We start from the raw sequence: 230686 nt of genomic DNA on the forward strand, positions 1-230686 counted from the left end.
ACGAATCGTACTTGTCTTGAATGCTTTCTACTACCTGCTTATCAGACATATAAGCCTTTAATTCGGTTACATTCCGATCATCTAACCATTCGGCAAATTGTTCAAGTTATTTTTACATGATGCCTTAGAGCAATCCAACATTTTTGTGCAGATGTACTTGATGCCCAAATTTCAAACTTTCCGGCAAGCCTCTAAATTGATGTACTTCTATCTTTAGCATAGCAAAAGTCAGATGGAAGAGTAAGTTCCATCTGAATGATGTATCAGAGCAGAAGCTAATACTGGGGAATTGAAGGGTCTACTAATTGGGAATAGGCATCAATACCACCCGAAATATTTTGCACATTTGTAAAACCTTGAGCAATCAACCACTGACACATTTGAGCAGAGCGGATGCCGTGGTGGCATAACACTAAGGTTTCGGCTTCGGGATTGAACAGGGTAGGTACTCGATCTCCCCATTCAGCAAATTGACTTAAAGGTAGGTTAACAAAGCCCTCAATGCTAGCGATCGCTAATTCTTCTGGTTCACGCACATCTACTAGCTGAATACTTACATCACTAGAAGAAAGACGTTGCGCCAGTTCTTCTACACTAATTTGGTTCATGGGTTGACTAAAAGAATTCCCTATAAACAGTCCTAATCCTATTTATGGTGACAGAAAATCTCTGCCTTTGCATGAGTATCCATTCTCAAGAAGGTTGATTAATTCTGCTAGGCTTTCTGCTTAAATGGCTGTAAACCGTCTTTTTTAATAGGTTTAATGTGAATAGGCAACGTTCATTTATCGGTTTTATTGTAGCTGGGGCGATCGCCCTGCTAGTAATTGCGATCGCAGGCTTTTACTGGTTTTTCGCTAAAAGTCCGGCTAACCTCATTGCTTCTAGCTCTGGGCCTGGTGCAGCCATATTCGTGTCGAAACTTTCCCCTGCAATGGTTTCGTTATTGACGAATCCTGACCGTTTGCAGGCGTTGGAGCGCGAAGAGGAACTATCTAAACTCAAAACCAGTTTATTTGCCAAGAGTGGCATAGATTACAAACAAGACATTCAACCCTGGTTAGGGGACGAAATTACATTAGCGATCGCTACCTTAGATATCGATCGCGACCCCGAAAACGGACAACAGTCAGGGTATTTGTTGGCATTAGCAACCAAGCAACCGGAGAAAAGCCGCGAGTTTGTCGAATTGTTGTTTTCTAAACGAGCCTTAGCTGGTGCAAACTTAGCTGTTGAACAATATAAAGGTGTAAAACTGATTTCTGACAATTCCCAGCCAGAACAAGATTTACTTGCTGGTGCTGTTGTCGGTGAAAGCTTCGTCTTATTTGCCAACGATCCGAAAGTACTAAAAGATGCTATCAATAACGTCCAAGCGCCCGATCTGAATTTGACTAGCTCACCCGAATACCAAAAAGCTACTAAAGAACGGGTAGAAGGGGGATTAGCTGTAGCTTTCTTGAATCTTCCCATCGTGGCAAAATGGCAAGGGTTAGAGTTACCAGAACAACTTTATAACAGTCAAATCATATCCTTAGTGTTAAATCCTAAAGGATTGCTGGCAGAAACCACCATTTTGACTTCATCGGAAATTGTCCCTCCATCTGCACCGCTATCTAAACCTGTGGGAGCATTACAGTATGTTCCAGCATCCGCAGGTTTAGCAATTTCCGGCTCGAATTTGAGTAATTTGGCTGACAGTGATTTAGCTAAACTCTGGAAACAAGCAACAGCAACTATATATGGTTCTGAGGAAGATGTGGTTTCTCGATTAGCAAAACCTTTGGCAGATGTTCAAAAACGCTGGGGCATAAACTTACCAAAGGATATTTTTAGCTGGGTACAAGGAGAATATGCCATAGCATTGTTACCTGCGAAAGAGCAAACAACCCCACATTGGATTTTTGTGGTGGAAAAATCCGAGAGTGTGGAAAAAGGGGTTGCTCGATTAGATGCGATCGCCTCATCCAACGAACTCAGTATTAATACCCTGAATATAGACAAGCAAAAAATCTCCGCTTGGACAGAGTTAACCACAGCTACAAAAAAAAGTGATGTCAAAGAAGGAGCATCTTTCAGCATTGAAACAAAAGTGCGGGGATTGCATACAACTTTAGGAAATTACGAAATTTTTGCGTCTGACTTGGAGACGATGAATAAAATTCTCACAACCAAGGATAATTCCATAATTGACAATCCCAATTTCAAAGATAGTATCGCTGCAATTCCCCTACCAAACCAAGGCTATATATATCTTGATTGGACAAAGAGCCAGAATTTGTTAGAGCGTCAAGTACCGATTCTCAAACTAGTGGAAGTCTTAGGTAAACCATTTTTTAACAACCTGCGATCGCTCACAGTCAGTAGTTATGGAACTGACACGCGATCGCTCAAAGGTGGCGTTTTCTTCAAACTCCATAATTCGTGAGATTTTCATAAAAGCTCAAAGTAGAAAAGGGAAAAAATTCTTTTCCCTTCTCTACTTTCTTGCCTCATAATATTTACGTAGATATTCTGTAGCATTTGCTAATTAATGCCTTGATTGCCAAAATGACCTACTATCAACGGGCGCGATTTAATGTTGCTATCTAGATCGAGAAACAACCTAGCAATTAGCTGTCCACTTTTAAAAACATCAACTGTGGCACATTTGATTGTGGCACAACCAACTGAAATTTCACTGGAATTTTTTTACTAGAATATGTATATATCATCACTAATTTAAAAGCCTGTTGGAGGGCTACTATGAAATACTGTCGCCCCCGACTTCAGTTTCGCAGCGGTTGGCTGTTGGCTATACTTACCGCCATTACAGCTACCCCTGCAATAGCACAGACAGCAAACTTTGCCACTTTGAATTTATCAACAAACTTTGATTCAGCACAAGGAACAGTGCAGGGGTTTACAGGTGGTTCTTACTCATTGTCTGCCATAAGTAACCGCGATCGCGATCAAAAAGCTTGCATTGGCTTTGCCGATTCCAAACCAGATCACATTATGGTTTTGGAAAAGGACTTTTCTCAGCTAATAATCCAAGTTGATAGCAACAACAACGACACAACTTTAATCATCCAAGGTCCAGATCAAACAACAATTCGTTGCGGCGATGATACTGGTAAAAGTAAAGATGCTAGCGTTAGCGATCGCAACTGGAAACGTGGTACTTATCGGATTTGGGTAGGTACATTTAATCCTGGGGTCAAGCACGATTACACTCTGAAAGTGGAGCAGCAGTGAAGTGGGGATGGGGAAGATGAAGCAAGCAATGACGGCAGTTGCTCCACTTGGGGAGACCCCAAGACCGCACTACCTCCCCAATGCCCCATTCCCAATGCCCAATTTTTATGTGTAACACCTGAGAGGATAATATGGGAGAGTAGCTTGTTGTGCTTTCCGAGGGTGCTATCTCGTGCTATCTATACTGCGTGCTGACTTTCGTATCATATTTGAACGTGACCCAGCTGCCCGTAACTGGTTGGAAGTTTTATTTTGTTACCCTGGTTTGCAAGCCCTATTATTCCATAGGCTGGCTCACTGGCTGTATAGTATTGGTCTTCCCTTTATTCCGCGCCTGATTTCTCATTTGGCTAGGTTTTTGACTGGAATTGAAATCCACCCTGGTGCAACAATTGGGCAAAGTGTGTTTATTGACCACGGGATGGGTGTAGTAATTGGTGAAACTGCGATCGTTGGAGACTATGCTCTAATTTATCAAGGTGTCACCCTTGGGGGTACTGGTAAAGAATGCGGTAAGCGCCATCCTACTGTGGGTGAAAACGTCGTAGTCGGAGCTGGAGCGAAGGTACTGGGCAATATCCAAATTGGCAATAATGTCCGTATTGGTGCTGGTTCTGTTGTTTTAAGAGATGTACCTTCAGACTGTACAGTGGTAGGTGTGCCTGGGCGCATTATGTATCGTTCTGGAGTTCGGGTTTCACCTCTTGAACACAATAACTTACCAGATTCAGAAGCTCAAGTAATTCGTGCTTTAGTAGACCGGATTGAAGCGTTGGAAGAACAAATACAAACTCTTCAGCGCACCAATTCTTCAGAAAAAACTCCTGTTTTGGTGGGTGGTTTAGCAGCGAAAGAGGATGAGCTAACCCACGATACTCGCTGGTGCAACCTGAAGGATAAGGCTATTCAGGAATTTCTAGATGGTGCTGGCATTTAAAAGAGTGAGAAGTTAAGAGTGAGGAGTGAGGAATAAAAATCATAAATGCAGGTTTGCAGTTTCCAACTCCTAATTCCTGTAGAGACGCAATTAATCGCGTCTCTATTCCAATATTTAAGGATTAATCGCTTGGCTAGACCACTCTTGCCGATCATTACGGTGATAAAGACATCGATTTTGTGGTTCGCCGCGTAATTCTAAGTGATCTACCTGCACTGGATCGAGTAGCAGTAGACAAAAATTAGGCACTGGCTGTACGGGTTCGGGTGCTGGTGGTGCAAAAGCTTCTGGGTTTTCAACTCTGAGTTTTCCAGGATGCGGCCAAGCAAACTGTAAACGCGCCGCATCACTCAATTCTTGCCACATTGCGATCCGGGCTGGCTGTAAATTGTGGTCAAAATCATCACCGCTTACTAGGGTCAAACAACCAGTTATGCGGAATTGTTCTCGTGTATTGGGGAAGTACCAGCAAATTTCTGCCCAAGGTTGTTGCTGTATTTGGTCGGCTTTGGCGCTACGATTATCGGTGATAAATTTTAGCTGGTTTGTATCTTCCAGAAAGCCGCGAAAGACTAGGGTACGATTAGCGGGGCGACCGTTTGCCTGTACTGTTGCCAATTGCAGGTAACGGGCATAAACAAGGCTACGGTTGCGATGGAGTGCATGAGCGATCGCACCTCGCCAAGGAGCAAGAGACATATTAATTCGTAATTCGTAATTCGTAATTCGTAATTTTTGAAAGTCAGATTTAATCTGGGTTTCCAGGTTTGGGTCTGTTGCCTTATTTTAGACAATTGGTACAACACTAAGTAAATAATTTTGTAATCGTCTCTGTGTCTTTGCATAAAGCTGATCGCCAATTCAATGCAGAATATACAGTATGTTGTATAAATTCGTAGGTGATTTAATGGCAGGAATTCAAGTCGGTATTGAGGGTGAAGGCGCACCAGCAGCAGCCGAGGCTTTGCTAGAAATTCCTGGAATATCGGGAAGCTATGAAGTTCCGACGCAAAGAGAGGGAACTTTAGCGGCGATCGCAACTATTATTGGCATTGTAGGTGGTGTTGCGGCTTTAGCTGAACAAATTCGCAAATGGTATCAAGAATGGCATAAATCTCATCCTGGGAAGCAATTTGATGTAGTAATTCTTGACCCTGATACTGGAAACAGGATTTTACTCGAAGAAGCTACTATAGAGGAAATCACGGAAATCCTCAAATCTATCAGCAAATAAGTGCAAACTATCCGCATTCAACTTCGGGAAAGTACGCAGAAAACTGTTGAACTCAGGTATTGGCTACCTCAAATAAAGCACTATGAATCACGTCGTCTGAAATTAGCAGAAATCGCTGATTTACTCAAGCAAGGCGAACGAGATTACTATAAACTGCTGCCCAATTTACCAGGAATCGGGAAGCAGTTATTTTTTTGGTTGGATGGGGATGGACGGTGGTTGAGTCGGGGAATTGCTAACTGTCGCGGTGAGGGGTTGGTAATTGCTATTGATACCGATCAAAAACTGGCACATCTACCTTGGGAAGTGCTGCATGATGGTGAGGATTTTTTGGTGAAGCGGGTTAATCCAGTGGTGTTACCTCTGCGCTGGATTGAGAAGGAAACGGAAGCGTTTTCTGTGGAAGCACGACAATTGCGAGTATTGTTTATGGCAACCGATCCGGAAGATGTGCAACCAAAGTTAGAGTTTGAACAGGAAGAAGCGAGAATTCTGGCTGATACGCGAGATTTTGCTGTAGATTTGCGGGTGGAAGAAAGCGGTTGCGTTAGCGAGTTGGGTAAGGTGTGGAGTCGCTATTTTAATGACTTTGATGTGTTTCACCTCACAGGACACGCGTCAATTAAAGATGAAGCACCTTACACGCCTTACTTTATCACTGAGACGGAAATCGGCGATCGCCACGAAACCACAGCCGCAGAACTGGCGGAAGTCTTTCGGTTTCGCTTTCCCAAGTTGGTGTTTTTGTCTGGGTGTCGGACTGGACAAGCAGCAGATAAGGGCGCTGTCCCTTCTATGGCTGAGGCACTTATTGAACAAGGGGCGATCGCTGTTTTAAGTTGGGGGCGGCCTGTGGAAGATCGGACAGCCACAGCCGCCGCCGCGCACCTCTACGGCAAATTGGCAGCCGGATATCAATTAGCACAAGCACTCGCTAGCACTTACCAGCAGTTGTTTAAACAGAAAGTGCGTGACTGGCATTTGTTGCGGTTATATGTCCAGGGAGAATGTCCGGGTGCGTTGGTGGAAGTGTTGGGAGATGTGCCACCCTCTGCGCCGGAACCTGCATACCAACAGTTTTTAGATCCCGATACCCAACAGGTGCGGGTGGCGAAATCCTCTGAGTTTGTTGGGAGACGGCGGAATTTGCAACGTTGTCTCAAAGCAATTCGCACTTCATTAGGGGTACTAATTCACGGATTGGGGGGTGTGGGTAAAAGTACTGTGACGGCGCGACTTCTGGAAAGGATGGTTGGCTATCACAGGCTGGTGAACTTTCGGCAACTGGATGAGGACAAACTGTTCAAAACCCTTGCTGAACAATGTACCTCGGAACGGGGGCATGAAATTCTCAATGGCAAGTTACCGTTGATGCAGCGCCTCACCAAGTTTTTCACTGAAGGACTGAATACCAAAGAACAGCGCTTTGCTTTTGTGCTGGATGACTTTGAGGCTAATTTGGAATTACGAAATGGGGTTTATGTCTTGCAACCACAAGTTGTGGATGTACTGCTGGCGTTGCTGAAGGCGATGCAAAATTCCCAACTTCCCCACAAGGTAATTATTACCTGTCGCTACGATTTCCCATTGTCGGAACTGAATCATCGTCTGTACCGCGAACCTCTGGGTGCTTTGGGTGGGGCAGATTTAATTAAAAAGTATAATCGTCTGGATTCGTTTAATGGCAGTTGGCAATTTCAGCCAGATTTGCCGGAACGTGCCAAAAAAGCAGCAGATGGAAATCCTCGGCTGTTGGAATGGTTAGATAAGATTTTGCAAAATTCCCAGAACTCGCCAGAAGCGGAGAGGGGAGTTGAGATGATTCTGCAAAAGATGGCAGAAAAGGAAAAGGAATTTCGTGAGGATATTTTGGCACAGGTATTGCTGAAGCAGCAAACTCCAGCTTTGCGTCAAATGCTGGGGAAGTTGTTGGTGTATGAGTTACCTGTTCCTCAAGCTGCTATTGACCCGATTTGTGAGGATATCTCAAGTTGGGAAAGTCATAAGCAACGCGCTGAAATTTTGGGTTTGTTGGAAGTTACCCTCACCAACAACAAAGAGAGGTTGTATCGTGTTCCCCGAATTTTGTCACCGTTGCTAGATCCAGAAAACCCCAATGGTGAAGAGTTGTATAAACAAGCTGTACAAATTTTGTATCGTCTGTGGTGGGAAGAGGCAGAAACTTCTACGGAAGCACAAAAGTTAGAAATTCATCGCTTGGCGTTGCTGGGGAAGGATGAAAGAATCGCAGCGAAAATAGCTAGTTCATTGGCAGATAACTGGAAAAATCAAAGCCGTTTTTGGGAAGCAATACATCTGTGCAAATCAACCTTAGAAATTACTAAAAACCATAGTGTTCTAAGAGAAATTGCTTATTGTGAACACCAAATGGGTGAGGTTGATCAAGCATTAAACTATTACGAACAAGCTTTAAATCTTTGTCCCGCAGAAGACGAAGGAGAATTAGCAGCAATTTATAATCATTTAGGAACACTAAAAGCTGACAAAGGGGAAGTGGATGAAGCGATCGCACTCTACAATCAGTCTTTGGAAATAAATGAACGCATTAGTAATGTCCAAGGCAAAGCAGCGACGTTGCACTGTCTGGCAATTATCTACGCCAACAAAGGGGATGTGGATGAAGCGATCGCACTCTACAATCAGTCTTTGGAAATAAAAGAACGCATTGGTGATGTCCAAGGCAAAGCGGCGACGTTGCACCAACTGGCAGGTATCTACGCCAACAGAGGGGAAGTGGATGAAGCGATCGCACTCTACAATCAGTCTTTGGAAATAACTAAACGCATTGGTGATGTCCAAACCAAAGCGGCGACATTGCACCAACTGGCAGGTATCTACGCCGACAAAGGAGATGTGGATGAAGCGATCGTACTCTACAAGGAGTCTTTGGAAATAACAGAACGCATTGGTGATGTCAAAACCAAAGCAGCGACATTGCACCAACTAGGAATGATCTACGCTAACAAAGGAAAAGTAGATCAAGCGATCGCACTCTACAATCAGTCTTTGGAAATAACAGAACGCATTGGTGATGTCCAAAGCAAAGGGGCGATGTTGAGCAATCTGGGAATTCTTTACGCCAACAAAGGAGAAGTGGATGAAGCGATCGCACTCTACAATCAGTCTTTGGAAATAACAGAACGCATTGGTAATGTCCAAGGCAAAGCGGCAACGTTGAACAATCTGGGAATTCTTTACGCCAACAAAGGGGAAGTGGATGAAGCGATCGCACTCTACAATCGGTCTTTGGAAATAATTGAACGCATTGGTAATGTCCAAGGTAAAGCGGCGACGTTGCACCAACTGGCAGGTATCTACGCCAACAAAGGGGAAGTGGATGAAGCGATCACACTCTACAATCAGTCTTTGGAAATAAATGAACGCATTGGTAATGTCCAAGGCAAAGCGGCGACGTTGCACCAACTGGCAGGTATCTACGCCAACAAAGGGGAAGTAGATGAAGCGATCGCACTCTACAATCAGTCTTTGGAAATAAATGAACGCATTGGTAATGTCCAAACCAAAGCGGCGACGTTGCACCAACTGGCAGGTATCTACGCCAACAAAGGGGATGTGGATGAAGCGATCGCACTTTTTAATGAGTCTTTGGAAATAAGAGAACGCATTGGAGATGTCCAAGGCCAAGCAATGACTCTGTGGTGGTTAGGACATTTGGCAGAACAGCAGGGTGAATACACTAAAGCGATATCTTATTTGCAACCAGCTTTAGAGATTTTGCAGCGATTCAAGTCACCGGATGCTGAAAGTGTGAGTGCAAGTCTTGATAGGGTAATGCGTAATTCATAATTCGTAATTCGTAATGCGTAATTCGTAATTACTGAAAGATTTTTGTCTCACGCAAAGGTGCAAAGGCGCAAAGAAGAAGGCAAGAGTGTAATTTAAGTAAATGAAAACTGCTGTAATAAGGCTTTGATACTCGTGAGCGAGTCTTTGATACTCGTGGACGAGCCTTTAATACTCGCGGACGAGTCTTTGATACTCGCGGACGAGTCTTTGATACTCGCGGACGAGTCTTTGATACTCGTGGACGAGTCTTTGATACTCGTGGACGAGTCTTTGATACTCGCGGACGAGTCTTTGATACTCGTGGACGAGTCTTTGATACTCGTGAATGAGTCTTTGAACTCCATTAATGAACCTCGGAGTTTCATTCGTGAACCTCGGAGCTTCGTTGATGAACCTTTGAGCTTTATTCGTGAACCTCAGAGCTTTGCTGATGAACCTCAAAGCTTCGTTAATGAGTTTTTACAGCAATTCAGGAGAGAGAATCAGGATCTACCTCAAGCGATGTCTACGACGGGCTACGCCTACGCACTTTTCAATCAGTCTTTGAAAATAACAGAACGCATTGGAGATGTGCAAGGCAAAGCAAATATCCCTACTTACTTTTTCCCTCGGCTCAGGAAAAAACTGCTAGATTTACCACCCAAGATACTAGAATTTAGTTGCCAATTGAAGACATAATGTCTTATGGTCGCCGTTTTCGTGGGATGTGGCAAACCCTAGTTAGATTCTGATTCATCTTTGAATATGGCTGTTTCCGAAAATAGAGAAGCGTTTATTCCCTTCACTCGCAGTGATATTATCAAACTTTGCCTGCAAGACGGTCAGCTAGATGAAGCTGATGTCAAAAAATTTCAAGATTTCTGCCAAATCCTCATTGCATACTATCACTTTCGCTTCTACAAAACCTTAGAAGTTATCAAAGATAACTACGTTCCCTTTAACCCTAATGCAGAGATTCAACCAATAACTCCACCAACATTCGAGCAATATGATGACATGGAGTTGAAAGTAGTTGAAGCCTTTGGGCATATTGTCGAAAAAGCTAACTATATTCTTTTGCCTGAATCGATTTTAAAACGAGCGCTGGCAACCAAATCTCTAATTGAATTGAAAACTCAAGTAAATTTTGAGGACTTTGACCGCTTGATTTGTTATTACCGGGGTGATAATTCTAAAAAAATTTCGGTAAAAAAATTATTCTTTTGGCAAGAAGAAAAGACAATTGAGATTTTTGAACGGATTGTTTTATTAGTCAAGTTCAAAGAAGCTTCTTACTTTCGGGCGAAGAAAGACAAGATCCAAGAATTAAAATTCATTCCCGGTAAGATGTATGTTTACTTCTATAAAAATATTCCCAAACTAGATGTTGACTTAATCTTTCCCAATGTAAAAACAAGTATGACCTGGAAAGATCGGTTACTATTTGGAATTCCGGCAATAGGCGCGGCAATTCCTTTGCTATTAAGAACATTGCCGAATTTATTATTGCTAGTTGCGGCAATTTTACTAGTATTAAACGTTACTTCTCTGATTGAATTATTAAATGTAGAGTTGGATAAAGTCAGAAATTTTATGCCCGTCTTGGTGGCAGCTTTATCATTAGCGATCGCTTTGGGTGGATTTGCTTTTACGCAATACAATAATTACAAAAATAAAAAAATTAGATTTCAGAAAATTGTAACTGATACGCTATTTTTCCAGAATTTAGCTAACAATCATAGTGTGTTTCAAATGTTTATGGAATTAGCAGAAGAAGAAGAATGTAAGGAAATTATTCTGGCATACTATCATTTACTTACTAGCCCCACAGCATTAACTCCTCAACAATTAGATTCTCGCATCGAAACTTGGATGGACAAGAAATTAGGTACAAAGATTAACTTTGATATTCAAGGGCCTCTAAGCAATCTAGAAGATATTCGCGGTCAAGTAATTCAAAATAGCGAAACAACAGACAATGTACCAGAAATTCCTTTACTAGCCTACGATCGCCAAGGAGCATGTCACGTTTTACCCTTGGATGATGCGAAAGCAGTGATTGATTATGTTTGGGATAATGCCTTTCAATATAACGCTAATTTAGCATGATAAATTTACCGTTTTTCAGTTGTTAGTACATCCTATTTTCTTTGCAAACATAAAGAGTATCAAAACCCTACTTCTTAAAGAAGCAGGGTTATTTTGCTCATTGAGTATTAGTTTTCCACTTGTTTGAGTTTTTGAAAAATTTCATCAAGTGGTGACTCAGATTCATCAGGACAAAATTCTAAAGCAAGTCTGACTTTTCCTTTTTTCCATCCCATAGTACTAAATTGTAAAACTTCACAATTTAATCCTTGAGTATACAAGTTTACTTCATCCGTTTCTTCTGCTCCAACATATTCCTTAATTGCTGTAATCAAATCACGGACTTTAAAGGTTTTAGCAATATTTAACTTATTAAAAGTGTCTGGTTCTATAGACACAACTTCATCATGGTTTAGTATCTCGAATCCATCTTCCATAAAAATCTCCTGTCAATAAATCTATATTTTCCAGAGATATAACAGTTCATCCGAAATAAAATGATAATTTAGTCATTAGTCATTGGTCATTAGTCATTGGTCATTAGTCCCTGGTCGTTATCAGTAATAATTTTTGTCTGGCGCAATCGCTCTTAGCGATCTTGTAAGAGTAGGGGCAAAGAAAAACTCTGCCCTCCTGTGCGTTTCAACTTAAATACTTAACTCACCATAGTTTTACGCAAGATTTTACTAAGTCCTGAGTTATGAGTAAAAGCAAAATACTCAATACTCAGTACTGTCTTAGTGAGATTTTTAGAAAAACCAACCGTAAGAATGCAAACCTTTACCCAAAAGATTCACACCGAGATAGCAAACCCAAACAACAAGCAAGCCGGCGGAGGCTAAAATTGCCGGACGACGCCCTTGCCAACCGCGAGTAATTCTGGCGTGAAGGTAGGCGGCAAATACTAACCAGGTAATTAATGCCCAAGTTTCTTTCGGATCCCAACTCCAGTAGGAACCCCAGGCTTCGTTAGCCCAAACGCCACCGGCAATGATGCCAATTGTCAGCAGGGGAAATCCTAGTCCGATGATGCGATAGCTGATGTTATCGAGGGTTTCAGCAAGGCTAAGGCGCTGGGGTGAAAGAGGTTCAGCAGATGCTACGGCTTGAGATTCAGGCGTAGTTACTAAATTCAAAACAGCAGTGTTTCCGTTACCGTTGCCGTTGCTACTAGTTTCAAAACGGGCAAAGCCGTTATTTTCAACAGCAGGGGTTGGTGGTTGAGAAATTAGTTCAGTGGCTTTGTGCAAGCGGTAGCCGTTGCTGCGATAGCCACCAGTACCAACAGAACTGCCTTGTAGTTGGATATTTTGACCGCGAGTGACAATTAAAAAAGCGATCGCTAATAATGAACCCACCATCAAAGCAGAATAACTCAACATCATGACGCTGACATGCATCATCAACCAATTTGACTTCAAGGCAGGTACTAGGGGTTCTGACGCTTGCATCTGGGATGGGAGTGTCATGGTAGCAAAAGCTGCGATCGCCATTGCCACCGGAGCTGTTGCAACTCCTACTAAACGGCTACGGCTACTATTTTCAGCAATCAGATGAACGGCGGTAATTCCCCAAGTTAAGAAAAATAGAGATTCATAGAGATTACTTAAGGGAAAGTAACCAGCTTCGATCCATCGTGCCCCTAGTAGAGTAGCAATGCACAAATTTGCGATCGCCATCCCAGCTGTCCCCAAAGCGGCTAGATAAGGCAGATTTGGAAAAGCCGCTCCTCCCCAATACACCAGCATTGTTAGGAATAATATGGCAAAGGACGCATTGTCCAGCCAGTTCTGGAGTACAACCAAATTCATAAAGTGTTCTCTCCGTGGATGATTTAAAATATCGATTCTGACTGTTTTGATCCTATATGTTAAGAGGGGAATCGGGAATGGGGCATTGGGGATTGGGCACAAGAGGCAGAGGTGCAGAGGGGAAAAACTTACTGTAACTTCTCCTTGGTCACTGAGCGTAGCCGAAGTGCTGCTCCCCTGCCCACTCCCTATTTAACAGAGTTACTCTTACTCCCTTCTGGACTAGGCAATGTAGTCGCGTTAGTAACTTTTTTAAGTTCGATAAAAATATCGTAACGGTTACTGCGATTGTCACTGACAGCAGATGTCATCCCAATTGTGCGCGTTGCATCTAGCAAAGTTTCTTGATTGGGAATTAGAGTTGGTAAAGGGAAATTTTTCACAGTTCGTTCCACATCCAGGAAAAATTGACCATTCGTCGGATTAGGTTCTGTAGGAACTGTTTGCTGGAAGGGAAGAGTGCCAGCTAGTGTGTAGTTGGGTTTGGGAACAATTTTATCCGCGATCGGAGCGCCCACTATCAGAAAAGCGACATCTCCATCTAACCAACCGTGGGTTGCAGTTAACGTACCATAAGGTGATACCCAGTTAACAACGGGTTGACCTGCGACTTTCCCCGGTTGCACTTGGAATTGGTATTGATTTTTCATCACTTCATCCAGCTTACTGATGGATGCTTCAGCTGATTTGCGTAGACTTTGCCCCCCGTAGGCATCGCTTGTCTGTACCATGAACAGCAAACCCGCACGAAAATCATTTGGCGAACCTTCTTTTGGAGTAGCAGGAATTACTGATAAGGAAAACTCCCCTTTCATCCAACTAAGCAAATCCTTCTCCAAATCGAGATCGGTAAGAGATTTTATCCCACCTCTAATCTGTTCTGGTGCGATCGGTGATAAAGGATTTCCCTGAGATGTTAAAACATAGTCTCTCCACAACCTCTGTAAGTTACCACCAGTAAGCATCATTAAGGTTTCGGCTGGTATGCGGCTTTGCATTTTCCCAGCTTTGTTTTCCACCACCAGCACACGTTGGCTATTAGGATTTAACCAAGAAACGCCCTTGAAACGGATTCCTTCTGACTCTAAGGTTATTGTCCCGGCTAAACCTTGGTTATTTTGCAGTTGAGCCAAAACTTGAGCAGGTAAAGGACGGTTTGGAGAAGCCGCAGCTATTTTCGCTGCTGTTGGCACATTGATATAAAACTGTCCAAAGGGTTGGTAATTGGCAATTTTCGGGAAATTCTCAGTAAAGCCTCCTGTTGTAGCTAGGGATGTTTTATTTTTATAAGCATCAATCGCTCGTTCTGTGGCTTTAGGACTATCAGTTATGACTAAAAAACGCCCATCTAGTAATGCAGCCGAGAAGTTTTGCCCTGCTTGTCCCTCACTTTGTTTGATGGCGATCCCTTGATAAGTACGATCGCTCCATTTGCCTTGTTTAAGGATATTGGGTTGTGCCAAAATACTTTTGGCGATTTCTGAATTTTTTACTGGCAATACCATTACCATCGACTGCTGATCGCTAGCAGCATCTTCATTGGTGGTAACTGGTTTGGGTGCAGGTTTATTGCCTATTGTTGGGGCAAGAATTGCGATCGTCACGTCATCGCCTACCCAAGGAGCGATATCTTTTTGGAAGTCGTAACCATTATTAGTGAGAAAGCGATCGCGTAACTGGACTAAATTTTTGTCCAGTTCTGTTTGGGTTTCTTTTGTCCCAAACTGCCGCAATTTCTGCCACTGCTGGGGATCTGTTGTTAAGGAAACCGCAAACAGGGCATCACCAGGAATAATATTTGCACCTACTAGCAAATCGCTAGAAGACATTTGTCTCTGGGCCAACAACCAGTAGGCTACACTCCCCGCACCAATCAATAACCCAGCAGCCGAGAGCGTCAGCACCAGAGACGGTTTCTTATTTTTCTTCATCTGAACAGACACAAGAGGCGGTGCCATTGAAACCTATACCTCATATTTCCAAACTCATTACTTGCTGAATTGGTTAAGTCAACCAAAAAGTTTCTTGCGATCTATCTAAGGTAGTTAATTTCATAAATTTTTCCACCATAGACATTGATGATATTTCGGTAATCAACCGTTCTCTACTGTTTCAAAGCGGTGTTTTAGTGGTTAGTTACCTTTTTTAACACGCTTTATTGAATTTCGCAGGACATTCCTTTAAAGTCTCCAAAAGTTAACATCCTTCATTTCAAGCACTTTGAGGATATAACTAACTTGGGCATTGCTGCAAGTAATCAGTAAACCAGACTAACTTCTATTTATAGAGCTTCCATCTGTGATGTTGACTCGATTTAAGCAAGATAAATTCAGTGTCCGGTATTTTACATAGATTACTCATCTTCAAAGTCATTAATGTAAAATTCCCCTGGTCTGGGACACACTGCAAAAGATGCAAAACTTTTAAATAAGACTATGCCTCAGCATTAGCAGCGCTCAACTGCATAGGCCCCAAATATTTGGTTAAATAAGGTGAAAAAACTTCATAAATTAATGTCAGTGGTTGCCCATGATGCCAAAACAAGTAGTGGCGACCCCAAAAAGGCCCAGTTACACCAAAACCGGACTCTAGTGCCAATGAGTCACCGTAGTAAATTCCTCGAACATCCCGATACAATTCTGTGCGAAGACGAGCTAAACTTGCCCAAATTGGTAATGAACGGTTTTGTAAATACTCATCGACATGACTGGCTTCCCACCACGAAGTAGCATAGGCTAATCGTTGACCAGAAGCGGTACGCAGCCATACTTGTCGTCGTAATCGCGGTTCTGGGACAGCTTGGATTAACTCAGGAGCAGCATCCAAGTCGATGCCAATTAATGACATATCAATAACATCTACTTCTACAGGCTCACCTGTGAGCAATTCTAAGTGACGTGTTGGAGAGCCGTCACCCAAGAGCATTAGCTGCCATGCAGGTGCTAGCTGAGTGTGAGGTAAACTTTGTTGAATTATTTCCTCCCCTCCTTGCCAAATCGGAGTGAGGCGATGCCAAGCTGGTGGCAGTGTTAGGTTGTTTGTCGGCGTAAAAGAAATAGTCAATGCTTTTTACAAAACTTCACCTATTTCTATAAAAGCATAAAAAACTAGTACTTTGACAAGGCAATGCTTAATATGTAGTAAGCACTGAGTGGTTCCGAAAAGGACTAAAGTCTTCACTACAAACTTAATATTTAAGGGTCAATAGTCTAAGGTTTTTTGACCTATGACTATTGACCCTATGCTTAAACAAGCAAAAATGCGGATGGGGAGACTCGAACTCCCAAGGCAAAGCCACACGCACCTCAAGCGTGCGCGTATACCAATTCCGCCACATCCGCATGGTTTCTCTAAGAATAGACTATAGCATAAGAAAATAATTATAGTAAGGTGATATCTAAATTCAGTTGCTCAAAAATATAAATTTTCTCAAGGCGGTATCAGACTGACAGAAATTTAGCAGCTGTACAAGAGATATTGAAAAGGGTAGAGCTACTGTGTTCGGCGGGGTGCGATCGCGTATCCGTCTGCGGTAGGTGGTGTCGACGACAGGCTATGACGCTCGTTAGCGACGTAGGAGCGTCTGACTCGCTATCGGCTTCGCAAAAGCCCAGCTTGGTAGTCTAGCCAAGACTTACAGCAGCAATGTTGTTAGTGTAGTAAGACCCGTAGAGGCAGCAAGCCTGCACATCTTGCGTTTGCTTAGAATCAGGGTGGCGAATCTCCTGCAATAATTTGAAATAATGCGGAAGCGTTGTTTCAAATTGGATCGGAGAAAATGTCAATCTACTGGTAATGATATCGAAACTAAAAAATGAAGTTTGACAAAATATTAATTGCCAATCGGGGAGAAATCGCCCTTCGCATTCTCCGCGCCTGTGAAGAAATGGGAATTGCCACAGTTGCGGTTCACTCCACCGTTGACCGTAATGCTCTCCACGTCCAACTTGCTGATGAAGCAGTTTGCATTGGCGAACCTGCTAGCGGTAAAAGTTATTTGAATATTCCCAATATTATTGCTGCTGCACTGACGCGCAATGCTACTGCCATTCATCCAGGTTATGGTTTTTTGGCAGAAAATGCCCGGTTTGCGGAAATCTGTGCCGACCATCATATTGCTTTTATCGGCCCAACTCCAGAAGCTATGAGACGGATGGGCGATAAATCCACTGCCAAAGAAACCATGCAAAAAGCTGGAGTACCTACAGTACCAGGTACTGAAGGATTGGTAGAATCCGAGCAAGAAGGATTAGGATTCGCCAAGGATATCGGCTATCCAGTGATGATCAAAGCTACAGCAGGTGGCGGTGGAAGGGGTATGCGCCTAGTTCGTTCTGAAGACGAATTTGTTAAACTTTTTCTCGCAGCCCAAGGCGAAGCAGGAGCAGCTTTTGGGAATTCTGGCGTTTACATAGAAAAATTTATTGAACGTCCCCGCCACATCGAATTTCAAATTTTGGCGGATAACTACGGTAATGTCATCCACTTAGGCGAACGGGATTGCTCAATTCAGCGCCGGAATCAAAAGCTGTTAGAAGAAGCTCCTAGTCCGGCTCTCGACCAAGACCTACGTGAGAAAATGGGACAAGCTGCTGTCAAAGCTGCCCAATTCATTAACTACAGTGGGGCGGGTACTATTGAGTTTCTCTTGGATAGATCCGGTAAATTCTACTTTATGGAAATGAACACCCGGATTCAAGTAGAACATCCTGTAACAGAGATGATTACTGGGATAGACTTAGTTGCCGAACAAATCCGCATTGCTCAAGGTGAAAGACTCAAGCTTACTCAAGAGCAGGTAGTATTACGGGGTCATGCGATCGAATGCCGAATCAACGCCGAAGATCCCGATCATGACTTTCGCCCTTCTCCCGGACGGATCAGTAGCTATCTGCCCCCCGGAGGGCCTGGTGTGCGGATTGATTCTCACGTTTACACAGATTACCAAATCCCGCCCTACTACGATTCTTTAATCGGCAAGTTAATAGTTTGGGCGCCAGACCGACCCACTGCTATTAACCGGATGAAACGCGCGCTGCGGGAATGTGCCATTACTGGACTACCTACCACCATCGGGTTTCATCAAAAAATTATGGAAACTCCACAGTTTTTACAGGGTAATGTCTATACAAATTTTGTGCAGGAAATGAACGGGTAGGAGAGTAGGGAAGGAAAAAGGTTATAGGTTACAGGGGACAGGGTTATAACCTGTAACCTGTACCTTAATTAACACGAGATAGCATAGTCAGCAATCCTTGTTGACCTAACAGGATTTCTCGCAGCAGGCTGAAGATACCAACCCAAATAATAGGTGTAATATCTACGCCACCTATAGGTTGCACCAGCTTTCGCAAAGGTATTAAAAATGGCTCAGTGGGCCAAGCTATTAAATTAAAGGGCAAACGATTCAAATCCACTTGCGGATACCAAGTGAGAATGATACGAAATATAAATAAGAATGTCATAACCCCTAACACAGGGCCAAGAATCCAAGCAGTCAGGTTAACACCAGTCATCGGTTTTAGGTACTATCTATCTGTAAAGAAAGAAAAAACTTAGGGCAGGCAAGAAGTTGCGCTTTGCGTAGACATAGCTACAAAATTTTAAGCTTTGTAAAGCACTCCGATCGTTATTTTAACTAAATGCTGTCACTTCTTTCTGAAATAGAAAAGCGAACTCCCCCACGTGGTTAACTCAATAACTGGTGAAAGAAGTTACCAAGTTTGGCAGTTCAGAGTTAGAGGCTTCTCAAGAAAGTAATACACTATTAAAATTAGGATGAACTGTGTAAAAAAAGGTTGAGAAGTATGACGCCTTCTTTAGCAAATTTTCTTTGGAGTCTGCTATGGGGTACAGCAATTGTTGTAATACCCGTTACAGTTGGTCTAATTTTCATTAGCCAAAAAGATAAAATACAGCGTTCATAATGCTTATGAGAGTTAAATTAGCTCTCGTAATCGATTGTCTGTGAGCTATCTACTTAATTGCACTAAAAGCAGCATAAACTGCGACTGGTGGTAGTTGTAGCTGACAGACATAGACGTTTTTACTTTTCGGTGAATAGCTTCAGAGCTTCTTTGCCAGAGGCTTTGAAGCTTTAATATATCGTGCCTAATTACAGTAGTGATTTTAATTGTGACTCGCTAACATAGATTTGATATTGGGAAAACAGCAATGATAAATTTTGGGCTGAACTCAGCCAGTTTTCTGGCTCAGGTAAATTTTGGGGCAAACTCAGCCAGTATTCTAGGAATTTTCCTGGCTGTGGCTGGGGCAGCACTGTATTTTCTCCGCACTGTGCGCCCAGAATTGTCACGAGATCAAGATATCTTTTTTGCGGCAGTCGGCTTGCTTTGCGGCTTCATTCTCGTCTTTCAAGGATGGCGGCTAGACCCGATTCTACAATTTGGTCAATTGCTTTTAGTTGGCACAACTGTGTTTTTTGCAGTTGAAAGTATCCGCCTGCGGAGTATAGCTACCCAGCAAGCAAAGCGCAACACTCCGATTGTGGACGATGAGCGAGAGGTAAGCGGAAATTATTCAATGAACCGCAACCGCAAGAGGTATGGGGCTGAGATGGAGGCAGACTTAGATCCACTGCCTTATGAAGACGAGGAAGAACGACCCTCGCGTCGCCGGATTCAGGGTAGCAGAGATGAGATTTCAACTCGTGATGACTACTATGAGGAACAACCCCCCCGTCGTACAGAACGCCGCAATAGCAGCAGTAGTGAAAGACAGGCTCCATCTGATAGAACGCGTCGCCGGACTTCTGGGCGTCCTGTAAATCGCCCTTCTGAAAGCTTTGAAGAAGAGAACTGGGGTTCTTCATCTAGGCAAGTTGATGATTGGGAAAATTCGGGTGGAGAAGTTAGAAAACCTTCTCGCCGTAGTAATAACGGGTCACAGCGTCCTGAAACTCGTGAAGATGATGTTTCTCCCAGATCGAGAAGGCGTCGTCCGCCCACTGACTCAACTCCTCGAAGACCGCGCGAAGATGATGATGCGATTCCAACCGATTATGTACCATACAACCCAATTGAAAAACCAAATGAAGGGCCAGATAATTTGACCGATTTTGATGACGATGTTTAAAACAGTTGGCGGGCAAGTAGGTTTAAAGGCGACGGAAAACAGTTGAGGTGGAAAAATTTACGCCTGCATTTTGGCTCCAAAGACCAATTCATTGGAGCCTGGTTTTTGGTTTAACAAGTTTGCTTGTATCTTGTAGTACTAACGATATTCCCATAGGACCTACTTCTCTTAACAGTCGCTACACTGAAGAGCAACCTGCTTTGAGTGGAAATGGGCGCTTTTTAGCGTTTGTATCTAATCGGAATGGTAATCAGCAGCTACTAATGTACGATTTGGAGAGGCAACTGTTTATTAGTACACCGGGGATAAACCGACAGGAGACAATTGCCGAAAGTCCTAGTTTGAGCTACACCGGACGTTATATTTCTTATCTTACTAGTGACCAGGGAAGACCAGTGGTAGCGCTTTACGATCGCGCTACGCAACAGTCGCAAATTGTCACACCAATTTATCGCGGCTGGGTTAGAAAACCAAATATAAGTCCAGATGGACGTTATGTTGTCTTTGAAACCGCCACTCGTGGTCAGTGGGATATTGAAGTCCTAGACCGGGGGCCAAATATTGAGTTAGATATTCCCAACGGTGCAACCGTAAGTTCACCTCCGTAGGGGAGAAAGTTAGGAGTTAGGAGTTAGGAGTTGTGAGACTATTGACTAATTACTAATGACTAATTATATGAAACGTGTTTTTTTTATACCTGTATTTTTCTGTTTAACTTTATTGACTGGCTGTTTTGGCTACCCTCGTCTTTTAAGTTATCCCTTTGATCCAGGGGGTCGGAGTCTCAATAGTTTAGCGTCGGAATTAAACCCCCAAATTTCTGGGAGATATATTGTTTTTATTACTGACCGACGCGGTAGCCAAGATGTTTATATGTTTGATACAGTAACTCGTGATTTGGTTGATTTGCCAGGTTTAAACTCCTTTGATGCGATCGCAAATCATCCGAGCGTTTCACAAGATGGTCGTTATATTGTATTTGCTGCAAGCCGTCAGGGGCGATCGGCTATTTTTCTCTACGACAGAGAAACACGCCAATCGCGGAATTTGACCAACAACCTGCAAGCTGAAGTCCGCAACCCTACAATTAGCGCTGATGGTAGCAGAATCGCTTTTGAGTCTAGTAATAATGGTCAGTGGGATGTTTTAGTATATGACCGTTACGGACAACCGTTGAATATACCTCAAGAACCGCGTTGAACTATAGTTAGGAGTTAGGAGTTAGAAGTTCAAATTCCTCACTCCTAACTCCTCATCTCTAACTTTTGTTTTCTACTTGTTGCACAGATTCAATGAGCGATCGCACTTGTTCCGTACCCTCAGAAGATTCAAATGATAGGGGAAACTTACCCCGAAGGATCATCCGCAAACCGAGGGGTGCGAGACTGAGTAATCCTTTTAAATCCCGAAAGTAGTTACCAACTACTTGTAAACCAAATTGGCGTTCATCAATCCAACCACCTTCTTTAACTAAATCTATCAATACTTTCCGGTGACGAATTGAACGACTATCACTGGCTTGTTTCTGAGTGAGAATTTCTTGTTTAACTTTGGTGATTTGTTCTAATGGTGCAACTTCCATTGGACAAACAGAATCGCAGTACAAACAACGGGTGCAACCCCATACGCCTTTAGTACCTTCGTTATAGCTTGCTAAACGATTTTCGGTATCGCTATCGCGGGAGTCTGCTACCATTCGGTAAGCTTTGGCAAGGGCATGGGGACCTACAAAGTCTGGATTAACTTCACGAGCGTTGCATTCAGAGTAACAAGCTCCGCACATAATACAGTTACCAGTTTGATCGAGGCGCGATCGCTCTTGTGGTGTTTGCAAAAACTCTCTTTCTGGTACTTGTCGTGCTGCCGTACTCACATAAGGGGCAACTGCTTCAAGATTATTCCAGAAGCTGCTCATATCTACAACCAAATCTTTAATCACGGGCATATTGCCAAGAGGCGCGATCGTGATTTCATCAATAGCATTTACTTTACTTTGAGATGATGGTATTTGTTGTAATCTGGCAAGTTCGCTCCCAACATTTTCTTTACAAGCTAAAGCCGAACGCCCATTAATTCGCATAGCACAGCTACCACAAATAGTATTGCGGCAATTTTTGCGAAATGCCAAAGTTCCATCTTGCTCCCACTTAATATGATTGAGGCAATCCAAGATTGTATTACCTGGTTCGGCCTCCACAAGATAGGTTTGCACAACAGGGGAGGAATTTTGTTGCTGTCGAATGACCTTAAAAATAACTTTCATAACTACTAACCAAAATTTTAAAATTACTTCACCAGCCTCAACAATAATGAGTCAAAGCAGGTAGTTGCGAAAAGTGAGTTGTGCTTTTTGCCCCTAATTCAAACCCTGGTGTTAATAGGCTGACGATTATAGGGCGACTGATTCTAGTTTAAGGATAACCATTAAAATTTTACTTGTAGTAGCGTTGTAGGCAAGATTTTTGTCAAATTCTGAGTTAAAACGCCAAAAATGTAATCGCAGCTTTGCATTGAATTTACCTATTTGGCAATGTAAAGGAAAGAGAGTTTGCTTAAAAAGTAACTTAAGTTGATCTTTGATCTAGCGATCGTATCCAAATGAAATGCATGTGAAGTTAGCAACATGTCTTGATGTCAACTTGAGTCAAGCAGTCCTGACAGTAAAATTCCACCTTCGCTACCACTTGACGGAATTTTTTGATTATATAGAAGTCTGAAAGCCCATGTTTAATATATAGTAGTGGCAATCAAGCACTAGGCAGATGTTAAGAGATTTGTTCATCCCATAGACAGACGTGCAAAATCCTCTGGTCGCTTTTGACCTGAAGATAATAAACTGAGGAAAAATCCTCACCACTTTCAAAGAAAAGTTAGAGCACCGCGAAACCCGGAGGTGCGAGACTTTTCACTTTTTGGCTTGCTCTCAATCAACAAAATATGGGATTGAACTCATTGGTCAAAACTGCTCGTCTCAATATATAAATTTTTATAAAAGCCAGATAGCAATGCTCGCGCTTGCAATAATAAAGGGTTAAGAAAATCGTCACTGCTTTTTTCAACTTTCAAGTCCAGGAATTTAAATAAAAATTTACCAGCAACTTTAATTCAAAATTAAACAACTATTTTGCTATTATTAGTCCATGCTAGTATTTAATATAAAATTACGAAGTAGCAAAACCAGAATCAATAGCCGTATCAGCGCGGTTACTACTGCTTTGTTAATTCGTAATGTAGAGACAAGAAAATTCGTGTCTCTACTGGTAGGACAAAAGGGTGTATGCCCGTAGGACTCTATTGAAATACTATGCTGTCCTAAGCTTGAGAGGACGAGTGGAGAAAACTCTACTTGCTCATTGGCAAGAAAGGCAAGCACTGAAAGTGAAAAACCTGCAATTTTTTGGGTCTACGACTTATTTGCAGTAGAACCTAACCCCATTTGTAATGGTGGCTGAAAGTTACACCGCTACAGTAGCGCTAAAGAAGAAAATAGTTTTCTTTCTGATGGCGAATAATGGTTAAAAGTGCCGTAACATCACCAAAATTAATGTCTGTGGCAACGATGGCCTCTAGTTGGTTGTAGACAACCATATATAGAAGTGCTTTTGGCTCCTATCGGCAGGAATTCACCCGTTACATTAGGGTCTTCAGTAGCTCTATGCAAATGCTAAAAAATTAAATGCTGGCATGAGACTACATAGTTTATCAGTTTGGAGAGAGTAAGGAAAATTTGAGCATAATGACTGAAACTGCAACCGCGCCATTAACTGGAAAAGCACTACTTGCTAAAGTAAAAGAACTTTCCACATTACCACGCCGAGAAAGAGCTAAACAGTGCGGCTATTACACTGTTACTAAGAATAACCAAGTTCGTGTCAATCTCACCGATTTTTATGACGCTTTGCTATCTGCTAGGGGAATTCCTCTAAGTCCAGAAGCACCTAAAGATGGTCGTGGTCGCGAACCGACATATCGGGTTAGTGTCCATCAAAATGGTCAGATTGTAATTGGTGCTACATATACCAAAGCAATGGGCTTGAAGGCTGGAGATGAATTTGAAATTAGGCTGGGATATAAACATATTCACCTGATTCAACTAGGTGAAAGCGATAAAAAACTAACCTCACAAGATATAGATTCTGACGAATCAGATGAAGATTTAGAAGACGAAGAGTAAATTTGCTGATGGTAAGGATAAGTTTCAGGTAATGATAACTTGTCCTTACCCCGACAGCAAATTGGTAGCCAGATAAAAAATACGATTAGACCCCTTGCAGAATTCACCAAATTTAGTAGAGTCTTGATTAATCAGCAAGAAATCTATAATGCAAGAAGTCTATCGTGTTTTTTTGTTTATTTTGATAACTTCCTTTGAGTCTTCGGTCAACGCCTTACTGGCGTTTATAGAAAATGCACCGCCACTAGTTATAGTGACGGCATTTTTTGTTTGCTGGATAGTTTGCTGGTTGCCAGTAGCAACAGTATCAGCAATATTGCTTAATTGGCAACCTCCTAAACCTTTACAGCCAGAGCAAAAAATGCCGTTATTGGTGTCACTTTACCTATTAGCTCCCCCGATCCTCTGGGGAGTTGTTTGGTTGACTAATAAATCTTTTTCAGATTACGGCTTTGTTGGCAATCTTTCAACTCTTGGTTTTTTAGCACTAGGTTTTAGTTTGGGAGTGCTAAGTCTAGCTATTGTATTTGGTGGGCAATTCGGATTAGGTTGGTGTTCTTTTGAAAAGTCTAATTTCAAGTTACTACTACCCATATTGCTACCGATTTTCTTGATAGCGTTATTTGTCGGTGGGATAGAAGAGTTAGTTTTTCGCGGTTTCCTGTTCACAGAATTAGCAGAGGATTACCCAGTTTGGTTAGCAGCGGCAATTTCTAGCTTGATTTTTGCCTTGTTACACTTGGTTTGGGAGCAACGCGAAACCGTACCCCAACTTCCTGGATTATGGCTGATGGGAATGGTACTAGTGTTAGCACGCTTTACCTCTAGCGGTAATTTGGGTTTAGCTTGGGGATTGCACGCAGGATGGGTATGGGCGATCGCTACCATAGATACAGCAGGACTAATTAATTACACAGGTAAAGTCTCTGACTGGTTCACAGGTAAAAATAAAAAACCCTTGGCTGGCTTGGCGGGAATTATTTGTGTATTGGGAACTGGAGTAATTATCTGGTTCAACTCTTAAGTATTTTAATTTCCCATAAATGTCTGTTAACGCAGATCCCCGGCTTCTTGAAGAAGTCGGGGAGCTAAATCCAACGATTTAGTAGGCACTATTCCACCCTACTAATCTTTATTTAGTACTCAAAACTACTCAGACCTTCGGATTCTGTCGATTTCTCGTTGTAATTCTTCAATTTGGCGGCGTAAAATTTCTGTTTGATTTTCGGAAGATTCTGCTGAAACATTTACCGATCCAGAAGCAGGCGATCGCTGATAATTTCCTCGGCGAATTTGCTGATATTCTTCAGATACTGCCCACGCCCGTAAGTAATGCAAGCGTTCAACAGGGAAAGGATGACTCAACATCATACCCTGAGCGCCATTGTAGATCAAGAATTTATATATCTGATTCAATCCATCCTCATCCAATGCCTGATAATTTTCTGACTGCTTGATAAACTCTTGTAAACTACATTCATTGGCATATTTGTTACTGCCACCAGAGAGTTTCATCATCGTTGACATCACAGGATTCAAGTCATCCATCACTAATAGTGCCGCGCGGTCTGACGATAACTCGGCTTTGCGCCGCCATTCAAAAAAGGCGTAAATCAAGCCTTGTGTGACAATATTACCGATGCCGAAGGTCAATTCTCCCAAAGCCGAAGCAGCACTCATCGCCCACATCGCCATTTGAATTAAAATAGTATGACCACATTTAATATGCCCCAGTTCATGGGCTAGCACCGTCCTCATCTCGGCTTCGTCTAGTAAGTCTAGTATCCCTGTATTTATGACTATGTAAGGATTCTCTTGCCCCAGCGCATAGCTATTTGCTTGGGGATTTTGCGAGACAAACAGTGTTGGTTCTGGGTAAATGTCCAAATCTCGGACGCATTCCCGAAACATCTGGTAAATAGTGGAATATTGACGCGGCCCGACTTGGATGCTGTTACCCATTAGATAGACTAATTGAGGGCGTTCGTAGATAAATTCCACAAATTTACGAGCGATTAAATCAAATCCTGGCAAATTTCGTAAAGCTTGCTCGGCTTGGCGATCTAGTGGATGCCTGAAGGCTTCGCTGGAAATTCCTGTGTAAGTTGGCATAATTTAGGGTATTGGGTGATTGGTCATTGGTCATTAGCAAAGGACAAATGACAAAGGACAAATGACAAGATAATAGAAACGGGGCAGTTGGAAGTAAAAATCACTTTGTATGGAATTGAAAGCGTGTGATTGAGGCAGAAGTTCATTTGTCACTACATAACTTTTTGCGATCGCAAGCGGGGTTCCCTTCCTGGCCCCATCATTTGACGATGGCACGGTTGGTAGCACGCGCCTTGCGCCTGGGACGTAGCGCCCTAATTCAAGTAGGGGCAGTTAGTGGCTATCAAGGGCGGTATCGTACTAGTTTTGTAGCATCAGCCCTAATGTGGCATGGTCCTGTAATTATTGTTGCTCAAGAAACAGTGCAGCAACTTCTGCTGCGGGTGGAAATTCCTCGGCTACAGCAGTGGCTACCAACCAATAAATCGATTAGGACAGGTGATGCTTGGCCTGATGCTGAGTTCCAAGGGCTACTGTTGACCTCCCCAGAAGCTTGGTTAAAAGGACAATTGGCTGGTGGCTCACGCTTTCCCCAAGGCATCCCCACAATTATTGATGGGGTAGACGATCTTGAAGATTGGGTGCGTCATCAACTTACCCAAGATATTCAACCCGATGATTGGGATCAACTCATGCTGGCTTGTCCCAACCAAGCTGAGGCAATTCGTGAAGCACGGATACAACTAACACACGAACTTTTTCAGCATCCTGCTAATCCATATCAGTGCTATCTAATTTCCCAGCCAGAAATAGAAATTTTAAATCGCCTGTATTTAGCTTTAGATCGAGCAAACCTCCCAGATAAGTGGAAAAATTTTTGGCAACAATTTCAAACCCTTGATGAAAATCTTTCGCCCCCTACTTCCCCTCCTCTCTTCTGGGCGACTATTGCCCATCGGCAAGGTTTATTTTCTTTGCACTACGCACCAATGGAATTAGGGGAAATACTCTCGCCGATTTGGCAGCGACAACCAGTAGTTTTAATTGGCAGCGCTATCGAACCGGAAACTGAGGCTCCCCTTTTTCACCAGCGCCTGGGTTTAGAAGATTTAACTTGCCTGAAGTTCTCCTCAGAGAGTCAAGCGGAAGCAATTCAACTGTATGTACCCTATAAGCTGCCCTTACCCAACACACCAGAATTTCAAGCGGCCTTTATTCACAAAGTCCGCACACTAGTTTGTCTAAGTGCGACAGCACCAGGGTTAACGGTTGTCTTGGTGGGAGATGTACCACTAAAGGCTCAAGTAGCGGCAATTCTAGCTTCAGAGTTTGGTTCGCGGGTGCAAGTAGAAAAAACTTGTTTAGATGAAAATGGTATTTTGATTAGCGGTTGGGAATTTTGGCGAGAACATCAACGAGTTTTGCCAGCACCCCATCTGTTAATCATTGCTACGTTGCCCCTACCATCTTTGGAAAATCCCTTGGTAGCTGGTAGGGTAGCTCTTTATAAACGATCGCATCAAGATTGGTTCCGTTTATACTTGTTGCCAGCAGCCTTAAATGAATTACAACGGGCGATCGCTCCAGTACGAGAAAGTCAAGGGATTGTAGCTTTGCTTGATAGTCGTGTAGTTAACCGCAGCTACGGCGCTCAAATTCTCGCAGCTTTAAGTCCTCTGGCACGCATTAACTATCTCGATCCCAGCCTGTTTTCCAATAACGATGAGGAAAATTCTGCCTAAAGTTCAGTTATTAATGCCCAATGACCAATTTAAATTTTGTCAACCAAAGCGCGATCGCCGAAAAGCAAGCATTATTATCAGCTTATAGAAGGTGATGCAATTCATCGCCTTTCTGTAGGCATGATTCCTGGCAAAATAAATTTAGAACCTAAGTAGAATTTGAGTTGCTGATTATGGGTGAAGCAAAACGTCGTAAAACCACACTAGGGGAAACATACGGTAAAGAGACTCGGATCTTATCTTGGGTTCCAATCACAAAAACTCAAGGCGAACAATTTGTCACTTGGACTACTCGTGGTGCTTGGATAGGCATTGGTCTTATGGTTGTAGGATGGGCAACAATCCGTTTTATCGGCCCAGCTTTCGGTTGGTGGCAAGTAGTCTATTAATTTTTAATTCATAATTGAATTAGTTGGATATCTAGGCTCCAACTAATTCAAGACTGCAAAAAAAGAGACAATAACGCCCAAGTGTCTCGCCAATAATTATGAATTATGTTAGTGCAACGGTGGGGAGTTTACGTACCTTATGGAAAAGCAAGCTAGGCGTAGCCCCTTGTAGAAAGCATGATGACGAATTACGAATTAAGTTAACTGAGTTATTAATAAAAAATAATTATTCATTTTGGATAGATAATCGAAATATATTATATATGCATTAAATTTGGCAAAACCAAATTAAGATAAGAATCCTTCTAAATTCATCGTGCTTTGGTTTGTACAAGTTTTTGAAAATAATCCAAAAATACCTGAAAATATTGCCTAAATGGCAACATTGCTCTGCTGAGTTTAGGTATTGTCAGTGTTAAGTTTTCCCATAGGGAATTCTATACTGACACTTGTCTAATAACTGCGTTAGCTTAGTATAAAACATTAGGTTTCTGCTTACGTGACTACTTAACCTATAATTCGCACAGTCATCTGCTTAACTTTATATATATGGGAGGAAGGAATTTGGTATAACTAATCATTTGTCTATACCAAAATCTACTTTAAAAACAGAACAGATTAAACATCTAAGCAAGAGACACTATAACGATGGAAAACTACATTATGGCGTTTAATAACAGTATATTTGACTGCACATAGCCAATAAAAACCAAATATGTAGCTTTTCTGTAGTTGACTAGTGCTAAATTTAAGTTACTCTTAAAGCGGATCTCTTACCCTAAGAATCTACCCTGACAGAAATGTATAAAGATATAGTTAAATTTAGCAATTCTGTCCGAGATTTTGAATTTGCAAACTGAATAGTTTGATACGGCCCTCAAAATCCCGATCCACTACCCTAAACAAAGTAGTCAATTCACGACTCAATATCATCTGTCTGGTAATTGTAATGAATAGTTTACAATACCAATGGGTGAGAAAATCTAAAGAAAATATAAAAGAAACTCAAATTACTGTGGTGTCTGGAGGACAAAAGTGTTTCTGAGACTAGCACATCAACATCGACAATTCGTCCAAGACTTGGTAATGAACCTGCAAGCCTTGGCGATTGTATTAGAGCGGCGTGGGTATCCTGCATCTTGCTATACCTGTGGCGACCAAATGAATAGTGCATCATTTATGGTTAGCTTGGGCGATAATCATCTGATTCGATTTTTAGTGTCCGATTACGGCATTACTTGGACGGAAATGCGAGATGACCGCGAATTAATGAAGCTAGAGGGTGCAGAGGCAATTAGCCAACTAGATGAATTGGCCGATCTTGTCAAGCAATCTATGCAAAGTGATACAGGATCTAAAACTCTTGCCAAGAAGTATTAAGATTTCAGAGGTCGAGAGCAAATTAGAAATTGATTATCGGTAACTGTTAATCGGTAACAGTGGCTTAGTTAGCGATCGCGCTTACCTATTTCTCCATTATCATGAATTGATTGGCTATGGCTGGCCCATCGCATATTTTTTAGTATCTGCCAAAATCTCACGAGCCAGATTTTCAGCTTACCACTGCGGTCAAAATGACCGTTATTGCGCATTACTAAGTTTCAAATGGTGAATCTGGGCAGTAGCAGCAATTATAGTGTCAGATGCGATACACCTAAAGTCCATTACCAATTAAAATAAAGGGTGCCCAATAGTATGGATGACTAAAGTCATTAACTGCTGCTACGGGTGCATTATGACTTATTTCCTTCCAGTTTCCAGTAATTAATGAGACTTGAGCTTGGCGTAAAGCTTCAGTTTTAGTCAGCTTTTCAGTAGAGAGAATACCATAAAAAGCACTCATGAGTGCTTGCGTACCACCATCATCTACAGACCACAAAGAGGCGATCGCGGCTCTAGCGCCGGTTTGTTGCATCTGATAGCCAAAGCCCAAAATTTCTTCACCATTACCTAACTTACCTCCCAAGCCAGTTTCACAGGCGCTCAACACTACCAAATCTACATTTGGGAGTGACCAAGTGGCGACATTTCTAAAATTAACGCGATCGCCATTCCCGAATAAAATAAACGAATCTTCTGGTTTACCCACTACAAAGGCTGCATGAGTTGCTAAATGGACAATTGTATAATCATCCATTTGGGGTACAGCGACTCTGGGGGTAAAAGCATCGTCTAAAAGCTTCGTAGTTTCAGGAACCGCAGCTGCTAGACTTTCCACCTCCCGCGTTGCAAAGGGTAAACCAGCGAAAGCAACCTGTCGATTCCCAACTTTGATTTGATAACTACCTTTAGTAAAAGCACCCGCTAAAACCCGCAAAGTAGATTGTTTTGGGGTGTTTAAGTTAGTCAGACTAGCAGATGTAATGTGATTCACATTGAAGCGCTGCACTAGCCATTGTTTGCCATCATATAAAGCAGTTAACGGAATGTAGCGTAAGCGATCGTCTGGAGCGTAAATCAGAGTTTGCGTACCTGATAGCTTCAGGTCTTTCTCTATCGGTTTAATTAGCCAGTCATACAATTGGCGTGCAGGTGCTTTGATATTTCGACTGGGATTGATTAAAGCTTGGCGGAAAGCATCAATTGTTTGATGGAGGTTTTCGCGCTTTACAGCAACGGTGCGATGAATTGGTGGGGATTCAGGAGTTACCAATACCAATTCCAAACTATCTTTTAAAATCAGTGGATAGAGCAATGCCGATTTTTGCGGTAATCGCGCCAAATTATCTCGAAGTTCGTTGAGACTCTCCAAATCCAAATTTTGCCGCCTAGCTGTACGGCTAATTTGCTCTACCTGTGCTTTCACTGAAGGACTATTGATAAATTGGTTAAATCCATTTAGAAGTTGCTGTTGATTTAAGACTAATTGCTCGATGCGTTGTTTCTGTTTGAGCGATCGCTCTTTGGGAGAAATTTTCCGTAGTGTTGTCAGTTCTTTACCCAGCACAACAGCATTATCCACACTTTGATCCAGCTTTTGTTTAATTGGTTTTTCTGTTGCCGCTATATTAATACCTTTGACAGTACGTTGATTACCTGGCACATTCTGGAGATATTCCTCTAGTTCTTCAACTTTGAGTAAATCCATTGTCCTTTGTGCTTCAGCAACACGTTCCTGTTTAAGCAATCGTTCACCCAAAATGCGATATGTCTGACTAACAGTTATGTTGTAAGCATTTGGTTGCGGCGCACTCAATGCTGATGGATTCAAGCGAGCTTTCTCACGATTAATCAAGCAATGCTTATAGAAAAAAATTGCTAACTCTGGCTGGTTTTGGATATCGAATAAGTAACCTATGTTACTGTAGGTTTTGCCAAGTCGAACCAGATCCCCTAGTTCTTTGTTAATTAATAAAGCTTGTTGATAGTATTGAAGTGCTTCAGAATACTTTTTTTGACTTTGGTAGATTCTGCCAATATTGTTGAATGTTACCGCTTCCCAAGAGCGCTCTCCAAAGTCTCTGCTGATGGCTAATGCTTTCTGTAATTTCTGCAACGCTTCTTTCGATTGACCTTGCCGAGATTCTTTGATCGCTTCTTCGTTGAGCCTTGCAATTTCTGAGAGTTGATTATTCTTGGGTAAAGCTTGAGCTTTTTCTCCAGATTCATACCTCAACCTTGCATTTGTATTTACCTGATTATTGTCTGGATATACCATCCCAAAACCTAGTAAGCTAAGTAGAGATAAAGTAACAACACTCACATGCCGGAGATTAGGCTGCATAACAAAACACTCCCTATGCTCGGAAGGTAAATATTAAATCAATAAGTCCAGCAACGCAATTAATTTTTATGCTATTCAATAATTTGGAAAATTTATAGGCATTGAGAAAATTGAAGATGTCAGAAGAAAAACCCAGCCAACCAAAATTGCCACCAACCAGCGCCCTTGATAATCCATCCAGTCACGAGTTTGGGAATTGGTTTGAATATCCTGTCAGAGTCCAACCCCACCACACAGACTATGCCGGTCTTGTCTGGCACGGTTCCTATATAGCTTGGATGGAAGAAGCGCGGATTGAATGTTTGCGATCTATAGGGATTGAATTTGCTGATTTAGTTGCTATAGGCTGCGATTTACCAGTTGTAGAACTGTCGGTGCGCTATCACCGTTCAATTCAATTGGGTATGGCAGTGCTGGTAAAAACTCGCATGGCTGAGGTGACTGGTGTGCGAATCAATTGGGATTACGCCATTGTCTCAACTGATGGACAACAATTATACGTCACGGCTAAGGTGACATTAGTGGCTTTAGATCGCGAAAGAGGCAAGATTATGCGTCAGTTGCCGCCGAGTTTTAAGGATGCCTTAGCCAAGATTTCAGCATTAAATAATGATTGACCAAGAAAGGTGTCATTTCACGTTTTATACTTCACCTTTCATTAGCAAAAGTGAAGTATAGATTGTTACTTTCCAGTTTGGATCTGCGACAAATTTTGAGCAAACTGCGTTACGTAATGCCAAATATCTTGGGGAGTAATGCCAAAACTAATATTTAATAAAACAAGGATTGCCGCAAGAGTTAATGCAGTGCTTACGGTTGCTTTCAGCAATTTCCATAATATTATGAAGACTATCCAAGCTATAATCAACGTAATAATCATATATATTCATTCCTTAATAATTGCCCTTGTCTGAAAGTGGGTTGACTCAGAAAGGGTACGCTTTTATTTTGGTAATAATCACTGGTATAAAAGATGCTAAACCCAGTTTTTAATATTTACTAAAATGGAGGTTTTTGTGATAATTAGCCTGGAGATATTTTACCTAAGAATAAGATAATTATTTATGTAATATACTGGGTTTATTTGCAAAGTTTTTGTAAAGCTTTTTATTTTTTTGTAGATAAATTATAGATATACATAAAATTGACGACCGATCCGGAAGTCAAAAGTTATCTTGAATAAAGTTTTATTTGTTAACTTTTTTATAGTTTGGTGAGTACATTTTTGCCATCAAATGAAATGATTTTCATATTAATTAAATTAGAGGCTGGGGATTAGAGATTGGGGATTAGGCATCAATTTCTAATCCTCAGTCCAAACTGAACTGAAGTTTTTTATCGCAGAGAAATTATCCGCGAGTGAGTTTCTAACTTTTCAGTCGCTGTTAAAACTTCTTGTCTTGCCCATTGATCTGCTGCCAAAATGTCATCTAAAGAGGGATTAGCACGGTTATCATTTTGATGGCGATCGCACACCCATTCGATACACCGAGGAATATCTAAAAACCGAATTTTTTCATCTAAAAATAAAGCTACAGCTTGCTCATTGGCGGCATTCAACACTGCTGGCATCGAACCACCAGCTTTACCCACAGCATAAGCTAACTGCATACAAGGATACTTCTGGTGATCTGGTTCGCGGAAGGTTAAGTTTCCAGCTTTGACTAAATCTAGTCGTTCCCAGTTGGTACAGATGCGATCGGGCCAAGATAGAGCATAAAGCAAGGGTAAGCGCATATCTGGCCAACCGAGTTGGGCTAAAACTGAAGTATCTTGCAGTTCAATCAGCGAGTGAATAATGCTCTGGGGATGAATGACAATTTCGATATTGTCATAATCCAACCCAAACAGGAAGTGAGCCTCAATTACTTCCAGCCCTTTATTCATCAAAGTAGCAGAGTCTACTGTGATTTTACGCCCCATCGACCAATTAGGATGCTTGAGAGCGTCAGCAACGGTTACATCTGCTAACTTTTCTACATCCCAGTCGCGGAAAGCCCCACCAGATGCAGTCAGCAAAATTTTCCGCAAGCCATCCTTGGGCACACCTTGAAGGCATTGAAAGATTGCGGAATGTTCGGAATCGGCTGGGAGTAATTTTACACCGTATTTTTCGACTAGGGGTAGAACAACAGGGGCCCCAGCAATCAGGGTTTCTTTGTTTGCTAAAGCAATATCTTTACCAGCTTCAATCGCTGCGATCGTTGGTAGCAAACCAGCACAACCTACAATACCAGTGACAACGGTTTGGGAATCGCCGTAACGGGCAACTTCTATCACTCCAGCGTCGCCACCCAGTAGAATCGGTTGGGGATCGAGGTCAATGATAGCTTCTTTGAGCGCTGGTAATTTATCTTCTGAGCAAATTGCTGCTATTTCTGGCCGAAACTGCCGAATTTGAGCAGCCAACATTTCAACATTGCTCCCAGCTGCCAATCCCACAATCCGAAACCGATCTGGGTACTGAGTGACAATATCTAAAGTCTGAGTCCCAATAGAACCAGTAGAACCAACGAGAGTAATCGCTTTCACAATTGCTTAAGGATTTACAGACAACTCTCACTATAAATTGCTGGGGACTCTTTAATCACAGCAATCACTATAATCGATACATTGACGAGGAGGAGAAACGCAAAGAAATAAAATATCCCCCTGTTCTCTATCCTCCTTCAAAGTGGCGATTATCATTTTTCTTATCAATGTTTTGAGTATTTAAACTGATTGACAAAAGGCACTTTATCTTAAAATCTCACGGATACTGGTGGACTGTCCGCTCGCCGAACAATGGCGGCTGGATCAACCGTCAACCTTAAGCAATCATCTGAGTGTTCTTGAACCTATCCCACTATTTTAATAATCCCTACTTGTCTTCGTAAAATATGCTTGAAAACCTTAATTTTTCGTTTTCATTCTTTAACAAACTTAAGCTTTTTAACACAAAAATGATTAGTGGGATAGGTTCTTGAAATTACGTTTGGTTCGCGTATATTTTACGCAAACCACTATTTTTTATCCAAATAAAGTTCAATAGTCGTGAACATTTATTATTTATTCGCTACGACCAAAATTAAAAATTTATTTGCAAGTTAAAATTGACTCAATATCATTTCATCAATCATATCTAATATATCCGAGTCTATAGTCATATCAAACTTCCTGGCAAAGAATTTTTCTGATTCTCTAATTTTATCAAAATCATTTTTTTCTAAAATTTTGGGGTGAAGGGAATTAACGTTAGACCACTCTAAATATGTCAAGTGAGTATTAATAATTTTATCTTTAAAAGGTGAATTTACAATCAGGATCTGGTAAAACAATTCATCTGGACAATAAGTGTAATTAAAACGATTAACAAACTTAGGGTTTTGCTTAACAAAATCATTTATCCATTTTATGGATTCTCCTGTTAAGCACCAAAATGCTGAACCTCCATAAAGAGCAAAGCCTTCAGGAAATTTATATCTTTTCGGTAAAAGCAAAATCAACAATGAATATAAAAAAGAGTTAATGCGAGATTTAAACTCACGCTTTTTTGGGATACAAAAATCCTTATCTTTCCAACGAATATGCCAAGATTCTAATCTTGTTAAACCTCCCTGATACCATTTATTACAAGGTAGTGGAAAATATTCTAAAAATTCTCTACCTTTATTTTCTTGGAGAAACTTCTTAATCTGTTCATTTGACTTAATCAAATAGTCTTGACCCGATAAGTAGATAACATAATCGAAGGAAGTACCTGTTTCAACTATTGATTGTATTCCTTTAAGACTAGCTCTGACAATATCAAAACTTCCCCATGCTAAATTGTATCTCTTTATGAAAGAGACATTTGGAAAATCCTTGAGTTGAGTCAGTACGTGATGATAAATTTTATAATCTGCTTTTTTATCTATATGTATAAAAAATGAAACATCATCTGTGTTTAGTTTATAAATAAGACGTACTAATTGTTTCGGATATTTATGTGCCAAAATTATATATGCTATTTTCATAAAAACTGCCTTATTAGAGGATGTTTTAAAAGTAGTTAGCTGTGACTTTAATCGAATTATTACCCCCCTTAATCCCCCCGATATATTGGTGGGAAACAAGAAAATCCGGTTTTTTCCCCGACATATTGGTGAGGGTTAGGGTGGGGTAAAGAAATATTTGATACATTAATCATGACTTTTAAAACATCCTCTTAGATCAATCAAAGTTCTTTATCTACAAACTGTTTTTGTGTCACTTCTAATTTAGCCAAGTTCAAAGCATTACCTGGTCAATTACTCACCGATTTAATTCCACAAACTCGAAGCCCTGGCTAAACTGTTATCGGTACATCTTCTCCGAGATTTGACTGTAGCGACTTAGACTTGTGAAGTTCACTTTTCCCAACATACATAATTATAACCGTAGTCAATAAAATTACTAATTATTAATGATGAGATTTGCTAAATTACCCATTTGCGCAAGTATGGTTTTTATCGTATTAATAGCTGATCTAGAAGGATACTTTTTTTGGATTATTTGCAGTTTACAATAATAAGTGGCTTTTTTATCCATTAGGACGAAAACTATTTGGAGTATTGTTAAATTAAGCGAAAAGACTGACGGAGGTATGACAATTACTTTACAGATTGGTAGTAAAATTGAATTTAGGAAAAGATTATTTTGATGGTGTATGCTCTAACTATAGTATAAAAGGATAAAAAAATGTATAATATGCAAAAATTCAGCAGTAATTTGTGGGAAAAAACATCGTTTTCTACATGCTCATATATTAAGTCGTTACGCGATTACCGTATCTTCATTGTTTGTCGTGCTATACAAAGTTGGGCTAAATTACTAGAGCTTCCGTTTGCTGAAAAAATATTTCTAGATGATAGTAGTCCTGATTTAAATGGAATAAAGCTACTTCAATCATCTAATCAAATGAATAGTTTTGATTGTGTAAGATATAATACTAGGAACCATCCACCTCATAGTAATTTTGGAATTCTTATTAGTCTGAATCTGTGTAAATCTGATTATATTTTACATCTGGATGACGATATTCAAATAGTGGGAACAGATCAAGACTGTATTAATATCTTGGAACATGGCCTTACTATTCTTAATGAAGATAAAAATATTTTAGGAATCAATTTAATGCATGTAGATAGAAGTGCTGGGGGACAGTGGGGGCCAGGTAAAGATTATTTCGGAAGTGATGTTTTTTCTCATCCCATTCAATATTTTGGAAATTCAGCATGTTTAATTAGAAAAGAACTTTTAGAAATCGTGAGTTTAGAAGAAATTTTCAATTTGGGAAGAAAACAGCCAGCTAATTGGGAAGAATTAATATCAAATTCAGATAATACTTCTTCGTTTCTTGTAGCTAAGGTTGGAACCCCCTTTACAGTTGATAACGATGCATGGTTATTCAAAAGTACATTTCGTGTGTCTACCTGGGAAACATATAAATATTTCTTACTTAAAAAATTAGGTTTAAGCACGCTAGCATCCCAATTTTCCAAGAAGATAAAAGAAAGGGAATATCATTCGTGATTGGAGTTTACAAATTAAAGAAGATGAGAGCAGGGAATATATGCAAAAAGAGCTATAAGCCCTTTCTATAGTTTAGGCAATACGGTTCAGTTAAGCATATTTGTTGGTTGGGTTGAAGGTAGTGAAACCCGATAAACCCCACAATATGTTGGGTTTAGTTCCTCAACCCAACCTAGCCATTTTCATTTTTTGGGCTTAACCGAACCGTCTTGATAGTTGAGGAGTAACAAATGTATTCAGTGCTAAGTATTATGATATACATAAATTGTGTATAGTGCGTAAATCATAAACTATTTCATCAGTTTTTAAAATACGCCCTAAAGCAGTTCAATTTTCATACAGGTAGACAAAAATTGTATTTATAAATAGTATATTTTAAAGATAAATTTCGAGAAAATTGGCAAAAGTAACTAGATAGTGAATACTTTTAAGTAGTTTTTAATCTGTCCAGTTTGTTGATTGTGTTGGTGGAGGATTTAATATGCAAAATATTACTCAAAAATTGCTGTGTTACAGCCATAGGTAAAAGGATGCACAAAGGAGTTTGTTGAAGCACTCAACCTTATGGCCAAAGTTCAGATAGTTATAAAAAAAGTTTTATGGAAAAATGATTTCCTGTTTCCAGCAGCAATATGGCTTGCCAGTAGAATATTCATCTGGACAGCTATGTTGCTGGTTGCGCCAAAGCTACCGTTACCAGCAGAAGAATTTTTGCCTCGTTTTAGCTGGGGGGTTTTTGATGCCTGGGATAGTATACATTACCGTGCGATCGCAACTTCTGGTTATGAATTTGTGAATGACGGCAAGCAACATAATCTCGCCTTCTTTCCCCTGTTTCCCTTAAGCATCTGGTTTTTGATGGAGTTGGGCTTACCGTTTGAATTGGCAGGCACGTTAGTCAACAACTTGGCATTTTTTGCAGCACTTTACTATTTGTACTTTTGGGTCAAGGATTGTTATGGCATCAATGCAGCGCACTGGGTAACTGCTGTGCTTTCTTTGTATCCAGCTTCCATGTTTACGGGGGTGATTTACACAGAGGGACTGTATTTGTTTTTGAGTACAGCGACTTTGCAGGCATTCGATCGAAAGCAGTATGCCTGGACTGCTTTTTGGGGCGCGATGGCGACAGCAACACGTCCTACAGGTATGGCACTAATTCCAGCATTAGCGATCGCAGCCTGGAAAGAACGCCGACCACCTATTGCCTATATAGCCGCTTTAACTACTGCTATTGGCATACTTCTATTCAGTTTGTATTGTGCGATTTATTTTGGCGACCCTTTAGCTTTTATCGAAGCACAGCGAGGATGGCGACCAACTCTAGGATTTGATTGGCAAGGTTGGTTAAATATGTTCATGCAAATTGCCGTTGGCAGTAAAAATTGGCAATTTGGCTGGGTTCAAAACTCCTCTGATGCGATTCAAGACCCCTGGTATCTCTTGTTAGTTGGCGCGATCGTTTCTAGTAGCTATCTTTTATGGCATCTCCGTCAACGTTCTAGTTCTGTAAAATTATTTTATGGGTTTTATGGTTTAGTCTTATTTTTGTTGATTTTGGCAAGCGAACAGTGGATCGATAACTTCCTCAACTTGTTCATGGTCTTGGGTGGTGGCTATGTGTTGTGGCGCTTACATACGCAACTGACCCCAGTTACAGTTATTTATGGCTTTTGTGGTATTGGTTTGCTGCTAGCCTCTGGAGGTACTATCTCTTTGAGCCGTCTCGCCTATGGTATAGTGCCTCTGAATATAGCTATTGGTGTGCTGCTATCTCGCCATCCTCGTCAGGGATATTTAATATTAGGGGCTTTTGTGACATTACTAGCCAAAATAGCTGTAGGATTTGCCCAAGAGCATTGGGTTGGTTAGAGGGTTCGATCCATTATTGCTAAGAAATTGAATTTAAATTTCCTAATGAATGTATCCAATCAAACGAAGATAGCGATCGCTTCATTATTTGTAGGTGTCGGTGCCATATCTTTTGGCTCTATTTTCGTAAGATTGAGCGAAACTGAACTCAGTCCCAATGCCACTGTATTTAATCGCCTTTGGCTTGGTAGTGCGATCTTCTTGCTCTGGCATGGATACAAGACAATTCGTCAGCGACTTTCCTTAGAAAAACTTGTAGAACAGCAACCCTACACCAGTCAGGATCTGTGGTTATTGCTTGGTGCTGGTATTTTTTGGGCTGCGACTTTAGTCTTCTTAGCTTGGTCGCTGACTCAAACTAGCGTTGCGATCTCTAGTGTCTTACACAATCTCGCTCCCATATTTACTAGTTTAGGGGTGTGGCTGCTATTTCGTAAGGGTTTTGAGAAGCAATTCCTGATTGGCATGGTCATCGCCCTTGGGGGAGCGTTCGCCATTGAATTTGAGGAGTTGCAAATTGCTACAGACGAGGTTCAAGGAAACTTGGCTGCGATCGTTTCGGCGATTTTCTTGAGTGCATACCTGTTGATCGTAGAAAAATTACGAGCTAAATTTTCTCCAGCTACAATTCAATTGTGGATCTGTGCGATCGCCGCTCTAGCTATCTTCCCCATACTTTTGTTTACTCAAGATCGGCTTTTCCCCTCTACAGTCAGTGGATGGGTATGGGTAATTTTCCTGGCGCTGGTTTGCCAAGTTTTAGGTCATGGGCTTTTGACCTATAGCCTTGCTAGGTTTTCCTCTGTGGTTGTCTCCTTGGTACATCTGTTAGAACCAGTATTTAGCGGCATTTTCGCTCTGGTAATTTTTTCAGAAAAATTAACTTTCTCGAATTGGATAGGTTTCGCTGTAGTTTTAATGGGTTTATACTTAGCCGTATCTAGCCAAGCTGCTGTTAATTATCCGTTCCAGGAATCAGTCAACAATATAGTTAACACTTTCGTTAAAAGTATGACGATTAAACTGTCATTACTAAAGCAACAATTCTCCGAAACACCCGCTTTATTAGGAACTGTCTCATTATTGTTTGCCTTAATTCCCATATCCTTAGCACCATCTTTGACTAAATTGTGTCAACAAGAAATTGGTGCAAATGCTGTAGTATTTCATCGCAGTTGGATTGCAACAGTTGTCTTTGGTTTGTGGAATGGACTTGAGGCTTTCCGCCACCAACAGTCTATTGAAGGAGGCAAAAGGCAGGAGATAGATAGCGTAGCGTTAGCAAGTCCGCGAGCGTCAGGCAGTATTACTCCTGTCTTACTTGATAACCAATCTATAGAACAGAAGCCTTTTACAAGTCAAGAAGTGTGGCTATTGTTGGCAATGGGAACCTCTGCTGGAACCTATCTTCTATTATGGGCTTGGTCGCTGAGTCAAACTAGTGTTGCCAACGTGGCTTTACTGTCTAATTTGAACTCTTTATTTGTTGCTTTGGCTGGGTATTTATTATTCGGTCGGCGTTTCAACAATAGATTCGTGATTGGTCTGGTCATCGCTTTGGTGGGAGCGATCGCATTTGAACTCAATAAGGTACAATTTGCAACCGATCAAATATTAGGTGATGCATTAGCGTTGCTAACTGCGGTTTTCATGGCTACGTGTATGCTACTGATAGAAAGACTCCGAACCAGATTTAGCACTGCAACTATCATGCTGTGGCGATGCGGAGTGACAACAATGTTTCTATTACCAGTCGTCCCATTCCTCGAAGATAGACTATTGCCCTATTCCTGGATGGGTTGGTTTTTCATAATTTTCCAAGCTCTCTTCTGCCAAGTCTTGGGTCAGGGACTTTTAGCTTATAGCCTTAGCAGAATCTCGTCAGGCGTTGTCGCCGTTACGCTTCTTTTAGAACCAGTTCTAGCTTCCATTTTTGCTTGGTTTATTTTTGCAGAACAAGTGGGTTTGTTTGACTGGGCTACTTTTGCCGTAGTTTTAGCGGGTATCTATCTAGCCCAATCGAGTCAATCAATTGTTCAAGTAACAAACGAAGGATCGTAGCAGCGCTGATTTATCTAAAGTTAAATTTTAGAGAATATGTCTCTAAAGGATAAATTTATTTAGATGAAAAAAGTAAAATATCTTACATATTTAAGTTATGGTGAAATCAGTGTAAATCCTTGAGCCGAACCGATAATTTTACTACCAGTTAAATTGATTTGCTGCAAAGCCCCATTGTCTAACAGCAAATAAGATTTATTAGATAACATTTGTTGTAAAGTTGGGACAGTTGCAGGAGTTATCTTACAATCGCAGTAAAAGTCTAAACTGGGACGCCCATAAGCAAAAGAAGTATAAATTTGTGTTCCTGTTGAAACATTTGTCCGAATTAATTCTGCTACTGGTTTAACTGGAAAAGCTTCCTTTAATTCCCAGATCCATGATTGCGAACTCATTAACAGTGTTAAAACTAAGTACATTCCAAAAAATAACACTGGAATAAAGTTGCGATCGCGTTGTTTAATTAGCCATGCTGCAATGCTCATACTTATTGCCAAAACAATGCTCAGGACTATTAAACTAGGCTCTTTCTTTGCAAGAATAAAGTAAACAAAGCCTCCTAAACCAGCAATAGCAATAATAGCCATAAATATTGTCAAACTTCGCACCTTAAAATGACCGTACTGCCAAATTTCGCTAAGTTTCGCACCAATTGCCAAAGCTAAAAATGGATATACAGGCATAACATACCAAGGCAGCTTAGTTCTCATTAAAGAGATAGTTCCTAAGTAAAAAATTGTGCCAATAAGAATTAAGCTACCCCAGGTAGTATGACGTTTTTTCCAAGCTAGATAAAAACCTCCTGGTAAAAATAGTAGCCAAGGAAAACTATATTTAATTAACTCAATTAAATAGTACCAGGGTGGCCCGCTATGGCCTTCAACAGATTGTGTCAGGCGATCGAGAGTTTGTGTTTGAAAGTTCACTTGGAAGAAAGTTTCGCCATAATGTTGCCATTGAGCGACAAACCAAGCGATCGCAGGTGCATTTCCTAAAAATATTCCCACTAATAAATAGGGGCTTGTTAACAAAGTAAACTGCCGATCTGCAATCAGGAATAAAAAAGCGATCGCCCCTAGCGGCAAAACTATCATCCCTTTCGTGAGAGCAATTAACCCCAGACAAAATCCCACACCTAGAGCATATCGACGATTCTGACGTGCTTTTAGCAAACAAAACAACAGCAGCAAGAAAAAGGTAATAGTTGTACCATCTAGCATTGCTAGCCTTCCGTGACGCACTACAGGCAACATCGTCAGGTAAACTAAAGCGCTAAACAGAGCTGGTAAACTTTGCTTAAAAAGCAAACATCCCACCAAGTAAAGCAAAGGCACTCCCAAGGCAGTTAATACTGCACCCGGTAGACGCGTTGTCCACTCATTCACGCCTGCGATCGAGTAAGTCCAAGCAATTAACAAGTGGATCAGGGGTGGCTTATTATGATAAGGTTGTCCTCCCAATGTGGGATAAAGCCAATGCATTGAACCAAGCGGGGCACGCCAAATTTCACGAGCAACCTGTGCCACAGTACCTTCATCCCAATCTCTTAAAGGAGAGTTTCCCAAAAATATCAGCCATAGAAATAGAGATATTATCAGTAAGCTAAATAACCATTCTTTTTCTCGGAATAGACGCATATCTAAAATCGGGATAATCATCTCAAACCTCTAGGATATCCCCACTAGCCATCCAGGTTGTGCTGCAACTTCAGAATCTATTTCTAACTTGGTAAATATTTTGAAAAGCCAATCAAAGTTTAACTTAGAATATCAGCAAGATGATGTATATCTTTTTGAAAAAACTATTAGTTAACAATACTCCTTTTGCTGGAACTGGCTCAATAAACAAGCTCCAACTTCAGATTGATTCATCTCACGGCTACGGCGTAAGGCTTCTTCTAAAATAGGCATCGCCAATCCAGGCAATATCTGTGATTCTTGGATACGTTTACTACCTTCCTCTGCCATAGCATAAGCGATGATTTGGGCATTTTGTACATCTACTACCCAGTATTCGGCAATACCTAACTCTTCATAGAGCGATCGTTTTGTACCCAAGTCATCCAGCAGAGATGTTTTCGCAATCTCAATAACTAAATCCGGTGCAGGATAGCGATCGAGGTTGACGATTCCTGTACCTGCTGGGATAGTTTGGGTACGTTCTCTAAGGTAATACACTACATCGGGCTGACAGTCCTGAATACCAGTTTTACGAAAGGTGGTTGTATCTAAACCTGTCGCTAGAATCTCTTTAATGGTCGCAAATAGAGTTACAGCAAAAATAATTATTACATGGTCTTTACCATGATCAAAACTAACTGGTGGCATTTCCAGCCTCATGTGTCCTTTGTAGTAATAGCTTTTTCCCTTCTCGTTGAGTAAGCTAGCGACTATCTGCTCATACTCCTCCCAAGAAGTGTAAATCCATGTATTTGTGGGTAACTGGGTTTGTAAATCACTCATTTTCTAACCCTCCCGCCAACAGGAAAACTTTTGTTTCTCGGCAAAGTCAAAATTCGCTTGGGTTTCTTGACCTCCACAATAGTATATGACGTGAATATATGCCGTGTTGGGATAATTCTATTGAATTGGCTGCATACATTCTCAGCTTTTACTGATTAGAACACCAAAATTGAGTCTCTGAACTCGGAAGTTCGACCTTTTTGCTCGACCGTTGAGCCTCTGAACTCGGAAGTTGCACCTTTTTGCTCGAACGTTGAGCCTCTGAACTCGGAAGTTGCACTTTTTTACTCGAACGTTGAGCCTCTGAACTCGGAAGTTACACCTTTTTGCTCGAACGTTGAGCCTTTGAACTCGGAAGTTGCACCTTTTTACTCGAACGTTGAGCTTCTGGACTCGGAACGTTGAGTTCTGAGCTTGAGACTTGAGGCTTTGATGTTAGATGATGGTGACTGAAAAGACAATCACCTAATTTTTGACTTAAGTTTATTCTCCCTTCACCCCAGCCTCGATTGCTTTCACAAATGGAGCGACCCACCACTGATCTGAAGCTTTCTGAAGTGCTTCAAATATAAATGCTTTTCCTCCCAATTCCAAGCGCTTCCTCAAAGTTGGATTCTGCTTCACCTGCTCTACTGCTTCTGCAATAATGATTTGTTTCTCTGCTTCAGTTTGAGTGGGATAATTCTGAGTTATACGATTTACGATTTGCTGTATCTCTTCAAAAGCCTCTGTGAGATTTTGCTCTTGAGCATAATTATGCTGTGTTCCAATCTGATCTCCATTTACCGTGCTATTTACATTGACTCCACCCACAGATCCACTAAAGTTTAAGTTTGGGTTGTTTGATCCTTGCATAATAACGACTCCTGTTTGAATTTGTGTACTTTGATTTTTTGGCTTATTGCTCACAATCTGGAGAATCTGCTCTGGTTGAAGTGGTTGCCAAGTTTGGCGACGAATTAAAGCCTCAGCCTCTAGCAATCTCCATTGCAATTTGTCTTTTAATTCTGGAAACTCAAAAATAATCTTGCGAAGTGCTTCACAGGCTTGAGGAGTACCGCACTCCTGTAAGCGTTGTGGTATGTAGTCTTTCCAGGTTTTGATACTGTCTTGTACGCTTTCCACGTATGCTGTTATACCTGTAAGCTTTTCATCTTCAGGAATCTTTTGCTTTTCCTGATCTGAATCAGGATATTGCTTGGCAAGAAAGATATATAAATCTGCTATGTGTTGTTCAGGTAGACGCTGTTCTATACTCCCGCTATATTCAACTGAGGATGTTATCTTTTCAATAACTTCTCGACCAAATTCGGTATCTTGCTGAATAGCAGGCCAAACAACTGACCAGCCTGCATCTTCTGCATAGAGCATAAGCGCACAAGCTGCTGCAACTGCTTTTGCTCTTTCCTCGCTACTGTTCGCAAGAGGTGAAGTAATTAGAGATTCTGCAAATGCTTTAGCTTCAATAAATCCATATCTCAGTAAATTCTCAAGTAAATCACCTAGACTTTTATCAGTTAATTCTTTATCTTCTTGAACTTTATTGAATATTGCTTTACCTAACTTTTCATCCCAGCGTTTTTTTATGAAGCGGTTGATTTCAACAAAACCATGTTCTCGATTCTGTTTTTCAATTAATATGATTAAGACTTTAAGAAATTCGCTATGAGCATTTTCATAGGCTTTGTTAATCAATATCTGTCGATGCTCTTGGTCTTCAATTCTTCCCTCGTTGGGATACGCAAGGATTATTGCTGTCCACTTTTGCCATTCATCGGCTGATAGAGTGAAAATAAAGTTTGGTGCTTTTTGTAGCAACAGACTTAATGCTTGATAGCCTAATAATGCAGAGCAGGGACAATTATTTTTACCCAGCCAAGCTTGATTTTCTGGATCGCCATCGCTCAGATAAAGCCTTGCACCATGAAGAATTTTTTCTTTGGTTGAATCTTCTGCTTCATTCCAACCAGGAAGATTTATCAAACTAGATCCAAATGGATTACCATAATGAGTACTATCAGCTTCAAGAGTTAATTCAAAGCATAAAGAACACCAAAGATTAGACTGACCAGCCTCAATTTGACTCAAAGTCTCAAGTACTCGCGCCCTTGGCGGAGGTTCTAAAAGAGGTTGCTTTTCGTCTTCGTCTAGCCCTTCCTGTTGCTCTAGATATCTTACTTGTTCTTGTTGCGCTCTTAGTGAACCTAACTCAATTGCTTCGAGATCAAACTCTTTTCTTAGTATTAAGTTAGTCTGGCTTGCTGTAAGCACAGCATTTAGATGCTCAAATTCCAATTCAGTCAGTCTAAAATTCCACCGGATCAATTTTGCCCAAATCCTTTGATGATGTTCGGTTTCTGAATTTTGGAGACATTTAATTAACCATGTAAAATCTTGCTTAAAAACAATTCCTGTTCTGTGGCTAATTAACCACCGAGGCTCCTTGTCTGATTCTGGAATGATAGAGATAATTGACTCTACAAGTTGACGGCGCTTGTAAATATCATCTTTTAAAACCTGGCTAAAGGATATTGTTTTATATGAATTGTCATATACAATTACATCATGCTTCTTAAGCTGCAAAAAAGCAACTCTAGCAAATGCCTGCATTACTTCTGACTCATTCAGATTATCCCAGGCTTTCAACATAATTACATCTGATAAATCCCCAAAAGGATAATGTAAATTGTACCTAGTAACTTGTTTTTCTCGCCATCTTAGAGCTACTGATAAATCAGATATTTGAAGATGTTTCCCAAGTTCTTTTGCTATAAAACTTTGATATCTGCTACCAATGGATTTGGATGCTGGCTGTGTTATTACGTTAAAAAGCTCTTCTGCTGTTATATTGCTTGGCCAAACTGCTCGTAGTCCACAACCTTTTAGCTGTTCTTCTACATCATTTTGGATTTTAGCAACTGCTAAAGGTTTTAATCTTGCTTTGGTTTTTTCATCACCAAGATTGCATACAGCAACTGCTGCATTGATGCGAACCGAAGAATGTTGCTGAGGATCAAGAGCAACATCGGCAAGATATTCCTGTACGGCTTTTACATTACAGGCTTCTGCAATATCAATAGCTACGTTCCTTGCATTTATACTCTTTGTTGAATCAAAAATATAAGGTAGAAGCTGATCAGGTAATTTAGGATGATTTAGATTTGGGTAGAGCCAAGTATTATGCTGGTACGTCAATTTTTCTTCATTGTGTAGTTTTAGAAGAGATTCAACCAGAGAAGCTTTATCATTATCACTAACAGTGGCAACATCGCTTTGCAGCAGTATATGAGGATCAGTCTTCATGACTTCCTGAAATACTTCAGGTAACAAACTCGCTATCCAAGCTACAGTTTCATAAAGCTGAGGAATAATCCTGCTATCAGGATCATCAGAATGAACTATAAGTTTTAGAATTTGAGATAGTTCTATCTGACGTTGTGTTAGATACCATGCAGCCAGAAACTCAGCATAGGTTTGGTGTGCCCATCCCATACGACTTAATTCACCACGAGATGAGAATAAACCAGTATCTAAAACTTCTTCAACAGCTTCTTCAGTAATTTCAAACTCTCTACCATCAACGCTTTCTGTTCCCTGGCATATCTTCTCAATAAGCACGTCATCATCTGGAACATTACTCTGAATACCAGTCCAGATAGCAAATTTATTGCCAAAAATCGCGATCGCTGCAATCCTAGCCGCAACCATTAAACGTTGTTGCCGCTTAAGATTACCTTTTAATTTCGATGAAATCCGGCTCTTATTCCGTTCTTCACAAAGCCAGAGACATCCTTCAAGATAAAGTTCATGCAACCTTTGATTAGGAGGAAATTTACCATCGTAGCTACGATAAGTTTTAATCAGAAATTCTAATGTAATTGGTTTAATAGCCAAAGGTACAACATTTTTCCTGTTAATTTCTTCTAGAAATGCTTCAGGATTATTGATGCCTTCAATCTTTGCGGCTTTACTCACATCTACACGCCGAAGTGGGGCTAGTTCATAAATTCCTACACTATCTTTACCCCAAATTTGCTTCAGTCCTTCTTCTAGGACTGGTTGCCAAACAGCCGTTCGGCAGGCAATACGAAGATGTAAACGCTGGATATGATTGTGATAACGTTTGAACTCGTCAACTAGGAGCGTTGCTAATGTATCTATTCGTAGCAAGCATTCATCAAGACTATCTAAAAAAATATGTAACTGATGAGTGCCTTTTAGCCATTGAGTAAATTCTGGGCTGTCAAATAATCTGCAAACCAGTCTGTCTTCACTTCCATAAGAACGGATATTTAACGAAAGTGCCTGACCACCTTGTTTTTGAATTTCGCTAATAATTTCATTTTTCTCTGCCTCTATGGTATAGCTTTTGCCAATTCCTGGTTCACCCAAGAGTGCTAAACATGGTAAGTCGGATATAGCCTTAAAAGTTACAAGGTCTGGATTATAGATGTGTCCCCCCTCTGCTTCTGGGTCGCACAGATAACCACCACAAACCAGATTAATGCTACCTGAGCGACTACACCAAAAGCGTTTCCAACCGTAATCTTGACTGGACATTTTCACTGAGAAAAGACAGAAAACATTTTTACTATGTTAGCTTAGTCAAACTCTTAGTGATGCCACATCAGAGATAAGCTTTCAGGATAAAATGCTTCTGCGATCGCTTTCAAAATCTCAATTTTCAACCTCTGAACTCGGTAGTTGCACCTTTTTACTCGAACGTTGAGCCTCTGAACTCGGAAGTTGCACCTTTTTGCTCGAACGTTGAGCCTCTGAACTCGGAAGTTGCACCTTTTTGCTCGAACGTTGAGCCTCTGAACTCGGAAGTTACACCTTTTTACTCGAACGTTGAGCCTTTGAACTCGGAAGTTGCACCTTTTTGCTTGAACGTTGAGCCTTTGAACTCAAAAAATAAACCTCAGAACTTGGAATGTCGTGCTTTTAACTCCAACATTCAAATTCTGAACTTTAACGTTGCACCTCAAAAGTGCAACTACCGAGCTATTTTCTACAATGCTGCTTTTTGAGACTTGGATTTTCCAGGTTTACGAGCAAATCGTTGTCCCATTTCCACAACCACTGCATCTAAACCCGTGCCTTGTCCACTGGCTTTCGCGTAGTTGTATACCTGCAAGGTCGCTGCATAAGCTTCACTACCGACTGCAAGAGATGTATCATCTACCAACTCTTGTAATTGCGTCAACGACAACAACACCGGATACAACGCTTCAAATAATTGCACATCCTTCCGCATCTCTTCCAAGTCGAACGATCGCGGTAAAAACTCTGGATTCTGCACGGCCACCTCTAATGCAATGCTTACAAACGCCCAACTCTTATCGCCTATCTTGGGTAAAGTCTTGCGATCGCCAGCACTCAAATCAACCAAAAATGGTAGCTTTTCTTTAATGGTGGCGATCGCTTGCAACACAGCATCTCTGTCTGTTTGTGCCAATGTTGCACTAATTGGGGTTGTAGACATAGAAATTACTCTCCAGTAAGTTTCTTTGATCTAGAGTGCCCAGATATACAACCAGAATTTTCATTCGCAGAGCAAAGCCGATCATCTTAACAATGATTGATTCGGCGTTAACTGGCTCTCAAAACGGCTGTAAACAATTTGGGTTGGATACCAACAAGAAAACCAGTATAAATCTTGAATAACTTTGCAAGAATTACTCTCATCTGCTAACTCAAAGTGAACCAGAGCTAAATTATTCAATCCAACTACTTCTCGTCCCTCCTGAAACCAACGAGATTTCCAAACAATCAGGGGTTGTAACCATTTCCATTTAGCATTTTCGGCTCGTTTCCAAGGAGCTATCAACGATAATATATCTGCTGTGTAGGTAGAAGTCTGAACACTGTTTCTAGGTATCCACTCCAGTACACAATGCCAGTCAGGGGCATTCAGCAGCTGACGATTATGGTGTAATTGTTTCTCGGAAATTTCTACCATATTGGGTGGGTCGATCCAGCCTATCCAATGTCGCACTTTTTCTGGTAGCAGCCAATCTTTCAATCGTGTATGAATCAGCCGCGTCAACATCTCTTCATTCTTCAATGCACTAGCGGTTAACTGTACCAAGACAGATTGTAATTTGGAATGGGTGCGTGCATAAGATAAGTGAGCAACAGAACTGTAGTGAATATCCCCAGATAGAATCACGACTTGTTGACGTTCTTCAAACAAAGTAGTTAGGAATTTCGCCAGTGCTTCAACATTAATGTTCCAAGCATCTCCAACATCTGTTGAAAAAACTTTCTCCTGGTTTAACTGCCAATGATGAATCCAATCAATCACTTGTAATCCAAAAACATTTGTAGGCGCAATCACAAATGTAGTTTTAATTTGAGTTTGTTCAGTTACTTGTTGTAAAGGTAAAAGTAGTTGTTGCTCAAAGGCTTTGGGACACAACAGCATCGGTGGGGCAATTGGTTTTTGATCGGCTGGATAACCTCGCCATGTACGTGTATCCAGCACAATTACTTCATGGCAATCGCTGCGGACTATATAATGCCAAGTCAGCGCTTCCAGATCTCGCTCCAGAATAAATACTGAACCGTCTCGGACTAAAATAGGTAAACCTGTGTGGGGATCGTTGGCTGGCATTCCTACATAACGAGCGATCGCCTCATTAGCCTTTGCATCTCTCCCTTTAGAAGCTGACCAAGCTTGTGCAGCCGCCAACAGCTTTTCACCTGGTTTTCCTTCTGCAAATTGTTCTGGTGTATTGCCCCAACCTTGAAACACCGTGTAAGCTAACAATGCATTTTGGACTATTCTTCGCCCTAATGGTCGCCCCAGCACGCGCAAACACCAAGCTTGGTTCAAATTCCAGTCATCACTAACATCATGGTCATCAAAGATGGTGTACATGGGAATATTGGCAAGGGCGCGGCGCACTTTCCAAAGGGTATAAATGAATTGGCGCAAATGCTGGACTTCTCGGTTCCACTTCTTGATAGCTTTGCGATCGCGTGTTACTTGGTGTCCTTTGGGAAATGCAGTCGGCCAGCACACTGGCGACCAAGCTAGTAAATAAGTAGCGTAATATTCACCTAAACTGAAAAGATGACTGTTGACTTTCTCTGCTTTATTATGTAGTCCTGCCGTCAAACCAGCTTGATTTGTCGCCACATCAGCACGCTCTCCAGGGGGTAGCTGCTGGGGAGTGCAGTACATTCCATTCACCGGAAGTTGTTCTTCCCAACCCAAAAGGGCATCACCAAGAGTAGTGGCAACCCACAGAGATGGTTCTGCTACATCATCTCCATAAATTTGATCTCCCGTGAGGAACAGCTGGTGAGGGCGGTGCTGGGGTTGATTTGCTGATGTCTGAATCATACTATCGAGAATTGGCAATGCATCAAACCCATGACCATGAGGTTTACGGCAGGAAGCATGGACAATTTGCAAGTCTTGAAGACGGTTTGGCGGTAGAGCAAAGGTTGGTTTTTGATGATCGAAGTAGCTGATGCTGACTGGAGGAGAGGAGTTTGAACATAATGCTTGTTGCATTTGCAGGGTTTGGTCGGCAACAGTAAACTGGAGGTCGTATGCATAGATGTGACCTCCAGTTAAGCGATGTCCAATTGTAGACCGAGCCGCGATCGCAACTACATGAAGATACTTACCCAAAGCAAAGGTAGAGCGTTCTCCCTCCAATAAGCAATTTCCTATTACTTCACCATCATTTGTTGTGTCATAAACCTTAAGTTCTACCTGACAAGACTGTTTAAGCGCCACCCATACTGTCACAGACTCTGGCTCAGTATATTGGAGGATTGGCCCCCCTAAAATCAGTGGTAGTTCTTGTAAAAACTCGTCTCCAACTTGATACTTCATTGCAAACAGTTGACATGATGGTGTTTTAGATGTGTTACTTTGCTCCTAAATTGGTAGCCCCAACTCATCTAATCACCAATCATGCATCAATTCTTATCTGTTTAACATCAGTTCATAGCGCAAATTGATTGCAGCCTAAAAGTTTAGGGACGAGCGATATGCCCATCCCATAAAAGTGATTATTTTAGTTAATTAATTCCGCGCGATGCCTTCTTCCCGCGCGGCACGTTGCACAGCAGCAGCAACAGCAGTGACAACGCGCTCATCAAAGACTGAAGGAATAATATGTTCCCGATTCAAGTCTGAAGGCTTAACTAAAGAGGCGATCGCACTTGCAGCTTCCAAATACATTTTGATGGTAATTGTCTGTGCCCGACAATCTAAAGCACCACGGAATACCCCAGGAAAAGCGAGGACGTTATTGATTTGATTTGGGTAGTCGCTACGACCGGTCGCGATCACAGCAACATCTTTACTGATTAATTCTGGCTGAATCTCTGGAATCGGATTTGCCATTGCAAAGATAATTGGATCTTTCGCCATCGATTGCACCATTTCTGGTGTCAAAACTCCTGGTGCACTGACACCAATAAACACATCTGCTCCTTGCATTGCACCCGCTAATGTACCCTGACCTTTCACAGCAAATTCGAGTTTTTCCTCTGTCAAATCGCTGCGACTGGTAGAGATAATCCCTTTAGAATCGCACATCCAGATTTTTTCTGCCCCAGCTTTACGGAGTAACCGAGCGATCGCCACTCCCGCCGCCCCAGCACCGTTAATCACGATCTTGATTTCTGCTAAGGATTTATGTACCAGTTTCAGGGAATTATACAACGCTGCCAAAGTGACAATTGCTGTACCGTGCTGATCGTCGTGAAAAACGGGGATATCTAACTCTTGGCGTAATCTCTTTTCAATTTCAAAGCAGCGAGGTGCAGCGATATCCTCTAAATTTACGCCCCCAAACACTGGAGCAATATTTTTAACTGCCTGGATAATTTCTTCTGTATCTTGGGTGGCGAGACAAATGGGAAAAGCATCCAGCCCTGCAAATTCCTTGAATAGCATTGCTTTGCCTTCCATGACTGGGAGAGCAGCGGCCGGGCCGAGATTTCCCAAACCCAAAACGGCACTACCATCAGTAACAATGGCAACAGTGTTTTGTTTGATGGTTAACTTATAAACTTCCTCTGGATCTTGAGCGATCGCAGTACAAATTCGACCAACTCCAGGTGTGTAAGCCATTGCTAAATCAGATACACTCTTCAGGGGAATTCTGCTAGCAATGCTGATTTTGCCACCGCGATGCAAATTAAAGGTGCGATCGTAAACACTGAGTAACTTGATGTCTGGTAAGGCTCTGACTGCTTGCACAATGGTTTCAGCGTGTTCAGTACTAGCAGCATCCACAGTAATATCGCGGGTGGACTCTTTGCGGGTTTGCTCGATTAAATCAATTTGTCCGAGATTACCGCCAGTAGCTGCGATCGCATGTGTTACCGACGCCAACATCCCTACACGATTGGGAATCTGCAAGCGCAGTGTCAAACTAAAACTAGAATTAGGAGTTAGGTCTGCCATGTTGATTTTGGATTTTAAGTTTTAGATTTTATATTGAATTGAGACAAAAACTAAAATCTGAGATTTGTAGTCTGTGGAAACACGATGTATGTAAACTTTTGGGATAATCGTCAGTAATTAGTTTATCCACTGCTTACAGTTTTGATAATTATTTTTATTTATACCAATGCATTCACTAATATAAATGAGTAACAATTTAGTAATTGTACCCAAATACACCAGATATTTTTTTTATAATTTATCTGTGTAAATATTTGTATAACTATAGCTTCAGGCACGAAAAAAGCGCCCTCTATACAACAGAGAGCGCAGTGAATTTTAACTTACAATTAACCGTGAATTACAGGTGCCGGAGCTACGCCCGTCGTAGACATCGTTGCCACTGGTACTACCTCACCCGCCGCCAAATCCAGGGGGAAGTTGTGAGCATTGCGCTCGTGCATCACTTCTATACCTAAATTGGCACGGTTTAGGACATCTGCCCATGTATTAACAACATGACCTTTAGAGTCAAGAACTGATTGGTTAAAGTTAAACCCGTTGAGGTTGAACGCCATCGTACTGATGCCCAATGCCGTCAACCAGATCCCAACTACAGGCCAAGCAGCCAAGAAAAAGTGCAAGGAACGCGAGTTGTTAAAGCTGGCATATTGCCAAATTAACCGCCCAAAGTAACCGTGAGCCGCTACGATGCTATAGGTTTCTTGTTCTTGACCAAACTTGTATCCGTAGTTTTGAGATTCACTTTCAGTCGTTTCTCTAACTAAAGAGGAAGTCACCAAAGAACCGTGCATCGCGCAGAACAGCGAACCACCAAACACCGCCGCTACGCCCAGTTGATGGAATGGGTGCATGAGGATGTTATGCTCGGCTTGGAATACGAACATGAAGTTAAATGTGCCACTAATGCCCAGAGGCATCCCGTCAGAAAAGCTACCTTGACCAATTGGGTAAATTAAAAAGACAGAAGTCGCAGCAGCGACAGGAGCGGAGTAAGCAACGCAAATCCAGGGACGCATCCCCAGACGATAGCTTAACTCCCATTGCCGACCAAGCCAGCAGAAGATACCAATCAAGAAGTGCAAGACAATGAGTTGATAAGGGCCACCGTTGTAGAGCCATTCATCCATTGAAGCAGCTTCCCAAATGGGGTAAAAGTGCAAACCAATGGCATTAGATGTAGGTACAACAGCACCAGTGATGATGTTATTGCCGTATAATAAAGAACCAGAAACTGGCTCCCGAATACCGTCAATATCAACGGGTGGTGCAGCAATAAAGGCAATAATGAAACAGATGGTAGCGGTTAATAGGGTAGGAATCATTAAAACGCCGAACCAGCCAATATAAAGCCGATTGTCGGTGCTAGTAATCCATTGACAGAAACGATCCCACAGGTTGCCGCTTTCGCTTCTTCCTAAAGTTGTGGTCATAACTGTGTCGTTTATAAATCGCTGACAACAAACTTTTCCAATTTTTAAGAATTGAAAATTAAGCTGTTTTCAAAGACTTTCGCCAAATAACCTTCCCCCTAATAGCCGGGACTCTCTAAAATTACCTCACACCAAAAATGCTATTAACTAATTTCCCAAGGGAGACTGTCTGAAAAAAGGGAAAACTTTCCCGGCTCCTAATATCACGTTTTACATTAATGATTTGTATTTTTCAAGACATTATTTTTAAGTTTTATTAAGCTAAACGCTCAACAAACTCAGCGTGTTCTTTTGAATTTAACCCTTGTTGCAGTACTGCTAAAACTTTTGTCATATCTCCTGTGATTAGTGACGTGACAGCTAACCACAAACCTGGAAATACTTTACTTTGAATCACACCATCTGCATCTGGCACAAGTGGTAAATATTCACCATTTTGCAAACAGAACCAATCGAGTTTATTCTCTAAAGTTTGCCAAACGATATATTCCTGCACTGCGTTGCGACGGTAGGCGCGTCTTTTGTCGTACAAATCAATAGATGCACTACTGGCTGCTACTTCTGCTACTAATTCCGGTGCGCCTTCTACGTAATCAGATTTATTAAACGATTGGTTTTAAAATAATTACAACTAAAAAATGCCCCCCATCTCTGGAGGGCGCTTTTTATTTAGCTAATACTTAAGAATCTTCAGAATTAACCGTTGATAGCAGGAGCAGTCAGAGCTACAGGAGTAATTTCACCAGCAGCTAAGTCTAGGGGGAAGTTGTGAGCGTTACGCTCATGCATTACTTCCATACCCAAGTTAGCGCGGTTGATTACGTCTGCCCAGGTGCTGATGACGCGACCTTGGGAGTCAATGATTGATTGGTTGAAGTTGAAACCGTTCAGGTTGAATGCCATCGTGCTGATACCCAAAGCGGTGAACCAGATACCGACGACAGGCCAAGCTGCTAAGAAGAAGTGCAGTGAACGGCTGTTATTGAAGGAAGCGTATTGGAAGATTAACCGACCGAAGTAGCCGTGGGCTGCAACGATGTTGTAGGTTTCTTCTTCTTGACCGAATTTGTAACCGTAGTTAAGGGACTCGGTTTCGGTGGTTTCACGCACCAAGGAAGAAGTTACTAGCGAACCGTGCATCGCTGAGAACAATGAACCGCCGAATACACCAGCCACACCTAACATGTGGAAGGGGTGCATCAAGATGTTATGTTCTGCTTGGAACACGATCATGAAGTTGAAGGTTCCAGAGATACCCAAAGGCATACCATCAGAGAAAGAACCTTGACCGATTGGGTAGATCAAGAATACTGCGGTAGCGGAAGCCAAAGGTGCGCTGTAAGCTACGCAGATCCAAGGACGCATACCTAAGCGGTAAGAAAGTTCCCACTGACGACCCAGGTAGGCAGCGCAACCGATCAAGAAGTGGAAAACTACCAACTGGTAAGGGCCGCCGTTGTACAACCACTCATCTAAGGAAGCAGCTTCCCAGATTGGGTAAAAGTGCAAGCCGATGGCGTTTGAAGAAGGAACAACTGCACCAGAGATGATGTTGTTTCCGTAGATCAAAGAACCTGCAACTGGTTCGCGGATACCGTCGATGTCCACAGGAGGAGCAGCGATGAAGGCAATTACGAAGCAGGTGGTAGCAGCTAGCAGGGTTGGGATCATTAGTACACCAAACCAACCAATATATATACGGTTGTCAGTGCTGGTGATCCACTCGCAAAAGCGATCCCATACATTAGCGTCGGAGCGCCGTTGTAAGGTTGTGGTCATGGTTTTATAAGTGCTATGGGTTGTTAAATATGGAACAAGCGGATTTATTTTCGCCTGTTGAAATATAGTCTACATGAATTTACTTTGACGATATCTGTGACTTAATATTCTGTAATAAAATTCTTTAATAAACTCATATAACTGTAAAGTTTTTTACTATAAACAATAGCGTTCGAAGTAATGGATTGAGGCTTTTTAAGCCATTTCAATAACCAACTAGCTATCACTTTCAATGACGCGATCGCCTAGTTCTTTACCTTTACACTTCTTTACAATTAACCGATGAAAAACATTTTAAGTCTTGTCGATTTGTAACGAAATAATAAGCTCTATATTATCTGATGTTTCACTTAAAAATCAAAGTAAATGTAGGGCAAACTGCCTTCAGGAGCTAATAACCAAACAGCGTAAAAACATAGGGGGACGAAGACAAGCTTAAGGGGCCAGTTAAACTCCAACTTCAGCATTCGATTGAATGCATAGACTACAGCCATAAGCGCAGCTAAACCTAGAAGTACCCAAGCGAGTTGGGATTGGCTCATATTTAAGGCTTCCACATAGACCTTTTCAGCAAACTGGGCGTCAGCCGGATAACCCCAAAGATGTCGAATTACTAAAGAAGAGTCTTGGAGATTAGGTAGACGAAACCAAATCCAAGAGGTAAAAACCATCAATTGAGTTAAGAACCAAGCGACAAAGATACCTAGAGGATTTTGCCAGAATTGTTCTAAAGTTTCAAAGCGATCGCTTATAGAATCTGTAAGTCGATGAACCACTAAACCTAATCCGTGGAGTATACCCCAAACGACATAACCCAAAGCAGCACCGTGCCAGATACCAGCAATTAGCATCACAATAAATAAATTCCAGCAGGTACGGGCTAAACCCCGACGGGAACCGCCTAAGGGAAAATAAACATAGTTACGTAGCCAATCTCCCAGAGTGATATGCCAGCGCCGCCAAAATTCGGAAATATTAGTACTGAAATAAGGAAAGTCGAAATTTTCAGGTAGAATCAAGCCGAAAAGCATAGCACTACCACGGGCAATGTCTACGTAACCGTTGAAATCTAGATATAACTGCAAGCCATAAGCGAATGTAGCTAACCAGAGATCCGTACTACCCGCCCGTTGCAAGTTACCGAAACATAAATCTACAAAAATTCCCAAGTGGTCTGCAAAAATACCTTTTTTGACTGCGCCCCTAGCAATCAACCACAGCGCTTCAGCTACTCTATTAGTATTGGGTAATTCTAGTGTATTAAATTGATTTGCTAAGTTGTGGTAGCGCGTAATCGGCCCTGAAATCAGTTTTGCAAAGAATAATTTGTACGTAGCAAATTTGAGAAAATTATCAGTAGCAGGGGCACCGCGATAGACATCTATTAAATAAGCAATACATTCAAAGGTGAAAAATGAAATTCCCAAAGGTGCAATTAATTTAAAAGAGCTATCTGGTGAGTTTGTTTGGACATGAAAAACAAACTTGAATAAAGGGGTAAAATACTTAAAAGCTAATAGCAGTAAAACATTTAGAATTATACCCACCCACAAAACCTTTAGACGGCGACGATTCCAATCAACTTGAGCAAATTGCCACTCTTCATTAGAAATTTGCCAGTCAAGAGAATGTTTCCCTGGTGATGTGTTGTTACCAATTGCCAGCCCTATACGGAAATTGATAAACGTCAATGCTAATAGTAATGGTATGTATTGGATGTGCAAAGATGAATAAAAAACCAAACTAGCAATTAGCAGCGTCCACAATCGTAATTTATGTTGTGCTAAAGACCAGTAAATTCCTAACACACTCAATAAGAACAACCCATAAAAAATTGAGATAAAGTTCATTTTTTAGTCATTTGTCATTTGTCATTAGTCATTAGTCATTTGTCATTGGCTTTAGTAATCCTTTTTGTCTCCTTGTCTCCCTGCTCCCCGGTCACTGAGCGTAGCCGTTGGCGCAGCCTCTCGTAGAGAAGTGCTACTCTCTACTTCACTGGCCAAGGAATCATCGGATCGTTAGCTAGCTTTTTCGAGACTTCGTATGCACCAAACCGATTGAGGTGGCTAGGATCGGAAAAGAAATCATTTACTTTTGGCCACTGTTGGCTCAAATCACGATAAATAAAGTTGGGATTAGTAGCCAAACGCAACATATATTGCTGAAATTGTTGCTCATATTGTTTACGCACTGGATCTAAATAATCTCCCGTCAGAGGCATATTGACAAATACTAAAGAGATTTTCTGAGACTGGGTAAACTGAAGCACTTCTTGAAAAGCAGTATCTTGCTGTCCTTCTACTTGGAAAGATTTATAGTCGCTGTCATAATTTCCGGGAACTCTAGAATGTTTTTGATAGTATCTCGCGGGATTAAAGCGAATAGACAAGGGTAGAAAGCCATCAAAGTCAACGGCTTGCTGAGAAATACTTTCATCTGAAGTCCCGTCTGTCAATTGTTTTTGTGATGTAACTGTCTGATTCTTACCAAATAAGAGCAGTTTTTTTTGCAGTAAACTTTTAATTTGGTCGCGGTTTTGATAGCTAGTAGAAACAGAAGCTAGAGCCTGATTTAATGATTGATTGACGGCTTCATAAGTACTAATTTCCTGTTTTTCTTCCTTTGTCTTTTGTTCTTCCGAATTTACTGTATTCTCTGGTAAATCATTGCTATTTGCAGTAGTTGCTGTTTTTTGGAATGCTTGCTTATAACCAACGGATGCCGCAAGCGATTTAAAGGTAATATCCTCGCGTCCACCGTTGAAAGCACGTGCACCATCTGCCCAGATAATTATTTTTGGTAGTTCTGATGGTTCTAGAACGTGACGAATCACAAAGTCTACAACTTGTGCCGTAGCACCGTTAATTCCAAAGTTAAATACGTCAAGATTTGGATAGCCTTGAGTCGCTAAAGCTTTAGAAAGTGCTGCGGGATCTACTCCTCTGAGGGCGCGGGAGGAGCCAATAATCAACACATCTGGCGTACTGCCAGTTCTAGCTAAACGCTGTTTATAGAGTGCTAGTTGTTCGTCTAATTGCCTGACATTAAAACTTGGCATCTGCGATCGCGCTGCTAAAAGAATAGCTGTTGCGGTTGCTTTTTCCTTCAGTGGTGCGGCTGCCAAATTATTTTTTGGGGTATCATCACTCTGGGTAAATTCCGAAGCATTAAATACAGAACTCTGATTTGGAGGAGATTTTGTTTTGGAAGTGCTGCTAAAAAATGTCGTTTTCTGACTCTGATTTTTCCCAGATGTCAAAGATGCCTTTTGCTCGGAAGATGGAGATGGGAGGGTGGCACTAGCGACTTTTGGCGAACTGGGCGTGTTAGGTGCAATAATTCGACCCAATACCCAATCAGTTTGGAGAGTGAGCAATAATCCTAGTGTTCCCCAAACCAGAGCAATTTTAATTTCTTGAACATCATGGTTACGTTCCGCTGAATCGCTGCTTTCGGTAAATAGCTGGCTTTTCAACAGGAATTTTCTCGCAGTTGAACTCGCCGTTGCTATCCAATCTCGCGCTACTTCGGTTACAAAATTTTGAACTTCTTCTGTCGTTAAGTCTGGGCGCAAAATTGGTTCACTAGTCTCAGATGTTACTAAATCGTTAATGTATATGGAAGTAGCAGCAAATTCTGGGGTTGCTTCTGGTACTAAACGTTGGCGATGTTCAAGATCGACGCCATAATGCCAAAAAGGTTCTTTATTCCCAGCACGGCGACCGTATATACGTACTCCCATAATACCGGAAATTTTTAACTGGCGGATAAACTGCGTAATTTTACTTGCTACTTGTTGTCGCTGTGGACAAACAGGTGCATCACACATAATGTGCAATAAACCATTTTTGTTCAGTAGAAGTACGCGAGTTCCACCTGTCAATAACCGCCAATCCAAATCAGGATTGAGTAAGCGCTCTAGTAAAAATACCATTGCTGGTTCATCGCCAGTATTTGCCAAATCAAGTGGTGATATAGCAAAGGCGGGATAGTTGGCTGCGGGTAAAGCCAGCCAATCAATCCAAGTGGGTTCCTTGTCGCCTGCCTTTTGTCCGTATATAGTGGCGGCGAGAATACCTTGAGGAGCGATCGCTTCTAGCTGCGGTAAAATCGCCTCTAAGCACACTACTTTGTCTGGGATCGGGGCAGTTCCTAAAGGATCGAAAGCTGGGATACAAAATATATGTAGCGTTGATTCTTTTAGAGAAACTTGGACGCCAACTTTTAATCCTGATAGTACTTCAGCTAATAATCGAGCGATCGCTTGGACATCTCCCCAACGCGCCCACTCTTTCAGCATCACCTCTGGTGGCGTCAAATCCACCCGCAGCAGCCAATCAGGGACAGTTTCGCCGCTCACCTGAGAAACGATTACGGCATCTTGGTAGCCGGAAAGCTTGAGATAACGCAACTTTTGTGCTATAGGTTCGGCAAGCAACGATGCATCAGGGCTATAGCTCGACTGGCAAAATATCCACAGGCGATTTTCTTCTGGCTGAGAATTCTTGGGCTTATATGGCTTAATCTTTACCTGTACTGATACACCTAGCGTACTCAAAGTTTCACTCAAATATCGAGCGATCGCTTCTGGATTCCCTTGGCGTGCCAAACTTTCGTTAGAGACAATTAGCGCCCCACCCGGTTGTTTTGATTTTTCCGAGTCTGCTAGCAACGCTTGCTGCACCTGATCGAGATGCTTATCTATTTGATTCAAGTGAACTCGATGGCACCATGAGGGGCGCTGTTCCCCTTTTCTGCGACCATAGACAAATACTTGATATATTGAGGTTTGTTCGCTGCTTGTGAGAATATCTAAGTTTGTTTGCTGTAATGCTTGCAGCAAATCAGACAAAGTACGCCAACGCTGCGGACATTCTGTACCTTCACAAAGAATATGAAGGTCATTTCCCCGCAACCGGACTTTCACTCCGAAAGTGTTAATCCCTGTTGCTTGGCTTACCCATTGCACTAAGGATTGCTGGCGATCTGGTACTACTGTTTTCATGCTCAGTTAACTTTACAGGAAGCGATGGTTGGGGGATAGTGCCTGCACTTGTAAACTAGAACCATAGGTCTATCACACTCTGACGTTTTTTTTTAACAATTTTGTTACCTTCGTAGCTCACAAAATCGGACAAGATAGTCTTGTATAGGTTGCAAGTCTGACTAATGTTGAGTTTTGCGTTTATTTTACTAATAGGGAGTCAGAAATCAGAAGTTAGGAGTTAAGAGTTAAAAGTTAGGAGCCAGGAGTCAGAATAATTCTATATGACTGGCTGATGACTTGTCCTTGAAAGCTGGACTTGTGTTCCACTACGCTAATGCCCCTGATGGGCGAAACAAACAATAAGCTTATCTCATTAAACTCCCTCCCTTTATCGTTGGAGTCATCTTAACTCCTAACTCATAACTCCTAACTCTTAACTGCTTCTTACTCATGCTTCCCATAACCAAAAATTAGCAATGCCTCCTACCAACCAACAGTCTTCACCTAAACCCGCATCCAATCTGGATTTGTTTCCCATTCCTCAATCGCTCCTTTTACAAATAGGTACAGCGTCTATATTACTGCTGCTGATTACTGGAAAAACCACAGTAAGAGCACTAGAAGCCTTAGGAGAAGCTAGTGAAGAATTATTTCGAGGCGATCGCCTACCCAATCTAGATTTCCCAGATGAACGCGAAATCAATCAAGATGAGAAGATATACACCAAATAATTATTTGCTCAGGAACAACCCGGTGAGCATTAAGTGCAAAACCTAGAACCGTAAACAGTAATTAGCTTTACAAGAATAGAGAATATGGGTTCCCTTTTATACTCTTCGTCTCAAACTGCGGATATATACCCGGTGTCGGAATTATTTTTGCGTCATCGTCTCCAGGTAGTGGAAGAATTGTGGGAGTCAGTTCTCCGGCAAGAATGCGGTCAAAATATGGTAGACTTGTTGCGTGAGTTGCGCGACCTATGTTCGCCAGAAGGACAAGCAACAAATGACCAAGCATCTTCAGCCGTCAAATTAATTGAACAACTAAATATCAATGAAGCAATTCGTGCGGCTCGTGCTTTCGCTCTGTATTTTCAGCTGATTAACATCATAGAGCAGGAATACGAACAAAGGCAGCAATTGAGCCGTTATGAAGCAGAAACAGAGGCTATGGAGCCGGAAATACCGTCTAATGTTAACTATTCCTCCAATCAAAGAGAAGATGATGCGCCCGTTAGCAAGGGAATAGCAGCAGCCTTCCTCAAAAAGGATTATCTCGAAAAGGCGCAAGTCAAACCAAAAGGTACTTTTGCTGCCTTGTTTCCCTATTTATTCAAACTGAATGTACCACCCCAGCAAATTCAACGTCTAATTGCACATCTGGATGTGCGGTTAGTTTTTACAGCGCATCCGACGGAAATTGTTCGTCATACCATCCGAGATAAGCAGCGACAGGTGGTACAACTTTTGCAAAAACTGGATACCTTGGAAAACCATTCTGGGACTACACCAGGAGCATATCCTTGGGAAGCAGTAGATGTCCGCGAACAATTGCTCGAAGAGATTCGCCTGTGGTGGCGTACAGACGAACTTCACCAGTTCAAACCCACAGTGCTAGATGAAGTAGATTATGCCCTGCACTACTTCCAAGAAGTTTTATTTGATGGTATTCCCCAACTGTATAAACGTTTCAAACACACTCTATCTAATACCTTTCCTTGGCTAGAACCACCGAGTAAAAACTTTTGCTCTTTTGGCTCTTGGGTAGGCTCAGACAGAGACGGGAATCCATCAGTCACACCCGAAATCACCTGGAAAACGGCTTGCTATCAGCGCAAAATGGTGATCGGGAGATATATTCAGTCAGTGAAAAATCTGATTGAATTGTTGAGTGTGTCGATGCACTGGAGTGATGTTTTACCAGACTTACTGGAATCTCTAGAATTGGATCAGTCCCAGTTAAGTGAAGTATATGACGCACTGGCGCTGCGTTATCGACAAGAACCTTATCGGCTGAAATTGGCTTACGTGCTGAAACGGTTGGAAAATACTCGCGATCGCAATCTAGCTTTGTACAATCGGGAAACGCCAACAAATCAAGATAGCCCTCTGTATCTTTCGGGAGCCGATTTTTTAGCAGAGCTGCGAATGATTCAGCGGAACTTGACAGAAACAGGTTTAAGTTGTCGAGATTTAGAAAATCTCATCTGTCAGGTAGAAATTTTTGGTTTTAACTTGACACAGTTAGATATCCGCCAAGAATCATCTCGCCACGCCGATGCGCTAAATGAGATCCTCGAATACCTGCAAATATTACCTCAACCTTACAACGAACTCTCCGAGGAGCAAAGAGTTGCTTGGCTCACAGGAGAACTGCAAACCCGTCGACCACTAATTCCGGCAGAATTGCCATTTTCGGAAAAAACCAACGATGTAATTGAAACCTTTCGCGTCGTGCGATCGCTACAACAAGAATTTGGTCTCAACATCTGCCAAACTTACATTATCAGCATGTGCCGCGACGTGAGCGATGTGCTAGAAGTATTGCTTTTAGCCAAAGAAGCCAGACTTTTTGACCCCGCCATCGCTGTTGGAACCATTCAAGTTGTCCCCTTATTTGAGACAGTAGAAGATTTACAACGCTCCAGAAGCGTTATGCGGAAATTATTTGAACTCCCGTTATATCGCGCTTTATTGGCCGGCGGCTACAAACAAACAAAAGCAGATACCGATGAAAATTCATCCCCCCCTGCTCCCACTTCGGCAAAGCTCAGTGACCACGTGCTCCCCTGCTCCCCTACCTCCCCCGTCACCCTCAACTTGCAAGAAGTAATGCTGGGGTATTCTGACAGCAACAAAGATTCTGGTTTTTTAAGCAGCAACTGGGAAATTCATAAAGCTCAAAAATCACTGCAACAAATAGCAGAAAACTACGATTTAAATTTGCGGATTTTTCACGGACGCGGCGGTTCTGTGGGACGGGGTGGCGGCCCCGCTTACGAAGCGATTTTGGCTCAACCTGGTCATAGTATCAATGGGCGAATCAAGATTACCGAACAAGGAGAAGTTTTAGCTTCCAAATATTCCTTGGTGGACTTGGCCTTGTACCACATGGAAACCATCACCACTGCTGTGATTCAAGCCAGCCTGCTAAGAACAGGGTTTGATGATATTGAACCCTGGAATGAGATTATGGAAGAATTAGCAGTGCGATCGCGTCAACATTATCGTGCTTTAATCTACGAACAGCCTGATTTTGTTGATTTCTTCCATGAAGTAACCCCCATTGAAGAAATTAGCCAACTGCAAATTAGTTCCCGTCCAGCCCGCCGTCCATCTGGTAAAAAAGATTTAAGCAGTTTGCGAGCTATTCCTTGGGTATTTAGCTGGACGCAAACTCGCTTTTTACTTCCTTCCTGGTATGGCGTTGGCACAGCATTACAAGAATTCTTGAACGCAGAACCAGAAGAACATTTGAAATTACTGCGCTACTTTTACGTTAAGTGGCCCTTTTTCAAGATGGTGATTTCTAAAGCCGAGATGACTTTAGCAAAAGTAGACATGCAGATGGCACACCACTACGTCCAAGAACTGTCAAAACCAGAAGATCAACTTCGCTTTGCCAAGGTGTTTGACCAAATTGCCAGCGAGTTCTATCTGACAAGGGATTTGGTCTTAAAAATCACCGATCACAATCGACTGTTAGATGGCGATCCGGTATTGCAACGATCTGTTCAGTTACGTAATGGCACAATTGTCCCCTTGGGATTTATCCAAGTTTCACTACTCAAGCGTCTACGGCAGTCCCAGAATACTACTGCTACCTCTGGAGTAATTCATTCTCGTTACAGCAAAGGCGAGTTACTACGAGGAGCATTGTTAACTATTAATGGTATTGCAGCCGGGATGAGAAATACAGGTTGATTGGGAATGGGGAAGAAGCAGGGGAGCAGGGGAGACAAGGGGACAAGAAACTTAAGTGAGAAATTGGAACAAGTTTCTCCCCCTGTCTCTTTGTCTTTTTTCCCATGACAAATGACAAATGACAAATGACAAAAAATAAAATTTTAATTTGCACTTTTTTAGCACTGTCATCAGGTTTTTTTGGCGCTTACACCAGTGGACAAATCACCATAATGCTGCATAGCCAAAAGTGCCAAAACCAACCTTGGGGTTTAAAGGAGATGTGCAACGCTTGGATGACACCAGGAGCAATATGGCAAGGTAGCACAACAGGACTATGGACAGGAACTATCTTAGGGGCGTTTGTTGGAGGTTTGGCGACGCGACAAGCTCGTGATTAATTTTTATCCCAACGGGTTTACCGCAATAATTCTAAGGTTGCGAAAAAACTTGTATCTAATTTTCGTTCTAAAAAGCCAAAAAACAAATGCATGAGGCAGCGGATTGAAACTCCCAAATTTCACATTACTAATCAGTCTTTTAGCCTTAACTGAACCGTGTTGCCCTAAGATCAAATATCAAAAATATTATGAATTGGGAAATTGTTCTAGCTAGTTTTGCTAGCTCTTTAATTGAATTAGTCGAGATTCTTGGTATAGTCATCGTTGTTGGAAGGTTGGCAGGTTGGCGTAATGCCCTAGTTGGTTCAGGCGGTGGCATTGCCTTGACGTTACTGCTATCTTTGGTTTTAGGAAAAAGTTTGACGCTGATCCCTGTAGATATTCTCAGGATTGTGGCGGGAGTTTTATTACTACTTTTTGGGCAAAAGTGGACGCGTTCCATAGTTAGGTATTATGCCGGTCTTCCCAAAAAGCGTAAAGGTGGCGGGGAAGATAGCCTGGAAGAGCAACTAGCAAAAGATGAGAATCAATCTGGCTGGAACTGGTTTGCTGTTGTCACCACCTTTAAAGGTGCGTTGTTGGATAGTGTAGAAGTAGCGATCGCAGTTGTAACTTTGGGTGCTGCCGAAAGTGAATGGCTAGAAGCGATTAGTGGCGCTGGTTTTGCGGCATTTGGTTTAGTTGTGTTTGCCTTATTATTTAGAACGCCACTCCAGCAAGTACCAGTCAAACCAATGAAATTTGTAGCTGCAATGCTGCTGATGGGATTTGGTCTTTATTGGCTGGGTGCAGGATTGAATGTGGAATGGCCTGGTGGTCACTGGGCTATTATTTGGTTGCCTTTAGCTTGGGGTGTGGGTATGGCGATTGCTTCTGCCATTTGGCGCTGGCGAGTTAGTTTACAAAAAACAGAGGAAGCGATCGGTTAATTGACAATACGTTTGAGTTAATAACCCAAGCGTTTTGTTTTATAAATTTCTCACGCCAAGACAGAAATAATTACAATTAATCCTCGGCAGCAAAAAAGTCAGTAGGCGGGTTTGGTGTCAGCAAGACTGGTAAAATCTACCCATAGCGAAGAAGAGTAAATAACCATGCCTACCGAAACTAACCCAGGGAATCAAACTACTACAGGGGCTGATGCGATTGATGAAGCGATCGCACAGGGAATTGATTTTGATGGTTCTCCCATTCCACCTGCCAAGCTAGAACTTTATGGTAAAGTTATGGCGCTAGAAAGCAATAGACAGCGCAGTGGTGTATCTAATACTATGCGATCGCGTATTGTACGAATTGGCGCAAAACACATTCCCCAAACAGAACTCGACCAATTACTTGTAGATGCTGGTTTCGCACCCCTAAAAGAGAAAGAAATTGCTTTTTTTTATAGCGGCAAATAATTGTTAATGTTTTACAACAGTTTTCATTTATTTGAACCAAATATGTTGTAGGGGTACAGCAATGCTGTACCCTCAATTCTTTACCTCAAACATAGCAAATTGCCATCAATATTTTGGCTTCTTCAAGAATTTCCCGATCGGGTTGAAAAGTGTATCTTCAGCAAGATATTGTCAACTTCCTCTTGTGTTTGAATTGGCAGATGGCTATATGTACTTAAGTAATAGCTAAAAGACTTGGAGAACACATGTCAGGAACTACGTCAAATTCAGAAATGCAATACCGAGTTATCGGTAGTACAGGAGAGAAAGTTTCCGCCATCGGATTGGGTGGTTGGCACATCGCCTTGAAGCATGTTGATGAAGAACTAGGTATCCGAATTGTTAGAACCGCGATCGATCGCGGCATCAGCTTTATGGATAACAGTTGGGATTACAACGGTGGAGTCAGCGAGATTCGCATGGGAAAAGCGCTAGGCGATGGCTATCGAGACAAAGTGTTCCTGATGACGAAAATTGATGGTCGCTCTAAAAAAGCAGCAGCAAAACAGCTAGACGAATCACTCCAACGCCTGCAAGTTGATTGCATCGATCTCGTTCAGCACCACGAAATCCTGCGTCACGAAGACCCGCATCGAGTTTTTCACGAAGAAGGCGCGAATGCTGCCTTGATTGAGGCACGGGAAGCTGGCAAACTCCGATATATAGGTTTTACTGGGCATAAAGACCCCTATGTTCATCTGCACATGCTGGAAGTTGCAGCGACTAACGGGTTTAAATTTGATACAGTGCAGATGCCTCTCAATGTGATGGATGCCCACTACCGAAGCTTTGAAAAGCTGGTTGTGCCAGAGCTAGTTAAACAAAACATCGGCGTTCTGGGAATGAAAAGCTTGGCAAACGGTATTCTTTTACGGTCAAATACTGTAACGCCAATTGAATGTTTACACTATGCTTTGAATCTGCCCACATCGGTTGTGATTACCGGAATTGACAGTATGGAGATTCTAGAGCAAGCTTTTGAAGCAGTGCGAACGTTCCAGCCAATGAATAACGAGCAGGTGCGATCGCTCTTAGCAAAGACGGCAGAAGCGGCATCACGCGGCGAGTTTGAGCCTTTCAAAACCTCATCAGTCTTCGATAGCACTGCCCAAAATCCAGATTGGCTGGGAGAAGAACCACAGCACATCCAGCAATTGATGTCGGCAGCAAGAAAATAAACTGAGTACTAATATATCTGAATTCTAAAAACTTGATTAATGAATTTAAAATTATAAAAACTATGGAGCGATCGCTGGCTCTGTATTCAGTCCAAGGTAACTTGTTTGGCTATGATATTGATGGCTTCAGGTAATCTTAATACTGTCTGCTGAAACCGTTCAGGAAGTATACGAAGTTAACAAGGTTTGAGGCACTATCAAGCCCATAAATTTGAGGAAATAAGGCTAAATAATTCCATGAAGTCGTTTTTGCAACCCTCATTCTATCGTTACTCCCTAAACGATTACGTTTCAAGTCCAGAGTCTTACTCTAAGAAATTTGGCTTGGGAGTAGTAACACCATTTCGACCAACTACGGGTATTTCCACTAGCTGATCTGTAGCAGTAGGAGTTCCATTAGTATTGCCACTGGAAGTCACTGAGCTTTGATTGCCGGAATGTCCATTGGGGATGAACAATTGCGGATGGTCAAAGGGTGCTTGTTCAAGAAGGACTCGCCGATCGGTAAGTCCGTTTCTTAAGAAAGCGACCAAATCAGCTTTTTTAGCATCGGTTAAGTTCAACGGTGGTGCACCAGGCCCACCGTCGTCACCTCGACCACGATTGTAAAAGTCTACTACTTGCTCTAGAGTTGCCATCCCACCGTTATGCATATATGGAGCTGTCAAGCCGATATTACGCAGGCTAGGTGCTTTAAACACCGATCTGGTAGTGTTTCCGGCTCCTGGATCGTCTGAGGCAGGTCTGACACCGAAGTTAGGGAAAAAGCCGTTAGTTGGATTATTAATGAGCGGATCGGTTGAATCAGTTGAAGCTACTCCTGCGGTTCTTCTCACCGAAGCGGTGGTGAATTCTGGAATCGTATGGCAAATGTTGCAATTACCACCACCATTAGCCGTACTATTTACAAATACAGTCAAACCGCTTTTTTCCTGAGCGGTGAGAGCATTGATATTTCCCGCTTGGAATTTATCAAAAGGTGTATTGTCAGACACAAGAGTAGATATATACTTCTGCACTGCTAACCCAGAGAATAAGGAGAAGTTCCAATCTCTAAGCGAAAACTGATTTGCAGGTAAAGTCTGTCCTTCCTCACTCTCATTACCATCATCATTTTTGGCGAGGATTGTTGGTGTTCCATTACTATCAACTTGAATGATTGACTTTGACTTCCACCATTCCTTCTTAAAGGCTTTCCGAATCAGCTGATCGTAGGATGCGGTTTTCAGACCAGTCCGAGGAGATCGACTGTCAGATCCTAAAACACTGTCTTGCTGATGTACGAGTTGTTTACCTAAAGGTCTGAGGCTTTTGATCTTCTGACCTTTTTTTCGCAGAAATTTAGCGCCGACTTCAGGTAAAGTACGACCATTAGCAGATGTCTCAAATCCACTCAATAGTGGTCCGGTTACTAGGGAAGCAATAGAGGAATTGTTGAGCGAAACGGAAACAGCAGTTAGTTGCTTTGGTTTTGTAGCTTTGTAAACTTTCGCACTCAGGTCTGCTGCTCCTTTTATATTCACCCCATTGAAGGTTTCTTTGGCGCGACCATCCCAAAACTGGAGTTTGTTGAAAATTGCATTAATTACCGTTGGGGTATTACGCGGCGCAACTCGACGCACATTAATTCCATTGACTTGAAAGCCGTCTGGATCTGGCTCGGATGTAGCCAAATCCACTGCTTGACCCGGAACAGTGTTCTTAAGAACACTGTAAAAGACACCTTGCGATGAGGCGACATCGTTAGTGTCAGAAATAACCGTACTGGTTCGATCGTTAGGATCTGCCAGTTTGTGAAATGGAAAATCTACTGCCGTGAGTTGATAGTTTGCACCACCACCTACCTGGAAAGTTATATCTTTCAGTGATGCTAAAAGACCAGGACTGATTTGATTCTTTGATCTGTTATCAGTTCCCGCATGAAAGTGACAACTAGCACAGGACTGAACACCATCACTACCAAGCTGCATGTCCCAAAATAGGGCTTTTCCTAGCTTGAGTAAGGCTTGCTGGTCGTCAACAAAGTCTGTGAGATTGCTTGGTTGGGCCACTGCTGTCAAGAGTGGTGGGTTCGCCGGCGTAGGATCTCCAGATGTAGCCGATGGCAAACTGGTTATGTTATTTAGGGGAGCCGGGTTTGGTATTACTTCTGCGGATACGATACCTCCACCAGCGATCGCCACAGAAACTATAACGAAAATTGCCAAAAGGCGTGAATATCTTGATATTATTCTGATTTTATGCTTTAAATAAATCCAGAATAATATCAAAATTAGCACGATTAATATTGCTAATGCGGTATTTGAGCGTATCATAAGACCTCGCGATACGTGTGGAAACCATGAGGTTGAAGGTGACTCAGGAAGACTCAGCCTTACTTTATGTAGTATTAAATTACCAAAATGTATTATAACCATATAAATGATGAATTTTAACCATCTATAAAATACTACGCCGCAGTAATCTGATTCTCTTAGGATTACTATTGTCATGAATGCTGCGACTTTCATCCTATTTAAGTTTAATTAGTAATATTTAATACAAAGCTCATCAACCATCAGCCATCCTATGCCTATCCATCAGCACAATTAATCACGGGATCGCTTGCTGTATTCTTCACGATTTGTTACAAAAGTACAAAGAACTTCTAGAGACCCAAAACCACATGTTCGGCGGACTTACTGGTTTACAAAATCCTAAAGGCACAGATTGGGGAGAGCGGATGCTCAACACAGTCGCCAGCCAAACGATTCGCCACCTGTTTACCCAAAGCGAGTCAGTAGAAGTCTTTGTGCGCTGCTACCCCTCCAGCAAGCTCTTGCAAGGCAGCATTGATAGCTTCAAAATGAGCGGCCGTGGCTTGGTGATTCGGAAAGATTTCGCGGTTGAGGAGATGTCGTTTGAAACTGATGCGGTGGCCATTGACTTCGGCTCGGTTTTAAGTGGCAAACTTAGCCTTAAGCAACCTACTCAAGCGATCGCTCAAGTAATTTTATCAGAAGCAGGCATAAACCAAGCCTTTAATGCAGAACTGGTGAAAAAGCGCTTGCTTAACCTCACCGTACCATCACTGACAGAATTATCTGGCGGTGAACCAGTCTCCTTTACAGATGTTCAGGTACAGCTATTGCCAGAAAATCGATTACAGCTTCTAGCAAAAGCAGATTTAAATAATGGCGAACTCGTACCCCTGAGCATGATTTTAACTGTAGGTATTGAAAGACGGCGGCGAGTTTCTTTCAAAGATCCGAAAATTCAACTTGACCAAGTGCCAGAAGCACAACGGGAAATCTCACAAACCTTGAGCGTAGCGCTGGTAGAAATTTTAGATAATATGGTTGATTTGGATCGTTTTGATCTAGATGGAGTGAAAATGCGCCTCAACCGATTAGAAACTGAAGGTCAAAAAATTATTTTCAGTGGATATGCTGAAATTGAACGTATTCCAAATAGTGCTTAATCCAAAATTATAGGCAAAAAATTAAAGTAGAGTGAAACTTTAAACAAATTAAATACCGCCTAGAATCATCTAGGCGGTAGTTTAAATCTTTAGGTTTTGAAGAAAGGTAGGAGTAATTAAAAACTCCTAACTTTTAACTTTCTATCTTCCCACACCTACATATTGGAATCCAGCGCGTATCATTGCTTCGGGGTCGAGGAAGTTACGACCATCAATGATAACGGGGTGGGCCATCAGTTTCGCCATCTTCACATAGTCCAGAGTGCTGAACTGCTGCCATTCGGTGACAAGTACTAAGGCATCACAGCCATCAGCAAGTCTTTCGGCATCGGTTTCTACTAACACACCAGAAAGCCCATGACGTAGACCTGTTTGGGAAACAATGGGGTCGTAGGCTTTGACTTTGGCTCCCAGTCGGTTTAGCTGCTCAATTAGGTTGAGTGCTGGGGCGTCACGTAAATCGTCGGTATCGGGCTTGAAGGTCAGTCCGAGTAGTCCGACTGTTTTGCCTTTGAGAATTTTTAGAACTTGTTGGAGTTTTTCCAAAGCAATCAACCGCTGACGTTCGTTGACACTGACAGCAGATTTCAGTAGCTGGGCTTCATAACCATAGTCATCAGCAGTGTGAATTAGAGCTGAGACATCTTTGGGAAAACAAGAACCACCCCAACCAATACCAGCTTGTAAAAACTTGTTACCAATGCGGGAATCTAGACCGATACCTCTAGCTACTTGGGTGACATCAGCACCGACGCGATCGCAAATATTAGCAACTTCGTTAATAAAACTAATCTTAGTAGCTAAGAAGGCATTAGCGGCGTATTTAATCATCTCCGCCGAACTCAGGTCTGTTGCCAAAATTGGCACAGGGGGTAAAGATTGATCGTCAGCGTACTTGCGTTCCACAATTGGAGCATACAGCTGTTGCATTAAGGCTACTGCTCTTTGGCTATTGCCTCCTAGTACAATGCGATCGGGGTTAAAGGTGTCGTGAACTGCCGAACCTTCGCGCAAAAACTCTGGATTGCTGACTACATCAAACTCGGCTACAAATTCAGGTAATTTCTCATCACTCGGCACTCCACCTGCGGGTATGAGTGTTTTCTGCCGCTCTGCAACACCATCTAGAACAAGCATTCGCACCCAGTCACCTGAACCAATGGGTACTGTAGATTTATTCACTATGACTTTATAACCACCGTTGAGATTTTCCCCAATCCCACGAGCTACAGCTTCGACGTAACGAGTATCACTTTCACCAGTGGGCAAAGGTGGCGTTCCCACAGCAATAAACAGAATTTCTCCGTGGGAAACTCCAGCCGCAAGATCGCTAGTAAAATGAATCTTCTCTGTTTGAATAGCAGACTGCATAATTTCTGAGAGTCCCGGCTCAAAAATTGGAGACTGCCCAGACTTCATTAACTTAACTTTTTCTTCGTTGTTGTCTACGCAAATTACATCATGCCCAATATGAGCCAAGCAAGCGCCTGTAACTAAACCAACGTAACCAGTACCAATCACGCAAACACGCATTTATTTAACTCCTCACTTAATTTGGGCTTAATCTTCAAAAAGAAGTTCTCAAATTTACACTTACACATTTGGGAAAACTCAGCAACTAAATATACTAGCTACCGATGGGGTTAGCCTGCATGAAAATTTAGAGCGACGCTAGACGTAACTCACGTGGTTGAATTATTGATATCGCTTTGAATCCGATCGCGAAAATCTTCTATTGTTAGTTTTAAACCCTCTTGCAGAGGAATGGTAGGTTCCCAATTTAACCAAGTTTTTGCCTTTGTGATATCCGGCTGGCGACGGCGGGGATCGTCCGAAGGTAGTGCCTCGAATTTAATCTGCGCGTCTGGATTAATCATATTTTGCACGGTTTGTGCTAATTGTAAAATCGTGTATTCACCAGGATTGCCCAGGTTGACTGGGCCAATGTAGTCGCTATTCATTAGGCGGATGAATCCTTCTACCAAATCGGAAACGTAGCAGAAACTACGAGTTTGCGAACCATCACCGTACACGGTTAAAGGATTACCCTGCAAGGCTTGAACTATAAAGTTGCTCACCACCCGACCATCATTTTCTAACATTCTCGGCCCGTAGGTGTTGAATATCCGAACAACTCGAATATCAACTTTATTTTGCCTGTAGTAATCAAATGCTAGAGTCTCAGCAATTCTTTTACCTTCGTCATAGCATGAACGTATTCCAATGGGATTGACGCTACCTCTATACTCTTCAGTTTGGGGATGAACTTCTGGATCTCCGTATACTTCACTAGTAGAAGCTAAGAAAAACCTTGCTTTCACACGTTTAGCTAGCCCCAACATATTCAGTGTTCCCATCACGTTAGTTTTAACAGTTTTAACTGGGTTGTACTGGTAATGTACTGGTGAAGCAGGACAAGCTAAATGATAAATTTGATCGACCTCTAACCGAATTGGTTCGGTAATATCGTGACGGATCAATTCAAAGTACGGATGGCCTAACCATTTCAAAATGTTGCGTTTATGACCAGTGTAAAAATTATCCAGGCATATTATTTCATGCCCAGCAGCCATTAGTCGGTCGATGAGATGGGAACCAATAAACCCAGCACCGCCCGTCACCAAAATTCTCATAGTTTCCCAGTTACTTACAAATATTTTCAGTAGCTATTGCACTTACTTTTAGATTACCCACCTTGGGTACAAAAATACAAAACAAAAAAAAGAACAAGGCTCAATCAAAAATTGTTGTTGAACTTACCTATTTTTTCCCAGTTGTAGTTTTGTTATATTTTTACCTGTTTTCTTAAGAATTCAATTAGCAAAATAACAAAAATTGTTTAAAAATTGTTTGTTGTTCAGCCGTTCTTTATCAAATCTTCAAAAATATAAAGTAATTTTACGGCTATCAACTTTTTAATTGGATACCAAAAATTAGTCGAGATCGGGTTGACACTCGCGCTACAAATATATGCAAATAATACAGATGTAAATCCCTACAGCCGATTCATTTATTACCAATATTTTCGGAAATTTTATGCCCCCGGCGGACTACGCTAATGCAGCCCAAGTTTACTTACTTGAACTGTATTCTGCCTTACATCATACAGCAGATGTAATGCTGCTAACCGTAGTAGACATAATTAAATTTGTGCTTTGAGTGCGTTGCGGTTCTCCAAGCATGATAATTGAGCAGGTGAGTTGTCTGGCTAACTGGGTTGTGACATCGCTAATGGCTAACCCTCCAGGACTGGTACGATTACGTATAAAAGGTAAAACTACTAAATCATATAATCGTGCTGCCTGCAAAATTGCTTGGGCAACATTTTCATGAGCGATAATTTGAATTTCTGGGGCATTGGCTAAAGCCAATTTAGATACTAATAGGGAGAGATGCGATCGCCTCCAAGCAATTTTACTAGAACTAGTGCGGCGATCGCACACATTTAGCACAGTAATGTGGCTCTGATTTGCCTCTGCTAGCATCTGGGCAAATTGTACGGGTTGTAATGTTGGTGCTGTTAAATTTTCTATTGGTACTAAGATCCGCTGAATTTTTTTCGGTGATTCTACTAGACGTGTCACTGCTACTGGACAATGAGATGCCCAAAGCACACCATCAATCACATTCCCAAATAAACGCGCTCGTAACCCAGTCCGTTTACCCCAACCCATAACAATTAAATTAGCCTTTTGTTCGCGAGCCGCTCTGCTAATTCCTTGAGCAAAAGCATCATCGATTCGCAGCATTGGTTCTGCGCCTACGCCCAAGGCTCGACTTTGTGTCGTGGCTTTATTCAATAACCACTCACTCCGTTGTAGGGACGCTTCTAACTGGGGTGCATCCATCTGAGCAGCAGCAGTAGCGATCGCTAGGGGCATAATTTTGCCTTGAGACTGACGCGCTAATAAAGCGGCCATTTCAATCAAATACTGCTGGGTCTGAGGATTATATATAGGCACAACTATAGTAAAAGCACTGTCTGTCTTTGATGCGTTCTCCTCAGCTAGGGGTGGTGCTGGTTCTTCATCTGGTGGGGAATTCAAACCAACAGCTATTCGATTGGTTATCAACGGTCCCAAGGTTGATGTGACGAGCATTAAAACAATCACACTGTGTAATACTTCTAGTGGCAGCAACCCAGCTTGATATCCCACTAACGTTGCGGCTAACGTTGTACCAACTTGGGGAAGTGACAGCGACCACATCGTTAGCATTTCTTGCCATTTATAGCGATAAACCAGTTTTGTTAATAAAGCTGCGATCAATTTACTGACAATCAAACCAACTACGAGCGACAACGTTAACTTGAGCGTGTTCAGATTGTTTGCAAAAGCGGGTAAATCGATCAGTAAGCCAAGGTCAACAAAGAAAATGGGAATGAACAGCACACTACCAATAAATACCACCTTTTCTTTGACTGGGCCTTCACCCACAGCTTCATTTACTGCCAAACCCGCTAAAAAAGCACCAACAATTTTTTCTACCCCAATCAATTGAGCGCCCACAGCTGCCAGAAACACAGAAAGCAACACAAACAAAAACTTGTTTCCTTCATCGTCTCCAGAGCGTTTGAAAAATTCTTTGCCTGCCCAATCAAAGCCTGTCACAACGGCCACAGAGTAAATAACTAACCAACCAGACAAAGTGAGTAGTTTCGCATAGCTGAATACTTCAGCATGAGCGACAGCTACACAAATGGCTAATATTAGTACTGCACCAATGTTTGTAAAAATCGTAGCTCCAATGGTGACAGAAACAGCTTCGTTGTTTATCACTCCCAAACGGCTGATTATGGGGTATGCCAAAAGGGTATAGGAAGCAAATAAAGAGCCAATTAAGATTGAAGTATTCCAGCCATAGCCTAAAATCAGCCCTACTAAGGTTCCCATGACTAGGGGTACACTGAAAGTAAAGCTAGCAAACCCAAAGGCACGACTTGTTTTCCGGCGAAACTGTTCTAAATCGATTTCTAGCCCAGCAACAAACAGCAAATAAATTAACCCAATGTCTGATAGTAGGTTAATCATCGGTGAGTCAGACTGAAAAAGATTCCAACCTGAGGGACCAAGTACTAGCCCTGAGAAAACCAAACCCACTAATCCTGGTAATCTTAGCCGCTCAAACATGATAGGTATAACTAAGATGACCATCAGCAAAATAGCAAAGGGAACAATTGGTTCTTTGCCAAGAACTTGGGAAGTTGGTTCCAGAACAAGAACTTGTGATATTAGTTCCATATATTAGGAATTGAAGGGGCTATGGTAAAACAGCGATTACCTTGGGGGCGATCGCCCGATCAATATGAATAAATAGGGAAGCCACCTGACAAAAAATCAAAAATCTTCTTAATTTACACTAACTAGGCAATTATTTAAGAATTAACTACCTACGGGTGGATTTGACTCAAAATGAACCGTAAGCGATCGTAGTCATCTTTCAGTAGTACACTTAAGCTACGTCCAGCTTTAATTAGCCATTGTCGGTCAGCTTTGCGTAACTGGTATACATCTCGAATGGCAGCTGCGGTTAAAGATTCTATTGGCGCACCATTTATACACAATAGTGTCCGTAAAAAATCTAGTTCTTCAGTAAATTTAATGATAGCTTCTGGTTCACATCGATAAACAGCTTGATGAATTTGCGGGGGACGGGGTGGAAGGTACTGATATACTCTTTGGTTATAACTTTGATTTTGCGAAGATAGTTCAAATCCCACGATCGCAGCCCGGAATTCTGTGCGGAGCATGGCAAATATTTGGGGTTGTTCCTCCCGTAAGTCTTGCAAGGACAACCCTAATGCTCTCGCTCGGTGTACGGAATCTATAGGCATAGTTGTGGCATAATACACTACAGCATAAATTTTATTGCCAGATTCTTCATCTACAGAACAGACCCAACTACCAAAGGGTGGCATCGAGGGAAAGCTTAAATCTTCTGGCTCTAAACACTGAGCTAAAAATTCGGTACTAGTAGTTTCAATCACCTCCGCAATATGGTTCGGATGGCGATCGCCAGTGGCAAACTGTGGTAGGGGGAGGCGCATAGTGATTTAGTCATTAGTCATTGGTGAGCCAGCGCGGTCTTCTCCCAAGGGGAGACGCCAAAGGCGATGGGGGTTTCCCCCATGAGTGACTGGCGAACCCGTAAGGGTCATTAGTCATTAGTTTTTGCCAAATGACAAAGAACAAATGACTAATGACTAATCTTATTTGGCTTTTTTACGACCGGCGGTGGTTTCTACGAGTTCCAATTCGCTCAGGCGGAAGGTAACTAATTTATCCCAGTTACCACCTTCAAATAATACGGCTACTTTGCCGTCACTCAGCCGTTGCACGAGTCCTTCGTAGCGATAATAGGTATCTGCGGGATTCTTGACGCGAACAGTTGCTCCAGGCAGAATCATTTTTTTTAGCCTCGCTTGTTTCCTTTTAATAGCTTAATACTTGTTAATAGTCATTTGTCATTAGTTATTAGCAAAGGACAAAGGACAAATGACTAATGACGAATCAATAATACTTCTGTCTTTGTCGAAAATTTGCTACCGATTCTACTATTCCCAAGGAAATGAAGTTGGTCAGCATCGCAGAACGTCCATAACTCATCCAAGGTAGGGGAATTCCTGCCACAGGTGCTAAACCAACAGTCATACCAATGTTGACAATCAGCTGAAACACAATCATGGACAAAACGCCAATAGCCAATAAGGAACCAAAGTTGTCTTTGGCGGTTTGGGCAATATGTAGTAGGCGCAAGCAAATTAAGCAGAAAACAAATAGCACTAACAAACAACCGACAAAACCAAATTCTTCTCCCACTGCGGAGAAAATAAAGTCTGTATGCTGTTCTGGGACAAAATTCAGTTGCGTCATGGGCCCCTTGAACAGACCCCATCCCCAGATTTCACCAGCACCAATAGCAATGCGAGATTGGATTAAGTGATATCCAGCACCAAGTGGATCGTGATCGGGATTCATGAATACAGTTAGTCGGTCTTTTTGATACTCTTTCAAAACATGGTTCCAGGCGAAGACTCCTAATTCGCCACCCAGTATATTTAGAGTCCACGCACCGATAGCACCTAAGCCAAATCGACGCCAAGGAAGAGTTTGCCAGCCCACAATAGCCATTGCAACTGACCAAATTAATCCTAATGGGCCAAAAGATAGTTCTTTGAACAAAACTATTGGCGCTGTTAAAGGCCAAGATATACTAAACAAAATTGCGGCAACCACCGGAGAAATCATCAGAATTAACCAGCCTGGGTTAGCATTTGCCCAGTAAAGCATTCCCAAGACGATCGCACCAAATACCAGTGATGTTGCTAAATCTGGCTGTAAAAATACTAGTCCCCAAGGTATAGCAGTGATTGCCAGAACGCGGAAAACACCTTCGAGGCTTGAAGCAGTCCGCCTATGGAGCAAGGCTGCTAATGTGATAATCATGCCGACTTTGGCAAATTCTGAGGGTTGCACGTTAAAGCCGGCGACACTAATCCACCGTTGTGCCCCTTTGGCGCTAGTACCAGCAATCATCACGGCTATTAAACTGAAGTTCGTCAGTGTGTATGTTACCCAGTGCCACTGCATCAAGAGTTCGTAACGGATGCGAGATAAAAATAGCGCTATAAGGACGCCGATACCCGCTACCATCCAGTGCCACCACCAGTCAGTTACTGGCTGCTTCAGTTCCGTACTGAGAATCATCAGTCCGCCAAAAATACTGACAGCAATCGGCAAACAAAAAAGTAGCCAATCTACATGCTGCCAGGGCTTAACCCAAGACTTCCAGCGAATTTTGGGGAGCGATCGTTTTAACAACATTGTGCCAGTTTAGACTTTAGCTTTAATTGTTGGGGATTGGGGTTTGAGAATTAGTCAATAATCAATATTTATTCTTCCCCAACTTCTCTAATCCCTAACACCCAATTTCTAGTATTCCCAAGCTATAGCCCAGGAAGTAGATAGAAATATAAAATTTATAATTATGTCAGGGCAGCAACTGATACTTTACCAGCAATGGTAAGAGCGATCGCTGTTAATGCTTTTGCTGAAGCTGAATCTGGGTCGCCAACAACTATCGGTACACCGCTATCACCACCAACTCGCGTGGAAATTTCTAGCGGCACACACCCCAACAGTGGCACTCCCAATTCCGCAGCTGTTTTGGAGCCACCACCGGAACCAAAAATGTCATATTGCTTATCTGGTCGATCTGGAGGGATAAAATAGCTCATATTTTCCACGATCCCCAATACCGGAACATTCATTTGCTGGAACATCCGCAATCCCTTGCGAGAATCTAACAGAGCTACGTTTTGCGGTGTGGTGACAATTACTGCCCCTGCCATCGGCACTGCTTGCGTTAAAGTTAACTGAGCATCTCCGGTTCCTGGTGGCATATCTACAATCAGATAATCCAGTTCACCCCATTCAACTTGATAGAGAAACTGGCGAATTACCCCATTGAGCATAGGCCCACGCCAAATTACTGGTTGATCTCGGTCAATCAAAAAGCCCATTGAAACTAATTTGACGCCGTGATTAAAAGCAGGTTCCAGGATTTCACCTGTTTCAGTCGAACGCACAGTAATTTGAGCATCAGACAAACCCAGCATGGTAGGGTCATTGGGCCCGTAAATATCAGCATCTAGCAAGCCCACTTTCGCTCCAGTTTGGGCTAGAGCCACTGCTACATTCACTGCAACCGTACTTTTACCAACGCCACCTTTACCGCTAGAAACAGCAATGATATTTTTGACTCCAGAAATGCCAGTGCGATCGGGTAAACTTTTTTGTTGCGGTGTTTCTGCCGTTACTTCTATGCTGACATCTGTAACGCCTGGAAGTTTTTTGACAGCTTTCTGACAGTCTTCGACAATAAATTCACGTAAAGGACAGGCAGGAGTGGTTAACACTAAAGTGAAACTAACCTTACCACCATCAATTTTTACGTTGCGAATCATATTCAGTTCTACCAGACTTTTGCGGAGTTCTGGGTCTTCCACTGGTCGCAAAATTTCTAAGACAGAGCGGGAATCGAGGACATCGTACATAAGAATTCAAAATTCAAAATGAATAAATACACTTGTGGGGAACATCTTAGCTATTAACTGGATGCCTTCTTAAGTAAGGTCAGCTTAGTGTTATCACTGTTACTGCCGTGATAAAACTTAGCAAATAGCATTATTACCTAATAGAATTTTAACTTTCTTTGGGCATTGGGCATTGAAAAGAAACAGAGGGGCAGCCTGCTGCTCTTGCCGAGGGGGAAACTCTTCTTTCTTCCTCCCGTTCGGCTACGCTCACGGCAAGCCTGCTCCCCTGCTTCTTGCTGAATCCCCACTACCTAAAAATCAAAACAACTGTCATTAAGGGATTTTTTATTACCAGATACCGCTGGTAATGCCGTCTTTTCTACTGCCTCAACTAAAGATCGTGCAACGCGGTCTGCATAAGGACGAGATAAAGACCAAATCAAGGGCGATAACCAACCCCGTAACGTTACAGAATAAGATAAACAAGTACCACAAACCGTTGACTCTACTTGGTAAGTTACCCGTTCCTCTATTCCAGGAATCGCCATCACTCGGATACTCAGCAGCTCTCTGGGATTGACGCGTTCCACAAAAATTCTGATGGGAATCGGCGAAAAGCGTGTTACAGCTTGAAAAATTAATCCTGGTTTGGGTACTAATCCGTGGGGAACATTAGTACTCTTAAGTTGCGGATGCCAGGAAACATCTGTTAAGTCAACCACTTTTTGCCACAGTTCATCTACAGAAGCAGAACTAATCTCTCGATACGTCCACACCAGAGAAGCGCAAAACCGACGACGTTTGCGGTGGATGAATTTGGATAACCAACCTTGCATTTTCCTAATCCTCCTCCCTAGATACTTTCTGGTAACTCTGGTATGGTGTACAACTATGCTCAACTGCTAAATTAAAACTTTCTCAAAAATGCCCTAAACATAGCAAGCCTCGATTTGGTACAGACCCTAACAGCCGACATCAGCAATATGGCAAAAAAGTTCTGAGTAGACCAATCAAATCCTTGATACTTCAAGCTTAAGACTAAAATTTAGTCTTTATACCAGAATATTCCAATTAAGAATTTCAAAAAAAACTAATTCAATATACAAGCCTATACGCATTTGAGGGAAAATAACTCTAGTGATGCCCATCAATCGTATAAATGCTTAACCCAGTAAGAAAAAAGCGGGTTGGGCAAATAGAGCTAGATTGTTGGTGCGTGTTTCCCCCAAATAATGAAAAATTTGTGGCTTTCTGGAAATTGTAATTTAGGTTCGGGAATCTATGTTGACCAACTCGCAAATACCAACTGTAGAAGCAGAATCATCCAAGTCTTTGCCAGCAGATAACGCTCAGACTAGGGTCAGTCAGTTTATGAAACAACTGCAAGACGAAATTACCGAATCATTGGCAAAACTAGATGGTGTAGCTAAGTTTAATGAAGATAGTTGGGAACGCCCAGAAGGAGGAGGAGGGCGATCGCGCGTACTGCGAGAAGGTGCAATATTTGAACAAGCAGGTGTAAACTTTTCTGAAGTTCAGGGTTCCCATTTGCCACCCTCAATTTTAGCTCAACGCCCGGAAGCCGCAGGGCATGGCTTTTATGCCACAGGCACTTCAATGGTATTACATCCTCGCAATCCTTATGTGCCCACAGTTCATCTCAATTATCGCTACTTTGAAGCAGGACCTGTGTGGTGGTTTGGTGGCGGTCTTGACTTGACACCTTATTACCCGTTTGCTGAAGATGCGGCACATTTACACAAAACATTAAAGCAGGCTTGTGACCAACACCATCCAGAGTATTACCCGGTGTTTAAGCGTTGGTGTGATGAATATTTCTACCTCAAGCATCGTGATGAAACACGGGGTGTCGGTGGTCTATTTTTTGATTACCAAGATGGCCAGGGTGCTTTATATCGCGGCCCAAATCCCAATGGGGAAGCGGCCATTTATAGCAACCAAGTAGGAACACCAGCAACCCGCAATTGGGAAGATTTGTTTGGCTTTGTACAAAGCTGTGGCAGAGCATTTTTACCAGCCTACGTACCAATTCTAGAACGGCGACATGGGATGGAGTATGGCGATCGCCAACGTAATTTTCAACTCTACCGCCGGGGACGTTATGTAGAATTCAACTTGGTTTATGACCGAGGTACTATTTTTGGTCTGCAAACCAACGGACGCACCGAATCAATTCTCATGTCCCTACCTCCTCTAGTGCGCTGGGAATACGGCTATCAACCCGAACCCAATTCCCCTGAAGCCGAGTTGTATGAAACTTTCCTTAAACCTCAAGATTGGATCAACTGGACAGCCAAATAGTGCTGAGTGCTGAGTGAGGAGTTATGATAATTATCCCGATCTTCCCCGACTTCCTCATCTCACTCATCTGCCTCATCTCTCCCACTCCCCACTAATTTGGTGAGTTATAACTACTAAAGTTAAGCACTTAGCCGAAAAAGGTGACAAATTTAGCTATAGCTTGTTAATCTCAAGTGACAGCATTAGAAAATTCTGTCACTAGTTAATCTTAAAAGGAATGCCACGGGGAGGGCTTAAGTGATTCATATAGACCAAAAAACTTATACAACCCAAGACGGAAACACTGTTATCGTCTTGACACCATCAGGCCGTCTGGATATCACCACGGCTTGGCAATTTCGCCTGAAGTTACAAGAGTGTATTTCCAAACTCAGTCGCCATGTAGTTGTAAATTTGGCTCAGGTAAATTTTATTGATAGTTCTGGTCTTACATCTTTGGTAGCTGGAATGCGTGATGCTGATAAAGTCAAAGGCAGTTTCCGCATCTGCAATGTACACCCAGAAGCCAAACTCGTGTTTGAAGTGACGATGATGGATACTGTTTTTGAAATCTTTGAAACAGAAGAGGAAGCTTTAGAAGGCGTACCTCGTAGCATTGCCAGCTAAAAAATAGTTAGAAGTTAAGAGTGAGGAGTTAATTCATAACTCAAAAACTCATAACTTTATCTTATTGAATACTGATTCCGCTTGGTGTAGCGATAAGACCCCATAATCGCTCCCCAGGTTGCTTTTCCAGTTGCGGGATCAATTCCTTTGTCGTAGCTGTGAAATTCTGTCGCTGTAGCTGCAAAACCTAAAGAAACATGGATGCTATTGCCAAGATAAGTAAAGCTACAACGACTCTCTGGTAGTGGGGTAGCGGTAAAATTATAGCGATCGCCAGCTAGTTTCTCCTGAGTAACTGTTAGGATACAACCTGGTAGTAAATCTAATTGTTCGGATGTCAGTGTGTTTAGTAGAGCAGGGTTATTACCTGCGCCTTTTAATGCACCTGGATCTTGAGGCATATAATATTGAACTTCCACAGTTGCGTCAGAGTCGCTGCTTTGACGCAACCGGATAATTCGCTGGCGATAAGGTTGATCTAAGGTAATAACGTTAGCCTGTTCGGCAAATAAGGTGATGCTATCTTCTGCGAACAGATTAACTGGTCTTTGCCACAGGCACAGGTGGACATACCAAACTGGTTCTGCTATGGCTTGTTCCCGATTATCAAATTCACCAGCTAGGTACTCACCTAAAGCAATTAACTGTGGCGAGAAGTTCATAAGTACAATAAATAAATCATTAAGGATAATAATTTTCGGCTAGTTTTTTAGGAGAAAAGGCCTTATTTCCTGTAGCTACTAGCTTATAAAATACTTTTGATGTGTATATATTGTAGATGAAACCGTCACCCGCTAAAAGCTCAACTTGGCAAAGTAGCCTTTAAGCGAGAAAATAAAGATACGTCGCCCTTAACATTTCTTTTTTCTTTGTGAATAACGTCCGTACAGTCTCTGATACAAAGCGAACTTTCTACAATCTTCATACCCGTCCGATCAACACTATTTATCGTCGGGTAGTAGAAGAATTGATGGTGGAAATGCATCTGCTGTCAGTAAATATCGATTTTAGCTACAATCCAATTTATGCCTTGGGTGTCGTCACTACTTTTGACCGCTTCATGGAAGGCTATCAACCAGAACGGGATCGAGAATCAATTTTTAACGCCTTATGTCAGGCTATAGAAACAGATCCGCAACAATATCGACAGGATGCCCAAAGATTGCAAGCTGTAGCTAAAGGTTTGCCAGTTAAAGATTTAATTGGGTGGCTGGGCCAAACTACTTACTTAGATAGAGATACTGACTTGCAAGCACAACTGCAAGCGATCGCCAATAATCCTAACTTTAAATACAACCGTTTGTTCGCAATTGGTGTATTTTCGTTATTAGAACAGTCAGATCCCGGATTAGTCAAAGATGAAAAGCAACTCACTGAGGCGCTAAAAGCGATCGCTGCTGGCTTGCACCTCTCCGATGACAAACTCAACAAGGATTTGGAGTTATACCGTTCTAACCTAGACAAAATGGCGCAAGCGCTAGTGGTGATGGCAGATATACTCTCAGCCGATCGCAAAAAACGCGAGCAACGTAAACAACAATCAACTACCCCAGCTGCTCCCCCAAGTTCCAACGAATAGTTAGAATTTGGTAGTGATGAGTTAGGAGTTATGAGTGAGGAATTGTTAATAACTCCTAACTCCTAACTCTTAGCTTTAAACGCCCAAGATTTTGTAGATTAAGCTGTTAATTATAGTCAGCGTAAATGCCCCAATAACAGCACTCCAAATCCCGTAACGCAAGCGAAAGCCTTCTACTAACCAAGCAGCAATACTAAAACAAACCACGGCAATCATAAATGTGAAAATGCCGGATAATAAGTCCAAAGTGAGTAGATTTGGTACTGCAAAAATGAGGCTTAAAATCGGTCTGACTATTGCCGTTACGATACCAAGAACTGCGGCAGAAAGAAACGCTTTACCAGGAGTATCAATTTCAACTCCCAAAGGCAACTTACTAATTATCAACAAGCTGATAGCGGTTACGACCCAAACAATTAAAAGCGTCACGATGTTCATGCCACAACCCCTGATACTAATTAGTAATTCGTAATTCGTAATTCGTAGTTCGTAATTAGGACACACTGAAGCACGCTTGATACAAGCGCTTTTCAATCTGTTAACCTATTTGGACATCCTTCCCAATTTGGTATGAAATGTGGATGGTAATTGGTGATTATGTTCCTCAATCTATAGGTGGAAAAATCTTTAAAGCTCAACCAATTATTTGTAAATTAGCAGCTTTTTTTCTTTAGCCGAGATTTATTCTAGATATCTTTAGGTTTGGTAAAAGGCTTGAAGGGGGAATTGGGAATGATGAGTGGGGGACAAGGAGACAAAGAGACAAAAAGAATAACCTATGCCCCATCCCCAATTCCCCATTCCCCTATTTCATCTTTTAAGAGGAGGTTGGGTTTGTTTGGGTGCTACAGGCGCTTGAGGCGCTGGTGAGTTAGGAACTACGGGAGAAATACCAGGATTGATAGGACTGATGCCTTGCCCAGATGGAGGCTGAGTGATGCTAGGAAAGGGTACAGAATTGGGTGCTAAGGGGAATTTTGGGGTAAGATTCCCTTCGGGGTTGATTCCTGGTACTGCACCAGTTCCAGGATTGATTGGGAAAGAGGGGACAGTAGGCTGGTTAGGCGAGTTTATGGATGGTTGAGATGGGCCAGGAATAATTCCCAAAGAAACGCGATCGCCGCCTACTTGTCGTAGCAAGTCCAATGTCTCAATCACATCATTGTAAGTTGCGGTACGCGAAGCATTCAGCACGACAACGGCATTAGGGTTTGCTTGCAGATACTGTTTTAAACTCTGTCTCAAATCTTCCTGTTTTACAGGCTGTTTTTCTATGTAAGTATTGCCCACAGCATCGATGGTTACAATCACACTTCCACTCTGTGATGTTATTCCAGAGACTGTACTGGGGCTGGCTTTAGGCAAATCAACATTTATTGCCTGTTGCCGTGTAAATTGTAAAGCCGCTAATAAAAAAAATGTCAGGATACAAAAAACGACATCAATTAAAGGGATGATTTGAATTTGGACTTCTTCAATTGGAGTATGTAGATTAACTTTCATGTCTCACTCTCAAACCTGGTTTGGGGGTTGAATTATTGACTATTAATTAGGTGTATTCGGGGGTTCAGGAGGTTCAGAAACTCTAGTCTTTCCTGGCTTGCGGGGTGGAGTGAAATTTTCTGCCACAATTGCTGATGTCCTATTGCTAAAGTCAGGAGGAGACTGGCGATAGAGTAATTCCATCTCATTCCCTGCCTTCCGAAAAACTTTGACTTGGTTGACTACAAAACTTTGAAATAGGCGGTAAAATACCAAACTAATGATGGCAACTATTAACCCACTTGCCGTACTAATTAAGGATTCACCAATACCAGTAGTCACCCCAGCGGTAGATTCAGTTCCCAAATCGCCAATCCGAATTGAGCGCAGAGAGTGGATTAAACCCAAAACTGTACCTAACAATCCTAGCAACGGCGCTAGAGCAATCACGGCTTCTAAAAGTTTTTCGCCCCGCCGCATTCCAGCTAATTCGTCTTCTGCCGTAGCCTCTAGTGCTAGTCGAAAAGTTTCCGCATCAGTTTTCGTAAAACGTAGAGGGGCGTAGAGAAAGCGCCCGACAGGCTGATGGCTTGCAAGTCTTGCGATGTCCGCAGCTACTTCCCAATTATCCTGGGCAGCATCTAGGATGCGATCGACTATTTGCTTTTCCTGAGTCAAAATTCGCAACCAGAACCACATACGCTCGAAAATCACACTCAAAGCCAGAATCGACAGAATTAGCAAAGGCCACATAGCTGGCCCACCCTTATAAAACAAATCTAAAATATCCACTGTTAAAATTTCCTCCCTCCACGACTAAAGCAAATGTGTTAAGGCATTTTAATTCTAGAGATTAATGCAAAATGAGGGACTTCCAAAATATAAATTTCTCGAAAACCTAAAAAAACAGTTCAAGGATGACGTATTTGACTGAGACTGCTGTACTAACTTGCTGCTGGGTAAGCAATTGAATCATAGACCGATAATTTTTGGCATACTTTTGCTAGACTTCCTTGTAATACCAATTTGAAAAAAGAATGCAATACATAGATAAGACCCTACCCAACCCTCTACAAGGCTTTGGGGAGGGTGTGCGTCAGTAAGCGTGGGCATCTGGTCGCAAACGTTTTTTGAATTGATATAACCTGAAATTTCACCACAAGATATTGTCACATACAGGAGAATAAATTTTGGCAGCAGTCCGAGTCCGCCAGCATGTGAATCCACTTGGTAAAAAGTATCAAACACCAGCAAGTCCCCTTGACTGGGAGGAAATTTATGCAAAGCCAAATCAACCACTACATTTAGATATTGGCTGCGCTAAGGGACTGTTTTTGTTGAATATGTCTAAGATAGAACCCAACTGGAATTTTCTCGGTTTGGAAATTCGGGAACCGTTGGTGGTGGAGGCGAATAAGTTACGTTCTGAGTTGGCTTTAACAAACCTGCACTACTTGTTTTGCAATGTGAATAATTCACTGCGATCGCTTTTATCTTCCCTCCCTCCAGGAAGTTTACAACGCGTTACTATTCAATTTCCCGATCCTTGGTTTAAAACCCGCCACGCTAAACGTCGTGTAGTCCAACCAGAACTAGTAGCAGACTTAGCTAAGTATCTTGCGGTTGGGGGGTTGGTGTTTTTGCAATCAGATATGGAATTTGTGGCTGTGGAAATGCGCGATCGCTTTGCTGCTAACTCAGCTTTTCAGAAAGTTGGTGCAGGAGAATGGCTAGCCGAAAATCCGCTACCAGTCCCCACAGAACGGGAAATAGGCACGCAAAAAAAGGGTGAGCCTGTCTATCGAGCTTTGTTTGAAAGGGTGAAGATTACTGATTAGAGATGTTAGTAATACCCACTCTGCACCACAATTCCAAATTGCAAGTTTTGTTGATCAGCCTTGAAACGATTTACTCATATAGACTTAAGTCTTACTTTTTATATTGCCGTTAAACATTACCCATTATTTGGAAAAGCCTTTGGGACATAAATGTTTTATTAAAGGTTAAAAAATTAGTGAAATATTATTTGATTACTCGTGCAAAAGCTTAGTGCTAGAATAATTGATAAATACATAACCTTGATAAATAAATAGTTTTGACTAAAAGTGTTGATTTATTAATAAGGGACATAAAAGTTTTCTTTATGTCTATTCAAAATTTGCAAAGCATAATTAAATCATTTTGCTTATATCTAGAATATAGATAAGATTAGGTAATTACGGTACTTAGTTATTCAGCCTATATCTAGTTATATATTCTGAGGAAAAGCAAAATGGAAGGCAAAAAAAAGAATTCAGATAGTCAATTTGAAATTAACAATCTAATTGATAATGCTGTTAACAATGCAGTAGCACGACGGAATCTAAATCAGGATTCAGAAGATGCTTTGCTAACTCTGTCTGATGAAGAAATGGCAAACGTTGCAGGTGGTTTTGCAACAGTTGCAAGTGCTTCTCTTGTGAACAAATTGCCAACCATTGCAGGTGGCATTAGTTTGACGAGCTTTGCAGATGGCATTACTTTGAGAGAACCGATCACTTGTGGACTAATTGCACAAGGCCCGAACTTGAGCGCACAAGCCTTTTAAGTTGCTAGTAACTATTAAAGTCTTGGACATTTAATTTGCTTATTTAGGTTGATGGAGAGTAGTCCGACCTGAAACTATCTGTAAATCTCCATCAGCTTAAAAATACAATTCACTATAGGTTCAATTTATGGAAGACATCGCTACTGAAAAGACTACACTTTGCCCTAGTGCAAGACCAGAATGGCAGGACAGTGTTGTTTTCGGCGTCGTTGGTGGCACAGCCACAGAACCCCGCGTAGCTTATCTTAAGCATCCCCAACCTGTCACAGATAAACTAATAGCAAAGGCTAGTCCAGTAACACCGACTGAAATTTTTCGGACGGCTGCACCCTGTGCAACTAAGGGTTGTCAACATTTTGATGGCAAAGATTGTCGTCTGGCAATGCGAGTTGTAGAAAATTTGCCGACGGTAGTAGAAGAACTACCACCTTGTTCGATACGCCGAGATTGCCGATGGTGGGAACAGGAAGGCAAGGCAGCTTGTATGCGTTGTCCACAAGTTATTACAGATAATTACAATCCCTCTGAATTACTACTTAAAGTGGCGACACCGACTGTTAGTTAAGCAAAGCTACAAAGTTTATTGAAGTAATTTAAGGAGAATATCATGTCAATGAACATTCATCACAAACATCTCACAAGTCAAATTGAAATTACAAACTTAATTGAAGAAGCCGTTGTAAATGCATCTGCAAGACGAAAACAAGTTTTAGAACAAAACTTGCTCTCAGAATTGTCTGAAGAAGAACAGAAAAACATTACGGGTAGTGGAGTAGCGACAGATGTGAGAGATGCGATAATTTTATTAGGCGGCTATTTACTCGGTTAGTACTGCTGCGCGTAATTTGTAATTTATATACCGCAGAGATTTGATTAATTTCGAATAGATGGTTTATTGATGTTGTGCGGTAGTAGTTTCAAAAATACTTGCAAAAACAGGTTGTGGTAGTAACTTAACTACCACAATTTTCTCTACATCAGAATTAGTTGATAAATTTTAAATTTATGGTATTTCTTTTAAACTCTCATAATGTTGTCGATTATTTAGTTGAACAGAGATTATGTAATCAGTCAGAACAAGCACCGATTAAGGTAGAATCAGTTGCAGCTAAAAACTTCAATTTATTAGTTAATTTACCAAATGATAGAAAGCTCCTTGTTAAACAAGAACGACACAATCAAGAAGGGAAAGCGGCTGGTGAATTTTTAACTGAGTGGCAAATTCAAGAGTTGTTACAACGATTTCCAAACCTTGGTAACTACCGCTCATTTTTACCAGAGGTACTGCATTTTGATGTCGAAAATTCTATTATTGTCTTCAGATATCTGGATGATTATAGAGATTTAATGGATTTCTACACCAAGGAAAATAGCTTTCCTACAGAAATCGCTACGGTAATTGGTAATATTTTAGGGACTGTGCATCGTGATACTTTTAAGCGCCAAGAATATCAGGAATTCTTGTCTCAAAATTCAGATAATTTAATGGTTGAGCAAGTATCACATTTAGTTCAGAGATTAGAACGGATTGAACCAGAAATTTTTGGTCTAGTTCCTGGGGATGGGTTAAAGTTTTTTGCTCTATATCAACGTTATGATAGCTTGGGGCAGGCGATCGCAGAATTGGGTAATTCTGTAACGCCCTCTTGTCTCACCCACAATGATTTGAAACTAAATAATGTTCTCCTTTACAAAGATTGGCAGAATTCCAGTAATAATATTGTCCGGCTAATTGATTGGGAACGCTCGACTTGGGGAGATCCAGCTTTTGATTTGGGAACAGTTATTGGCAGCTATCTACAAATCTGGCTGAGTAGCTTGATTATGAGTAATTCTTTAAGTATTGAAGAGTCTTTACGTTTGGCAATAACACCTTTAGAACTACTTCAGCCTTCAATTGGTGCATTAACCCAAGCTTATTTAAACACTTTTCCAGAAATTCTAGAATATCGCCCTGATTTCTTGCAACGGGTAGTCCAATTTACAGGTTTTGCTTTGATTCAACAGATTCAGGCGATGATTCAATATCAAAAATCTTTTGGCAATATGGGGATTGCTATGCTTCAGGTTGCTAAGACGTTATTAAGCCGTCCTGTACAATCGATGCCAACAATTTTTGGTGATGCTGCTGTTGAATTAACTCACCTGAGTAGTTCTGCTGTTTAAATCATTTTGTCATTACTAAAGTAGTCATTATGCAATTATTAAATTCTCCCCAAACTCAGCTAGAAATTGGTTTAACTGGGCAATTACTGGATATTCTGCAAGATATTGTTCGGAAAATTGAGATAAAATCTGATTTCTCCATCCACCATCCAGATTACAAACCTTTGGAATTACCATCTGAGGCAGTAGAACGTTTTCAGAAGATGCCAACCCAGATGCAACAGAAATATCTGAGTTTGCAATTGCGGAGTTTTCTTTACGGTATCTATTACAACGGTTCTATGCAAAGTACATTGGCACTAGATAACGAGAAAAATGTATTGCCCCTAGATTTGGAGAATAATACTGTTTTAGGGGTGGATGTGGGGTTTTATAAACGATTGCATGAAAGTAATTTTGGAGAGGGCTACTTTGACCCTGGTTGGTCTATTTTGAGAGAAGAACGCGATCGCACTTTAGCCGTGACTAAAGGCGGTTTGAGACTGCATATTGAACGCAATAAGCATCTTCAACCTACTGAAGTGGCAGCTATGGTAGGTGATTCTGTAGCTATTCGGATGCCTAAGAATCTAGTACAAAATGGCTTTTACATGGCCGTTGGTAATGCAGGCTTCAGCCGTATTAAAGATGTGAAAACTCAGCCTGTAACTGTACGAATTTATATCAATGTAACTCCTGAAGGTGCTGTTGCAGTTATGCAAAGTTTAACACAAGGAGTGAATGAGTTGGCAATTCCTTTCAGTTTCAAGGTTTTGTATAACCCCAAAGAATACCAACGCTACGATTCAGGGGTACTATACTTTGACAAGAGAGACTATGAAGTTATTAAGCAAGTTTTAAAAACTATTTATCAAGAACACCAATTGCATTTTAAGTCAGAAATTCCTTTATTTACCAAACAACTAGCATTAGGGTTGGGGTTGGCAGAAGAACCAGATCAAAAATTTGCTATTCAAGAAAGTTTTGGTATGAATCGCTGTCAGATTGTGGCGAATGGGTTACTGGAAGCTTGGCAGCAAGGAAATGACTCGCCAGAGGCAAGAATGCAGAATATCCTTGGGCAATTTTATTGTTTGGGGATTGACTTGCAGCGCCCTTATCTCAATGCTAATTCAGAGGATATTTATTAGTAATTCTATTGATTAAGTAGGATTGTTTCTTTGGTATTAGGAACTGCGATCGCATCACGTAGCCAGTTGAGCTTTGCTTCTTGTTCTGGGGTAATGTTAAAGTTCTGTCGCTTGGTTTCTACCGTTTCTGGATTAGATGATATCGGTGTAGTCATCTCATTACTAGGAATCAGCTTGGTAAGTACAATATGAGTATATCAGACTCATAACGTTGACACAATTGATGCGATCGCATTTTTGGCTATGGAAACCGATCGCGCAGTTTGCAGGACGTCTCACCTGAGTTCGACAGTTCATAGCAGATAGCATGGGGTTTGCTTCTACCATCAGAATGAAATAGCTCTAAATTTTTATCGTTCAGTCCAAGAATCCTCTTGGACTGATTTTTTATTGGCTTTTCTAATTTGTAGAAAATAAGTAAGCAGTGAAAAATGAAAAAGGTCATAAATATTTTATATATGTCATTAAAACTTAGGTATTTATTCCAAATAAATATAATATTTGTATTTACAGCAAAATAACGCAATGAACTTGAGAAAAAACAAACCTATAATTGCATTATTTATGGACTATTTGTTAGTAATATAAACATTGAAATTCTAGATTAAATAGCACATTATATTAATGGGAAAGAAAACTTAAAAGTCTAATTCCAACTAAAACAACTTTAACTTTACTTAGGAGTAATTTCACAATGGCTAACATCTTAATCTCTGAACTACGTCCTGCTGGTGCTGAATTGTTCTATGGTTCTGAAAGCTTTATGAATGATTTGACCGATAGCGAACTGGATATCACTAAAGGTGGTATGACTCCCGTTTTTACTGCTGGTGTCATAGTTGGTTTCACAATTGGGTTGGCTGTTAGCGCTGTTCTTTAACGGTTTATTTGCGCCGACCTACTAAAAAAATTAAAACGTTTGTAGTAGCGCTACTTTGGCAGAACCCAGTCTGCGTCTATAATGCTAAAAGCGCTACTACAAACATCAAAGCAATTTATGTGTAATTAGGTTGACTTACTTATTTCAGACTGTTCAATTTGTTGGTTAAGCCACTGAGTGAATAAGTTTAAAATGATATTTGTGCGGAGTTTTTCATTTAGGTCTGGTTGAATTAGTTCCTCTACTAAAATCAGATGTATTCCCTTAGCAGTCACAATTGGTTTAATAACCTGAAGTGGTTTAGCAGTAAAAACAGCAGCAGAAATCTCTGGTTTTAAATCCTTGCGGCGCACTATCCCCAAATATCCACCTTTGCGACGCAATTCTACATCCTGAATATATTTGTGAGCAACATCATAGAAACTGATCTCACCTTCCTTAATAGCATAAAAGAGTTCTAGGGCTAAATCTTCATCATCCAGAACAACTTCATACATCGCCACGCCAACATAATTTAGTTGGTGTTCAAAAAAATAGGGTTCAACCTGATCAGCCAAAAGGTGGCTAGCTAACTTACCAGAGATGAAACTGATGTAAGCGATTTCTTCAAAATCATCTATAGACAAACCATGTTTCTCTAACCATTTCAAGGTATCATCAGCACTATCGAGTTTATTAGCTAACCGTATTTGATCTGCTGCTTTCTGAAGTTCCTCAACCTCTACTTTTATCCCAGCTTGTTCAGCAGCCGCTATAATCACCTTGCGGGTAACAATCTGCTCAACTATCTCAGGAATTTTACAAGATATCTTAACTTGGTGAAGAATGTCTTCGTTAGTAATGGTGATAGATGTTGACATGATATTTATCCTAAATTTGGTTAGCAAAATTAAACATGAGAACATGACTTATTAGCTGGATGTAGAAACATTATATGTAACTTCTCTACATTCCCAATTCCCATGTCCTTTGGGCGTAGGGAAGGGGGTTGGGTTTTCTACAATTTCACCCCACCCTGCTGCAACTGCTTAAATGGGTCAAGTAGAAAATCAATAATCCGGCGCTGGCGCACAATTACCTCAGCTGTAGTCGTATCCCCAGGACGCAGGGCAATACATTTATTAGTTGAGGAAATACAATTTTGTTTTAGGGCAATTTCTAAGTCATAAGCTGCCATTTTTCCATTAGGTGTATCCACTTCTATGGTAGTAGGAGAAATCTCTAACAATTCTCCTTCCACTATTCCATAATCCTGAAACGGATAAGCATCAAACTTTAGCTTTACTGGTAAACCTTTTCGCAAAAAGCCACTCTCAGTTGTCGCCATTTGCGCCCGAATTATTAAAGGCGAACCTTGGGGTGCAATCTCCGCAATCATCGCTCCAGGCTGCACTACAGACCCAGCCCGTTGTATCGGTAACTGAAAAACTCTACCATTCACGGTGGCTCTTAACTCTCGTTGTCCTAACTGAAACTTTAACGAAACAATCTGACTCTTACTTTGAGCAATTTCTGCCTGAAGTGTAGTAATTTCTGTCTCCAAATTCTTCTGTTGTTCGTCGATTTTTAGCAGAGCTAGCTTGCTGGAACGAGTTAAGGTCTGATAACTCCTTTCCTGCTCTTTCAGTCGCAACTGTGCCTGTTCAATATCTGCATTTGCTTGCCGAATAGTCCGCTCATAACTACTCTGTTGTTCTACCAAACGTAGTTTAGCCTGCTGAATATCTGACTGATTTTGTTCGTATAACTGTTGCTTGTCTTTAGCTATATCTTGCTTTTCCACAACATTAATTTCTGGAACAACTCCTGACTGCCAAAGACTGCGATAACGTTCAACTTCCCGCTCGGTACTCGCCAAACTACTGTTTACTAACTTATTAGCTGTTTGACTATGCTCAAGAGTTTGCCGTGCCTGATTCACTTGAGCTAATTTTTCGTCTTTTTGTAAGTCATAGGAATTCCTAAGAGCATTCATATTCTGTCGGGCTTGGTCAATTTGAGCCTGCTTTTCTAACTGTTGAGATTGATTTTGTTGCTGTTGAGTTGTCAAAGATACAACTAACTGACTTTTAGATGAATTTAACTGAGAAAGTCGATTTAATTGCCCCTCTAATTTATCCTGTGCCTGCCGCAATTCTGCCTTAACTAATTCCGATTCCAACACCAATAAAGTCTGCCCAGTTTTAACTAAATCACCTTCCTTTACCCGAATTTCGGCAACAGTACCTGCCACAGCAGCATCCAACCTAACCGTCTTTCCCTTTGGTTCAATTCGCCCTCTTGCCGTACCTGTTTCATCTACCTTAGATAGCATCGCCCAAGGCAAAATAATCGACACAAAGACCACTAAAAAATACAGTAATCCTCTTGTCCAAACCTGGGGCAAGCTATCAAGTAAATCTTTGGTTGCATAAGCCCAATCATCAGTTGATATGGCTGGTGTTTGCTCCCTTAAAACTTCCCCGTGCTGTTCTACCTCATAGATTTGGGTTTGAACCCTTCCATTTAATGTGTTTGGCATGATTTTTCCTAATATCAATTTTGGATTTTGGGAGACAACAAAAGCTTCTTCCTTATGTTCTTTTTTCACCCCGCAACATCCATCTGCTGATGATTGAGATAAAAATAATGTCCCCGCTTGGCCATCAACTCTTGGTGAGTCCCACTCTCAATCAACACTCCACGATCTAGCACTAAAATCAAATCTGCATTCCGCACAGTTGAAAGACGATGGGCGATTACTAAGGTGGTTCTGCCTTTGAGAATTGTGTTTAAATTCGTCTGAATAATCCTTTCTGACTCTGCATCCAGATGGGAAGTCGCTTCATCCAAAACCAACAGCTTGGGATTGCCTAATAACGCCTTTGCGATCGCAATTCTTTGTCGCTGTCCTCCAGACAACATCCCCCCTCCTTCACCAATCTGGGTTTCATAACCCATAGGCAACTTTTTAATAAACTCATCAGCACCCGCCAATCGCGCCGCCTCAATAATCTCTGCTAAAGTTGCCCCAGGATGTGCCAAGCTAATATTTTCTCGAATCGTTCCGCCAAACAAAAAGGTATCTTGGTCAACTACCCCAACTTGTTCGCGTAGAGAACGCAACGAAAGACTGGTAATATCATGCCCATCAATCAACACTTTGCCATCCGTAGGAGGATATAACCCTAAAACCAGCTTAGAAATCGTGGTTTTCCCTGAACCACTCCGTCCCACCAGGGCAACCATTTGCCCACTATGTATTTCAAAACTAAGATTTTCTAAAACATTAATATCGCTTTCAGGGTGATAGCGAAATGTCACGTTGTCAAAGCGAATGTTACCTTGAATCGGTGGTAAAGATTGCCGCGCCTGGTTTTGCAAATCCTCTTCTGGTTCCGCATCCAATACATCATTAATGCGTTCCACCGCAATCACCACTTCTTGCAATTGATTCCACAAAACTGTTAATCGTTGGAAGGGTCTAATAATATTTCCCAACAACATATTAAATGCCACCAATTGCCCAATGGTTAGTTGATTGTGAATCACTTGGTACGCACCAAACCACAGCAACATAGTAGTTACCACTGCTTCAATTGTGTTGCTAAATATTTGCAGGCGATTGCTGATAATTTGCCCAGAGAAGTTAGTTTTTACTTCTTTACTTAATAACTCTTCCCAATGCCAACGCACTGTCTGTTCTACTGCTGTAGATTTAACTGTTCGCACGCCAGAAAGGGCTTCAATTAGATAGCTACTTTCATTAGCAACAGCATTAAATATTTCTCTAGAAATCCTTTGTAAAAAAGGTGTGGCAATCAATGCCAGCAGCAAAAAAGGCGGTACGATCGCCAACACCAGCAACGCCATTTTCCAGCTGTACCAAAACATCAATCCTAAATAGATAAAGACAGTAACTAAATCTAACAGGATGGACAACGCCTCACCGGAGAGGAAGCGTTGAATTTTACGGTTTTCCTGTACGCGAGAGATAATATCCCCCACATAACGGGACTCAAAGTAACTCAAGGGTAGCCGCAGGGTATGGCGAATAAATCCGACAATTAGTGCTAAATCGAGCTTATTCGCCGTGTGGTCTAACAAATATTGTCGCAACCCCGTCATCGCGACACGGAATAAACTAAAAATTAGTAACCCTAACCCCACCGCTGTTAAGGTTAGTTCCGATCGCTGCACCACTACGCGGTCTAAAATTAACTGCGTAAATAAGGGAGTAACAAGTCCAAATATCTGGATAAATAAGGAAGCAATAAACACTTCCAGCATCACTAAAGAGTGAGGCTTCATTAATTCAAAGAATTGCCAAAATGGGGTAGAAGTCTCTTTAGTATCCTTGAGCATTGCTGTCGGTTGCAGCAGCAATGTGTAACCAGTCCAGTTAGCTTTAAATTCGGCGTGACTGAGGCTAAGTTGACCAATGGCGGGGTCGGCGACAATTACATGTTTGGGGGTAATTTCGTAGACAACGATGTAATGTTTGCCTTCCCAGTGGGCGATCGCAGGCAATTTTTGCTTCGCTAATTGGTCAAGACTTGCTTTCACAGGCCGCGTGGCAAACCCAATACTTTCCGCCGCCGCCGATAACCCCCGCAGTGATGAGCCATTGCGGTCAACATTGGCGATATCCCGCAGCCGATTTACACTAAAGTTTTTCCCCCAATAGCGAGACACCATCACTAAACAAGCTGCACCGCAATCCGATCCACTCTGTTGGGCAAAAAACGGATAGCGTCGAATCACACGCTGTAATAAATGCCCTACTCGCTGCGTAGAGTTGGGAAAATAGGCTTTGCTTATTTTTTTCTCGCGTGGCTTTACTGCTGGCGTTGACAAAATATTCGTTTCATCCAGCCGTTTTGAGTCAGATGGCAGTACTGGGGGGTTATCTGAGTCCACCTGTGGGGGATTACGAGATAGCGCCTTAGCCCACAAATGCTCCCGAATTTGGGGATATTTAGCCATCAAGGGCCATAAAACTTCACCTGGAACAAAGCACAGTTGCAAGTTGATTGAAGCCCTGGCAGCGTAAGCTTTAAAGTCTCCCTCCTTAAATAAGGTAAATTCCCCAAATGAGTCACCTGCTTCTAAAGTGGCGATTAACTCATCGGCGCTATCTAGCAACCTAACCTTACCAGCGATCGCAATATAGATTCCTGGTTGAACATCAGTTCCTTGCCAGAATTTGCCGACTTTCGGGTTGATAAATTTAACTTGTTGAAGATAGTGTTGAAATTCCTCCGTCGAAAGAGAATGCCCCAGAATTTTGTTGAACTGTTGTAGAGTTACTAACTGAGCGGATATATCTTGCGCCATGAATGTCTACATCTTTTCCTAATTTTGCAAAGTTAATAGGTAAAAATTCGGAATTATCAGGAATAACTGCCGAATTCAGGTCATTAATCAAAATTTTGGAACCTTGAGCCTGTTCAGTGCTGTTTTGTTCAGAATTGCTGGGTTTTGGTACTGTGGATAATCCCATCTGTTTGAGCAGTCGCTTGATATGGCGATCGCTTACCTCAATCCCAAATTCTTTCGCAAGATGTTTCCCCAGCCAGTTAGCTGTCCATCGCCTAAAAGAATACCCACGATCGCGGGGACTACTTTTAATCAGTTCTTTCAAACGTTCTAAATACTCGTCATTTACTGCCTTCGGGCGACCAATGGGGCAATCTTGCCATTGGTGCGCCATCCCTGTTCGGGCTATGTGCATCCAATGCCTTGCTGTTGCTGGGCAACACCCCAAAATTTGACAAATTTCAGTTTGGGTTTTTCCCTCATCTGCCAACAACATGATTTCAATACGTTGTTGGTAAGATTCGGGTAAAGTTTTTTCCAAACTTGCTAACAGTAATTTCCGCTGAAATGAGGTTAAATACTTACTGTTAATTACATTTATGTATCTTGTTTCAATTTTCGTTTGACAGTCGGACATATAGGTATAATTAACTGGATTTGTAGACAAGCAAATGTCTTCTGAACGATGCAGAATTTTGCAATATCTCAACTTTTAGAGATATTGCAAAAACTAATTTTTTTGCAACTGTAATACTTATTACTATTTGTTTTTTATTTTATGCAATAAATAAGTATGCTAGGTAATATATTTGACAACGGTTTTTTAATATTCCTTTTGTAAGCCTAGATTAGGCTACAAATCCAATTTGTAAATTCCGAAAATAGTCGTTAAATTTTAGTAAATTTTTTGTAAAGATAGATTTCCTTTGAGCAGAGAAAAAAGCGATAACAGAGTCGCCATTACCACGGATGAAAATTAGTTTGAGAACTCGCATACGTAAGGGCACAATATATTTTTTACTGGGGCACAATAATGAACTGTATTCCCCATATATGAAAATTGCTGTAACTACTTAATCTTCTAGTAAAGGAAGGGTGACGGTAAAAGTTGTACCGACTCCAACTTGACTATTGACTACAATTTCGCCCCCATGTGCATCGACACATTTTTTGGCGATCGCTAGCCCCAAGCCAGTACCAGGTATGTTTCCCACATTGTCCGCCCGTCGGAAAGGCTGAAACAATCGTTTTTGGTTTTCTTGAGGAATGCCAATTCCCCAATCTTGAACTCGGAAAATTACCGCTTTTTCCTGACCAATTAGTTCAAAGCGCACCATGCCGCCCGGTAGTGAATATTTAATAGCATTGCTAAGTAAATTACCCAAAATGTGCCGCAGTAAGCTTTCATCCCATAAAGCTTCATCTAATTGCCCAAAACTGGCAAACACTAAAGTCAGATGCTTATCATTTGCAATCAATCGAACTTCATCGACCATTTGGCGACAAAAAGCTTCTAAATCTAAACAGATGACTTCAAAACCGAGTCTACCAGAATCAGCTTTGCCGATGAATGTAACTTCATCCAATAGCTGCGCCATGTTTTTAATTGCCGAGCGAATCATTTGCAAATGATTCTGTTTTTTTTCTTTAGTTAATCTTTCATCTTGATTTTGTAGCAATCCAGCAGCCAAGAGAATAGTATTTAGCGGATTGCGGATGTCATGGGAGAGCATTGAGACAAATTCAGATTTAAACTGGTTGAGTTCATTGGCTTTTACGAGTTCCGCAGTTCGTTCTTCAACCCGGGTTTGTAAAGTTTCATTGACTGTGCGTAATGATTCTAAAACCTGCTTACGCTCGATCGCATAACGTAGCGATCGCACTAACACATCTACATTTACCTGGCGCTTGACTAAATAATCTTGGGCCCCCTGTCGCACTGCTTCAATTGCCAGTTCTTCATCATTTGTATTTGTTAGAACAACAATTGGTATGCTTGGCGCTTGACCAATCAGAGGAGGTAGAGATGACAATCCTTGACTGTCAGGTAGAGTTAAATCTAATAAAATCACATCATAATTACATTTACTTAGTTCCTGAAGTGCTTCCCCCAATCGCGTTACATGAACCAGAGTAAACTCTTGGGACTGCGCTTGTGTCAGAAACTCTTGTAACAACCTAGCAGAAGCTAGATTATCCTCAATTAACAAGATTTTTACTGAGTAGCGCACAACCATAATCTTCAGGTTTCACCCCCTATTGCTGCTCTATCTTTTGACATACTCACCTGCCTGAAGGCGAGGTGATTCTTGACGCTTCGTTGACAGATGCTACCGGAGTAGTCTTATCCCGTCTCTGCATCCGTTTAGAGTCGTGGCAATGCCCTATCCCGACTTTATTTATATTTTTTGATGCGTTCTCGTCTCGGTCGTGTTCAGTTCCACAGTTAAAACATTGAACTAAACGAATTTTTAAATCAAGTTTGCCCCATCTATATCCACAGTCAGAACAAATTTGGCTTGTTGGTTCCCATCGACTTATAACGCGAAAATCCCTGCATAGTTTGACTGATTTAGCCTCGCACTGTGTTCTGAATTCTCTCCATCCTTGTAGGCTAATTGACCTCGCTAGCTTGCGGTTTTTGACTAATCCTGACACATTTAAGTCTTCTAAAACAATAGTTTGGTTTTCACTAATAATTTTGGTAGACAGTTTGTGCAAGAAGTCTTTGCGCGTATCTGCAATCTGGTTGTGCAGTTTTGCTATTTTGATGCGGGTTTTGGCTCTGCGCTTCGAGTCTTTGGGTTGACGCGCTAACTTTTTCTGGAGTTTGCGAATTTTTATATCAAGTTTTGAGTAATTTGGACTTTCTGCTTTCTCTCCATTACTCATCACAGCAAAAGTTTTTATTCCCAAATCAATACCGATACTTATGTGTTTAGCTTCGATTTTAACTGTTTCAACTTCTACTACAAAACTGAGAAAATAGCGATTAGCACAATCCTTGATTACAGTGACAGAACTAGGTGCAGATGGTAAAACTTTGGACCAAATCGGGCTAACGTTACCAATCTTGGCTAGATTTATCTGATTCCCTTTTATAGAAAATCCGCCAAGTCTAAACCGTGCCGTCTGTTGATTGGTTTTCTTTTTGAACTTAGGACTACCTAACTTCTTGCCTTTTCTTTTGCCTTTGAGCGAATCAAAGAAGTTTTTGTAAGCAACACCTAAATCTGCAACCGACTGTTGCAACGGGATATTAGAAACTTCCGATAGCCACTCACGTTCAACAGTTTTCTTTGCTTGGGTAATTACCAGTTTTTGCAAGTCATTGTTGCTTGGTAGTTTTTCTGACTGTTTGCAGATAGCCAAGGCATCATTCCAAACCACACGAACACAACCAAATAACTGAGCTAAAAGCTGTCGTTGTTGGTCTGTCGGGTAGAAACGGTATTGATACCTGGCTTTCATGGTTAATGCTATAATGTCCCCTTATCCTCTGCCTCACTCCGATGGTAGTGTCACAGTAGAGAGCCAAAAATCTTCAATACTTTTGACGATTTGAAATAATTGATTAAGGTTGCGAGATTTAGTGATATAGCAATTCACGTGTAAATCGTAGCTGTGAAAAATGTCATCCTCATTTTTTGAGGTTGTTAACACAACAACTGGAATACGCTTTAGTAGTGGGTCGGCTTTTATTTCCGCCAGCACTTCTCGACCATCTTTTTTAGGCAAGTTCAAATCCAATAGAATGAGGTCAGGGCGTGCTGCATCAGCATATTCACCTTCTTGGCGTAAATAAGCCATAGCATCTATGCCATCCCTGACCGTTACCACTTGGTAGGGCACTGAACTATTTTTCAATGCTTCTTGGATTAAGCGAATATCAGCTTTATTGTCCTCTACCAAAAAGATGGTTTTGTGTTTTTCTCCCGTTTCTACGCTCAAGTTCGCGTCCTCCAACTGGAATCGTAAAGTAGAAGGTTGCGCCTTCACCTAGTTCTGACTCTACCGAGATCCGCCCCCGGTGACATTCGACAATCTTCTTACAGATGGCTAAACCCATACCTGTACCAGTATATTCATCCCGCGTATGTAAGCGCTGAAAAATTACGAAAATGCGATCGCTAAATTTCGGATCAATGCCAATACCATTATCCCGAACTGAGAATAGCCATGTATCTTCTATTCTTTCTGCTCCCACATGGATTTGTGGGGTCTGGTCACTGTGGAACTTGATGGCGTTACCGATGAGGTTTTGGAATAGCTGCATCAGTTGGGTGCTGTCAGCCATGACTACTGGTAAGGGATCGTGGGTGATAGTAGCCCCAGTTTCATTAATGCGTTGACGCAAATTGCCCAATCCCCGCATTAAGGATGTCTCTACATCGTTCATTTGAAATGCGATCGCTTGCATATCCACTTTCGAGTATGCTAGTACGTCATCAATCAACGTCTGCATCAGGTTAACTCCTTGCACAGCGTAACTAATAAACTCCTGAGCATCTTCGTCAAGTTCTTCGCTATAACGCATCTCTAACAGTTGCACGTAATTCACAACTTGATTGAGTGGTTCTTGCAAGTCATGGGAGGCAACGTAGGCAAACTTTTTCAGTTCGGCGTTAGAACGTTCTAAATCCTGGGCTAACTGGGCTAGTTCATCGGCTTGACGCAGCACAATATTGACAATTGCTTTCCGCAGTTCCAATGCTGCTTTAACTTCTACATCTTTCCAAGGTAAAGATGTTAAACGAACCGTTTCTTTCCACAGTTCAAATGATTTGCGCGGACACAGACGGACATTTCCTTCTGACTGGTTAACTTCAAACGCCTTATTAGGATCTCCACCCCAATTTACAGTTTGGATTACTTCTGGCCGGAACCACAAAACATAATTTCGCTTGGCGATGGGAATAGCTAATAAACCACTGGCGACATTTTTAAAACTTTCGGCATCTGGATAAATCTGTGGCAAAGAATCTGTATAGAAAACTTCTTCTTCAACATTATTTTTCAGCCATTGGACTAAAAAATTCAGGTCTTCTTCTCTAGGGGTTTCACCAACTATTGTGCAATTTCCCCCAAAACAAACGGCTGCACCTTGAGCGCTGGCCAAATCTAAAAGATGTTGAGGGTTTTTAACTAAACCATCAATGAAGTTTTCTTCTTGAGACATGTATTCAATCAAAATTGATTGAAGGTGTGTCAGATTTATCCGGTGATAATAGTCTTCTGTCTCTTCTCTAGCCGAGATTTCTGCAAATATCACTCGCCCCAAAAATTCGCAAGCTTTACGCAATTCGTAGGAAACGTGTTTAGGGGATTGATGGTGACAAGCAATTAGTCCCCAGAGTTTTTGGTCTTTAATTAAAGAAATCGTCAGCGAAGCACCAACACCCATATTATGCAAGTACTCTGTATGACAGGAAGCAGCACTTCTGAGAATAGAGTTGGTTAAATTAATCGGGCGATCGCTAATTGGATTATTGACAGGAAAAAGCTTGACTGGCTGAGAATAAGCATCCGGGATGATTCTGATCGAATTAGCAGCAAATAACTTTCTCGCTGGTTTGGGAATATCTGACTCTGGGTAATGCAGCCCTAAGTATGGTTCTAGGCTTTCTAGTTTTTCTTCAGCGACAACGGAACCATGCCCATCATCATCGAATTTATATAACATTACTCTGTCAAATTCCGTTATTTTCCGAACTTATTGAACGATAACTTGACAAAAGTCACGGAGATTTGCTGTTTTTTCTAGTTGATTTATAGATGCTCTAGCTAGATGATAAAAGCTTAAAAATGGGATATTTTCTTGAGTCAGAGCAGGTTCTAACTCCAGGATTAAAAATCCTTCTGTATTGCGGTGAAATACTGCATCAAATACTACGTACTCATCACCTTTTTTTCGCACCCAAACCTTGGTGGGATTAATAAAATCAAGATTTTCCCCGGATAGCCCTGTTTTAATTCTCTCTATTTGAAAGGGATCTAGTAAATCTTCTAGTTTTTTATTTAACATATTTTCGGGAGCAATGCCGAAAATCTTTAGTGTATTAGTACTAACTTGTAATATTTTTAGCTCAGGCTCATCCAAGACTAACAGGACACCATGAGGCTGAATTTGGCTAGAAATATGAATCGGTGCCTCTTTCAAGCTAATTAAATTAATACCTGGCAATTGTAAGTTCATTTCCATGACGATCCTCCTGTGTTGTCCGGGAGCATCAAAACTAGAGTATCTATAATAATGCAGAATGATGAATGGAAAAATTTTATAATTTTCCATTCATCATTTTTACTTAGTATCTAATTTCCCATGCCCTGGTGTTGCATTTTGCAGCCTTAGTTCGATCTGCTTGTGCTTTGAAAAGTCTAACAGTGACTAAAGTTACATAGCGATAAGAAATGTGAAAACCATGTGATTGAATAATTCTATATATGTGTAGCTATGTTAACGAAGAGAATTCAGGAGCCAGGAGCCAGAATATCCTTTCAGGGAAGCAAGCTAAAGAATTTAATTCGGCATAAATGGCGGATACGCCCCAGAGCAGCTTGATTCTGAACGGAGCTTCGGAGTCTCCAGCTCTGCTCCTGAATTCTTTTTTAATCAAATCCAAGAGTTGAACCACATTCGCAGCTTGTAACCGTTAGGAGAAAGGGGTAAACCCAAATAAATGGGCATCCAGAAAATAAAAGCAGCCAGAATGATAAAAGTAATGGTGACACTTAGCGCTCGGAGTTGTTGATAATAACTGCAAAGACACCGATCGACAAACCAAGCGATCGCTAAAAATACAAACACCACTGCACACATATAGTGGTAGATAAAAACACACCTTGTCACTTTTACCCAAGGTAATAAGTTAGCAGCATAATTTATAACTAAATACAAAGCAATCCAAGTATCAACACTCAGGGTTGCAGGCATAGAAAAACGCTTTTTTTTCACCCAAGGAATTACCGCTTGTGACACCAGCATCCCTACTAAAAACAACATAGCAGCAACACCAAACCACCACAAAAATGGATTCCCCATTGCATGGACATCATAAATAACTTGTCCAGCACCAGCAGGTAAAGGCGGCCCCATCACAGGTAAGGGTTCGCTGATACTTTCAGCTGTTTGATAATAATATGCCATTGGTCGAGTCATCAACGGCCATTTATACCAAGCAGCACAGTAAGGATGTACGTTAGGACTATTACCACCTAGATGTAAATGAAACTTCAAAATTTGCTGATGTACTGCAATAAATCCATAAGTTTTATCTAGTTGAAGGTGAGGAATCCAGATGATGCTATAGATAAAAGCTGGGATAATTCCTAGATAAAACAGCATCTGAAAAATATTTAGCTGAGTTAAATTTTGTAGTGGTGTCTGAGATGATGTAGATAAGGGGGATGAGGGAGAATAAGTAGAAACTCCTGCCTCTTGACTCCTGCCTTCTACCTGCTGACTCCTAACTCCTAACTCCTGCCTCCTACCTTCTGCCTCCTGCCTTCTGCCTCCTGCCTCCTGTTCTAATGAGGGGGATTTAAAAAAGAATTTGGAGTTAGAGAAAGAATGTATCAAATGAATTATCCAAGCTGCTATCCAAATGAGATAAGCACCTGATAGGAACCATAAACCATTCCACTTAGTACCGACTGAGGCACCAAAACCAATGCCAGCAAAAACTAACCAAAAAGAACGCCGCCGATTTTGGTTATCTAATCCCAATAATAAAAACCAGTGCCCTAACAAACCAAAAATGACGATATAAATATTACTTAGAGCATACCGAGACTCAACTAAAAAAATACCATCACAAGCTGTGAATAATCCTGCAAGTATTGCAAAGGTACGACGATAACTTAACTGATAAGCGATCGCAGCCACAACTACAGGAATAAATGAGCCTGTAAGGGCATTGAACCAACGATAAGTCCAAGGCGATCGCAATGAACCTGTTAATCCATTAACCGTATCGTGCCAAAAAGGAATGTGACTGCCAATCCAAATGCCGATGCCGATCATATATTGACTTAGCGGCGGATGAGCATTAAAAAATGGCGTATGCGTAAGATAATTATTACCAAATTTGGCAAAGTAAACTTCATCAAATACCAGAGTGTTGAATCGCTCCAGTCCCCAAAACCTTAAGGCGAGTGAGAAAAGAAATACACTCACCATCCCAATTCGGAACCACTTTTTAGTCATTTGTCATTTGTCATTTGTCATTGGGCATGGGGAATAGGGAATGAGTCTTTGATACTCGCCGATGAGTTTTTGATACTCGTGAATGAGTCTTTTATATTCGCCGACGAGTCTTTGATACTCGCCGATGAGTCTTTGATACTCGTGAATGAGTCTTTGATACTCGCCGACGAGTCTTTGATACTCGTGAATGAGTCTTTGATACTCGCCGATGAGTCTTTGATACTCATGAATGAGTCTTTAATACTCGCCGACGAGTCTTTAATACTCGTGAATGAGTCTTTCAACTCCACTCCTTTGCCCCCCTGCCCTCTGCTCAAGAACTGCTCCTCTATTCCCCTTCCACTCTTCAGGTGCATCTAGTTGAAACAGGAGTAGTTCAATACCGTAATACTTGTTTGTCCGCCCTATTGGTTTCATACCCAATCGTTCTGTTACACGGATTGAACCATGATTTTCTGGCTTCACTACGGCATAAATCACTGGCAAGTTCAAAACACTAAATCCGTAATTGAGCATAACTCGTCCGGCTTCTGTTGCATACCCTTTACCCCAAGAAGCTCGCCGCAATTCCCAGCCTACTTCATAATCTTGAGTGGGTAAACCATCTTTGTCGGGCAATTGTTTAAGAAGGATAGTTCCCACAATTGTTGTACTTTCCTTTTCAAAAATTGCCCAAGCTCCAGTACCATTGTTGCGTTGGTGCATTCGCTCGATACCTTCAATCAAGCGCTGACGCTGTGACTCAATGCTTGTGACGCGAGAAGATTTACCAAGAAAGTGCGTAACTTCAGGATCGCTGTAAATTGCAAACGCTTGTTCGGCATCGCTTTCGGGTATCCAACTGCGAATGATCAAGCGTTCGGTTTCCAAAAGATTTGTCATCTTGCTTTTGGCTAAAATAAATTGCCATTCTGCAAAATACTAAGATACTTATGGTTGAGCAGTCAAAAGTTTTGTAGACAATTAACAAACAAAATATAGCGATCGCTATGCTATGGGCAATTATCCAGAGGTTTAACTAACGTTGGCTATGCGATGCCTGCGGCGGTAAACTACGCAAATTCTAAATCTTTCCGCAGTTCTTCAGACCGAAATCCCAATACAATCCGATCTTTCGACACACCAGCCCTAACCAGTTCCGTTGCTACCCCCTCTTCAGTGCCATCACGTTGAATCCAAATTTTGCTATCAATAATATCAATGTGAATCAGGCAGCCGTGAACGCGACGAGTCACAGTAGGAGATAAATCATAGGCAGGTTCTCTTCCCAAAATCATCAACAACGGTCTTGTTCGCCGTCGAAAACTGTTTCAAATTGAATATTGCCAATGCTGAAGGGGATTTTTGTATGTTCAATCAGAATATTCCGAATTAATTGCCTGTACTGCTCCAAGGTATCCATCTAAAAATAACCTCTTGCTCTAGTTGAAATACAATGATATGAACTTTGTAATCCTCTATCAAAAGTTTAGCAATTGGTTCATCAAAGATATCGGCGTATACTTCGTCCCGAACGGCGAGGTAGAGGACGCGTTCGGGATTGGTTCTACTCATCACAGAGCGGTATGCAAGATACTGTCCCAGCACGTGTTCGAGATCAGTCATGTCCGATACGCTGCGAAACGTTTTAATCTCAACGGCTATCTGCTGTCCTTCCTTTTCAGCAGCAATCAATTTCTCTGCACCCAGGTCAACATACATATCCCTTTTTCCCCCAGATGAAATGGATCGTCGGTAATTGTCCAGCCATCTTTAATTAGGGCATTTTTGACGTTCTGGTGGTAGCGGTCTCTAACTGGCATAAATTACTCGAATTACGAATTACTACCCTCGACTTTTGCCACTTCTAGCATTGTCTTTAAAACCGAATCAGGATTTAGACTAATCGAGTCAATTCCCTGTTCCACCAAAAACTGGGCAAATTCTGGATAGTCGCTGGGTGCTTGCCCACAAATGCCGATTTTGCGATCGCATTTTTTCGCTGTTTCTATGACCATTTGTACCATTCGCTTAACAGCTGGACTGCGTTCATCAAATAATCGCGCTACTAACGCCGAATCCCTGTCTATCCCTAGTGTCAATTGAGTTAGATCGTTAGAACCAATGGAGAAGCCATCAAATACCTCAGCAAATTCCTCAGCCAGAATCACATTACTGGGCAACTCACACATCACATAAACCTGCAAACCGTTAACACCTTGCTTTAAACCATTTTTTGCCATCTCTGCTAAAACCAAACGCCCCTCGTCAGGGGTGCGACAAAAGGGAATCATTGGGATGACATTTGTCAAACCCATTTCTTCCCGTACCCTTTTGAGGGCATGACATTCTAAGGCAAAAGCTTCTCTGTAGCCTTCATCGTAGTAACGCGCCGCCCCCCGCCAACCCAGCATTGGGTTTTCTTCATGGGGTTCAAACTGTCGCCCACCTAATAAATTGGCATATTCATTACTTTTGAAATCTGAGGTTCGGACTATCACTGATTTCGGATAAAATGCTGCGGCAATTCTACCAATGCCCTGAGCTAATTTATCTACAAAATATTGGGGTTTATCGTCGTAAAGTGCAGTAATATCAGCAATTTTAGCTTTGGCAAATTCATCTTTTAACGAGTCATAGTGAATCAACGCCATTGGATGAATTTGAATTTGGTTAGCAATGATAAATTCTGTCCGAGCTAAACCTACGCCATCGTTGGGAATTGCCGATAAACTCAATGCTTCTTGGGGATTACCCACATTCATTAAAATTTTAGTGCGGGTGCGGGGTAAGTTTTCTAAAGGAACTTCTTTAACTTCAAAAGGTAATAAGCCTGAATAAACTTTTCCTTCTTCCCCTTCAGCACAAGAAATTGTTACCTCTTGGCCAGGTTTCAAGATGTCCGTAGCATTACCGCATCCCACGATCGCAGGTACACCCAATTCTCGCGCAATTATTGCTGCATGACACGTGCGGCCTCCAGAATTGGTGACAATTGCACTGGCGCGTTTCATAATTGGTTCCCAATCGGGATCGGTTCTCTCTGTCACCAAAACTTCTCCGACTTGGAACTGTTCTAGTTTCTGAACATCTAGAATTAAGCGTGCTTTTCCCTGACTAATTGCTTCCCCAATTGCACTTCCCGTAACCAGGGGGATTAAGGATTGGGAATCAGGCAGTGAGGAGTGGGAATTTTCCCCATTCCCGATTCCCCATTCTCGATTCCCCAATAACAAACGATAACTCCGCAACACATTTCCCGTCTTCTGCGACTGTACGGTTTCGGGGCGCGCTTGCACAATAAAAAGTTGGTTAGTAATCCCATCTTTTGCCCACTCGATATCCATTGGAGTGAAAATGCCGTGGACTTGGGAATAATGGTCTTCAATTAAACACGCCCAACTTGCTAGTTGTAAAATCTCTTCATCACTCAGAGCGAATTTACCTCTTTCACTGGGTGAAACCGAAACATTTTTCGTAAATTTTGAGCCGTCATCATAAATCATTTTTAGTTCTTTGCTGCCCAATTTTTTATCGATAATTGGGCGGAAACCAGCTTTTAAAGTTGGTTTAAAAACATAATATTCATCGGGATTTACAGACCCCTGGACAACATTTTCACCTAAACCGTAGGCGGCTGTAATTAGTGCCGCATCCTTAAAACCTGTTTCTGTATCAATGGAGAACATCACTCCAGAGGTTGCTAAATCAGAGCGCACCATTTTTTGCACGCCCACAGCCAGAGCAATGCTAAAGTGGTCAAATCCTTTGGCGTGACGATAAGAAATAGCGCGATCGGTAAATAGAGAAGCAAAGCATTTATGACAAGCTGCTAAAACTCCTTCGACACCGACAACGTTGAGGTAAGTTTCCTGCTGTCCAGCAAAACTAGCATCGGGAAGGTCTTCAGCAGTGGCACTGGAACGGACTGCCACATCTGTGTCTGCATGGTATCGCTCACAGAGACTATGGTATGCTTTGGCGATCGCCTCGCGCAATTCTACAGGAAATGGTGTGTGGATTAATAGCGATCGCGCTTTTTTGCCGCGTTCTCGTAAATTTTTGACATCTTCAACATTCAAGTCAGCAAAAAGTTTGCGTAGCTTCGCTTCTAACCCCGCTGATTGAATGAAATGACGATAAGCGTAAGCAGTAGTGGCAAATCCTGTGGGAACGTTAATGCCTTTGGGTGTTAGCTGTTGAATCATTTCCCCTAGTGAGGCATTTTTACCACCAACTACTGGGATATCAGCAATCCCAATTTCATCAAACCACAAGATGAGCGATCGCTCTTGGGCAGATAGAGACAAAGTGCTTTTTGATACTGTAGTCATAAATATTACCTTTTTAGTTTATACTCAACTTGTAAGTGCATAACTGCTACTATATTTATTTTTCCCATATTCAACTTGAGATTTTTGATTCTGTCGCGTAGTTTGATATTTGGCGATTAAATCCAAAGCTATAAGCAATAAAAATTAACAATTATTCAGTTTAATAACTCGATCGAAATACCGGATGTAATAAATTATGGCGCAGCTAGAACGACTCCTGAAAATGGCAGAAGATGAACTAACTGAATACAGTACTGATGCCCGTAAAATAGAAAAACTACGCCGTAAAATAGGTTTAACAGTATCCGTAACAGAACAGCAGCAAGTAAAAGAAGCATTACTTGCTAAGATGAAATCTAATATAATTACCCAAGTTGTAGAAGAACAAAGACAAGCAGTAGCCTTACCATTTTGGGGAATTGCTGGATTGGGTTTGTTACTAGGAATTTCTTTAAATCAACCCATAGGCTTGTTAGCGTCTGTAGTTGGAACTGTATTAGCTTATAGAGTTCAAAAATGGGGTTGGAAATTGCAGGCAAATCGTTTATTGTTACAAACATTGGAAGATATTGAAACGCGTATTGCCCAACCTACTAAGTAACCATAAATATGTATTTTGCAGATAAATTATCTATGAAATACTTATACTGTATTATACTAAATAGGAAATTAATCACTTAATTTACATCTCGTAAGCACTTAACAATTCCTTTGGGATCACCATAGCAAAAAAATTAGATATTGGATTTAAGATTAGGTATTTATTAAGAAAGACAGCAAGCAGAAGGCAGTCTTCCGTAAACTCGAACTGCCCTCCGTCTTCATTCAATATCCTGGTTTGCGGGCAATGAATGCTACATTAGCTTTTGACAGCAGATATTAGACAACTTGCAAAAGTTATACCAGTTAAATTAATGATTGCGACACATGCTTGGGTAAAGACGCGATGAATCGCGTCTCTACAGATGGTCTATTTGTCGCATTCTTTTTTCAAATTGGTATTACTTTTGCTTTCCGGTTGGGGAAAGGTTAAAGGGGAAGGGAAAATTCCATACCTTTATCCCTTCCCCCACTTCTGCAAAAAGTCTATTGAATATAGCTACGGGTTGTCTCAACCTGGAAGTCCACGTTAGAGAGTTCACTTGCAATAGCTGCCGCTTCGTATAATCGTATTTTTTACACGATCTCAAAGATCGTCAGCAAAAATTTTAGTCATGTAATATTAGTTTTCTTTTCTCTAATCAACTAACCAGATCGGCGATCGCTTCTGAAGCAGGGACTACAGCTTCAGGTTGATAGCGGATGCCAGCTTGCTTGAAGCGATGTAAAGCTTCACCCAAGCGATCGCAGTCTGCAATCAAACTGATCCTGACATAACCCTCACCTGCAACGCCAAAGGCATTACCTGGAGTAACCACAACGCCTGTTTGTTGCAACACGTTCAGGGCAAAATCTGTGGAACCAACACCAACGGGACACTTCACCCAAAGATACATCGTCGCCTTGGTTTTGGGGATATCCCAACCTAACTCTCCTAACCCTTGAATCAGGAAATCGCGGCGGGTACGATAACGTTGTTGTACCTCGTGCAAATACACATCTGGTAGTTGCAAAGCTGTTTCGGCTGCTGTTTGTAATGCTGCAAAAATGCCGTAATCCAAGTTAGTTTTCAGCGTCCGCAAACCTTGAATTACATGGCGGTTCCCCACGACAAACCCAACGCGCCAACCAGCCATATTGTAGGTTTTAGATAAGGTGTGAAACTCCACACCAATATCTTTCGCGCCGGGAATTTCTAACAAGCTAGTGGGTTGATAACCATCAAAAGCTAATTCGGCGTAACACAAATCATGCACCAGCAAAATTTCATATTTGCGGGCGAAAGCGACTATTTCTTCAAAAAATTCGCGGGGGGCTGTGGCAGCAGTGGGATTGCTGGGATAGTTGAAATAGAGAATTTTAGCTTGTCTGGCAACTTCGTCAGGAATGGCAGCTAAATCAATTAACCAGTCATTTTCGGGTTTAAGAATCAAACTATGGATTTTCCCACCAGCGATCGCCGGGCCGCGAAAATGTGCCGGATAAGCTGGGGAAGGAACCAGAACTAAATCACCAGGGTTAACGTAGGCGAGTGCTAAATGAGTTAATCCTTCTTTAGAACCCAGCAATGGCAAGGCTTCGCTATCAGGATCGAGAACCACATCATAACGGCGACGATACCAGTTAGTGATGGCACGGCGGAAACTAGCAGTGCCTTCAAAAGGCGGATAACCGTGATTGGCGGGATCTTTTAAAGCTGCGATCGCCGCTTCGACTACTGGTGCTGGTGTTGCACCATCGGGGTTTCCCATACCCAAGTCAATTAAATCTAACCCTTGTTCCCGTGCTTTAGCTTTCAGTTCATCTAAACGGGCAAATACATAAGGTGGTAGTTTTTGTATGCGTTCTGCTGGGACAATCCAATTTAAACTCATAAAACCTCGTCACTCATTCCCTTGGGCGAAACTCGATTTGCAGTATCTCTACTATCTATAGGTGCAGTGGTAGAAACCATTGCCGCCATCAACTGTTCTGGCGCGACTTTAAATGGTAGTCGATGGATGTCAGAATTTGGAACTAGAGCCATTTCGGCGGCTGTTTGCAATTCACCTAATGTAATATTGCCCAATCCTAAATCACTTAATTTCTGGGGTAGTCCAATTTCTGTGTAGAACTTTAACAACTGTTGTCGTGCCGATGCTGCTAGTTGATTGCCTTGTAGCATTTCTTCTAAACGCAGTTGCACTAAGATCCCAAAAGCAACCTTTTCGCCATGAATACTGCCATGTCCTGAAATATGAGTTAAACCGTTATGCACGGCATGGGCGGCAACAGTGCGGCACTGCGCTCCTCCAAGTCCCCCAACTACCCCGGCAAGTAACACACTGGCATCTACCACTTCTCGCCAAACCTCACTACCTGGTTCTTCGAGGGCGGCGGCTGACTTTTGTAAAAGGATATCTCGCAAAACTCGTGCTTGTTGCACCGCAGCAATAATTAAAGTGTCTTGCAAGTGTCCACTGCTAACTGAGGCTTCGTACCATTTAGCGATCGCATCACCAATTCCAGCTACCAAGGTACTTTGTGGTGCAGTTTTAATCAAGTCATAATCAAGTATCAATAAATCGGGACAACGAGATAGCCCCACATCGTAGAGAAAAACCCCATCTTCCGAATAAACATTCGATAAGGCACTCCAAGCTGCACAAGTAGCCCCGGAAGTCGGAATTGTCACTACTGGTAGATGTAACTGCTGTGCGACTAGTTTCGCTGTATCTAGGGCTTTGCCGCCACCAACACCAATAATTACATCAGCCTTATGTTCTTTTGCCTTTTTATGTAAAGATTTTAGGCTAGCTTCGCAGCAATCTGCACCATAAGAAGCTTGCACAGTATGTAACTGGTGCGCTTCTAAAACTGGTTGTAAATTTTGTTGGCTGATAGCGAGAGTAGACTTACCTGCCACAATTAAGGGACGACTTCCCAAACAGGCAATCTCTGCTGCGGCTGTTTGCAACACCCCGGAACCACGGATTACTTTTGCAGGGGAAACTGTGAGCGTAAATAATGAACTAGAGGTTTGAGTAGACAAAGAAGGTTGAGTAGAAAAATTATTGGGCATATAATCTCGTTTACCAAAACCTTGATATTTCTTAATAATATAGACTAGCGTTCGAGGATACTTGTTGCCAAACTGGTTTTTGGATGGCTTTAACCTGACACGCGGCCGATCTGGATTTGAGCCAAGCAATTAAATAGATCAGTTCTGTTGCCTACTGATTGAGTAGTTTGACGACATTCCTTGAATCTATAAATACCCATTGGCCTGGAATTCCGAACTATCAAAGTTTTGAATAACCCTATAATTAATTAACATTACCATTGTCAGATTCTCAAGAAAAGCAATCGAGAATTGATAATGTGTAGGCGATCGTGCTATTTCATGCAATTTTTAGCTACAGACATACAACCCTTTGATTTGCTGCAAAGAATTTTAAAAATGGCAACAGGGGCACTTAGGACAACAACTGACAAATTACAACTGTCAGTACCCATTACCCCACGCTGATTAACTTTTTCCCACAGTATAACCACTAAAGTGTGAATATCTTAATCTAAAAATAACCATTATTGTATCAGTATATACAAAATAATTGTTGTCATCCTGATAACAGGTAATTTATTTTTGTTCTTTGGGCATGGGGCATTGGGTATGGGGCATGGGGCATTGGGCATTGAGCATGGGGCACAAGGGAAAGACTTACTGCTACTGCTCCCCTGCTCCTCTGCTCCTCTGCTCCTCTGCTCCCCTGCTCCCTGCCTCTTAAGCAGTAGGTTTTGGCAATTTGGCGAAATTGTCTGTGTAAATTTTGACTGTTACCGGTGAATTTTGATGAGAAACGAGCGATCGCTTAACCTCACCCAAATAAACTGGGACAGAAATCCCTGTTTCCGGGTGGATAATAGTGCGGGCACGAACTGTCAAATTGTCGTCTTCCCGTGTACCAGAGCGACCATAAGAAAAGAGATTGCTAGCTGCTTGACGTAAAGTTGCTTCTAATTGTGTGGGTGTAATTTGGGGTGATGTGGCAATCACCGCTTGTGTTGAGCCATTGTCATAAACTAGAGTGTACCGCGCTGCTCCTGGAATCACAGTCCGACTTAAGGGAACTATTGAAAGCCCAAATAAACCAGCAGTCAGCACCAGCATAAAGCCAGTCGTACCCACCAACCGAAAGCGGATGCCCCATTTGAGAATAAAAGCCAAAAATGTCAAGGCAGCAAATACCAAGGTAGCTATACCTGACCATTGGGTGTACTGAAGAAAGTTAGCTGTTGTGAGCATAAGGTTGGTTATGGAAGCGTCTTTTTTTCGTTACCGACACACCCATTTTACCGAGAGCTTACACCATAAAGGTTATCGTAGTATTTAATGCCAATCAGAATATTGGACGCGATTTGAATCTTAGTCATATAAAGATTTTCGGTCTTCAACCCCATAGCTAAAACTGGTATTACTTTGCCAAATTCCTCAGTTATTCAGAATAGTATTGCCTCAGCAGAAACGATATGGGAATTTTGAGATATCTGCAACTTAGTTTGAACACTATCAATAATTGCCGTCCAATCAGTATCTTTGTTCCATTCAGAGCGAATCCTGATTTTAGTCGCCGCGTCGTAAAGTCGGCAAAAAACCACATTTTCTTTGCCAGCAATTACAGCGATGATTGAGGGCTTAGAAAAGTCCTGAACTAGTGATGCAGCCAAAAGAAAAGTTTTAGCAAAGTTAGTTTCTATCTCAGTCCTAATAATATAAATTTCATCGGCTCTAACAACAATATCTAATTTAATATTATCCCTTTCTCTAAAGTCTTTTGTCGTTAACTTAAGTTCTGATATATACCCAGTCAATCCTGTCTGTTGAACAGGAATAGTTATTTTATTATTGATGTCGTAATGATACCAAAGATAAGATTCTCTACTTAGTTCACCACTTTTAACATACAAATAAATAGGTTCTGGCGGGTTACAAAGACCTACTTTAATTTCAGGAACCATACTTTACATTCCTTGATTAAAGTTAAAATTATTTTCGATATTCTGTAAGGTTAAATAAAATTTTGAATTGTGTTTAACTGAATAAAAATAATAAATATACAAAAGGGCATCTACAAGAGATGCCCGTCATGCAGGAAAACCCCAAAGGGATGTCCCTACACCTTCCCAACAATCAGCAACAGTGACTAATTAGGTATTAGTCACACTCACAGACGTGAATATAACAATCTTATTAACTTAAAACTCTCAATGTCCCCAGTGCATACACTGAAAAAACTAATAGCTAATTTTGACGAGATGCAAGCTTGTCTTTTTCGCGATCGCGATGTACCACTCCAGCAATAGCAGCCAAAATTAGCCATGAAAGCGCATTCAAACGAAAATCAAAGAGGGTTACATCTACTGTATTCAATAAAATCCATCCAACAAAAGCCAGAAGATAACTGAAAAATATCAATTTGTCTCCTGTATCTATATATTTTGAATTTTGCAGTAAATGCACACTTTTAATCAAAATCCAAGCTAGTAAGCCACAAAATAAACAAGTACTGGGAAAACCAGTTTCAGCAGATAACATCAAAAACAAGTTATGAGGATGACCCAAGGGAATCTGCATCTTTGCTTTGTAAAGTGTACTAAAACTGCGTAATCCCCAACCAGTCCAAGGATGTTGTTGAGCTAAAGACCAGGCAAACTCCCACTGAGTTTTTCGCATTAAAGCGACTGGTCTATCTGGATACATATCGTCATTTAACCTTGCCCAAAAGAAGGCAGGAACTACAAAGCGAAAAATTTGAGCGACTGATGAGGGAGCAAAAGCCGCCAAAAGAATAGTAGAAACGATCGCAGCAACGCTACCTACAAGAATGCGCCAACCTTGGTAAAGTGCATAAGCTAAACAGGCAAAAATAGCGATCGCCCACCCATTACGTGAGTTGGTGAAAATTAAGGCAATGAAATTTGTAATTACCGCCAGGGTTAGGAAGAGAAAGGGGACTGGAGACTGGGGCGCAGTCAGTCTTTCCCCCCTGCCCCTCTGCCCCTCTGCCCCTCTGCCTCTTATGCCCAATTTCCAATACCTCATCCCTAATCGCCATTGTTCGATCCACAACCCTAGACTAAGGATGAAAACTATTACTAGATAAGCTGCGAAGGTATTAGCGTGCAAGAAAAGTGAAGCGATACGACCTGGTGGATTTCCGCTTGGTGTGATTGTCCAACTAAACACAACCCACACAAACTCGAACTTGAAACTCCAGCCTAAAAATAATTGTCCCAAGCCCATAATTGCTACTGGCATGGAACCAATTACCAAAGCCCAAGCCATTTGCCGCAATTGGGCAAATGTTTGAATCAGAGCGCTATGGGCAGCGAAAAGTAAAAAGAATGGTAATAAATTAAATAAGCCGAGGAAAGCTGCTGTTTTGTCTTGGGCAAACCCAGCACTCACGATCAGTAATACACTCAACAGGGCAAATCCCCAGTTGAGGGGGCGGCGATTAATTTTGCGGGGTTGTTTCAGCCAAGTTATTAATGAGACAAAACCTACAGTTACAGCCCCCACAAAAGGACTCAATGGGAAGATTAACAATGCCCATAGAGAGTAGTTCCAAGAAGATTGCCAACGAGACTTGAAATATTCAAAAACCTTGTTCAAGCTGGCTCCCAACATTCCTCACGAGTGAGGCGAATTTGAGCTAAGGCGAAGATGGTGGGGATGATTCGACCATAGTTAGTAGCGATCGCTCTCCAGCCCAAATCTGCAATAAACCAAGTCCACATCATTGGCCCAATCACGGCAAACATCGTGCGGGCTGCCCCATAACGAGCTGCACTCACTGTCATACCCCGTTGCGCCATTTGCATCGTTACATAGCTTTGAAATTGCGTTGCAGCTGCCTCTGAGCCTGTAATTGCCGCTTGTTTGGCTACTTCATAAGTAGCAAAGTGGATGGCGAATTGACGGGCAATTTGCTTAAGTACAAGTGGCTGGAGAAGAGAAGTAACCGCGATCGCACTACCGCCTTTGAAAAGTAACCCCAAGGGGTCACGTTGCAATAAAAGTGGTAAGGGTTGTTTTAATTCTGATTTGAGCAGCTGACGCTGCACCTGGACAGTCAATTTTTGTTTTTCTTGTTCCGGTAATTTTTTCCACACCTGTCCTAGTAGATGCAAAAATACTTCTGCTTCTAAATCAATAGTTGCCAGCTGATTAGAATAGGGAATTTTTAGATATTTACATACTTGAACTAAGGCTTGTCGGTAAGTTACCTGGCCTGTGCGTCCCCGTAATACTGTGATCCCATCTGCCGCCAAAAAACGAAAGCGGCCCTCTAGTGCATCTAACCAAGCTTTGCGGTCTTGGCTTTGTACTTCGATGGGTTCGGGTGTGTGTACATAGTCTAAGGGATTGAACTTACGACTAAATAGAATTGCCGTTAAGTCTTGCAATTCTTCTTCGGTCGCTAACTCTAGCGCCGCCCTCATTTCATCCAATTTCCCTTCCTCCCTTCCGTGCAGCTTTCTGTACCTTATTCTACTATTAGCTTTCAGCAGTCATTAGTAGTAATTTTGTCCTTTGATGATAACTAATGACCAATAACTAACTAAGGACTATTGACTCATGACTGATATTGCAGTGATTGGTGCCGGAATTGCTGGTTTAGTCTGTGCCCAGCAGTTAAGTCAAGCTGGATATTCGGTGGTAGTGGTGGAAAAGTCGCGTGGTTTGGGAGGAAGATTAGCTACACGCCGCTTGCATGGAACTTTGGCGGATCATGGGGCTTGTTACCTGAAACCAAAGGGTGAATTATTGGAACGTTTTGTGGAGATATTGCGCGATCGCAATATCCTAGAAGTTTGGATAGATGAGGTTTACGAACTTACAACAGGCGCTCCTTTATCTGAACCGAAAAACCGCAGTCCGCGTTATGTTGCGCCTGGGGGAATGAGTGCGATCACTAAATCCCTCGCCCCAGGTTTAGAAATATTACTGAATCAGCGTGTTATTGGTATTACCCAAACTCCCGAAAATAGCTGGCGTTTGACTCTCGAATCTAGTAATGAAGAATTAACTGCAAAAGCTATAGTTGTTGCTATTCCTGCACCCCAAGCTGTGATGCTGTTAGAACCTTTGGGTGAAAGTGTATTGGATGCAGCCTTTCTTGATAACTTGCGTTCTGTAGAATTTTATCCTTCGATTAGTGCGATCGCTGGATATCCTTCTACATCTCAACCCCTCCCTCAGTGGAAAGCCCTAACTTTTGTGGATGATGCTGATTTAGCATGGATTGGTTTGGACAGTAGCAAGCGTCCTAACCCTCAACAACCACATTTTGTGGTGCAAAGTAGCGCTGATTTTGCCCAACGTCATCTAGAATCACAGGATTTACAACCTGCGGGACAATATATGTTGCAACGAGCAGCTGAATCTCTGTCCCTTCCTTGGCTGAATACTGCCGAATGGATGCAAGTACATCGTTGGCGTTATGCCTTTCCCAGCCGTCCTTGGCACGAAGCTTTTTTGTCTGCTGGAACTCCCTTACCTTTAATTTGCTGTGGTGATTGGTGTGGCGGCAATCTTGTCGAAGGTGCGATGCTTTCTGGATTAGCTGCGGCTGATGAAATTAACAATCAGTTGCATCATTTCCCTTTCAATAATGTGAACTTTTTAAACGTTTTTGCCCGATCGTTTCATCTGTAGCTAGACTGATCCTGCACTATCGTCAGTCGCCATTTTTCTCACTGACTAAATCAAAGTACAACAAATAAGTTTTTTAGATGAAATAGCAAATTTTGCTGCGAACCTAAAAAGTGATGCCAATTACCCAAAAAGCTTAACTTCATGAAAAGCTTGTTCCTAATTCAAGTGGTTTTCTTGCTGTTAATCTTGATCCCCTAGTCTTTATGCTGCGTTTTATGTAGATTTCTGCTAAAAAGGCAGAAAATTGAAATAATTAGGATTATAAATATAAAATGTCGGTAACTTACCAGCTTATTGGACGCTGTTTTAATAAGTAATGCTGTGAGACAGGATAAACTTTAACTAAAACAAGCAAAGCCAAATGTCTGAGATTGTACCAAGATAAGAGGCTAGTTTCGGGCTTGATTGCATCTGTAAGTTGAATTACTTTTAACTGATTATCATCACGATGTTGCCATCTAAAAAAGTTATTTTCTCCACCAAGCATTGACTTGATTAAAAAAGGAGTTTAAAAACCATGAAAACAGTAGTCAATTTAACACAACAATCAATAGTGGTAGAAATTGAAAGTATTTTGAATACATATCCATCCCATCCATATCAACAAGCCTTTGCAATTCCTGATTTACGCCAAGAGCTAATTACTTTCGTCCTCAACCGCATTCCCTCCTTTTACAGCGTCATGTCTGATGAACAGATTCCAGCGGAGGCTCAACAAGGAAGCTTGGCTTATTACAAATTGCCTCGTAAACCCTTAGAGCAGCAACTACATTTACAGAATTTGATTCACCAAGGTATTTGTCTAATCGTTCAAGAAAAGTCAGATTGGATTAGCCATCGTGTTTGTGAAACAGTTCAACCAGCTTGTGAACCCTCTCACTGGTTTGGTTAATAGTTCTAACAAGATTTGGCTCTCTGCTGAGATATCAATAACGTCCGCAATGAATTTTGAATTTTTGAGTTAATCTCACGGCTAAAGGCTGTGGGATTAGCTCAATATTTTTTTACGTAGATTCCTCTTGAAGTGTAAACTTTGACAATCACTAAGTTCAAAGGATATTCCCAGGATATGAGAAAAATAACTGCTCTAATGCTAAGTATTTCCGTGACTGTCGGGGTAGGAGCATTAACACCCAAAGTCACTAATGCCCAATTGTTTTACCCACCAGCGAGCGATCGCCATTCATTAATGGTAATCGGTCAAGGGGTAGTGAGAGTGCCAGCAGATACAGCGGATATTGAGTTGGTATTCAGTAGTGGAGGTAGCAATAGTGGAGGTAGCAATGATGAGTTACAAACGCAACCATCATCTCTACCCGAAACCCGTCGCATATCCTCACCGACTCTACTTTTTAATTACAAAACAGCAGCAGAACCTTTACCAAGCAAAAAATCTCTAACTAAAACAACTCTTCAGCCTGTAGTGGATAGCTTAGTTGCTAAAGGCATTAGGGCTGATAAAATTCAAGTGCAAATTAACCCTAATTCCAGTGAAAATAACGCCAAGATATTGGTGAGGCTAGAAAAACCAACGCGCGATCGCGTCCAGGAAATTGTTGCTACAGCGAACAAGTCCACAAGCGAAATTGAAAACCTTTCTGTCAAGAGTGTGGGTGTTGAGTACGCAGTAAATGACTGTCAGGCTTTGCAGAGTTCAGTTTATCAATCAGCGATGAAAGATGCTCAAAGCCGCGCTCAGGCTTTAGCAACTGCTATGGAAGTTAAACTTAGTACACCTTCTGTCGCCGAGCCATTTTACACATTATTTTATCCCTCATGTAGTTCTAAAACTGGAGTTCCTTTGCCGTCGTTTGCTAGTTTTTTATTATCACCAGCTTACGATCCAGAAGCACCGGCAGAAGTTGAAATGAAAAAGGATATTTTTGTAACATATACAACGAAATAAACATTTATATTTACTGCGATCGCACTTTGATCTAGTCAAAATTGGAAGTGCGATCGCACTTAATTATTTACTTCATTTTTGAATGAAAAAACTCCAGAAATGTTTGTGACAAATCTGGAGTCAGGAAAGATACGCATTTACCTATACCAAATTTTCACACTGAGAGAATACTACGTCATCAGGGTATACACTCAAATGTAGATAAAAGTGTTTGAGGATTCTTGTTTGCATTCCTTCTCTGTGAGAAATAACGCAAAACAGCCCCAGATAATCTGAGGCTGTTTTGCGAGAGTTGTTTGGCAGGAAGGGTACATCAATAAGTGATGCCCGTGTTAAATATAGATAATTCAGTATGCATCCTTATTCAGCCATATTTTGCCATATCAGGATGATTGGGAAAATTTTTATGGCTTTTTCCAAAAAGAAACTCCAGATGCACTTAAGGCATTCTGGAGCAGTAACAGGTTTCTAACATCAATCAATTTTTACATCTGCGATCGCCCGATGTCGTTAGGGTATATACTCAAATGTGTTTTATGTCTACTTATCCGCAAATAGACCAGCAAATTACCTTCCTTTCTACCCATAATCTGAATGTATCTACAGAATTCTACGAACAAAAGCTAGGTTTGGAGTTATGGCTTGACCAAGTTACCTGTCGAATTTATACTGTTAGTGGTTCTGGATACTTAGGATTGTGTCAAGCAAGCGAAACATCAGCTCCTCAAACCGAAAAGCAATCAAGTGTTATTTTTACCCTAGTAACACAGCAGGTGGATGAATGGTTTGAATATCTCAAAGAACGTGACGTTGAATTTGAAAAGCCACCGACACTAAATGAAAAGTACAACATTTACCATTGTTTTTTCCGCGATCCTGATGGCTATTTGATTGAAATTCAACGTTTTGAGACTAACGACAACAAAAAAGACATAACCAAATAAGTTATGTCTAGACGTTTAATGTACAGGGCAGGATTTTTACAGGCTAGAACTTTTTGATTTACTGGGGTACATGATACCGACTAATGCTGTATGAACATTATCGATAGGAATATACCTTTTCTTCCATAGATTTATCGGGATCAAATGCGGGATTTATGCTGCCACTGGGAAATAGTTACATCTCTTGACAATTTGAGTTTAGTTGTAGTCTGCCCTAGCATTGTTTTTGACTTTTATATAATGTTTGCTTCAGTCCTAATAATAAGTATTTAACGCGGACTTTAAATTGTATAACAGAAACTAGAATGAAATACATAATCGTCAGTATATTATGTTTCTAACAAGAATATTTTTTCACGTATTTCTTCGCTAATTATGCTACTTTTATAATGCTTATTTTTAAGCAAAAAACTACTGAACACATCGGTTCAATAAATATATTTTATTAGGGTGAATACATGATGAACGAAAAAATAAAATGGTTCCGCACAGCATTACAACCTAAAGGTTCAGTAATAAAAGCAATTTTAAAACATGTTTTATGGTGTGGAGCTTTTGGATTTTTAATTTCTCTGCTTCACCATTTTGAAAAACCTGTATCCCAGCCTATTTTAGTAAATGTGATTCCTAGTATTGTTTTAGGTTTGTTACTTGTTTTTCGTACAAATACTGCTTATGAGCGATTTTGGGAAGGGAGAAAATGCTGGGGTTCTATAGTAAATAACGTCCGAAATTTAGCTCGGCAAATTTGGGTATCAGTTGATGAAATTTCACCAGAAGATAAAGATAAGAAAATTACGGCATTAAACTTATTGGTAGCGTTTGCTATAACAACTAAATTACATTTGCGAGGAGAAGGTGTCAACAGCGAGTTAGAAGACTTAATGCCATCTACTAAGTACATAAAACTGAAGATTATGAATAATCCTCCTATAGAGGTTGCCTTTTGGATAGGAGATTATTTACAGCAACAGTACGATCGTAATTGTCTTAATAGCTACCAGCTAACATCAATGCAAGAATTATTGAATAGTCTTGTGGATAATTTAGGTGCTTGCGAACGTATTTTAAAAACGCCTATGCCGCTTGCTTATGCTATTCATTTGAAGCAATTACTGATACTATATTGCTTTTTGTTACCATTTCAAATAGTAGACAGTCTCGGTTGGTGGACAGGTTTAGTGTCTGCTTTGGTTGGGTTCACTTTGTTTGGTATTGAAGCCATCGGCTTAGAGATAGAAAACCCCTTTGGTTATGATGCTAATGATTTACCATTAGACGCAATTTGTGAAACAATGAAGCGTAATATTGACGATCTAATTACTTTGACTCCCAATGCGCGATCGCATCAACAAGATAGTATAACCAATTGAAAAAAGTTGAAGATATTGATTAATAAAAAATATACAACAGTTTGCAACAAGTAAGTCAGGTGAAAAATGCAAGACTCACGCATCAAATGTAATATAAATCACAACCGCCGAATCGCCATCTCTAACCCTTCACATACACGAGTAAGAAAATCTAAATCCAAAGTAGCGATCGCATCACTAGCTTTGTGATAATGTGGATTTCGCAAGAATGCCGTATCTGTCACCATCATTGCCGGATAACCCAAATCCCAAAATGGAGCATGATCGCTAAGTCTGGTTTGGGGAACTATTAAACCTCGATTCGGCACGGGTAGCCATTGACTAGATACGCCAGCTTTGCGAATATTACGACTCATTCCAATTAAGTCAGGCAATGTCCGCAAGTTACCAATTAAAGCAATAAAATCACCTGTATCTGGGTAGAAGCGTTCCAGAGGAGGAGGGTAACTTTGGGAACCAGGTGTAGAATCCTTATAGCCCAGCATTTCTAAGGAGATCATTAAGCGTAGCTGTTGCTTTTGTTGATGCAACAGGGCTGCATAGTCAGCACTACCCAGTAAGCCGTATTCTTCCATATCGAAAGCAACCAGCCTTAAGGGATATCTGACAGGTTCAGCAGCAAACTTTCTTGCCAATTCCAGCAACACCGCCACACCTGTAGCATTATCATCAGCCGCAACTGTTCCCGGAACCCCATCATAATGAGCGCCAATTAAAATTGGTAGCAAATCCTTTTTTTGCCCTTTGGCTTGGGATGGTAAATTTAATATCAAGTTATTACAAGCTTTACCTCTGACTTCAAAGGTGTGGATTTCCACACTTCCCCATTGGGAAAATTCCTGGCGGATGTATTCTTGGACAAAAAAATGCCCAGCCGTTGCCATATAAGGATCGCGTTCTCGCGCGATCGCACTCAGGGAAGTCTGTAATCGCTCTGTTAAATTCAAATCTTTTAAGTAGTAGCAATAATATTAGAATTTTCAAGCACTCAAAAAAGCAGAGCAAGCTTTATTAAGGTTAACTTACCAATTTGCAGATAACTTAAACAGAAGTAGGCGGATATCAAGAATTGAGGCTGCTTGGGCACACCAACCGTCTCAATGCTATCCTAGTCTTGCAACTATCTCCTCTAGCTGCACTTCTTAGCTTACTGCCTTAATGATGAGTATTATACATTGAGGTGTTTTTATCTTGTAGCACAAAGCTAGAGGTAGTTCCGCCCAATCATAATAAATATATAAGACACTTTAGGAGAAGAGTAACGCATGGGCAAGGTAGTCGGCATCGACTTGGGTACAACCAACTCAGTAGTCGCCGTTATGGAGGGTGGCAAGCCGGTGGTGATTGCCAATGCAGAAGGAATGCGAACAACCCCCTCCGTAGTTGGCTTCAGCAAAGAAGGTGAAAGGGTGGTTGGGCAAATGGCACGGCGACAAACCGTCCTCAATCCTCAAAATACCTTTTTTGCAGTTAAACGTTTCATTGGGCGGAAGTATGGCGAACTTAATGCAGATTCTAAGCGTGTGCCCTACACCATCCGCAAAGACGAAGTAGGTAATATTAAAATTGCCTGTCCTCGTATGAATAAAGATTTTGCCCCAGAAGAAATTTCGGCAATGGTGCTGAAGAAATTGGCAGACGATGCTAGCCGCTATTTGGGTGAACCAGTCACAGGGGCAGTGATTACAGTACCCGCCTATTTTAATGATTCTCAGCGACAGGCAACCCGTGATGCTGGCAGAATTGCTGGTTTAGAGGTGTTGCGGATTCTCAATGAACCGACTGCGGCATCTTTGGCTTATGGATTAGATCGGGGTGACACGGAAACTATCTTAGTCTTTGATTTGGGTGGTGGTACTTTTGACGTGTCGATTTTAGAAGTAGGCGATGGGATATTTGAAGTCAAGGCTACCAGTGGCGATACGCAACTTGGTGGGAATGACTTTGACAAAATAATCGTAGATTGGTTAGCAGAGCAATTTCTGGAAACAGAAGAGGTAGACTTAAGACGCGATCGCCAAGCTTTGCAACGTCTGATGGAAGCCGCGGAAAAAGCCAAAATTGAGCTTTCTGCTGTCAGTGTCACCGATATTAACTTACCCTTCATCACCGCCACGGAAGATGGCCCCAAACATCTCGAAACTCGTTTAACTCGTTCCCAATTTGAAGGCTTGTGTGGTGATTTGGTGGGAAGATTGCGGACACCAGTAAAACGCGCCCTCAAAGATGCCGGACTTTCACCTAGAGACATTGAAGAAGTTGTCTTAGTTGGCGGTTCTACACGGATGCCAATGGTGAAGCAGCTTGTGCGCGACTTGATTGGCACAGAACCCAACGAGAATGTCAACCCCGATGAAGTCGTGGGTGTGGGTGCAGCAATTCAGGCAGGTATTCTCGCCGGCGAACTCAAAGATGTGCTGCTTTTAGATGTCACACCCCTCTCTTTGGGATTGGAAACCATCGGCGGCGTGATGAAAAAACTTATCCCCCGCAACACAACCATCCCAGTACGTCGTTCTGATATTTTTTCCACGTCTGAAAATAACCAAAATACTGTGGAAATTCACGTAGTTCAGGGCGAACGGGAAATGGCAGCAACCAACAAGTCTTTAGGACGGTTCAAGCTCTACGGCATCCCACCCGCACCACGAGGAATTCCCCAAGTTCAGGTGTCATTTGATATCGATGCTAATGGTATTTTACAAGTAACAGCCCTAGATAGAACCACTGGGCGAGAGCAAAGTATCACCATTCAAGGCGCTTCCACCTTGAACGAGTCAGAAGTGAATCGGATGATTCAAGACGCTCAGAAATACGCCGATGTCGATCGCGAACGTAAAGAGAGAATAGAAAAGCGGACTCGTTCTGAGGCATTGATTTTCCAAGCAGAACGACAACTCAGAGAAGTCGCGCTGGAATTTGGTATGCAGTTTGCCCGCAGCCGCCGCCAAAGAATTGATAATATTTGCCGACAACTGAAAGAGAGTCTTCAGGAAAATAGCGATCGCGGTATCGATCAAGCCTACGCCGACTTGCAAGATGCTCTCTATGAGCTAAATCGGGAAGTCCGCCAGACTTATGCTGAAGATGAAGATGACGACTTATTTGGGACTATCCGTGACATCTTTACTGGCGGTGATAAGGAACGAGAACGCGAATTTCCCAGAGATACATATCGAGAACGCGACTCATACAGTAAAGACTATGGCAAAGATTACGGTAGAGACTATGGCAGAGATTCTAGCCGCGATAATCGTTCTTCCTCTTATGAAAGCCGTCCTCCACGCAAATCCCGCCCCAGCTACCAAGATAACTGGGATGATGAAGAAGACAATGATTGGTTATAAGAAAAGTTAGGAGTTAGAAGTTAGGAGTTAAAAATAAATCTTTCAACTCATAACTCCTAACTCATAACTCTTAATTAATCCAAAATCTAAAATCTAAAATTTAAATAACTGAACTATGCAAAATTTGCCGAATTTTCGCGATTACTACGAAATTTTAGGAGTATCTAAAGATGCCTCTGCTGAGGAAATTAAAAAGGTTTATCGGCGGTTAGCAAGGCAATATCACCCCGATCTCAATCCGGGTAACAAAGAATCTGAGGAAAAATTTAAGGATATCGGCGAGGCTTATGAAGTTCTTTCCGATCCAGCCAAGCGATCGCAGTACGACCAGTTTAGCCGCTACTGGAAGCAAAAAGGCTTTGCAGGCAATAAACAAACGCCAAAGGCTAAAACTTGGCAGAGTAGCGCTAGCGATCGCAACGGGAATCAAGATGTAGATCCTAGCCAATTCTCCGACTTTGAAAGCTTTATTAATCAAGTTATTGGTGTCAAAAATAAGAGTGCGGCAAATAACTCCAGTAATGGCAATAATAGCGATCCGTTTCGTTCCCCCAGAACAAAAGTTGCTTACACAGTTAACACTCCACCTCGCACAACCCGTCGAGATATAGAAGCCAGATTAACGCTTCCACTAGAAAAAGCTTATCAAGGTGGTAATGAACGCATTCGTTTGGAAGATGGGCGATCGCTAGAAGTTAATATGCCACCAGGTATGGTGACAGGTCAAACCATCCGTTTGCGGAACCAAGGCGTTGGTGGTGGCGATCTATACTTAAAAATTACCGTTGAACCTCATCCATTATTTAAGTTAGAAGGTTTAAATATCGTCTGCCAAGTACCTGTTACTCCCAGCGAGGCAGTTTTAGGAGGACAGGTAGAAGCACCTACTCTTGACGGGCCTGTGAAAATGACCACCCCTCCTGGAGTTAGGTCTGGTCAAAAATTTCGACTAGGTAATAAAGGTTATCCTAATGATGACGGTAAACGTGGCGATCAATTAGTAGAAATTCAAATAGTTACACCGAAAAATATTAGTCAAGAAGAACGGGAACTTTACGAAAAGTTACGGCAAATTGAAACCTTTAAACCCCGTGCTGATTTAATACGTTAGCAATCAGATATCAATCTTAATGAAGCAATTGACTAGAACAATGACTAATTTGTAATTAGTCTTCGTCATTTTGAAAAATAGTTTTTATATCTTGTGAGCCGTGCAAGATACGTACAATTTCTATGCCTTCGTCTATTGGACGATAAAAAATTAAATAATTTTTCACTGGGAAACTTCGCAAAAAAGGAGCCAATTCATCTCGTAATCTGCCCATTTTGGGTAATTTGGCCAGCTTTGGAAAGCTTTCTCGCAGAATATCAAAAAGTGTGTCAGCAGCTTTTAAGTTATTTGGGGCAAGATATTTCCATATATCTTCAATATCTTGCGCTGCTTGAGTAGAAATCCGAAATCGACTCATAGAGAATCGCTGTTAGCCAAATTTTGCTGTCCTCGTGCTTTAATATTTGCAAAAAAAGCTGGAAGTGACTCGTCGTTATATTCAGTATACTGTTCGCTATCGAGTTGCTTAATACCAACGTCAATCTGACTGCGTAATGCTTCTAACTTGAGTTTTTGCAGTTCTTCTTCAAGGCGCTGGAGTTCATCTATCATCTGTTGAAACGCTTGTGCTTCATGCACCACAACCTCAGCTTTCCCATTCACAGTTAGTACAAGCGGAGATTTTGTTGCCTTGATCCTCTCTACGTAATCTTTGGCATTGCGCTTGAAGTCGGTAAGAGTTTGAATATTTTCGAGATTAATTTTGATCTGCATCGCATCTAATTAAATGCTTTATTAAGCAATCTTATCAAATGCTAGACCTGCTGTGTCTTCTCCAATTCATAAAGGATTTAAAATATAAAAAATATCTTTGAGCAAAGTGACTCAAACAGATGTGAATCAAAACGGGGCAATGCCACAAAGCAGCGAACCAACTTATTACTCTCTGCTAGGACTGCATCCCTGGGCATCGGTAATTGACATTCGTCGCGCTTATCGGCAACTGAGCAAGGTCTATCATCCTGATACTACAGACTTGCCGACTGCGATCGCTACTCCCAAATTTCAGCAAATCAACGAAGCTTACGCCACCCTTAGCCATCCAGAACGCCGATTAAGCTACGATTTGAAAATTGGCTATTCCCGCTTTGGAGTGATTCAACCACCCCCTGATTTGAATCATCCCGTCTCGCATTCTCATGACTGGTCAAAATCAGCTTACCTCGATGCGAGCGATCGCCCCTTATCATCTGGCGAAATCTTTGCTTTATTTATGCTGGTGTTAACATTTGTAGGTTGTCTGTTATTAGCAGTTGCCATTGGCTTAACCCGTGGCGAGGCTGCTTTCCCAACCCATTTGTTGCAACCAAATACATCTGTACAACAGCAGATTAGCTATATATCGCAACTAATTGTCCATCCGATAATTAAAAATTAAACAATTCCCTAATCCAAAATCAAAAATTCCTATGGCTCTTCTTCCCTCTGATACTCCTCTATATAATCATCCCCTGCCACAAATTGAGCAGTGGCTAAAAGACCAAGGTTGTCAACAAGATGAAACACAAAGGCATTGCTGGCGTGTACAACGACCTAATTGGCAAGCTGAATTATGGCTCGATGTCGAGCAAATTGTAGTGCGATATGTTCAATCTGGGGAAAATGGACAAGATATCCAACGCTCATTCAAGTATTCTCTTAGTCGGGATGATGTAGAACAAGCTGTGTTTTCTGGACCATAAGGAAGTGCTTATGTACTATTGGTAGAGCTTCCAATAAGCCCGTTACAGGGTTGCTGCCCTATAACAAGAATTATGTATCAGATTTTGTTACCAATGCTTTAGGAGTAAGTTGGCTACAAATTTCCAGTAGTCTATTAACAGCACGCGCAGCCGAAAACTTTTCTGCAACGTATTGGCTGGACTGAAAACCCCGGTTAATTGCTCCATCTGGATTATCTAAGCAATATCGCATACATTTGGCTAATTCTTCTGCATCTTCATTTTCAAAAAATAGGCTGTGCGGCCCTCCTACTTCTGACAATCCTCCCATTTTTGAGACAATCGAGCAGGTTTGAACGCTAGAGGCTTCTTGGACTACGTAAGGTGCTGGATCTTGCCAACGAGATGGAGCAATTAAAGCCAAAGCATCTTGAACTTTTAGAAGTACTTCTTTTTGAGGAACTTTACCCAAAAAATTAACTTTGTTGGCAATTCCTAAATCAGACGTTAACTGTTTTAATTCCTGAGATTGTTCGCCATCGCCAATAATAGTAATTTTAAATTCTTCCTTTTCATCTTGTAAAATCCGCGCTGCTTTTAATAAAATATCTACGCCTTTGTCTGTAGCTAATCTACCGACAAAAATAAAATTATATGGTTGAGATAAATTTTCTAAAGTTTTAAACTGGTTTTCCGACTTGATTTCAATCGGATTATATAAAGTATCAACTGGCCAAGGAAAAGCAGAAGATTCTCCTAAAAACTTACTACAAGCTGTATGATAATCGGCTAAGAAGGCAGTAGAAAGTCGGATAACTAGGCGTGCCCATTTGATAAAAGTGTGTAATTTCCACTTTAATGGATAATTAGCTTTCGGTAATGTGTGTTTAAATTCAGCTTTTAAACGTTGCGTCAAGTTCATCTGCTCATAACTAGTATGAGTGGATTGATAAAGAGAATAATGATATTTAATAATTATCTTTTTTCGCAAAGCTTTACATAGTAAAGTAAACAATAAGTCGTTAGAATTCATGTGGACTATATCTGCCCAAGCAATATAATTAAACCATTTAGCGATATTATCTTGTCTGGTCGAAATAGTTTTAACTTCAATTAATCTAGTTTCCAATTCAGGAATAATAGAATAAATATAAGTTAAAACTCCACTAATTTCATTGTCATAATGACGGTGTTGAATTAATATTTTCATATATCAGGTATGGGAAATTTTGTATTTATGGAAATTGTGGTTGAGCATAACTATGAAACAAGTATTTCAGTTTGCTCAGAATAAACTTGGTTTCTAAGGTAGGTAAGCACAAATAAATCTAACTATCTAACGAGATATAAAAAGCTTGAAACCTCTGCGATTGCTTCTCTACGAGACGCTACGCAAACACTTCGCTGAGTCCCAACAATACACGCTTTACGATCGCAACAGCCATAGTTATAAATCAATACGGTTCAGTTAAGGCTAAAACTCGTTGTCAAAGTCAATTTTTTAACGAACCGCCAAGGACGCAAAGGACGCAAAGAAAAGAAAGAAATGCTTAACTGAACTGTATTGAGTTATAAATTTCCTCATCCATCTACTATATGCAGAAAGTTGGGAACAGGATTTTTCCCGATAGTTATAGTTATATAATTCCCGCAGATGCTACTAAAGTACCATTCTCTTCACTACAAGCTAAAAGTTTAGTCTGACAGTAGTGGATAAAATTATCATCAATTTGAAATACCTGCCGATCGGTCTGAGATGTCACCCAAACAGGAACCAAAAACCATTATTCCCGGTTTGATTTCGTAGCATCTACTTATAAGAGAGAAGTAACAAGGCGCACTATCGCTTTGACTATCCTAGCTTCTTGGAAAAATTTCTTTGGAGACACAAGTGCTGATATACGTCTTTACATACCCAATGACTAATACTTCGACCACGCTCAGTACAAGTGACCAATGACCAATACTTCTCTTCGAGAGGCTGCGCCAACGACTACGCTCAGTACAAGTGACCAATGACTAATAATTAATTTCTTTCCACCCATGCATGGATGCTATGCCTTTTGTAACCCATTCGATGACAATTGGCGGAGCTTCTGATATCAAAATACTAGGATAAACTGCTGCACCCCAATCGGGATGAACTAAGACACGGCATTGATTTTTAATCACTGGATAGTTGAGCAGAGCTTTGACAACTGCTGTATCGTCGTGAGGAATTGCTCCGGGATGGGAAAGTAAGGGATAGCCTGTACGAGGGTCGATCAGGTCAGTTAAATAGCCGCGATCGCGCAGATTAAATGCTAAATCACAGCCAAATCTCATAAACTTTTCTCGTAAGCGTTCTTTCTCTGACTCTACTTCTGCTGTCTTTTCGACTAATTGATAACGTGATTGTTGTAATACAATCACTACTCGTAAAAATGGCTGCCGTTTCCAATCTGGCAATATCCGTTCGCAGTTGGCACAGATATATTGACTGGGAGCATGAATTGAAATTTGAACCGCTTGTCCTGTTTCGCCAACTAAATTAATGGGACAGGCTTGCTCCGAAGTGTAAACTTTGGGATAGTTCACTAAATTGATTCGGCTTATACAAATTTTTTAATTTAATCTACGGTATAAATGATACCTCTTAAAAGTTAAGAAAAATCATCATTTTTCTATAATATGTTACTTTTTTTGGAAGCAGTTAATAATAATTTGAGAAATTTAATCCGAATTTTATCCTTTATTAACCTCTTTTCATGGAAGTTGCTGCGATCGCTGTAGGCATTGGCAAAGATGCAACGTGTGTTAGACAAGCGATGCCTATGGCAGGCTACGCCTACGTAGATGAAATATGTTCGCTCGAAATCCCAAAAAAGCAAAGCAGGTTGAAGTAAGCAGAAAATAACAAAAGTAATTATGTCTGCCAGGAAATACTTCAGTTATACAGGCTAATTTCTATAGCACCCAATTAATTGAGTTTTAAAGAATTCACCGGCACTTCATCCCAAGAATCGACTGTCCGCAATCGTGCCACCCAACCTGCGGCCTTTTGCCTTTCGGTCAAATTATTCTCAAAAGAATCATGACAATCTTTAGCTTGAGATTCATTGCGAGTGGCAATACAGGCATGAATCATCCCAGACGGATCGATTTGCTCATTTACCCAAATAGTCATGGAATATTTCCTCAATAACTGTAGCGAACAAAGCTATTCGTCATTTTAGAATACTATTAGAGTCAAAAGTTTTAGAGCAAAATCGGTAACAAATAATGAACTAATCTTAACTACCGATTACTAATTGACAATTACCCAGTTCCGCTTCATTTATTTGGCAGATATGATTTATCTCCTCTTTCGTAGCGACGGCGGTAGAGTAATTCTAACTGTCCGCCATATTCTTGAATCCAGGCAATCTGGCGCTGGTAGAGTCCCCGGAAGGTATTGGCAAATAATAGTGTAAAGATTGCCACTACCAACCCTGATGCTGTAGATACTAAAGCTTCACTAATTCCAGATGTTACACCTGTTGTTTTACTACCTCCTACATCTCCAATATTCAGAGAAGCAAAGGAGTTAATTAATCCCAATACAGTGCCTAAAAGTCCTAACAGAGGTGCAAGACCAATAATTGTCTCAAAAATATTTTGGGAGCGCTTGAGCAAAGGGATTTCGGCTTGTGCTTCACTTTCTAATGCCAAGCGAAATTCCTCTGGTGTCGGCTCCTCCAATTCTAAAGCTGCTAAAAAAATTCGAGTTAGGGGTAAATCAGTGTTTTTCTGCAATTTATCTAAAGCACCAACTACATTATCAAGGCGATAAAGGTGTAACACCTCTCGCACCACCTTGTTTTGCCGATTATTTATCTTTACCCAAAAGATGATACGTTCGATAATCAGCGCCACCCCTAACAAAGAGAATGCCAGCAGAGGCCACATGACCACGCCACCTGCTGTAAACAGATTACTAATTTCCATTTATTATTTTTGAACTCTTCAACAACGCTAGGTTAACAGATCGTTGAGATGGAGTATTTTAACGCTGCGTTGTAGTTACAACAGCTTTTGGGCTATCCTCAGTTTGCCGATCGCGATCGCAGCTTATTGAGAATTTCTTTTTAGCGCTAATTTTAATAAATGTTAAGGAGTTCAGATTATTCCTACACCAGAACAAAAAACACAGTGCTACATATTGTGCTGTTGGTTTACTAAGTTTTACTTGCCTATTAATATCGTTCGTATGGATGAACGCACAAAAAATCTATTTTTCTTGGCAGGTGAGGAAAATATTATAGAAATATACCCTAACGGTAAATGGAATACATAGGATGAGCAAGCCTAATTTTCATGCAATGAGCCAGAAAGAGTTACATGATTACGTTCTTGCTCATCGGGAAGATCGGGAAGCCTTTTACGCTTATGTGGATAAGCTGCATATCGAAGGTAATTGGATTGAAATGCCACCGTTAAAGTCAGAACAAGATTTAGAAAATTATCCTCAGTTCATTGAACGTATTCGCAGCAGTTCTGAACCACGAGATGGAGCAGTTTAAGGCTTACAGCAACTTTTCAGCTATCCTCAACTTGGCCGATCGCGATCGCGGATTTTTCCCAATTTCCTCTTCTTGTGCAATAATCGGCTTTTTTGTCAATACTTTTAATAAAGGTGAATTTCTTAAACCATGCTTCACCGGACGGTCTTCCAAACTGTGGAAACTGATAATCGCAATTCTGCCACCAGGGACAAGGGCATTTGGCGCTTTATCCAAAAAAGTTTCTAGGGATTTTAACTCATCGTTGACGACAATTCGCAGAGCTTGAAAAACACGGGTAGCCGGATGAATTCTCCCATAACGGTATTTGGGGGGAACTGAAGAAGCGATCGCATCAGCCAATTCTGTAGTCGTGTGCAACGGACGGCGTTCTATAATGCGTCTCGCAATGCGCCGCGATAATCTCTCTTCACCATACTTAAAGAAAATATCTGCTAATTCTGCTTCATCCCAATTATTAATTACATCAGCAGCAGTTAGCGATCGCCCCCGATCCATTCGCATATCCAAATTCGCAGCTTGGCGAAAGCTAAAACCCCTTTCTGCTTTATCTAAATGGTAAGAACTTACACCCAAATCGGCTAAAATACCATCGAAAGTGTTGGGGGGAAATTCGTAGTCAGCAAAATTGCGATGAATAAATTGTACGCGATCGCCAAACTCTGCTAATTCTTTCCTCGCTGCTGCTAAAGCATCCTCATCTTGGTCAATCGCCGTTACTCGCACATCCGTTGCAGCTTCTAAAATTAGGCGACTATGACCACCACCGCCTACAGTCGTATCAAGATAATGACCTCCTGGAGATACCGCTAGACCTGCAATCACTTCTTGCGGTAACACTGGTAGATGGGAAAATATCGGTTCTTCAATAGCTAGCTGACGATTCATGAGACTTAGGGCAAAAAACCAGAGATGAACTTTAATTATGTATTCTTTTGTTTGTGTCTTTGTGTGTTCCTAGCTAAAAAATAGTATTTGAACCACTAAGACACAAAAGAAAATATCATAAACTCAACACTCAGCGTCAGCTTTGGATGTTGAACTTTAAGCATCTGTAGTACTATTTTTTACCTTTTTTTTGGTAAATCATCGAATTTGGTATCCGTTTTAGTTTTTTCTCCATATTTAAATGGTCATTTAAAATAAAAATGAATACATTACCGAGAAATTCGTTTTCCTGTAACAAGCTGTTCACAAGTTTGGAGTGATCTGTTTCATGAATACCTTCTAAAAAGCTCACTTCTCGCTTCAAAGCTAGAACGTAAAATGGTTTTTCAGGAAAAAACTGCATATTTTTTTGCACCAAATAAGCAGTTTTTATATCAGGATGATGAGAAAACTGCTGACGAAGCTTATTTACCTCTATATCTGAGGCATTATGAGATTCAAGTTTATCCTTTTCTCTCACACTGGAACGTTCTTCCTGTGCTTTTAAAATTAATTCATAATAATTTATGGCACGTTCTTGATAAGATTTTGCCTCATTAATTTTTCCTTGTTGTTGAAGAAAATAGCAAATTGTCTGACAACCTTCTATGACTATACTTGAGTCTTGCTCTATTGCCCTTTCAATGTATTCTATTCCGGTTGTATCTTGTTTATTTAATAATATTTGACCTAGTAAATAATTAGCTGAGGCATGGTGAACATCACGATGAATAATTTCTTGTAATAGTGGTATGACCGCTTCTTCACCATCAAACTCAAATGTTAAAAAGGCTCGTTGAGTAGCTTCATTTAAAGTTAGCTGTTGTGTTTTTGCTTTTTGATTTAAATCTTTTAAAGTAGCTATTGATTGTTGAAAATCAGCATATTTTTGCCGCCAAGGTGTTGCTATTTCTTCTCGCCAAGCTTGACTAAAATGTGCGATAAATTTTTCTAACCTATCTCCCAATAATTTTTGAGCAGCACTGATTTCAATTTGTGCAAAGATAGCTAACTCCTGCTGAGGATTGAGGATGTATCCCAAGGCTTTTAGTCTATCTTTCAGGCAAGGATGAGTATCAGCATTATCAGTTTTATTTGTTAAAGCTTCCATTAAATAACTACTTGTTATTTCCTGGTGAAGTCTCTGACTTAAAGCCTGCTGCATAGCCATATAAGTCATTTTTGGTGGTTCGATTTCTGTTTCAACTTGTTTGTAGATGCTAGACCAAAAATATCTTTCTAGAAATCTAGCTTTTACCTCTACATTTATCAAAGCTTCAGCAGCATTTTGCTCTCCAGTTAGCTCAACGGCACATCTATCTGCTTCATATTCATCCATCCGTGCCAACACAAAAGAATAGGCATTAAAAAACGGGCTGTACCATGTCAAAAACCGATCAAAGATTAACGATGATACTTCATTTCCACCTTGTCCGAGTCCTTTAATAATGCGATACCAAGTTAGACGTTGGCGATAAATCCAACCACTAAAACGGCTGTGATTTCCTGATAAATGTCCTAGTTCATGAGCTAATACGGCACGAAATTGGTCGGGTGGAAGTGCTAGCATGAGTGGTAGACCCACAATTAAGTAATTTTGCTGCCATCCCAGCAAACCTAAGCGTGGTCTTTGGACAACTGCTGCATTAAAATCGTTGGTCAGCAAGATGTGATGAAACCGTGGAGCTTGAAGCTTCGATGAAATTTCGTTAGTTAAAGAATAGAGATTGGGTACATCTTTGGGTTGCAGTGGTAAACCTGTAGGTGGGGGAAAAGAAACCCAAAGCGATCGCACTAACACCAATGCAAACGCCAGCAAAAATATAACACCTTTCACAGATGAGGCATTAACTGACTTAGCGTTAAGTATCAAAAAGATAATACCTACCAGCAGAGTCAACGTTATAGCTAAAACCAAAAATATATATGCGTATCCCAAAGTAGCCAAAAAAGCAACGTGCAATTTATAAAGATGCGGTTGTTTGTTAGCAAAAACTTCTAACTTCTGAATTAGCCGATCAAAACGCTCTTGATTGAAAGCCATAAATATGTATCAGCCTCATAAAACTGTAATATAGCTGACACAATATCCCTATAGCTTACGTAGAAACCCAGAAGTCAATAGTTATCATTGAGAAAACGCATCTTCTTTTACCCCGTCCTCCCAGCACCATGAGATAAAAAAATTCGATGCCTTAATTAAGTGCATATCGAGCTTCCATATAATAGTTGAAGAAGTGCAACAAAATTAAACATCAAATCAAATCTCTCTTCCCACAACCCTTACTTTGGCTTGACAAACAAGATAAATTGGGTCTAGTTGGCATCTGCGCGGTTGAATTCAATATTTTCACGAACGGAGAACACGAAATCTATGACCAGACTAGAAACCCGCACTGAACCTATGGTGCTAAACATGGGGCCACACCACCCCTCAATGCACGGGGTTCTGCGGCTAATCATGACTCTGGATGGCGAGGATGTTGTTGACTGTGAACCGGTCATCGGCTATTTGCACCGGGGAATGGAAAAAATTGCTGAGAACCGCACTAATGTTATGTACGTCCCCTACGTTAGTCGGTGGGACTATGCTGCGGGAATGTTCAACGAAGCCGTCACTGTTAACGCCCCAGAGAAGCTTGCAGGTGTTGCTGTCCCCAAACGTGCTAGCTACATCCGCGTCATCATGCTGGAGTTGAACCGCATTGCTAACCACTTGCTGTGGTTTGGCCCCTTCCTAGCTGACGTAGGCGCACAAACTCCCTTCTTCTACCAGTTCCGGGAACGGGAGATGATTTATGATTTGTGGGAAGCTGCCACAGGTTATCGGATGGTGAATAATAACTACTTCCGTGTTGGTGGAGTAGCAGCCGATTTACCTTACGGTTGGGTAGATAAGTGTCTGGAATTTTGCGACTACTTATTACCTAAGGTTGATGAGTACGAACGCTTAGTAACCGATAACCCTATCTTCCGGCGACGTGTTGAGGGTATTGGGACTATCACCCGTGAAGAAGCAATTAACTGGGGACTTTCTGGCCCAATGTTACGCGCATCTGGCGTGCAATGGGATTTGCGGAAAGTTGACCATTATGAATGCTACGACGATTTCGACTGGGATGTGCAGTGGGAAACAGCCGGTGATTGCTTTGCCCGTTATGTGGTGCGGATGCGGGAAATGCGCGAATCTGTGAAGATTATTCGCCAAGCAATTAAAGGACTTCCTGGCGGCCCTTACGAAAATCTGGAAGCGAAGCGTTTAGCCGCAGGTAAAAAATCCGAGTGGGACGCATTTGATTACCAATTCATCGGCAAAAAAGTTTCCCCGACTTTCAAAATGCCTAAAGGTGAAATCTACGCCCGTGTAGAAAGTGGCAAAGGTGAATTAGGAATTTATTTGGTTGGCGATGATAATGTCTTCCCTGCACGTTGGAAGATTCGCGCCGCAGATTTCAACAATCTCCAAATTGTTCCACATTTACTGCGCGGGATGAAGGTTGCAGATATTGTGGTGATTCTTGGCAGTGTTGACGTAATTATGGGGTCTGTGGATAGGTAGAGTAACTATCTATCTCAGTAATTTTTAGAGCAGTTGTATTACAATGCAACTGCTCTATTTTTTTGGTTCTTCAGTAGTTAACTGTGTCACTAATCGATCAAACGCGCTTACCAAACGAATATATAGGACTCATATCTGATTTTTGAACAAGATTTCAGATAAAACCCCGATAAAACGGGCTTTTCAGTCTCAGTATGTTTTCAGAAATCAAATAGTAGTCCTATAGCAATCCTATTTGAGTTGTGAAAAATATAGATTAGAAAACGAACCGCCAAGGACGCCAAGGACGCCAAGTAAAGAAAGAAGAAAGAGAGATATAATTTGCATGAATGATTTAGGACTGCTATATACATTGCTGAAGATTTGCAAACCTGTCATTTTAGTCTAATGAAAGTTAGACAGTTGGTTCTTGGTATTTGACTCCTCGTTTTTGATGACGGTCATTAGCAACGATAGGATAAACAATGCTGCGTAACCGATTGATTGCACCGACCGGACGATGCACTGCTAGACCATTCCCTGGAGAAAAACTGAGATTTTCTGCAAAGTCATTATCTTTGGCAGAATTAACTTTCTGATGCTTAACTGTTAGGCGGCCAACTGTAATGAAGGGTGATTCTTTTTCATTCCAAACAATAGTGGTATCATCAATGGACATTTCTGGGCTAGTTTGGAATTGAATTTGAAAGTCCCAACAATATTCAGCATCAGGCTTTGCTAAAGCTTGAATGATATCATCTCGGTAGTAGTTGTCCTCTGAACCTGAGGCTTTAGCACGCTGAAGCTCACTTTCTGGTCTGGATTCGAGAGGAAGTTGTTGATGAGGTGGTTGACTGGAAACTGGAGTAAATGCATATTTAATCACAACCGGATATTCCACAGGAACTCGACCTGGTTGGGATGGGTCAAAATCAGATTTGAGTCCCAAGGAATACGCTGAAGCACTCCAATAGCGTTCTGTGAGCAAACTTTTGGGAAAACGTTTGAAGCTGGTTTTTAAAAGAGTGGATTCGTAGGGATGCAACTTTAGCCAAAAAAGCACCAATAGCTTAAAAAGCGGAAACAGCCCTGCTCGATAAACCGCTATAAAAAAGCTGTGGAAGTCTTTGATGGTTCTAACAAAAAAGAATTCGGTATTGTGGACAATAATATCTTGGGTTTTTAACTCGTGACTTTGCGGTAGTCTTTCTCCTTCTACCCCGATCGCTTTTACGGACATGGAGCGCGTATCCCCTTCATAATCATTCTTGACTGAAAACGCTCCATTTGCAAATCGTAACCAAACCGGATATTGTTTGGGTTTGGCAAATAAACCTTGTTTTAGGGAAATGGCTTGAAGTTGAGCTTCAGTTAATGAGGTGCGTTTGCTCAATTCCTGTTTGATTGCTGCTTCATCAAAGTCAAAGATTTCTAGAGTACCTTGTACAGCAGCGTTGGTTTTAGAGTGGGTATCTCTCTTTGCAGTTTTTTTCTTTTCACCTCCGTAAAGATTTTCCATGTTCTTTTTGACTAGCTCACTCATGAGAGCGCAATATTTGGCTTCGTCTTTTTCTGGGTATTCGGTAAATAGTTTCATTTTTTTGAAAGCAGAATTAATTAATAAATTGAGTTTGTTCCAAGCTGCGTAGGCGCAGCCCGTCGTAGACATCGCTTGCTTGTTTGCAGTATTATCCAGTCAGCTTCGAGTGACAGAGCCAGAAGAATATTATTAAGAGCGATCGCTCCACCATATAGACAATACGCTTGGCTTTGTGAAAAATTGTAGGTTGGGTGAAGCAAAGTGCAACCCAACAAAGCTATGAAAATCTTGGGTTTCGTTCCTCAACCCAACCTACAAAACTACAAAACTTAAAGTTTTTGGCGCTAACCCAAGCGTATTGCGATACAAGACGCTACGCATAGCTTGCTTAATAGTAGGGGTAAAGCGATCGCACTAAAAGTCAATGTTTATTGAAGGTCAAAACTAACTTTGTACTTTCTGCCTGATGGAGGAACGTTGCGATTAACTAAATCTGAGACTGTGTTGGTATTTTGAATTATTTTCCAACCCACAGGAGAAAAAGTCTTTTCATTGAAAATATTGGGTGATAGTAAAGGATTAGTTAGCGCTTGAGAAAAGGCATCAATCCCAATTAAGCGTGCTACTAGGGAAGGAATAGTTGAATTTTTCCGCCCATCCTCGGCGTAAAGTCCCACAAAGAATTCAATATTATCAACATGACCATATAATTCTTTAAGTTTCTTTTGAACAAATTCATCACCGCTAATTTGCTCAAATCTGGTCACTCTGGGGAAACCACACAATTGACGATAATCGTTGTAGCTTGCTAATTGCAGTTGCCGTCCTAGTTTAATTGCGGGTAATTCGGTTAACTCAACCAATATATCAGGCGTGTTGAATAAACCAATTTTTGTACCTGCTTGGGAACAAGTTTCCTCCATCAATGCTCCCAAACCTTGGTCGATGAACATCTTGTTGTTCCAGAGAGATGCAACAATATGGGTCGGTTTCCCGTTATATTTAAAGGTTTCTGGAATCGCACTATGCCAGCGATAAACAAAGTCAAACTCAATTGCCATGTAATTAGGACGATGCCAACTTTCCTTAGTAAAAGCTTCAGGATCGGCAAACAATTTAAAGTGATAAGGAGTTATGTGGTTAATGTACTCTTCCATAATGATTTTGAGAATAATCGCCATGAGAATATTTCTCGCGGTTTGGAAGAGGCGTTCATCATCCCAATCTGGATAATTGCTTGCTAATTCATCACAAAGACGATTATGCTCTCGGAAACATAGAGTATTGAGCATGACATAGCCAATTTGCACATTTGCTCGTTCTACTCCCATCGCAAACAGATATTGTTTTTTTTCTACGGGCTGTCTTTTTTCATCATTGACAGGTTCATAAAGACCCTCAAATTGATCGTCAACTTTACCCTGCGCTGGATCGGCATAATAAAACAAGGGATATTCTTCTTCTACGCCATCTTGGCGTTTAAGTTTTTGAGATTTTAGTTTACCTCCTTTAAAGCTTCTTAAAAGGTGTGTTTGTTTTCTGGTTAAACCATAAACATTACATAAATCAATCTCATGGTTGGAAGTATTTTTTAATTTATTGTAGTGATCGAGGCGGAGAAAACTATCAGTAAACCACTGCACCCAATAGGGAAACAGCATAGTTGATTTGTTAGAATAAATGGTTTTACCATCTCTTTTACGGAATAAAATAGCCAAGTCTTCAACTTTTGGTAAGTTGCCCTCAGCGTTTAACTTGGGATCGGGTGGTAGATGTCTTCCTGTATAAGTGCGATCGTTGAGTGATTCCCAGGAAGTATAAGCATCAGTTTTCTTAGGAATTTTAGTATCAGGAATATACTCATCCAGAGTCATCATACTGTAGGCATTAGGACGAGTTGGAATTTTGTAGATGAGACTATTGAGCAGAGTTTTGTTAACTTTGCGTTTTATAGATTCGTTACTTTGTAGAAGTTTCCAAATCGGTTTAAAGTTTGTTAAAAGTAATGTTTGAATTTTGTTACCTAAGCCATCTTTAGATGTATCTCTTTTTCCAGTCATAAATTTTTACCTTATTTTTTGCAATTTTGTATTCAATGCACCCTAAATTTATCTGCTGCGATTACCCAATTAATTCAACTTATTTCAGTTTGGAAATAATCTTTTGTAGATTTTTTGGTCGATAGTCCTTGCGACTTTTTAAACGGTAGATCGCACTTTCATGAAGGTCTTCAATGACATCGCTGACCTCACGAAACTTAATTCCTGCTAATTTAAAGAATCCAGCATCGTTCTTAAAATCACATTCATAATTAGGGTTGATGCCTGTCGGAATCACATTTGGATCTAAGTCAAGGCCTAGTTTTAGTTCACCGATGGAATCAATCATCCACTGTAAGGCAGCATCTGATAACCCACTATGTTCTTCCGTTCCACCGCCAACGCAACCGTGTACGCCTGGAAACCACTTTTGAATCACCCGCTGGTTTTCAGCATCAGGATGTTTTTTCATGGGAGTGACATCAAAGATTTCGCGGATTTCGTCAATCGCCATCGCGTGCAATGCATTCTGAACACATTTGTTTAAAGTAGTGTCATGGAATCTGTAACGCGTATTAAGCTGTTTGCTTAACCTACTAAAGGCTGGTATCCCAGGAATACCAAGGGCACCAACGGTGTCAAAACAACCGAGTAAGGTTATGGGGACGCGATCGCCGTAAGTTTGACGGTATTCTGCTGCTGTCTTATCCTTGGGTTTAATACCCCGGTTACGGTAAAGCTCGTAAGCTTCATGTGCTTTGGTGACATGAGGGCGATCTAAAAGACCAGAGCAATAGATCATCCCCGCTAAACTTCTAACTGTGTAAGCACCACGACTAAAGCCGAACAGATAGATTTCGTCACCAGGAACATAATTGAGACTAAGAAATCGGTAGCCATCTTCTATATTTCTATCAATTCCTATTCCGGTAGCTCCCCCTAAAACCTTTTGACCCTCGGTTCCAATGCCCTCGTCATAAAATATGATTTGTGTAACCCCATCACTGGCGATCGGTTTCACCGATTGAGCTAGTTTAACTACATTGCTTGGGTAAGGACTTGTTAACTGTTGCCAAGTTCCATCACAGCAAATGACAAGACGTTTCATAGTTATATTTCAAAGCCTTTAAGTAATTAGTTCAATTTTTTATCAAAGTGTGGGTTCGCTATAAAGCCAGGCCAAAGGCATTTAATATATCAACACATATTTAGTTTGATAAATGCTTTAGCAAACACTGCTTTAAATTAACATCGACATCCTCTCACTTTCGTAATGACAATGCAAGGACAGTTAAGACAGTTAAGCAGAAAATAAATTAAATTTTAAGTAGAAGAAGATTTATTAAGGCTTAAGGCGATCGCGGCGTCAATTGATGAAAAATTCTGGCGATCGCGACATTACTAGTAAGTAGGCGGGAAAACTAATCGTTATGTAACGAAAAGTTAAACATAGCAATTGTAGTTAAGTTGGACACGTTCTTTACTGTAGTCTCTTGTTTACTCTCTAGGTTGAACACCATCAGTTACGGCATAGAAATGTTCTAGCTCATCGTCAAAAGTTTTCCTGATAATCATCTTTTTTCAGGTGTTGTCATTCCAATTCCATCGGATACGGTTCTGGAAGCAAGCTACATTTGCGAACAATATTGGAGTAAAAATAAAATCCGATCGCAAAAATTTCTTTTGTTAAATACTGAAGTAAAGCTAAGATATTTCTGGCAAATCTGTTGCATCATTTAAGTATTGAATGCCCATCTACTAACTACCTTTTTTTATGACACCTTCGACAAACCAGGTTTATCCCGTTATTTGGCACAACGACTCAGTGTCACTAATTGACCAAACTCGCTTACCCAACGAATATACATTTGTGGAAATTCACCGCAGTGAAGATATGGCGCGGGCGATTAAAACTATGATTGTGCGAGGTGCGCCAGCAATTGGTGTGGCTGCGGCTTATGGAATGTATCTTGGTGCAAGGGAAATTAAAACAAGCGATCGCCACGAATTTCTGCAACACTTAGATAAAGTAGCCCAGTTGTTGCGTTCGACTCGTCCGACGGCGGTAAATTTATTTTGGGCAATCAGCCGGATGCTGAAAGCCGCCTACGAAACGCTGGGAACAGTAGAAGAGATTAAGCAAACCCTTTTCCAAACAGCCCAAGCGATTAATACTGAGGATTTACAAACCTGTCAGGCGATTGGCGACAATGGTTTGGCAGTCTTGCCCACTACCCCAGGAAAGCTGAGGCTGCTTACCCACTGTAACGCTGGGGCATTAGCTACAGCTGGTTATGGCACAGCCTTGGGGGTTGTGCGTTCTGCATGGAGGGAAGGACGTTTAGAACGTTTATTTGCCGACGAAACCCGTCCCCGTTTGCAAGGCGCAAAACTCACCACTTGGGAATGCGTGCAAGAAGGTATTCCAGTGACATTAATTACTGATAATATGGCAGCCCATTGCATGAAACAGGGTTTGATTCATGCTGTAGTTGTGGGTGCCGATCGCATTGCTGCTAATGGTGACACTGCTAATAAAATTGGTACATATAGTGTTGCGATCGCAGCTAAAGCACATAATATCCCCTTCTTTGTAGCTGCACCCCTTTCCACTGTTGATTTTGAATTAGCCGATGGCAGCCAAATTCCCATTGAAGAACGCGAACCAACAGAAATTTATCAAGTTGGCGATACCATTCTCACACCTGTGGGTGTAGATTTTTACAACCCAGCTTTTGATGTGACTCCGGCAGAGTTGATTACAGCCATCATTACAGAGAATGGAGCGATCGCACCTGATAAATTAGCGAAATCACAGTTAAAGCAATTATCGGTTGGGTTAAATCCGAATTAATGGAGAACTTGCGCCAAGTTCTCGATAACCCCAAATCCGAATAACGGAAACTTCATAGGGGATTGCCCCAAAAAAATCTCCGACTTTTTAGAAAAGCCGGAGACTTTGTTTTTTGACTACTTTAAAATCTGACGCAATACGGTTCGGTTAAGGCAAGAGACGCGATAAATCGCCGTCTCTACAAAGGACTGATTCTTGTAAAGACGGCGATTTATCGCGTCTTTGGGATTAGCGGCGTGTCATCAAAAAATCTTATCTGAACCGTATTGAAATCTGACGGCTCAAAATTTCTCAGCAATTTTGTCAATAATTTTATCTAAACTTCATATTTTGACTAAATTCAATAAGCAAAATCCGCAATTACTTTCTCAAAATAAGCTTTGACTTACTCAAACCCCAGTTTGCTTTCTCATTTTGGTGTTTTCCGCAAGTAAAATAAGCTTTTACTTACTCAAACCCCAGTTTGCTTTCTCATTTTGGTGTTTTCCGCAAGTAAAAGGAGCTTTGACTTACTCAAAATGCCATTTGACTTACTCATTTCGGTGTTTTCCGCAAGTAAAATAAGCTTTTGCTTTCTCAAAATGCCATTTGACTTACTCAAACCCCAGTTTGCTTTCTGATTTTGGTGTTTTTTGCAAATAAAATGCTATTTCGTTTTTTTAAAATGGTTGATTTATCAGAGGATGTCTGAGAAGTATTAAATATTTGTCGATCCCCTCTAACCCTCCTTAATCCCCCCTTGTAAAGGCTACGGTGTACACACAAGTCAGATCCAGTTTTAGTTTTATCCCAATACGCTTGGATAAGCCAGAAAGCCCTCATGTAGAGACGCGATTTATTGCGTCTGAAAAACTAACACGTTAGAGACGCGATAAATCGCCGTCTCTACAAAGAATGGACTCGTCAATTATTCCAATACAGACTACTATTTCCGATTTGTGTGTACACTGTAGCTTGTAAAGGGGGGAAACAAGAAATCTAGTTCCCTCCCCAATACATACGGGGAGGGTTAGGATGGGGTAATTCGACTTGTGACTAATTAACCCTAATAGAATTAACCAAAATGTTGAATAATTGCTTCGGCAAATTCAGAACATTTTAAGGGTTCAACTGGTGGTTCTAGCAACCGGGCTAAATCGTAAGTCACCTGACTACTGGCGATCGCATCGCTTAAACCTTTCTTAACTAGGTCTGCGGCTTCTTGCCAACCCATAAATTCCAGCATCATCACACCAGACAAAATCACTGAACCAGGATTAATCCGATCTAAGCCGGCGTGTTTGGGTGCAGTGCCGTGGGTAGCCTCAAATATTGCACTAGAATCACCAATATTTGCCCCTGGCCCCATTCCCAATCCTCCAACAATCGCAGCGGCGGCATCAGATAAATAATCGCCGTTCAAGTTCATCGTCGCCAAAATCGAATACTCATCCGGTCTGGTTTGGATTTGTTGAAAAATACTATCAGCAATCCGGTCATTCACCAAAACTTTCTCTTTCCATTTACCATCGCCGTGGCTTGCCCAGATTGAGTTAAGAACAGTTTCAACTTCCTTGACAATTTGCGCTTTCTTCTCTTCGGTGAGACTATCAAACCCAGGATCGATCTCGTGGGCGTTTTCTTCTAAGGAAATATTCGGATTTTTCTCCTTGTTACTCAAAATCCAAGATTCCCGTTCGGTGACAGTTTCTTGGCGAAATTCGCTGGTTGCTAGTTCATAACCCCAATCGCGGAAAGCCCCTTCGGTGTACTTCATGATGTTGCCTTTATGCACCAAAGTCACTTGTTGCTTGTGTTTGGGCAATAGCAAGGCGTGTTTGATGGCACGTCTAACTAGGCGTTGGGAACCAGTTTTGCTGATGGGTTTGATGCCAATACCAGAATCAAGAGGAATGCGTTTTTTCCCGTGTTCTGGGGTGGCGGGGATCAGTTCTTCATTGAGAATTTTAATTAAGCGATCGCCGATTTCGCTACCTTGTCGCCACTCAATGCCTAAATAAATATCTTCTGTATTTTCCCGATAAACAATTACATCCAGCTTTTCGGGATTTTTGTGTGGTGAGGGCGTACCTGCATAGTAACGGCAAGGACGCACGCAAGCATACAAGTCAAAAATTTGCCGTAATGCCACATTTAAAGAACGAATCCCTCCCCCAATGGGAGTAGTCAAAGGCCCTTTAATCGCTACACCATATTCTTCAATTGCTGTTAGAGTGTCTTGAGGTAAATACTGGTAAGTTCCGTATAAATCACAAGCTTCGTCCCCAGCGTAAACCTTAAACCAACTAATTTGACGCTGACCCTTATATGCTTTGGCTACCGCAGCATCTAGCACCTTTTGCGTAGCAGGCCAGATATCTATACCTGTGCCGTCGCCACGAATAAAGGGGATAATTGGATTGTCCGGTACGATTGGTTCACCATTTTTGAAGGTGATTTTTGCTCCGGCTGCGGGGGGGGTAATCTTTTCGTACATCGTTCACACACTCCTAATCGATACGCTGCTATTCAAAAAATCTTATGTAGCAGGCTTGTATATTTTGCTATGTCTTTTGTTCGCCAAGCCATAAGGCACAGATTTTCCCCCTATTCCCCTTGTACATTATTTGGGGATTAAGTGTGAGATTTCAGTGAAGCGATCGCAATTTTGTACGATCAAAAATAGTAAACTACTTTTCGCTATCAGTGTTTCACTTTAGAGAATGCCCGATAGCTTACCGCTCTTTCACTGACCGTTAACACAAGAATGGCATGACAGACCCAATGATTTTATCAGGCCCTGCAAATGACATCGACTCCCTCCGACAACCGTTAATCGCTGGGTCTGAAAAAGTCCAACAACAGATAATCCCACAGTTAGCTGAGTTGGGTAATGAGGGATTAGACGTGTTGATGGAATTTTTACTGAAACGACGTGAAAACCCAGCGACTTGGGTTGATGGCAAAGCTTACCAAGTCCTATACAACTCTGATGCACCTCAAGCCAAAGAATTTCTGCGCTCTTCTTTTCCTGAGGGAATTGTACCTCTAAAATCAGAGTGCGGGATTAATTACAATTCTTTGCAACAGCTACTTGCTGTTCAAGACTTCCAAGCAGCCGATCGCGTCACCATCGAAAAAATGTGCGAACTATCAGGGCCAACGGCTGTACAACGAAAATGGTTGTACTTTACTGAGGTAGAAAATACCTCGGCTGTTGACTTGCAAACCATTAACAACCTTTGGTTAGTCCACTCAGAAGGGAAATTTGGCTTTTCAGTGCAGCGAGAAATCTGGTTAAGTTTGGGTAAAAACTGGGAGAATTTCTGGCCGAAAATTGGCTGGAAAGCAGGTAATACCTGGACGCGATACCCTAACGAGTTTACTTGGGATTTGAATGCGCCTAGAGGTCACTTACCTCTTTCTAATCAACTTCGGGGAGTACGAGTTTTTGCTTCTTTACTTTCTCACCCTGCTTGGTTGAAGAATCCAGAAAAATGATTTTGAGCCTACGTACAAATAAATTATGATTAATCCCACGAACCGAGAATTCTACGTCATCATTGAACGAGATGAAGATGGCTACTATGTCGGAGAAGTTCCTCAGCTAAAAGCCTGTTACAGTCAGGGAGAAACAATTGATGAGTTGATGGTTAATATGAAAGAAGTAATTGAACTTTGTTTAGAAACAAAAAGTGATGAACAAATACCGGAATTTATAGGTATTCAAAAGGTAGTAATTTAATGCCAAACTTACCAGCTTTAACAGGTAAAACAGTTATTCACGCTCTTGAACAAATAGGATTTCAGGCGGTGCGTCAAAAAGGCTCTCATGTACAAATGGAACATGAGATGGACGCTTAGTAACTATTCCTGTTCATGCTGGCAAAACAATAGCTAAAGGATTACTACGCAAAATACTACGCGATGCTGAACTGACGAAGGAAGAGTTGATAGCATTGCTTGAATGATAGAGTTAGGAAGTTTTCTACCAATTCCAAATGCACAATCTCAAATTAGATAATGGCAAATGTTCGTCTAGAAGATATTAAGCGTAGATTCAATAACGTTACCGCTATTGAGGATATTACCTTTGAAATTCCTAATGGCGAATTTTGGGTTTTAGTCGGGCCATCGGGTTGTGGTAAGTCTACAATTTTGCGAACGATCGCAGGTTTAGAAACCGCTACATCTGGCCAACTCTTTATTGGCGATCGCTTGGTAAATAATATCCCAGCCAGACAACGAGATGTGGCGATGGTGTTTCAAAACTACGCTCTCTATCCTCACATGAGTGTGGCGCAAAACATCGGCTTTGGCTTAGAAATGCGGAAGGTTGACCGAAAAATCATTCAAGAACGAGTGATGAATGTGGCGCGATCGCTTTCTCTGGATCACTTGCTGGATCGCAAGCCCAAACAACTTTCCGGTGGACAGCAACAACGGGTAGCATTAGGGAGAGCGATCGCTCGTGAACCCCAAGTATTTTTACTCGATGAACCTTTATCTAATTTAGATGCCCAATTGCGCGATGATACCAGGGCTGAATTAAAACAGCTACATCAACAATTAGGCATTACAACTATTTACGTCACCCACGATCAAGTTGAAGCCATGACTTTAGCTGATAAAATTGTCGTGCTAAATCGCGGACGGATTCAACAAATCGGCGATCCGCAAACTATTTATGCAAATCCTGCTAATCAGATGGTGGCAACTTTTTTAGGTAGCCCACCAATGAATATTTTGCCTGCAATCTATGAAAGTAATGGTTTTGATGTGAGTGGGCAGTTATTAGCAATTCCAGCAGTTGTGAAAAAATTACAGTTGCGTCAGGGACACAGTTATGATTTGGGGATTCGTCCAGAGCATATTTTTATTAACGAACCGCCCTCCGGGTTCACAGTCGCCTACAGCGCTGATTCACCAAGTCGCCTTGGCGCAGCCTCTCGTAGAGAAGAGCGCCAAGAAGTAAATGAGGGTCAGCTGATTGTGGAAGTTAAGGTGGTGGAGCCTTTGGGAAGGGAAACTTTGATTCGTGCTGGCTTACCTGGTTCGGCGGTGATGTTGAATATTCAGGTAGGCTCTGATGTGCGTCTTCGTCCAGGCGATCGCCTTTCTCTAGAGATCGATTTAAATCAGTTGTTTGTATTCGATCCCAAAACTGGGGACAGAATCTTATAAAGAGTTTCTTAAACTGCCAAAAATAATCGCTAAATTCTAATTTTTTGTAGCCAGAATCTAAGAAAATAAAAACTGCAATAGAGACTTCATGATTAGCTGCCAAAACTTATATGACTATTAATCGTCGCCATTTCTTGTTTTTACTCACAGCAGGTGCTGGTACTTTTGCATTAGATGCTTGTGCATTGGCAGAGAAATCTCCTAATGGAAATACTGCAACACCAAATACAACAGCAAATACAGCACCCAATATAACAGCAAATACAACAGGTGCTATCCAACTACCGCCTTTACCTTATGCCTACGAAGCACTGGAACCACATATCGATGCCAAAACGATGCAATTTCACCACGATAAACATCATGCAACTTATGTGAAAAACCTGAATGCAGCCTTAGAAAAACATCCAGAACTCAAAGGTAAAACTGTTGAAGAACTGTTGCAAAAACTTGATAATGTGCCACAAGATATTCGTAGAACAGTACGCAATAATGGCGGTGGTCATGTGAACCACTCAATGTTCTGGCAAATTATGAAGCCAAAAGGTGGGGGAGAACCAACAGGAAATATCGCCTCCGCAATTAATCAAAGTTTTGGTTCTTTTGCAGCGTTCAAAAAACAGTTTAACGAAGCTGGTGCTGGTCGTTTTGGTAGTGGTTGGGTTTGGCTAGTACGTAACAAAGGTGGCAAGTTAGAAGTGACAACTACAGCTAACCAAGATACTCCCTTAAGTGCAGGTAAATATCCCATCCTGGGTAATGATGTATGGGAACATGCATATTATCTCAATTACCAGAATCGCCGCGCTGATTATTTAGATGCTTGGTGGAACGTGGTTAATTGGGATGAGATTAACAAGCGGTTTGCAACAGCAAGTAAATTAGCTTAAGCATTGGGATAAATGGATAGATAGAAAAATAAAAAAATTATCTTCCACTTATCAAAATAATTCGTAGTTACAATCAGGCGGATATGGTACTCTTTCTAATTACGAATTAGTCAAAGAGGCTTTTGAGTAGGTACACCAATAGCACGAGGAAACTCAACCGGTGTGATAGCTACCTTACGCAAATAAACACAGTGCCGGATGCTGTGACTCAAGGGTGTTGTAAATTGTTCGATTGATTCAATAACTCCACCTAACAGGTTCACAGCATTCTTTAAAGCAGCTGTTTCATCCTCTGTCCAATTACCGCGATAAATTATAGCTAAACCTCCCTGTTTGAGCAGTGGTAGGGTATATTCTGCACAGACAGAGGCTGCCCCTACAGCACGGATCAATGCAATATCATAAGCTAGTCGATGTTGGCGGTGCTGACCTATTTCTTCAGCCCTACCAACAAGAGTTTTGGCATTGGTCAGGGCTAGTTCAGTTAATATATTGTCGAGAAAAGTAATTTTTTTCCGAGTGGAATCGAGAAGAGTAATTGTGCAATTAGGTACAGTAATTGTCACTGGAATACCTGGAAAACCTGCACCTGTACCAATATCGATGATACTAGGGGAAGTAGGGGAGAAATTTGCTGATAACAGAGGTGCAATTCCTCGCAGAGAATCCCAGAGATGTTTTTCCCAAAACTCTTGGGGTTCAACGATCCGAGTTAAATTTTGTTGGCGATTACCTTCTAGGATTAACTCATAAAGCTTTTGAAATTGCGCTTGTTGTTGAAGAGTTGGTTGCCAATTGAGAGTTTTCTGCCAGATTTCTGCCATCTCAGGCAATAGGTTTGTCATTTGTCATTTGTCATTTGTCATTTGTCATTTGTCATTTGTCATGGGCCATAAGAGGAAGAGGTGCAAAGGAGAAAAACTGATTGCAACTTCTCCTCTGCTCCCCTGCTCCTCTGCTCCTCTGCTCTTTTCTTACACAATTGGTAAAGGTTCTTTAACTTTGGATTCTAGTGTCTTTGGGTCTACTGATTCTAGTTCGCCGTGGTTGAGTGTCCAGCAACGGTCTGCGATCGCTAACAGATCCCCAGCATCGTGTGTCACAATTAACAATGTCCAATCTTGTTTGAGTTTCGCTAATAAATTTACCAGTTGCCGACGCATTGACCAATCTAAACCAGCTGTGGGTTCATCCAATAACAGCAAATTTGGCTGGCGAATTAATTGGACTGCCAAAGCTAAACGTCGTTGCTGACCACCACTCAAAGCATAAGGGGCAGATGAAAGCGATAAATGCTCTAATCCCACTTCACTGAGCGCCTGTCTGACTCGTTCTGACCCTAACTCAGGATGTCCTAAACGCAATTCTTCTAAAATCGAACCACCGCAAAAGTGCCGCTCTGGAAACTGAAATACTAACCCAGCTAATTGTTGTAGCTGTTCGGCTATCAGTTCTTGTTCCCGCCAGAAGAGAGCGCCAGTAGTGGGTTCGGCTAGTCCTGACAAAATTTCTAGTAAGGTACTTTTACCCGAACCACTCGGGCCAATAATCAGACCTAGCTGCTGGGGTGCTAATTCTAAATTGATCGATTTGAGAATCGCTGTTGGGCACGCTGTGGGATGATAATTTACATTTCGGAGATAAAGCATTTGTTAAGATTACCAAAAAGTCAGCAAATTACTGATTAGCTACACTGAGAGTGTCTGGAAAATTCTAGAAAAAAATTTACAGCGCATTACCTGGATTAACACCTTAATTTAGCAGCAAGAATTATCCACTTTTTCTCCATTGTGGCAGACTAAGCCTGAAATAACGGCTAGAGCAAGCCTGGAAATATGGAAAGATTACCAATATATAAGAAAATTTTGGTTGAAGCAAAGGCAAGTTGAAATTAACCATTTTTGCATTCTAAGTAACACATACAACTATTTCAACCGCAATTATTCTGAGGGTTAAAATGACTAAAAGGTTTTCTTTGCCTCAATTAGTAGCGTCTGCTCAACTCATTACCTTTGCTCAGACTGCTTTTGCAGCTGCGATCGCCTTTGGCGTTGCCCCTTGGGCAATCGCACTTAATCTGTGGGTAAATCCCTCTCTGGCTGGCGATCCGTTTCGCAAGAGCGAACCTCATCAAATTGGCGACCAAACAGAAGCGGCTTTTAAAGCAATTTTCCAACAGGGCAACTATCCAGCAGCACAGCGTTATCTGGAACAAGCACTATCCAAAGAGCCAAATGAACCTTTAGCTTATGCCATGAGCGCATCTTTAGCATACGGAAATAAGGATTGGGCTAAACTAGATACCTACAGCCAAAAAACTCTAGAAGCTGGACAAAAACTGATTTCTAGCGATCCATTACGTGGTAATTTATACATTGCTGTTGGTCATTTTTTAGAAGGTGCAGTAGTTATCACCCGTGAGGGTACAGTCAACGGTGTGCCGCAAGCCTTTAGTCGGTTGCGGCAAGTTTATGAATATTTAGACAAAGCCGAAGCAATTTCTGCCAACGATCCAGAACTGAATTTAATCAAGGGTTATATGGATTTATTGTTGGCGGTTAATTTGCCTTTTGCTAGCCCAGATCAGGCAATTGGACGCTTAGAACAAAATGCTGCTCCTGGGTATTTAGTAGATCGGGGTATTGCTCTTGCTTACCGGGATTTAAAACGGTATCCACAGGCGCTAGAGTATGTCAACCGCGCGATCAAAACGACATCCGATAATCCAGAAATTTATTATCTTAAAGCCCAAATACTGAAACAACTGGGGCAAAGAGAAAAAAGCCAGCAGATGATCCAGGAAGCGATCGCTAATTTTGACAAAGCATTGACTAAAAAATCTCAACTCCCAGGCGATTTAGTCAAACAAATTGAGCGCGAACGCAGAAGTGCTGTTAGCCTTAATAATCCTGGGTAATTGGGCATTGGCGATTAAGTTTTTTTCTATCCCCTATGCCCCATTCCCCATGCCCTACTTTGATATGCTTATTTGCAGAAGAGTAATTGAGATACTAGACCAACATGGAGATTCAGTTCCGCGAAATCAATCCTTTTGATGTGTGGATTTGGCTAAAATTCAGCACAAATCCTTCTGCGCGTGAAAAACAGTATGTAGAAGAAGTTTTCAATTCCTGGTTTTATCTAGGTAAATTGGGTGCATTTAATGCAGAAAATCTCCAGGTGCAGGACACTGGACTCGATATCAGCTATATGAATTATGATGAACAAGGCTATGACAAAAGCCTGCTAGCACTGATGCACAACATTGGTGAGTTTGAATATGAGGGGCAGTGGGGACGTTGTTGGTTTGACTTAGGAACCAGTGATGCGATCGCATTGGATATTTTAATCAACGCTCTCACGCAGCTAAGTCAGGAATATGTCACCATTGAAGAATTATACATCGGTGGTGAAAATCCAGATTGGCCTATTGAGGATAGCGAAAGTCGTCCTCAGTCTATTTATGATAATTAGTTACAAAAATGAATAAAGCTGGTGAAATTCGGGTAATAGCCTTGGGGTTAATTCGAAATGGCGAGCGCATATTTCTTTCTGAAGGCTACGATCCCGTAAAACAAGAAACATTTTATCGGGCTTTAGGCGGTGGTGTTGATTTTGGTGAAACCAGCCACGCCGCCTTAGAACGAGAGTTTCAAGAGGAAATTCAGGCAGACTTAACGAATATTAAATATCTTGGTTGTATAGAGAACCTGTTTACATTTAATGGTAGGCAAGGTCATGAAATTATTCAGCTTTATCAATGCGATTTTGTTGATTCCAAATTTTATCAACTGGAAAGTTTAGTTTTTTCAGAATCGCCACATCATAAACATAGAGCTTTATGGATAGATATATCTCGCTTGAAATCTGGGGAGTTACGATTAGTACCTGAAGTATTTTTTGAATATTTATAAATCATCTTCACGGTAAGCGCTCATCTTTTGATCAAAATGGAGTATGCGATCGCACTGTATCGCTACAACTGAGAGAGCAACTTATTATACTCTGCGTGTGAACCAAGCCAAAACCAAATAACAGTATCTCCATCTAACTGTCCAACCGCTCGATAATTTTTGCTAATCCGTGCTGAATAAATCGGTAGTTCTGGATGTACTTTTTTGAAGCGCAAGCTTGGATGGCTCGGATCTTGTTTGAAGAGGCGGTATGCCTCACGCGTTTGCTCTTGAGCTTGCTCAGGTAGATCGCCAAAGCCTTGACGAAACTGAACGGTTATACGTGATTTCACAATGTATCTGGGTCTAACTCTTGGGTTTTACCTGCACGGTATTCAGCCATTGCCTCGGCTGCAAGTTTGGCAAGTATGTCTGGAGAACGGGCAAAAGTTTCATCCCAATGGCGTTCATCTTCTAGTTCTTCTAAAATCATCGCCGCGATCGCATCTTGTTCATTGGCAGACAAATTTTTTAGTTTGGCGATCGCTTGTTCAAGTAGCTCTGTCATAGCTGTTAATCTTTACGAAAGTCATACTATAAATTATCTCTGCTTGCACTCTGTAGGGGTGGTTAGGGTGCGATCGCTCCATAGCCGAAGTAGTAGGCTTTGAATACGAGCAAGCAATCTCTCTCAATAGCACTAAGAGAGTTTGAGACAGTTCTACAATAAAAGCAAAGACGTTGAGGTTGAACTAACCTAATGGGTGTACCTGAAACAAACCCAAAGATAACAATGCTTTCACCAAGCCTCTACGAAACTGATTTTTACGCTTGGACACAGGAACAAGTAACTTTACTTCGTAATGAGCAGTGGAGTCAGATTGATCTGCAAAATCTGATTGAGGAGATTCAATCTTTGGGTAAACAGCAACGTCAAGAACTACGAAACCATCTGAGTGTGTTGATTGGACATTTACTAAAATGGCAGTACCAGTCAGGGCGTCGTAGCCGTAGCTGGTTAGCAACAGTTCGTATTCAACGCTTAGATATTGCTGAACTGCTCGAAGATAATCCTAGCCTAAAGCCCTACCTTGAAAAAGCACTTCGCAAAGCCTACCTTAAAGGTGTCGAATTGGCTATTGGAGAAACAGATTTGCCCAAGCGTACTTTTCCGGTAGAGTGTCCTTACAGTTTGTCAGAGATTGTGGATTATGATTTTTACCCTGGTGAACCAAGCAAGTTAGTGGATGAATCAGAGTAGTAATTTGAAATTAAAGTAAATCTTTCTCAGATAGCTGGGCTATTTTCATCAAGGCTTTCAAGGTTCCAACTTTCAAATCTTGATTGCGGTGAACAGGAATTGACAGGATTTTTTATAGTTCGGGGTTTTCATAAATATGATGACTGCCAGTAATTCTTTGCAAAACCCAACCTTTTTGCTCCACAATTTTACAAAGTTGCTTGCCACAAATCGATTTCATACAGCAATTTCAACAACTCGATCTGTTGACTCAATTGCATTACGACTGTTGGCAACTTCAAGCCAACCTTCAATAGCATCTTTTAAATTAGCCATTACCTCTTCTATAGTGTCTCCTTCGGTAATACAACCAGGAAGCGCGGAAACCTCTGCCCAATAGCCACCTTCTTCTGCTGGATGAATGATTGCTCTGATTTTCATAAACTTGTTGAGCTAGTTTGTGAGAATATGTTAATAACCATAACGATTTCCTCTTAACTCCGGCTACTCAAACTAGTTTGGTCAAATCAGAAAAGTCCTTATCCAATGTTCTTATCTTTGACCTTGGACTAAATCATTAAATTGAAAAGACGAGCCGCTTTTCTTTAGGATCTTTATATTTGAGATAGAGTCATGAGTAGGGTCAATGCGTGTTATCTTTTTGGGTATTTTGATGTTCTTAATGCTGACGAAACGACATTCATAATCCTTGAGAAAATTTTGCTCCTTCCAAAAGGATTGACCAATTTCCCGACAGTAGGCAACAAAACACTGCGCTCCTTTAAGTTGTTCAATAATTTCTGTGTGCGATCCTCCTTTCCCTGCCTTCATCTCAATACAGAGGATGACTTTTTTCTTACCAGTATCAGTAACAATGACAAAATCCGCACGTTTGCATTCACCACGGTTTCCTTTAAAAACTGTATCCGGCGACTTAAATTTATCTGCATTGATGATTATGACCTCATCATCATCAGGCATCCCATAAATAGTTACATCGTAATTGGCGGGTGGAGGCTCTCTGAGTGTTACCTTATTTTTGCCATAGCGATCATTTTCCAATGCTACTGTAGCGGTTTCGTTGATCATTTCTTTGAGGATAGCAATATCAGACATTACTCCTCACCCCAGACAATCGCTTCCTGAATCCGGTTCATCGTTTCAATGGTTGTATCAAAACTGCGAGCTTCAATACCCAGTTCTGGGTCGATATTTGCTGGTGTCAGGGTCTGGCATCTAGTTCTTCTCTTTTTGCCCTCTAATATTATCGATGCAACTTGGGCGATATAGACTTTGATTTTTTCAGGAGAGATCAGTTCCTCTTGCCGATAACCTTCTTCTTCAGCAATTTGCTTGAGATGAGGTTTATCGTGATTTAGCATGATCAGTGTATTTAGTTCTTTGATAATGTAATCACTTTGGGTTGTGATAAAAACCTTAATGCCGAGGTTTACCAGTTGGGCAAATAGCCGTGCGATACGGCGCTGGTTATCGGGGTGTAGGTTCATCTCAGGTTCATCCACTATCAGCAAATCACCAACCTGGGCTTCATGTCTCAAATAAAAGCCGATATGTAGTAGAGAACGCACGGCGCTAGAACTTTCATCGATAGAAAGCTTTATCCGTTGACCCTTTGGCTCATAATAAAGTTCATCATTACGGGTGACTGTATATTTACCACCAATGATGTCGGCGAAATCAGCTAGTACATCAGGATGGTTCTCAGCAATGAAACTGCTTTTTTGGAAAATTGTCTCAAACTCCCGCGTAAAATCCACATTTTTTTCTACTGGGAGCGGATAATCCTGGTATACCTTAAATAAAAGCTCTCTTGGATTGATATTTTTATCAGCCTGACCCATTTCTTCAAGCAAGCGATTACGGGCAAAATTCAACTCTTTGCGAAAAATGGCAGCACCAGTTCGTTCTGCACTAGCGATAAAAGGGTTAGGAAGAAACTGATCAAAAATAATATCTTTTAGTGCGTCGGCAATGATGCGCTTAAGGATGTCGCGGGGGATTTTTACCTTTTCTTTCTCAACAAGCAAAGTTACAACTAATTCTTTGCTTCCTTCGCTTTTGGTAATGGAGAAAAGTGATGCCTCGCCAGAGCCAATTTCCCGATTAAATCTGGCTGCTAAACTAATATTTTGGATGTCTAGACTTACCTGAAAGTCTGTTGTTTTAAATCGTTCTGCCGGTGCTGCAAAAATCTTCGGTAATTCTTGGGTATATGCCTGACAACCTTCATTCACAATCTGGTCGGATTTTTTAATATAGTCTTGTATATCAAGACGAATTACGCCGTTCGCAAGGAGCTGCTTAATCTTATCGGCGTTGATTTGGATCGTAAATATTCGTCGCCAAGTAGACAAAAAGCCAAACAACGCATAAGTAGCGTAGGTCTTGCCCGTATTATTGTAGCCACAAATTATTGTCAGGTCGCCAAGTGTGAATTCGGCTTGCTTTAAAGCACCAAGATTTTTGACTTTAATTTTCATTGCCGTATTCTTTTAGCAATTATCCCCTATCTTTGAGTGATAACACTTTAACATTAACCTTTAAATCATATCCCTACTGGGATTTAGAGGTCTAAACTATTTATCAGACGGAAACACCGATCAAACAATAGCCACCTCTGGAATCGCACCTTGCATTCTCCCGAAAGCATCAATCAAATTCTGCAATTGTTGATCCGCTTTAAAAACTCCTAACCCTCGCACAGTCACCTTACCAGGAGAATACACAAAACGCGTTTTGAGATTGTCTGGTAAATTCGCCGCCAACAAATTCCAAGCGGGTTCTTCCATCGGCGTTTCTAAAACAACGTGCTGCTTTTGTTCTGGTTTAATCCGGCTAAATCCGAGTTTTTTTGCTAGCTGTTTGAGTTCCATGACTCGCAAAAGTTGATTTGCAGGGACTGGTAAACTACCATAGCGATCGCTCCACTCAGCTGCAATCTGTTTTAATTCTGATTTAGATTTAGCTGTCGCCACCGCCCGATATGCACTCATCTTTTGATCCAAATCGGTAATATAATCTGCTGGGATAAACGCCGTCAGGTTAAGGTCAATCTGGGTATCCTCCACTTTCGGAATTTCTTGTCCTCGGATTTCCCGAATTGCTTCTTCTAGCATTTCCATGTATAAATCAAAGCCGATGGCATCCATTTGACCGGATTGTTCTGCACCTAGCAAGTTACCCACGCCTCTGATTTCCATGTCGCGCATTGCTAGCTGATACCCAGAACCTAGCTGAGTAAATTCCTGAATCGCTCGTAATCGTTGCCGTGCCGCATCAGATAATGCCCGTTGCTTCGGATAAAATAACCAAGCATGAGCTTGTATCCCTGCACGTCCCACACGACCGCGTAATTGATACAACTGTGCCAATCCAAAGCGGTGAGCATCTTCAATCAAAATGGTGTTGACTCGCGGAATATCTAAGCCAGATTCAATAATTGTTGTACAAACGAGGATATCTGCATCGCCATTACTGAAGGTGAGCATGGTTGATTCTAACTCGCTTTCATCCATTTGACCGTGAGCGATCGCAAACCTAGCTCCCGGTATCACTTCTCGTAAATTGGCTGTTGTCTCTTCAATGCCATCTACTCGTGGAACTACATAAAACACCTGCCCACCTCTGTCTAATTCTTGACGAATCGCAGTGCGGATACTTTCGGAATTTATTGGTGATAGATGGGTTTTAATTGGTCGTCTGGTTGGAGGTGGCGTGGTAATCAAACTCATTTCCCGAATCCCCGACAAGGACATATACAAAGTCCGAGGAATAGGAGTGGCGGAGAGGGTTAGCACGTCCACTTGAGTTTTCAAGCTTTTAATTTTCTCTTTCTGGTTTACCCCGAATCGCTGTTCTTCATCCACTACCAATAGCCCTAAATCCTTGAATGATACACCTTTACCTAAAAGTTGGTGTGTACCAACTACTACATCTAATTCACCTGTTGCCAATCGCTTTTGAATCTCGCGGCGTTCTTCAGCAGACCGAAAACGATTGAGCAAACCGACATTTACCGGGTAGGGAGCAAAACGTTCTTTGAGTGTATGGTAATGCTGCTGTGTTAAAATAGTAGTTGGCGCAAGGAGTGCCACTTGTTTACCGGCGGTGACTGCTTTAAAAACAGCACGAATCGCCACTTCCGTCTTCCCGAAACCGACATCGCCACAAACTAAGCGATCCATTGGGCGATCGCTTTCCATGTCGCGTTTTACATCTTGTACAGCTTTGAGTTGATCCGTTGTGGGTTGGTAGGGGAAAGAATCTTCTAATTCTTCCTGCCAAGGCATATCACCTGGAAAGCTAAAACCTTGTTGTTGCGATCGCGCTGCATACAGTTTCAACAAGTCCACCGCCAATTTTTTAATCGCTTTGCGGACTTTATTTTTGGTATTTTCCCAGGCTTTACCGGTCATCCTGTTAAGTTCCGGTGCTTTATCACCTCCGGCGCGGAACCGGGATAAAGCACCGACTTGATCGGCCGCAACTCTTAATAATCCATCAGCATACTGCACCACCAAATAATCACGGGTTTCGTCATTAATCGTCAAACTTTCCAGCTTGACAAATTTGCCAACACCATGATTTCTGTGAACTACATAATCACCTGGACGCAGCTTATTGGGATCGACTTGTTTAGAAGTAGCTTTGTGGCGCTTGCGGATATAGCCGGGAGTCGCCAAGGAATGCTGTCCAAAAAATTCCCGATCTGTAACGATTACTATTCGGTACGTAGGCAAGATAAAACCTTCTAGTTCTGCAAGCCCAGAATATTTTAGAGCTATAGGAATATGGTTGATTTGCAGCTTATCTATCGCTTGGTAGTCGCGAGGATTTGGGATAAACTGAGCCGGACAATCATGTTCTTGCAACAGTGAGACAGAACGCGAAGGTTGAGCAGAAAGCAGCCAGATCGAGAAATTGCGATCGCGTTCTTGACGGATGGTTTCAGCTAGTTTAGCAAACTGGTGTGGCGTGGCTGGAACAGGACGGCTAGCAAGATTGATCCCACTATTTTCCTCTGACAGTTCCGATAAATATAATGTTTTAAACTTGGCAACATCAACCAGACAGTCGTCAAACGAACGGTGCATTTTCGGCAATCTTAGAGGAGTAGATTCTTCCCCATGCGCCATTCCCCATTGTTCTTGGGCATTTTCCACCCAGCGATCGCTATGAGCATGACACTGTTCTGGCTCATCAATGGCAATCAAGGTATTTTCTGCTAAGTAGTTTAGCAGAGATGCTGGTTGCTCGAATGCTAACCCCAAAAAGCGACGGCTACCCTCTAACATTGATGAGTTCGCAGTGCTAAGTTCTGCGTCAGAATTTAACTCAGCACTCAGCACTCGGAACTGGGCACTATTTTTCAGTGCAGCCATCACCACAGGAGTAAAGCTAGTGGGAGTAAGAATTATCTGGTCAACTTTGTCGAGGGCGGAACGTTGGGTTGCTGGGTCAAATTCCCGCATTTGCTCGATTTCATCACCAAACCATTCCAACCTGACTGGAAATTCCGAGGAAACTGGGAACACATCAACAATATCGCCCCGCCGACTCCATTGCCCTTCCATTTCCACCAAAGGAACTCTTTCGTACCCCAGAATAGTTATTTTCTCACTGAAGCTATTCAGGTCTAATTCCATCCCTTTTTTCAGGGTAAGACAGAATTGCCCAAAAGTTTCTGGTGGTGGTAAATGAGGTTGCAGCGCCCCTTGAGTAGCCACAATCGCCATATTTGTCATTTGTCCTACCCTGCGGGAAGCCGCAGAAGCGTCTATGTCATTTGTCCTTTGTCTTTGGTTTGTTTCTAATGACAACTCACTAATGACTAATGACTCTTGATTTTTGAGTAAATCTGCCAATACTTGCATTTGCCCCCAACTCATTTCAGTTTCCGGGTCAAAAGGTTCGTAGGGAGAAGCCTCGGAGGTGGGGTAAAAATGTACTGTTTGCCATCCCATTGCCTCCAGTTGTGCGTAAACGCGTCCAGCTTCTTCTAGGGTGGCGCAAACCACAAACAAATCCTTGCCCTGAGACTGCGCTAATGCCGAAGCTACTAGAGTCTTGGGCAGCCTGGGAATGCCATTTAACCGCAATTCTTGTTGTCGATTCAGCTTAGAAATAAATTCAGTGGTGAGCGGCGATCGGCCTAAGGCACGCACAATAGAAGAAAATGACATAAGTACTACTAGCGATGGGAGTCTTTGTGGGTCAGCAAATCTTGAGGCAGTTTATGTCAACTATTTTAAAAGTGTTAACAGCTTTCTTATTCCTTCAGTGGAAGAATAATCCACAGTGACTAATAAACTTAAGAACTATAACTACTACTTTGTATATAGTCAAAGTATTTATCGAAGCACCTTTAATACTAGATACTAGGGATTGAGCTACGTTCGCTCTGATAAGCGGCAATTTTAAACATGTCCTCCATCACTTTTGAAATTTTAATCATTTTGGTGCTAATTATTGCCAATGGCGTGTTTTCTATGTCTGAGATGGCGATTGTCTCGGCACGGAAAGTAAGGTTACAGCAGCTTGCCAATCAAGGAGATGCCAAGGCAATGGCAGCATTGAAATTAGCGGAGTCTCCAAATCATTTCCTGTCAACTGTTCAAGTGGGTATTTCCCTGATCGGTATCCTAACTGGTGCTTTTGGAGGAGCAACAATTGCCAACCGACTGGCAGTTTATGTAAAACTTGTACCTTTGTTAGCACCTTATAGTGAACCGATATCTTTTGGAGTAGTGGTTTTGATCATTACCTATTTGTCACTGATTGTTGGCGAATTAGTACCAAAGCGTCTGGCATTAAACAACCCAGAAAGAATTGCATCGACTGTAGCTATTCCAATGCGTGCTTTATCGGCGATCGCTTCGCCAATGGTATATCTGTTAAGTGCTTCGACAGATTTGATCCTGCGAGTGCTGGGAATTACAGCTTCTACTGAGCCGCAAGTCACCGAAGAAGAAATTAAAATCTTAATCGAGCAAGGCACAGAGGCGGGAACCTTTGAGGAAGCTGAACAGGATATGGTAGAGCGAGTCTTTCGTTTAGGCGATCGCCCTGTTAGTTACTTAATGACACCCCGTCCTGATATTGTTTGGCTAGACTTAGACGACTCTGCCGAAGAAAATCGCCAAAAAATGGTTGATAGTGCTTATTCTCGGTATCCAGTTTGTCAGGGAGGACTTGACAATGTGCTAGGTGTTATCCCTGTCACCGACTTATTAGCCAGGAGTTTCCGAGGGGAACCACTAGATTTAACGATCGGATTGCGACAGCCTGTATTTGTGCCAGAAAGCACCCGTGGCTTGAAAGTTTTGGAATTATTCAAGCAAACCATCACTCACATGGCGCTGGTAGTGGATGAATACGGCGTAATTCAAGGATTAGTCACTCTCAACGACATCATGAGTGAAATCGTGGGTGATGTTCCTTCAACGGATGGACAGGATCAACCACAAGCTGTGCAACGCGAAGATGGTTCGTGGCTTTTGGATGGGATGTTGCCTGTAGAGGAGTTTTTGGAACTTTTTGGTATGGAAGAGTGGGAATCTGAGGAACGCGGCAGTTATCAAACATTAGGCGGTTTTGTGATCACACATTTAGGTCGTATTCCTGCCGCAGCAGATCATTTTGAATGGCAAAGTATGCGAATTGAAGTGATGGATATGGATGGTAATCGCGTTGATAAGGTGCTAGTCGTACCGAAGGCGGTTAAATCAGCAGATACGAAAAAAGCTGATTAGGATTGGGCATTGGGCATTGGGTATTGGGCATTGGGCATTGATAATTATTGTTTACTATTTCCCATACGCCATAATAGCCAATGCCCTATTTATGCAATTTATCAAGTGCGAGATAGACGTTTTACCTCTTTACCTGCCAACATCTGATGAGCTTTTTCCAAAAGTTGGGGGATTTTATTAGCGTAGGGATGACGAGCGAGACATTGCCGCAAGTCTAATTCATCTAGCCGATCGGCTTTGTTGCCGGGGAACCAGTGTCCGCCATTGCCAAGCAGGTTGTAGCGCATTTTAGCGTAGTCTACTAAATCGTAGGCGATCGCTAAATTTCGCAGCCACAAAATTACCCGAATATTTACCTCACCAGGGGTTTCGTCAAAGGTTGGTAGATTTGTTTCCCAGGATTTTACCCAATCTTCTCCCAAAGTAGCGATCGCTTCTTCTTCCAACCTTGCTAAAATTGGCGGCAAAATTTCTGATGCTCGATCTAGTAATTCTAAAGTCTTCAGGTGTTCATCAAAATCTTGTGGTTTTGCTGCTCCCAAGCTCAGGGTATGTACCTCTTGATGACTCAAACAAAACAAATCATTAAACACCATTGGACTCAACGGGGCGCAAAGATTTACTAATTTTTGGGGAGGCTCATATAACAAACCTCCTTTATTAGATGGGCTAATAATAAACACCCCCATATCGTGGCGTTTAGCTGCCTCGATTGCCGCCCAATTCCATTGATTAATGTAGTACCAGTGCAGGTTCACGTAATCAAATTGATTGGTATTAATTGTCTGCACGATTATATCTGTCGAGCCGTGTGTGGAAAAACCAATAAATCTAACTTTTCCCTCTGCTTGCAACTGCTGCGCTACTTCCAAACAGCCGCCAGGACGGATGCTTTCATCTAACGACTCAGGATGATTAATGCCGTGCAACCCTAAAAGGTCAACATAATCTAGCTGGAGATTTTTCAAAGATTGTTCAAATGTCTCCCGGAATTCTTTTGCATCTGCCTTTGGATTGATTTTTGTCTGAACAATTAACTTTTCGCGGGGAAACTTGGGCAATATTCTCCCCAATTGCATTTCAGAAGTGCCATAACCACGGGCTGTTTCAATATGATTAATTCCAACCTCGACTGCCCTTCTAATAGTCGCTTCCAGATTCGCCTGGTTATCAGCAGGAATTTCATGATTGGGAACATCTTCCCATTTAAACTGATATCTCATGCCACCGCAGGAAAACACTGGCATCTGTAATTCTGTGCGTCCAAATCTTCTATATAGCATCAGTGGATTGTCGATTGCTTACCAACTTAAAATCTAACAACGATAGTCATTCCAGCTTTTAGTGCCACAATCATTTCCTCTGTTCAATCTGTGACACTAGCAATATTCATTGCATTCTTAAATCGGTCAGGTCTTTTGGTTATTGGATTTTTACCAATATTCCAGTTCCACAGAATAATTATCTCACTCTAGTTACCACTAGCAAGCATTTTTCTATTATTCTCTCAAGTTTAGACCAAGAAATGGTAAAACAACCCAGCAGTGCTGAGTTGTGTGAAAGTGAACTAACGGAAAAGTTCAAATTAATTTTTTGCAATTTGAGACTGCGCCTGAGTTAAGCAAGTTTTCAATTTTTCAGCTAACACTTGTACATGCGGTTCTTTAAGTATGTCAAGGTGAGATCCGGGAATATAATGGATATCTAATCCTCCAACTACTAACTCGTCCCAGCCAAATTGAGGAGCGTATTCTATGCCTATAGCTTCGTCCCGATTTTTATCCTCTGTCCGCAAAAGAATAGCTCGACCCAGGTAAGGTGAAAAAATATAGTCATTCAGGGCTTGAGTGTTAGTATCTATAACCTTTAAATGCTTATCAGTTTCAGGTACATGAAGTACGTTTTCCAAGTAACGGTTATATGTATTTTGTAATTCTTGCTTACGCCAATAACTCCATCTCACAACCTTTTGCCAAAGGTAGTTAGGCCCTTGTTGAACAATATTATTTAAATGCAAAAAAACTCGCTTGAGAACTGGCGACTGCCAGCTATAACCTAGACGACAACTATCAAGCATAACTAAAATGCCAATTTGTTCGCCTTGCTCATGGAGTTGCCGAGCCATCTCGAAGGCAACTGTACCCCCAAAGGAATAACCTCCGAGAAAATAAGGGCCATGAGGTTGAAGGGTTTGAATTTCTTGAATGTAGTGCGCTGCCATATCTTCAATGCGGGTATGGAGAGGGTGTTTTTCATCTAGCCCTCGTGGCTGTAATCCGTAAAATGGTTGTTCTTTCCCCAGATGCAATGCCAATTCACGGAAACATAAGACTTCTCCACCCAATCCATGAATACAGAATAAAGGTGGCTTGGAGCCGTTGGGTTGAATTTCTACTAGGGATGACCAGCTAGATTTTGACTGATTTAAGGTATTTACTAAAACCGAGTTTGTTGTTAAATCTTCTTCTTGAGAGATTATTTTGGCTAGAGCCTCTACAGTCCCCGACTGGAAAAGAATGGCAAGCGGCAGGTTTTTATTAAATGTCTTTTCAATTTGCCAAAATAGTTTTACTGCTAGGATTGAATGTCCTCCTAGCTCGAAGAAGTTATCCCTAACACCAATCGGCTGGACACCTAAAATTTGTTCCCAAATCTGGGTTAATTGACGTTCCACTTCATTGCGAGGAGCAACAAAGGTATCTTCTGGCTCTTGCCTCGATAAGTCTGGTGCTGGTAGAGCGCGGCGGTCTACCTTGCCGTTGGGGGTTAAGGGCATGGTGTCCAGCACGACAAAAGCCGAAGGTACCATGTACTGTGGCAATTTTGTCGAGAGGAAACCCCGGATATCAGTAATCGCAATTCCTGAGTCTTGATTAGGTATAATGTAAGCCACCAAACGTCGATCGCCAGGAACGTCTTCACGAGCAATCACTACAGTCTGGAGTACATCTGGGTGTTGGGCTAACACCGTTTCAATTTCCCCTGGTTCAATGCGTATCCCCCGGATCTTGACTTGATGATCTCGGCGGCCGAGAATTTCTAGAGAGCCATCTGGACGATAGCATCCGCGATCGCCTGTATAATAAAGCCAATCCTGGCGATCATTCCGAAAAGGATTCTTGACAAACCGAGAACGGTTTTCTTGCTGGGCATTGATGTAACCCAAACTGCGGAATGGAGTTCGGATTACAATCTCGCCCGGTTCACCGATACCGCATGGTTGTTGATTTGGTGTAAAAACCAGTGCTTGAGTTTGCGGCAGCGGTAATCCTACTGGCTGTACACCAGGGCTACACTCAACAGGTACTCGGTAATAACATTTCGCCAAGGTTGTCTCTGTCGGGCCGTAGAGATTAATAATTTCACCTGATTCAGGAAAAGCATCCCGCCAGCGAACTACAAGGGTTTCTTTCAGAGGTTCTCCAGCCAAGAATAACCAGCGTAAGTTACGTAAAGAGACTCCTGACGGCACATTCCCTAACCATAATTGTGCCAGCGAAGGAACTGTATGCAGTACAGAAATTTGCTCATTTTCTAAATAACGCAGAATTTTCGTAGGTTCTAAGTTATCCTCTTCTTCTGGTAAGCATAGGGTTGCACCACTAGTTAAAGGTAAAAAGATATCTCTAAGAACGACATCAAAAGAAAGACCTGTTAATTGAGCAATGCGGTCTTGCTGATTAATTTCAAAGGTCTGTCGCTGCCAGTTCAGAAAATGCGCTAACCCTTTATGACACCCCAGCACCCCTTTCGGGACACCAGTAGTGCCAGAAGTAAAGAAAATATAAGCTGCATCGTCAGCTGCGATTTCAGGTAGATTTACTGCTGCAATGCTCTTTTGGGAATTTATAGCTTCTCCTGTGTCTGGGTTGACACAGATGCTAGTTAAAGACTCCCCTATCTTTTCGTCTTCTGGACGCCGACCATCAATATATAATATGTATTTAGTTTTAGCTTCTTGTAACATCAGCCGCTGGCGTTGGCTGGGAAGTTTCGGATCGAGGGTGAGTAGCACACCGCCACTCAAAAGTACGCCAAGCATACTAGCAATCAGCCCAAAGCTGCGCGTACCATATACGGCTACCACATCTCCCCGCTCTACTCCGTGAGATAACAAAACTTGTGCTAAGGTTTGAGCGGTTTTGCCCAATTCCCCATAATTCCAAGTGCGAATTCCTTGACGAAGTGATGAATGTTCTGGGGTACGATTTACCCAAGAGGTAAACATTGTTGTCGTCAATTCGTACTGTGGTTCTGGTAAAATCGCCCTTGGTTCTGGCAGCAAAAGTTGCGCTTTTGGTGTCACCAGAGAATATAAACTAATTTTTCTCTCTGGAGCAGCAACAATTTGATTCAGCAAGTGATGGAATTGATCGAGCATTTCCATCATCCGTTCTGAAGTAAACAAATCGGTGTTGTAAACTAAATCAAGTTGGATTCCTTGATTTTGTTCTGTAACGTAAAGGGTTAAGTCAAACTTAGAAGCTGTTTCTAGGATCGAGACTGGTTCAATAGCCACTCCAGGTAGTTCCAGTTGGATGTCCCTTAAGTTGAGCATATTAAACCACACTTGAAATAGTGGGTTGCGACTGGTATCTCGCTCTGGTTGCAGTTCTTCTACCAGCTTCTCAAAGGGCATATCTTGATGGGCGTAAGCATCTAATGCCATCTGGCGAACTCGATTTAGCACTGAACGAAAACTAGGGTTGTCGGCAAAATCAGTCCGTAAAACAACGGTGTTAATAAAAAATCCAATTAACCCTTCAATCTCAGAACGATTACGGCCGGCAATGGGAGAACCGATAAGAATGTCTTCTTGCCCAGTGTAGCGGTGCAGTATTGTCCCAAAGGCTGCCAGCAATGTCATGAATAGAGTGACACCCTGCTGATGCGAGAGTTCTGTGAGTGATGCACTCAAAGTCTGCGGTAGCATCAGAGATTGGGCTGCTCCTTGGTAAGTTTGCACTGGTGGCCGTGGTCGGTCGGTAGGTAATTCCAGTACAGTATTAGCACCTGCTAACTGGGTTTTCCAATAGTTAATTTGGCTGGAAAGTACTTCACCTGATAGCCATTGGTGCTGCCACACAGCAAAATCCGCATACTGAATGGGCAATTTTGCTAAGGGGGAAGGCTTACTACTCAAAAAAGCTTTATAAAGCGCTATTAACTGCTGCCAAAGAATACCAATTGACCAACCATCTGAGGCGATGTGGTGCATCATTAACAAGAGTATATGCTCCTGCTCGTCTACTTGGAGCAAAGTAGCACGCAGCATTAAGTCAGATTCTAAGTTGAAGGAGCGTTGCACCTCTTGATTTAGGAGAAATTCTACTTGCTCCTTTGTTACCTGAATGATTTTAAGTTCCACTGGCCGAGGCGTGCCAATTACTTGTATGGGGCTACCATCAGGTGATGTAATAAAGTTGGTTCGCAATGCCTCATGATGGACAACGATCGCATCTAGTGACTGTTGCAATACACCCAGGTTTAACTTACCCTTTAAGCGCTGTGCATTGGAGACGATATATGCTGCGCTGTTAGGTTCCAACTGCTCCAAAAACCAGACTCGCTGCTGGGCAAAGGATAGAAGGGCTGATTGCCGATTGGCTATTTGAGGAATAGTCTGATTTTGGGGATCGTTTTCTGGAGTTTGGTTTTGGGCGATAACTTGAGCTAAAGTAGCGATCGTGGGATTTTCAAATAAGAGTTGCAACGCTATTTCTATTTGAAAAGCTTGACGAACTTTAGACATCACTTGAGTGGCCAGCAGTGAATGCCCTCCCAATTCAAAAAAATTGTTGTAGATGCCTACTTGTTCCAAACGCAAAACTTTCGCCCAAATGTCAGCTAAGACTTCTTCTGTCGAATTCTGAGGTGGAACAAAGTTAGTTGACAGCCTAATATCAGATGTATCCGGTGCAGGTAAGGCGCGGCGGTCTATTTTACCGTTGGGATTTAATGGTAAGGTGTCCAAAAAGACAAAGAAAGTAGGCACCATGTATTCTGGCAACCGAGCTTCCAAAAAGCGACGCAATTCAGCTTGACTAGGAATTTGCTCTGGATTGGCAACAATATATGCCACGAGCCGCTTGTCTCCAGGCGCATCCTCTCTGGCTATGACTAAAGTCTGCGTCAGTGCTGGATGTTGAGCTAGTATGGCTTCAATTTCTCCTAATTCAATTCGGAAGCCACGTATTTTAACTTGGTGGTCAATCCGACCAAGGAACTCGATATTACCATCGCTCAAATAACGTGCTAAGTCCCCAGTTTTGTAAAGGCGTGCTCCAGGTTCAGAGCTAAAGGGGTTAAAAATAAACTTCTCTATGGTCAATTCTGGACGGTTAAGATAGCCTCGCGCTAGACCAACACCGCCAATGTGCAGTTCACCTGATTCACCAACAGGCACTGGCTGCAAATTTTCATCAAGGATGTGAATCTCTGCATTGGTAATCGGACGACCAATCGGTGCTATAGCATAATTAGTGTCACGTTGGCAACTCCAGAAAGTGGTATCAATAGAAGCTTCTGTCGGGCCGTAACAATTATGTAAAACGTTGTCCAAATTCAGTTGGGCAAAGAAGCGTTCTATAAGTTCCCCAGGTAAAGCTTCACCACCGCAGGTAATGTGTCTGATAAATCGGCAATTCTCAATTCCCTTCTCTTCCAATAAGACACGCAGTATGGAAGGTACTAAAGCCAGGACAGTGATTTGCTGCTCAGTAATCACTTTCACAAGGTAGGCTGTATCTTGATGTCCACCAGGGCGAGCCATAAATAATTGCCCCCCAAAGCATAATGGCCAGAATATCTGCCATACTGAGGGATCGAAGCTAAAAGAAATAGTCAGTAGAACTTTATCTGCGTGAGTTAATCCAAAAGTTGTTTGCTTCCAGTGGAGTTGATTGCAGATACCACGGTGAGGGATCATTACACCCTTGGGCTGTCCTGTAGAACCAGATGTGTAGATTACGTAGATGAGGTTATCAGCCGTAGTTTGGTTGACAGGATTTTCTTGACTATTTTGAATATTCCCTTGCCAGTCTAAGTCCAGACAAACCACTTGCGCCTGATGCGGTGGTAAGTTATTGACCAATTTTTCTTGGGTTAACAATACTGCTGTTTGGGTGTCTTCCAAGATAAAAGCTAAACGTTCTGAGGGATATGCTGGATCTAAAGGTACATAAGCGCCTCCAGCTTTGAGAATGCCCAGTAGTCCTACAATCATCTCTAAGGAGCGCTCCAGGCATATACCTACAAGTACTTCAGGCCTAACGCCTAAAGCACGTAGGTAGTGCGCTAGTTGATTCGCCCGCTGGTTTAACTGTTGATAAGTAAGTTGTGTATTTTCACATACTACTGCAATGGCTTGGGGCGATCGCTCTACTTGCATCTCAAATATTTGATGAATACACAGATCCTGATGATAATCTACTTGAGTGTCATTCAATTCCTGTAAAACTTGAGTGCCAATGATGTTATTTAAGGTATTTAAGGTAATATTTTGCTTATATTCTGATGTCTGACTATTTATCTGCATTTTTTATATTAAGCTCAGTGAGCATAAAATAATTAAAGTTTTATGAAAACGTAAATCATTAAAGGTTTATGACTAAAAAAGATGTGAGCAAATACAGCCCCCAATCTATAGAAAATGAGCAGAATACTATTAATATTCACATAACTAACAGATAGCAATTTTGAATGATATACACGCTAGCAGCACACAGACAGATATGTCGTATGCCCCTACTAATTGTTTTGACTCAAAGCAATTGCAAACTGCTATAATACTTACCAAACTTAAAAGTTGCTATTTAGCTTTTGACTATTATCAGTGCCTTCTTTTCAGCATTGATAAGAGACTGATGATAATTTGTCTGAGATATTGCACAGGTTTTCCATCTACAATAACCTTCTTTCACCCTATGTTTTGTTGATTGAAATGAAACTCTAAATTATTACAATCGAATCCAAAAGATCAAATTTCTGTTTTAGCCAACAAACACAAAAGCTTACACGCAACTATAAAAATACATTATCCTATGTCAGTAAAATCTACTGAATGAAAAATAGTTTTTACAAAATCTTTATTTTCTCTTGAATTATATAAAATTAATGTAAAGTTATGATATTATTTTTTTGAAAAATTTAGGCGAACTTTATAAAACCCAACTACGTTTGTAACATAAGTCTTCTCCTCTAAACTACAGTCTCGTTGTTAAGGTTGCTGGCCTTTTAAGACTTCATTTAGAAATATCCATGAACCTGACTCAAGTTTAACCAGAAATATTCAAAAATGTAAAGTTTTGTTACAAAGATCAAACTTTTGATGCATTTTGTTATAAATTACGTGTATATTTTGTTGGCTCAGTAATTATGCGTAAAACAAATATAATTAGGACAACTTTATATTCAAAGCTGAATTAGTCTAGATAAATATGCTAGAGTAATTTTTGAGGTGATATCAATCATTCTATACCTCTAAGAAGTGAAACTATCCAAGATATGTGCGATATCCATAATTAATTTATGTATGTGGATGTATTAATAAGCTAAAAAATTATAATATTTATTTTTATTGTGCCTACTTGCTTGATATTATTAACATCAACGTTTTTGTTTAGCTACTAAATCTAAATTGATCAACAACTGCTTTTTTTTATTAACATTAATTTTTACACACTAAAATGTGATTATAGGCTGCAATCAAACCTAAGTATCTCGATAGTAAAACAGCACTCAAACTGACCTGAAGAATGTTTTTGATCGAAAACTTCAAGTTACTCCCAAGAAAATGGTTAAGACTTAAGACTAAATGGTCAAGGTTTCTTTCTAAATAAAAGTAGTGAGATACCTAAATTGTCTTGTATACCTAAGCTCATATCAAATTTTATCTACACCAACTGTTCCTAACTATGAGTAATCAAAGCATTACAACAAATAAATTCAGCGAAGTACCTTTAGATTTACGTGCATCGACATTTGTCACGGTACGTAAGGGTTCGTGGTGGTTGAGATTAACAACATTATTCTTAGTAGACTGTACTCTTTTATTTCTAGCTTGGGTTTTAGCAGCATATCAATCTACTTATGGAAACTTTACTTGGTATATACCGAGTCATTATTTCCCGATTTTAACAGCTATTGGGATTCAAATAGGATCGCTAGCTGTTGAAGGTATTTATCGAGAAGGTCAAAAACGTTATGACTATTTCAATATTATCAAATCGCTAACTTTTGCTCATGGATTAATCCTTTTAGTTAGTTTGTTGTATAAACCAGTTGTTGATATAACACGTCCAAAAATAATATTATTGCCTTGGTTGCTAAGTATACTTTTTATTTGTACTGGTAGATATGCAGTAAATATTACTCTTGAATATCTACGCAAGCAAAAAAAAATAGTTCGTTCTTCTGTTTTTATTATTTGCGACCCTCAAGATCGCGAGCAGATTGCGAGTTTTATAAAAAAAGAAAAGCATTACATTATATCTGGAACGGCGAATGCCGATTCACTAGACAGATATCAGCGTCAGCAAACATTGACTCAGCTTAATCAACTAGGAGTGACAGAAATTTTTATATCTTGGGATGCGCTAAAAAATAGAATGTTTTTGTGCTGGTTATTTCAAGCATCTGGCATACAAGTACATATTTTACCGATGGAATTAAAACCAATTTATAAAAACGTACAATTCAACAAAATAGGAGGAATGCCTTGTCTAAGTTTGGATTGTCCGATAATTACAGGTAAAGATTTTTGGATAAAGCGTAGCTGTGATTTTTGTTTTGCGACTTTATTTGTAATGTTATTATTCCCCATTTATATAGCTATAGCTATAGCTATAAAACTTGACTCTCCAGGTACAGTATTCTACAAACAAACGCGTATAGGTTTACATGGCCAAGAGTTTAAAGTATGGAAATTCAGAACAATGAGGTCTGATGCGGAAAAGTTACAAAAAGAATTAGAAGCTTTAAATGAAACAAAAGATGGAATTATCTTTAAAATTAAAGATGATCCTCGCATTACCCGTGTTGGAAAATTTCTCCGTCGTTATAGCTTAGACGAATTACCTCAACTTTTTAACGTTATCCTTGGAGAAATGAGTATAGTAGGACCTCGCCCTTTACCTACCAGAGATGTTGAAAAGTTCTCTGAGCATCATTTTATCCGACATGAAATTTTACCTGGTATTACGGGTCTTTGGCAAGTCTCAGGTCGCTCAAATATTTTAGATTTTGAACAAGTGATTCATCTTGATATTAGCTATATCGAAAATTGGTCGCTTGGGTTAGACTTTGAAATTCTCCTTAAAACAGTTATGGTGGTTTTGAAAAAAGATGGTGCTTACTAACAGAAAAATTTTATAGCTGGGAAGCTATGATTAGAGAATTTCCTTTTCGTATCAATCAATAAATTTATTGTAGTTTTCAGTTTAATTTGTGGCGGATTAATTTAGATTTTTCTACATTACACTGAGTAATTAGTTACTTGTTTTGCTTGAGGACGCTTTAGAAAAATCTACAAGGATATATCCGAAAAAATCATGGTGACTCAAAATGAAAGAATTAAGCTGAATTAAGAATTATAAGAATGGTAGAAAAGTACAAATTCATAAGTAATTCCTTCTCAATGATACTCAATCGGTTAGCACAAAGTGTTACAGCCTTTGTGTTAACTGCTTCGATTGCTCGTACTCTAGGAGCTGAGGCTTTAGGGCAGTATCTACTAGCATATAGCTACTATTTTATTTTTGTAGGCATTGCTTCACAAGGGCTAAAAACATTGTTTACTAGAGAACTAGCTCGTGAGCCACAAAAAACATCAGTCTATTTAATGAGTGGTACTTGCTTACAGCTAATATTTAGTTTTTTCAGTTATGGAGCATTGGTGATTGTAGTATTTTTACTTCCCTATAGTACCAAAACCTCAACTGTTTGTTACATAATGGGTTTAACGATCATCCCCTTTGCGCTTTCTAATATCACAGAGGCAATTTTTCAAGCGAAAGAAAAGATGCATCTGATTGCGATCGCTACAGTGCCAATTTATATTTTACGCCTAATAATCATGATTTGGGCGATGCAACTAAAATATGGAATTGAATATTTGGGGGCAATCCTAGTTTTTTCTGAAACACTAATTTTGGTAATTGAATGGATTTTTATCGCTCGGTTAGTAAAAATAAAATGGCAAATTGATAGGAACTTTGTTTTTAATACAATCAAAAATGCGCGCACATTTTTTGCTATTGAAGCAATAGCTGTAGTAATTGGCAGAATTCAAATACTGATACTTTCATTATTAGGGAATGAGTTTTTAGTAGGTTTATTTGGCGGAATAACACAATTATTACAACCCTTTCTGATTATTGCTAACAGTATGAGTTTAGCAATATTTCCAAGACTTTCAAAAGCAGTAGAGCAAGGAAAGGAAAAGCAGAGGCAGATAGCTGAAAATATTATCGAAATCTTACTAATCATCGCATTGCCTTTATTTCTTGGAATCTTATTGTTTGGCAAAGATTTATTAGTTTTTCTCTATAATGCTAGCTTTGCTGAAGCAAATATAGCTCTTACGATCAGCGCTGCGTCACTCGTTTTTTTGCCGTTTACACGCTCACTGAGTTATTTACTTGTAGCTAATGGTTTCGAGATAGTGAATCTACGTGAAGTAGTTATTACCAGTACATTAGGGAGCTTAGGAGGTGTGGTATTAGTTTCGCACTATCAGTTACTAGGTGCAGCTTTAATGGCATTATTGATGACTATTTCTGGTTTTATCCAGTATATTTATTTCACCTATACTCGCCTATTTTCATTAAATTTATGGCGAATTGTGCGGCGACCATTAATAATAACTATTGTGATGCTACCTATATTAATATTTTTACAAAAACTTAGTTTAAACTTTATATTGACTCTAGTTATTGCAACTTGTGTTTATGCTTTACTTGTGATTTATTTAGGTATTCGTGCATTTGGAGGATTTCGCTTTTTATGGTTCAAATTGTTAAGGTCGCAGTAATTCGTTTTAAAGAAATTATTATCATTAACTCATAAAAACTGATTAAATAATCCAAGAGAAAGGATATAATTTTAATTATGATTAAAGTTGCTTTATTACATTTTAGTTTTGAAGATTACACCATTGAATTAGCAAACAGTCTGGTTAAACATGTTGATTTAACGCTAATTCACCCGGAAAAACTATCAAATGCCTGTAACAATGTTCTTAATCCCAGTATCCGCGTAATTAGCTTTAAAAAACCGCGGATTCGCGACCCACGCAACCTATTGTCAATGTACGCAATGATGCGTATTATCAAAGACATACAGCCGGATATCTTGCATGTGCAAGAAACTAACGATCCTTGGTATGATTGGACTTTGTTGCTCAACAAAATGCCGCCATTGGTGACAACTATCCACGACATATTCCGTCACCCAGGAGATAGCATGGCTGTATTCGGTTCAGAGTATACCAGGCGTATTGCCTTCTATCGTTCCCAACAATTGATTGTCCATACTCATCAACTAAAAAAGATTCTAACTGAACAATTTCGTATACCTCAAGAGCGAGTCAATGTTTTACCACATGGGGAACTTGGTAGTTTGTATCAGCGTCGGGGTAAGCAGAATAGTCAGACTCGCGATCCAAATACGCTACTATTTTTTGGCCGCATCTGGCCTTACAAAGGATTGAAATATTTACTTCAGGCTATGCCTTTAATTACTGAACGTATACCTCAAGTCAAACTGATTATCGCTGGACGGGGAGAAAATATAAAACAATATTTCCCTAATGGTTATGATGAGAAACGCTACGAAATTATCAATGACTTTATCCCCCTTGAAGAAGTAAGTAATCTATTTCAACGCAGTACGGTAACAGTTCTACCATACATAGAAGCCTCTCAAAGTGGAGTGGCAGCCTTATCTTATGGGATGGGAACCTTGGTTGTAGCCTCTGAAGTAGGGGGATTAAGTGAGATAATTCAGCATAAAAAAGATGGGTTGTTAGTTCCACCTTGTGATGTTCAATCTTTAGCTGATGCCATTATTTATTTGTTAAGCGATCGCGATTTGCAACAACGTATGCAAACTGCGGCATTAGCTCGTTGTCAGGAAGATTTAAATTGGTCAAATATTGCCGCTCAAACAGCTCAAGTTTATTATAAAGAACTGAATATGCACAATAAATATTAGTTAATTTATTATGAGGAAAATACTAATTTTTGCTGAACAGGTATTCACAATTGTGAGCTTGCTGATGTATTCAGGGGCAATTTTTGTTGTCGTACTGTCAGGAGGAGCCGGACAGAGTGATTTAGTAGAATATGATAGCTCTTTGATTCGGATTATTTATTCTTTAATCTACCTAGTTACCTTAATACTACTAGTTCTGCGTTGGAAGAAAACTCTTTATTTCCTTAGGAAAGACTTTTGGCTTTATTCTTTAATTTTATTGTCAGCTGTTTCTATTATTTGGTCTTTTGAACCATCAACAACATTAAAAAATAGTTTTTCCCTCATTAATTCCAGTTTATTTGGACTATATTTTGCTTCGCGATATAACATAAAACAGCAGTTACATTTACTTGCTTGGAACTTTGCAATTATTATAATACTCAGTTTTGTTTTTGCCATAGCTTTGCCTAAATACGGAATACAGAGTGATTTGGATGGCTCAAAGTGGCGTGGAGTATTCACGCACAAAAATGGTCTGGGAGCAAGAATGGTAACGAGTAGTATGACTTTTTTTATGCTTGGTTATCAAACTCAAAGACGTAGTTGGCTTTTTTGGGCAGCGTTTGGCTTGTCACTACTACTCTTACGGCTTTCTGCTTCCGGTTCATCTTTAGTTAACCTATTAATCATAATATTGACATTTTTTGCTTTTCAAATTTGGCGTTGGTCTTACCAGTTCATGGTACCAACCCTAATAATGATAGCTACTATCAGCCAAAGCTTATATTTTTGGTTGTCTAGTGACGCGAATGTCCTGTTCAGTGCAATTGGTAAAGATGCGACACTGACGGGTCGAACAGAGTTGTGGCCATTAGTAATTGATAAGATTTGGAAACATCCTTGGCTTGGTTACGGTTATGGTGGATTCTGGCAAGGATGGAATGGCGAATCTGCCGATATTTGGCTTGCAGCTGGATGGACGCCAAACCACCCCCACAATGGTTATCTGGCTCTTTGCCTAGATTTGGGTCTTTTAGGCTTAGGAGTCTTCTTTTTTGGATTTTGGCGCAATTATCTGCAAGGATTTACTTGGGTGCGTAGTAGCAAAACAGCATTTGATATTTGGCCACTTATCCACATGACATATATACTTTTATCTAGCCTTACTGAGTCTAACTTAATGGAATCAAATAGTTTGACTTGGATACTGTATGTGGCGGCATCTCTCTCAGTCAGAATGTAAAAATCAGATGATTAATCAATATAATTGTAACCAGCTAATAACAGCAAAACTGATAGCTATCATGATGTGTATATGTATATTTATTATTTAATCCAGTTTCGCCAAATATGAATATAAGTTCCATAAATAAGGTATATTTTAGACTTGACAACTGAGTGTTTTACTAAAGTAGCCTTTCACATTTCCCCTACCTATACCCATAAATTTAGGGTTTCGACCATTTTGCCGAGTGAATAATTACTTATGAAACTAATTAAAAATTGAAATTATTATGGCATCACCAAAGAAAGTACTAATTATCGTTGAAAATCTTCCAGTTCCCTTTGATAGACGGGTATGGATGGAAGCAACTACTTTGCAAAAAGCTGGGTATGAAGTTAGCGTAATTTCACCTACAGGCAATGGCTTTGATAAAGATTACGAAATTATTGAGCAGATTCACATTTACCGTCATCCTCTACCACCGGAAGAAAGTTCTGTCATTGGCTATCTCCGAGAGTACAGCTGGGCCATTAACTGGCAATTCCGTCTAGCTCAAAGGGTATGGCGAGAGCGTGGTTTTGATGTCATACATATTTGTAATCCCCCCGATTTACTTTTCTTAGTAGCAACATGGTTTAAATTATTTCATGGTATATCTATTATCTTCGATCATCATGACCTCAGTCCAGAAATGTATGAAGCTAAGTATCGTCGGCGCGATATTTTTTATTATGGATTACGTTGGGCTGAACGCTTAACCTATGCCACAGCAGACATGGTAATTTCAACCAACGAGTCACACCGAGAGGTGGCTCTTAAGCGTGGGCACAAGAAACCAGAGAAAGTATTTGTAGTTCGTAGTGCGCCGGACCTTTCGCGCTTTCGCCGAATGCCTCCAAACCCCAATTACCGCAGAGGTAGAAACTACTTGATAGGTTACATGGGTGTTATGGGAGAACCAGAGGGTATTGATTATCTCTTAAGAATGGTATATTACATTGTCCACAAAAAAAATCGCTCTGATATTCACTTTATGCTAATTGGTAGTGGCCCTATGGCAGAAAAGCTCAAGGACTTATCTAAAGAATTAGAAGTGAATGAGTTTGTAGAATTTACAGGGTTTAAGCAAGGTGAAGAACTATTAGAGCGGCTTTCCAGCTGCGACGTGTGTGTAGAACCTTCTCCAACATCTGCTTATAACGAAAACTGCACCATGAATAAAATCCTTGAATACATGGCAATGGGAAAAGCAATTGTCCAGTTTGATTTGCGAGAGGGAAGACGTTCTGCACAAGAAGCATCTCTTTATGCCAAGCCTAACGACGAGGTAGAATTTGCCGACAAAATTTTGGAACTTCTAGATTCTCCTGAACGCAGACGAAAGATCGGAGCTGAGGGGCGGCGCAGAATGGAGGAGATTCTTGAATGGCAATATCAAGCTCCAAAACTATTAGATGCTTACGATAAAGTTTGGCAAAGTAGGTAACTACTTTAATTTTCAGAATTACTATATTAAGTAAGTGAGTTGAGTAATGAGTAGATGTTTATAGTCAAAAATTACAAACTGACTAAAGATCGAGTTTTTTACTTGATTTTGAAATTTGGGCTTTGGCTAAAATAGTTGATCTGACAAAGAATATAGCCGTATAAAATTCAAGTAAAAAATCAAGTCTTTGATAATCCAGAAATAAAATTGAATCAATATTAGGGGTTGATGGCTAATGCAAACAACTTTTAATTTAACCTATTGTTACTAAAAAGTTGATTTATGGGAAGGCAGTTATAGTTAGGACGTAGTTAACTCACCTGAAATCCTAGTAATAAAGGTACACACACAACCGTTACACATTTGCACTCAATGGAAACTAAATTTTTCACTTAAATATGTACTATAATACATTTCATTTAAGCACTTCTTGCGTTTTTGGCAATTCGTTAAAAAAAGATTTCGATAAAGAGTTAAGCTTTAACTGAACCGTATTCGTCTATAGTATATTTTATATTGTAAAATTATACATAATCAGTATTGTCAATTGCACTGGTTTGTGACTGTTATAAGTCAATTTTGAGTTTCTTGCTTAAGACCTGTACTTTGGAAGATTTATGTCAGAAAAATCTATGGAATCTAGAGAATCTATTGATTTAGACCTTAATCGTTACTTATTGATATTGAAACGGTGGTGGTTGCCTGCTTTCAGTATATTTGTGGCGACAGTTATTCTGAGTGCTATATCTACACAATTTCTGAAGCCAGACTATGAAGCAGAAGGAAAACTGTTATTCAGAGTTCCCAGTTTTAAAGTAGCGGGCAATAATCTTTCCCCTGGTGCATCTGAAGGAGGAGACTCAGGAGATTTGAAACCATTGGTAGCAACTCAAAATCCCATAAGCAGTCAGATAGAAGTTATTTCTTCCCCAGCTTTATTGCAACGGACAATAGACAAACTACAACTCAAAGACAAGGAAGGTGAACCTCTGGAGGTGAAAGCACTACAAAAAGCCCTGAACCTAAAAATTATTGGTGGGACAGATGTATTGCGTATTAGTTATAAAAGTCACGAGCCTGAAGAAGCAGCGGCAGTAGTCAACACAATTATGAGGTTTTATTTAGAAAATGATATTTTGACAAATCGCTCTGAAGCAGGAGCGACTCGTCAGTTTATGGCCAAACAACTACCTACAACTCAAGCTGCTGTTAATAATGCAGAAGTAGCGCTACGTATATTTAAACAAAAGCATCGGATTGCAGATTTATCCGAAGAGACAAGGTCAGCTGTTGCGACTATTGGAAATCTAGACAATGAGATGAATACTGTCAAGGCTCAACTGGATGAGGTAAATGCCCAAACCAATGAACTACGACAGAAAGTAGAACTAAATTCTCAGGAAGCGATCGCTGTGAGTGCCCTTAGTCAGTCACCAGCAGTACAGGGAATTCTTACACAACTCCAAGAGACCGATCGGCAGTTAGCGGTTGAGCGCAGCCGTTTTCTAGATGACAATCCTATAATTATTAACCTAGAAGCAAAAAAAGCGAATTTAAAATCTCTCCTCCAACAGCAAGTTGGTCAGACTATTGGCAATCAAACACAAGTTCCCCAGAGCCTATTGCAGATTGGAGAACTCAGACAAAGCCTGATACAAAACTTTCTGCAATCAGAAATACAACGTTTTGGCTTAACTCAAAGACTCTCCTCTCTATATAATTCTCGTGCCAGCTATGAACAGCGGGTGAAACTTATACCCCAGTTGGCACAAAACCAACGGGAGTTAGAACGGAAAGTTGAAGTTGCAGAATCGACCTATCAAACTCTATTGAAAAAGGTTCAAGAATTACAGTTAGTTGAAAATACAAATACCCCTAGTTCTCGAATTATTGCTCAGGCTTTAGTGCCTGAAGATCCTACATTAACCAAAACAATTATTGTTTTGGTGCTAGGAGTCATGTTCGGTTTGTTTTTTGCTACCACAACTGTACTGTTTCTCGCGATGAGAGATAGATCTCTAAAAACACTTAAAGAAATTAGAGATGTATTCGGATATACTTTGCTAGGAATTGTTCCTTTGTCTGTTAAAAAGCTTCGTTCCCGTAATTCAAATGCAGAATCAACGTCTCAAATAGTTGCCGTCAGGGATACTCCACACTCTTTAACGAGTGAAATATACCGGATGATTCAAGCAAATCTGAAATTCTTAAGTTCAGATAAATTGCTTAAAACCATTGTAATAACTAGTGCAATTCCTAAAGAAGGCAAGTCTACAGTTTCAGCTAATTTGGCAGCAGCGATCGCTCAACTAGGACGTCAAGTTTTACTAATAGATGCAGATATGCGAGTTCCTTCTCAACATCATCTCTGGCAACTAACCAATGAAGTTGGTTTGAGTGAGGTTCTCGTAGGTCAGGCTGAATTTAACATTGCTGTATCTAAGGTAATGGACAACCTTGATGTTTTAACTGCTGGAGTTAGGCCTCCCAACCCACTTGCTTTGCTTGACTCAAAACGGATGGCATCACTCATTGATAGTTTCTCATCCCAGTATAAATATGACTTTGTAATTATTGATGCTCCTCCACTGCTTTTGGCAGCCGATGCTTTGACTTTAAGCCAAATGACTGATGGTATTTTGTTAGTAGCCCGACCCGGAGTAATTGATTTCAACAGTGCTAATGCTGCTCAAGAGATATTAGAGAGATCCAATTACAACGTTCTAGGTTTAGTAGTCAATGGAGTCATTGATAAAAATGAATCTAGTAGTTATCGATATCATTCTCACGAATATTTTAACCCAAGAGAATTGAAAAAAGAGCTTAAGGGACTGGCGAAGAAATAAAGCTTCTAAAAAACTATTTTAGGAGCTACATCAAGTCCGGATAAATATTTATTAATAAAAACTGATGCCAAGACGCAAGAAGTTTTAAATAATAAGTAATTAACCGGACTGAAAATTATTTATATAGCGCTCCTAGATCGGATAAAATATATCTTCACTGTTTTCCTTCGTAGCTCTTGCTGGGCTTCTCCAATTGGGTTGTAGACAAAGCTATATATCAATAAGAACTTTATCCTACAACCCGATGCCATACTTTTAACTACTACCGATTTTCGTATGCTCCTCTATCAGGTGCATAACCGGACATACGAGGATTGCCTATAAAATCGGTTTTCAAACTACTCCACTTTAAACCACTATTAATTGCCGGACTTGTTGATTTCAATCTAAAGTCACCAGCCGAGGGATTAACAAACTGTGGATCTGCAATCATATCCTTAGATCCTGTAATCTTGATCGTCGAATTATTGCGATAAACATTGTAGTTATAATTGACGTTGACGTTTTTCATGTTGCTATTCGCAGCATTGCCAGGGGAAGGATACATAATGTTATTGAAAATTTTGACATCAGACGAATAACCAGCATAAATTTCGCCCTTTGCCTTTTTTTTAACATCTGAACTTTGCTGATTCAAATATGCCGTGTTGTTGATAATATCGATATGCTGACTATCATGGGAATGAATACCTGAACCGCCATTATTGTAGGTAAGATTGTTCGCAATTAAAATCCGTCCTCTATATCCTTTTGAAACATCAACAATAATGCCATTACCGTCTGTGATCTTTCCGGCTTCAATCCAAGGAACGTACATTCGATTGTTGTAGCTCCTGTTATTGGTCACAAATATCTTGTATCCCTGGTTGTTGTCAGAACTCCAATTATTAAGCATGGAAATGCCACTACAACCATAAACTGTGTACCAAGAGTTATTGAAAACAGTGTTATTATCCACTTTCACATAATCAGCTTGGACTGCTGAGATACCTGCTCCTCCACAATCATGAACTTTGTTGTTCAAAATATTTATGTGATGAGAACGGCCTTTGTTTCCTCCTTCAATGCTTATGCAATTTCCGTTAGTAAGCGGATTTGATTTGTTATATTTTTGACTTAAGGCATAAGAACGGGTGATATTAGCATTGTTGCCTATAACCTCCAGGCCGTTAATCTCGATATATGAAGCTCCATTTGAAATCGAGATACCATTCCATGTATTGTGTTGAATTTTTGGAAAATGCCCAGGATATGCTTTATATTTAATCCATGCATTTGCAGTTCCAGAACGTTTAATACCTAGTACAGCACCGTTTTTGGGCCCATTCTTGTATTGCCCGTTCATAATAAGTACCGTGTCGCTAGGATTAGTAAGGTTTGCTGCCCTTTGAAGTGTCCTAAAAGCGGATGAGGTAGAGAGTCCGCTATTTCTGTCGTTTCCGTTACCACTAACATAGTATGTTGTCCCAGTTGAAATACCACTGATCAGCTTGCGGCTAGGTAGTGGTATTTCCTGAATTGTGGATGGCTGAGGAATATCTTTAAAGAAAGACTCTGTTATTCTCTGTCCTTGAACCAGACCTGTTAATGCCCAGGGAAGTACAAGAGATGCGCTCAAACTGAGAAAACCGAAACCATGAATCATCATAGGGAAAAAATAGGGTATGTTGCAAAAACTCAATCGTTAACGGTTAGTAACTCTAGCCTTAGTTAATAACCCAGTATTGGATACGGTCGTATCACTGCCACTTGTAAGTTTATACACGGTTTTATAAGTTTAAACCTGCGCATTTTCGCGTAAATATGGCTGAACCACCTTTTGAGCTTGTGTTCCAAAAAATCGCAAACATCTGATAAAATCACTGAATAAAAATATCAGTATCCAGAGTTACCCTATTCCTGAACACCAAGCACCCGTACAAATGGCGTCATTTCCAATTCGACATCATTCTACTGTGTATACGCGGTATCTGTGGTTAAAATAGTATATCTGTCATCAATTAGTTGATTTACTTAAATAATTCTTATGATAATAAGAATCAATGAATGACTAAAAATCAGTTATGAACTAGTATTTACGGAATCTGCTTTATAAAATATTCTCATTATCATAAGAAATCTGAGTACCTACAATAGAGATTTCAAAAGCCTATCAATGCACGTTATGAATTTACAGTGAGAGTTTTAAAGTTTACAGTATTTTTCTATGAGTAATATTACTTAAAATTATTATAATGACGGATATATAAAAGTGGTCAGATAGCTTATATTGGCAAATCACAAGAGAGCAGCTGTAAGAGTATTTATAGCAGACTTATCCTAACTAGTATCACAGCATCTATAAAACGCAATTTGGAAGAAGCGATGTCTTGTGAAGCGTTTGTTATGTGTAACTTGCTTTTGATTAAAGGATAGTGCAATTTTAGGGACGAAGAGGGTTGGCGAACGTCCCCAATTTGCATCTATCTTTTAAACTAGAGTCCGAATAAGTTCAAAAGATTAAAGATAACGCCTAAAGGTCCAGTTATGGTGTTGACGGTATCGCCAGTCTTAGCTGAACCAGATCGGTTGACTACTACAACGTCATTATTGCGGAGTATGGGATTAGTTTGCTCATTAATCCCAGCGGAGAAATCCACTTTTACTATACGTTTAGTGACAGAACCATTAGGGTTGAGGCGAATCAAATCAACAGCACTACTACTAGCTCTGGCATCATTAAATCCGCCGGCAGCAAGTATAGCTTGATTTAAAGAGCTATTTGGTTGAACGTCTGTTAGACCTGGTTTTTTAACTTCGCCAACCACACCAACCTGAATCCGTGTAGGAGATAAAGTAGTGGTAGCTAATTGAGTCGCTTCTGCGGGGTTAATTTCAGTTGCCGTCGGAATAACAATTGTATCTCCGTCTTGCACAATGATGTCTTGATTGGCATCACCACTCTGTAAGAGTTGCCAAAGATTAATATCTATAGATTGTTCTGAGCCAGTTCTTGTAGGTCGGCGTAGCTTGAGATTACGCACATCAGCTTGTGCTGTAATTCCGCCAGCTAATTGAATTACCCGTGTCACATTTGGTAAACCATTGGGAGTGGTACTACCACTATTAGTGGTTGTGCCCCCTTGTGCATCTGTGTTGGCTGGGGTGACAAGATACGAACCAGGACGGTTAACTTCACCAATAATTGTTACTGTGCGGGGTGTGGTTTGACTGGCGGCAAAGTTGGATGCAAATATATTGCGAGATTCTGCCACGTTGAAGTTGGTTGCTGTTGGCACAACTATAGTGTCTCCATCCCGCAAGGTAATATCCTGCGATAACTTGCCTGTTTGAATGAGTTCTTTCAAATTGAGGGTGACAGCTTGCTCTGAAGAACGTCCTATTCTACGCCGTAATTGAACTTGAGTCACATCCGCAGCTAAAGTCACCCCCTGCGCTGTTGTTAATGCGGCTAATACAGTGGGGTATTGTACGCCTGGATTGTTCCCGGCGCCTCCGCTCAAGTTTAGAGTGTAAGCTCCAGGACGTGTCACCTCTCCAGCAACAAAAATATTTATAGGACGAGGAGACAAGAGATTGACTGAGATTAAGGGGCGTTTGAGGAAGCGAGCATATCTTCTAGCTATTTCGTCAGAAGCTTGTTCAGTTGTTAGCCCTAGTACCGACACACTGCCAATTAAAGGTAGGTTGATTGCTCCACCTGGGGGAATTTGGTATTCACCCGTATATTCAGGTACTTCAAATACATTTACACGAATGAGATCGCCGCCTCCTAATGAATAATTAGTATCTAATTGTGTTTGTGTGATTGGTGGTTGTGTAGTTGGTGGTAATGGTTGTCCCTGAGCTAGACTGGCAGATGACATAGCGGCATTGACAGCAGTTAACAAAGCCATACCTACAGCTGGCTGAATTAGGAATTTAGACAAACTTTTGTTAAGCATATTTACCTGAGACTCTGAAACTACGATCAATAAAGTACTGTCTAAACATTTTTATTTTGACTATACCTAAGTATTCATGTTCCCCGACACTCTTATTTTCCTAGAAAAGTGTGATTTTCCGGAGGAAATTTGTTTATTGAAGTTAAATTTTTAGTGAAGTTAGCTTAAAGTTAATGTTGCTTGAATAGAGCAATATCAAAAAATATAGGATTTACGCAAATAAACCCAGTTTCTACAAGAAATTGTCTGTTAGCTAACAATAAAGTAGTCACGAATAAATTTTTCTTGTCAAAGTTAATTTGATGACATTTAAAATCTGCCATGAGTAGTAAGGGAATACTAAAATTAGGAACAAGTTCATTAAATAAATACAAATAACCTTGAAAAAATGTCGGAATTTTCTTTTTTGTGGATTGCGTTGGCAAAGAGAACTCAAAAAGGCAGAATTTTGGGTTTTGTTCTTCAAGCCAGTCGACAATTTACTATTAGGCAACAAGACTAATTCAAGGGGTTGTTTTTTCTTTGGATCTGTTGAATAAAAAATTCTTCTAGGGATTGACGTGACAAGTTAATGGCGATAATTTTACCTTCCATAAGACGAAGACTGGCAAGAAAATCATAGTAATCATCTTGTAGTGTACCGTGCCAAGAACCATCAGGCTCAAATATGAGAGTGGGTATCCATTTTTTGAGAATTTCCCAGTCACCACCTTGACCTTTTACTTGATATGTGTCATTTACGCCTAAGAGTTCATTGAGGGAACCAGAGCAAATTAATTCACCTTGAGCGAGGATGGCAATGCGATCGCAAATCTGTTCTACTTCACTAAGAACGTGGCTGTTGAAAAAAATCGTCTTACCAGCAGCTTTAAGCGCCAGGATAATTTCTCGCATTTGGTAGCGTCCCACCGGATCGAGACCAGACATTGGTTCATCCAGAAAAACTAAATCTGGCTCATTAATTAATGCCTGTGCCATACCAACACGTTGTAGCATTCCTTTGGAATAGCGACGCAGCAGCTTTTTGCGGGCATCGGTTTGGGATAAACCCACTAATTCCAGCAGTTGGGGAATGCGTTGGCGTTGAACACTTTGGGGAATTTGAAATAACCCAGCAGCAAGCTGTAAAAATTCCCAACCAGTGAGATAGTCATACAAATAGGGATTTTCCGGCAGATAGCCGATATGTTGCTTAACACTGCGATCGCCTATTGGCTTACCCAACAACGATCCGCGTCCAGAAGTGGGATGAATAATTCCCAGCAATAATTTTAAAAGGGTAGTTTTCCCAGCACCATTTGGCCCTAGCAATCCAAAGGTTTCGCCTTTGTAAACCGTTAAAGAACAGTTTTTGAGAGATACGACTTTTTGATTTAGCCAAAAACCAGTGCGATATACTTTTCGCAACTCAGAAGTTAGGACTACTGGTGGAATGTCTATCGTATTAAGTTGAGAATTAGAGTCATCTGCAACAGACTTCATCTCGGTTAAATCACTATTTATCAGCTTGGCATTAATTAAAAATTACCCGGTAGGCTGATAATAACCATCAACAACTCGTGTGTCAATTATCCGAAATGGGGGACTGGGGAAGAAGCAAGGGAGCAGGGGAGGCAGGGAAGCAGGGGAGCAGTACTCGGCTACGCTCAGTGACTAGGGAGCAGAGGAGCAGAGGAGGAGAAGAGAAGTTGTAGTAAGTTTTATTCCCTTTGCCCCTTTGCACCTCTGTTTCTTTTCAATGCCCAATCCCCAATGCCCAATTTGACTCCTTTTATAGAACTCCCTTAGAACTGGGAATTAAGCCAGCACGTCGGGGGTCAATTTCCACTGCCAGGCGTGTTGCTCTTGCAAAAGCTTTAAATGTCGCTTCAATGATGTGATGGGAATTAATGCCATCCAATTGTCGAATGTGCAGTGTCATTTGACTATGGTTCACCAGTGCCACAAAAAATTCTCGCACCAGTTGGGTGTCATAGGTTCCTACCCGGTGAGTAGGAATTTGCAAGCCATAGCTGAGGTGAGGCCGTCCAGAAAAGTCTAGCGCTACCTGAACTAAGGCTTCATCCAGTGGTGCAAGAAAATTACCAAAGCGGACAATACCTTTTCTGTCGCCTAGTGCTTGGTTAAAAGCTTGCCCTAAAGTAATGCCTACATCTTCGTTGGTGTGATGATCGTCAATTTCCCAGTCTCCCTTGGCTTGGACATCTATATCAATCAGCCCGTGCGAGGCAATTTGATGTAACATGTGATCCAAAAACGGAATACCTGTTGCTGCTGTGCAAGTTCCTCTACCATCCAGGTTGATGGTAACTTGCACATTAGTTTCACCAGTGGTGCGGTGAACAGTGGCAATCCGAGGGGTTTCAGTTAAGCGATCGTAGTTTGAATTAACTTGGCGATTGGTTGTTTGCATGGGGAATGAAAAGAGTTAGGAGTTATGAGTTAAGAGTTATAAATTTTTAACTTTTAACTCATAACTCTTAACTCCTAACTTTATCGTGTCACATTCCCATAATTTCATATCCTGCATCTACATATAGAATTTGTCCGGTAATCCCACTGGACAAATCACTACACAAGAAAGCCGCAGCGTTGCCCACTTCTAACTGAGTGACGGTGCGTCGTAGGGGAGCTACTTCTTCTACATGATGAATCATATCCAAAATCCCACCCACTGCTGAAGATGCCAAAGTACGGATGGGGCCTGCGGAGATGGCATTCACGCGGATATTTTGTGGTCCTAGTTCAGCAGCTAGGTAACGCACACTCATTTCTAACCCCGCTTTGGCAATTCCCATAACGTTGTAGTTGGGGATTGCCCTAACACCACCTAAATATGTCAGGGTGACGATACTACCTCCCTCTGTCATTAAAGGTTTGGCTGCACCACTTAACTGCACCAGCGAGTAGGTACTAATTTCTAAGGCGGTGTTGAAGCCAGAACGAGAGGTTTGGCTAAAATCTCCAGTTAAATCGTCTTTGCTGGCAAAGGCTAGACAATGGATGAGGATATCTAGCTTTCCCCATTGTTCGCGGATTGTCTCAAAGGTAGATTTTATTTGGTCTTCATCTTGGACATTACAAGGAAGAAATAAGCTGGGGTTAAGAGGTTCAACCAACTCCGCAACTTTTTTCTCCATCTTGCCGCGTTCATCCGGCAGGTAGGTAATACCCAGGTTTGCTCCGGCTTTGTGCAGTTGTTGGGCGATGCCCCAAGCGATCGAGCGGTTATTGGCAATACCTGTAACAAGGGCATTTTTTCCAGTCAGATTTAGCATATAAATTGTTAATGCGATCGATCATTAGGAGCATACTAGAATCCGAGGCACGTTTTGTCTTTGTTTTATACAGGGTTGACAAAAATGAATATTGCTAAGGGTGTTTGCTGTGACAAAAATCTTGATTTTTTATAAAGATATTCTCAAGATATCTTTATTTGTTCTTCAAAAAACCTTTTGAATATAGCTATTGGAACTACTTATCAACAATTAGTAGCTGAAAGGATCAACAATTATGTATCATTATAAACAAAGAGTTATGAAGAGATTAGTTTGAGTATAGGAAAGTACAGAAAGGTTGACGGTGCTTTATTCATTTTTCGGGTGTATTCTTAGGTAATCAGTTTTTGTTTTTCCGGCATTGGGTAGGGGAAGGGAGATGATCGTGACACAAGATAAAGCCCTAGCAAATGTTTTTCGTCAGATGGCGACCGGGGCGTTTCCGCCAGTTGTGGAAACGTTTGAACGCAATAAAACGATCTTTTTTCCTGGCGATCCTGCCGAACGAGTTTATTTTCTTTTGAAAGGTGCTGTTAAACTTTCCAGGGTGTACGAGGCAGGAGAGGAAATAACGGTAGCGTTGCTGCGGGAAAATAGTGTTTTTGGTGTATTGTCATTGCTGACAGGAAATAAGTCGGATCGGTTTTACCATGCGGTTGCATTTACGCCTGCGGAATTACTGTCGGCACCAATTGAACAGGTCGAGGTAGCACTCAAGGAAAATCCAGAATTATCAATGTTAATGCTGCGAGGTCTGTCTTCGCGAATTTTACAAACAGAGATGATGATTGAAACTCTCGCCCACCGAGATATGGGTTCTAGGTTGGTGAGTTTTTTGTTAATTCTTTGTCGGGATTTTGGCGTTCCTTGTGCAGATGGGATCACAATTGATTTGAAATTATCGCATCAAGCGATCGCAGAGGCAATTGGTTCAACTCGTGTTACCGTTACTAGGCTACTGGGAGATTTGCGTGAGAAAAAAATGATTTCTATCCACAAAAAGAAGATTACTGTGCATAAACCTGTTACCTTAAGTAGGCAGTTCACATAAAAACAATTGGAGAAAGGGGAATCGGCGCGTGTTCTATTTTGAAAAATGACACTAATAGCTAGAGGTAAATCTAAAATTGAATAATTTCAGCTATTGCCAATTTCCACTTCTTTCCAGACAATGCTTAAAAGTAGTAGGCTGTATCAGGAAGGATTTCGGTAGCTAAAGATGACCACCGGATACATCCTCATCGCAGCAATTTTGATTCTGGGAGGCGTAATTGCCACCGTGGGCGATCGCATCGGCACACGAGTTGGCAAAGCCCGCCTCTCACTTTTTAAGCTACGTCCGAAAAACACCGCCGTACTAGTAACAATTTTTACTGGTGGTTTGATTTCAGCATCAACTCTAGGGATTTTATTCGCTGCCGACGAAGGCTTGCGAAAAGGAGTCTTTGAGTTAGAGGATATTCAAACAGACCTCAGACAGAAGCGGGAACAGCTAAAAACCGCAGAAACCCAGAAAAGTCAGGTAGAGGGTGAACTAAACCAAGCAAGAATTGCCCAAGCAAAAGCACAACAAGACTTGCAGGCAATTAATCAATCCTTACAGGCGGCAAATGCCAAACAGAGGGAAACGCAAGCCCAGTTGAACCGCACAATTAGTCAACAAGCCCAAACCCAAACTCAACTCCAACGCACTCAAGGTCAGCTAGATCGGGTGGTAACTCAATACCAAAAAGCCATAGCTGAATTGCAAAGCGTTTACGACCAGAGAAAGGAACTACAGGCGGCAGTTGAACTACTGAAAACAGAACGTCAAAGACTGTATGCGGAAGCGAAAAAAGCCATTGACGAAGCTAAAACAGCAATTGAAAAACGCGATCGCGAACTTGCTAACCGTCAAGAAGGCATAGAAGCGCGCGATCAAAAAATTGCCCAACTGGATCAACTAATTCAAAAACGTAATGTAGAAGTTGCAACACGAGAGCAAGTGATTGCCAAACGGGAATCGCGCCTCAAAGAATTGGAAGCACAACAGGAGGAACTAGAACAGGAAGTTGCCAGGCTGGAAAAATATTATCAGTCCTACCGCGACCTGCGTTTGGGTAAGCTGGCCTTAGTTCGCGGTCAAGTTCTGTCCGCTGCTGTAATTCGTGTTACTCAACCTGCCGCTGCTCGTCAGGCAGTGATACAACTTTTACAAGAAGCCAATCGCAACGCCAACCTCGAATTAAGCGAGCCTGGTGCAAATCCGGCAAATTTAGAGCTGCTGCGCGTGACCGAGGATAGGGTCGATCAATTGAGCAAGCAGATTGGCGATGGTAAAGAATACGTCGTGCGAATTTTCTCTGCTGGTAATTACGTTAGGGGAGAAAAGCAGATAGAATTTTTCGCGGATACAGCCCAGAATCAACTGGTTTTTTCCGGAGGCGCGGTGTTAGCCACAACTACTGCTGATTCCAAAACCATGACATCTTATCAGTTACAGCAGCGGCTAGAAATACTGATTTCTGCTTCCCAATTTCGTGCCCGTAATGCCGGAATTGTCGAAAATGTGCAAGTAGAGGGGACTTTTCTGCGCTTTGTCAGCCAATTAAGACAGTATAATCAACTTTTAGAGATCAAAGCGATCGCAGCAGAGGATACTTATACAGCCGGGCCATTGAGAGTAAAATTGGTGGCAATAGTTAACGGAAAAATTATTTTTAGTACTTAAAAAATTATTTGCACACTGTTATTAGTAAGATTTAAACATATTGAACAGCAGCCAAAATAGTTGCTGTAGCTGCATTTTTTATTTAGCAGATACTATGCGAACATTTTTAATTTTTAATTAATTATGAATTTCCGTGAATTTTCACCAACGCAACCAGTCATCTTGGGGTTTGATCCAGGTCGAGATAAGTGTGGTTTAGGGGTGATGGGACTGGATCGGCAACTGTATTATCATCAAGTCGTGTTAGCAAAAGAGGCGATCGCTAGCATTGAGACACTCCGCCAAAGGTTTCCGATCTCTTTGATGGTCATGGGCGACCAAACTACAGCCAAACAGTGGAGACAGAGATTATATCAAGAATTGACAGAACCGTTGAGTATTATTTTAGTGGATGAGCGCTACACAACCTTAGAAGCACGCGATCGCTATTGGCAAATGTTCCCGCCTAAAGGGCTAATCAAGCTATTGCCACAGGGTCTACGACAGCCTCCAAGACCCATAGATGACATTGTTGCCATCCTTTTAATCGAAAGATACTTAAATCGCCTCACTGAATCAGCAACCAGCCAATTTTAGATTTTAGACTTCGGCATGAGCACTCAGTCGAACACTTTTTTCTTCAATCCAGAATCCAAAATTGAATAACTCCAAACTTTTAAAGTTCCGCCCGAATCGTAAAAGCATAGTCTCCTCCAGGCTCTAGCTGGTAATCTTGTTGCTCTAAGAATCGACCCAGAGGTTCTTTGATTAAGGCGCGACCTTGGGATGGCTTGACGGCAAGTTCTCCCCGACGAAAATGCCACTGGAAATGCCACTCAAACTCACCCGCACTCACTTCACCCTCAAGGAAGCCATGTTGCCAGGATTGGCGGGTAATTCTGACATGGGCAATGGTTTCTGGCAGACGTTTTGCACTCACAATGCTTTATGTCAAGTGTGGAATAGCAGCCGATGATGTAGGCTACTTATTTTATTTACCAAACATATCTCAATTAGACAAACTGACAAAGTGGGTATTTGTAGTTAACTAGGTTGTGTTTATGAGTAAGATGACTTCAGGATGCTGAAGTCGCGCCACCGATAGCGTAAGCAAGCTATGCGTAGCGTCTCCTAGAGAAGCGTTAGCGAGTTTTACTTCGAGGGTCATAGTTCGTCATAGAGATTGGAAAATAAATCAAAAGATAAATACTAATTTTTTCGTTGCTTCTAGCGATCGCATTCCAACTACTGGTACATTTCAGAAATCGTTCCTACTCGCAATGTGAAGCAGTCTCTAGCGTAAATACCCAAATTAGCAGTGTCTAACACTTTTATCATAATTGTGTCGCTGAAAGTCTTTGTTAGGAACCCGCAGTATATTTATGCCGCAAGATAGCTGTTTTTTGAATCTATATGTACTTCAAATGTTGGGCAAAAGTATCTGAAGCATACAATAAATTAAAAACTACAGATAAGAAGATTTCGTAAATTACGCATATACGCTTGTACGATCCGGTAGTGCTATAAGAACAACTACGTCGAACAGCAATGCCTAGAAAAACAGGGGAATGTCTGGCGGAGTCTTCAGAAGAAACTAAACAAGCGGTTTTTGATAAGTTAGTAATACTAAGTGCATTCTCATAAATAACTTTATATAGTTTAGTATTTTTTTGATTTTGCTATTTAAATAATTTGTCAATAATGATTTAGGTATAACTATTATTTGTTACTATTTCTGTCATGCTCAATTCCCTAACTCAAGTAAGATGTGCGCTCACTCTTAAAATTGATATTATATTTTCTAAATGTAAATTTCAGTTTACGTAATGAGGTAAGTAATGGCAATTAAATTGAAAGTTCCAGATATTAAAGGTGATGAGTGCGCCAAGAAAATAACTAAAACTATTCTGACTATGGAATCTGATGCCAAAGTAGATGTAAACGTTGATGCTAAAACTGTAACTGTAGATGCTGCGGCTTCTGAAGAGTCAATTAAACAGATGGTTCAATCTGCTGGTTATACTATTGAGGGCTATTAATTAAACTTCTAAATTTTCTAAAAATTTAGAGGCAATAATTTAGCCAGCATAATTGTCTAATGATATTTACGTCCGTTTGACGGGCGTAAATCTTAATATATTACTCTAGTCGTTCGCAACTATTCCTCGTATGCTAACATAGCAAACGGCTCTAAATATTGGTAATCATCAATAATAATTAAATTCACCAAGACCACAATCAAATATGACTTTCAAAAAATTAAATATTAAATCTCATATTAATAATTATTAGGTCGAAATTACAGAATATTTTAAAAGTTCTTTAGTCGGTAACAAAACGTTTTAGATCCCCTTGAGTTCCCCTTTTTAAGGGGAACTCTGATTCCGGTTTCCCCCTTTTTAAGGGGGGTTAGGGGGATCTAGAAGTGCCTAAAATTACAGATGACCACTTTTAAAACATTTTTTTAGAGTAAATGAGGGTTGTCTGTCAAATAACGTGGTATTTTCACATTTAGCAGGAAGAAAAATTAAATTCACTTATCCTCAAGTCTAAGTACTAGGGAGGATTTATGATGAATAACTAACTGATAGATAATTGGGGCAGAAAGCTATAGCTAGAATCATGGAAACTAAACAGCTAGGAAAAACTGGTATCTTTGTGAGTGCGATTGGTTTGGGTGGTATGCCCATGTCAATTGCTAATCGTCCTCCTGAATCGGAATCAATCCAAGTTATTCATCGTGCCTTGGATTTGGGTATTACATTTATTGACACTGCCGATTCTTACTGCAAAGATGAGTCCGATAAGCACCACAATGAGCAGCTAATTCACAAAGCAATTAGTAGTTACAAAGGCGATGTTAGCCAAGTGATTGTAGCCACTAAGGGCGGGTTGATGCGTCCCAATGGCAACTGGACAAGCAACGGCAATCCAGAACATTTGCGCCAAACAATTCGAGCCAGTTTTGAGGCTTTGGGCGGTACTAAACCCATCGATGTTTGGCAATATCATTCTCCCGATACTAATTACACTATTGAAGAATCCCTTGCAGCAGTTAAAGAAGCAGTAGAGGCTGGTTTGATTCGGTTTGTGGGAGTTTCTAACTTTTCCGTTGAACAAATTAAACGGGCGCGGGATGTGGTGGATATTGTCTCGGTGCAGAATCAATACAGCCCTTGGCAACGACAGCCAGAAAATGATGGCGTATTAAAATATTGCGAACAGCAAGGATTGACCTTTTTACCTTGGAGTCCCTTTGGTGGTAGGCGTCGCCATCAGGATTTGCAGGATATTTCTGCGATCGCTAAATTAGCTAAAGAAAAAGGCGTGTCGGTGTATAATATCGTTCTAGCGTGGTTGCGTTCCAAGTCGCCCGCTATTTTGCCTATTCCTGGTGCTAGCAAGGTTTCCAGTATTGAAGATTCAACACGTGCTATCAACGTGAAACTATCTGACGAAGAAGTGCAAAAAATTGATCGGGCAACTTAATTATTTGGCGTTGCTAATTCAATGTATGAATCTGGGTGTAAAGATGTTGCCATATAACGTTTTTACAAAGATTGTGAAATCATGCCAAATCATTTTGATACCTGAATTTAGCAACGCCAATTATTCCACTGGCTAAGGTAGATGTGGTAGAAGTTGCCTATAAAAAAAGACATGATATTAGAAACACACCGCTTGCTAATGCGTGACTTTGTAGAAACAGACTGGCAGGCGGTTTTTGCCTATCAATCAGATCCTTTGTATTTGCGTTATAACTACTGGACACAACGCACACAGAACGATGTTTGCGAGTTTATCCAGATGTTTCTCGATCAGCAAAAAGAACAACCTCGGACTAAGTTTCAGTTAGCTATTATCCTTAAGAAAGAAAATCGGCTGATTGGCAATTGTGGTATCCGTGTAAATGACTCGGAAATGCGGGAAGCAAATATCGGCTATGAACTAAATACTCAATATTGGGGACACGGTTATGCAACAGAAGCAGCACAGGCAATTTTAAAGTTTGGCTTTGAAGAATTGAGAATGCATCGTATCTGGTCTTGGTGTGTTTCAGAGAATGTTGCTTCTGTAAAGGTATTAGAAAAAATTGGTATGCGTCGTGAAGGTCATCTGCGGGAAAAAGAGTTAATCAAAGGCAGATGGTACGACAACTTTCTTTACGCTATCCTTGACCACGAATGGACAGCAAAGTAATACTGCTTCTATGAGCTACCTCAGAGACAATATCATAAATTACTGAGAAATTGAGTGTAAGACAAGTTCAGAGGGTCACAGACATGACCAACACTATCCTCAATTTCCAAACAGCTACAGCACATGAAGTTTTAGCGCAGCAGGCAAAAAACATCTGCGTCTTGGTGGACGAATAACCACAGATAAGTTATTTCAGTGGGCAAAATTCAGCTTGGAGGATTATCAGCCTTTCTTTACAGTTCATAATCCCAAAATACTATTACTTGGTGTTTTTGTCTTGATACCTAATAATGCACCTGATGCTTTAAAAATTGAAGAAAACTTGACATTTGTTCTCACCCTTTCTGAGAAACTTACAGAGAATAATTAGTTATTTATGGAGTCTGAAAAAATGCGATCGCTACTTTTAACTTTTGCTCAAAATTTAAGTTTTTCTGAAACTCAGTTGGAAGAAATACTATCGAAACCTTTAACTGAAGTTCTCAATTCGCCTGGATTGCAACAAGAATTAAACAGCTTAGATATCAATTTACTTAAGGAAACTTTACCCACAGCAGGAGGAGTTTTAGCTAAGGAATTACCACCTTTTTACAACTGGCTAAAAAATGAGTTGGGAGTCAAGCGGGTTCCTGATAGTCCCGATCACACAACAACATGGGTAATTGGTTTTCTCCATAATCAAGAAAGTCTAACTCATTTAGTTGAGTTGCACCGTCCAGTACCTCGTCCGGCTTTAGAAGCTTCTATTCCCCGCTTGATAGGTATGTTTGAAGGTGTCGAAGATGCACAAGTTCGGCAGGAATGGCAAAAAGCGATCGCAGCTCTATGTCTAGTTCTAGTTGTTGCTGCACGCGAACAAGATAGAGCAGCTGTAACAGTCTGAATTGCTGTCCCTAGCGTGTAGTGGCGCACAGATGTGCGCCACTACTAATCTATATCTCCAGATGCGATCGCATCCAATTTCTCAGCATTAAGGATCGTAATCGTCCCACCCCGGCGATAAGCAATTACTGACTTGAGACTTTTAATTAATCGCACGCATTCTTCGTAAGTAATGCCGCTATTTCGAGCCATCCGATAATAAGATAATTTGACTTTTAAACACTCGCCTTGTGGACTAAATTCAGTTCCCGATTCAACAGCAAAATATTTAATCAATCTCGCAAGGCGAACAATCGCTCTTTCAGAAACTAATCCGTGGACTGTTTCATGTAATTGCTGAATCCGACTATTAAAAACCATCAGCATTCGTAAGGCGATTTCAGGGTTTTCTCCAATAGCTTTTAATAAAGCATCTCGCTCTACAGTCAGGATTTCACAATCAGATTCAGCAGTAACAGTTGCCGGAGAAATTCCATTTCCTAACAAAGCAGGAGCAGCAAAAATTTCCCCAGCAGCTAAGGCACGAAGAATCGTTTCTTTCCCTGTTGTTGCTGTTTTAGTAACTTGAATCGATCCACTGACAACAGCGTAGAGTTTTGCTGGTAAGCGATCGCCTTCATGGAAAATAATCTCTCCTTGGCGATAGCCTTGCACCTGAGTGTAAGGTTGCAAATTTACTTTGTCTGCTGTTTCTAAACTTGCAAACACGATAATTTGCGAAAGTTGTTCCAGGGATGCTTGCACGATCAGCCTGATATTGCAAAGGCTGGACGGCGATCAATCCAAGGATTAGCCGCTTCTAATTGTGCTGCTAGGCTGATGATTGTAGCTTCAGCGGCAGGTTTACCAATTAGCTGCACACTGATGGGTAAACCCTTACTATCAAAGCCGACAGGAATAGCGATCGCAGGTTGTCCAGTTGCATTCGCAGGCGGACAAGGGGCAACCCATTCAATAATATTTTGGAATGTCTCTTCTGGACTCAGCGAAGCCCATTCCCCAACGCGGATAGGTGAATGTAAATAAACTGGCAATACCAGCACATCCACGGTATCGAAAAACGCCACAATTTGACGTGCCACTACCTGCATTTGGGAAACTGCTTGCAAGTATTCTCCAACGGAACCTGTACGTGCAAATAGCCAGCGATTCAATGGCTGCAAGGCTTCAGCAGGAAGTCCCGATGCGGCTACCCCAGCTTGCCAAACGATTTGAAATGGTTCAACTAAACCACTAAAATCTGGGGATTTCTGTTCAACGTGGTGGCCGAGTTTTTCTAATAACTGGACTGTTTGGCGGACACCTTGCTGACAGTTCGCGTCAGCTTCTCCCAATGGAGAAATGCTAGTGTCAAAAGCAATTCGCAAAGCGCCAAGTTTTGTCCCAGTTGCAGCGAGAAATGATGGTTCGGGATCTGGCAACCAGTAAGGATCGCCTGTCATGTAACCAGATATGGCATCCAAAAGGGCAGCAGCATCAGCAACAGTCCGGGCGATCGGGCCGTTGACGGCAATTCCAGCGAGGCGTTCGCCTACGGGTGCTTTACTCACTCTGCCCCTAGATGGTTTAATTCCCACCAAACCACAACAAGCCGCAGGCCCCCGAATTGAACCACCGCCATCAGAACCTTGAGCGATCGCACACAGTCCTGCTGCTACCGCCGCCGCCGCGCCACCACTGGAACCGCCAGGGGTGTATTCTAAATTCCACGGATTTCTCGCTGGGGGAAAACCCATAGGTTCACTGTAGGGAAAAGAACCTAATTCGGAAGTGGCTGTTTTACCAAGAATAGTAAATCCAGCTTGCTTAATCCGCGTTACAACCCCATCATCATAATTAGGGATATTGTTCAGTAATGCTGGATTTCCATAAGTACAGGTAACATCTGCTACAGCATTGAGGTCTTTAATGGAAATCGGCACGCCAAAAAATGGCGGTAGTTCTGAGGTAGTTGTTAATAATTCTGTTTTGGCTTTGGCATCTGCGATCGCTAATTCTGCCGTTACCGTAAAATAACTTCCTAATTGAGGATTTAATTGCCCAATTCGTTCTAAATATATTTCTACCAACTCTAGCGGTGATATTTCCCGGCGACGAATTAATTGCGCCAACTCTAGTGCTGGGGTAAATGCTAAATCAACTTCATTCATAGGTTAGTGAATGGGTAAATTTGTCTTTCTCTGGGATTTTTAAACTGAAATTGTTACTTTAGCAGGATTTCCGGGAACTATAAATTTTATAGCTCCTAAGATTTGTGACTTGTTTAGGATGCTCAGATGCAATAGGCGTGGTTGTATTCTTACTCAAGCCATTTTAATTGTTCCGCATAAACTTTCGACAAATCCCCAAGGGGTATTTATGGCTAACCTAGAAATACTTGTTAGTGAATTGCCAACACTAATTCAGAATTTAAAACTGACTATTGGCGATTCTAATGAAATCATGGAACAAATTATCCTAATCAATAATGCTCAGGAACAGCTACGAAATATTAAAAAATTAATCACTCAAGAATTGAAATTCGATCGCACTAATAATTCTGCGATCGCTACACTTCCTCGATTGAGCGCAGCAGCTACTTTATTTATACCTAATTTGGGATTAGTCGATCCAGCGATCGCAGAAAAGTTTGGAAACTCAGAAACTAAAATTTCATTGACTGATTTACAATCAAAAATTGATGATTGGATTGAATGGGGTTATTTTTTGCAAGCAATAGCCGCTGATATTCTTAGCGATCTTCAATTAGTAAATCAACTCAACTCTGATATTATTAATTTAAGTATATCGAATGAGTTTCAAACTTTGAATGACAGCTTAAGAATTGATTTAGCTTTGGCTAAACCTAATATTTTAAACCATCAAATTGAAAAAATTAGCGATTCTCAAAAACAACTATTACAGTTACAGGAAAAATTAAATTATATTTTTTGTACTATTAAAAATAGTCGAACCTTATTAAATATTTTATTAGGTGTCTCAGCTTTTTATGGTAAATCTGGTTTCGCTTTAGAGTGGTTAGATGATGATCGCGAATTAATTATATCGAGTGAGGGAAAATTTAAAGAATTGACAGATATTCTCAATGATTGTGATTCTTTCCAAGAACAAATTGCTGCTTTAATTATTCGGGGTAATACTTTAACTCAACAGGGAGAACAAACCCTGAAAAAGATTGAACAGGAAAGTAGTAAAAAAGCAATTAGTAGCCAGGAACTAAAAATAGTATCAAAATTTTCAACACCAAAAATAGTAAGTTCAGCTTTGATTATCGCTTCAAGTTTATTAATCTTAACTTTTGCTGGTTTGAAAATTAGAGAGCAAAATCTAAGTTTAACTCAAGAAATAAGTGCGTTCGTCACAGACGATGGTTCCGCCATCGCCAACTTTAAATCTGCTCAAAAACTTGGTATGGAGGCTGCTTCTCTAGTTCAAAAGCCACCGCATCCGCTAAAAGTCTGGCAACAAGCAGAAACTAAATGGTATCAGGCAATAATTTTATTAGATAAAATTCCTGCTAAAACATCAGTTTACGATCGGGCAAAGAAGAAATTAGCTTACTATCAAATTAACTATAAATCTATCAATAAAAGAGTACTGATTGAAAAGAAAGCTGTAGGAAACTTAGAATTAGCACACAAGCTAGCAACAGAAGCTAATTTCTTTGTTAAAAATTCACCTCATCCACAACTAAGTCGGCAGCAAGCACAAGATAAATGGCAGCAAGCAATTAATTTGTTAGAAGCTATTCCAGAGAGTACGTCTGTCTTTGTGCAAGCGAAAGAGATGCTTTCTATTTACAAAACTAATTATGCAGGGACTAATCAGCAGTCCTAAATCATTTGTGAAAAATTAGACAGAATTGCTATATAGCGGTTATTGAATATTTTACAAATTGCGTTAAAAAAGTAAAGAGGTAAATCGTCCTTTTCCAACGCTTTACCTCTCTCAACAACAGATAATTACAACTAACAATTACAGCTTAGAACGGTCAGTCAAAATCTCATAACTAGTCTCTGTCACCAAAACTGTATGCTCAAACTGAGCAGACAAAGAATTATCCATAGTGACTGCTGTCCAACGGTCAGATAATGTCCGCGTGTGTCTGGAACCCGCGTTTAAAATTGGCTCAATTGCCAGCGTCATCCCCGCTCGGAGTTTAACATTTGGCATCTCACGAGTACGATAGTTAAATACTGAAGGTTCTTCATGCAGGTTACGACCGACACCGTGTCCAGTAAACTCTTCAACTATACTAAAGCCGTTAGATTTCACATGATCTTCAATTGCTCCAGCTAAGTCAAGCAGGTATACACCAGCCTTTACTTGCTCAATGCCTTTATATAAAGCTTCTTCTGCTACACGAATTAATTTAGCAGCTTCTTGTGTCACTTCACCGACAGCAATTGAAATGCAAGAATCACCATGAAAGCCTTGAAAATAAGCGCCTGTATCTACTTTTAATACATCTCCAACACGAATCACTTTCTTGGGGCTAGGAATGCCATGTACAGCTTCATTGTTAATACTGGAGCAAATAGAACCTGGAAAACCGTGATATCCTTTAAAACTGGGTGTTGCACCCATTTCACGGATGCGTTTTTCTGCATAAGCATCCAAATCAGCCGTGGTCATTCCTGGCTTTACTAGCTCGGAAATTTCTTTTAGGACAGTTGCGACAATTGCCGATGATTGCCGCATGATTTCAATTTCACGCGGCGATTTAATTTCAATTCCTCGGCGCTGTTTTTTCGCTGGTGCTGGTTGAGTGGCTTGAGAAAGTAAGTTACTGAAAATGTTCATGGGAAATTAATAATTACTGGTGGCTTTGACGCTGAAGTATGAATGCTTTCTCTAGATTAATTGAGAAATAATATTTATAATTTAACACTATGGGAGTTAGTACAGTTTGGTCTAAAATTGTGATGAATTGAGGTTTCAAATTTAAACGCAGAGGGACGCAAAGTTAAGCGCAAAGATACGCAGAGAATTTAATAAAATGTTGTATTCATCTCAATTATTTTTAATTTTTGATGGCAATTTCTCCAGTCATACCTGCTTCTGTATGTCCCGGTATTGTACAACGTAAACCATAAGTACCAGATTTTAGGGGCACAAATACCCATTCGGCTTCAGCACCGGGCTTGAGTTCTAGTTCGTGAATGGCTCCTTTGATTTCTACTTTGCCTGCTTCAACTTTTTGTGTCCAGATGCCATCGGCAAAATCTTTAGCGGTAAAATAGTGCTTCAGTTGGCTGGGATTATTAAGCTGTAGTTGATAGCGTTTACCAACCTCAAATTCCAAATGATTTGGCTCAAACTTGAGTTCGTTAGCTGAATTACCTAAGCTAACTGTAATTTCTGTAGCTGGTTGCTTGAGCAAATCACCAGACAAATTCGCCGCCATTGCTGGAGTAGCAGCGATGAAATTTACAGCTAGGAGTAACGTTAATATCACGTAGTTACGCCGTAATATTTGTACGCAAGTAGGAATTGTGAAACTAAGGGATTTAATTACAATTTCGTAAAAACAGTTATAAATTTTCATCACTAATTCTCAAAAGGCAATGCTAATGAGCAGGAATAATTAATTAGGTAGCGGGAAAAACCACTTTACCTATTCTTTATATTATCCATGCCCAGTGCCTTATCTCTACCTAATACTTTTCTCTGCTAACACAGATGGCCCAGCTGTAACGACTACGATTTTATCTGGGTGGAGTAACTCACGAGCCGCTTGATTAACTTGAGTAAGGGTAACTTTCTGGATTTTATCAGTGAAGGAGTGCAATTCTACTTTATCTAGTCCATAGACCTCATTCATCAAAATTCTATCTGTTAATTCCTCTGGGTTGGCTAGGGAAACGTTGTAATTGCTAATGAGGGTACGTTTAGCTGTTTCTACTTCCAGTGCAGTTACACCTTGTTGATGGATTTGCTGTAGTATTTGGCGGGTACTAGCGATCGCTTTACTGCTATCTTCAGGACTAGTCTGCATCTCAATCAAAAATGTCCCTACATTCTTCCCAGCTTGGAAGGAGCTATAAATTCCATAGCTCAAACCTTGGCGATCGCGCACTTCTGCACCTAGTCTACTAGATAAGGTATCGCCTCCCAATATCTGGTTCAATACTAAAGCTGCATGAAACCGAGGATCGTAACGGTTAATGCCTGTGTAACCCATATAAGTTACAGCTTGGGCTTTATCTGGTAAAACTGGGTTAACACTGACGACTTTCTGCGGCATTGCCACCGGGGGATATTTTAATATGGGTGCTTTTCCGCTAACTTCCCAGTCTCCAAACTTATTTTTAATCAGCGATTGCACTTTGTCTAGATCGAAATCTCCCACCAGCGCTAGCACTGTTGTATCTGGGCGATAATGTTTAGTTTTGAAATCAATCACATCCTGGCGCTGAATCTGCTGTAAACTCTCCTCTGTCGGGAAGGTATGTAAGGGGTGTTTTTTCGGGTAAATTGACTGAACAAATACTCTTCTGGCTACTTCTGATGGCTCATCTAATTCCTGTTGCAAATCGGTTAAAGTTTGTTGGCGATGCAGTTCTAACTCTTTGCTGGGAAAGGTACTATTTTTTACAACATCTGCTAATATCTCTAAGAGTATCGGCAAATCATCTGCTAAACTATCACCTTCGATATGCACGCCTTCGCGGTAAGTTTGAAAGTCTAGACTTGCACCTCGTTCTCCTAAGACTTTAGCAATAGTTGAAACATCTTTGCTCTTAGTACCATTTAGCAAATTATCTGCCGCAAAAGCAGCCAATCCAGCTTTATTCTCTGGATCGAATTCCGTCCCAGCTTGAATATAACCGCTCAAGGTAACGGTGGGAGTACTCCGATCTGGTAACAGTAATATCCGCAATCCGTTAGTCAATTTAAATTCCTGGGGTAAGACTTGGGCGATGTCTTCGACGGCAAGCAACGCATCTGTAGCCAAATCCACGGGTGGTAAGTATTTTATTACCTCAGAAAAAAGCACGGGTACGCCAGGAGAGAAATTTTCTGTAGTTTGGGCTGAGTCTGGTTTGTCAGAAACTTCTGTTATCCGCTTCTGGGTTGGCTCAAAAAAGCCTACTGTCCGCGCTTCTTTTGTCAAGTATTTGTTAATCACAGCAACAACATCCGTCGGCTTCACCAGACGAACAGCTGCCAAATAGCGGTCTGTGTAGCGATAATCACCAACGGTTGTCTCATCAGTCCCCAATCGCATTGCTTGAGAGGTGATATCACGGTTACTCAAAATTACATCTGCTGTTAATTGAGTTTTGGCTCGTTCTACTTCCTCAGATGTCACACCTTTTTCTGCTACATTAGCGATCGCACTACTCAACATTGAGTCAATTTTTTTCAAATCTTGTTTAGCTCCAGCCGTCACCAACACCTCATACCAGCCAGATTCTCGCAAACTGGTGACGGATGCTGTAACTTCACTAGCTAAACCTGATTCCACCAATGCCTGATAAAGTCTAGAATTCCGTCCCTCTGTCAAGATGTAATCCATCACATCCAACGCCGGGACATCCGGTTGATTTGCATCCGGTAGCGGATACACAACTTGTAACAGCCGCCCTGCTCCTGGTTCTCGCAATACGATGGGAGATGAAGAGTAAAGACTTTCCCCTCTGCTCCTCTGCTCCTCTGCTCCTCGGTCATTGAGCGTAGCCGAAGTGCTGCTCCCCTGCCCCCTGCCCCCTGCCTCCTGCTTGGGTAATTTACCAAATACTTCTTTAATTGTTTCGAGAGTATTTGCAGTTTGAAAATCTCCAACAATCACTAAGACAGCATTATCGGGACTGTAAAAATTGCGGTAATATTTTTCTACCTGCTCAACTTCAAATTTCTCGACATCAGCTTTAGTGCCACCTACTGGCAACCCATAAGCATGATTGGGAAACACCGCTTGCATGACAGCACGGTTGAGGCGATATTCTGGACTATTTTCATAACCCTGCAATTCGGAAATTACTACCCGCTTTTCACTGGCTAATTGCTCCGGCTCAATCTGGGAATTTCGCATTCTGTCTGCTTCCAACACCAAGAGCGCTTTCAGCTTGTTTCGTTCCACAGTACCGTAATATGCAGTTTGGTCATAGCTGGTAAAAGCATTAGAATCACTACCTAAAGCACTAAACAAACGTCCAAATTGAATTGGACGATTTCGAGTGCCTTTAAACATCATGTGTTCTAATTGGTGGGCAATGCCATTCACGCCCGGTTCTTCGTTACGCGAGCCAACCTTGTACCACACCTGCACCGTCACCACTGGCGCAGTATGCACTTCCTTTGTCAGGACAGTTAGACCATTCTCCATCACTGTCTTGCGGACATTTTCTGTCAGTGTTGAGGGCATTATTCTTTTTGCTAGCAAGGTTGACTGATATTTTTCTTTGTTAGTAGATATAACTGGATGTTGGCTATGAGCAGGTCGATCGCTCAACAAAAAAACAGCTATTAGCCATAAACTTAAAAGTAATAACGGTAAGGGATATTTATAAAATTTAGAATAAAATTTGGAAAATCCATACATGTATTTAGCAGATTTATCTGTAAATTAAGTTACATAGTTATTTTGGAGAATAACTACACTCTAATCTGACGAAAAAATCTGTGACTTCAGTAACAATACAGAAAAACAAAATATTAGCAACAAAGCTAATAAAAAAGCTAAATTACGAGAGTTTTACTAAAACCCGAATGAATTCTAGAGGTAAACCATCGGTATCGGCGATGAAAGCCACTTCGTAAATGCGATCGCCTATTTGCTGTTGTGTCGGTTCTAAAAGCACCTTCAACGGTTCTAATCCTTCGGTTTGACTCTCAGCCGCTACTAATACACGTTCTTGTAAAATTGTCAACCAGCTAAGTAAATCTGGTGTCATCTCAGTTAAATCGAACGAGAGATGATAATACCCTACATAATGCTCATCAGCAAAAGCATCTGGGGCTGGTTTTGGTTCGGGAATTTGGATCAGTTCAATTCTGCCGCCCAATCCTTCCATCCAGCAAGCTAAGGTGTAGCCTGTAGTAAAGCGTTCCGAAATTGTAAACCCTAAAAGTTCGTAGAAAGCGATCGCTCGATGAATATTCGCAGTCCGAATAGAAGCGTGGTGCATATTAGTCCTTAGTCCTTAGTCCTTAGTCATTTGTCCTTTGTTATTCACTAATGACAAATGACTAATGACAAATGACCATTACTCAAACAACCTGAAATAAGGGTAGCGTACAGGGACACCAGGCTCTTTTTCCAAGTCAAAATTAATCACTTCCCAACAGGCATCATCTGAAGTATCGGGGCTAAACTCCACCGGTAAACCGTATAAACGCGCCGCAGTAGCTTCTGGCTGTCCAGAACGCCAAGGCGTGCTGCGTTCTAAGTAGCCACTCATCAATTCCTGATAGCGTCGAGCAATAATTACTCGTGTTGCTCGAAAACCTTGGGTATAGAGCTTGTCTAATGCTTCGTGAATTTCAAAGCGAATACCATCAGGATGAGTATGCTGTCTATACCATTCATTATTCCACCTCCGCCAATGACGCCCCGATTGCAAATGAATTAACTCTCCATTTTTAGGATTAGCTTCAAACGCGCCATGCCGAGAACACAAATAGGTATCTGTTAGTGTCAGCGCCGGAATAGTCTGGCGACAATGGGGACACTGTATTTCCGGCCCAAACATCGGGTACTGCAAACCTGGATTCATCATGAAGTGCGTACAAACATAGTTTTGTCTTCACCAGCACTAGTGGGTTGGATTATACACTTCGGCTCAACCACTTTGGGTTACTTGCTCGCTGCTGCATAGACACGGTGTTGCGGCAGGAACATTGTTCACTAGTGTTTTCCTCAGCGTAGAGGCTTGACGCTGTGATATCCTGGTTGTGCAACCAGCCTCAAAGGTTGGAGTTTTTCCAGTGTTCCTGGGTACCATATTCATATTCTATCGTGTCTACCGCTTCTTACTGGACATCTCCTGATTTTTCTCAAGCTGCCTTCATTGCTGGCAATGCTGTTGTTATGGGTTCGGTAAATATAGCAACAGGAGTGAGCATTTGGTATGGAGCAGTGGTTAGGGGAGATGTAGAACGAATTGAAATTGGCGAATGCACCAATATTCAAGATGGTGCAATTCTACATGGTGACGCTGGTTTTCCAACAATTTTAGAAGATCATGTTACCGTAGGGCATCGCGCTGTAGTACATTCTGCTTACATTGAGCGTGGAAGTTTGATTGGCATTGGCGCAGTAATTTTAGATGGGGTACGAGTGGGCGCTGGTAGCATTATTGGTGCTGGCGCAGTGGTAACTAAAAATGTACCGCCTTTGTCCTTAGTTGTCGGTATTCCAGGTAAAGTATTACGGCAAGTAACAGATGTTGAAGCCGCAGAACTGATTGAACACGCTAAACGTTACCAAAAGTTAGCTTTAGTTCATGCTGGTAAGGGTACTGATATTGGTTTTAGCAAGGCTTAGAGAGTAGGAAGTAGGCACAAGGGCAGGGGAGCAGCACTTCGGCTACGCTCAGTGACCGGGGAGAAGTTGCAGTCAGTTTTTCCCCTCTTGCCTCTTTGCACCTCTGTCTCTTATGCCCAATAACCAATGCTCAATACCCCATAATTTAAACATTCTTTACATTTGTATTTGGAAAAATTGCCCACTTCAGCTAAAAATAAAAATGAGAGCTGTTGACAAAACTTTAATTTCTACTTAAGAGAGGGGTTCTAGATATGGATATCGATTTTCGTATAGCGATCGTTTTAGCACCAGTTGTTATTGCCGCTAGCTGGGCAGTGTTCAATATTGGCGCTGCGGCTTTAAGACAAATTCAAGGCTTTTTGGATCGGGAAGCCTAATTTAGGCTTAATATCATCACTCTTTAATCGGCTGTTTCTGTTTACGGAGACAGTCGGTTTCATTCATATAGATTAATTAATGCCATTGGGAATTGGGCATTGGGTATGGAGAAAAGACAAGGTAGACAAGGAAGAGGGGGAAGATAAGGGAGGACTTGTTCAACAATTCCCCCTTGTCCCCTTGTCTTCTCTCCTCCCCTGCCCCCCCCTGCTCCCCTGCTCCCCATTTCCCTACCTTGGATATTGATTCTGTAATACAACCCCTACAACGCTTTGGCGTCCATCTAGGACTCGATCGCATTGTCAATCTGTTGGCAAATCTCGGCAATCCCCATCATCAAGTCCCGGTAATTCATGTTGCTGGCACTAATGGCAAAGGTTCAGTCTGTGCCTACATTTCCTCGGTACTCACTGAGGCTGGTTATCGTACAGGACGCTACACTTCACCCCATTTAGTTGATTGGACGGAACGTATTTGTCTGAATGAACAGCCAATTTCCTCTGAGGAATTGAGGCAATTATTAGAAAAAGTCCAAGCTGCAATTCGCCCTGAAGACGAATCGGCAACTCAGTTTGAAGTAATTACGGCGGCTGCTTGGTTATATTTTGCCCAGCAGCAAGTCGATGTGGCTGTGATAGAAGTCGGACTAGGAGGGCGCTTAGATGCTACCAATGTTTGCTTGGAACCTTTGGTTACGCTCATCACTTCCATTAGCCGGGAACACTGGCAACAACTTGGCCCTACCGTCGCTGACATTGCTAGAGAAAAAGCTGGTATTCTTAAACCTGGATGTCCTGTTGTGGTTGGGCCATTATCACCAGAGGCAGACAAAGTGGTGCGATCGCGTGCCTTAGAATTACAATGTCCAATTTTTACACCTCAACCCGTCCGTGAAATCGCTACAGGATGGGCAGAGTATGAAACAATTCAAAATTCAAAATTCAAAATTCAAAATTCAAAATTAATTAAATACCCTTTGCCCTTAGCGGGACAAATTCAGTTAACTAATTCAGCTTTGGCAATAGCTGCTTTAGAAATTCTCCAACAACAGGGTTGGCAGATTTCAGAAGAAGCCATAATTAACGGCATGACCAAAACTAAATGGCCGGGGCGGATGCAATGGACTACTTGGAAAAACCATAAATTATTACTTGATGGCGCTCATAATACCGCCGCCGCCCAAGTTCTTCGCCAGTATGTTGATAGCTTAGACGCAGTTAACCCCAAACCCGCAAATTGGGTTATAGGGATGTTTGCCGATAAGGATCATACTGATATTTTTACCGCTTTACTGCGACCAGGCGATCGCCTTTATTTAGTGCCAATACCAGTAGAACCCTGGCCCGGTAGAACTTCTGCGGATCTAAACTACTTATCAAATCTAGCTTACAGCCTCTGTCCCGAATTAAGCGATCGCCAAATCCATCCAGATTTATTCACAGCACTAGCAGCCGCAACCTCAACCGCTACCACAGACGATTTAATCGTTTTGTGTGGTTCCCTTTATTTAATCGGTGACTTTTTAGCAACCACCAATATATTTCATAAATCATAATTACGAATTACGTTAGCGTAGCGTTAGCGAGTCTTCGAGCGTCATTATGAATTACGAATTTACCTCTGATTCCACTCTTGCGCTGCATCTTCAACAGCTTTATCTACAGTTTTCTCCCCTAACATTGCTGCTTGCAAGTTTTCGTAAACAGCCTTTTGCAGTTTATTAAAATCCTTCAAGGTAGGGGTCAATATTTCTGCCTTTGGCAGTTCTTGAGCACTCATAACTCGCGCTTTTTCTATTGTTGAAGCATTAGCTGGAACATCTTTAAAGTAAGTATCAGACAATGCTTTGATTGTAGAAGGTAGGACATTTGCAGCTTTAGCAAAGGCTAACTGATTTTTGTCATTGGTGACAAATAAAGCAAACTTCACAGCGCCATCTGGTTGTTTGCTATCGCGAGGAATAACTATGTTCATTACCGCGACATTTTTCTTACCTGTGTCACCAGTAAGTTGAGGTGCTATTGCCGAAGCTTGAGCAATTTTTGGGGCATTATTAGCGATCGTTTTCAGGAACTCTGGCCCAGAAGCTAAAAACGCACTCTCTCCAGATTGGTATAAATCGATCGCGTGGCGATGTCCTTGGGTTAACGCCTCTTTAGGAAGCAAACCTTTTTTATACAAGTCTACCCAATACTGAAACGCAGCTTTACCTTGTGCTGAATTAAACGCCGCTTTCCCGTCAGCATCTATTAAGGTGACTCCCATTTGCACGAAAGATTCCAGCACTTCACCAGAATCTTGCGGTACGAAAGTTACAAAAAAGGCATATTTACCCGTCTTGTCTTTAATTTGTTGTGCGGCTTGTGCCAACTCTGCGTAGGTTGCGGGGACTTTATTGATACCTGCCTGTTTTAATAAATCAGTGTTATAAATGGTTAACCGTGTGGTGAGATACCAGGGAATCCCAAAACTCTTACCATTAAGCGTGCTTGCTTTCCAGATATTCGGCAGATAGGAGGAACGTACATCATTCGGGACTTTCGCATCTAAATCTAACCAGGCATTTCGTCCGGCAAGTTGGGAAGCAAAACCCGGATTCAAGTTAACTACATCAGGTGGCGTTTTTGCGGAGACAGCTGTTAATATTTTGTTCTCCATTGCTGCCCAAGGTACATCAACCCAGTTAATCTTTATACCTGGATTTTGCGATTCAAAATTCGCAATTAGGCTTTTGAAGTAGTCGGTAAATTGAGGTTGGAGTTGCATTGTCCAAAACTCAACAGTTCCCGCTCCTGAAGTAGCTTGTTTTGTACTTGTATTAACATTACCTGCACTGCAACTTACAATCCAACTGGTTAATAAGCCAAGCAGTACAAAAGCAACAAGTTGTTTAAATTTTCGCAATTGAATCATTTTCCCAGTATTTTTACGCTTGATCGGTGTGAAAAGCTTAGACAGAATTGTTGAGATTATAGGCTAAATAAATTACCCGTAAAGACGTAATATATAACGCCTTTACTGCAACAAATTTAAATATTTCAATTTAGTAGTCCAGCGGGCACAACTGTGGTAAAAAGCTTCAATAGTCTGTTTGGCAAATCGAAAAAAGGGGTAGGCATTGAACTTGCTCCCGAACGGGTGAATGTAGTTCAGCTACGCAAGCAGGGTCAAGGCTTGAAACTAGAAATCTATACATCGGTAGCAGTTCCAGAAGGGATAGTTACCGATGGTCAAATCAACGACCCTCCAGCAATGGCGCAATTAATCCAGCAGGCGCTAGCTGAGAGCAAAATCAAAACTTCTCGCGTTGCTACAGGTGTTCCAGGACGAGATTCTATCGTTCGGATTATACCAGTGCCAGCAGAGTTAGATGATAAAGAACTGCGAGAAATGGTGCTGAACCATGAAGCAGGTTTGTATTTACCCTATCCTCGTGAAGAGGCTGATGTAGATTATCAGAAACTTGGGTATTTTGTAGATGAAGATGGCATTGAAAAAGTACACGTACTTCTAGTTGCCACGCGCAAGGAGATAACGGATACCTATATAAGTACATTCGAGCAGGCAGGATTACAAATTGATGTTTTAGAAATTAACAGTTTTGCGCTAATTCGGACTATTCGCGAACAACTGCGACAATTTGGCCCACAAGAAGCAGCAGTACTAGTTGATATCGAGTTCGACAGTACAGAAATCGCCATCATCGTTAACGGAGTACCGCAATTTTCGCGCACAGTCCCAATCGGGACTTATCAAATGCAAACTGCCTTAGCAAGGGCAATGAGCTTACCTACATCACGAGATATGGAGATGTTACACGGAATGGTTATTCCTGCAACTCCCATAGACGGCGGTAAAACTGGCGTTACCGAACTCGATCCTGGTATGGCTGCCATATTGAGAGTTTTGGGAGAACTAACGGATGAACTGCGCCGTTCCATCGATTTTTACCTGAATCAAAGTGAAAATTTAGAGGTAGCGCAGATTTTATTAGCTGGCCCAGGAGGTGGACTTCAACAGCTAGATGAATTTTTTACCCAACGATTGAGTTTGCCAACTACCCAAATAGATCCAATTGGGTCTTTATCTTTGGAAGTTGACACTGATAAATATCCACAGGTAAAACGCTCTGGCTTGGCGATTGTACTAGGTCTAGGAATGCGGGAGGTGTAATAAAATGTACAGCTTAGATGTTAACTTTCTTAAAGACCGCCCAGCATACCAGAAAAAGCCAGAAAAACAAGGAGGAATAGCCCTAAAACTTCCTACGGGGGATTTGACACTACTGTATGTAGGAGTTGCAGTAGGTATAGGTCTTCCGGTTTTATTAGGAGTTGGTTGGTGGTTGCTGCAAGGGAAGATTGTTGAATTAGATGGTCAGATTGCACAACTAGATCAAGAAAGCAAGAGGTTAGATACAGAAATAGGAAATATTAACAAAATCAAAGCCGAGACAAATGCAATTAAAGGTGAAACCCAAGCTTTAGTAACTGTATTTGACCAGATTCGTCCTTGGTCAGCAATGCTGCAAGATTTGCGCGATCGCATCCCAACGGCAGTGCAAATCGAGAACATCAAGCAAATCCCACCCATTGCAGTAGCGGCAGGTCAGCCACCAAATAATCCCGCGGGGGGATTAGAAATTAACGGATTGGCTCGTTCCTTTAATGATGTCAATGATTTCTTATTGAGTTTACAACAATCTCAGTTTTTGAAGCCTACAGAAACCAGAATTCTGACAGCAGCGTTAGTAGATGCTCCCTTAACAGCAAGTGCGAGTCAATCTTCTAACAACGTAGTAATTAAGCCACCTCAAGTAGTTAAATACACTATTCAATCGAGCATGAACGACGTTCCAGCGTCGGAATTAATTCGAGAGTTGGAAAAAAAAGGCACAGTGGGGTTAGTAACTCGAATTCGTAATATGCAACAAACAGGAGTCATTTCAAAATGACGCTGAGTGATGATTTAAATTTTGCCGAACAAGGTGGGGAATTCGATCCGGCAACGCCAGCCGCACCTGTGGTATTTGGTATTGCCTTCACACCAAAAATTATTGGGATCTTGGTGGGGGTAGTTGGTTTAGCGGGAGCAGCTTATATATTTTTAAACCTGCTGATGCCAGCTTGGGAAAGCTATCAGCAGCAGCAAGCCAAAAGCTCTGAACTGCAAGCGCAAATTGAGCAAAAAAAAGCCAATATCAAACAGATTGACAAAGTTAAAGACGCACTAGCACAGGCAAAGCAGCAAAAAGTTCAGGTTTTAAGTTTATTTGCTAACGAAAAAACCTTAGATACATTACTGTTGGATTTGAACCGTTTAATTGAGTCTGGCAATAGTGCAACTTCTATTAATGCAGTAAGAGCCAAACTGAAGAGATATGTGCCTATTTCCCAAAAACCAGAACCGATTGTCGATGGAAGTCTAGGACTAGGGGTTGACGGCAAGCTGCAACGCAGTACTATCAGCGCTGAGATTACAGCAACTTATGAACAAACACAATCGATAATTCGTAACATTGAGCGGTTACAGCCTTTGTTAATAGTTAAAGATTATCAAGCAACTTTGGCTCCAGCAGAGTCAATATCCCCATTAGATAAAACGCCGATGCAGGTAGGCCCAGCAGCGATTAATACATCATTCCAATTACAGGTATTGATGCCACTTAGTCCAGAAGAAATAGCGGCAGCAGCGAAAGCTGCCCCGAAAAAGTAGTCAAATTAGAGCTAGGACGAATAGAATTCGTGGCTACACAAGCGTAGACAAACCCTTCCCACAGACTAAGGAAATAATTGAGGGTTTTGTAAACTCACGTTCGCCCTTGGCCTTGCCGCAGGGTAGGTGGGCAAAGTCTCGTGTAGTTAAGCCAACGCGATCTTCTCCAAAAAGGAGAGACTAGCGCCAATGGGGAAACCCCATAAGCAATTGGCGTGTGGTTTCTAAGCGCCTACTCAAAATTGTTTGTAAACAAGGTTTTATAAGGTGAGGAATGAACTGTGAAACAGCTTCACGGTAATAGTTTTATTTTAGGTACTGCTGCTTTGGTATTTTTGGCAGCTCAACCAGTTTGGGCACAAATTAGTCAAGTTACTGATGTCCAGTTAAATACAGTTAATGGTGGAATTAGCGTCGCTTTGAAAACTTCTTCCGGGTCGCGCCCCCAAGTTTTCACTACAAAAAGAGGCAAGGCTTTAGTCGCTGATGTTATCAACACTCAATTACGATTACCACAAGGTAATAGCTTTCGTCAAGATAACCCAGCACCAGGAATTGCCTCTGTTGAGGTTAGTCAGCTTGATGCTAATAGCATTCGGGTGATGGTAACTGGCAGCAACGATGCACCTGGCAGTCAACCTGTGATGCGATCGCCAAATGGAATTACACTCAGCTTTAGCCCTTCAACAGGCACTACAGCATCAGCGCCAACGCCAACAGCCCCAATATCCACAGCACCACCTGTTACAACTCCAGCCCAACCTGGTCAAAATCCAGGTGTTCTCGTTCCTAACCCGCAAGTCACTATTGACGGACAACCTGCACAAGCTGCTGGACCAGGTCAACCTCTAAGTCAGGCTCCACCGTTCTTACCTCGAGCCGTTGCCCCACCAGTGGGAGATATTGCTATTTCGGCTACCGATGCTTCTCCTAGCACTGTTGACTTAGCAACTCAGGAACGTGTGCCTCGTCTAGTACTGCGAGATGCCCCAGTACGTGAGGTTTTATCATTGCTTGCTCGTGCTGCTGGTTTGAACTTGGCTTACGTAGGAGGTGAGCAAGCTGGTGGAGGTCAACCAGGTGGCGGTGCTAATGCACCAGCTGTTTCTCAAACAATCTCGCTAGATATAGAAAATGAGCCAGTGCAAGATGTATTTAACTACGTTTTGCGCCTGAGTGGTTTAGAAGCTAACCGTAGTGGTCGTACAGTTTTTGTCGGGGCTAAACTACCTAATGCAACTCGTGACATGATTATGCGTAGTGTGCGACTCAATCAGGTAACGGTGGGAAGCGCTCTGAATTTTTTGGTTGGCCTGGGAGCAGAAAGTGCCGTCAGCCGCGAACGACAAGTTACCAGTGTTAATGCTGTAGCCGTGGGTACTGCCGCTGCTCCCATCACTCAAACTCAGACGACCACGGAAACCAGACTAGAAACCCAACGCGCTAATTTTCAAGACTCTAGCCCATTATTAAGAGGTTTACAGGCATTAGGAGACGAGCGCACCAATTCCCTGACCTTAATTGGCCCTCCTAGACTGATTGAGATTGCTATGGCTCAACTAACTCAGCTTGATATCCGCCGTCGTCAAGTGGTAGTTAACGTCAAGATTATTGATGTCAACCTCTCAAACATTCAAGACTACAACACTAGCTTTTCTTTTGGGGTTGGTAACAACTACTTTAGCAATGATGGTGGTGTCGCATCTCTGAATTTTGGCGGTAGAAGACCAGCTACTAGTGATGAAGCGAGAACTAGCTTGACTAGTACACCATTCGCCAATAATATTGTTAGCACTATTGCAGCGCCGATACAGTTCCCCAAGCGTCTTCTCGCTAGTTTGCAGGCTCAGGTTACAAATGGCAATGCCAAGATTTTGACCGATCCAACCTTAATTGTGCAAGAAGGTCAGCAGGCTCTGGTGAATCTGACTCAAGAAGTAGTGGGAAATATAACCCTTGAAACAACTGATACTTCTGGTGGTTCTAGGACAGAAAGAACAATTGAGAAACAAAAAGTTGGCTTAACCTTGAGTGTAAAAATTGAGCGGATTGACGATAATGGGTTCGTTTCTTTATCAGTTGCTCCTACTGTCAGCGCTCCTTCTGCCCCAGCAAATACAGGAAATGGACAAATTATTTTAGTGTCTGAGCGCTCCCTTACTTCTGGCTTAATTCGCTTACGAGATGGTCAGACACTGATTCTGAGTGGTATAATTCAAGACCAAGATCGGACAGCTGTCACCAAAATTCCTATCTTAGGCGATCTTCCACTGATTGGTTCGCTATTTAGAAGTACAAACCGACAGAACCAGCGTCAAGAGGTAATTGTGTTGCTTACACCTCAGATTATGGATGACTCAGAGAACTCCTCTTACGGCTATAACTACGCTCCTAGCCCGGAAGTGCGGCAAATCCTTGAGCGTCGTGGGTTGAAGGTTCCTGGCAGGTAATTAAAGATAATGAGTAAGTGAGTCATTTCTGCTAAAGGGTCAGATCCCCAACTTCTTAAAGAAGTCGGGGATTTTCTTGTTCACGAGTAGGATTAAGTTTAAATGTCATTCTAGAATAGACTTATCCGAAAATGGTAAATGTATACGGCAAATGAATTTCAGCGATTACAAGGCAATGTGCGATCGCTAGATTAGGTATACGAAAGAATAGGGGTTTGAGCATAGATTACGGCTAAATTATCAGTTTAAGGGCAAAACTATTGATAGAAATAAAAGTTATTTGCTGCAAAATAATTTAAATATTAATATCTAGTGAAAGCAAACAATTAAGCCGTAGTCTGACTAACCCACAAACGGACATAATTACCTGGCTATACTTGTGCCTTGCTAAACGAAATTTATCACTGGCGACTCGAAAGATTTTTACTTTTCCTATCAAATGTTCAACACCTATTCTTCTAGACGACAACTGCTGGTTTTCTTTTTTCTGGAATTCCGAAATTTCTTTCTTCCTGGGTTTCTTGTAAGGTGTGGTAATTGTTGACTCTCCTATGTAAGCTTTATCTCCAATAAATTTTTGTTGAGAATCAAATTTACCTCGTGTTTCTCGGAATAAATTAATATCACTTGTTTTTCCTAATTTTCCAATATAAATGTCAACAATATCTTCTCCATTGGGCAACACAATAAACTGGTTTTTCAGGGTATGCATTTTTTTCTTGCCAGAGTAGTGCTGTTTTTGTTCTTCATAGTCTACAGGTCTTTGTATAGCTTGTTCTGCACTATCTACAATCAATTCATGCTCACAAAGAATTTTACGTAGTTCTTGATATTTCTGACTATCTCCTTGTACCTCTTCCATTTGAGAAGCTGGTAATATCTCTCTCAAAATCTTTACCCAATAATTAAACGCATCATTTGCTTTAGTTTTGGATATGTCGAATAATAAACCTAAAATATCAAAAGTTGGTTTTTGTCGAAGATAAACTAGACATAAACAGACCCCTTCTTTGGGAGACATTTCTGATTTACGTCCACCACCAGGAGCAATAAGACGAACTTTATTTTTTTCAATTTCTGTTTGTTTCTGATTATGTCGTTGTTCTGCCAGCACAACTAATGTCATAAACTGTTCATAATTAATACCGATCAATCGTTTTGCTGACTGGGGATTTGATTCGATTTTTACTAAAGGACTCGTCATAGCTGATGCACTATAATTTTTATTTCTGTATCATTTTTGCATAAATTTTGTTTTAAGGACATGTCTAATAAAAATACCCAATCCCAATAGAAGTAACAGTAGTGGGTAAATACTAATGAGTTCAGAACAAGAGTTATTAACAAAGTGGCGTTCTCTCCCACAAGATAAACAAGAGGAAGTTTTAGATTTTGTTGAATTTCTTGGTTTGAAAAACTCTGCAAATAAAATCCCATTGGGAGAACGTTTGCAGCAAATTCGCACTAGGATTGTTGCTTCTGGTAAACATTTATTAGATGAAGATGAAATCGGAAAAGAACTCGCCAGTCGCAGAGGTGGGCTACAGGGTAGAGAAGAATGAAAATAACTTATATTGATTCAGGGGTATTAATCAGCGCAACAGATGGTGTTGGTAGAATTGCCGATAAAGCCCTTGAAATATTAGGAGATTCACAACGGTAATTTGCTTGTAGTGAGTTTGTCAAATTGGAGGTAAGTCCAAAAGCAGTTTTTAACAAGCAAAGCGAAGAAGCTCAATTCTATGAAGAGTTTTTTAGTGATGTTACCTACTGGGCGAGTGATTTGACTTATATTGTTCAGGAGGCTTACCAAATTGCTTCCAGTATGGTTTAGCAGCTATGGACGCGCTTCATGTAGCTGCGGCGTTGTCAGTTGGTGCAGAGGAATTAGTCACAACCGAGAAAAGAACAAAGCCCATGCATCGAGTAACTAGTATTAATGTATTTTCTATTTTTGATTGAATTACTATTTCTTAGAGGTTGTTTGAAAAGTCTAATTTATAACTCAACGGGCGACTAAAAGTCGCGGCTATACAGACAAAACCCGCCTCCGCAGGTTAAAAACCCTTGATTTTATATTAGTCCACGGAGGTGGACTAAGTTTCGTGTAGTAGCGAATTCTATTCGCCCCATACTTTTCAAACATCCTCTTAACAGTAATATTAAGGGATACAGTACTGGAAAAGGTTTGTTGCAAAGAACTGAATTATGGTGGCAATAAAAACATCCGCAGAAAATAGGGTTTTACTGCAAAACCTCAGCTGGCAGACATTTAAAACCATACTGGCTGAAATGGGTTCAGAGCGAAACTCCCGATTTGCTTATGACAATGGAACGATAGAAATTATGACCCCACAAATGCCACACGAAAACTCAAATCGCTTAATAGAAGTTTTTGTTGGTGTATTGTGCGAAGAGTTGGGCTGGGAAATTAAACGCGCTGGTTCGCTAACTTTAACGCGAGATGATTTAGAGAAGGGAGCCGAGCCAGACAGTAGCTACTACATTCAAAATGAAGCCCTAGTTCGAGATAAAGAAAATATTGATATAGCTATCGACCCACCCCCAGACCTGTTACTGGAGGTGGAATATTCCAGGTCTGCAATAGACAAGCTGAGGCTTTATGCTGCAATGGGAGTTCCCGAATTTTGGCGTTATAACGGCAGTGTGTTGAGAGTTTACACGCTTGCAGGTGGACAATATTCAGAAGTTCAAAGCAGCCCTACTTTTGCGTCTGTGTCGGTGAAGGAGATTCCTCGGTTTATTCAAGAAGCTAAAAAGAATGGGGAAATTGCTACTACCCGTGCTTTTCGGGCTTGGGTGCAACAAAAAATTTCTGCTAAAGATTGACTCACTCGGCATGAATGCGCGGATATTCAACAGCCACATACTTAGGGGCTTTCAGCATTTATTATTACAAAGATTTGTTGAGTGCCTGCGTTCGTCATAATACTAGGTCGAAGCAACCTACACGTAATAAACGTACCAGAAGAAGTTGTGGCAGCGATCGCGGCACAAATGTTAAGAAACATGTGACTAATGGATAGCCTTCTACGGGAGAAGCTTTAATTTTTCCCTCTTCGCTACTAAAGAAGCTTGCTATGGGGTTAAATTTCCCATTGGATTTTCCACATCAGATAAAAAGTGAGCAAAATCTGCGACTTTTTAGAGAAATCGGGAATCTGAGCCTTCAATTTCCATAGAAATTGGTTAATCTCAGCAATAACTCTTCAACATCGGTAATGAATGCCAACAAACATTGACCATCTCCCACTTCCCCACTCCCCTGTTTTCTTTGCAATTGCGGGATTTACTAGGTATTTTTTCCTACTTTTGGGGTGGTTTTTAGTGAAACAAGTACCCTAAAATTACAAAAAATCCTGAAATCTATATAAATTAATGGTTTCATCTATCCACATCAGGCTACAACACCTTAGAATGATTCATTGAAAAGTCGAGCCGATGGGATGTACAGCCGTTTTGAGTGAAAATACTCCCAAAGGATGATTTTTGTATTTCTGCGAACAAAGATTTCAGTATGAATGTATTAATGTGCATCCGTACTGAAATCTCAAGTAAACCTTCAGGAGTTTGACATGAACAAAGGTGAATTAGTTGATGCCGTAGCTGAAAAGGCTAGTGTTACCAAGAAACAAGCGGATGCAGTCTTAACTGCCGCTCTGGAAACGATTATTGAAGCGGTTTCCTCTGGTGATAAGGTGACATTGGTGGGATTTGGCTCATTTGAATCACGGGAACGTAAAGCCCGTGAAGGTCGCAACCCGAAAACAAATGAAAAAATGGAAATTCCAGCGACGAGGGTTCCTGCCTTCTCCGCAGGAAAACTGTTTAGAGAAAAGGTAGCACCCCCAAAAGCATAGGTTCTGTCTTCGGGAACCCTTTTTTAATGCGGCAACCTGCACACGGGGGAAATTTAGCCTGGGCAGCAGCACTGGCTGGCTGTCCCCCTGATGCTATTCTGGATTTTTCTGCTAGCATCAGCCCGTTGGGACCTCCAAACAGCGCGATCGCTGCTATTAAGTCCCAAATTGGTAATCTTAAGCACTATCCAGACCCAAACTATAGTGAACTGAGACTAGCTCTCAGTCACTTCCATCAATTGCCGTCTGAGTGGATTCTGCCGGGTAACGGCTCCGCAGAATTACTCACTTTAATCGGTAGGGAATTAGCTCAATTAGCCGCGACAATTTTAATCACTCCAGCCTTTGGCGATTACTACCGAACCTTGGCAGCGTACAACGCTAATGTGCTGGAGTGTCCTTTGTCACTTGTACTGAGCGAAGCCGAAGTATCAGTCATTGGTCATTGGTCACTTGTACTGAGCTTTGCCGTTGGCGCAGCCTCTGGTAGAGAAATATTGGTCATTGACAAAGGACAAAGGACAAATGACAAAGGACTATTGTTGAATAACCCCCATAACCCAACCGGAAAACTATTTTCACGGGAGTCTATTTTGCCCTACCTGGAGCAATTTGCTTTGGTTGTGGTGGATGAAGCATTTATGGATTTCGTGCCGCCTAATGAGGAACAAAGCCTGATTCCGGTAGTGCAGGAATATCCAAATTTAGTAGTATTGCGATCGCTGACCAAATTTTACAGTCTCCCAGGACTGCGATTGGGATATGCGATCGCACATCCTGACTGCCTAGCTAAATGGCAGCTATGGCGAGATCCTTGGCCCGTAAACACACTAGCCGCAGCAGCGGCAATTGCGGCACTCCAGGATACGGAGTTTCAGCAGCAAACTTGGACATGGCTACCACCTGCACGAAACCAACTGTTTCAGGGTTTAGCTGAAATCCCAGGATTGCAACCCCAAGCAAGTGCTGCTAACTTTTTACTGGTTGAGTCCCAAAAATCTACTTCTCAGTTACAGCAACAATTACTCAAGTATCACCAAATTTTAATCCGCGATTGCCTTAGTTTTAAAAAACTAGGCGATCGCTTTTTCCGGGTTGCTGTACGTGAAGAGTCCGATAACCAACGCTTACTAACAGCGCTAAATTCAGTGCTGAGTGGGGAGTGGAGAGTAGGGAAATAGGGAAAATGAGGTAATTTTTCATTTTCCCCCATACCCGATGCCCAATACCCAATGACAAATGACAAATGACAAATGACAAATGACTACGATGTTGTAATTATTGGTGGCAGTATTGCTGGATACTATGCTGCACTTGCTGCAACCCAACTACGTGCTACAGTTGCCCTGGTACAACCCAAAGTAGACTACGGGTTTACTCATCACCATGCTCTTACCGAAATTGGTAAACTAGCGCAGAAGTTGAAGGATGCGGCTGGTTTTGGTATTCATGCTACACACACTGATACCTCAGAAGAATGCCATATATCTATGGCATGGCAAGAGGCGATGCTGTATGCTCAATGCGTCGCTTCAAATCTCCAAGAACAGCATTCCCCAGCCATTCTAGCCGCGCAGGGAGTCGATGCGATCGTTGGCAGTGGTCAGTTTCAATCTTCGCCCCAATTGGCTTTTGCCGTTAACAATCGCCTACTACGTGCCCGTACTTATTTGCTAGCCATTGGTTCGCGTCCAGAAATTCCAGAGATTGAAGGATTACAAGCCACTGGCTATCTAACCCTTTCTAATATTTGGCAATCTTTTCAGGGAGCGACATTACCCAAAAATTGGGTAATTATCGGTGGAATTCCCCAAAGTATTGAAATTGCTCAAACTTTAGCAAGGTTTGGTTGCAATGTGACGCTGGTAGTCAAGCATCCTTATGTTCTTCCATATCTAGACCCTGAGATAGCCACATTGCTTCAGGCGCAGTTAGAAGTCGAAGGTGTGCGCGTACTCACCAAAAAACCAGTAACTCAGGTGAGGGTAATTGAAAATAAAAAGTGGATTCAAGCAGGAGATAAGGCCATTGAAACTGATGAAATTTTAGTGGCGACTGGCCAACAGCCGAATCTTGAATCCCTAAATTTGGCAACAGTAGGTGTGAAATGGCATCGGCGTAGCTTAGTGGTAAATGATAAACTGCAAACCACCAACCACCGCATTTATGCTTGTGGTGATATAATTGGTGGTTACGACTTTGCCAATATCGCTAATTATGAAGCAAAAATTGCCCTGAAGAATGCACTATTTTTCCCTAGATTACGAGTAAATTATTCTTCAATTCCTTGGGCGATATTTTCTACGCCGATGCTAGCGCAAGTGGGTTTGACAGAGGCACAGGCAAAACATCAATTTCGTCGAGATGAAGTTTTAGTTTTGCGACAGTATTTTAAAACAGTGGCAGCAGCCCAACTTCGGGATGAAACCACTGGTATGTGTAAATTAATTGTGCTACGCAATGGGGAAATTTTAGGAGCTTCGATATTAGGGGCAGAAGCTGGAGAATTAATTAATTTGATTGCCTTGGCAATATCACAAAAAATTAAAGTAAAACACCTAGCAAATTTATCTCCTGCCTATCCCAGTTTCTCAGAAATTCTGGAACGAACTGCAAGAGAGTGGAGTAAGCAAAAGTTAAATACCAACATTCCTTTGCAAGAGTTTTTAGAAGGCTTCTTCCATTTCCGCCGCAATTGGAATTAGCATTTACGCACGGAGTTGTCACTATAATAACTCAAACAAGGTACTGATATAGGACTCCGATTTGATTTCTGAAAACATCCTGAGACTGAAAAGTTCGTTTTATCAAGATTTTATTTGAAATCTTGTTCAAAAATCAGATATGAGTCCTATATCATTACTGACTTCCACAAGGACACTGCCTTTGCCAATATTGACAGCACCTTGATTGCAAACGCAACGTCATCAGAATTGGGAAGCATCCCTCAAAATTGAGCTTCTTATTTTTGTTGAAGTGCAAATTTTCTATCTGTCAACTCTAATTCTCCTCCGGTTGTTGTTAATACTAAATTAATGCCTAAAACACTTTTTCCTGTAGTTGTATAGTTAGTTGGAAGTATTTGCTTGGTCAAATCAAAATTTATAGCACTTTCATACAGCAGTTTTCTTTTGCATGAGGTACAAAGTCACTGGTTTTGAGGCAGGAGGCAGAAGGCAGTTCTTGCTGGAGGGAGAAGAATAATTTGATTTGTGAATCCTTGCTTCTGTACTTCATTTAGTTGCAAAGTGCTGTATCTTATTTGATATGGAGTTGGTTTATCGCCATGTAAAAATGATGTGATAGCTACTTGTGCTGGTGCTTTCTTTACTACACCTTTTAAAGCTAAAGGCACGAGCCTAAATTGCTTTTGAGTATTAGGTTTCCGAACACTGCCAATTCCAAAATAGTAGTATTGTAGTATTGAGGTTCAGTACTCCAAAGTTAGGTGCTAAAAATTAGGGGTATAAATCATCGATTTAATAGTGCGATACCGATAGCGCAGCGTTAGTGAGCCGTCGAGCGTCATAGCCCGCCGCAGACATCTCAGTGAAATAGCTGTTTTTATTGAGAATCTATATTATGAGTGGTTGAAATTCTAGCCGTAGGCTGGGAACGAGGTAATTGGGAGTGCCTTAAAAACCCTGCATGAAAATCCAAACTACTCCCGCAGCTGTTAGAGGTACGCTGAGGTTATCTGTGCCGTGAGGCGAGACTGCCTCTGCTAGGGTTGCAAAAGTAGCAGTTACCACCGCCGTCAACAATGCCCATCCTAAACTTAAAGGCGTTGCTAGGGGACTCAGCGACGAACCAGGTAGCAGTAACAGCACTAAGAAAATCACTACTGTACTTGCTACAAACATTGCTGCTGAACCTTCCCAAGAGCGTACAGAATTTCCCACTTGGTATTTATGCTGCCCAAAACGTTTACCGATTAATGCTGCTAGTGCGTCACCCCAGGTCATCGCCATTATCCCAGCTACGGCGACCGCAACGCTATCTACTGGCCCATCTGGTCGCCACAGTAGCCCGAACAGCAGTGTCACTGAGATAGCGAAATAAACTGTACCAGGTGAGCTATCCTGGGTATCCATTGCGCCGATGATTCGGTAGCGGTAAAACAAGTAGTTCAGTCCGATAAAGGTAGCAAAAGGTATAATTCCGATTTCCCAGTGTTTAAACAGTAGCAGGACTCCGAAAGCCCACATCCCTGCACCAATATGGATTACCTTGCGAGTCAAATCTGGCTTTACACCAAACAGCTTACGTAGTCCCTCGCCAATCACAAGCAGACTGATAGCGTAAACATAAGAAATTGCTAGTCCGATAAAATCATTTGTCATTTGTCATTTGTCATTTGTCATTAAGTTATTTCCCTTGTCCCCCTTGTCTCCTTCATCCCCCCCTACTCTTCACTTAGATCGATCGCTATTTCGTCTAAAGTTCTTTTCTACTGACGAAACGCTACCAATACCTTGAAGAATACCACGACCGATTAAACCTAAACCCCGACCAACTATTTGGGTAAGGATAAAAACTATACCGCTACCGAAAACAGCTAATAGTGATTTTAAACGCGGTGCGATCGCATCACTAAATTCTAGGAGCAATGTCACTACTAAGGGAATATTAGAAAGTTTTACTAACTCCTGATTTCGAGGTGCATAAACTGAAGTATTGGCAATGCCACGAGGCGCAATTACAAATAGCTCATAGCGACTTTCAAAAACTGCTTTTGGCTCGTTTATATAATTTTTTAACCTATATTTCCACGACAAATCATTTCTAAATCGTTCAATTTCTCTTGTAGAAATCAATTGGCGTCCATAAAAGTTTTGTTTAATCTCTTCTACATCTGCTAAATAATTTAACAGTGGTTGCACTACTCCATTCGCTACCTGAATCAATAGGTTTTCTAAAATCATTAATGCTTGGGACTTAGCTTCGGCACTCACTACTGTATAGGAGGTATTATCAATGTTCAATTCTGTTTGAAATAAAAGATAAGAATAAAACTCACAAACTAGCGGAATTTGATTGAGAATCTCTCTCTGTACAACTTCTGCATTTTGCAGCAATAAATTAACAATTTCTATATTTTGATTAACTATTTTTATCCGAGAAAATTTTCCAAAAAAATCTGTAATTGCTGCTTGCCATAAATCACATAGTAAAGTATTTTTTAGTTCATATAATTGATTTATCTCTATTTGAGAAGTACGCAGTTCATCCAACTGTTCAGCTAATTTTTGTAGGATTAGATAAAGTAATTCCCGTTTTTTATCTTCACGAAAGATATCAATTTCTAAAGGTATATTTGTGACATTTTGTAAAGGAAATTGAAGTTTAGTAGCACAAGATGTAAACAAGGCAGATTGTAGGGTTCCCGGACTAAGTAAAGGTGATACAGTTTGCCGTTGCTGAATGGCACTACTCAATGAAGGAGTCAGCGGTGGCTCATCAGCAACCGGAATCTGTTCCTCTTGCCTTTCTTGTGGTGAAACTAACAATCGATTTAGCAACCAATGAGCCGCTAGCAGTTCTCGCCGTTGTCCAGCTAGAATGGCTCGATCTAGTACTGGTAGTCCAGGAATTTGTAATTGTGTTGTTACTGCGGCTAGGGTAGCGTCAATGTTAGCGATTCCTGACAAACGTAAATTATTTCGCAGTTTAAAGAAGGGGAATGAGGAGTTAGGAGTTAGGAGTGAGGAGTTAGGAGTTATTATTGCTTCTGTATCCTGCAACCAGTAAGAACCACCATCTACAACTTCTTGTATGGCGGCGACTAACTCAGGAAGTGGTGTACCTTTGGGGCAGTAGCCATTTACGCCAACAGATTTTGCAGCTAATAGCAGTCCTTGCTCTTGAATAGAACTGAGGAGCAGGATTGGTAGGTTAGGATATAACGCTCTGAGTTGGCGACAGAATTGTAAACCTAGCTGTTGACTGGTAGTAGAGCGACCATTGCCGAATTCTAAAACTACCACATTTACCTGGTTAGGGTCTTTTTCGGCAATTTCTGCTAGAATCTGCAAGGCAATGGTATCAGTTTCTACAACTGCGATCGCTTCTAGGTTAGGAATCGCTTCTAGGGCTACCCGTAATCCCAGACGAAAAATCGGGTCTTGGTCGATTAACAATAATTTTAAAGGGCGATCGCTCATAGTCCACTTAATTAGATCGGCACTGTTTTTTACCAATCAGAAAACAACTTTGATATAAAACTTTGTCTTCCCCATTGTCACCTGTTTTCGCAAACTGATAAATCGATCGTAATTGCCATAAACAGCTTTCACTGTGTGATTAAATGAACCTGAGTATTCGGCACTGGTTGGCAGAACGCCATATCGCAATCAATCAAATCAGAGGGTTTTCTGGAGGTCAATTGGCAGGTATTGCCTACCGTATTGTTCAGGATATGGAACTCAAAAGCCTCATACCTTTTGATATCTGTACCTTGGTAGAGGTTTTAGAACTGCCCTTAAGTATTGTTTGGGAAGAAATCAGTGTCATTTCCCAGTTGACAGAAAAACTATTGCGTAGCCTCAGCCAAAAAAAACCGTTAAAACGTAATGAAGGCACGTGGCTAGCGTTTCAAATTGCCTATCTCCAAGCTTTGCAAGCAATTCTAGAGCAGGAAGCAAGCCTACAAAAACCGTGGTTGGACCGAGCAATTATACCCATACAAGCACACATACTTAAAGAGGATGTGGGTAAACTCATCCTCGAAGATCCGCAACTACAAGGATTGCTGAAAACTCTCAGCCCAGGTAAATTGACTGATACTCAAGCTGAACAAGCACTATCTTCGGTTGCAGATTCATTGCTGGTACAACAAATAAATAACGCTGCTATTGCTTGGTTAGTTGCCAATGGTGCAGAGGAACTGGAAGCGAAACTTCTAACACAGCGTTTAGTCAACTCACTTCCTGGTGACATATTGATAGTCGTCACCGAGAATGCTGCACCCTTAGCCCAACTGCAAAAATTTTTCCGTTTGGGGATTTCATTATCTCCCGATTTCATCACCCCAGAAGTTGGTTCTACAGTCAGTGAAAAAATTGATTTACACCGAGAACATTACCGTGCAAGTTTGATTAAAAACCTCAGTATCCCTTTGCTAATGGAATCCTTTGCTCTTAAGGATATCTATGTGCCACAAAAAGGCTTACCAATAGAGGAAAATGTTTCCGAGCAGGATAAAAAAGTTGTTAAACCAGTTGACTTAAAAACATGGGCACAGCAACAGCTAACTGATTTAGAAACGATCGCTGTTATTGAGTCAGAACCTGGTTATGGAAAAACTAGTTTTTGCCAGCTTTGGGCAGCACAGGTAGCACAAGAATTGTACCCTACTTGGATGCCTATATTAATTAGGTTGCGAGATGTAAAATACGGTAAAACTTTAATCGAAACTTTAAACTCTGCCTTTGGTGTTAATCTTTCAACTTGGTTAGAGCAAGAAAATCTCCCTTGTCTGTTGCTGCTGGATGGTTTGGATGAATTGCCCCATTCTGCTCAGGGGATTAGAGCACAAGCAATTTTTATTCAGCAATTACTGAACTTTCAATCTCAGCACCGCCACAAAATTGTGTTGACAAGTCGCTCAACTACGTTACCAGAAATTGTCTCAGAACTACCGCTATTGTTGAAGCGAATTATTATTCAGCCATTGGATGTGGAAGAATTCAAGCAATGGTTTCAACAGTGGGCAAAAGTGCAATCATTACCCATTGCTCAAAATTTATTTACATTATTAAAACAGGCCGGGTTATTTAACAGCCAATCAAAGTTAAGCGAATTATCTCCGCTTATCCGTCAACCCTTAATGCTACATTTGTTGGGCCTCTTGCACCGCGAGGGATTGCTAGATGATGAACTATTGCAGTTAGCAGCTAATACCCAAAAGTCTTTTCTGTTATGGGAAATTCACCATCGGCTGAGTCGATGGTTGTTGGGTTATCCGCTAATTGGTGGGATCAAGACGATGTTACTGCGTTCGGGTACAGCTCATATTCATCGGACTCCAGAAGCGATCGCTAATTTACTCGCCGATCGTCATCCCCAAGATTTACTTGAGCAGATGCAAGCGATCGCTCTCAAAATTTTACACTCGCAACGTCATCAAATTAATGTGGCTGG

At 41.3% G+C, this 230686-nt stretch carries 190 protein-coding genes, 1 tRNA gene and 3 pseudogenes (1 of these 194 cut by a window edge); 92 read left to right on the top strand and 102 right to left on the bottom strand.

The features are described 5' to 3' along the window. Window positions 1–275 precede the first annotated feature (275 nt). Window positions 276–608, bottom strand: coding sequence for a rhodanese-like domain-containing protein (locus AC1F2U_RS10815; protein ID WP_322697507.1), 333 nt, complete (start codon window positions 606–608; stop codon window positions 276–278). 158 nt (window positions 609–766) lie between these two features. Between AC1F2U_RS10815 and AC1F2U_RS10820 the strand changes: the two genes are divergently transcribed. From AC1F2U_RS10820 to cysE, 3 genes are all read left to right on the top strand, one after another. Next, window positions 767–2428, top strand: coding sequence for a DUF3352 domain-containing protein (locus tag AC1F2U_RS10820; protein ID WP_480261114.1), 1662 nt, complete (start codon window positions 767–769; stop codon window positions 2426–2428). Between the two features lie 317 nt (window positions 2429–2745). Beyond that, on the top strand, window positions 2746–3237 hold the full coding sequence (locus AC1F2U_RS10825) for a hypothetical protein (RefSeq protein ID WP_480261115.1): 492 nt from the start codon (window positions 2746–2748) through the stop codon (window positions 3235–3237). 172 nt (window positions 3238–3409) lie between these two features. Next, window positions 3410–4174 carry a serine O-acetyltransferase gene (cysE, locus tag AC1F2U_RS10830; RefSeq protein WP_480261116.1) on the top strand — a complete coding sequence of 255 codons (765 nt, stop codon included), beginning with the start codon at window positions 3410–3412 and terminating at the stop codon, window positions 4172–4174. 114 nt (window positions 4175–4288) lie between these two features. Here cysE and AC1F2U_RS10835 read toward each other — a convergent pair whose 3' ends face one another. Further along, window positions 4289–4873 (bottom strand): Npun_F5749 family FMN-dependent PPOX-type flavoprotein, encoded by a 585-nt coding sequence (locus AC1F2U_RS10835; RefSeq protein ID WP_480261117.1) that lies wholly within the window; start codon window positions 4871–4873, stop codon window positions 4289–4291. Window positions 4874–5081: 208 nt separating this feature from the next. Here AC1F2U_RS10835 and AC1F2U_RS10840 point away from each other — a divergent pair, with 208 nt between their 5' ends. The 4 genes from AC1F2U_RS10840 to AC1F2U_RS10855 all read left to right on the top strand — a co-directional run bounded on the left by AC1F2U_RS10840 (window position 5082) and on the right by AC1F2U_RS10855 (window position 11324). After that, the gene (locus tag AC1F2U_RS10840) at window positions 5082–5408 is read left to right on the top strand and encodes a hypothetical protein (protein WP_480261323.1); all 327 of its coding nucleotides are present in this window, start codon (window positions 5082–5084) and stop codon (window positions 5406–5408) included. Continuing rightward, entirely contained in the window at window positions 5409–9236 is a 3828-nt protein-coding gene (locus AC1F2U_RS10845; protein ID WP_480261119.1) for a tetratricopeptide repeat protein, read from the top strand. 132 nt (window positions 9237–9368) lie between these two features. Next, window positions 9369–9914 (top strand): hypothetical protein, encoded by a 546-nt coding sequence (locus AC1F2U_RS10850; protein WP_480261120.1) that lies wholly within the window; start codon window positions 9369–9371, stop codon window positions 9912–9914. Window positions 9915–9980: 66 nt separating this feature from the next. Further along, window positions 9981–11324, top strand: coding sequence for a TMEM143 family protein (locus AC1F2U_RS10855; protein WP_480261121.1), 1344 nt, complete (start codon window positions 9981–9983; stop codon window positions 11322–11324). Between the two features lie 107 nt (window positions 11325–11431). Here AC1F2U_RS10855 and AC1F2U_RS10860 read toward each other — a convergent pair whose 3' ends face one another. From AC1F2U_RS10860 to AC1F2U_RS10880, 5 genes are all read right to left on the bottom strand, one after another. Continuing rightward, window positions 11432–11740 (bottom strand): KGK domain-containing protein, encoded by a 309-nt coding sequence (locus tag AC1F2U_RS10860; protein ID WP_292862268.1) that lies wholly within the window; start codon window positions 11738–11740, stop codon window positions 11432–11434. A 312-nt stretch (window positions 11741–12052) separates the two neighbouring features. Beyond that, a complete protein-coding gene (ccsB, locus tag AC1F2U_RS10865; RefSeq protein WP_335089690.1) occupies window positions 12053–13114 on the bottom strand; it encodes a c-type cytochrome biogenesis protein CcsB in 1062 nt (353 codons plus the stop codon). Window positions 13115–13302: 188 nt separating this feature from the next. After that, window positions 13303–15072: a DUF3352 domain-containing protein gene (locus AC1F2U_RS10870; protein ID WP_480261122.1), complete on the bottom strand. Its 1770-nt coding sequence runs from the start codon at window positions 15070–15072 to the stop codon at window positions 13303–13305. A 475-nt stretch (window positions 15073–15547) separates the two neighbouring features. Further along, window positions 15548–16177, bottom strand: coding sequence for a chorismate lyase (locus AC1F2U_RS10875; RefSeq protein WP_480261124.1), 630 nt, complete (start codon window positions 16175–16177; stop codon window positions 15548–15550). A gap of 197 nt (window positions 16178–16374) precedes the next feature. Next, window positions 16375–16455, bottom strand: a tRNA-Leu gene (locus AC1F2U_RS10880). Between the two features lie 473 nt (window positions 16456–16928). Here AC1F2U_RS10880 and accC point away from each other — a divergent pair. Next, a complete protein-coding gene (accC, locus tag AC1F2U_RS10885) occupies window positions 16929–18272 on the top strand; it encodes an acetyl-CoA carboxylase biotin carboxylase subunit (RefSeq protein WP_480261125.1) in 1344 nt (447 codons plus the stop codon). A 64-nt stretch (window positions 18273–18336) separates the two neighbouring features. On the opposite strand, the gene AC1F2U_RS10890 is transcribed toward accC, so the two are convergent. Next, window positions 18337–18630 (bottom strand): YggT family protein, encoded by a 294-nt coding sequence (locus AC1F2U_RS10890; RefSeq protein WP_094350101.1) that lies wholly within the window; start codon window positions 18628–18630, stop codon window positions 18337–18339. Between the two features lie 291 nt (window positions 18631–18921). Between AC1F2U_RS10890 and psbX the strand changes: the two genes are divergently transcribed. From psbX to AC1F2U_RS10910, 4 genes are all read left to right on the top strand, one after another. Continuing rightward, window positions 18922–19041: a photosystem II reaction center X protein gene (psbX, locus tag AC1F2U_RS10895; RefSeq protein ID WP_012412183.1), complete on the top strand. Its 120-nt coding sequence runs from the start codon at window positions 18922–18924 to the stop codon at window positions 19039–19041. A 247-nt stretch (window positions 19042–19288) separates the two neighbouring features. Continuing rightward, entirely contained in the window at window positions 19289–20209 is a 921-nt protein-coding gene (locus AC1F2U_RS10900; RefSeq protein WP_480261127.1) for a Ycf66 family protein, read from the top strand. Window positions 20210–20256: 47 nt separating this feature from the next. Next, window positions 20257–20817, top strand: coding sequence for a TolB family protein (locus AC1F2U_RS10905; RefSeq protein ID WP_480261129.1), 561 nt, complete (start codon window positions 20257–20259; stop codon window positions 20815–20817). Between the two features lie 67 nt (window positions 20818–20884). Beyond that, the gene (locus AC1F2U_RS10910) at window positions 20885–21409 is read left to right on the top strand and encodes a TolB family protein (protein WP_480261324.1); all 525 of its coding nucleotides are present in this window, start codon (window positions 20885–20887) and stop codon (window positions 21407–21409) included. A gap of 58 nt (window positions 21410–21467) precedes the next feature. Here the strand turns inward: AC1F2U_RS10910 and AC1F2U_RS10915 are convergent, their stop codons facing one another. Next, complete coding sequence (locus AC1F2U_RS10915) at window positions 21468–22472, bottom strand: succinate dehydrogenase/fumarate reductase iron-sulfur subunit (protein WP_480261130.1); 1005 nt, start codon at window positions 22470–22472, stop codon at window positions 21468–21470. A 1473-nt stretch (window positions 22473–23945) separates the two neighbouring features. Between AC1F2U_RS10915 and AC1F2U_RS10920 the strand changes: the two genes are divergently transcribed. Further along, entirely contained in the window at window positions 23946–24383 is a 438-nt protein-coding gene (locus tag AC1F2U_RS10920) for an AbrB family transcriptional regulator (protein ID WP_094350106.1), read from the top strand. Window positions 24384–24531: 148 nt separating this feature from the next. Next, window positions 24532–25407 carry a CPBP family intramembrane glutamic endopeptidase gene (locus tag AC1F2U_RS10925; protein WP_480261133.1) on the top strand — a complete coding sequence of 292 codons (876 nt, stop codon included), beginning with the start codon at window positions 24532–24534 and terminating at the stop codon, window positions 25405–25407. A 125-nt stretch (window positions 25408–25532) separates the two neighbouring features. Here AC1F2U_RS10925 and AC1F2U_RS10930 read toward each other — a convergent pair whose 3' ends face one another. Further along, a complete protein-coding gene (locus AC1F2U_RS10930) occupies window positions 25533–26495 on the bottom strand; it encodes a M48 family metallopeptidase (RefSeq protein WP_480261135.1) in 963 nt (320 codons plus the stop codon). Window positions 26496–26620: 125 nt separating this feature from the next. Here AC1F2U_RS10930 and AC1F2U_RS10935 point away from each other — a divergent pair, with 125 nt between their 5' ends. The 3 genes from AC1F2U_RS10935 to AC1F2U_RS10945 all read left to right on the top strand — a co-directional run bounded on the left by AC1F2U_RS10935 (window position 26621) and on the right by AC1F2U_RS10945 (window position 29946). Further along, window positions 26621–28177 (top strand): helicase C-terminal domain-containing protein, encoded by a 1557-nt coding sequence (locus AC1F2U_RS10935; protein ID WP_480261138.1) that lies wholly within the window; start codon window positions 26621–26623, stop codon window positions 28175–28177. Window positions 28178–28350: 173 nt separating this feature from the next. After that, window positions 28351–28566 carry a DUF2839 domain-containing protein gene (locus tag AC1F2U_RS10940; RefSeq protein ID WP_194040700.1) on the top strand — a complete coding sequence of 72 codons (216 nt, stop codon included), beginning with the start codon at window positions 28351–28353 and terminating at the stop codon, window positions 28564–28566. A gap of 1035 nt (window positions 28567–29601) precedes the next feature. Beyond that, on the top strand, window positions 29602–29946 hold the full coding sequence (locus AC1F2U_RS10945; protein WP_094350113.1) for a DUF1815 family protein: 345 nt from the start codon (window positions 29602–29604) through the stop codon (window positions 29944–29946). Window positions 29947–30014: 68 nt separating this feature from the next. Here the strand turns inward: AC1F2U_RS10945 and AC1F2U_RS10950 are convergent, their stop codons facing one another. Both AC1F2U_RS10950 and AC1F2U_RS10955 read right to left on the bottom strand, forming a co-directional pair. Beyond that, a complete protein-coding gene (locus AC1F2U_RS10950) occupies window positions 30015–30158 on the bottom strand; it encodes a hypothetical protein (RefSeq protein WP_480261140.1) in 144 nt (47 codons plus the stop codon). Between the two features lie 62 nt (window positions 30159–30220). Further along, window positions 30221–32290, bottom strand: a complete 2070-nt coding sequence (locus tag AC1F2U_RS10955) for a CHAT domain-containing protein (protein ID WP_480261143.1) — start codon at window positions 32288–32290, stop codon at window positions 30221–30223. A 116-nt stretch (window positions 32291–32406) separates the two neighbouring features. On the opposite strand from AC1F2U_RS10955, the gene AC1F2U_RS10960 reads away from it, so the two are divergent. Continuing rightward, entirely contained in the window at window positions 32407–32907 is a 501-nt protein-coding gene (locus AC1F2U_RS10960) for an acyl-CoA thioesterase (protein ID WP_480261144.1), read from the top strand. 65 nt (window positions 32908–32972) lie between these two features. Here the strand turns inward: AC1F2U_RS10960 and AC1F2U_RS10965 are convergent, their stop codons facing one another. The 3 genes from AC1F2U_RS10965 to AC1F2U_RS10975 all read right to left on the bottom strand — a co-directional run bounded on the left by AC1F2U_RS10965 (window position 32973) and on the right by AC1F2U_RS10975 (window position 36285). Further along, the gene (locus AC1F2U_RS10965) at window positions 32973–33170 is read right to left on the bottom strand and encodes a hypothetical protein (protein ID WP_118162507.1); all 198 of its coding nucleotides are present in this window, start codon (window positions 33168–33170) and stop codon (window positions 32973–32975) included. A gap of 455 nt (window positions 33171–33625) precedes the next feature. Next, the gene (gene dxr / locus AC1F2U_RS10970; protein WP_480261147.1) at window positions 33626–34822 is read right to left on the bottom strand and encodes a 1-deoxy-D-xylulose-5-phosphate reductoisomerase; all 1197 of its coding nucleotides are present in this window, start codon (window positions 34820–34822) and stop codon (window positions 33626–33628) included. 554 nt (window positions 34823–35376) lie between these two features. After that, complete coding sequence (locus AC1F2U_RS10975) at window positions 35377–36285, bottom strand: beta-1,6-N-acetylglucosaminyltransferase (protein WP_480261148.1); 909 nt, start codon at window positions 36283–36285, stop codon at window positions 35377–35379. Window positions 36286–36988: 703 nt separating this feature from the next. On the opposite strand from AC1F2U_RS10975, the gene AC1F2U_RS10980 reads away from it, so the two are divergent. From AC1F2U_RS10980 to AC1F2U_RS10990, 3 genes are all read left to right on the top strand, one after another. Beyond that, on the top strand, window positions 36989–37822 hold the full coding sequence (locus AC1F2U_RS10980; RefSeq protein WP_480261150.1) for a hypothetical protein: 834 nt from the start codon (window positions 36989–36991) through the stop codon (window positions 37820–37822). Window positions 37823–38386: 564 nt separating this feature from the next. Continuing rightward, the gene (locus AC1F2U_RS10985) at window positions 38387–39694 is read left to right on the top strand and encodes a mannosyltransferase family protein (RefSeq protein ID WP_480261151.1); all 1308 of its coding nucleotides are present in this window, start codon (window positions 38387–38389) and stop codon (window positions 39692–39694) included. Between the two features lie 45 nt (window positions 39695–39739). Continuing rightward, on the top strand, window positions 39740–41755 hold the full coding sequence (locus tag AC1F2U_RS10990; protein WP_480261152.1) for a DMT family transporter: 2016 nt from the start codon (window positions 39740–39742) through the stop codon (window positions 41753–41755). Window positions 41756–41850: 95 nt separating this feature from the next. On the opposite strand, the gene AC1F2U_RS10995 is transcribed toward AC1F2U_RS10990, so the two are convergent. The 11 genes and pseudogenes from AC1F2U_RS10995 to AC1F2U_RS11045 form a co-directional block, all read right to left on the bottom strand. After that, entirely contained in the window at window positions 41851–43392 is a 1542-nt protein-coding gene (locus AC1F2U_RS10995; RefSeq protein ID WP_480261325.1) for an ArnT family glycosyltransferase, read from the bottom strand. 171 nt (window positions 43393–43563) lie between these two features. Then, window positions 43564–44217, bottom strand: a complete 654-nt coding sequence (locus AC1F2U_RS11000; RefSeq protein WP_480261153.1) for a Uma2 family endonuclease — start codon at window positions 44215–44217, stop codon at window positions 43564–43566. A 483-nt stretch (window positions 44218–44700) separates the two neighbouring features. Beyond that, entirely contained in the window at window positions 44701–48777 is a 4077-nt protein-coding gene (locus AC1F2U_RS11005; RefSeq protein ID WP_480261154.1) for an NACHT domain-containing protein, read from the bottom strand. Window positions 48778–49228: 451 nt separating this feature from the next. After that, on the bottom strand, window positions 49229–49702 hold the full coding sequence (locus tag AC1F2U_RS11010; RefSeq protein WP_480261156.1) for a hypothetical protein: 474 nt from the start codon (window positions 49700–49702) through the stop codon (window positions 49229–49231). 81 nt (window positions 49703–49783) lie between these two features. Then, a complete protein-coding gene (locus AC1F2U_RS11015; protein WP_480261158.1) occupies window positions 49784–52069 on the bottom strand; it encodes an alkaline phosphatase D family protein in 2286 nt (761 codons plus the stop codon). Window positions 52070–52261: 192 nt separating this feature from the next. Further along, the gene (locus tag AC1F2U_RS11020; protein WP_480261159.1) at window positions 52262–53653 is read right to left on the bottom strand and encodes a malic enzyme-like NAD(P)-binding protein; all 1392 of its coding nucleotides are present in this window, start codon (window positions 53651–53653) and stop codon (window positions 52262–52264) included. A 329-nt stretch (window positions 53654–53982) separates the two neighbouring features. Then, on the bottom strand, window positions 53983–55086 hold the full coding sequence (gene psbA, locus AC1F2U_RS11025) for a photosystem II q(b) protein (RefSeq protein WP_480261161.1): 1104 nt from the start codon (window positions 55084–55086) through the stop codon (window positions 53983–53985). Between the two features lie 256 nt (window positions 55087–55342). Then, window positions 55343–55681: pseudogene (locus AC1F2U_RS11030) on the bottom strand (Uma2 family endonuclease); the annotation flags it as partial. 101 nt (window positions 55682–55782) lie between these two features. Continuing rightward, window positions 55783–56865 carry a photosystem II q(b) protein gene (gene psbA, locus AC1F2U_RS11035; protein WP_480261162.1) on the bottom strand — a complete coding sequence of 361 codons (1083 nt, stop codon included), beginning with the start codon at window positions 56863–56865 and terminating at the stop codon, window positions 55783–55785. A gap of 350 nt (window positions 56866–57215) precedes the next feature. Continuing rightward, complete coding sequence (locus AC1F2U_RS11040; protein ID WP_480261165.1) at window positions 57216–58715, bottom strand: MBOAT family O-acyltransferase; 1500 nt, start codon at window positions 58713–58715, stop codon at window positions 57216–57218. A 140-nt stretch (window positions 58716–58855) separates the two neighbouring features. Further along, window positions 58856–61873, bottom strand: a complete 3018-nt coding sequence (locus AC1F2U_RS11045; protein ID WP_480261167.1) for a DUF1574 family protein — start codon at window positions 61871–61873, stop codon at window positions 58856–58858. A gap of 458 nt (window positions 61874–62331) precedes the next feature. Here AC1F2U_RS11045 and AC1F2U_RS11050 point away from each other — a divergent pair, with 458 nt between their 5' ends. From AC1F2U_RS11050 to AC1F2U_RS11075, 6 genes are all read left to right on the top strand, one after another. Next, window positions 62332–62586: a hypothetical protein gene (locus AC1F2U_RS11050; RefSeq protein WP_480261168.1), complete on the top strand. Its 255-nt coding sequence runs from the start codon at window positions 62332–62334 to the stop codon at window positions 62584–62586. An 84-nt stretch (window positions 62587–62670) separates the two neighbouring features. Beyond that, window positions 62671–65778 carry a phosphoenolpyruvate carboxylase gene (locus AC1F2U_RS11055; protein ID WP_480261170.1) on the top strand — a complete coding sequence of 1036 codons (3108 nt, stop codon included), beginning with the start codon at window positions 62671–62673 and terminating at the stop codon, window positions 65776–65778. Window positions 65779–65903: 125 nt separating this feature from the next. After that, a complete protein-coding gene (locus AC1F2U_RS11060) occupies window positions 65904–66158 on the top strand; it encodes a hypothetical protein (protein ID WP_480261171.1) in 255 nt (84 codons plus the stop codon). 188 nt (window positions 66159–66346) lie between these two features. Then, window positions 66347–67087 carry a COG4280 domain-containing protein gene (locus AC1F2U_RS11065; protein ID WP_480261173.1) on the top strand — a complete coding sequence of 247 codons (741 nt, stop codon included), beginning with the start codon at window positions 66347–66349 and terminating at the stop codon, window positions 67085–67087. A 165-nt stretch (window positions 67088–67252) separates the two neighbouring features. Continuing rightward, window positions 67253–67558, top strand: coding sequence for a small RNA NsiR4-regulated ssr1528 family protein (locus AC1F2U_RS11070; RefSeq protein ID WP_480261174.1), 306 nt, complete (start codon window positions 67253–67255; stop codon window positions 67556–67558). A gap of 245 nt (window positions 67559–67803) precedes the next feature. Next, window positions 67804–68775, top strand: coding sequence for an aldo/keto reductase (locus tag AC1F2U_RS11075; protein ID WP_480261175.1), 972 nt, complete (start codon window positions 67804–67806; stop codon window positions 68773–68775). Window positions 68776–69080: 305 nt separating this feature from the next. On the opposite strand, the gene AC1F2U_RS11080 is transcribed toward AC1F2U_RS11075, so the two are convergent. Continuing rightward, window positions 69081–70982, bottom strand: coding sequence for a cytochrome-c peroxidase (locus AC1F2U_RS11080; protein ID WP_480261177.1), 1902 nt, complete (start codon window positions 70980–70982; stop codon window positions 69081–69083). Window positions 70983–71440: 458 nt separating this feature from the next. Between AC1F2U_RS11080 and AC1F2U_RS11085 the strand changes: the two genes are divergently transcribed. After that, window positions 71441–72235 (top strand): LmeA family phospholipid-binding protein, encoded by a 795-nt coding sequence (locus AC1F2U_RS11085; RefSeq protein ID WP_480261178.1) that lies wholly within the window; start codon window positions 71441–71443, stop codon window positions 72233–72235. Between the two features lie 141 nt (window positions 72236–72376). Here the strand turns inward: AC1F2U_RS11085 and AC1F2U_RS11090 are convergent, their stop codons facing one another. The 8 genes from AC1F2U_RS11090 to AC1F2U_RS11125 form a co-directional block, all read right to left on the bottom strand. Beyond that, a complete protein-coding gene (locus tag AC1F2U_RS11090) occupies window positions 72377–73768 on the bottom strand; it encodes a UDP-glucose dehydrogenase family protein (RefSeq protein WP_322673254.1) in 1392 nt (463 codons plus the stop codon). A gap of 149 nt (window positions 73769–73917) precedes the next feature. Beyond that, window positions 73918–74868 (bottom strand): UDP-glucuronic acid decarboxylase family protein, encoded by a 951-nt coding sequence (locus tag AC1F2U_RS11095; RefSeq protein WP_480261180.1) that lies wholly within the window; start codon window positions 74866–74868, stop codon window positions 73918–73920. Between the two features lie 468 nt (window positions 74869–75336). Next, a complete protein-coding gene (locus AC1F2U_RS11100; protein ID WP_480261181.1) occupies window positions 75337–77475 on the bottom strand; it encodes a cation:proton antiporter domain-containing protein in 2139 nt (712 codons plus the stop codon). A 149-nt stretch (window positions 77476–77624) separates the two neighbouring features. Next, window positions 77625–78281, bottom strand: a complete 657-nt coding sequence (locus tag AC1F2U_RS11105) for an HAS-barrel domain-containing protein (protein WP_334933496.1) — start codon at window positions 78279–78281, stop codon at window positions 77625–77627. Between the two features lie 162 nt (window positions 78282–78443). Continuing rightward, a complete protein-coding gene (locus tag AC1F2U_RS11110) occupies window positions 78444–78641 on the bottom strand; it encodes an NAD(P)H dehydrogenase subunit NdhS (protein ID WP_099099801.1) in 198 nt (65 codons plus the stop codon). Between the two features lie 103 nt (window positions 78642–78744). After that, window positions 78745–80058 (bottom strand): rod shape-determining protein RodA, encoded by a 1314-nt coding sequence (gene rodA, locus AC1F2U_RS11115; RefSeq protein ID WP_480261183.1) that lies wholly within the window; start codon window positions 80056–80058, stop codon window positions 78745–78747. 161 nt (window positions 80059–80219) lie between these two features. After that, entirely contained in the window at window positions 80220–81290 is a 1071-nt protein-coding gene (locus tag AC1F2U_RS11120) for an Mrp/NBP35 family ATP-binding protein (protein WP_480261185.1), read from the bottom strand. A 293-nt stretch (window positions 81291–81583) separates the two neighbouring features. Further along, a complete protein-coding gene (locus AC1F2U_RS11125) occupies window positions 81584–82108 on the bottom strand; it encodes an SRPBCC family protein (protein ID WP_480261186.1) in 525 nt (174 codons plus the stop codon). 445 nt (window positions 82109–82553) lie between these two features. On the opposite strand from AC1F2U_RS11125, the gene hemF reads away from it, so the two are divergent. After that, window positions 82554–83594 carry an oxygen-dependent coproporphyrinogen oxidase gene (hemF, locus tag AC1F2U_RS11130; RefSeq protein WP_480261187.1) on the top strand — a complete coding sequence of 347 codons (1041 nt, stop codon included), beginning with the start codon at window positions 82554–82556 and terminating at the stop codon, window positions 83592–83594. Between the two features lie 237 nt (window positions 83595–83831). Then, entirely contained in the window at window positions 83832–84200 is a 369-nt protein-coding gene (locus tag AC1F2U_RS11135) for an STAS domain-containing protein (RefSeq protein WP_094351701.1), read from the top strand. A gap of 56 nt (window positions 84201–84256) precedes the next feature. Here the strand turns inward: AC1F2U_RS11135 and AC1F2U_RS11140 are convergent, their stop codons facing one another. Further along, complete coding sequence (locus AC1F2U_RS11140; RefSeq protein WP_480261189.1) at window positions 84257–84862, bottom strand: CpcT/CpeT family chromophore lyase; 606 nt, start codon at window positions 84860–84862, stop codon at window positions 84257–84259. A gap of 209 nt (window positions 84863–85071) precedes the next feature. Here AC1F2U_RS11140 and psb29 point away from each other — a divergent pair, with 209 nt between their 5' ends. Then, on the top strand, window positions 85072–85779 hold the full coding sequence (psb29, locus tag AC1F2U_RS11145) for a photosystem II biogenesis protein Psp29 (RefSeq protein ID WP_480261191.1): 708 nt from the start codon (window positions 85072–85074) through the stop codon (window positions 85777–85779). A 75-nt stretch (window positions 85780–85854) separates the two neighbouring features. Here psb29 and AC1F2U_RS11150 read toward each other — a convergent pair whose 3' ends face one another. The 3 genes from AC1F2U_RS11150 to AC1F2U_RS11160 form a co-directional block, all read right to left on the bottom strand. Further along, window positions 85855–86217, bottom strand: coding sequence for a phage holin family protein (locus AC1F2U_RS11150; RefSeq protein WP_289798955.1), 363 nt, complete (start codon window positions 86215–86217; stop codon window positions 85855–85857). A gap of 372 nt (window positions 86218–86589) precedes the next feature. Beyond that, on the bottom strand, window positions 86590–87282 hold the full coding sequence (locus AC1F2U_RS11155) for an ExbD/TolR family protein (RefSeq protein ID WP_480261196.1): 693 nt from the start codon (window positions 87280–87282) through the stop codon (window positions 86590–86592). A 42-nt stretch (window positions 87283–87324) separates the two neighbouring features. Beyond that, window positions 87325–88053, bottom strand: coding sequence for a MotA/TolQ/ExbB proton channel family protein (locus AC1F2U_RS11160; protein WP_480261198.1), 729 nt, complete (start codon window positions 88051–88053; stop codon window positions 87325–87327). Between the two features lie 398 nt (window positions 88054–88451). Here AC1F2U_RS11160 and trmB point away from each other — a divergent pair, with 398 nt between their 5' ends. The 6 genes from trmB to AC1F2U_RS11190 all read left to right on the top strand — a co-directional run bounded on the left by trmB (window position 88452) and on the right by AC1F2U_RS11190 (window position 93144). After that, the gene (gene trmB / locus AC1F2U_RS11165; protein WP_480261199.1) at window positions 88452–89099 is read left to right on the top strand and encodes a tRNA (guanosine(46)-N7)-methyltransferase TrmB; all 648 of its coding nucleotides are present in this window, start codon (window positions 88452–88454) and stop codon (window positions 89097–89099) included. Between the two features lie 434 nt (window positions 89100–89533). Beyond that, window positions 89534–89848, top strand: a complete 315-nt coding sequence (locus AC1F2U_RS11170) for a class IIb bacteriocin, lactobin A/cerein 7B family (protein WP_480261200.1) — start codon at window positions 89534–89536, stop codon at window positions 89846–89848. A gap of 127 nt (window positions 89849–89975) precedes the next feature. Further along, window positions 89976–90413: a nitrogen fixation protein gene (locus AC1F2U_RS11175; RefSeq protein WP_480261201.1), complete on the top strand. Its 438-nt coding sequence runs from the start codon at window positions 89976–89978 to the stop codon at window positions 90411–90413. 42 nt (window positions 90414–90455) lie between these two features. Next, the gene (locus AC1F2U_RS11180) at window positions 90456–90677 is read left to right on the top strand and encodes a hypothetical protein (RefSeq protein ID WP_480261202.1); all 222 of its coding nucleotides are present in this window, start codon (window positions 90456–90458) and stop codon (window positions 90675–90677) included. A gap of 176 nt (window positions 90678–90853) precedes the next feature. After that, entirely contained in the window at window positions 90854–92014 is a 1161-nt protein-coding gene (locus tag AC1F2U_RS11185) for a phosphotransferase (protein ID WP_480261203.1), read from the top strand. Window positions 92015–92043: 29 nt separating this feature from the next. Continuing rightward, the gene (locus AC1F2U_RS11190) at window positions 92044–93144 is read left to right on the top strand and encodes a T3SS effector HopA1 family protein (RefSeq protein WP_480261204.1); all 1101 of its coding nucleotides are present in this window, start codon (window positions 92044–92046) and stop codon (window positions 93142–93144) included. 5 nt (window positions 93145–93149) lie between these two features. Here the strand turns inward: AC1F2U_RS11190 and AC1F2U_RS11195 are convergent, their stop codons facing one another. Beyond that, window positions 93150–93299, bottom strand: coding sequence for a hypothetical protein (locus tag AC1F2U_RS11195; protein ID WP_480261205.1), 150 nt, complete (start codon window positions 93297–93299; stop codon window positions 93150–93152). Between the two features lie 539 nt (window positions 93300–93838). On the opposite strand from AC1F2U_RS11195, the gene AC1F2U_RS11200 reads away from it, so the two are divergent. Continuing rightward, window positions 93839–94024 (top strand): hypothetical protein, encoded by a 186-nt coding sequence (locus tag AC1F2U_RS11200; protein WP_480261206.1) that lies wholly within the window; start codon window positions 93839–93841, stop codon window positions 94022–94024. A 125-nt stretch (window positions 94025–94149) separates the two neighbouring features. On the opposite strand, the gene AC1F2U_RS11205 is transcribed toward AC1F2U_RS11200, so the two are convergent. From AC1F2U_RS11205 to ppsA, 14 genes and pseudogenes are all read right to left on the bottom strand, one after another. Next, on the bottom strand, window positions 94150–94884 hold the full coding sequence (locus tag AC1F2U_RS11205) for a peptidylprolyl isomerase (protein ID WP_480261207.1): 735 nt from the start codon (window positions 94882–94884) through the stop codon (window positions 94150–94152). A 137-nt stretch (window positions 94885–95021) separates the two neighbouring features. Beyond that, the gene (locus tag AC1F2U_RS11210) at window positions 95022–96545 is read right to left on the bottom strand and encodes a beta-barrel domain-containing protein (RefSeq protein WP_480261208.1); all 1524 of its coding nucleotides are present in this window, start codon (window positions 96543–96545) and stop codon (window positions 95022–95024) included. Window positions 96546–96610: 65 nt separating this feature from the next. Continuing rightward, complete coding sequence (locus tag AC1F2U_RS11215) at window positions 96611–99340, bottom strand: peptidase domain-containing ABC transporter (RefSeq protein WP_480261209.1); 2730 nt, start codon at window positions 99338–99340, stop codon at window positions 96611–96613. After that, entirely contained in the window at window positions 99234–99959 is a 726-nt protein-coding gene (locus tag AC1F2U_RS11220) for a helix-turn-helix domain-containing protein (RefSeq protein ID WP_480261210.1), read from the bottom strand. The genes AC1F2U_RS11215 and AC1F2U_RS11220 overlap by 107 nt, the downstream gene beginning before the upstream one ends. Window positions 99960–100395: 436 nt before the next feature. After that, a complete protein-coding gene (locus tag AC1F2U_RS11225; protein WP_480261211.1) occupies window positions 100396–101559 on the bottom strand; it encodes a sensor histidine kinase in 1164 nt (387 codons plus the stop codon). Between the two features lie 46 nt (window positions 101560–101605). Further along, window positions 101606–102793 (bottom strand): RNA-guided endonuclease InsQ/TnpB family protein, encoded by a 1188-nt coding sequence (locus AC1F2U_RS11230; RefSeq protein ID WP_480261212.1) that lies wholly within the window; start codon window positions 102791–102793, stop codon window positions 101606–101608. A gap of 33 nt (window positions 102794–102826) precedes the next feature. Further along, window positions 102827–103273, bottom strand: coding sequence for a response regulator (locus AC1F2U_RS11235; protein WP_179071173.1), 447 nt, complete (start codon window positions 103271–103273; stop codon window positions 102827–102829). Next, a pseudogene (locus AC1F2U_RS11240) lies at window positions 103218–105524 on the bottom strand (ATP-binding protein). Before AC1F2U_RS11240 ends, AC1F2U_RS11235 begins: the two are co-directional and overlap by 56 nt. 411 nt (window positions 105525–105935) lie before the next feature. Continuing rightward, a complete protein-coding gene (locus AC1F2U_RS11245; protein WP_480261213.1) occupies window positions 105936–107528 on the bottom strand; it encodes a dolichyl-phosphate-mannose--protein mannosyltransferase in 1593 nt (530 codons plus the stop codon). A gap of 258 nt (window positions 107529–107786) precedes the next feature. Then, on the bottom strand, window positions 107787–108410 hold the full coding sequence (locus AC1F2U_RS11250) for a GNAT family N-acetyltransferase (protein ID WP_480261214.1): 624 nt from the start codon (window positions 108408–108410) through the stop codon (window positions 107787–107789). A 170-nt stretch (window positions 108411–108580) separates the two neighbouring features. Continuing rightward, window positions 108581–108805, bottom strand: a complete 225-nt coding sequence (locus AC1F2U_RS11255; protein WP_480261215.1) for an element excision factor XisI family protein — start codon at window positions 108803–108805, stop codon at window positions 108581–108583. Then, window positions 108805–108930, bottom strand: coding sequence for an element excision factor XisI family protein (locus AC1F2U_RS11260; RefSeq protein WP_480261216.1), 126 nt, complete (start codon window positions 108928–108930; stop codon window positions 108805–108807). Before AC1F2U_RS11260 ends, AC1F2U_RS11255 begins: the two co-directional genes overlap by 1 nt. Continuing rightward, a pseudogene (locus AC1F2U_RS11265) lies at window positions 108900–109330 on the bottom strand (element excision factor XisH family protein). The gene AC1F2U_RS11260 and the pseudogene AC1F2U_RS11265 overlap by 31 nt, the downstream one beginning before the upstream one ends. Window positions 109331–109342: 12 nt before the next feature. After that, a complete protein-coding gene (gene ppsA, locus AC1F2U_RS11270; RefSeq protein ID WP_480261217.1) occupies window positions 109343–111841 on the bottom strand; it encodes a phosphoenolpyruvate synthase in 2499 nt (832 codons plus the stop codon). Window positions 111842–112037: 196 nt separating this feature from the next. Between ppsA and AC1F2U_RS11275 the strand changes: the two genes are divergently transcribed. Then, window positions 112038–112442 (top strand): hypothetical protein, encoded by a 405-nt coding sequence (locus AC1F2U_RS11275; protein WP_194045459.1) that lies wholly within the window; start codon window positions 112038–112040, stop codon window positions 112440–112442. Window positions 112443–113082: 640 nt separating this feature from the next. Here AC1F2U_RS11275 and AC1F2U_RS11280 read toward each other — a convergent pair. From AC1F2U_RS11280 to AC1F2U_RS11305, 6 genes are all read right to left on the bottom strand, one after another. Then, on the bottom strand, window positions 113083–114315 hold the full coding sequence (locus AC1F2U_RS11280) for an aspartate aminotransferase (protein ID WP_480261218.1): 1233 nt from the start codon (window positions 114313–114315) through the stop codon (window positions 113083–113085). Continuing rightward, on the bottom strand, window positions 114312–115502 hold the full coding sequence (locus AC1F2U_RS11285) for an iron-containing alcohol dehydrogenase (protein WP_480261219.1): 1191 nt from the start codon (window positions 115500–115502) through the stop codon (window positions 114312–114314). The genes AC1F2U_RS11280 and AC1F2U_RS11285 overlap by 4 nt, the downstream gene beginning before the upstream one ends. A 702-nt stretch (window positions 115503–116204) precedes the next feature. Beyond that, window positions 116205–116726 carry a DUF2518 family protein gene (locus tag AC1F2U_RS11290; protein ID WP_480261220.1) on the bottom strand — a complete coding sequence of 174 codons (522 nt, stop codon included), beginning with the start codon at window positions 116724–116726 and terminating at the stop codon, window positions 116205–116207. Between the two features lie 194 nt (window positions 116727–116920). After that, the gene (locus tag AC1F2U_RS11295) at window positions 116921–117439 is read right to left on the bottom strand and encodes a hypothetical protein (RefSeq protein ID WP_480261221.1); all 519 of its coding nucleotides are present in this window, start codon (window positions 117437–117439) and stop codon (window positions 116921–116923) included. Window positions 117440–117722: 283 nt separating this feature from the next. Next, a complete protein-coding gene (locus AC1F2U_RS11300; protein ID WP_480261222.1) occupies window positions 117723–119111 on the bottom strand; it encodes an O-antigen ligase family protein in 1389 nt (462 codons plus the stop codon). Beyond that, window positions 119093–119935 (bottom strand): YaaW family protein, encoded by an 843-nt coding sequence (locus AC1F2U_RS11305; RefSeq protein ID WP_335184356.1) that lies wholly within the window; start codon window positions 119933–119935, stop codon window positions 119093–119095. The genes AC1F2U_RS11300 and AC1F2U_RS11305 overlap by 19 nt, the downstream gene beginning before the upstream one ends. Window positions 119936–120062: 127 nt before the next feature. Between AC1F2U_RS11305 and AC1F2U_RS11310 the strand changes: the two genes are divergently transcribed. The 5 genes from AC1F2U_RS11310 (at window position 120063) to AC1F2U_RS11330 (ending at window position 125365) form a co-directional block, all read left to right on the top strand. Continuing rightward, window positions 120063–121142: an NAD(P)/FAD-dependent oxidoreductase gene (locus AC1F2U_RS11310; RefSeq protein WP_480261223.1), complete on the top strand. Its 1080-nt coding sequence runs from the start codon at window positions 120063–120065 to the stop codon at window positions 121140–121142. A 517-nt stretch (window positions 121143–121659) separates the two neighbouring features. Next, window positions 121660–122034 carry a hypothetical protein gene (locus AC1F2U_RS11315; RefSeq protein ID WP_480261224.1) on the top strand — a complete coding sequence of 125 codons (375 nt, stop codon included), beginning with the start codon at window positions 121660–121662 and terminating at the stop codon, window positions 122032–122034. A gap of 198 nt (window positions 122035–122232) precedes the next feature. Beyond that, on the top strand, window positions 122233–123048 hold the full coding sequence (locus AC1F2U_RS11320) for an SIMPL domain-containing protein (protein ID WP_480261225.1): 816 nt from the start codon (window positions 122233–122235) through the stop codon (window positions 123046–123048). 536 nt (window positions 123049–123584) lie between these two features. Further along, the gene (locus tag AC1F2U_RS11325; RefSeq protein ID WP_480261226.1) at window positions 123585–123992 is read left to right on the top strand and encodes a VOC family protein; all 408 of its coding nucleotides are present in this window, start codon (window positions 123585–123587) and stop codon (window positions 123990–123992) included. A 458-nt stretch (window positions 123993–124450) separates the two neighbouring features. Beyond that, window positions 124451–125365 carry a bestrophin family protein gene (locus AC1F2U_RS11330; protein WP_480261227.1) on the top strand — a complete coding sequence of 305 codons (915 nt, stop codon included), beginning with the start codon at window positions 124451–124453 and terminating at the stop codon, window positions 125363–125365. Window positions 125366–125463: 98 nt separating this feature from the next. Here the strand turns inward: AC1F2U_RS11330 and AC1F2U_RS11335 are convergent, their stop codons facing one another. Beyond that, window positions 125464–126312 (bottom strand): M28 family peptidase, encoded by an 849-nt coding sequence (locus AC1F2U_RS11335; RefSeq protein ID WP_480261228.1) that lies wholly within the window; start codon window positions 126310–126312, stop codon window positions 125464–125466. A 318-nt stretch (window positions 126313–126630) separates the two neighbouring features. On the opposite strand from AC1F2U_RS11335, the gene dnaK reads away from it, so the two are divergent. Together dnaK and AC1F2U_RS11345 are read left to right on the top strand one after the other, a co-directional pair. Further along, window positions 126631–128712, top strand: a complete 2082-nt coding sequence (dnaK, locus tag AC1F2U_RS11340; protein WP_480261229.1) for a molecular chaperone DnaK — start codon at window positions 126631–126633, stop codon at window positions 128710–128712. Between the two features lie 115 nt (window positions 128713–128827). Next, window positions 128828–129823 (top strand): J domain-containing protein, encoded by a 996-nt coding sequence (locus AC1F2U_RS11345; protein ID WP_322668494.1) that lies wholly within the window; start codon window positions 128828–128830, stop codon window positions 129821–129823. A 55-nt stretch (window positions 129824–129878) separates the two neighbouring features. Here the strand turns inward: AC1F2U_RS11345 and AC1F2U_RS11350 are convergent, their stop codons facing one another. Both AC1F2U_RS11350 and AC1F2U_RS11355 read right to left on the bottom strand, forming a co-directional pair. Then, on the bottom strand, window positions 129879–130181 hold the full coding sequence (locus AC1F2U_RS11350; protein ID WP_480261230.1) for a type II toxin-antitoxin system RelE/ParE family toxin: 303 nt from the start codon (window positions 130179–130181) through the stop codon (window positions 129879–129881). Further along, window positions 130178–130537 (bottom strand): type II toxin-antitoxin system prevent-host-death family antitoxin, encoded by a 360-nt coding sequence (locus AC1F2U_RS11355; RefSeq protein WP_480261231.1) that lies wholly within the window; start codon window positions 130535–130537, stop codon window positions 130178–130180. The genes AC1F2U_RS11350 and AC1F2U_RS11355 overlap by 4 nt, the downstream gene beginning before the upstream one ends. Before the next feature lie 139 nt (window positions 130538–130676). Between AC1F2U_RS11355 and AC1F2U_RS11360 the strand changes: the two genes are divergently transcribed. Further along, window positions 130677–131201, top strand: a complete 525-nt coding sequence (locus AC1F2U_RS11360; protein WP_480261326.1) for a J domain-containing protein — start codon at window positions 130677–130679, stop codon at window positions 131199–131201. Between the two features lie 31 nt (window positions 131202–131232). Continuing rightward, window positions 131233–131505, top strand: coding sequence for a DUF3143 domain-containing protein (locus AC1F2U_RS11365; RefSeq protein WP_094351119.1), 273 nt, complete (start codon window positions 131233–131235; stop codon window positions 131503–131505). A gap of 70 nt (window positions 131506–131575) precedes the next feature. Here the strand turns inward: AC1F2U_RS11365 and AC1F2U_RS11370 are convergent, their stop codons facing one another. The 3 genes from AC1F2U_RS11370 to AC1F2U_RS11380 all read right to left on the bottom strand — a co-directional run bounded on the left by AC1F2U_RS11370 (window position 131576) and on the right by AC1F2U_RS11380 (window position 134061). After that, window positions 131576–132694, bottom strand: a complete 1119-nt coding sequence (locus AC1F2U_RS11370) for a glycosyltransferase family 4 protein (RefSeq protein ID WP_480261232.1) — start codon at window positions 132692–132694, stop codon at window positions 131576–131578. Window positions 132695–133121: 427 nt separating this feature from the next. Continuing rightward, window positions 133122–133262, bottom strand: a complete 141-nt coding sequence (locus tag AC1F2U_RS11375) for a hypothetical protein (RefSeq protein ID WP_480261233.1) — start codon at window positions 133260–133262, stop codon at window positions 133122–133124. Between the two features lie 241 nt (window positions 133263–133503). Beyond that, complete coding sequence (locus tag AC1F2U_RS11380; protein ID WP_190240939.1) at window positions 133504–134061, bottom strand: methylmalonic aciduria and homocystinuria type D protein; 558 nt, start codon at window positions 134059–134061, stop codon at window positions 133504–133506. 170 nt (window positions 134062–134231) lie between these two features. On the opposite strand from AC1F2U_RS11380, the gene AC1F2U_RS11385 reads away from it, so the two are divergent. Then, complete coding sequence (locus tag AC1F2U_RS11385) at window positions 134232–134369, top strand: hypothetical protein (RefSeq protein WP_480261234.1); 138 nt, start codon at window positions 134232–134234, stop codon at window positions 134367–134369. Between the two features lie 74 nt (window positions 134370–134443). Here the strand turns inward: AC1F2U_RS11385 and AC1F2U_RS11390 are convergent, their stop codons facing one another. Continuing rightward, window positions 134444–134650, bottom strand: coding sequence for a glycogen debranching protein (locus AC1F2U_RS11390; RefSeq protein ID WP_480261235.1), 207 nt, complete (start codon window positions 134648–134650; stop codon window positions 134444–134446). 146 nt (window positions 134651–134796) lie between these two features. After that, on the bottom strand, window positions 134797–135450 hold the full coding sequence (locus tag AC1F2U_RS11395; protein ID WP_480261236.1) for a MotA/TolQ/ExbB proton channel family protein: 654 nt from the start codon (window positions 135448–135450) through the stop codon (window positions 134797–134799). 178 nt (window positions 135451–135628) lie between these two features. Here AC1F2U_RS11395 and AC1F2U_RS11400 point away from each other — a divergent pair, with 178 nt between their 5' ends. After that, complete coding sequence (locus AC1F2U_RS11400; protein ID WP_480261327.1) at window positions 135629–135799, top strand: DUF6888 family protein; 171 nt, start codon at window positions 135629–135631, stop codon at window positions 135797–135799. 1 nt (window position 135800) lies between these two features. Next, entirely contained in the window at window positions 135801–136025 is a 225-nt protein-coding gene (locus AC1F2U_RS11405; RefSeq protein WP_480261237.1) for a DUF6887 family protein, read from the top strand. 3 nt (window positions 136026–136028) lie between these two features. On the opposite strand, the gene rsmH is transcribed toward AC1F2U_RS11405, so the two are convergent. Then, window positions 136029–136913 (bottom strand): 16S rRNA (cytosine(1402)-N(4))-methyltransferase RsmH, encoded by an 885-nt coding sequence (gene rsmH, locus AC1F2U_RS11410; RefSeq protein ID WP_480261238.1) that lies wholly within the window; start codon window positions 136911–136913, stop codon window positions 136029–136031. A 172-nt stretch (window positions 136914–137085) separates the two neighbouring features. Next, window positions 137086–138996, bottom strand: coding sequence for a M48 family metalloprotease (locus tag AC1F2U_RS11415; protein ID WP_480261239.1), 1911 nt, complete (start codon window positions 138994–138996; stop codon window positions 137086–137088). A 330-nt stretch (window positions 138997–139326) separates the two neighbouring features. Between AC1F2U_RS11415 and AC1F2U_RS11420 the strand changes: the two genes are divergently transcribed. Further along, on the top strand, window positions 139327–140511 hold the full coding sequence (locus AC1F2U_RS11420; protein ID WP_194041009.1) for an NAD(P)H-quinone oxidoreductase subunit H: 1185 nt from the start codon (window positions 139327–139329) through the stop codon (window positions 140509–140511). 394 nt (window positions 140512–140905) lie between these two features. Here AC1F2U_RS11420 and AC1F2U_RS11425 read toward each other — a convergent pair whose 3' ends face one another. The 3 genes from AC1F2U_RS11425 to AC1F2U_RS11435 all read right to left on the bottom strand — a co-directional run bounded on the left by AC1F2U_RS11425 (window position 140906) and on the right by AC1F2U_RS11435 (window position 145177). Continuing rightward, the gene (locus AC1F2U_RS11425; RefSeq protein WP_480261240.1) at window positions 140906–142087 is read right to left on the bottom strand and encodes a catalase family protein; all 1182 of its coding nucleotides are present in this window, start codon (window positions 142085–142087) and stop codon (window positions 140906–140908) included. 371 nt (window positions 142088–142458) lie between these two features. Next, window positions 142459–144090, bottom strand: a complete 1632-nt coding sequence (locus AC1F2U_RS11430) for a peroxidase family protein (protein ID WP_480261241.1) — start codon at window positions 144088–144090, stop codon at window positions 142459–142461. 79 nt (window positions 144091–144169) lie between these two features. Continuing rightward, entirely contained in the window at window positions 144170–145177 is a 1008-nt protein-coding gene (locus AC1F2U_RS11435; protein ID WP_480261242.1) for a DUF2235 domain-containing protein, read from the bottom strand. Window positions 145178–145843: 666 nt separating this feature from the next. On the opposite strand from AC1F2U_RS11435, the gene mtnA reads away from it, so the two are divergent. Beyond that, window positions 145844–146923: an S-methyl-5-thioribose-1-phosphate isomerase gene (mtnA, locus tag AC1F2U_RS11440; RefSeq protein ID WP_480261243.1), complete on the top strand. Its 1080-nt coding sequence runs from the start codon at window positions 145844–145846 to the stop codon at window positions 146921–146923. A gap of 1054 nt (window positions 146924–147977) precedes the next feature. On the opposite strand, the gene AC1F2U_RS11445 is transcribed toward mtnA, so the two are convergent. Further along, window positions 147978–149399: an NADP-dependent isocitrate dehydrogenase gene (locus AC1F2U_RS11445; RefSeq protein WP_480261244.1), complete on the bottom strand. Its 1422-nt coding sequence runs from the start codon at window positions 149397–149399 to the stop codon at window positions 147978–147980. Window positions 149400–149674: 275 nt separating this feature from the next. On the opposite strand from AC1F2U_RS11445, the gene AC1F2U_RS11450 reads away from it, so the two are divergent. From AC1F2U_RS11450 to AC1F2U_RS11475, 6 genes are all read left to right on the top strand, one after another. Further along, on the top strand, window positions 149675–150403 hold the full coding sequence (locus AC1F2U_RS11450) for a GUN4 N-terminal ARM-like repeat domain-containing protein (RefSeq protein WP_480261245.1): 729 nt from the start codon (window positions 149675–149677) through the stop codon (window positions 150401–150403). 25 nt (window positions 150404–150428) lie between these two features. Continuing rightward, on the top strand, window positions 150429–150647 hold the full coding sequence (locus AC1F2U_RS11455) for a type II toxin-antitoxin system HicB family antitoxin (RefSeq protein WP_480261246.1): 219 nt from the start codon (window positions 150429–150431) through the stop codon (window positions 150645–150647). Continuing rightward, a complete protein-coding gene (locus AC1F2U_RS11460; protein ID WP_480261247.1) occupies window positions 150647–150766 on the top strand; it encodes a type II toxin-antitoxin system HicA family toxin in 120 nt (39 codons plus the stop codon). Before AC1F2U_RS11455 ends, AC1F2U_RS11460 begins: the two co-directional genes overlap by 1 nt. A gap of 29 nt (window positions 150767–150795) precedes the next feature. Continuing rightward, window positions 150796–150873, top strand: a complete 78-nt coding sequence (locus tag AC1F2U_RS11465; protein ID WP_480261328.1) for a hypothetical protein — start codon at window positions 150796–150798, stop codon at window positions 150871–150873. A 52-nt stretch (window positions 150874–150925) separates the two neighbouring features. Beyond that, on the top strand, window positions 150926–152086 hold the full coding sequence (locus AC1F2U_RS11470; RefSeq protein WP_480261248.1) for an ABC transporter ATP-binding protein: 1161 nt from the start codon (window positions 150926–150928) through the stop codon (window positions 152084–152086). A 110-nt stretch (window positions 152087–152196) separates the two neighbouring features. After that, window positions 152197–152976: a superoxide dismutase gene (locus tag AC1F2U_RS11475; RefSeq protein WP_480261249.1), complete on the top strand. Its 780-nt coding sequence runs from the start codon at window positions 152197–152199 to the stop codon at window positions 152974–152976. A 110-nt stretch (window positions 152977–153086) separates the two neighbouring features. Here AC1F2U_RS11475 and rsmG read toward each other — a convergent pair whose 3' ends face one another. Then, on the bottom strand, window positions 153087–153821 hold the full coding sequence (rsmG, locus tag AC1F2U_RS11480; RefSeq protein ID WP_480261250.1) for a 16S rRNA (guanine(527)-N(7))-methyltransferase RsmG: 735 nt from the start codon (window positions 153819–153821) through the stop codon (window positions 153087–153089). A 129-nt stretch (window positions 153822–153950) separates the two neighbouring features. After that, complete coding sequence (locus AC1F2U_RS11485; RefSeq protein ID WP_480261251.1) at window positions 153951–154625, bottom strand: ABC transporter ATP-binding protein; 675 nt, start codon at window positions 154623–154625, stop codon at window positions 153951–153953. A gap of 308 nt (window positions 154626–154933) precedes the next feature. Between AC1F2U_RS11485 and AC1F2U_RS11490 the strand changes: the two genes are divergently transcribed. The 3 genes from AC1F2U_RS11490 (at window position 154934) to AC1F2U_RS11500 (ending at window position 156890) form a co-directional block, all read left to right on the top strand. After that, window positions 154934–155893 (top strand): Sll0314/Alr1548 family TPR repeat-containing protein, encoded by a 960-nt coding sequence (locus tag AC1F2U_RS11490; RefSeq protein ID WP_480261252.1) that lies wholly within the window; start codon window positions 154934–154936, stop codon window positions 155891–155893. A 104-nt stretch (window positions 155894–155997) separates the two neighbouring features. Then, window positions 155998–156450, top strand: coding sequence for a DUF3531 family protein (locus tag AC1F2U_RS11495; protein WP_322673316.1), 453 nt, complete (start codon window positions 155998–156000; stop codon window positions 156448–156450). Window positions 156451–156458: 8 nt separating this feature from the next. Continuing rightward, on the top strand, window positions 156459–156890 hold the full coding sequence (locus AC1F2U_RS11500) for an NUDIX hydrolase (protein WP_480261253.1): 432 nt from the start codon (window positions 156459–156461) through the stop codon (window positions 156888–156890). Between the two features lie 62 nt (window positions 156891–156952). Here AC1F2U_RS11500 and AC1F2U_RS11505 read toward each other — a convergent pair whose 3' ends face one another. Both AC1F2U_RS11505 and AC1F2U_RS11510 read right to left on the bottom strand, forming a co-directional pair. Beyond that, entirely contained in the window at window positions 156953–157222 is a 270-nt protein-coding gene (locus tag AC1F2U_RS11505; protein ID WP_480261254.1) for a ParE family toxin-like protein, read from the bottom strand. After that, entirely contained in the window at window positions 157219–157437 is a 219-nt protein-coding gene (locus AC1F2U_RS11510; protein WP_480261255.1) for a hypothetical protein, read from the bottom strand. Before AC1F2U_RS11510 ends, AC1F2U_RS11505 begins: the two co-directional genes overlap by 4 nt. Window positions 157438–157662: 225 nt before the next feature. On the opposite strand from AC1F2U_RS11510, the gene AC1F2U_RS11515 reads away from it, so the two are divergent. Further along, window positions 157663–158130 (top strand): DUF29 domain-containing protein, encoded by a 468-nt coding sequence (locus tag AC1F2U_RS11515; protein WP_480261256.1) that lies wholly within the window; start codon window positions 157663–157665, stop codon window positions 158128–158130. Window positions 158131–158242: 112 nt separating this feature from the next. Here AC1F2U_RS11515 and AC1F2U_RS11520 read toward each other — a convergent pair whose 3' ends face one another. The 5 genes from AC1F2U_RS11520 to mfd form a co-directional block, all read right to left on the bottom strand. Next, window positions 158243–158350: a type II toxin-antitoxin system HicA family toxin gene (locus tag AC1F2U_RS11520; RefSeq protein WP_480261257.1), complete on the bottom strand. Its 108-nt coding sequence runs from the start codon at window positions 158348–158350 to the stop codon at window positions 158243–158245. Continuing rightward, the gene (locus AC1F2U_RS11525; protein ID WP_480261258.1) at window positions 158347–158550 is read right to left on the bottom strand and encodes a type II toxin-antitoxin system HicB family antitoxin; all 204 of its coding nucleotides are present in this window, start codon (window positions 158548–158550) and stop codon (window positions 158347–158349) included. The genes AC1F2U_RS11520 and AC1F2U_RS11525 overlap by 4 nt, the downstream gene beginning before the upstream one ends. A gap of 111 nt (window positions 158551–158661) precedes the next feature. Next, window positions 158662–159225 (bottom strand): hypothetical protein, encoded by a 564-nt coding sequence (locus AC1F2U_RS11530; RefSeq protein ID WP_480261259.1) that lies wholly within the window; start codon window positions 159223–159225, stop codon window positions 158662–158664. After that, complete coding sequence (locus AC1F2U_RS11535; RefSeq protein ID WP_480261260.1) at window positions 159225–160610, bottom strand: AAA family ATPase; 1386 nt, start codon at window positions 160608–160610, stop codon at window positions 159225–159227. Before AC1F2U_RS11535 ends, AC1F2U_RS11530 begins: the two co-directional genes overlap by 1 nt. Window positions 160611–160730: 120 nt before the next feature. Then, the gene (gene mfd, locus AC1F2U_RS11540) at window positions 160731–164312 is read right to left on the bottom strand and encodes a transcription-repair coupling factor (protein WP_480261261.1); all 3582 of its coding nucleotides are present in this window, start codon (window positions 164310–164312) and stop codon (window positions 160731–160733) included. Window positions 164313–164552: 240 nt separating this feature from the next. On the opposite strand from mfd, the gene AC1F2U_RS11545 reads away from it, so the two are divergent. After that, complete coding sequence (locus tag AC1F2U_RS11545) at window positions 164553–165881, top strand: hemolysin family protein (protein ID WP_480261262.1); 1329 nt, start codon at window positions 164553–164555, stop codon at window positions 165879–165881. Between the two features lie 101 nt (window positions 165882–165982). Here AC1F2U_RS11545 and AC1F2U_RS11550 read toward each other — a convergent pair whose 3' ends face one another. Beyond that, complete coding sequence (locus AC1F2U_RS11550) at window positions 165983–167164, bottom strand: aldo/keto reductase (protein ID WP_480261263.1); 1182 nt, start codon at window positions 167162–167164, stop codon at window positions 165983–165985. 302 nt (window positions 167165–167466) lie between these two features. Then, on the bottom strand, window positions 167467–173418 hold the full coding sequence (locus AC1F2U_RS11555) for an amino acid adenylation domain-containing protein (protein WP_480261264.1): 5952 nt from the start codon (window positions 173416–173418) through the stop codon (window positions 167467–167469). A gap of 1378 nt (window positions 173419–174796) precedes the next feature. Here AC1F2U_RS11555 and AC1F2U_RS11560 point away from each other — a divergent pair. The 6 genes from AC1F2U_RS11560 to AC1F2U_RS11585 all read left to right on the top strand — a co-directional run bounded on the left by AC1F2U_RS11560 (window position 174797) and on the right by AC1F2U_RS11585 (window position 184632). Beyond that, complete coding sequence (locus AC1F2U_RS11560) at window positions 174797–176239, top strand: sugar transferase (RefSeq protein ID WP_480261265.1); 1443 nt, start codon at window positions 174797–174799, stop codon at window positions 176237–176239. A gap of 239 nt (window positions 176240–176478) precedes the next feature. Beyond that, the gene (locus AC1F2U_RS11565; RefSeq protein WP_480261266.1) at window positions 176479–177912 is read left to right on the top strand and encodes an oligosaccharide flippase family protein; all 1434 of its coding nucleotides are present in this window, start codon (window positions 176479–176481) and stop codon (window positions 177910–177912) included. 77 nt (window positions 177913–177989) lie between these two features. Then, a complete protein-coding gene (locus AC1F2U_RS11570; RefSeq protein WP_480261267.1) occupies window positions 177990–179093 on the top strand; it encodes a glycosyltransferase family 4 protein in 1104 nt (367 codons plus the stop codon). 52 nt (window positions 179094–179145) lie between these two features. Beyond that, window positions 179146–180318 carry an O-antigen ligase family protein gene (locus AC1F2U_RS11575; protein ID WP_480261268.1) on the top strand — a complete coding sequence of 391 codons (1173 nt, stop codon included), beginning with the start codon at window positions 179146–179148 and terminating at the stop codon, window positions 180316–180318. A 271-nt stretch (window positions 180319–180589) separates the two neighbouring features. Further along, window positions 180590–181786 (top strand): glycosyltransferase family 4 protein, encoded by a 1197-nt coding sequence (locus tag AC1F2U_RS11580; RefSeq protein WP_480261269.1) that lies wholly within the window; start codon window positions 180590–180592, stop codon window positions 181784–181786. 617 nt (window positions 181787–182403) lie between these two features. Next, complete coding sequence (locus AC1F2U_RS11585) at window positions 182404–184632, top strand: GumC family protein (RefSeq protein ID WP_480261270.1); 2229 nt, start codon at window positions 182404–182406, stop codon at window positions 184630–184632. 262 nt (window positions 184633–184894) lie between these two features. Here AC1F2U_RS11585 and AC1F2U_RS11590 read toward each other — a convergent pair whose 3' ends face one another. The 5 genes from AC1F2U_RS11590 to fabI form a co-directional block, all read right to left on the bottom strand. Further along, the gene (locus AC1F2U_RS11590; protein ID WP_480261271.1) at window positions 184895–186280 is read right to left on the bottom strand and encodes a choice-of-anchor Q domain-containing protein; all 1386 of its coding nucleotides are present in this window, start codon (window positions 186278–186280) and stop codon (window positions 184895–184897) included. 826 nt (window positions 186281–187106) lie between these two features. Then, window positions 187107–188576, bottom strand: a complete 1470-nt coding sequence (locus AC1F2U_RS11595; protein ID WP_480261272.1) for a polysaccharide biosynthesis/export family protein — start codon at window positions 188574–188576, stop codon at window positions 187107–187109. A 498-nt stretch (window positions 188577–189074) separates the two neighbouring features. Next, window positions 189075–190058: an ABC transporter ATP-binding protein gene (locus AC1F2U_RS11600; RefSeq protein WP_480261273.1), complete on the bottom strand. Its 984-nt coding sequence runs from the start codon at window positions 190056–190058 to the stop codon at window positions 189075–189077. 289 nt (window positions 190059–190347) lie between these two features. Then, window positions 190348–190989, bottom strand: coding sequence for an imidazoleglycerol-phosphate dehydratase HisB (gene hisB / locus AC1F2U_RS11605; protein ID WP_480261274.1), 642 nt, complete (start codon window positions 190987–190989; stop codon window positions 190348–190350). 88 nt (window positions 190990–191077) lie between these two features. After that, window positions 191078–191854, bottom strand: a complete 777-nt coding sequence (fabI, locus tag AC1F2U_RS11610) for an enoyl-ACP reductase FabI (RefSeq protein ID WP_094347372.1) — start codon at window positions 191852–191854, stop codon at window positions 191078–191080. Between the two features lie 379 nt (window positions 191855–192233). On the opposite strand from fabI, the gene ntcA reads away from it, so the two are divergent. The 3 genes from ntcA to AC1F2U_RS11625 all read left to right on the top strand — a co-directional run bounded on the left by ntcA (window position 192234) and on the right by AC1F2U_RS11625 (window position 195140). Then, entirely contained in the window at window positions 192234–192905 is a 672-nt protein-coding gene (ntcA, locus tag AC1F2U_RS11615) for a global nitrogen regulator NtcA (protein WP_322678644.1), read from the top strand. A gap of 168 nt (window positions 192906–193073) precedes the next feature. Beyond that, the gene (locus tag AC1F2U_RS11620; protein WP_480261275.1) at window positions 193074–194564 is read left to right on the top strand and encodes a DUF3084 domain-containing protein; all 1491 of its coding nucleotides are present in this window, start codon (window positions 193074–193076) and stop codon (window positions 194562–194564) included. A 123-nt stretch (window positions 194565–194687) separates the two neighbouring features. Beyond that, entirely contained in the window at window positions 194688–195140 is a 453-nt protein-coding gene (locus AC1F2U_RS11625; RefSeq protein WP_322671733.1) for a RuvC family protein, read from the top strand. A 79-nt stretch (window positions 195141–195219) separates the two neighbouring features. On the opposite strand, the gene AC1F2U_RS11630 is transcribed toward AC1F2U_RS11625, so the two are convergent. Then, on the bottom strand, window positions 195220–195483 hold the full coding sequence (locus AC1F2U_RS11630) for a DUF3146 family protein (RefSeq protein ID WP_069070640.1): 264 nt from the start codon (window positions 195481–195483) through the stop codon (window positions 195220–195222). An 898-nt stretch (window positions 195484–196381) separates the two neighbouring features. Here AC1F2U_RS11630 and AC1F2U_RS11635 point away from each other — a divergent pair. The 4 genes from AC1F2U_RS11635 (at window position 196382) to AC1F2U_RS11650 (ending at window position 199626) form a co-directional block, all read left to right on the top strand. Beyond that, a complete protein-coding gene (locus AC1F2U_RS11635) occupies window positions 196382–196582 on the top strand; it encodes a heavy-metal-associated domain-containing protein (protein WP_480261276.1) in 201 nt (66 codons plus the stop codon). 583 nt (window positions 196583–197165) lie between these two features. Continuing rightward, window positions 197166–198032: an aldo/keto reductase gene (locus tag AC1F2U_RS11640; protein WP_480261277.1), complete on the top strand. Its 867-nt coding sequence runs from the start codon at window positions 197166–197168 to the stop codon at window positions 198030–198032. A gap of 171 nt (window positions 198033–198203) precedes the next feature. Then, a complete protein-coding gene (locus AC1F2U_RS11645; protein ID WP_480261278.1) occupies window positions 198204–198743 on the top strand; it encodes a GNAT family N-acetyltransferase in 540 nt (179 codons plus the stop codon). Between the two features lie 391 nt (window positions 198744–199134). Then, entirely contained in the window at window positions 199135–199626 is a 492-nt protein-coding gene (locus AC1F2U_RS11650) for a hypothetical protein (protein WP_480261329.1), read from the top strand. Window positions 199627–199670: 44 nt separating this feature from the next. On the opposite strand, the gene AC1F2U_RS11655 is transcribed toward AC1F2U_RS11650, so the two are convergent. Together AC1F2U_RS11655 and AC1F2U_RS11660 are read right to left on the bottom strand one after the other, a co-directional pair. Next, window positions 199671–200369, bottom strand: coding sequence for a Crp/Fnr family transcriptional regulator (locus tag AC1F2U_RS11655; RefSeq protein WP_480261279.1), 699 nt, complete (start codon window positions 200367–200369; stop codon window positions 199671–199673). 2 nt (window positions 200370–200371) lie between these two features. Beyond that, complete coding sequence (locus AC1F2U_RS11660) at window positions 200372–201775, bottom strand: amidase (protein ID WP_480261280.1); 1404 nt, start codon at window positions 201773–201775, stop codon at window positions 200372–200374. Between the two features lie 208 nt (window positions 201776–201983). Here AC1F2U_RS11660 and AC1F2U_RS11665 point away from each other — a divergent pair, with 208 nt between their 5' ends. Then, entirely contained in the window at window positions 201984–203462 is a 1479-nt protein-coding gene (locus AC1F2U_RS11665) for a hypothetical protein (RefSeq protein ID WP_480261281.1), read from the top strand. 138 nt (window positions 203463–203600) lie between these two features. Here the strand turns inward: AC1F2U_RS11665 and map are convergent, their stop codons facing one another. The 5 genes from map to AC1F2U_RS11690 all read right to left on the bottom strand — a co-directional run bounded on the left by map (window position 203601) and on the right by AC1F2U_RS11690 (window position 209347). Next, complete coding sequence (gene map / locus AC1F2U_RS11670; RefSeq protein WP_480261282.1) at window positions 203601–204428, bottom strand: type I methionyl aminopeptidase; 828 nt, start codon at window positions 204426–204428, stop codon at window positions 203601–203603. Between the two features lie 220 nt (window positions 204429–204648). Continuing rightward, window positions 204649–205173 carry a plastocyanin/azurin family copper-binding protein gene (locus tag AC1F2U_RS11675; protein WP_480261283.1) on the bottom strand — a complete coding sequence of 175 codons (525 nt, stop codon included), beginning with the start codon at window positions 205171–205173 and terminating at the stop codon, window positions 204649–204651. A 105-nt stretch (window positions 205174–205278) separates the two neighbouring features. Next, window positions 205279–208173 (bottom strand): M16 family metallopeptidase, encoded by a 2895-nt coding sequence (locus AC1F2U_RS11680; RefSeq protein WP_480261284.1) that lies wholly within the window; start codon window positions 208171–208173, stop codon window positions 205279–205281. A gap of 142 nt (window positions 208174–208315) precedes the next feature. Continuing rightward, window positions 208316–208759, bottom strand: a complete 444-nt coding sequence (locus tag AC1F2U_RS11685) for a VOC family protein (protein WP_480261285.1) — start codon at window positions 208757–208759, stop codon at window positions 208316–208318. Window positions 208760–208837: 78 nt separating this feature from the next. Then, the gene (locus tag AC1F2U_RS11690) at window positions 208838–209347 is read right to left on the bottom strand and encodes a TIGR02652 family protein (protein WP_442936020.1); all 510 of its coding nucleotides are present in this window, start codon (window positions 209345–209347) and stop codon (window positions 208838–208840) included. Between the two features lie 242 nt (window positions 209348–209589). Between AC1F2U_RS11690 and AC1F2U_RS11695 the strand changes: the two genes are divergently transcribed. From AC1F2U_RS11695 to AC1F2U_RS11705, 3 genes are all read left to right on the top strand, one after another. Next, window positions 209590–210117 carry a gamma carbonic anhydrase family protein gene (locus AC1F2U_RS11695; protein WP_094347391.1) on the top strand — a complete coding sequence of 176 codons (528 nt, stop codon included), beginning with the start codon at window positions 209590–209592 and terminating at the stop codon, window positions 210115–210117. 254 nt (window positions 210118–210371) lie between these two features. Beyond that, entirely contained in the window at window positions 210372–210497 is a 126-nt protein-coding gene (locus AC1F2U_RS11700) for a photosystem II protein Y (RefSeq protein WP_099101230.1), read from the top strand. 236 nt (window positions 210498–210733) lie between these two features. After that, on the top strand, window positions 210734–212053 hold the full coding sequence (locus AC1F2U_RS11705; protein WP_480261286.1) for a bifunctional folylpolyglutamate synthase/dihydrofolate synthase: 1320 nt from the start codon (window positions 210734–210736) through the stop codon (window positions 212051–212053). 59 nt (window positions 212054–212112) lie between these two features. On the opposite strand, the gene AC1F2U_RS11710 is transcribed toward AC1F2U_RS11705, so the two are convergent. Next, complete coding sequence (locus AC1F2U_RS11710; protein WP_480261287.1) at window positions 212113–213411, bottom strand: ABC transporter substrate-binding protein; 1299 nt, start codon at window positions 213409–213411, stop codon at window positions 212113–212115. Window positions 213412–213564: 153 nt separating this feature from the next. Between AC1F2U_RS11710 and pilM the strand changes: the two genes are divergently transcribed. From pilM to AC1F2U_RS11730, 4 genes are all read left to right on the top strand, one after another. After that, the gene (gene pilM / locus AC1F2U_RS11715; protein WP_480261288.1) at window positions 213565–214671 is read left to right on the top strand and encodes a type IV pilus assembly protein PilM; all 1107 of its coding nucleotides are present in this window, start codon (window positions 213565–213567) and stop codon (window positions 214669–214671) included. Between the two features lie 4 nt (window positions 214672–214675). Next, window positions 214676–215452 carry a PilN domain-containing protein gene (locus AC1F2U_RS11720; RefSeq protein ID WP_480261289.1) on the top strand — a complete coding sequence of 259 codons (777 nt, stop codon included), beginning with the start codon at window positions 214676–214678 and terminating at the stop codon, window positions 215450–215452. Beyond that, the gene (locus AC1F2U_RS11725; RefSeq protein ID WP_480261290.1) at window positions 215449–216213 is read left to right on the top strand and encodes a pilus assembly protein PilO; all 765 of its coding nucleotides are present in this window, start codon (window positions 215449–215451) and stop codon (window positions 216211–216213) included. Before AC1F2U_RS11720 ends, AC1F2U_RS11725 begins: the two co-directional genes overlap by 4 nt. A gap of 281 nt (window positions 216214–216494) precedes the next feature. Continuing rightward, the gene (locus AC1F2U_RS11730) at window positions 216495–218663 is read left to right on the top strand and encodes an AMIN domain-containing protein (protein WP_480261291.1); all 2169 of its coding nucleotides are present in this window, start codon (window positions 216495–216497) and stop codon (window positions 218661–218663) included. A 295-nt stretch (window positions 218664–218958) separates the two neighbouring features. Here AC1F2U_RS11730 and AC1F2U_RS11735 read toward each other — a convergent pair whose 3' ends face one another. After that, on the bottom strand, window positions 218959–219867 hold the full coding sequence (locus tag AC1F2U_RS11735; protein ID WP_480261292.1) for a transposase: 909 nt from the start codon (window positions 219865–219867) through the stop codon (window positions 218959–218961). Window positions 219868–219982: 115 nt separating this feature from the next. On the opposite strand from AC1F2U_RS11735, the gene AC1F2U_RS11740 reads away from it, so the two are divergent. The 6 genes from AC1F2U_RS11740 (at window position 219983) to AC1F2U_RS11765 (ending at window position 225249) form a co-directional block, all read left to right on the top strand. Beyond that, window positions 219983–220225: a hypothetical protein gene (locus AC1F2U_RS11740; protein ID WP_480261293.1), complete on the top strand. Its 243-nt coding sequence runs from the start codon at window positions 219983–219985 to the stop codon at window positions 220223–220225. Window positions 220226–220502: 277 nt separating this feature from the next. Further along, the gene (locus AC1F2U_RS11745) at window positions 220503–220625 is read left to right on the top strand and encodes a hypothetical protein (protein ID WP_480261294.1); all 123 of its coding nucleotides are present in this window, start codon (window positions 220503–220505) and stop codon (window positions 220623–220625) included. Window positions 220626–220871: 246 nt separating this feature from the next. Beyond that, window positions 220872–221513: a Uma2 family endonuclease gene (locus tag AC1F2U_RS11750; RefSeq protein ID WP_480261295.1), complete on the top strand. Its 642-nt coding sequence runs from the start codon at window positions 220872–220874 to the stop codon at window positions 221511–221513. 746 nt (window positions 221514–222259) lie between these two features. Beyond that, on the top strand, window positions 222260–222544 hold the full coding sequence (locus AC1F2U_RS11755) for an HU family DNA-binding protein (protein WP_010998076.1): 285 nt from the start codon (window positions 222260–222262) through the stop codon (window positions 222542–222544). Between the two features lie 26 nt (window positions 222545–222570). Then, window positions 222571–223725, top strand: coding sequence for a threonine-phosphate decarboxylase CobD (cobD, locus tag AC1F2U_RS11760; RefSeq protein ID WP_480261296.1), 1155 nt, complete (start codon window positions 222571–222573; stop codon window positions 223723–223725). 72 nt (window positions 223726–223797) lie between these two features. Further along, window positions 223798–225249 carry a dihydrolipoyl dehydrogenase family protein gene (locus AC1F2U_RS11765; RefSeq protein WP_480261297.1) on the top strand — a complete coding sequence of 484 codons (1452 nt, stop codon included), beginning with the start codon at window positions 223798–223800 and terminating at the stop codon, window positions 225247–225249. A 930-nt stretch (window positions 225250–226179) separates the two neighbouring features. Here the strand turns inward: AC1F2U_RS11765 and AC1F2U_RS11770 are convergent. Then, window positions 226180–226887 carry a diacylglycerol/polyprenol kinase family protein gene (locus tag AC1F2U_RS11770; RefSeq protein ID WP_480261298.1) on the bottom strand — a complete coding sequence of 236 codons (708 nt, stop codon included), beginning with the start codon at window positions 226885–226887 and terminating at the stop codon, window positions 226180–226182. A gap of 69 nt (window positions 226888–226956) precedes the next feature. After that, window positions 226957–228708, bottom strand: coding sequence for a DUF3685 domain-containing protein (locus tag AC1F2U_RS11775; protein WP_480261330.1), 1752 nt, complete (start codon window positions 228706–228708; stop codon window positions 226957–226959). 143 nt (window positions 228709–228851) lie between these two features. Between AC1F2U_RS11775 and AC1F2U_RS11780 the strand changes: the two genes are divergently transcribed. Further along, a protein-coding gene (locus tag AC1F2U_RS11780) for a pentapeptide repeat-containing protein (protein WP_480261299.1) crosses the window boundary here: on the top strand, window positions 228852–230686 show its 5' portion. It continues 1165 nt past the right edge of the window; the window shows 1835 of its 3000 coding nt (coding positions 1–1835); it begins with the start codon at window positions 228852–228854; the stop codon falls past the right edge of the window.

This window comes from Nostoc sp. LEGE 12454 (genome assembly GCF_056620565.1).

Coding starts and splice junctions, on each gene's coding strand:
- AC1F2U_RS11155 (WP_480261196.1), bottom strand. CDS start 87,282: ATGAAAGTTAATCTACATACTCCAATTGAAGAAGTCCAAATTCAAATC.
- AC1F2U_RS11230 (WP_480261212.1), bottom strand. CDS start 102,793: ATGAAAGCCAGGTATCAATACCGTTTCTACCCGACAGACCAACAACGA.
- AC1F2U_RS11635 (WP_480261276.1), top strand. CDS start 196,382: ATGGCAATTAAATTGAAAGTTCCAGATATTAAAGGTGATGAGTGCGCC.
- AC1F2U_RS11065 (WP_480261173.1), top strand. CDS start 66,347: ATGAATTGGGAAATTGTTCTAGCTAGTTTTGCTAGCTCTTTAATTGAA.
- AC1F2U_RS11500 (WP_480261253.1), top strand. CDS start 156,459: ATGAATAAAGCTGGTGAAATTCGGGTAATAGCCTTGGGGTTAATTCGA.
- AC1F2U_RS10835 (WP_480261117.1), bottom strand. CDS start 4,873: ATGTCTCTTGCTCCTTGGCGAGGTGCGATCGCTCATGCACTCCATCGC.
- AC1F2U_RS11015 (WP_480261158.1), bottom strand. CDS start 52,069: ATGAAGTATCAAGTTGGAGACGAGTTTTTACAAGAACTACCACTGATT.
- AC1F2U_RS11495 (WP_322673316.1), top strand. CDS start 155,998: ATGGAGATTCAGTTCCGCGAAATCAATCCTTTTGATGTGTGGATTTGG.
- ppsA (WP_480261217.1), bottom strand. CDS start 111,841: ATGACTACAGTATCAAAAAGCACTTTGTCTCTATCTGCCCAAGAGCGA.
- AC1F2U_RS11735 (WP_480261292.1), bottom strand. CDS start 219,867: ATGACGAGTCCTTTAGTAAAAATCGAATCAAATCCCCAGTCAGCAAAA.
- AC1F2U_RS11215 (WP_480261209.1), bottom strand. CDS start 99,340: ATGGCGCAAGATATATCCGCTCAGTTAGTAACTCTACAACAGTTCAAC.
- AC1F2U_RS11580 (WP_480261269.1), top strand. CDS start 180,590: ATGGCATCACCAAAGAAAGTACTAATTATCGTTGAAAATCTTCCAGTT.
- AC1F2U_RS10910 (WP_480261324.1), top strand. CDS start 20,885: ATGAAACGTGTTTTTTTTATACCTGTATTTTTCTGTTTAACTTTATTG.
- AC1F2U_RS11625 (WP_322671733.1), top strand. CDS start 194,688: ATGAATTTCCGTGAATTTTCACCAACGCAACCAGTCATCTTGGGGTTT.
- AC1F2U_RS11525 (WP_480261258.1), bottom strand. CDS start 158,550: ATGAAAATCAGAGCAATCATTCATCCAGCAGAAGAAGGTGGCTATTGG.
- hisB (WP_480261274.1), bottom strand. CDS start 190,989: ATGCAAACAACCAATCGCCAAGTTAATTCAAACTACGATCGCTTAACT.
- AC1F2U_RS11110 (WP_099099801.1), bottom strand. CDS start 78,641: ATGATTCTGCCTGGAGCAACTGTTCGCGTCAAGAATCCCGCAGATACC.
- AC1F2U_RS11195 (WP_480261205.1), bottom strand. CDS start 93,299: ATGACTACACCGATATCATCTAATCCAGAAACGGTAGAAACCAAGCGA.
- AC1F2U_RS11345 (WP_322668494.1), top strand. CDS start 128,828: ATGCAAAATTTGCCGAATTTTCGCGATTACTACGAAATTTTAGGAGTA.
- AC1F2U_RS10825 (WP_480261115.1), top strand. CDS start 2,746: ATGAAATACTGTCGCCCCCGACTTCAGTTTCGCAGCGGTTGGCTGTTG.
- AC1F2U_RS11205 (WP_480261207.1), bottom strand. CDS start 94,884: ATGTCAACATCTATCACCATTACTAACGAAGACATTCTTCACCAAGTT.
- AC1F2U_RS11095 (WP_480261180.1), bottom strand. CDS start 74,868: ATGAGAATTTTGGTGACGGGCGGTGCTGGGTTTATTGGTTCCCATCTC.
- AC1F2U_RS11535 (WP_480261260.1), bottom strand. CDS start 160,610: ATGAAAATTAAAGTCAAAAATCTTGGTGCTTTAAAGCAAGCCGAATTC.
- AC1F2U_RS11700 (WP_099101230.1), top strand. CDS start 210,372: ATGGATATCGATTTTCGTATAGCGATCGTTTTAGCACCAGTTGTTATT.
- AC1F2U_RS11415 (WP_480261239.1), bottom strand. CDS start 138,996: ATGGCTTTCAATCAAGAGCGTTTTGATCGGCTAATTCAGAAGTTAGAA.
- accC (WP_480261125.1), top strand. CDS start 16,929: ATGAAGTTTGACAAAATATTAATTGCCAATCGGGGAGAAATCGCCCTT.
- AC1F2U_RS11020 (WP_480261159.1), bottom strand. CDS start 53,653: ATGGCAGACCTAACTCCTAATTCTAGTTTTAGTTTGACACTGCGCTTG.
- AC1F2U_RS11720 (WP_480261289.1), top strand. CDS start 214,676: ATGTACAGCTTAGATGTTAACTTTCTTAAAGACCGCCCAGCATACCAG.
- psbA (WP_480261162.1), bottom strand. CDS start 56,865: ATGACCACAACCTTACAACGGCGCTCCGACGCTAATGTATGGGATCGC.
- AC1F2U_RS11190 (WP_480261204.1), top strand. CDS start 92,044: ATGCAATTATTAAATTCTCCCCAAACTCAGCTAGAAATTGGTTTAACT.
- dnaK (WP_480261229.1), top strand. CDS start 126,631: ATGGGCAAGGTAGTCGGCATCGACTTGGGTACAACCAACTCAGTAGTC.
- AC1F2U_RS11320 (WP_480261225.1), top strand. CDS start 122,233: ATGCTAAGTATTTCCGTGACTGTCGGGGTAGGAGCATTAACACCCAAA.
- AC1F2U_RS10930 (WP_480261135.1), bottom strand. CDS start 26,495: ATGCCAACTTACACAGGAATTTCCAGCGAAGCCTTCAGGCATCCACTA.
- AC1F2U_RS11055 (WP_480261170.1), top strand. CDS start 62,671: ATGGGTTCCCTTTTATACTCTTCGTCTCAAACTGCGGATATATACCCG.
- AC1F2U_RS11365 (WP_094351119.1), top strand. CDS start 131,233: ATGGCTCTTCTTCCCTCTGATACTCCTCTATATAATCATCCCCTGCCA.
- AC1F2U_RS11750 (WP_480261295.1), top strand. CDS start 220,872: ATGGTGGCAATAAAAACATCCGCAGAAAATAGGGTTTTACTGCAAAAC.
- AC1F2U_RS11175 (WP_480261201.1), top strand. CDS start 89,976: ATGGAAGACATCGCTACTGAAAAGACTACACTTTGCCCTAGTGCAAGA.
- AC1F2U_RS11690 (WP_442936020.1), bottom strand. CDS start 209,347: ATGAATCCAGGTTTGCAGTACCCGATGTTTGGGCCGGAAATACAGTGT.
- AC1F2U_RS11255 (WP_480261215.1), bottom strand. CDS start 108,805: ATGATTTTGGGAAGAGAACCTGCCTATGATTTATCTCCTACTGTGACT.
- AC1F2U_RS11140 (WP_480261189.1), bottom strand. CDS start 84,862: ATGAACTTCTCGCCACAGTTAATTGCTTTAGGTGAGTACCTAGCTGGT.
- AC1F2U_RS11740 (WP_480261293.1), top strand. CDS start 219,983: ATGAGTTCAGAACAAGAGTTATTAACAAAGTGGCGTTCTCTCCCACAA.
- AC1F2U_RS10990 (WP_480261152.1), top strand. CDS start 39,740: ATGAATGTATCCAATCAAACGAAGATAGCGATCGCTTCATTATTTGTA.
- AC1F2U_RS10960 (WP_480261144.1), top strand. CDS start 32,407: ATGTCAGAAGAAAAACCCAGCCAACCAAAATTGCCACCAACCAGCGCC.
- mtnA (WP_480261243.1), top strand. CDS start 145,844: ATGACACCTTCGACAAACCAGGTTTATCCCGTTATTTGGCACAACGAC.
- AC1F2U_RS11105 (WP_334933496.1), bottom strand. CDS start 78,281: ATGCGCCTCCCCCTACCACAGTTTGCCACTGGCGATCGCCATCCGAAC.
- cobD (WP_480261296.1), top strand. CDS start 222,571: ATGCGGCAACCTGCACACGGGGGAAATTTAGCCTGGGCAGCAGCACTG.
- AC1F2U_RS11490 (WP_480261252.1), top strand. CDS start 154,934: ATGACTAAAAGGTTTTCTTTGCCTCAATTAGTAGCGTCTGCTCAACTC.
- AC1F2U_RS11595 (WP_480261272.1), bottom strand. CDS start 188,576: ATGCTTAACAAAAGTTTGTCTAAATTCCTAATTCAGCCAGCTGTAGGT.
- AC1F2U_RS11680 (WP_480261284.1), bottom strand. CDS start 208,173: ATGTATGGATTTTCCAAATTTTATTCTAAATTTTATAAATATCCCTTA.
- AC1F2U_RS11435 (WP_480261242.1), bottom strand. CDS start 145,177: ATGAAACGTCTTGTCATTTGCTGTGATGGAACTTGGCAACAGTTAACA.
- psbA (WP_480261161.1), bottom strand. CDS start 55,086: ATGACCACAACTTTAGGAAGAAGCGAAAGCGGCAACCTGTGGGATCGT.
- AC1F2U_RS10925 (WP_480261133.1), top strand. CDS start 24,532: ATGCAAGAAGTCTATCGTGTTTTTTTGTTTATTTTGATAACTTCCTTT.
- AC1F2U_RS11475 (WP_480261249.1), top strand. CDS start 152,197: ATGACTATTAATCGTCGCCATTTCTTGTTTTTACTCACAGCAGGTGCT.
- AC1F2U_RS10900 (WP_480261127.1), top strand. CDS start 19,289: ATGATAAATTTTGGGCTGAACTCAGCCAGTTTTCTGGCTCAGGTAAAT.
- AC1F2U_RS11360 (WP_480261326.1), top strand. CDS start 130,677: ATGCCACAAAGCAGCGAACCAACTTATTACTCTCTGCTAGGACTGCAT.
- AC1F2U_RS11600 (WP_480261273.1), bottom strand. CDS start 190,058: ATGAAGTCTGTTGCAGATGACTCTAATTCTCAACTTAATACGATAGAC.
- AC1F2U_RS11285 (WP_480261219.1), bottom strand. CDS start 115,502: ATGCCCAATAATTTTTCTACTCAACCTTCTTTGTCTACTCAAACCTCT.
- AC1F2U_RS11045 (WP_480261167.1), bottom strand. CDS start 61,873: ATGAAAACAGTAGTACCAGATCGCCAGCAATCCTTAGTGCAATGGGTA.
- AC1F2U_RS11250 (WP_480261214.1), bottom strand. CDS start 108,410: ATGACAAATCTTTTGGAAACCGAACGCTTGATCATTCGCAGTTGGATA.
- ntcA (WP_322678644.1), top strand. CDS start 192,234: ATGATCGTGACACAAGATAAAGCCCTAGCAAATGTTTTTCGTCAGATG.
- AC1F2U_RS11570 (WP_480261267.1), top strand. CDS start 177,990: ATGATTAAAGTTGCTTTATTACATTTTAGTTTTGAAGATTACACCATT.
- AC1F2U_RS11585 (WP_480261270.1), top strand. CDS start 182,404: ATGTCAGAAAAATCTATGGAATCTAGAGAATCTATTGATTTAGACCTT.
- AC1F2U_RS11660 (WP_480261280.1), bottom strand. CDS start 201,775: ATGAATGAAGTTGATTTAGCATTTACCCCAGCACTAGAGTTGGCGCAA.
- AC1F2U_RS11455 (WP_480261246.1), top strand. CDS start 150,429: ATGATTAATCCCACGAACCGAGAATTCTACGTCATCATTGAACGAGAT.
- AC1F2U_RS11275 (WP_194045459.1), top strand. CDS start 112,038: ATGGCGCAGCTAGAACGACTCCTGAAAATGGCAGAAGATGAACTAACT.
- AC1F2U_RS11220 (WP_480261210.1), bottom strand. CDS start 99,959: ATGTCCGACTGTCAAACGAAAATTGAAACAAGATACATAAATGTAATT.
- AC1F2U_RS11200 (WP_480261206.1), top strand. CDS start 93,839: ATGGCTAACATCTTAATCTCTGAACTACGTCCTGCTGGTGCTGAATTG.
- AC1F2U_RS11460 (WP_480261247.1), top strand. CDS start 150,647: ATGCCAAACTTACCAGCTTTAACAGGTAAAACAGTTATTCACGCTCTT.
- AC1F2U_RS11620 (WP_480261275.1), top strand. CDS start 193,074: ATGACCACCGGATACATCCTCATCGCAGCAATTTTGATTCTGGGAGGC.
- AC1F2U_RS11770 (WP_480261298.1), bottom strand. CDS start 226,887: ATGACAAATGATTTTATCGGACTAGCAATTTCTTATGTTTACGCTATC.
- AC1F2U_RS11000 (WP_480261153.1), bottom strand. CDS start 44,217: ATGAGTGATTTACAAACCCAGTTACCCACAAATACATGGATTTACACT.
- AC1F2U_RS11485 (WP_480261251.1), bottom strand. CDS start 154,625: ATGCTTTATCTCCGAAATGTAAATTATCATCCCACAGCGTGCCCAACA.
- AC1F2U_RS11430 (WP_480261241.1), bottom strand. CDS start 144,090: ATGACTGGAAAAAGAGATACATCTAAAGATGGCTTAGGTAACAAAATT.
- AC1F2U_RS11425 (WP_480261240.1), bottom strand. CDS start 142,087: ATGAAACTATTTACCGAATACCCAGAAAAAGACGAAGCCAAATATTGC.
- map (WP_480261282.1), bottom strand. CDS start 204,428: ATGAACATTTTCAGTAACTTACTTTCTCAAGCCACTCAACCAGCACCA.
- AC1F2U_RS11470 (WP_480261248.1), top strand. CDS start 150,926: ATGGCAAATGTTCGTCTAGAAGATATTAAGCGTAGATTCAATAACGTT.
- rsmG (WP_480261250.1), bottom strand. CDS start 153,821: ATGACAAACCTATTGCCTGAGATGGCAGAAATCTGGCAGAAAACTCTC.
- fabI (WP_094347372.1), bottom strand. CDS start 191,854: ATGCTAAATCTGACTGGAAAAAATGCCCTTGTTACAGGTATTGCCAAT.
- AC1F2U_RS11280 (WP_480261218.1), bottom strand. CDS start 114,315: ATGAGTTTAAATTGGATTGTCCCAGCAGAACGCATACAAAAACTACCA.
- AC1F2U_RS10950 (WP_480261140.1), bottom strand. CDS start 30,158: ATGCGCAATAACGGTCATTTTGACCGCAGTGGTAAGCTGAAAATCTGG.
- hemF (WP_480261187.1), top strand. CDS start 82,554: ATGTTGACCAACTCGCAAATACCAACTGTAGAAGCAGAATCATCCAAG.
- AC1F2U_RS10870 (WP_480261122.1), bottom strand. CDS start 15,072: ATGGCACCGCCTCTTGTGTCTGTTCAGATGAAGAAAAATAAGAAACCG.
- AC1F2U_RS11685 (WP_480261285.1), bottom strand. CDS start 208,759: ATGCACCACGCTTCTATTCGGACTGCGAATATTCATCGAGCGATCGCT.
- AC1F2U_RS11300 (WP_480261222.1), bottom strand. CDS start 119,111: ATGTTGGGAGCCAGCTTGAACAAGGTTTTTGAATATTTCAAGTCTCGT.
- AC1F2U_RS11330 (WP_480261227.1), top strand. CDS start 124,451: ATGATGAACGAAAAAATAAAATGGTTCCGCACAGCATTACAACCTAAA.
- AC1F2U_RS11085 (WP_480261178.1), top strand. CDS start 71,441: ATGTTCGGCGGACTTACTGGTTTACAAAATCCTAAAGGCACAGATTGG.
- AC1F2U_RS11590 (WP_480261271.1), bottom strand. CDS start 186,280: ATGATGATTCATGGTTTCGGTTTTCTCAGTTTGAGCGCATCTCTTGTA.
- AC1F2U_RS11295 (WP_480261221.1), bottom strand. CDS start 117,439: ATGGTTCCTGAAATTAAAGTAGGTCTTTGTAACCCGCCAGAACCTATT.
- AC1F2U_RS10940 (WP_194040700.1), top strand. CDS start 28,351: ATGGGTGAAGCAAAACGTCGTAAAACCACACTAGGGGAAACATACGGT.
- AC1F2U_RS11775 (WP_480261330.1), bottom strand. CDS start 228,708: ATGAGCGATCGCCCTTTAAAATTATTGTTAATCGACCAAGACCCGATT.
- AC1F2U_RS11755 (WP_010998076.1), top strand. CDS start 222,260: ATGAACAAAGGTGAATTAGTTGATGCCGTAGCTGAAAAGGCTAGTGTT.
- ccsB (WP_335089690.1), bottom strand. CDS start 13,114: ATGAATTTGGTTGTACTCCAGAACTGGCTGGACAATGCGTCCTTTGCC.
- AC1F2U_RS11050 (WP_480261168.1), top strand. CDS start 62,332: ATGCCTCCTACCAACCAACAGTCTTCACCTAAACCCGCATCCAATCTG.
- AC1F2U_RS10855 (WP_480261121.1), top strand. CDS start 9,981: ATGGCTGTTTCCGAAAATAGAGAAGCGTTTATTCCCTTCACTCGCAGT.
- AC1F2U_RS11520 (WP_480261257.1), bottom strand. CDS start 158,350: ATGAAATCGATTTGTGGCAAGCAACTTTGTAAAATTGTGGAGCAAAAA.
- AC1F2U_RS11745 (WP_480261294.1), top strand. CDS start 220,503: ATGGACGCGCTTCATGTAGCTGCGGCGTTGTCAGTTGGTGCAGAGGAA.
- AC1F2U_RS11385 (WP_480261234.1), top strand. CDS start 134,232: ATGGAAGTTGCTGCGATCGCTGTAGGCATTGGCAAAGATGCAACGTGT.
- AC1F2U_RS11210 (WP_480261208.1), bottom strand. CDS start 96,545: ATGCCAAACACATTAAATGGAAGGGTTCAAACCCAAATCTATGAGGTA.
- AC1F2U_RS11515 (WP_480261256.1), top strand. CDS start 157,663: ATGCTTTCACCAAGCCTCTACGAAACTGATTTTTACGCTTGGACACAG.
- AC1F2U_RS10995 (WP_480261325.1), bottom strand. CDS start 43,392: ATGCGTCTATTCCGAGAAAAAGAATGGTTATTTAGCTTACTGATAATA.
- AC1F2U_RS10815 (WP_322697507.1), bottom strand. CDS start 608: ATGAACCAAATTAGTGTAGAAGAACTGGCGCAACGTCTTTCTTCTAGT.
- rodA (WP_480261183.1), bottom strand. CDS start 80,058: ATGTTGTTAAAACGATCGCTCCCCAAAATTCGCTGGAAGTCTTGGGTT.
- AC1F2U_RS11350 (WP_480261230.1), bottom strand. CDS start 130,181: ATGAGTCGATTTCGGATTTCTACTCAAGCAGCGCAAGATATTGAAGAT.
- AC1F2U_RS11100 (WP_480261181.1), bottom strand. CDS start 77,475: ATGGAACTAATATCACAAGTTCTTGTTCTGGAACCAACTTCCCAAGTT.
- AC1F2U_RS11765 (WP_480261297.1), top strand. CDS start 223,798: ATGACAAATGACTACGATGTTGTAATTATTGGTGGCAGTATTGCTGGA.
- AC1F2U_RS11645 (WP_480261278.1), top strand. CDS start 198,204: ATGATATTAGAAACACACCGCTTGCTAATGCGTGACTTTGTAGAAACA.
- AC1F2U_RS11225 (WP_480261211.1), bottom strand. CDS start 101,559: ATGGTTGTGCGCTACTCAGTAAAAATCTTGTTAATTGAGGATAATCTA.
- AC1F2U_RS11640 (WP_480261277.1), top strand. CDS start 197,166: ATGGAAACTAAACAGCTAGGAAAAACTGGTATCTTTGTGAGTGCGATT.
- AC1F2U_RS10860 (WP_292862268.1), bottom strand. CDS start 11,740: ATGGAAGATGGATTCGAGATACTAAACCATGATGAAGTTGTGTCTATA.
- AC1F2U_RS11290 (WP_480261220.1), bottom strand. CDS start 116,726: ATGCTCACAACAGCTAACTTTCTTCAGTACACCCAATGGTCAGGTATA.
- AC1F2U_RS11405 (WP_480261237.1), top strand. CDS start 135,801: ATGAGCAAGCCTAATTTTCATGCAATGAGCCAGAAAGAGTTACATGAT.
- AC1F2U_RS11170 (WP_480261200.1), top strand. CDS start 89,534: ATGGAAGGCAAAAAAAAGAATTCAGATAGTCAATTTGAAATTAACAAT.
- AC1F2U_RS11185 (WP_480261203.1), top strand. CDS start 90,854: ATGGTATTTCTTTTAAACTCTCATAATGTTGTCGATTATTTAGTTGAA.
- AC1F2U_RS10955 (WP_480261143.1), bottom strand. CDS start 32,290: ATGCAGCCTAATCTCCGGCATGTGAGTGTTGTTACTTTATCTCTACTT.
- AC1F2U_RS11555 (WP_480261264.1), bottom strand. CDS start 173,418: ATGCAGATAAATAGTCAGACATCAGAATATAAGCAAAATATTACCTTA.
- AC1F2U_RS11075 (WP_480261175.1), top strand. CDS start 67,804: ATGTCAGGAACTACGTCAAATTCAGAAATGCAATACCGAGTTATCGGT.
- AC1F2U_RS11355 (WP_480261231.1), bottom strand. CDS start 130,537: ATGCAGATCAAAATTAATCTCGAAAATATTCAAACTCTTACCGACTTC.
- AC1F2U_RS11070 (WP_480261174.1), top strand. CDS start 67,253: ATGCCTACCGAAACTAACCCAGGGAATCAAACTACTACAGGGGCTGAT.
- AC1F2U_RS11545 (WP_480261262.1), top strand. CDS start 164,553: ATGTCCTCCATCACTTTTGAAATTTTAATCATTTTGGTGCTAATTATT.
- AC1F2U_RS11450 (WP_480261245.1), top strand. CDS start 149,675: ATGACAGACCCAATGATTTTATCAGGCCCTGCAAATGACATCGACTCC.
- AC1F2U_RS11180 (WP_480261202.1), top strand. CDS start 90,456: ATGTCAATGAACATTCATCACAAACATCTCACAAGTCAAATTGAAATT.
- AC1F2U_RS10985 (WP_480261151.1), top strand. CDS start 38,387: ATGGCCAAAGTTCAGATAGTTATAAAAAAAGTTTTATGGAAAAATGAT.
- rsmH (WP_480261238.1), bottom strand. CDS start 136,913: ATGAATCGTCAGCTAGCTATTGAAGAACCGATATTTTCCCATCTACCA.
- AC1F2U_RS10920 (WP_094350106.1), top strand. CDS start 23,946: ATGACTGAAACTGCAACCGCGCCATTAACTGGAAAAGCACTACTTGCT.
- psbX (WP_012412183.1), top strand. CDS start 18,922: ATGACGCCTTCTTTAGCAAATTTTCTTTGGAGTCTGCTATGGGGTACA.
- AC1F2U_RS10975 (WP_480261148.1), bottom strand. CDS start 36,285: ATGAAAATAGCATATATAATTTTGGCACATAAATATCCGAAACAATTA.
- AC1F2U_RS11445 (WP_480261244.1), bottom strand. CDS start 149,399: ATGTACGAAAAGATTACCCCCCCCGCAGCCGGAGCAAAAATCACCTTC.
- AC1F2U_RS11420 (WP_194041009.1), top strand. CDS start 139,327: ATGACCAGACTAGAAACCCGCACTGAACCTATGGTGCTAAACATGGGG.
- AC1F2U_RS11510 (WP_480261255.1), bottom strand. CDS start 157,437: ATGACAGAGCTACTTGAACAAGCGATCGCCAAACTAAAAAATTTGTCT.
- AC1F2U_RS11650 (WP_480261329.1), top strand. CDS start 199,135: ATGCGATCGCTACTTTTAACTTTTGCTCAAAATTTAAGTTTTTCTGAA.
- AC1F2U_RS11395 (WP_480261236.1), bottom strand. CDS start 135,450: ATGGAAATTAGTAATCTGTTTACAGCAGGTGGCGTGGTCATGTGGCCT.
- AC1F2U_RS10890 (WP_094350101.1), bottom strand. CDS start 18,630: ATGACTGGTGTTAACCTGACTGCTTGGATTCTTGGCCCTGTGTTAGGG.
- AC1F2U_RS10980 (WP_480261150.1), top strand. CDS start 36,989: ATGTATAATATGCAAAAATTCAGCAGTAATTTGTGGGAAAAAACATCG.
- AC1F2U_RS11120 (WP_480261185.1), bottom strand. CDS start 81,290: ATGTACGATGTCCTCGATTCCCGCTCTGTCTTAGAAATTTTGCGACCA.
- AC1F2U_RS11315 (WP_480261224.1), top strand. CDS start 121,660: ATGAAAACAGTAGTCAATTTAACACAACAATCAATAGTGGTAGAAATT.
- AC1F2U_RS10965 (WP_118162507.1), bottom strand. CDS start 33,170: ATGATTATTACGTTGATTATAGCTTGGATAGTCTTCATAATATTATGG.
- AC1F2U_RS11150 (WP_289798955.1), bottom strand. CDS start 86,217: ATGAACATCGTGACGCTTTTAATTGTTTGGGTCGTAACCGCTATCAGC.
- AC1F2U_RS10915 (WP_480261130.1), bottom strand. CDS start 22,472: ATGAAAGTTATTTTTAAGGTCATTCGACAGCAACAAAATTCCTCCCCT.
- AC1F2U_RS11675 (WP_480261283.1), bottom strand. CDS start 205,173: ATGAAAATTTATAACTGTTTTTACGAAATTGTAATTAAATCCCTTAGT.
- AC1F2U_RS11090 (WP_322673254.1), bottom strand. CDS start 73,768: ATGCGTGTTTGCGTGATTGGTACTGGTTACGTTGGTTTAGTTACAGGC.
- AC1F2U_RS11060 (WP_480261171.1), top strand. CDS start 65,904: ATGACAAAAAATAAAATTTTAATTTGCACTTTTTTAGCACTGTCATCA.
- mfd (WP_480261261.1), bottom strand. CDS start 164,312: ATGTCATTTTCTTCTATTGTGCGTGCCTTAGGCCGATCGCCGCTCACC.
- AC1F2U_RS11010 (WP_480261156.1), bottom strand. CDS start 49,702: ATGTCTACAACCCCAATTAGTGCAACATTGGCACAAACAGACAGAGAT.
- AC1F2U_RS11565 (WP_480261266.1), top strand. CDS start 176,479: ATGGTAGAAAAGTACAAATTCATAAGTAATTCCTTCTCAATGATACTC.
- AC1F2U_RS11725 (WP_480261290.1), top strand. CDS start 215,449: ATGACGCTGAGTGATGATTTAAATTTTGCCGAACAAGGTGGGGAATTC.
- AC1F2U_RS10840 (WP_480261323.1), top strand. CDS start 5,082: ATGGCAGGAATTCAAGTCGGTATTGAGGGTGAAGGCGCACCAGCAGCA.
- AC1F2U_RS11530 (WP_480261259.1), bottom strand. CDS start 159,225: ATGTCTGATATTGCTATCCTCAAAGAAATGATCAACGAAACCGCTACA.
- AC1F2U_RS11245 (WP_480261213.1), bottom strand. CDS start 107,528: ATGACTAAAAAGTGGTTCCGAATTGGGATGGTGAGTGTATTTCTTTTC.
- AC1F2U_RS11310 (WP_480261223.1), top strand. CDS start 120,063: ATGACTGATATTGCAGTGATTGGTGCCGGAATTGCTGGTTTAGTCTGT.
- AC1F2U_RS11560 (WP_480261265.1), top strand. CDS start 174,797: ATGAGTAATCAAAGCATTACAACAAATAAATTCAGCGAAGTACCTTTA.
- AC1F2U_RS11390 (WP_480261235.1), bottom strand. CDS start 134,650: ATGACTATTTGGGTAAATGAGCAAATCGATCCGTCTGGGATGATTCAT.
- AC1F2U_RS11040 (WP_480261165.1), bottom strand. CDS start 58,715: ATGAACTTTATCTCAATTTTTTATGGGTTGTTCTTATTGAGTGTGTTA.
- AC1F2U_RS11005 (WP_480261154.1), bottom strand. CDS start 48,777: ATGTCCAGTCAAGATTACGGTTGGAAACGCTTTTGGTGTAGTCGCTCA.
- AC1F2U_RS11370 (WP_480261232.1), bottom strand. CDS start 132,694: ATGAAAATATTAATTCAACACCGTCATTATGACAATGAAATTAGTGGA.
- AC1F2U_RS11125 (WP_480261186.1), bottom strand. CDS start 82,108: ATGCAAGGTTGGTTATCCAAATTCATCCACCGCAAACGTCGTCGGTTT.
- AC1F2U_RS11710 (WP_480261287.1), bottom strand. CDS start 213,411: ATGATTCAATTGCGAAAATTTAAACAACTTGTTGCTTTTGTACTGCTT.
- AC1F2U_RS11665 (WP_480261281.1), top strand. CDS start 201,984: ATGGCTAACCTAGAAATACTTGTTAGTGAATTGCCAACACTAATTCAG.
- AC1F2U_RS11260 (WP_480261216.1), bottom strand. CDS start 108,930: ATGGATACCTTGGAGCAGTACAGGCAATTAATTCGGAATATTCTGATT.
- AC1F2U_RS11550 (WP_480261263.1), bottom strand. CDS start 167,164: ATGCTATATAGAAGATTTGGACGCACAGAATTACAGATGCCAGTGTTT.
- AC1F2U_RS11325 (WP_480261226.1), top strand. CDS start 123,585: ATGTCTACTTATCCGCAAATAGACCAGCAAATTACCTTCCTTTCTACC.